Source organism: Streptomyces sp. NPDC002817, assembly GCF_053592055.1.
In genome coordinates this window covers 219,756-439,219 of sequence record NZ_JBSFUY010000005.1, presented here as the reverse complement: position 1 = coordinate 439,219, position 219,464 = coordinate 219,756, and the positions used below count along the sequence as shown (strand labels likewise).

At 71.1% G+C, this 219,464-nt stretch carries 190 protein-coding genes, 2 pseudogenes and 2 riboswitches (1 of these 194 only partly in view); of the genes and pseudogenes, 120 read left to right on the top strand and 72 right to left on the bottom strand.

Annotation, left to right across the window (positions count from 1 at the left end):
* The 8 genes from ACWD3I_RS13415 to ACWD3I_RS13380 form a co-directional block, all read left to right on the top strand.
* A partial coding sequence (locus tag ACWD3I_RS13415; RefSeq protein WP_446585362.1) for a DNA-directed RNA polymerase subunit alpha C-terminal domain-containing protein occupies positions 1-471 on the top strand: 471 nt, incomplete at its 5' end.
* Positions 472-553: 82 nt separating this feature from the next.
* A complete protein-coding gene (gene rplQ / locus ACWD3I_RS13410) occupies positions 554-1,063 on the top strand; it encodes a 50S ribosomal protein L17 (protein ID WP_266888950.1) in 510 nt (169 codons plus the stop codon).
* A gap of 81 nt (positions 1,064-1,144) precedes the next feature.
* Positions 1,145-2,008 carry a tRNA pseudouridine(38-40) synthase TruA gene (truA, locus tag ACWD3I_RS13405; RefSeq protein WP_365392544.1) on the top strand — a complete coding sequence of 288 codons (864 nt, stop codon included), beginning with the start codon at positions 1,145-1,147 and terminating at the stop codon, positions 2,006-2,008.
* A gap of 385 nt (positions 2,009-2,393) precedes the next feature.
* Positions 2,394-3,809: a glycosyltransferase family 2 protein gene (locus ACWD3I_RS13400; protein ID WP_365392589.1), complete on the top strand. Its 1,416-nt coding sequence runs from the start codon at positions 2,394-2,396 to the stop codon at positions 3,807-3,809.
* Positions 3,809-4,822: a glycoside hydrolase family 26 protein gene (locus ACWD3I_RS13395; RefSeq protein ID WP_365392542.1), complete on the top strand. Its 1,014-nt coding sequence runs from the start codon at positions 3,809-3,811 to the stop codon at positions 4,820-4,822. Before ACWD3I_RS13400 ends, ACWD3I_RS13395 begins: the two co-directional genes overlap by 1 nt.
* Positions 4,822-6,636, top strand: coding sequence for an ArnT family glycosyltransferase (locus ACWD3I_RS13390; RefSeq protein ID WP_365392540.1), 1,815 nt, complete (start codon positions 4,822-4,824; stop codon positions 6,634-6,636). The genes ACWD3I_RS13395 and ACWD3I_RS13390 overlap by 1 nt, the downstream gene beginning before the upstream one ends.
* A 35-nt stretch (positions 6,637-6,671) precedes the next feature.
* Positions 6,672-7,988: a UDP-glucose dehydrogenase family protein gene (locus ACWD3I_RS13385; RefSeq protein ID WP_365392538.1), complete on the top strand. Its 1,317-nt coding sequence runs from the start codon at positions 6,672-6,674 to the stop codon at positions 7,986-7,988.
* A gap of 18 nt (positions 7,989-8,006) precedes the next feature.
* Positions 8,007-8,777 carry a polyprenol monophosphomannose synthase gene (locus ACWD3I_RS13380; protein WP_365392536.1) on the top strand — a complete coding sequence of 257 codons (771 nt, stop codon included), beginning with the start codon at positions 8,007-8,009 and terminating at the stop codon, positions 8,775-8,777.
* A 45-nt stretch (positions 8,778-8,822) separates the two neighbouring features.
* On the opposite strand, the gene ACWD3I_RS13375 is transcribed toward ACWD3I_RS13380, so the two are convergent.
* The gene (locus ACWD3I_RS13375; protein WP_365392534.1) at positions 8,823-9,701 is read right to left on the bottom strand and encodes a hypothetical protein; all 879 of its coding nucleotides are present in this window, start codon (positions 9,699-9,701) and stop codon (positions 8,823-8,825) included.
* 261 nt (positions 9,702-9,962) lie between these two features.
* Here ACWD3I_RS13375 and rplM point away from each other — a divergent pair, with 261 nt between their 5' ends.
* The 3 genes from rplM (at position 9,963) to glmM (ending at position 12,513) form a co-directional block, all read left to right on the top strand.
* Entirely contained in the window at positions 9,963-10,406 is a 444-nt protein-coding gene (rplM, locus tag ACWD3I_RS13370) for a 50S ribosomal protein L13 (RefSeq protein ID WP_045559465.1), read from the top strand.
* A gap of 41 nt (positions 10,407-10,447) precedes the next feature.
* On the top strand, positions 10,448-10,975 hold the full coding sequence (rpsI, locus tag ACWD3I_RS13365; protein ID WP_005481197.1) for a 30S ribosomal protein S9: 528 nt from the start codon (positions 10,448-10,450) through the stop codon (positions 10,973-10,975).
* Between the two features lie 179 nt (positions 10,976-11,154).
* The gene (glmM, locus tag ACWD3I_RS13360; RefSeq protein ID WP_365392531.1) at positions 11,155-12,513 is read left to right on the top strand and encodes a phosphoglucosamine mutase; all 1,359 of its coding nucleotides are present in this window, start codon (positions 11,155-11,157) and stop codon (positions 12,511-12,513) included.
* Between the two features lie 75 nt (positions 12,514-12,588).
* Here the strand turns inward: glmM and ACWD3I_RS13355 are convergent, their stop codons facing one another.
* Complete coding sequence (locus ACWD3I_RS13355) at positions 12,589-13,521, bottom strand: DUF389 domain-containing protein (protein WP_365392529.1); 933 nt, start codon at positions 13,519-13,521, stop codon at positions 12,589-12,591.
* Between the two features lie 38 nt (positions 13,522-13,559).
* Positions 13,560-14,528, bottom strand: coding sequence for a type I pantothenate kinase (coaA, locus tag ACWD3I_RS13350; protein ID WP_365392527.1), 969 nt, complete (start codon positions 14,526-14,528; stop codon positions 13,560-13,562).
* A gap of 188 nt (positions 14,529-14,716) precedes the next feature.
* Between coaA and glmS the strand changes: the two genes are divergently transcribed.
* Together glmS and ACWD3I_RS13340 are read left to right on the top strand one after the other, a co-directional pair.
* Complete coding sequence (gene glmS / locus ACWD3I_RS13345) at positions 14,717-16,564, top strand: glutamine--fructose-6-phosphate transaminase (isomerizing) (protein WP_365392525.1); 1,848 nt, start codon at positions 14,717-14,719, stop codon at positions 16,562-16,564.
* A gap of 31 nt (positions 16,565-16,595) precedes the next feature.
* The gene (locus ACWD3I_RS13340) at positions 16,596-16,967 is read left to right on the top strand and encodes a holo-ACP synthase (protein ID WP_365392523.1); all 372 of its coding nucleotides are present in this window, start codon (positions 16,596-16,598) and stop codon (positions 16,965-16,967) included.
* A gap of 30 nt (positions 16,968-16,997) precedes the next feature.
* On the opposite strand, the gene ACWD3I_RS13335 is transcribed toward ACWD3I_RS13340, so the two are convergent.
* Positions 16,998-18,143: a hypothetical protein gene (locus ACWD3I_RS13335; RefSeq protein WP_365392521.1), complete on the bottom strand. Its 1,146-nt coding sequence runs from the start codon at positions 18,141-18,143 to the stop codon at positions 16,998-17,000.
* 133 nt (positions 18,144-18,276) lie between these two features.
* Here ACWD3I_RS13335 and ACWD3I_RS13330 point away from each other — a divergent pair, with 133 nt between their 5' ends.
* From ACWD3I_RS13330 to tsaE, 5 genes are all read left to right on the top strand, one after another.
* Entirely contained in the window at positions 18,277-19,710 is a 1,434-nt protein-coding gene (locus ACWD3I_RS13330) for an NAD(P)H-hydrate dehydratase (protein WP_365392519.1), read from the top strand.
* A 76-nt stretch (positions 19,711-19,786) separates the two neighbouring features.
* Positions 19,787-20,662, top strand: coding sequence for a L,D-transpeptidase family protein (locus tag ACWD3I_RS13325; protein WP_365392517.1), 876 nt, complete (start codon positions 19,787-19,789; stop codon positions 20,660-20,662).
* A 45-nt stretch (positions 20,663-20,707) separates the two neighbouring features.
* Positions 20,708-21,880, top strand: a complete 1,173-nt coding sequence (alr, locus tag ACWD3I_RS13320) for an alanine racemase (protein ID WP_365392515.1) — start codon at positions 20,708-20,710, stop codon at positions 21,878-21,880.
* A gap of 51 nt (positions 21,881-21,931) precedes the next feature.
* Positions 21,932-23,167 carry an alpha/beta fold hydrolase gene (locus tag ACWD3I_RS13315; protein ID WP_365392513.1) on the top strand — a complete coding sequence of 412 codons (1,236 nt, stop codon included), beginning with the start codon at positions 21,932-21,934 and terminating at the stop codon, positions 23,165-23,167.
* Entirely contained in the window at positions 23,133-23,645 is a 513-nt protein-coding gene (tsaE, locus tag ACWD3I_RS13310; RefSeq protein WP_365392511.1) for a tRNA (adenosine(37)-N6)-threonylcarbamoyltransferase complex ATPase subunit type 1 TsaE, read from the top strand. Before ACWD3I_RS13315 ends, tsaE begins: the two co-directional genes overlap by 35 nt.
* Before the next feature lie 403 nt (positions 23,646-24,048).
* Here the strand turns inward: tsaE and ACWD3I_RS13305 are convergent, their stop codons facing one another.
* A complete protein-coding gene (locus tag ACWD3I_RS13305) occupies positions 24,049-24,603 on the bottom strand; it encodes a hypothetical protein (protein ID WP_365392509.1) in 555 nt (184 codons plus the stop codon).
* 108 nt (positions 24,604-24,711) lie between these two features.
* Between ACWD3I_RS13305 and tsaB the strand changes: the two genes are divergently transcribed.
* From tsaB to ACWD3I_RS13285, 4 genes are read left to right on the top strand one after another with little or no spacing between them, the layout of a single operon-like run.
* Positions 24,712-25,368, top strand: coding sequence for a tRNA (adenosine(37)-N6)-threonylcarbamoyltransferase complex dimerization subunit type 1 TsaB (gene tsaB, locus ACWD3I_RS13300; RefSeq protein ID WP_365392507.1), 657 nt, complete (start codon positions 24,712-24,714; stop codon positions 25,366-25,368).
* A 17-nt stretch (positions 25,369-25,385) separates the two neighbouring features.
* A complete protein-coding gene (gene rimI / locus ACWD3I_RS13295; RefSeq protein WP_365392587.1) occupies positions 25,386-25,883 on the top strand; it encodes a ribosomal protein S18-alanine N-acetyltransferase in 498 nt (165 codons plus the stop codon).
* A complete protein-coding gene (gene tsaD, locus ACWD3I_RS13290) occupies positions 25,876-26,961 on the top strand; it encodes a tRNA (adenosine(37)-N6)-threonylcarbamoyltransferase complex transferase subunit TsaD (RefSeq protein ID WP_365392505.1) in 1,086 nt (361 codons plus the stop codon). Before rimI ends, tsaD begins: the two co-directional genes overlap by 8 nt.
* Positions 26,958-27,215 (top strand): hypothetical protein, encoded by a 258-nt coding sequence (locus ACWD3I_RS13285; protein ID WP_365392503.1) that lies wholly within the window; start codon positions 26,958-26,960, stop codon positions 27,213-27,215. The genes tsaD and ACWD3I_RS13285 overlap by 4 nt, the downstream gene beginning before the upstream one ends.
* A gap of 25 nt (positions 27,216-27,240) precedes the next feature.
* Here the strand turns inward: ACWD3I_RS13285 and ACWD3I_RS13280 are convergent, their stop codons facing one another.
* Complete coding sequence (locus tag ACWD3I_RS13280; RefSeq protein ID WP_365392501.1) at positions 27,241-27,762, bottom strand: hypothetical protein; 522 nt, start codon at positions 27,760-27,762, stop codon at positions 27,241-27,243.
* Between the two features lie 26 nt (positions 27,763-27,788).
* Positions 27,789-30,101: a beta-xylosidase/alpha-l-arabinosidase gene (locus tag ACWD3I_RS13275; RefSeq protein ID WP_365392499.1), complete on the bottom strand. Its 2,313-nt coding sequence runs from the start codon at positions 30,099-30,101 to the stop codon at positions 27,789-27,791.
* Between the two features lie 146 nt (positions 30,102-30,247).
* On the opposite strand from ACWD3I_RS13275, the gene ACWD3I_RS13270 reads away from it, so the two are divergent.
* From ACWD3I_RS13270 to ACWD3I_RS13255, 4 genes are all read left to right on the top strand, one after another.
* On the top strand, positions 30,248-31,318 hold the full coding sequence (locus tag ACWD3I_RS13270; protein WP_365392497.1) for a LacI family DNA-binding transcriptional regulator: 1,071 nt from the start codon (positions 30,248-30,250) through the stop codon (positions 31,316-31,318).
* Positions 31,319-31,400: 82 nt separating this feature from the next.
* On the top strand, positions 31,401-32,762 hold the full coding sequence (locus tag ACWD3I_RS13265; protein WP_365392495.1) for an endo-1,4-beta-xylanase: 1,362 nt from the start codon (positions 31,401-31,403) through the stop codon (positions 32,760-32,762).
* Positions 32,763-32,835: 73 nt separating this feature from the next.
* On the top strand, positions 32,836-33,879 hold the full coding sequence (locus ACWD3I_RS13260; protein ID WP_365392493.1) for an LCP family protein: 1,044 nt from the start codon (positions 32,836-32,838) through the stop codon (positions 33,877-33,879).
* A gap of 73 nt (positions 33,880-33,952) precedes the next feature.
* Positions 33,953-35,338, top strand: a complete 1,386-nt coding sequence (locus ACWD3I_RS13255) for an FG-GAP-like repeat-containing protein (protein WP_365392491.1) — start codon at positions 33,953-33,955, stop codon at positions 35,336-35,338.
* Positions 35,339-35,378: 40 nt separating this feature from the next.
* Here the strand turns inward: ACWD3I_RS13255 and ACWD3I_RS13250 are convergent, their stop codons facing one another.
* Positions 35,379-36,071 (bottom strand): TetR/AcrR family transcriptional regulator, encoded by a 693-nt coding sequence (locus ACWD3I_RS13250; RefSeq protein ID WP_365392489.1) that lies wholly within the window; start codon positions 36,069-36,071, stop codon positions 35,379-35,381.
* Positions 36,072-36,134: 63 nt separating this feature from the next.
* Between ACWD3I_RS13250 and ACWD3I_RS13245 the strand changes: the two genes are divergently transcribed.
* The 4 genes from ACWD3I_RS13245 (at position 36,135) to ACWD3I_RS13230 (ending at position 42,735) form a co-directional block, all read left to right on the top strand.
* Positions 36,135-37,622, top strand: coding sequence for an MFS transporter (locus ACWD3I_RS13245; protein WP_365392487.1), 1,488 nt, complete (start codon positions 36,135-36,137; stop codon positions 37,620-37,622).
* 40 nt (positions 37,623-37,662) lie between these two features.
* Positions 37,663-38,019 (top strand): YciI family protein, encoded by a 357-nt coding sequence (locus ACWD3I_RS13240; protein ID WP_266888922.1) that lies wholly within the window; start codon positions 37,663-37,665, stop codon positions 38,017-38,019.
* A 125-nt stretch (positions 38,020-38,144) separates the two neighbouring features.
* Complete coding sequence (locus tag ACWD3I_RS13235) at positions 38,145-39,350, top strand: RNA polymerase sigma factor (RefSeq protein ID WP_365392585.1); 1,206 nt, start codon at positions 38,145-38,147, stop codon at positions 39,348-39,350.
* A gap of 79 nt (positions 39,351-39,429) precedes the next feature.
* Positions 39,430-42,735, top strand: a complete 3,306-nt coding sequence (locus ACWD3I_RS13230) for an NACHT domain-containing protein (protein ID WP_365392485.1) — start codon at positions 39,430-39,432, stop codon at positions 42,733-42,735.
* On the opposite strand, the gene ACWD3I_RS13225 is transcribed toward ACWD3I_RS13230, so the two are convergent.
* Positions 42,725-43,906 (bottom strand): THUMP-like domain-containing protein, encoded by a 1,182-nt coding sequence (locus ACWD3I_RS13225; protein ID WP_365392483.1) that lies wholly within the window; start codon positions 43,904-43,906, stop codon positions 42,725-42,727. The two genes, ACWD3I_RS13230 and ACWD3I_RS13225, sit on opposite strands and share 11 nt — an antisense overlap.
* Before the next feature lie 90 nt (positions 43,907-43,996).
* Here ACWD3I_RS13225 and ACWD3I_RS13220 point away from each other — a divergent pair, with 90 nt between their 5' ends.
* From ACWD3I_RS13220 to groL, 4 genes are all read left to right on the top strand, one after another.
* Positions 43,997-44,923: a polysaccharide deacetylase family protein gene (locus ACWD3I_RS13220; RefSeq protein ID WP_365392481.1), complete on the top strand. Its 927-nt coding sequence runs from the start codon at positions 43,997-43,999 to the stop codon at positions 44,921-44,923.
* Complete coding sequence (locus ACWD3I_RS13215; protein WP_451084081.1) at positions 44,920-45,642, top strand: polysaccharide deacetylase family protein; 723 nt, start codon at positions 44,920-44,922, stop codon at positions 45,640-45,642. The genes ACWD3I_RS13220 and ACWD3I_RS13215 overlap by 4 nt, the downstream gene beginning before the upstream one ends.
* 250 nt (positions 45,643-45,892) lie before the next feature.
* Positions 45,893-46,201, top strand: coding sequence for a co-chaperone GroES (groES, locus tag ACWD3I_RS13210; protein ID WP_003998759.1), 309 nt, complete (start codon positions 45,893-45,895; stop codon positions 46,199-46,201).
* A gap of 129 nt (positions 46,202-46,330) precedes the next feature.
* A complete protein-coding gene (groL, locus tag ACWD3I_RS13205) occupies positions 46,331-47,953 on the top strand; it encodes a chaperonin GroEL (RefSeq protein WP_266888916.1) in 1,623 nt (540 codons plus the stop codon).
* A 61-nt stretch (positions 47,954-48,014) separates the two neighbouring features.
* Here groL and ACWD3I_RS13200 read toward each other — a convergent pair whose 3' ends face one another.
* Positions 48,015-48,722, bottom strand: coding sequence for an ester cyclase (locus tag ACWD3I_RS13200; protein ID WP_365392478.1), 708 nt, complete (start codon positions 48,720-48,722; stop codon positions 48,015-48,017).
* Positions 48,723-48,849: 127 nt separating this feature from the next.
* Here ACWD3I_RS13200 and ACWD3I_RS13195 point away from each other — a divergent pair, with 127 nt between their 5' ends.
* The gene (locus ACWD3I_RS13195; RefSeq protein ID WP_365392476.1) at positions 48,850-49,101 is read left to right on the top strand and encodes a hypothetical protein; all 252 of its coding nucleotides are present in this window, start codon (positions 48,850-48,852) and stop codon (positions 49,099-49,101) included.
* Positions 49,102-49,331: 230 nt separating this feature from the next.
* On the opposite strand, the gene ACWD3I_RS13190 is transcribed toward ACWD3I_RS13195, so the two are convergent.
* Both ACWD3I_RS13190 and ACWD3I_RS13185 read right to left on the bottom strand, forming a co-directional pair.
* Positions 49,332-50,105, bottom strand: a complete 774-nt coding sequence (locus ACWD3I_RS13190) for an SDR family NAD(P)-dependent oxidoreductase (protein WP_365392474.1) — start codon at positions 50,103-50,105, stop codon at positions 49,332-49,334.
* A 51-nt stretch (positions 50,106-50,156) separates the two neighbouring features.
* Positions 50,157-50,825 (bottom strand): MOSC domain-containing protein, encoded by a 669-nt coding sequence (locus ACWD3I_RS13185; protein ID WP_365392472.1) that lies wholly within the window; start codon positions 50,823-50,825, stop codon positions 50,157-50,159.
* A gap of 80 nt (positions 50,826-50,905) precedes the next feature.
* Between ACWD3I_RS13185 and ACWD3I_RS13180 the strand changes: the two genes are divergently transcribed.
* On the top strand, positions 50,906-51,805 hold the full coding sequence (locus ACWD3I_RS13180) for a LysR family transcriptional regulator (RefSeq protein ID WP_365392469.1): 900 nt from the start codon (positions 50,906-50,908) through the stop codon (positions 51,803-51,805).
* Positions 51,806-51,848: 43 nt separating this feature from the next.
* Here the strand turns inward: ACWD3I_RS13180 and ACWD3I_RS13175 are convergent, their stop codons facing one another.
* On the bottom strand, positions 51,849-52,178 hold the full coding sequence (locus tag ACWD3I_RS13175) for a WhiB family transcriptional regulator (RefSeq protein ID WP_365392467.1): 330 nt from the start codon (positions 52,176-52,178) through the stop codon (positions 51,849-51,851).
* Between the two features lie 382 nt (positions 52,179-52,560).
* Here ACWD3I_RS13175 and ACWD3I_RS13170 point away from each other — a divergent pair, with 382 nt between their 5' ends.
* From ACWD3I_RS13170 to ACWD3I_RS13155, 4 genes are all read left to right on the top strand, one after another.
* On the top strand, positions 52,561-53,172 hold the full coding sequence (locus tag ACWD3I_RS13170) for a response regulator transcription factor (protein WP_003948568.1): 612 nt from the start codon (positions 52,561-52,563) through the stop codon (positions 53,170-53,172).
* Positions 53,173-53,452: 280 nt separating this feature from the next.
* The gene (locus ACWD3I_RS13165; RefSeq protein ID WP_059192858.1) at positions 53,453-54,028 is read left to right on the top strand and encodes a sigma-70 family RNA polymerase sigma factor; all 576 of its coding nucleotides are present in this window, start codon (positions 53,453-53,455) and stop codon (positions 54,026-54,028) included.
* Between the two features lie 202 nt (positions 54,029-54,230).
* Positions 54,231-55,736 carry an IMP dehydrogenase gene (gene guaB / locus ACWD3I_RS13160; protein ID WP_365392464.1) on the top strand — a complete coding sequence of 502 codons (1,506 nt, stop codon included), beginning with the start codon at positions 54,231-54,233 and terminating at the stop codon, positions 55,734-55,736.
* Between the two features lie 116 nt (positions 55,737-55,852).
* Positions 55,853-56,977, top strand: coding sequence for a GuaB3 family IMP dehydrogenase-related protein (locus ACWD3I_RS13155; RefSeq protein WP_365392462.1), 1,125 nt, complete (start codon positions 55,853-55,855; stop codon positions 56,975-56,977).
* A 66-nt stretch (positions 56,978-57,043) separates the two neighbouring features.
* On the opposite strand, the gene ACWD3I_RS13150 is transcribed toward ACWD3I_RS13155, so the two are convergent.
* The 3 genes from ACWD3I_RS13150 to ACWD3I_RS13140 all read right to left on the bottom strand — a co-directional run bounded on the left by ACWD3I_RS13150 (position 57,044) and on the right by ACWD3I_RS13140 (position 59,148).
* Positions 57,044-57,307 carry a hypothetical protein gene (locus ACWD3I_RS13150; RefSeq protein WP_451084080.1) on the bottom strand — a complete coding sequence of 88 codons (264 nt, stop codon included), beginning with the start codon at positions 57,305-57,307 and terminating at the stop codon, positions 57,044-57,046.
* A 2-nt stretch (positions 57,308-57,309) separates the two neighbouring features.
* Positions 57,310-57,801 carry a hypothetical protein gene (locus ACWD3I_RS13145; protein WP_365392458.1) on the bottom strand — a complete coding sequence of 164 codons (492 nt, stop codon included), beginning with the start codon at positions 57,799-57,801 and terminating at the stop codon, positions 57,310-57,312.
* 135 nt (positions 57,802-57,936) lie between these two features.
* Positions 57,937-59,148 (bottom strand): nucleotide sugar dehydrogenase, encoded by a 1,212-nt coding sequence (locus tag ACWD3I_RS13140; protein ID WP_365392456.1) that lies wholly within the window; start codon positions 59,146-59,148, stop codon positions 57,937-57,939.
* 296 nt (positions 59,149-59,444) lie between these two features.
* On the opposite strand from ACWD3I_RS13140, the gene ACWD3I_RS13135 reads away from it, so the two are divergent.
* Complete coding sequence (locus ACWD3I_RS13135; protein WP_365392453.1) at positions 59,445-61,151, top strand: glycerol-3-phosphate dehydrogenase/oxidase; 1,707 nt, start codon at positions 59,445-59,447, stop codon at positions 61,149-61,151.
* Positions 61,152-61,235: 84 nt separating this feature from the next.
* On the opposite strand, the gene ACWD3I_RS13130 is transcribed toward ACWD3I_RS13135, so the two are convergent.
* Positions 61,236-62,279 carry a serine hydrolase domain-containing protein gene (locus ACWD3I_RS13130; protein ID WP_365392581.1) on the bottom strand — a complete coding sequence of 348 codons (1,044 nt, stop codon included), beginning with the start codon at positions 62,277-62,279 and terminating at the stop codon, positions 61,236-61,238.
* A gap of 498 nt (positions 62,280-62,777) precedes the next feature.
* Between ACWD3I_RS13130 and ACWD3I_RS13125 the strand changes: the two genes are divergently transcribed.
* The 8 genes from ACWD3I_RS13125 (at position 62,778) to ACWD3I_RS13090 (ending at position 77,743) form a co-directional block, all read left to right on the top strand.
* Positions 62,778-64,901 carry a serine/threonine-protein kinase gene (locus ACWD3I_RS13125; RefSeq protein ID WP_365392451.1) on the top strand — a complete coding sequence of 708 codons (2,124 nt, stop codon included), beginning with the start codon at positions 62,778-62,780 and terminating at the stop codon, positions 64,899-64,901.
* A 163-nt stretch (positions 64,902-65,064) separates the two neighbouring features.
* On the top strand, positions 65,065-67,836 hold the full coding sequence (locus tag ACWD3I_RS13120) for a protein kinase (protein WP_365392449.1): 2,772 nt from the start codon (positions 65,065-65,067) through the stop codon (positions 67,834-67,836).
* A 153-nt stretch (positions 67,837-67,989) separates the two neighbouring features.
* Entirely contained in the window at positions 67,990-69,615 is a 1,626-nt protein-coding gene (locus ACWD3I_RS13115) for a serine/threonine-protein kinase (RefSeq protein WP_365392447.1), read from the top strand.
* A 57-nt stretch (positions 69,616-69,672) separates the two neighbouring features.
* The gene (locus tag ACWD3I_RS13110; RefSeq protein ID WP_365392445.1) at positions 69,673-70,758 is read left to right on the top strand and encodes a serine/threonine-protein kinase; all 1,086 of its coding nucleotides are present in this window, start codon (positions 69,673-69,675) and stop codon (positions 70,756-70,758) included.
* Positions 70,759-70,863: 105 nt separating this feature from the next.
* A complete protein-coding gene (locus tag ACWD3I_RS13105) occupies positions 70,864-72,516 on the top strand; it encodes a serine/threonine-protein kinase (RefSeq protein WP_365392443.1) in 1,653 nt (550 codons plus the stop codon).
* A 42-nt stretch (positions 72,517-72,558) separates the two neighbouring features.
* Complete coding sequence (locus tag ACWD3I_RS13100) at positions 72,559-74,178, top strand: serine/threonine-protein kinase (RefSeq protein ID WP_365392441.1); 1,620 nt, start codon at positions 72,559-72,561, stop codon at positions 74,176-74,178.
* A gap of 137 nt (positions 74,179-74,315) precedes the next feature.
* Entirely contained in the window at positions 74,316-75,926 is a 1,611-nt protein-coding gene (locus ACWD3I_RS13095; RefSeq protein ID WP_266888900.1) for a succinic semialdehyde dehydrogenase, read from the top strand.
* Between the two features lie 38 nt (positions 75,927-75,964).
* On the top strand, positions 75,965-77,743 hold the full coding sequence (locus ACWD3I_RS13090) for a GMC family oxidoreductase (protein ID WP_365392438.1): 1,779 nt from the start codon (positions 75,965-75,967) through the stop codon (positions 77,741-77,743).
* 94 nt (positions 77,744-77,837) lie between these two features.
* On the opposite strand, the gene ACWD3I_RS13085 is transcribed toward ACWD3I_RS13090, so the two are convergent.
* Positions 77,838-78,869 (bottom strand): LPXTG cell wall anchor domain-containing protein, encoded by a 1,032-nt coding sequence (locus ACWD3I_RS13085; protein WP_365392436.1) that lies wholly within the window; start codon positions 78,867-78,869, stop codon positions 77,838-77,840.
* Between the two features lie 217 nt (positions 78,870-79,086).
* Here ACWD3I_RS13085 and ACWD3I_RS13080 point away from each other — a divergent pair, with 217 nt between their 5' ends.
* Complete coding sequence (locus tag ACWD3I_RS13080; protein ID WP_365392435.1) at positions 79,087-80,199, top strand: hypothetical protein; 1,113 nt, start codon at positions 79,087-79,089, stop codon at positions 80,197-80,199.
* 595 nt (positions 80,200-80,794) lie between these two features.
* Here ACWD3I_RS13080 and ACWD3I_RS13075 read toward each other — a convergent pair.
* Positions 80,795-81,076 carry a chorismate mutase gene (locus ACWD3I_RS13075; protein ID WP_266823084.1) on the bottom strand — a complete coding sequence of 94 codons (282 nt, stop codon included), beginning with the start codon at positions 81,074-81,076 and terminating at the stop codon, positions 80,795-80,797.
* 324 nt (positions 81,077-81,400) lie between these two features.
* Here ACWD3I_RS13075 and guaA point away from each other — a divergent pair, with 324 nt between their 5' ends.
* Positions 81,401-82,978 carry a glutamine-hydrolyzing GMP synthase gene (gene guaA, locus ACWD3I_RS13070; RefSeq protein ID WP_365392432.1) on the top strand — a complete coding sequence of 526 codons (1,578 nt, stop codon included), beginning with the start codon at positions 81,401-81,403 and terminating at the stop codon, positions 82,976-82,978.
* A 20-nt stretch (positions 82,979-82,998) separates the two neighbouring features.
* Here the strand turns inward: guaA and ACWD3I_RS13065 are convergent, their stop codons facing one another.
* Positions 82,999-83,472, bottom strand: a complete 474-nt coding sequence (locus ACWD3I_RS13065) for a pyridoxamine 5'-phosphate oxidase family protein (protein ID WP_365392430.1) — start codon at positions 83,470-83,472, stop codon at positions 82,999-83,001.
* A gap of 162 nt (positions 83,473-83,634) precedes the next feature.
* On the opposite strand from ACWD3I_RS13065, the gene ACWD3I_RS13060 reads away from it, so the two are divergent.
* The gene (locus ACWD3I_RS13060; protein WP_046261636.1) at positions 83,635-84,438 is read left to right on the top strand and encodes a class II aldolase/adducin family protein; all 804 of its coding nucleotides are present in this window, start codon (positions 83,635-83,637) and stop codon (positions 84,436-84,438) included.
* An 18-nt stretch (positions 84,439-84,456) separates the two neighbouring features.
* Here the strand turns inward: ACWD3I_RS13060 and ACWD3I_RS13055 are convergent, their stop codons facing one another.
* A complete protein-coding gene (locus ACWD3I_RS13055) occupies positions 84,457-85,347 on the bottom strand; it encodes a DUF4429 domain-containing protein (RefSeq protein ID WP_365392428.1) in 891 nt (296 codons plus the stop codon).
* 187 nt (positions 85,348-85,534) lie between these two features.
* Here ACWD3I_RS13055 and ACWD3I_RS13050 point away from each other — a divergent pair, with 187 nt between their 5' ends.
* The 3 genes from ACWD3I_RS13050 to ACWD3I_RS13040 all read left to right on the top strand — a co-directional run bounded on the left by ACWD3I_RS13050 (position 85,535) and on the right by ACWD3I_RS13040 (position 88,021).
* Positions 85,535-86,812 (top strand): hypothetical protein, encoded by a 1,278-nt coding sequence (locus tag ACWD3I_RS13050; protein ID WP_365392426.1) that lies wholly within the window; start codon positions 85,535-85,537, stop codon positions 86,810-86,812.
* Positions 86,813-86,883: 71 nt separating this feature from the next.
* Positions 86,884-87,348, top strand: coding sequence for a hypothetical protein (locus ACWD3I_RS13045; protein ID WP_365392424.1), 465 nt, complete (start codon positions 86,884-86,886; stop codon positions 87,346-87,348).
* Between the two features lie 148 nt (positions 87,349-87,496).
* Positions 87,497-88,021, top strand: a complete 525-nt coding sequence (locus ACWD3I_RS13040; RefSeq protein WP_365392422.1) for a DoxX family membrane protein — start codon at positions 87,497-87,499, stop codon at positions 88,019-88,021.
* A gap of 48 nt (positions 88,022-88,069) precedes the next feature.
* Here the strand turns inward: ACWD3I_RS13040 and ACWD3I_RS13035 are convergent, their stop codons facing one another.
* Both ACWD3I_RS13035 and ACWD3I_RS13030 read right to left on the bottom strand, forming a co-directional pair.
* The gene (locus tag ACWD3I_RS13035) at positions 88,070-88,315 is read right to left on the bottom strand and encodes a hypothetical protein (protein WP_365392420.1); all 246 of its coding nucleotides are present in this window, start codon (positions 88,313-88,315) and stop codon (positions 88,070-88,072) included.
* Positions 88,302-89,792 carry a PspC domain-containing protein gene (locus tag ACWD3I_RS13030; protein ID WP_451084079.1) on the bottom strand — a complete coding sequence of 497 codons (1,491 nt, stop codon included), beginning with the start codon at positions 89,790-89,792 and terminating at the stop codon, positions 88,302-88,304. Before ACWD3I_RS13030 ends, ACWD3I_RS13035 begins: the two co-directional genes overlap by 14 nt.
* Positions 89,793-89,981: 189 nt before the next feature.
* Here ACWD3I_RS13030 and ACWD3I_RS13025 point away from each other — a divergent pair, with 189 nt between their 5' ends.
* Positions 89,982-91,274: an ATP-binding protein gene (locus tag ACWD3I_RS13025; protein ID WP_365392418.1), complete on the top strand. Its 1,293-nt coding sequence runs from the start codon at positions 89,982-89,984 to the stop codon at positions 91,272-91,274.
* Entirely contained in the window at positions 91,271-91,981 is a 711-nt protein-coding gene (locus tag ACWD3I_RS13020; protein ID WP_361480853.1) for a response regulator transcription factor, read from the top strand. The genes ACWD3I_RS13025 and ACWD3I_RS13020 overlap by 4 nt, the downstream gene beginning before the upstream one ends.
* A 306-nt stretch (positions 91,982-92,287) precedes the next feature.
* Here ACWD3I_RS13020 and ACWD3I_RS13015 read toward each other — a convergent pair whose 3' ends face one another.
* On the bottom strand, positions 92,288-93,337 hold the full coding sequence (locus ACWD3I_RS13015) for a C40 family peptidase (protein ID WP_365392416.1): 1,050 nt from the start codon (positions 93,335-93,337) through the stop codon (positions 92,288-92,290).
* A gap of 496 nt (positions 93,338-93,833) precedes the next feature.
* Between ACWD3I_RS13015 and ACWD3I_RS13010 the strand changes: the two genes are divergently transcribed.
* Positions 93,834-94,187, top strand: a complete 354-nt coding sequence (locus tag ACWD3I_RS13010) for a hypothetical protein (protein WP_307026923.1) — start codon at positions 93,834-93,836, stop codon at positions 94,185-94,187.
* Here ACWD3I_RS13010 and ACWD3I_RS13005 read toward each other — a convergent pair.
* Positions 94,165-95,166, bottom strand: a complete 1,002-nt coding sequence (locus ACWD3I_RS13005; RefSeq protein WP_365392413.1) for a tellurite resistance/C4-dicarboxylate transporter family protein — start codon at positions 95,164-95,166, stop codon at positions 94,165-94,167. The two genes, ACWD3I_RS13010 and ACWD3I_RS13005, sit on opposite strands and share 23 nt — an antisense overlap.
* A gap of 498 nt (positions 95,167-95,664) precedes the next feature.
* On the opposite strand from ACWD3I_RS13005, the gene ACWD3I_RS13000 reads away from it, so the two are divergent.
* Entirely contained in the window at positions 95,665-96,036 is a 372-nt protein-coding gene (locus ACWD3I_RS13000; RefSeq protein WP_365392411.1) for a hypothetical protein, read from the top strand.
* A gap of 20 nt (positions 96,037-96,056) precedes the next feature.
* On the opposite strand, the gene ACWD3I_RS12995 is transcribed toward ACWD3I_RS13000, so the two are convergent.
* The gene (locus tag ACWD3I_RS12995) at positions 96,057-97,211 is read right to left on the bottom strand and encodes a C40 family peptidase (RefSeq protein ID WP_365392409.1); all 1,155 of its coding nucleotides are present in this window, start codon (positions 97,209-97,211) and stop codon (positions 96,057-96,059) included.
* Positions 97,212-97,219: 8 nt separating this feature from the next.
* Positions 97,220-97,387: riboswitch (cyclic di-AMP (ydaO/yuaA leader) on the bottom strand.
* 439 nt (positions 97,388-97,826) lie between these two features.
* On the opposite strand from ACWD3I_RS12995, the gene pcrA reads away from it, so the two are divergent.
* Complete coding sequence (gene pcrA, locus ACWD3I_RS12990; RefSeq protein ID WP_365392407.1) at positions 97,827-100,325, top strand: DNA helicase PcrA; 2,499 nt, start codon at positions 97,827-97,829, stop codon at positions 100,323-100,325.
* Between the two features lie 63 nt (positions 100,326-100,388).
* Here the strand turns inward: pcrA and ACWD3I_RS12985 are convergent, their stop codons facing one another.
* Positions 100,389-101,816, bottom strand: a complete 1,428-nt coding sequence (locus ACWD3I_RS12985) for a M23 family metallopeptidase (protein WP_365392578.1) — start codon at positions 101,814-101,816, stop codon at positions 100,389-100,391.
* 225 nt (positions 101,817-102,041) lie between these two features.
* Entirely contained in the window at positions 102,042-102,908 is an 867-nt protein-coding gene (locus ACWD3I_RS12980) for a lipase family alpha/beta hydrolase (RefSeq protein WP_365392405.1), read from the bottom strand.
* A 572-nt stretch (positions 102,909-103,480) separates the two neighbouring features.
* Between ACWD3I_RS12980 and ACWD3I_RS12975 the strand changes: the two genes are divergently transcribed.
* A complete protein-coding gene (locus tag ACWD3I_RS12975; protein ID WP_365392403.1) occupies positions 103,481-103,897 on the top strand; it encodes a cobalamin B12-binding domain-containing protein in 417 nt (138 codons plus the stop codon).
* Between the two features lie 47 nt (positions 103,898-103,944).
* On the opposite strand, the gene ACWD3I_RS12970 is transcribed toward ACWD3I_RS12975, so the two are convergent.
* Both ACWD3I_RS12970 and ACWD3I_RS12965 read right to left on the bottom strand, forming a co-directional pair.
* Positions 103,945-105,567 (bottom strand): DUF5691 domain-containing protein, encoded by a 1,623-nt coding sequence (locus ACWD3I_RS12970; RefSeq protein ID WP_365392401.1) that lies wholly within the window; start codon positions 105,565-105,567, stop codon positions 103,945-103,947.
* Between the two features lie 456 nt (positions 105,568-106,023).
* Positions 106,024-107,370 (bottom strand): SWIM zinc finger family protein, encoded by a 1,347-nt coding sequence (locus ACWD3I_RS12965; protein WP_365392399.1) that lies wholly within the window; start codon positions 107,368-107,370, stop codon positions 106,024-106,026.
* Positions 107,371-107,516: 146 nt separating this feature from the next.
* On the opposite strand from ACWD3I_RS12965, the gene ACWD3I_RS12960 reads away from it, so the two are divergent.
* The 7 genes from ACWD3I_RS12960 to sucD all read left to right on the top strand — a co-directional run bounded on the left by ACWD3I_RS12960 (position 107,517) and on the right by sucD (position 118,945).
* Positions 107,517-108,656: an ATP-binding protein gene (locus ACWD3I_RS12960; protein WP_365392397.1), complete on the top strand. Its 1,140-nt coding sequence runs from the start codon at positions 107,517-107,519 to the stop codon at positions 108,654-108,656.
* Positions 108,657-108,931: 275 nt separating this feature from the next.
* On the top strand, positions 108,932-111,433 hold the full coding sequence (locus tag ACWD3I_RS12955) for a DUF5682 family protein (RefSeq protein ID WP_365392395.1): 2,502 nt from the start codon (positions 108,932-108,934) through the stop codon (positions 111,431-111,433).
* Between the two features lie 310 nt (positions 111,434-111,743).
* Positions 111,744-112,910 carry a VWA domain-containing protein gene (locus ACWD3I_RS12950; protein ID WP_365392393.1) on the top strand — a complete coding sequence of 389 codons (1,167 nt, stop codon included), beginning with the start codon at positions 111,744-111,746 and terminating at the stop codon, positions 112,908-112,910.
* Between the two features lie 260 nt (positions 112,911-113,170).
* Positions 113,171-114,118 (top strand): hypothetical protein, encoded by a 948-nt coding sequence (locus ACWD3I_RS12945; protein WP_365392391.1) that lies wholly within the window; start codon positions 113,171-113,173, stop codon positions 114,116-114,118.
* A 359-nt stretch (positions 114,119-114,477) separates the two neighbouring features.
* Complete coding sequence (locus tag ACWD3I_RS12940; protein ID WP_365392389.1) at positions 114,478-116,394, top strand: hypothetical protein; 1,917 nt, start codon at positions 114,478-114,480, stop codon at positions 116,392-116,394.
* Positions 116,395-116,863: 469 nt separating this feature from the next.
* Positions 116,864-118,042, top strand: a complete 1,179-nt coding sequence (sucC, locus tag ACWD3I_RS12935; protein ID WP_046261565.1) for an ADP-forming succinate--CoA ligase subunit beta — start codon at positions 116,864-116,866, stop codon at positions 118,040-118,042.
* A gap of 18 nt (positions 118,043-118,060) precedes the next feature.
* Complete coding sequence (gene sucD, locus ACWD3I_RS12930; protein ID WP_046261564.1) at positions 118,061-118,945, top strand: succinate--CoA ligase subunit alpha; 885 nt, start codon at positions 118,061-118,063, stop codon at positions 118,943-118,945.
* A gap of 217 nt (positions 118,946-119,162) precedes the next feature.
* Here sucD and ACWD3I_RS12925 read toward each other — a convergent pair whose 3' ends face one another.
* Positions 119,163-120,218: a sigma factor-like helix-turn-helix DNA-binding protein gene (locus tag ACWD3I_RS12925; RefSeq protein ID WP_365392386.1), complete on the bottom strand. Its 1,056-nt coding sequence runs from the start codon at positions 120,216-120,218 to the stop codon at positions 119,163-119,165.
* 96 nt (positions 120,219-120,314) lie between these two features.
* Between ACWD3I_RS12925 and ACWD3I_RS12920 the strand changes: the two genes are divergently transcribed.
* On the top strand, positions 120,315-122,411 hold the full coding sequence (locus tag ACWD3I_RS12920) for a cell division protein PerM (protein ID WP_451084078.1): 2,097 nt from the start codon (positions 120,315-120,317) through the stop codon (positions 122,409-122,411).
* Between the two features lie 31 nt (positions 122,412-122,442).
* Here the strand turns inward: ACWD3I_RS12920 and ACWD3I_RS12915 are convergent, their stop codons facing one another.
* Positions 122,443-123,204: a hypothetical protein gene (locus ACWD3I_RS12915; protein WP_365392382.1), complete on the bottom strand. Its 762-nt coding sequence runs from the start codon at positions 123,202-123,204 to the stop codon at positions 122,443-122,445.
* Positions 123,205-123,487: 283 nt separating this feature from the next.
* On the opposite strand from ACWD3I_RS12915, the gene purN reads away from it, so the two are divergent.
* From purN to ACWD3I_RS12900, 3 genes are all read left to right on the top strand, one after another.
* Positions 123,488-124,117, top strand: coding sequence for a phosphoribosylglycinamide formyltransferase (purN, locus tag ACWD3I_RS12910; RefSeq protein WP_365392380.1), 630 nt, complete (start codon positions 123,488-123,490; stop codon positions 124,115-124,117).
* Positions 124,114-125,679, top strand: a complete 1,566-nt coding sequence (purH, locus tag ACWD3I_RS12905) for a bifunctional phosphoribosylaminoimidazolecarboxamide formyltransferase/IMP cyclohydrolase (protein WP_365392378.1) — start codon at positions 124,114-124,116, stop codon at positions 125,677-125,679. The genes purN and purH overlap by 4 nt, the downstream gene beginning before the upstream one ends.
* A gap of 78 nt (positions 125,680-125,757) precedes the next feature.
* Positions 125,758-126,501, top strand: coding sequence for an AAA family ATPase (locus tag ACWD3I_RS12900; RefSeq protein WP_365392376.1), 744 nt, complete (start codon positions 125,758-125,760; stop codon positions 126,499-126,501).
* Positions 126,502-126,543: 42 nt separating this feature from the next.
* Here the strand turns inward: ACWD3I_RS12900 and ACWD3I_RS12895 are convergent, their stop codons facing one another.
* The 6 genes and pseudogenes from ACWD3I_RS12895 to ACWD3I_RS12870 all read right to left on the bottom strand — a co-directional run bounded on the left by ACWD3I_RS12895 (position 126,544) and on the right by ACWD3I_RS12870 (position 135,347).
* The gene (locus tag ACWD3I_RS12895; protein ID WP_365392374.1) at positions 126,544-128,388 is read right to left on the bottom strand and encodes a protein kinase domain-containing protein; all 1,845 of its coding nucleotides are present in this window, start codon (positions 128,386-128,388) and stop codon (positions 126,544-126,546) included.
* A gap of 149 nt (positions 128,389-128,537) precedes the next feature.
* The gene (locus ACWD3I_RS12890; RefSeq protein ID WP_365392372.1) at positions 128,538-129,128 is read right to left on the bottom strand and encodes a peptidoglycan-binding domain-containing protein; all 591 of its coding nucleotides are present in this window, start codon (positions 129,126-129,128) and stop codon (positions 128,538-128,540) included.
* Positions 129,129-129,453: 325 nt separating this feature from the next.
* Positions 129,454-129,894 carry a peptidoglycan-binding domain-containing protein gene (locus ACWD3I_RS12885; protein WP_365392370.1) on the bottom strand — a complete coding sequence of 147 codons (441 nt, stop codon included), beginning with the start codon at positions 129,892-129,894 and terminating at the stop codon, positions 129,454-129,456.
* A 183-nt stretch (positions 129,895-130,077) separates the two neighbouring features.
* Positions 130,078-131,136: pseudogene (locus tag ACWD3I_RS12880) on the bottom strand (protein kinase domain-containing protein); the annotation flags it as partial.
* Positions 131,136-131,879, bottom strand: coding sequence for an FHA domain-containing protein (locus ACWD3I_RS12875; protein ID WP_365392368.1), 744 nt, complete (start codon positions 131,877-131,879; stop codon positions 131,136-131,138). The gene ACWD3I_RS12875 and the pseudogene ACWD3I_RS12880, both read right to left, overlap by 1 nt.
* A gap of 120 nt (positions 131,880-131,999) precedes the next feature.
* Positions 132,000-135,347: an ALF repeat-containing protein gene (locus ACWD3I_RS12870; protein ID WP_365392366.1), complete on the bottom strand. Its 3,348-nt coding sequence runs from the start codon at positions 135,345-135,347 to the stop codon at positions 132,000-132,002.
* A 166-nt stretch (positions 135,348-135,513) separates the two neighbouring features.
* Between ACWD3I_RS12870 and ACWD3I_RS12865 the strand changes: the two genes are divergently transcribed.
* Complete coding sequence (locus ACWD3I_RS12865; protein WP_365392364.1) at positions 135,514-135,993, top strand: hypothetical protein; 480 nt, start codon at positions 135,514-135,516, stop codon at positions 135,991-135,993.
* A gap of 37 nt (positions 135,994-136,030) precedes the next feature.
* The gene (locus ACWD3I_RS12860; protein WP_365392362.1) at positions 136,031-138,169 is read left to right on the top strand and encodes an FG-GAP-like repeat-containing protein; all 2,139 of its coding nucleotides are present in this window, start codon (positions 136,031-136,033) and stop codon (positions 138,167-138,169) included.
* Positions 138,170-138,229: 60 nt separating this feature from the next.
* On the opposite strand, the gene ACWD3I_RS12855 is transcribed toward ACWD3I_RS12860, so the two are convergent.
* The 4 genes from ACWD3I_RS12855 to ACWD3I_RS12840 all read right to left on the bottom strand — a co-directional run bounded on the left by ACWD3I_RS12855 (position 138,230) and on the right by ACWD3I_RS12840 (position 141,843).
* Positions 138,230-138,721, bottom strand: a complete 492-nt coding sequence (locus ACWD3I_RS12855) for a hypothetical protein (protein ID WP_365392360.1) — start codon at positions 138,719-138,721, stop codon at positions 138,230-138,232.
* Positions 138,722-138,811: 90 nt separating this feature from the next.
* On the bottom strand, positions 138,812-140,314 hold the full coding sequence (locus tag ACWD3I_RS12850; protein ID WP_365392358.1) for a protein kinase domain-containing protein: 1,503 nt from the start codon (positions 140,312-140,314) through the stop codon (positions 138,812-138,814).
* Positions 140,311-141,057 carry an FHA domain-containing protein gene (locus ACWD3I_RS12845; protein WP_361550922.1) on the bottom strand — a complete coding sequence of 249 codons (747 nt, stop codon included), beginning with the start codon at positions 141,055-141,057 and terminating at the stop codon, positions 140,311-140,313. The genes ACWD3I_RS12850 and ACWD3I_RS12845 overlap by 4 nt, the downstream gene beginning before the upstream one ends.
* Positions 141,058-141,186: 129 nt before the next feature.
* Entirely contained in the window at positions 141,187-141,843 is a 657-nt protein-coding gene (locus ACWD3I_RS12840; protein ID WP_365392355.1) for a hypothetical protein, read from the bottom strand.
* Positions 141,844-142,104: 261 nt separating this feature from the next.
* Here ACWD3I_RS12840 and ACWD3I_RS12835 point away from each other — a divergent pair, with 261 nt between their 5' ends.
* From ACWD3I_RS12835 to ACWD3I_RS12810, 6 genes are all read left to right on the top strand, one after another.
* A complete protein-coding gene (locus ACWD3I_RS12835; RefSeq protein ID WP_266888854.1) occupies positions 142,105-142,959 on the top strand; it encodes a bifunctional methylenetetrahydrofolate dehydrogenase/methenyltetrahydrofolate cyclohydrolase in 855 nt (284 codons plus the stop codon).
* Positions 142,949-143,431, top strand: a complete 483-nt coding sequence (locus tag ACWD3I_RS12830) for a DUF3017 domain-containing protein (RefSeq protein ID WP_365392353.1) — start codon at positions 142,949-142,951, stop codon at positions 143,429-143,431. The genes ACWD3I_RS12835 and ACWD3I_RS12830 overlap by 11 nt, the downstream gene beginning before the upstream one ends.
* A gap of 214 nt (positions 143,432-143,645) precedes the next feature.
* A complete protein-coding gene (locus ACWD3I_RS12825) occupies positions 143,646-144,119 on the top strand; it encodes a helix-turn-helix domain-containing protein (RefSeq protein WP_365392351.1) in 474 nt (157 codons plus the stop codon).
* A 342-nt stretch (positions 144,120-144,461) separates the two neighbouring features.
* Positions 144,462-145,616: a helix-turn-helix domain-containing protein gene (locus tag ACWD3I_RS12820; RefSeq protein WP_365392349.1), complete on the top strand. Its 1,155-nt coding sequence runs from the start codon at positions 144,462-144,464 to the stop codon at positions 145,614-145,616.
* A 336-nt stretch (positions 145,617-145,952) separates the two neighbouring features.
* Complete coding sequence (locus ACWD3I_RS12815) at positions 145,953-146,942, top strand: malate dehydrogenase (RefSeq protein WP_046261549.1); 990 nt, start codon at positions 145,953-145,955, stop codon at positions 146,940-146,942.
* Between the two features lie 143 nt (positions 146,943-147,085).
* A complete protein-coding gene (locus tag ACWD3I_RS12810; RefSeq protein ID WP_365392347.1) occupies positions 147,086-148,033 on the top strand; it encodes a hypothetical protein in 948 nt (315 codons plus the stop codon).
* Between the two features lie 5 nt (positions 148,034-148,038).
* Here the strand turns inward: ACWD3I_RS12810 and ACWD3I_RS12805 are convergent, their stop codons facing one another.
* Both ACWD3I_RS12805 and ACWD3I_RS12800 read right to left on the bottom strand, forming a co-directional pair.
* On the bottom strand, positions 148,039-148,947 hold the full coding sequence (locus ACWD3I_RS12805) for a bifunctional helix-turn-helix transcriptional regulator/GNAT family N-acetyltransferase (RefSeq protein WP_365392345.1): 909 nt from the start codon (positions 148,945-148,947) through the stop codon (positions 148,039-148,041).
* A gap of 44 nt (positions 148,948-148,991) precedes the next feature.
* Entirely contained in the window at positions 148,992-149,744 is a 753-nt protein-coding gene (locus ACWD3I_RS12800; RefSeq protein ID WP_365392343.1) for a LolA-like protein, read from the bottom strand.
* A 189-nt stretch (positions 149,745-149,933) separates the two neighbouring features.
* Between ACWD3I_RS12800 and ACWD3I_RS12795 the strand changes: the two genes are divergently transcribed.
* From ACWD3I_RS12795 to ACWD3I_RS12775, 5 genes are read left to right on the top strand one after another with little or no spacing between them, the layout of a single operon-like run.
* A complete protein-coding gene (locus ACWD3I_RS12795) occupies positions 149,934-151,442 on the top strand; it encodes an aldehyde dehydrogenase family protein (RefSeq protein WP_365392341.1) in 1,509 nt (502 codons plus the stop codon).
* Between the two features lie 36 nt (positions 151,443-151,478).
* Positions 151,479-153,002, top strand: a complete 1,524-nt coding sequence (locus ACWD3I_RS12790; protein ID WP_365392339.1) for a GMC family oxidoreductase — start codon at positions 151,479-151,481, stop codon at positions 153,000-153,002.
* A complete protein-coding gene (locus ACWD3I_RS12785) occupies positions 153,002-154,081 on the top strand; it encodes a quaternary amine ABC transporter ATP-binding protein (protein WP_365392337.1) in 1,080 nt (359 codons plus the stop codon). Before ACWD3I_RS12790 ends, ACWD3I_RS12785 begins: the two co-directional genes overlap by 1 nt.
* Positions 154,081-156,015 carry an ABC transporter permease gene (locus ACWD3I_RS12780; protein WP_365392335.1) on the top strand — a complete coding sequence of 645 codons (1,935 nt, stop codon included), beginning with the start codon at positions 154,081-154,083 and terminating at the stop codon, positions 156,013-156,015. The genes ACWD3I_RS12785 and ACWD3I_RS12780 overlap by 1 nt, the downstream gene beginning before the upstream one ends.
* A gap of 1 nt (position 156,016) precedes the next feature.
* The gene (locus ACWD3I_RS12775; RefSeq protein ID WP_365392333.1) at positions 156,017-156,973 is read left to right on the top strand and encodes an ABC transporter substrate-binding protein; all 957 of its coding nucleotides are present in this window, start codon (positions 156,017-156,019) and stop codon (positions 156,971-156,973) included.
* Between the two features lie 264 nt (positions 156,974-157,237).
* Here the strand turns inward: ACWD3I_RS12775 and ACWD3I_RS12770 are convergent, their stop codons facing one another.
* From ACWD3I_RS12770 to ACWD3I_RS12760, 3 genes are read right to left on the bottom strand one after another with little or no spacing between them, the layout of a single operon-like run.
* Positions 157,238-157,954 carry an isocitrate lyase/PEP mutase family protein gene (locus ACWD3I_RS12770; RefSeq protein ID WP_365392331.1) on the bottom strand — a complete coding sequence of 239 codons (717 nt, stop codon included), beginning with the start codon at positions 157,952-157,954 and terminating at the stop codon, positions 157,238-157,240.
* Entirely contained in the window at positions 157,951-158,397 is a 447-nt protein-coding gene (locus ACWD3I_RS12765; RefSeq protein WP_365392329.1) for a carboxymuconolactone decarboxylase family protein, read from the bottom strand. Before ACWD3I_RS12765 ends, ACWD3I_RS12770 begins: the two co-directional genes overlap by 4 nt.
* Entirely contained in the window at positions 158,394-158,903 is a 510-nt protein-coding gene (locus ACWD3I_RS12760; RefSeq protein WP_365392327.1) for a carboxymuconolactone decarboxylase family protein, read from the bottom strand. Before ACWD3I_RS12760 ends, ACWD3I_RS12765 begins: the two co-directional genes overlap by 4 nt.
* A gap of 47 nt (positions 158,904-158,950) precedes the next feature.
* Between ACWD3I_RS12760 and pdxR the strand changes: the two genes are divergently transcribed.
* Positions 158,951-160,336: a MocR-like pyridoxine biosynthesis transcription factor PdxR gene (pdxR, locus tag ACWD3I_RS12755; RefSeq protein ID WP_365392325.1), complete on the top strand. Its 1,386-nt coding sequence runs from the start codon at positions 158,951-158,953 to the stop codon at positions 160,334-160,336.
* A 32-nt stretch (positions 160,337-160,368) separates the two neighbouring features.
* On the opposite strand, the gene ACWD3I_RS12750 is transcribed toward pdxR, so the two are convergent.
* Entirely contained in the window at positions 160,369-161,202 is an 834-nt protein-coding gene (locus ACWD3I_RS12750; protein WP_365392576.1) for a DMT family protein, read from the bottom strand.
* A gap of 148 nt (positions 161,203-161,350) precedes the next feature.
* On the opposite strand from ACWD3I_RS12750, the gene ACWD3I_RS12745 reads away from it, so the two are divergent.
* The 4 genes from ACWD3I_RS12745 (at position 161,351) to ACWD3I_RS12730 (ending at position 165,483) form a co-directional block, all read left to right on the top strand.
* The gene (locus ACWD3I_RS12745; protein ID WP_365392323.1) at positions 161,351-161,701 is read left to right on the top strand and encodes a hypothetical protein; all 351 of its coding nucleotides are present in this window, start codon (positions 161,351-161,353) and stop codon (positions 161,699-161,701) included.
* A 31-nt stretch (positions 161,702-161,732) separates the two neighbouring features.
* On the top strand, positions 161,733-162,917 hold the full coding sequence (locus ACWD3I_RS12740) for a glutathionylspermidine synthase family protein (protein ID WP_365392321.1): 1,185 nt from the start codon (positions 161,733-161,735) through the stop codon (positions 162,915-162,917).
* 44 nt (positions 162,918-162,961) lie between these two features.
* Positions 162,962-163,777 (top strand): methyltransferase domain-containing protein, encoded by an 816-nt coding sequence (locus ACWD3I_RS12735; RefSeq protein ID WP_365392319.1) that lies wholly within the window; start codon positions 162,962-162,964, stop codon positions 163,775-163,777.
* Positions 163,778-163,900: 123 nt separating this feature from the next.
* Positions 163,901-163,990, top strand: a riboswitch (ZMP/ZTP riboswitch).
* 41 nt (positions 163,991-164,031) lie between these two features.
* The gene (locus ACWD3I_RS12730; RefSeq protein WP_365392317.1) at positions 164,032-165,483 is read left to right on the top strand and encodes a glycine hydroxymethyltransferase; all 1,452 of its coding nucleotides are present in this window, start codon (positions 164,032-164,034) and stop codon (positions 165,481-165,483) included.
* Between the two features lie 190 nt (positions 165,484-165,673).
* On the opposite strand, the gene ACWD3I_RS12725 is transcribed toward ACWD3I_RS12730, so the two are convergent.
* The 3 genes from ACWD3I_RS12725 to ACWD3I_RS12715 form a co-directional block, all read right to left on the bottom strand.
* Complete coding sequence (locus tag ACWD3I_RS12725; RefSeq protein WP_365392315.1) at positions 165,674-166,399, bottom strand: hypothetical protein; 726 nt, start codon at positions 166,397-166,399, stop codon at positions 165,674-165,676.
* 118 nt (positions 166,400-166,517) lie between these two features.
* On the bottom strand, positions 166,518-167,513 hold the full coding sequence (locus tag ACWD3I_RS12720; RefSeq protein WP_365392313.1) for a hypothetical protein: 996 nt from the start codon (positions 167,511-167,513) through the stop codon (positions 166,518-166,520).
* Positions 167,500-168,060 (bottom strand): RNA polymerase sigma factor, encoded by a 561-nt coding sequence (locus ACWD3I_RS12715; protein ID WP_266888831.1) that lies wholly within the window; start codon positions 168,058-168,060, stop codon positions 167,500-167,502. Before ACWD3I_RS12715 ends, ACWD3I_RS12720 begins: the two co-directional genes overlap by 14 nt.
* A 131-nt stretch (positions 168,061-168,191) precedes the next feature.
* Between ACWD3I_RS12715 and trpS the strand changes: the two genes are divergently transcribed.
* Positions 168,192-169,205: a tryptophan--tRNA ligase gene (gene trpS, locus ACWD3I_RS12710; RefSeq protein ID WP_365392311.1), complete on the top strand. Its 1,014-nt coding sequence runs from the start codon at positions 168,192-168,194 to the stop codon at positions 169,203-169,205.
* Positions 169,206-169,343: 138 nt separating this feature from the next.
* On the top strand, positions 169,344-169,919 hold the full coding sequence (locus tag ACWD3I_RS12705) for a 2'-5' RNA ligase family protein (protein ID WP_365392309.1): 576 nt from the start codon (positions 169,344-169,346) through the stop codon (positions 169,917-169,919).
* Positions 169,920-170,016: 97 nt separating this feature from the next.
* On the opposite strand, the gene ACWD3I_RS12700 is transcribed toward ACWD3I_RS12705, so the two are convergent.
* Both ACWD3I_RS12700 and ACWD3I_RS12695 read right to left on the bottom strand, forming a co-directional pair.
* A complete protein-coding gene (locus ACWD3I_RS12700; RefSeq protein WP_365392307.1) occupies positions 170,017-170,772 on the bottom strand; it encodes a decaprenylphospho-beta-D-erythro-pentofuranosid-2-ulose 2-reductase in 756 nt (251 codons plus the stop codon).
* A gap of 51 nt (positions 170,773-170,823) precedes the next feature.
* Positions 170,824-172,173, bottom strand: coding sequence for an FAD-binding protein (locus ACWD3I_RS12695; RefSeq protein ID WP_365392305.1), 1,350 nt, complete (start codon positions 172,171-172,173; stop codon positions 170,824-170,826).
* Between the two features lie 143 nt (positions 172,174-172,316).
* Here ACWD3I_RS12695 and ACWD3I_RS12690 point away from each other — a divergent pair, with 143 nt between their 5' ends.
* From ACWD3I_RS12690 to ACWD3I_RS12675, 4 genes and pseudogenes are all read left to right on the top strand, one after another.
* Entirely contained in the window at positions 172,317-172,853 is a 537-nt protein-coding gene (locus ACWD3I_RS12690; RefSeq protein ID WP_365392303.1) for a phosphatase PAP2 family protein, read from the top strand.
* A complete protein-coding gene (locus ACWD3I_RS12685) occupies positions 172,846-173,823 on the top strand; it encodes a decaprenyl-phosphate phosphoribosyltransferase (RefSeq protein ID WP_365392301.1) in 978 nt (325 codons plus the stop codon). The genes ACWD3I_RS12690 and ACWD3I_RS12685 overlap by 8 nt, the downstream gene beginning before the upstream one ends.
* A 32-nt stretch (positions 173,824-173,855) precedes the next feature.
* Positions 173,856-173,996: pseudogene (locus ACWD3I_RS12680) on the top strand (GtrA family protein); the annotation flags it as partial.
* A complete protein-coding gene (locus tag ACWD3I_RS12675; RefSeq protein WP_365392299.1) occupies positions 173,984-174,889 on the top strand; it encodes a YihY/virulence factor BrkB family protein in 906 nt (301 codons plus the stop codon). The pseudogene ACWD3I_RS12680 and the gene ACWD3I_RS12675, both read left to right, overlap by 13 nt.
* Here the strand turns inward: ACWD3I_RS12675 and ACWD3I_RS12670 are convergent.
* Positions 174,843-175,976 carry a D-alanyl-D-alanine carboxypeptidase family protein gene (locus tag ACWD3I_RS12670; RefSeq protein WP_451084077.1) on the bottom strand — a complete coding sequence of 378 codons (1,134 nt, stop codon included), beginning with the start codon at positions 175,974-175,976 and terminating at the stop codon, positions 174,843-174,845. The two genes, ACWD3I_RS12675 and ACWD3I_RS12670, sit on opposite strands and share 47 nt — an antisense overlap.
* A 13-nt stretch (positions 175,977-175,989) precedes the next feature.
* On the opposite strand from ACWD3I_RS12670, the gene ACWD3I_RS12665 reads away from it, so the two are divergent.
* The 5 genes from ACWD3I_RS12665 to ACWD3I_RS12645 all read left to right on the top strand — a co-directional run bounded on the left by ACWD3I_RS12665 (position 175,990) and on the right by ACWD3I_RS12645 (position 180,082).
* Positions 175,990-176,139, top strand: a complete 150-nt coding sequence (locus tag ACWD3I_RS12665; RefSeq protein WP_451084076.1) for a hypothetical protein — start codon at positions 175,990-175,992, stop codon at positions 176,137-176,139.
* 102 nt (positions 176,140-176,241) lie between these two features.
* Positions 176,242-176,484 carry an SCO4848 family membrane protein gene (locus ACWD3I_RS12660; protein WP_266888822.1) on the top strand — a complete coding sequence of 81 codons (243 nt, stop codon included), beginning with the start codon at positions 176,242-176,244 and terminating at the stop codon, positions 176,482-176,484.
* A gap of 24 nt (positions 176,485-176,508) precedes the next feature.
* The gene (locus ACWD3I_RS12655; RefSeq protein WP_365392294.1) at positions 176,509-177,831 is read left to right on the top strand and encodes a metallophosphoesterase; all 1,323 of its coding nucleotides are present in this window, start codon (positions 176,509-176,511) and stop codon (positions 177,829-177,831) included.
* Positions 177,832-178,027: 196 nt separating this feature from the next.
* Complete coding sequence (locus tag ACWD3I_RS12650) at positions 178,028-179,584, top strand: ABC transporter substrate-binding protein (protein ID WP_365392292.1); 1,557 nt, start codon at positions 178,028-178,030, stop codon at positions 179,582-179,584.
* A 96-nt stretch (positions 179,585-179,680) separates the two neighbouring features.
* Complete coding sequence (locus ACWD3I_RS12645; protein WP_365392290.1) at positions 179,681-180,082, top strand: ATP-binding protein; 402 nt, start codon at positions 179,681-179,683, stop codon at positions 180,080-180,082.
* Here ACWD3I_RS12645 and ACWD3I_RS12640 read toward each other — a convergent pair whose 3' ends face one another.
* On the bottom strand, positions 180,083-181,513 hold the full coding sequence (locus ACWD3I_RS12640; RefSeq protein WP_365392288.1) for a sensor histidine kinase: 1,431 nt from the start codon (positions 181,511-181,513) through the stop codon (positions 180,083-180,085). It lies immediately after the preceding gene.
* Positions 181,510-182,199, bottom strand: a complete 690-nt coding sequence (locus tag ACWD3I_RS12635; protein WP_365392286.1) for a response regulator transcription factor — start codon at positions 182,197-182,199, stop codon at positions 181,510-181,512. The genes ACWD3I_RS12640 and ACWD3I_RS12635 overlap by 4 nt, the downstream gene beginning before the upstream one ends.
* A gap of 168 nt (positions 182,200-182,367) precedes the next feature.
* On the opposite strand from ACWD3I_RS12635, the gene ACWD3I_RS12630 reads away from it, so the two are divergent.
* A complete protein-coding gene (locus ACWD3I_RS12630; RefSeq protein WP_365392574.1) occupies positions 182,368-184,785 on the top strand; it encodes an MMPL family transporter in 2,418 nt (805 codons plus the stop codon).
* Positions 184,786-184,795: 10 nt separating this feature from the next.
* Here ACWD3I_RS12630 and ACWD3I_RS12625 read toward each other — a convergent pair whose 3' ends face one another.
* Complete coding sequence (locus tag ACWD3I_RS12625) at positions 184,796-185,518, bottom strand: TetR/AcrR family transcriptional regulator (protein ID WP_365392284.1); 723 nt, start codon at positions 185,516-185,518, stop codon at positions 184,796-184,798.
* 32 nt (positions 185,519-185,550) lie between these two features.
* A complete protein-coding gene (locus tag ACWD3I_RS12620; protein WP_365392282.1) occupies positions 185,551-185,961 on the bottom strand; it encodes a VOC family protein in 411 nt (136 codons plus the stop codon).
* Positions 185,962-186,092: 131 nt separating this feature from the next.
* On the opposite strand from ACWD3I_RS12620, the gene ACWD3I_RS12615 reads away from it, so the two are divergent.
* From ACWD3I_RS12615 to ACWD3I_RS12605, 3 genes are read left to right on the top strand one after another with little or no spacing between them, the layout of a single operon-like run.
* A complete protein-coding gene (locus ACWD3I_RS12615; protein ID WP_365392280.1) occupies positions 186,093-186,527 on the top strand; it encodes a hypothetical protein in 435 nt (144 codons plus the stop codon).
* A 41-nt stretch (positions 186,528-186,568) separates the two neighbouring features.
* Positions 186,569-186,961, top strand: coding sequence for a hypothetical protein (locus tag ACWD3I_RS12610; protein WP_365392278.1), 393 nt, complete (start codon positions 186,569-186,571; stop codon positions 186,959-186,961).
* A complete protein-coding gene (locus tag ACWD3I_RS12605) occupies positions 186,958-189,435 on the top strand; it encodes a DUF4132 domain-containing protein (RefSeq protein ID WP_365392276.1) in 2,478 nt (825 codons plus the stop codon). Before ACWD3I_RS12610 ends, ACWD3I_RS12605 begins: the two co-directional genes overlap by 4 nt.
* Positions 189,436-189,444: 9 nt before the next feature.
* Here the strand turns inward: ACWD3I_RS12605 and ACWD3I_RS12600 are convergent, their stop codons facing one another.
* The 8 genes from ACWD3I_RS12600 to ACWD3I_RS12565 form a co-directional block, all read right to left on the bottom strand.
* Complete coding sequence (locus ACWD3I_RS12600; protein WP_365392274.1) at positions 189,445-190,728, bottom strand: M48 family metallopeptidase; 1,284 nt, start codon at positions 190,726-190,728, stop codon at positions 189,445-189,447.
* 120 nt (positions 190,729-190,848) lie between these two features.
* Entirely contained in the window at positions 190,849-191,622 is a 774-nt protein-coding gene (locus ACWD3I_RS12595; RefSeq protein ID WP_365392272.1) for a hypothetical protein, read from the bottom strand.
* A 61-nt stretch (positions 191,623-191,683) separates the two neighbouring features.
* The gene (locus ACWD3I_RS12590) at positions 191,684-192,292 is read right to left on the bottom strand and encodes a Uma2 family endonuclease (protein ID WP_365392270.1); all 609 of its coding nucleotides are present in this window, start codon (positions 192,290-192,292) and stop codon (positions 191,684-191,686) included.
* Between the two features lie 155 nt (positions 192,293-192,447).
* Positions 192,448-193,227: a succinate dehydrogenase iron-sulfur subunit gene (locus ACWD3I_RS12585; protein ID WP_365392268.1), complete on the bottom strand. Its 780-nt coding sequence runs from the start codon at positions 193,225-193,227 to the stop codon at positions 192,448-192,450.
* Positions 193,227-194,981: a succinate dehydrogenase flavoprotein subunit gene (sdhA, locus tag ACWD3I_RS12580; protein WP_365392266.1), complete on the bottom strand. Its 1,755-nt coding sequence runs from the start codon at positions 194,979-194,981 to the stop codon at positions 193,227-193,229. Before sdhA ends, ACWD3I_RS12585 begins: the two co-directional genes overlap by 1 nt.
* Before the next feature lie 22 nt (positions 194,982-195,003).
* Positions 195,004-195,486: a succinate dehydrogenase hydrophobic membrane anchor subunit gene (locus ACWD3I_RS12575; protein WP_266888807.1), complete on the bottom strand. Its 483-nt coding sequence runs from the start codon at positions 195,484-195,486 to the stop codon at positions 195,004-195,006.
* Between the two features lie 5 nt (positions 195,487-195,491).
* Positions 195,492-195,872 carry a succinate dehydrogenase, cytochrome b556 subunit gene (gene sdhC, locus ACWD3I_RS12570; protein WP_266888806.1) on the bottom strand — a complete coding sequence of 127 codons (381 nt, stop codon included), beginning with the start codon at positions 195,870-195,872 and terminating at the stop codon, positions 195,492-195,494.
* A gap of 189 nt (positions 195,873-196,061) precedes the next feature.
* Positions 196,062-196,637, bottom strand: a complete 576-nt coding sequence (locus ACWD3I_RS12565; RefSeq protein ID WP_365392263.1) for a 2-oxo-4-hydroxy-4-carboxy-5-ureidoimidazoline decarboxylase — start codon at positions 196,635-196,637, stop codon at positions 196,062-196,064.
* A 209-nt stretch (positions 196,638-196,846) separates the two neighbouring features.
* Here ACWD3I_RS12565 and ACWD3I_RS12560 point away from each other — a divergent pair, with 209 nt between their 5' ends.
* The 4 genes from ACWD3I_RS12560 to ACWD3I_RS12545 all read left to right on the top strand — a co-directional run bounded on the left by ACWD3I_RS12560 (position 196,847) and on the right by ACWD3I_RS12545 (position 200,855).
* On the top strand, positions 196,847-198,469 hold the full coding sequence (locus ACWD3I_RS12560) for a beta-N-acetylhexosaminidase (protein WP_365392572.1): 1,623 nt from the start codon (positions 196,847-196,849) through the stop codon (positions 198,467-198,469).
* 118 nt (positions 198,470-198,587) lie between these two features.
* A complete protein-coding gene (locus ACWD3I_RS12555; protein ID WP_365392261.1) occupies positions 198,588-199,274 on the top strand; it encodes a DUF4328 domain-containing protein in 687 nt (228 codons plus the stop codon).
* Between the two features lie 454 nt (positions 199,275-199,728).
* On the top strand, positions 199,729-200,232 hold the full coding sequence (locus ACWD3I_RS12550; protein WP_365392259.1) for a hypothetical protein: 504 nt from the start codon (positions 199,729-199,731) through the stop codon (positions 200,230-200,232).
* A 74-nt stretch (positions 200,233-200,306) separates the two neighbouring features.
* Positions 200,307-200,855: a hypothetical protein gene (locus ACWD3I_RS12545; RefSeq protein WP_365392256.1), complete on the top strand. Its 549-nt coding sequence runs from the start codon at positions 200,307-200,309 to the stop codon at positions 200,853-200,855.
* Between the two features lie 92 nt (positions 200,856-200,947).
* On the opposite strand, the gene ACWD3I_RS12540 is transcribed toward ACWD3I_RS12545, so the two are convergent.
* Positions 200,948-201,433: a DUF1877 family protein gene (locus tag ACWD3I_RS12540; RefSeq protein ID WP_365392254.1), complete on the bottom strand. Its 486-nt coding sequence runs from the start codon at positions 201,431-201,433 to the stop codon at positions 200,948-200,950.
* 224 nt (positions 201,434-201,657) lie between these two features.
* Between ACWD3I_RS12540 and ACWD3I_RS12535 the strand changes: the two genes are divergently transcribed.
* Positions 201,658-202,005 (top strand): hypothetical protein, encoded by a 348-nt coding sequence (locus tag ACWD3I_RS12535; RefSeq protein ID WP_451084086.1) that lies wholly within the window; start codon positions 201,658-201,660, stop codon positions 202,003-202,005.
* 84 nt (positions 202,006-202,089) lie between these two features.
* Here ACWD3I_RS12535 and ACWD3I_RS12530 read toward each other — a convergent pair whose 3' ends face one another.
* Positions 202,090-204,747, bottom strand: a complete 2,658-nt coding sequence (locus ACWD3I_RS12530; RefSeq protein ID WP_451084075.1) for an N-acetylmuramoyl-L-alanine amidase — start codon at positions 204,745-204,747, stop codon at positions 202,090-202,092.
* A gap of 244 nt (positions 204,748-204,991) precedes the next feature.
* On the opposite strand from ACWD3I_RS12530, the gene ACWD3I_RS12525 reads away from it, so the two are divergent.
* From ACWD3I_RS12525 to ACWD3I_RS12500, 6 genes are all read left to right on the top strand, one after another.
* Entirely contained in the window at positions 204,992-205,426 is a 435-nt protein-coding gene (locus ACWD3I_RS12525; RefSeq protein ID WP_365392250.1) for a hypothetical protein, read from the top strand.
* Positions 205,423-206,643, top strand: coding sequence for a DUF4241 domain-containing protein (locus tag ACWD3I_RS12520; RefSeq protein WP_365392248.1), 1,221 nt, complete (start codon positions 205,423-205,425; stop codon positions 206,641-206,643). The genes ACWD3I_RS12525 and ACWD3I_RS12520 overlap by 4 nt, the downstream gene beginning before the upstream one ends.
* 181 nt (positions 206,644-206,824) lie before the next feature.
* On the top strand, positions 206,825-207,445 hold the full coding sequence (locus ACWD3I_RS12515) for an RNA polymerase sigma factor (protein ID WP_365392246.1): 621 nt from the start codon (positions 206,825-206,827) through the stop codon (positions 207,443-207,445).
* A 48-nt stretch (positions 207,446-207,493) separates the two neighbouring features.
* A complete protein-coding gene (locus ACWD3I_RS12510) occupies positions 207,494-208,192 on the top strand; it encodes a hypothetical protein (RefSeq protein ID WP_365392244.1) in 699 nt (232 codons plus the stop codon).
* Between the two features lie 296 nt (positions 208,193-208,488).
* Positions 208,489-209,151, top strand: coding sequence for an RNA polymerase sigma factor (locus tag ACWD3I_RS12505; RefSeq protein ID WP_365392242.1), 663 nt, complete (start codon positions 208,489-208,491; stop codon positions 209,149-209,151).
* Positions 209,151-210,662 (top strand): hypothetical protein, encoded by a 1,512-nt coding sequence (locus tag ACWD3I_RS12500; protein WP_365392240.1) that lies wholly within the window; start codon positions 209,151-209,153, stop codon positions 210,660-210,662. The genes ACWD3I_RS12505 and ACWD3I_RS12500 overlap by 1 nt, the downstream gene beginning before the upstream one ends.
* A 189-nt stretch (positions 210,663-210,851) precedes the next feature.
* Here the strand turns inward: ACWD3I_RS12500 and ACWD3I_RS12495 are convergent, their stop codons facing one another.
* Entirely contained in the window at positions 210,852-211,673 is an 822-nt protein-coding gene (locus ACWD3I_RS12495; RefSeq protein WP_365392238.1) for a L,D-transpeptidase family protein, read from the bottom strand.
* A 124-nt stretch (positions 211,674-211,797) separates the two neighbouring features.
* On the opposite strand from ACWD3I_RS12495, the gene ACWD3I_RS12490 reads away from it, so the two are divergent.
* Positions 211,798-213,378 carry an acyl-CoA mutase large subunit family protein gene (locus tag ACWD3I_RS12490; RefSeq protein WP_365392236.1) on the top strand — a complete coding sequence of 527 codons (1,581 nt, stop codon included), beginning with the start codon at positions 211,798-211,800 and terminating at the stop codon, positions 213,376-213,378.
* Between the two features lie 18 nt (positions 213,379-213,396).
* On the top strand, positions 213,397-214,044 hold the full coding sequence (leuE, locus tag ACWD3I_RS12485) for a leucine efflux protein LeuE (protein ID WP_365392234.1): 648 nt from the start codon (positions 213,397-213,399) through the stop codon (positions 214,042-214,044).
* Here the strand turns inward: leuE and ACWD3I_RS12480 are convergent, their stop codons facing one another.
* Positions 214,045-215,442 (bottom strand): FAD-dependent oxidoreductase, encoded by a 1,398-nt coding sequence (locus tag ACWD3I_RS12480; RefSeq protein ID WP_365392568.1) that lies wholly within the window; start codon positions 215,440-215,442, stop codon positions 214,045-214,047.
* An 85-nt stretch (positions 215,443-215,527) separates the two neighbouring features.
* Here ACWD3I_RS12480 and ACWD3I_RS12475 point away from each other — a divergent pair, with 85 nt between their 5' ends.
* Positions 215,528-216,184 carry a TetR/AcrR family transcriptional regulator C-terminal domain-containing protein gene (locus ACWD3I_RS12475; RefSeq protein ID WP_365392232.1) on the top strand — a complete coding sequence of 219 codons (657 nt, stop codon included), beginning with the start codon at positions 215,528-215,530 and terminating at the stop codon, positions 216,182-216,184.
* A 61-nt stretch (positions 216,185-216,245) separates the two neighbouring features.
* Here the strand turns inward: ACWD3I_RS12475 and ACWD3I_RS12470 are convergent, their stop codons facing one another.
* Both ACWD3I_RS12470 and ACWD3I_RS12465 read right to left on the bottom strand, forming a co-directional pair.
* Entirely contained in the window at positions 216,246-217,133 is an 888-nt protein-coding gene (locus ACWD3I_RS12470; RefSeq protein WP_365392229.1) for a class I SAM-dependent methyltransferase, read from the bottom strand.
* A 63-nt stretch (positions 217,134-217,196) separates the two neighbouring features.
* Complete coding sequence (locus ACWD3I_RS12465; protein WP_451084074.1) at positions 217,197-218,315, bottom strand: acyltransferase family protein; 1,119 nt, start codon at positions 218,313-218,315, stop codon at positions 217,197-217,199.
* A 219-nt stretch (positions 218,316-218,534) separates the two neighbouring features.
* Between ACWD3I_RS12465 and ACWD3I_RS12460 the strand changes: the two genes are divergently transcribed.
* Positions 218,535-219,464: the 5' portion of a glycosyltransferase family 29 protein gene (locus ACWD3I_RS12460; RefSeq protein WP_365392227.1), read on the top strand. It continues 528 nt past the right edge of the window; 930 of the gene's 1,458 nt are visible here — the first part of the coding sequence; the start codon lies at positions 218,535-218,537; its stop codon lies off the right edge, out of view.

Genomic DNA, 219,464 nt, shown 5'->3' with positions numbered 1-219,464 from the left:
CAGCGGACCGACTTCGACAAGCTGATCGTCGATGTCGAGACCAAGCAGGCGATGCGTCCGCGTGACGCCATGGCCTCCGCCGGTAAGACGCTGGTCGAGCTGTTCGGTCTCGCCCGCGAGCTGAACATCGACGCCGAGGGCATCGACATGGGCCCGTCCCCCACGGACGCCGCCCTGGCCGCTGATCTGGCGCTGCCGATCGAGGAGCTGGAGCTCACCGTTCGGTCGTACAACTGCCTCAAGCGTGAGGGCATCCACTCCGTGGGTGAGCTCGTCGCCCGCTCCGAGGCCGACCTCCTCGACATTCGCAACTTCGGTGCGAAGTCCATCGACGAGGTCAAGGCGAAGCTGGCCGGCATGGGCCTGGCCCTCAAGGACAGCCCGCCCGGATTCGACCCGACCGCCGCCGCCGACGCCTTCGGTGCCGACGACGACGCGGACGCGGGTTTTGTGGAGACCGAGCAGTACTGATCGGTCGTTGCCGGTGAGCATCCGCTCATCGGGTTCCTGACTCCGGTACCTGATACGGCCGGGGCAGACCAAGGAGAAAGAAATGCCGAAGCCCACCAAGGGTGCCCGTCTGGGCGGCAGCGCCGCGCACGAGAAGCTCCTCCTCGCGAACCTTGCGAAGGCGCTGTTCGAGCACGGCCGTATCACCACCACCGAGGCGAAGGCGCGCAAGCTGCGTCCGTACGCCGAGCGTCTGGTGACCAAGGCGAAGAAGGGCGACCTTCACAACCGCCGCCAGGTGCTCCAGGTCATCACGGACAAGGGCATCGTCCACACGCTCTTCACCGAGATCGGCCCGCGGTACGAGAACCGTCCCGGTGGTTACACCCGTATCACCAAGATCGGTAACCGTCGTGGCGACAACGCGCCCATGGCTGTCATCGAGCTGGTCGAGGCGCTGACGGTTGCGCAGCAGGCGACGGGTGAGGCCGAGGCCGCCACCAAGCGTGCCGCGAAGGACGCCGAGGCTGCTCCGGTTGCCGAGGAGACCAAGGTCGACGTGACCAAGGCCGACGAGGCCGAGGACGTTGCCGAGGAGTCCAAGGACGCCTGAGGCTCCGCCTCGCGTTGACAGAGCGGGTCCGTTCCTTTTTCAGGAGCGGGCCCGCTTTCGTGTTCCTGAGAGGATCTCTGTGTGAGTGACGAAGTAGAGCCCGGGTTCGTGCGGGTGCGGATGGATCTGTCGTACGACGGGAGCGAGTTCTCCGGGTGGGCCAAGCAGGCCGGGGGGCGGCGGACCGTGCAGGGGGAGGTCGAGGACGCGCTGCGTACGGTGACCCGGTCCCGGGACACGTACGAGTTGACCGTGGCCGGGCGGACCGACGCCGGGGTGCATGCGCGGGGGCAGGTCGTGCATGTCGATCTGCCTCGGGAGGTCTGGGGCGAGCATCACGAGAAGTTGCTGAAGCGGCTCGCCGGGCGGCTGTCGAAGGACGTACGGGTGTGGGCTCTTCGTGAGGCGCCCAGCGGTTTCAACGCCCGGTTCTCCGCTGTCTGGCGGCGGTACGCCTATCGCGTCACCGACAACCCCGGGGGTGTGGACCCGCTGCTGCGGAGTCATGTCCTGTGGCACGACTGGCCGCTCGACGTCGACGCGATGAACGAGGCCGCCGGGCGGCTCCTCGGGGAGCACGACTTCGCCGCCTACTGCAAGAAGCGGGAGGGCGCGACCACCATTCGAACGCTCCAGGAGCTGAGCCTGGTGCGAGGTGAGGACGGGATCATCACCGCCACGGTCCGGGCCGATGCCTTCTGCCACAACATGGTGCGCTCGCTGATCGGGGCGCTGCTGTTCGTGGGGGACGGGCACCGGGGGCCGGAGTGGCCGGGGAAGGTGCTGGCCGCGGGGGTCAGGGACTCCGCCGTGCATGTCGTACGGCCGCACGGGCTGACGCTCGAGGAAGTCGGCTATCCGGCCGACGAGTTGCTGGCCGCGCGGAGCAAGGAGGCGCGGAATCGGCGCTCGCTGCCCGGGTCGTCCGGTTGTGAAACCTGTTAGTTACCGCTCATTTCGCCGCAGATAGCGGACATGTCGCATCTTACCCGGCGTAAGCCTCCTTCCGACTCTTACGTCATCTACATAACTTCGGTTAATCTTTCGCAGCTCGGCCATTGGTTCGATTGGGGCGGCCGAGCACGGGTGGGGGTCGACGGGCCGGTGGGGCCCATGGGTGGTTTCTCTTTTCATGAGTTCAGTGGGTCCTGTACGGACCGGGGGACGTCGCAACGCGCGCCAGAACAGTGGACGGCGTAGGGCTGGGCGAAGTGGGAGCGCTCCACTGGGGCTGCTGCCGCTGCCGCCGACGGACAAGGAGAAGTACTCCTACGCCCGGCGGAACCTGTGGATTCTGACGATCAGTTCGCTGATCAGCTTCTGCTGCCTGGTGGTGAGCCAGTTCGAGCTGGCGAAGTCCACGCCGGTGCTGTGGATCTACACACCGCTGCTGGTCTTCACGGTCATCTACTACCTGATATCGCTCCGGGTGAATGGTTTCACCAGGGACTTCGACATCGCGTACCACAAACGGCTGGTCCACAACTGGCGGCCCGAGGTCTATCCCACGGTCGACGTGTTCCTGCCGGTGTGCGGTGAGCCCATCGAGGTGCTGCACAACACCTGGCGGCATGTCCGGGACATGGCCGACCACTACCCGGGCGTCTGCGTCCCGTTCGTCCTCGACGACGGTGCCGACCCGCAGCTGGAGGCGATGGCCCGGGACTTCGGGTTCCGCTACGGCACCCGCGAGAACCGCGGCTGGTTCAAGAAGGCCGGCAACCTGCACTTCGGGTTCGGGCAGTCCGACGGCAAGTACATCCTCATCCTGGACGCCGACTTCACCCCGCGCGCCGACCTGCTCCAAGAGCTGCTGCCGTACATGGAGTCCGACGCGGGCATCGGCATCGTCCAGTCCCCGCAGTACTTCCGGGTGCTGGACTCGCAGAACTGGATCGAGCGCGGCGCGGGCGCCGTGCAGGAGCTGTTCTACCGGTCCGTGCAGGTCTCCCGGCAGGGCAGTGACGGCGCGATCTGCGTCGGCTCCTGTGCCGTGTACCGGCGTGCCGCGCTGGAGACCAACGGCGGTACGACGCTGATCGAGCACTCCGAGGACGTGCACACCGGCTTCGACCTGCGGGGCCTGGGCTGGGACCTGCGGTATGTGCCGGTCGCCGTCTCCACCGGAGTGTGCCCGGACACCGCCGGCGCCTTCTTCAACCAGCAGTACCGCTGGTGCTCCGGATCGATGAGCCTGCTCGGCAGCAAGAAGTTCCGGGAGCGCAAGATCAAGCTCTCCAGCCGGCTGTGCTACATGTCCGGGTTCTTCTACTACATCCACACGGCGCTGTTCACCTTCGCGGCGCCGGTCATCCCCATCGTGCTGCTGGTGATGATGCCGGACAAGCTCCAGGTCGAGCATCTGCTCATGGTGGCGCCCAGCATCATCTACACCACGATCGTCTTCCCGATGTGGCACAAGGCGCCCTACCGGCTGGAGGCCTGGGCCGCCCGCATGATGTACGGCTGGGCGCACGTCTTCGCCATCTGGGACATCCTGCGCAAGAACCGTATGGGCTGGCAGCCCACCGGATCCTCCGGAGCCAAGAAGAACAAGACCCGCCGCTTCTGGATCGGCATGTGGGTCTGGAGCGGCGGCACCGCCCTGATCTGGGTGGTCGGCGCCGCGTACCGGACGTTCACCATGGACGCCCCGAACTTCGCCCTCATCCTGTCCTCCGGACTCTTCTACGCCCTCGTCGTGGCCCGCGTGCTGGTCCAGCCGCGCGAGAAGGAGGCCGTCTGATGCAGCTCCGCACCCGCACGCGCACCGCACTGACCGCCGTCCTGCTCACCGCGCTGGCCCTCAGCGGCTGCTCTGTGCTCGACGACTCGAACAACGGCTCACCGGCCGGACAGGCCGAGGGGGGTGGCGATCCGTCGCAGAGCGCGGAGTCGGACGTTCCCTACGACGTCACCCCGCTGCTGAAGCCGGAGAAGAAGTACTACGGTGCCGCCCTCGACGGCGCTCCCAACTCCATGAAGGCCGTCGACGCCTACACGACGATGACCGGCAAGCAGCCGAACCTCATCGAGTACTACGCCGCCTTCGGGGACGGCTTCGACGCCAGTGGTGTGCGCAAGGCATGGAAGGAGGGCGCCCTGACGCTGATGTCCTGGGAGCCCTTCGACACCAGCATCGCGGACATCGCGGACGGCAAGTCGGACGCGTACATCAAGAAGTACGCCACGGCCGTGCGCAAGCTGAATCTCCCCGTCGTGATCGACTTCGCCGACGAGTTCAACGGTCACTGGGAGAAGTGGGGCACGAAGTACGCGACCCCCGAGGACTACGTGGCCGCCTGGCGGCACATCCACGACATGTTCATCGACGCCGGCGCCTCGAACGTGATCTGGGCCTGGTCGCCGAACATCGTCAATCCGGTCAAGAGCGTGAAGTTGAAGCCGTACTACCCGGGCGACGCCTACGTCGACTGGGTCGGGCTGATCGGCTACTGGACGATCGACGACGACAACGCCTTCGACAGCGTCTTCGGTCCCACCATCGACCAGATCCGCACCTTCACCAAGAAGCCGATGCTCCTCCTGGAGACCGCGGCCATGGCGGGTGAGCGACGACGGGCCGACATCCGCAACCTGTTCGCGGGTGTGGAGGCCGACGACGACATGCTCGGCTTCATCTGGTTCAACCACAAGAAGCGTGCCGACTGGCGGTTGGAGGCGAGCCCGCTGGCCCTGCAGGAGTTCAAGCAGCTGGCCGCGGACGACCGTTTCGGCTTCGACGTACGGAAGCCGTGATGACCTCCCGACACGATCACTACACGCCGCAGCCCTACGATCCGTACGCCGACGACGACGGCAGCTGGTTCAACTCCAACGGCCGGCCGCAGCAGCAGTCCCAGCAGCAGGGGTACGGGTACGACGCCCAGCAGTACCCCCAGCAGCAGCCACAACAGCAGCAGCCGTACTCGGCCGGCATTCCGGAGCAGCCGCAGAGCGGTTACGACGACCAGCCGACGTACGCCCTGCGCACCGTGCAGTACCAGCAGGTGCCGGACGCGGACGAGGAGCCCGATTACCACATCCCCGAGACGCCGGAAGCCGGCTGGGACATGGCCACGAGCCGGCGGCGGGCCTGGGTCAGCCGGGCCGTGCTGCTGTGCATCATGCTCGTCCAGGCGGCGCTGTCGCTGCGGCTGGCCAACACCGCGTTCCAGGACGAGGCGCTGTACCTGGCGGCCGGCCACGCCGAGCTGGACCACCTCCTCAACGGCACCGATCTGCCACGCGACTACGCCGCGTACTTCTCCGGCTCCCCGCAGCTGTACCCGGTGCTCGCCGCGATGGTGGACGCCAAGTTCGGGCTGGCCGGGGCACGTTGTCTGAGCCTGCTCTTCATGCTCTGCACCACCGGGTTGCTGTACTCGTTCACCCGGCGGCTGTTCAACGAACGGGCCGCGCTGGCCGGCACCGCCCTCTACGCGGTGCTCCAGTCGACCGTCGTCATGGGCTACTTCGCCACGTACGACGCGGCCGCGGTGTTCCTGCTGGCCCTGACCACCTGGATCGTCGTCCGCACCGACCGGGCGCCCGTCTTCGCCGTGCTGCTGGCCGCGCCCGTCGCGGTCCTGGCGGTCGGGGTGAAGTACGCGTCCGCGCTGTATCTGCCGACGATCATCGTGCTCGCGCTGCTCACGGCGTGGCCCCACAAGGGCCGTAAGGCGTTCGCGCGGATGGTGCTGCTCGCGCTCGGCATCGGCGGCCTGGTCGCCGTCGGCATGTACACCACCGACCTGATGGACGGTGTGCGGCAGACCACCACCAACCGTGCCCATGGCACCGACACCACCGAGTTCCTGCTGGAGCAGTCCGCCAAGTGGGGCGGGCTGATGTTCCTGGCCGCCGTCGGCGGCGCGATCTCGTACGTGCGGCGCAGCCGGATGAACGAGTCGCCGCTGGCCCTGCGGCTGGGCAACCCCGGCTGGCGCTGGCGGGCCCTGCTCGGTCTGCTGCTGTGCGGCACGGCCGTGCTGGCACCGGCGTACCAGGTCCATCTGGGGACCGTGGTCTCGCTGTTCAAGCACGTCGGCTTCGGTCTGCTCTTCGCCGCGCCGATGGCCGGTGTGGGGGTGACCCGGCTGGTGGGTGCGCACTTCCGCTATCCCCAGCTCGGCATCATGCTCTGGACGGCGATGCTGTGCCTGGGCATCCAGCAGGCCGACTGGCGCTTCGACGTCTGGCCCAACTCCTCGAAGATGATCAGCGCCATCGAGTCCCATGTGGACCGCAAGGGCAACTACCTCGCCTCCACGCCCGAAGTGCCCGTCTACTACCTGTACGACAAGTCCGGCCACAACCAGTGGCACAGCCTTTTCGGCATGGAGTACAAGGACGCGAAGGGCAAGTACTACAGCGGCGACGGCGCCTACAAGGCGGCGGTCAAGGACGGCGACTTCGACCTGATCGTCCTCGACGGGCTCACCAATCCGCGGGTGGACGACATCATCGCCGCCGCGGTCAAGGGCAACTCGCACTACCGGCTGCTGGCCGAGATCCCGTTCCGCAACGCGAACGGCACGAGCGAGTACCGCATCTGGATCAAGACCTCCTGAGCACACCTCCGCTCCGAGGTAGAAAGGCCGTACTCATGCGGCTCACTGTCATCGGCACCGGCTATCTCGGTGCCACCCACGCCGCCTGCATGGCGGAGCTCGGTCATGAGGTCGTCGGTGTCGACGTCGACCCGGACAAGATCGCCGCGCTGCGGGCCGGCCAGGTGCCGTTCCACGAGCCCGGGCTGCCCGAGCTGATCCGGAAGCACACGGCGACCGGGCGACTGAGGTTCACCACCGACTACACGGAGGCCGGGGCCTTCGGCGAGGTGCACTTCGTGTGTGTCGGCACCCCGCAGCGCAAGGGCTCCGAGGGCGCCGACCTCACCTACGTCGACGCTGCTTTCGCGGCGATCGCCGAGCACGCGGCCGAGGACTCGCTACTGGTCGGCAAGTCGACCGTGCCGGTGGGCACGGCGGAGCGGCTCGCCGGGACGCTGGGCGTCGAGGTCGCCTGGAACCCGGAGTTCCTGCGGGAGGGCTTCGCCGTCGAGGACACGCTGCGGCCCGACCGGCTGGTCATCGGTGTCCGATCCGCACATGCGGAAACGATCCTCCGCAAGGTGTACGAGCCCGTGCTGGAGGCCGGCACCCCGCTGGTCACCGCCGACTTCCCGACCGCCGAACTGGTCAAGACGGCCGCCAACGCCTTCCTCGCCACCAAGATCTCCTTCATCAACGCGATGGCCGAGCTCTGCGAGGCGGCGGGCGGCGACGTCGGCGTCCTCGCCGAGGCGATCGGCCACGACGACCGGATCGGGAAGAAGTTCCTGCGGGCCGGCGTCGGCTTCGGCGGCGGCTGTCTGCCCAAGGACATCCGCGCCTTCGCGCACCGCGCCGACGAGCTGGGGGTCTCGCTGGCGTTCCTGCGCGAGGTGGACGCGATCAACATGCGCCGCCGCGACAAGGTTGTCGAGCTGGCGCGGGAGCTGTGCGGAGGTGCGGTGCTGGGGGCCCGTATCGCCGTACTGGGCGCGGCGTTCAAGCCGGACTCGGACGACATCCGGGACTCGCCCGCGCTCAACGTGGCCGCCCGTCTGCGCCTGGACGGCGCCGACGTCACGGTCTACGACCCCGAGGCGCTGGACAACGCCCGCAAGGCGTTCCCGCTCCTCGGATACGCGATGTCGGCCGAGGAGGCGCTCAGGGGAGCCGACCTCGTGCTGCATCTGACCGAGTGGCCGCAGTTCCGGGAGATCGACCCGGTGCGGGCCGCGTCGCTGGTGGCCCGTCCGCTGATCGTGGACGGCCGGGGGGCGCTCGACGGGGACCGCTGGTCCGCGGCGGGCTGGCACTTCCGCGCGCTGGGCAGGCCCGCGCCGGTTGAGGAGAGGCCCCTTCAGGGCCTCTAGGGGAGGGAACGGAAAGACATGACGGCCAACGACAGACACGCCGGCGTACCGGTCACCATCGTGATGCCGACGTACAACGAGGCGGCGAACCTGCCCAGGATGGCCGAGCTGGTCCTCGGTCTGCCGATCGAGGGGCTGCATCTGAAGATCGTCGACGACTCCAGCCCCGATGGGACGGGGCGGATCGCCGAGGAGCTTGCGGAGAAGTACAACTCGGACCAGGCCGCCGGGCGCCGCCGGATGAGCGTGCTGCACCGCACCGAGAAGGACGGCCTCGGGCGCGCGTACGTCGCGGGCATGAGTGCCGCGCTCGCCGAGGGCGCCGAGTACGTCATTCAGATGGACGCCGACGGCAGCCACCCCGTCGAGGCGGTGCCGCGGATGCTCGGCACGGCCGTGGCCTCCGGTGTCGGCCTGGTCGTCGGCAGCCGGTACGTCGAGGGCGGCTCGCTGGACGAGGAGTGGGGCAGGCACCGCGTCCTGCTGTCCCGCTTCGCCAACCGCTACGCCCGGACCGTGCTCGGCACGAAGATCCGGGACATCACGGCCGGCTTCAACCTGTGGTCGGCCGCCACGCTGCGTGACGTGGATCTCGCGACCCTGGACAGCGCCGGCTACAGCTTCCAGGTCGAGCTGAAGTTCAAGGCCGTCCGGGCCGGGCACAGTGCCGTCGAGATCCCGATCCGCTTCGAGGAGCGCACCGAAGGCGTCTCCAAGATGAACCTCTCGACGCAGATCGAGTCGGCGCTGGTGCCGCTGCGGCTGCGCATGCGCAACCGGCGGAGCTGAACCGGGATCCGCCGGCCCCCGGGGGCCGGCGGATCGACCCGCTTCCTACTCGTCGGCGGCGGCCGACGCCTGGGCCTCGCCGCGGCGGCGGATCTGGCGGAAGGTGAACTCGGCCAGGTCGTCGCCGGTGGAGAAGACCTGCGTGCTCTTCTCCGTGACGTTCTTGCCGTTGGTGAAGCCGGCGGTCGTGAAGTAGGCGTAGCGGCCGTAGGAGTTGGTCGTCGTACGGCAGATCGCGGAGTCGCAGAAGGACTTCACACCGCTGCCGGCCAGGGACCGTACGACGCTCTTGTCGTCGGCCTGGGTCTTGACCTTGGTCGCCTGTGCCTCGGTGTCGAAGACGGCCACGCCGACCGTCACCGCGACGCCGTCCTTGACGTACGTCACCCGCATCAGGCGCGTGCAGTCGTTGGCCTTGAAGATCTTCGGCAGGGTGCCCTGGGCGACCGAGGCGCAGTTCTTGGTGTCGGCCGTCGGGCCCTTCTTGTAGACCGTCTCGCCCATGGTCAGCTGCGTGCCCGGGAAGAGGATGTCCGCGCCGATCGGGGCGGTGTCCTTGGTCTTGCTGGAGACGAACTCCTTCGGATCCAGCGGCGGCGGGGCGCTGGTCGGCGCGAAGGACGGGGCCGTGGCGGACTGGCTCGGGATGTCCGCGGTCGCGGGCAGCGAGGAGGCGGTGGACGCCTCACTGTCCCCGTTCGCCGACACCACGGCCACGGCCACGGCGGTGCCTATCGCCACGGTGGCGAGGGCGCCACCGCCGATGAAAAGCAGCCTGCGGCGTTTGTTACGGGTCTCCGACGCCTCGGCGAGCGCGGCCCAGTCCGGGGTCGGGCCGTCGCCGCTGCCGGTCCACGGCTGCTGGGAATTCGGTTTCCAGGGATCCCACTGGGACGGGGGTCCCCCCTGCTGCCCAAAGCTCATGGGGCGCATCTTAGACGGGGGGCGGGAGGGGACGATGCGCGTACTCGTTTTGACCCGTCCGGGGCAGCGCGAGTACTCTTGCCGATTGTTATGCGTATTGGCTTGGTCGCTCTCAGGCGAGAGGCCCTTACGTAGGTTCCCTGGAGCAGTTACCAGTGGGCGGCATACGGGCAGCGTTCCCGGCACTGTCGTCCCCAGCTGCACGATCGCTTCAGTGATGCCATGTGTCAGCACCCATCCACTGAAGAAGAAGGCTGCGAAGTGCGTACGTACAGCCCCAAGCCCGGCGATGTGACTCGCCAGTGGCACGTCATTGACGCTCAGGACATCGTCCTGGGCCGTCTGGCTACCACTGCCGCGAACCTCCTCCGTGGCAAGCACAAGCCGACCTATGCCCCGCACATGGACATGGGCGACTTCGTCATCATCATCAACGCCGACAAGGTTCACCTGTCCGGCAACAAGAAGACCCAGAAGCTGGCGTACCGCCACTCCGGGTACCCGGGTGGTCTGCGCTCCGTCCGTTACGACGAGCTGCTGGCGAAGAACCCCGAGAAGGCCGTCGAGAAGGCCATCAAGGGCATGATCCCCAAGAACACCCTGGGCCGTCAGATGCTCTCGAAGCTGAAGGTCTACTCGGGCGACCAGCACCCCCACGCTGCCCAGCAGCCGGTGCCGTTCGAGATCACCCAGGTCGCGCAGTAGTTCCGGCCACACCCCTAAACAGAAAAGATCTGAGGAGAACCGTGGCCGAGACCACCGTTGAGCAGCCGGTCGAAGAGACCGAGACCGAGCTCGTCGACATGGAGAGCTACACCACCGAGTCCGAGGTCCCCGTCGAGGGCGAGTACACCTCGGAGTCGCTCGCCGGCCGCTTCGGCGACCCGCAGCCGGCCGCCGGCCTGGGCCGTCGCAAGAACGCCATCGCCCGCGTCCGGATCGTCCCGGGCACCGGCAAGTGGAAGATCAACGGTCGCACCCTTGAGGACTACTTCCCCAACAAGGTGCACCAGCAGGAAGTCAACGAGCCCTTCAAGGTGCTCGAGCTCGAGGGCCGCTACGACGTCATCGCCCGCATCGCGGGTGGCGGTGTCTCCGGCCAGGCCGGCGCCCTGCGCCTCGGCGTGGCCCGCGCGCTGAACGAGGCCGACGTGGACAACAACCGCGGCGCCCTCAAGAAGGCCGGCTTCCTCCGCCGCGACGACCGTGCGGTCGAGCGCAAGAAGGCCGGTCTCAAGAAGGCCCGCAAGGCCCCGCAGTACAGCAAGCGTTAAGCTTCGCTGCCTGCAGCTCGTACTCGCACGTCAGCAGTACGTCCGAACGCCCCGGCGGCACGCCACAGTGCCGCCGGGGCGTTCGTTTATCACAGCCTTAGGCGTATAACGGCACAAGACGTTCTAAGGCTTGTGCGATCGGATGATCTCCGAGTAGCAGCGCTCTTTCAGGAGGACAAGTGGGACGACTCTTCGGCACGGACGGCGTGCGCGGCGTCGCCAACGCGGATCTGACGGCCGAGATGGCCCTGGGTCTGTCGGTAGCGGCGGCCCACGTACTGGCCGAGGCGGGTACCTTCGAGGGCCACCGGGCGACGGCGGTGGTCGGACGGGATCCGCGCGCGTCCGGGGAGTTCCTGGAGGCCGCCGTGGTCGCGGGCCTCGCGAGCGCCGGTGTCGACGTCCTGCGGGTCGGTGTCCTGCCGACACCGGCCGTGGCATATCTCACGGGCGCCCTCGGTGCCGATCTCGGCGTCATGCTGTCCGCCAGCCACAACGCCATGCCCGACAACGGCATCAAGTTCCTCGCCCGCGGCGGGCACAAGCTCGACGACGAGCTGGAGGAGCGGATCGAGTCGGTCTACGAGTCCCACCGGCACGGCGAGCCCTGGGACCGGCCGACGGGTTCGGGCGTGGGGCGCGTCCGTGACTACCTGGAGGGCTTCGACCAGTACGTCGCCCATCTCATCGGCGTCCTTCCGAACCGGCTCGAAGGCCTGAAGATCGTCCTCGACGAGGCGCACGGTGCCGCCGCGCGGGTCTCGCCGGAGGCGTTCACGCGGGCCGGGGCCGAAGTGATCACGATCGGTGCGTCGCCGGACGGGCTCAACATCAACGACGGATGCGGCTCGACCCACCTCGGTCTCCTGAAGGCCGCCGTCGTGGAGCACGGCGCCGACTTCGGCATCGCGCACGACGGGGACGCCGACCGCTGCCTCGCCGTGGACCACACCGGTGACGAGGTGGACGGCGACCAGATCATGGCCGTCATCGCGCTGGCGATGCGGGAACGCTCCGCGCTTCGGGCCGACACCGTGGTCGCGACTGTCATGTCGAACCTCGGCTTCAAGCTGGCGATGGAGCGGGAGGGGATCAGCCTCATCCAGACGGCGGTGGGTGACCGGTATGTGCTCGAGGCGATGAAGGAGCACGGCTACGCGCTCGGTGGCGAGCAGTCCGGACACGTCATCATTCTGGATCACGCCACGACCGGTGACGGGACGCTGACGGGGCTCATGCTCGCGGCTCGGGTCGCGGCCACCGGGCGGTCGTTGCGGGAGCTCGCGTCGGTGATGGAGCGGCTGCCTCAGGTGCTCATCAATGTGCCGGATGTGGATCGGGCGCGGGTGGGGACCTCGGGTGAGCTGGCTGCGGCGGTTGCCGAGGCGGAGCGGGAACTCGGGGCCACCGGGCGGGTGTTGTTGCGGCCGTCGGGTACCGAGCCGTTGGTTCGGGTGATGGTCGAGGCCGCGGATATCGATCAGGCTCGGTCGGTGGCCGGGCGGTTGGCCGATGCGGTGAAGTCGGCACTGGGGTAGGTGCGTGCCGGGTTCGGGGTGGGGGTTCTGCGGGCTGCGGGTTCGTCGTGGCTTGTCGCGCAGTTCCCCGCGCCCCTAGGCGCGTTGCCCCTCGGGGCGTTTCCAGAGCCACTTCTGGAAGAGCAGGGTGGTTGTGCCTGCCAGGACGATGCCCAGCAGGTTCAGCAGGAGCTGGTTCGTCGAGCCGACCGTCTGGTTCATGTCGCCGTACGCCAGGGCCACCGCCGCATTCGCCGCTGCCGGGACCGTCGTCACCGAGATGGCCACTCCCACCAGGGCACCCGATTTCGACGAGGTCAGGGAGAGGGTGCCCGCGATGCCGGCCAGGACCGCCACCACGAACGAGAAGGCGTCCGGGGCGTAGACGAAGGCGGTGTTGGGGCGGTCGCCCTCCAGGTCGGACTTGTGGAAGAGGCCCAGGGCGTCCATGAGCCAACTGAAGCCCACCGTCAGGGCCATGGCCACCGCGAAGCCCACCAGCAGCGCGATCAGTGAGCGCAGGGCCAGCTTGCGGTGGCGTTGGACGATCGCCGTGCTGAACGCGGCCAATGGGCCGAACTCCGGGCCCACCGCCATCGCGCCCACGATCAGGATCGCGTTGTCGAGCAACACACCGCAGGCCGCGATCATCGTCGCCAGCGTGATGAAGGCCATGTAGGTGATGGAGAGCGTCGACTCCTCGTGCGTCGCGTCCGCCAGGTGCTCCCACAGGACCGCGTCCGCGCCCTCGCCCGGAGCGTCGTCCTCGGCCTTGTCGGCTCGCTCGGAGAGTGACAGGTCGATGTTCTCGACGGCGATGGAACCGGTCTTGTCGAGGTCCAACCGGCGTAGTGCGCCGATGAGTTCGTCGCCGGCCTCGCGGGCGACGTCGCACATCACGACGTCCCCGGAGGGGTTTCGGGCGGCGCCCGGCAGCACGACCAGATGTGTGGTGCCGACCGTCTTCTCGATCAGCCGGACCACGTCGTCGGTCTTCTCGGCCGGGGTGATCAGGCGCAGATGCAGCATGACGCCTTTTTAACAGGCCACCGGCCCGGCCGGGGAGTTCACAGCTTGCGCAGGCGCAGGCGTTGGACCTTGTGGTCGGGGCCCTTGCGGACGACGAGGGTGGCGCGGCCGCGGGTGGGGGCGATGTTCTCGATCAGGTTGGGCTTGTTGATGGTGCGCCACTGGGTGCGGGCGTAGTCGAGGGCCTCCTCCTCCGACACCTGCGTCCACTTGCGGAAGTAGGAGTCGGGGTTCTGGAAGGCCGTCTGGCGCAGCTTCTTGAAGCGGTTGAGGTACCAGCGCTCGACGTCCTCGGGGCCGGCGTCGATGTACACACTGAAGTCGAAGTAGTCGGCGAGGCCGACGCGGGTGCGGCCGTCCTTGCCGGGGAGGGCGGGCTGCAGGACGTTGAGGCCCTCGACGATCAGGATGTCCGGGCGGCGCACGACGAGCTTCTCGCCGGGGACGATGTCGTAGATGAGGTGGGAGTAGACGGGGGCCGTCACCTCGTCCTTGCCCGCCTTGATGTCGGCGACGAAACGGGTCAGCGCCCGTCGGTCGTACGACTCGGGGAAACCCTTCCTCGACATCAGACCGCGAGCCTGCAACTCCTTGGTCGGCAGCAGGAAGCCGTCCGTCGTCACGCGCTCGACGTGCGGGTGCTCGGGCCAGCGGGAGAGCAGGGCCTGCAGGAGTCGGGCGACCGTGGACTTGCCGCCGGCCACCGAGCCCGCGACCCCTATGACGAAGGGGGTGCCGGACTGGGCGCCCTGTTCGCCGAGGAAGGTGTTCAGCGCCCCTCTGAGGCCGTCCGTGGCACCGATGTAGAGATTGAGCAGCCGTGACAGCGGCAGATAGATGTCGCGCACCTCGTCGAGGTCGATGACATCGCCCAGACCGCGCAGCTTCTCGACCTCCTCGGCGGTGAGCGGCAGCGGCGTCTTGTGGCGCAGCGCGCTCCACTCGGCACGGGTGAGGTCGACGTAGGGAGTCGCCTCCGGCTTGTGCCGGTGGGCGCTCCGGGGCATCGAGGAGACCGGAGAGATCACAGTCCATTGTTAACGGAGTTTGAACGCGATGGCGGGTGGGGTCCGTCACGCGGCCGCCCCCGCAGAGCGGCGGAGGGCTCGTACAGCGGTGGGGATTTCCGATTTCGGGCAGGCGGCGGCCGGTTCGGGCACTGTTCGGGCGGGGTTTCGCCTCTAGGCTGCGGCGCATGTGCGGAATCGTGGGTTACGTGGGGTCGCAGTCGGCACTCGAGGTCGTGATGGCCGGACTGAAGCGGCTGGAGTACCGGGGGTACGACTCGGCGGGCGTCGCCGTGCTGGCGGACGGCGGGCTGGCGGCCGCCAAGAAGGCGGGCAAGCTCGTCAACCTGGAGAAGGAACTCGTGGACCGGCCCCTGCCCACGGGCGGGACGGGCATCGGCCACACCCGGTGGGCCACACACGGCGGCCCGACGGACGCGAACGCGCATCCCCACCTGGACAACGCGGGCCGGGTCTCGGTCGTCCACAACGGGATCATCGAGAACTTCGCCGCGCTGCGGGCCGAGCTGGCCGAGCGCGGCCATGTGCTGTCCTCCGAGACGGACACGGAGGTCGTCGCGCATCTGCTGGCGGAGGAGTTCTCCGTGACGGGCGACCTCGCGGAGGCGATGCGGCTGGTGTGCCGGCGGCTGGACGGCGCGTTCACGCTGGTCGCGGTGCACGCGGACGAGCCGGGCGTGGTGGTGGGGGCGCGGCGGAACTCGCCGCTGGTGGTGGGCGTGGGGGAGGGGGAGGCGTTCCTGGCCTCCGACGTCGCCGCGTTCATCGCCCACACGCGGTCGGCGATCGAGCTGGGCCAGGACCAGGTGGTGGAGCTGCGCCGGGACGGGGTGACGGTGACGGGCTTCGACGGCCGTCCGGCGGAGGTCAGGTCGTACCACGTGGACTGGGACGCGTCCGCCGCGGAGAAGGGCGGCTACGACTACTTCATGCTCAAGGAGATCGCCGAGCAGCCGAAGGCGGTCGCGGACACCCTGCTGGGCCGCATCGACGCGGCCGGTTCCCTCACGCTGGACGAGGTGCGGATCAGCGCGTCCGAGCTGCGCGAGGTGGACAAGGTGGTGATCGTGGCGTGCGGCACGGCCTTCCACGCGGGGCTGATCGCCAAGTACGCCATCGAGCACTGGACCCGGATCCCCTGCGAGGTGGAGCTGGCGAGCGAGTTCCGGTACCGGGACCCGATCCTCGGGGCGCGGTCCCTGGTGATCGCCATCTCGCAGTCCGGGGAGACCATGGACACGCTGATGGCGCTGCGGCATGCGCGGGAACAGGGCTCGAAGGTGCTGGCGATCTGCAACACCAACGGTTCCACGATCCCTCGTGAGTCGGACGCGGTGCTGTACACGCACGCGGGGCCGGAGGTGGCGGTCGCGTCGACGAAGGCGTTCCTGACGCAGTTGGTGGCGTGCTACCTGGTGGCCCTGTACCTGGGCCAGGTGCGGGGCACCAAGTGGGGCGACGAGATCTCCGCCGTCGTCCGGGACCTGTCGCAGATCTCCGGCGAGGTGGAGCGGGTGCTGGAGACCATGGAGCCGGTACGTGCCCTGGCCAGGTCGCTGGCCTCGAAGAACACGGTCCTCTTCCTCGGACGGCACGTGGGGTATCCGGTGGCGCTGGAGGGGGCGTTGAAGCTGAAGGAGCTCGCGTACATGCACGCCGAGGGCTTCGCGGCGGGCGAGCTGAAGCACGGGCCGATCGCGCTGATCGAGGAGGACCTGCCCGTGGTGGTGGTCGTGCCGTCGCCGCGAGGCCGGTCCGTGCTGCACGACAAGATCGTGTCCAACATCCAGGAGATCAGGGCCCGGGGCGCGCGGACGATCGTGATCGCCGAGGAGGGGGACGAGGCGGTGGTCCCCTACGCGGACCATCTGATCCGCATCCCGGCCACGCCCACGTTGCTGCAGCCGCTGGTGGCGACGGTGCCGTTGCAGGTCTTCGCGTGCGAGCTGGCCACGGCTCGGGGCAACGAGGTGGACCAGCCCCGGAACCTGGCCAAGTCGGTGACGGTGGAGTAGGGGCTGAGGGACCCCCCGTAAGGTGCTGCGCATGAGCATCATCGGTGTCGGGATCGACGTGGCGGAGATCGAGCGGTTCGCGGCGTCGTTGGAGCGCACGCCCGGGATGGCGCGGCGGCTTTTTCTCGACAGTGAGTTGTGGTTGCCCAGCGGGGAGCGGCGGGGGGTCGCTTCGCTTGCCGCTCGGTTCGCCGCCAAGGAGGCTCTGGCCAAGGCGCTCGGGGCGCCTGCCGGGCTGCAGTGGACCGATGCCGAGGTGTATGTCGAGGACAGCGGTCAGCCGAGGCTGCGGGTCACCGGGACGGTGGCGGCGCGGGCCGCGCAGCTCGGGGTGCGGTCCTGGCACGTGTCGCTCAGCCATGACGCGGGGGTGGCCTCCGCCGTGGTGGTGGCGGAGGCGTAGGCGGAGCCCACCCGTGGAGTCGGACCGCGGCTAGCAGATGGTCTGCGTGGTGTTGACGCGTGTGATGTTGCGGAACGTCGTGTTCGTGCCGCAGGGGCTCTCGCGGATCGACGAGTTCGTCACCGTGAGGTTCTGGACGGTGATGTCGTCGTTGTTGGGGAACTCCGAGCGGGCCGCGAGGCGCAGTTCGCCGCCGCCGGTGATGGTGCCGCTCTGGGCGGCGAGGCTGACGTTGTAGCAGTTCTCGATCAGGACCGAGTTGTTGCCGGTGTTCGTGAGCGTGACCCTGTCGATGACCGCTCCGCCGCTCTCCGAGACGCAGAAGACGCCCCTGCCGCCGCCCCGCGCGATCACCTCGCCGACGCGGATGTTGGTGGGGTACGAGCTCCCCACCCGGCCGTTGCGGTTGGCCATGCGGAAGGCGGCGTACCCCGTGCCGGTGCCGGCGTTCTCCGCGTCGACCCTGGTCACCGTCGCGTTGATCGTCTGGTTGAGGAGGAGGCCGGACTCGCCGATGTTGCGCGCGGTCACCGTGCCGATGGTCAGGCCGTCCACGCCGTAGGTCTCCACCGCGTGGCTCGACGCGCCGGACACGTACGCGTTGTCGATGCGGACGTTCCGCGTCCATTGCGAGGTGTCGCCGCGGTTGTCGATGCGTACGCCCAGGCCCGCCGACAGGCGCATGTCGAGCTGGCCGAGGGTCGCGTTCTGGACGTTGCGCAGGAAGACGCCGTAGAGGGGGCTGCCGGTGAGGTTCAGGTGCTGGACCTCGATGTCGCGGGTGCCGCGGGAGTAGACGGGGGCCTGGTCGCCGCTGCCCGTGCCGGTGACGTTGATGGTGCCGCAGACGTCGAGGGTCGTGTAGCTGGGGAGGGAGATGCGGGAGCCGGCCGACATCGAGCCCGAGCCGCGTACGACGACCCGTTCCTTCGCCGTGCGGCCCGACGTCAGGCTGTTGACCGCTGCCTGGGCCGCGGCGCGGAGGTCCGTGCCGGTGTAGACCGTCGTGCTGCCGCGGCGGGCTGTCCAGGTGCTGCCGTTGAGGACGGCTTCGGCCTGGTAGGAGCCCTCTCCGCAGGCCGCGGCGGCGGCCTGGGGAGCGGTGGTGGCGGTGATGCCCGCGGTCATGAGGGCGGCGGCTGCGGTGCCGGCGATCAGTGCGGCTCTGCGTCGCATGGGGGTCCGTCCTGTGTGTCGAACCAATTCGACTGAATCGATTCATGCTGGGGGGAGGGGGAGTTTGGCAAAGGCGCGGTAAAGCGTCAATGGCTGCGGCGAGGTTCGTCACGCTCGGGGGAGACTCGGACCCATGCGTACTGCGTACAGCGTGGAGACGGTCAGGGCGGCCGAGCGGGAGCTCATGGCACGGCTGCCGGAGGGAGCGTTGATGCAGCGGGCGGCCGCCGGACTCGCCGCCGCCTGCGCGGACCTGCTGGGGCGGGTGTACGGCAGCCGGGTCGTGCTGCTGGTGGGCAGCGGTGACAACGGCGGGGACGCCCTGTACGCCGGGGCCCGGCTCGCACGGCGGGGCGCCGGCGTCACCGCGGTACTGCTCGCGCCGGAGCGGGCCCATGCCGCAGGGCTCACGGCGTTGCGGCGGGCGGGGGGCGCGGTGGTGGGCGTTGCGGGAGCCGAGGACCTGGTCCCGCGGGCCGACCTCGTCCTCGACGGCATCGTCGGGATCGGCGGGAAGGGCGGACTGCGGCCGGACGCGGCCCGGCTCGCCTCGGTGGCCGGGGCGTCGCGCGCCGCTGTCGTCGCCGTCGACCTGCCCAGCGGCGTCGACGCCGACACGGGGGAGGTGCGCGGGGCCGCGATCCGCGCCGATCTCACCGTCACCTTCGGCACGCACAAGCCGGGGCTGCTGGTGGACCCGGCCCGGGAGTACGCCGGATCCGTGCGGCTCGTGGACATCGGGCTGTCGCTGCCCCTCGAGGCGGAGCTGGAGGCGTTGCAGCACGCGGATGTGGCCCGGCTGCTGCCGGTGCCGACGGGGGAGAGCGACAAGTACCGGCGAGGGGTCGTGGGGATCGCCGCCGGCTCCGCCCGGTACCCGGGCGCGGCGGTGCTCGCCGTGGCGGGCGCGTTGCGGGGCGGTGCGGGGGCGGTGCGGTACGTCGGGCCCGCCGGGGACGCCGTCATCGCCCGCTTTCCCGAGACGCTGGTGTCGGACCAGGGGCCGAAGCGGGCGGGGCGGGTGCAGGCGTGGGTCGTCGGGCCGGGGGCGGGGGACGACGCGGCGAGCGTGGCGGAGGTGCTGGCCGCGGATGTACCGGTGCTGGTCGACGCGGACGGGCTGCGGCTGGCGGACGTCGGTGCCGTGCGGGCGCGTCGGGCACCGACTCTGATGACGCCGCATGCCGGGGAGGCGGCGGCGTTGCTGGGGGTGACGCGGGAGTCGGTCGAGGAGGCCCGGCTGGAGTCCGTACGGGAGCTGGCGGGGCGGTACGGGGCGACGGTGCTGCTCAAGGGGTCGACGACGTTGGTCGCGGACTCCGGGGGCGGGGCGGTGCGGGTGAACCCGACGGGGACCGCGTGGCTGGCCACGGCGGGGAGCGGGGACGTGCTGTCGGGGCTGGCGGGATCGTTGCTCGCGGCCGGGCTCTCCGCGGTGGACGCGGGGAGTGCGGCGGCGTATCTGCACGGCCTCGCGGGGCGGTTCGCGGCCGAGGGGGCGCCGGTGGGGGCGCATGACGTGGCGGACGGGATCCGGGGGGCCTGGAGGGATGTGCGGGCCGGGTAGCCGGGGCTGCGTACGTACGAGTGACCTCCCCGCGTGGTACTCCCTGTCCTCGCGGGGCCCACGTTTCTCTGATCGCATGATCAGCAGACGTATCGCGCGCCGGAGTGTCACGGCGTTCCTCGTGGCCGCCACCGTGCTGCCCGCCGGAACCGCCTCCGCCGCGCCCCCGCCACCCGCCCCCGGCTCCGAGGCCGAACTCGTCCCCGGTGAGTACCAGCCCTGGCAGATCGACAGCCCCGACCAGGCCCTCGCGCCGCAGGTGTACGTGCCCAGCGCCCAGGAGGACGCCGTCGAGCCGGCGCAGGCCGCTCCGGGGGCGTACGACCTGGTCGAGTACGTGCCGCTCGCCGACGCCGTTGCCCGGGTCTCGTGCACCAAGTCACGGGGGCCCTATCAGCGACAGGTCGAGCGGTGGCTGAAGCTGAAGGTGGACGGGAAGCAGTCGAAGGCCGACTGCAAGGCCATCCGGGCTTTCCAGGTCAAGCAGAAGATCAAGCCCGCCATCGGGTTCGCGGGGCCGATCACCTGGTCCCGGATGCAGTACCTGTCCGCGAAGAAGAACCCCAATGCCGCCAAGAAGTGTCCGGTCCGCACGTACCGCGTCGCCTGTGTCGATCTCAACCGCCAGATCACCTGGGTGCAGAAGGGGAAGAAGGTCGTCTTCGGGCCGGTGCTCATGCGGAGCGGACGGGCCGGGTACAAGACCCGTACGGGCTGGTTCAAGGTCTACTGGAAGCACAAGAACCATGTGTCCACGCTCTACCACCAGCCCATGCCCTACGCGCAGTTCTTCAGCGGCGGACAGGCCTTCCACGCCGTCTACGGCAGCATCTTCACCACCGTCGGCTCCATGGGCTGCGTCAATCTGCGACTCGGGGACGCGCGCAAGCTGTGGGGCGTGCTGAAGAAGGGCGACCGGGTCTATGCCTGGGGGCGGCGACCCGGAGCGTAGGCGTCCGCAGGGACTGTCGGACCCCTCTGAGACACTGGGGGCGCCATGAGTGAGACACCTACCCCGCGGAGCACGCCCCTGCGTGCCCGCGCCGAGATCGATCTGGCCGCCCTGCGGGCCAATGTGCGGACCCTGCGCGCCCTCGCGCCGGGCGCGGCCCTGATGGCCGTGGTCAAGTCCGACGCGTACGGCCACGGGGCGGTGCCGTGTGCCCGCGCGGCCGTCGAGGCGGGGGCGACCTGGCTGGGCACGGCGACACCCGAGGAGGCCCTCGAGCTACGGCACAAGGGCCTGCGCGACGTCCGCATCATGTGCTGGCTCTGGACTCCGGGCGGACCCTGGCGGGAGGCCGTCGAGGCCGATCTCGACGTCTCCGTCAGCGGGATGTGGGCCCTGGACGAGGTCGTCGCGGCCGCCCGGGAGGCCGGTACCCCCGCGCGCGTGCAGCTCAAGGCCGACACCGGCCTGGGGCGGAACGGATGCCAGCCGGGGGACGACTGGACCGAGCTGGTCGCCCACGCCCTGCGGGCCGAGGAGGAAGGCCTCCTGCGCGTCACCGGACTCTGGTCGCACTTCGCCTGCGCCGACGAACCCGGGCATCCCTCCATCGCCGCCCAGCTCACCCTGTTCCGCGAGATGGTGTCGTACGCCGAACAGGCCGGGGTCCGGCCCGAGGTGCGGCACATCGCCAACTCACCTGCCACGCTCACCCTTCCCGAGACACACTTCGACCTCGTGCGGACCGGCGTCGCCGTCTACGGCATCTCGCCGAGCCCCGAGCTCGGCAGCCCGGCCGACTTCGGACTGCGCCCGGTGATGACGCTGAGCGCGTCGCTCGCGCTGGTCAAGCGGGTCCCGGGCGGGCACGGCGTCAGCTACGGACATCACTACGTCACCCCCGGCGAGACCACCCTCGGGCTGGTGCCCGTCGGCTACGCGGACGGCGTCCCGCGCCACGCCTCCGGCACCGGCCCCGTCCTGGTAGGCGGCAAGTGGCGGACCGTCGCGGGACGGATCGCCATGGACCAGTTCGTCGTCGACCTCGGTGGCGACGAGCCCGAGACCGGCTCGGAGGCGATCCTCTTCGGGCCCGGCGACCGCGGTGAGCCCACCGCCGAGGACTGGGCACAGGCGGCCGGGACCATCGCGTACGAAATCGTCACCCGGATCGGAAGCCGCGTTCCCCGCGTCTATGTGAATGAGGGACAACCGGGGTAACCGAGCCAACAGCAAGTGGTGGTCCAGCAGTCCGGCGAAGAGGAGCGGTACGTGAGCGAGAGCAGCGCGGAGGCTGTCGTAGCCGTGGTCTCCGCCACGGGGGCGGCCGGGAACTGGCGCAGGGCGACCGGGATCGCGGGTGCCGCGATAGGCGTGGTCGCGGCGGGAGCGGCGGCCGGTGTCGCCCTCGAGCGGATGACCGTCGGGCGCGGCATGCGGAAGAAGGCGCGGCTCGCGCTCGACTCCGCCGGGCCCTACGGCTCGCTGCGCGGCATGCCCGGCAAGGCGTACGCCGACGACGGCACCGAGCTGTACTACGAGGTCGACGACGTGGAGCCGGAGGGCGGGTCCGCCCCGCGCCGGCGCCGGCTCTTCGGACGCAAGGCCCCGCTGCCCGTCACCGTCGTCTTCAGCCACGGCTACTGCCTCAGCCAGGACTCCTGGCACTTCCAGCGGGCGGCACTGCGCGGGGTCGTGCGGACCGTCCACTGGGACCAGCGCAGCCACGGCCGGTCCGGGCGCGGGGTGCGGCAGGTGCAGGACGATCTGCCGGTCAGCATCGACGAGCTGGGGCGCGATCTGAAGGCCGTCATCGACGCCGCCGTGCCCGAGGGGCCGATCGTGCTCGTGGGGCACTCCATGGGCGGGATGACCGTCATGGCGCTCGCCGACGCGTTTCCCGAACTCATCCGTGAGCGGGTGGTCGCCGTCGCCCTCGTCGGCACGTCGTCGGGGCGGCTCGGCGAGGTCAACTTCGGGCTGCCCGTCGCGGGAGTGAATGCCGTACGACGGATCCTGCCCGGGGTGCTGAAGGCGCTGGGGCAGCGGGCCGATCTGGTGGAGAAGGGGCGGCAGGCCACCGCCGATCTGTTCGCGGGGATCATCAAGCGGTACTCGTTCGCGAGCCGGGACGTGGATCCGGCCGTCGCCCGGTTCGCCGAGCGGATGATCGAGAGCACGCCGATCGACGTGGTCGCCGAGTTCTATCCGGCGTTCACCGAACACGACAAGACCGAGGCGCTCGCCCACTTCATGGACCTCCCGGTGCTCGTGCTGGCCGGGATCGGGGACCTCGTCACGCCCAGCGAGCACAGCGAGGCCATCGCCGGGCTGCTGCCGGAAGCCGAACTGGTGCTTGTGCCGGACGCCGGGCACCTGGTGATGCTGGAACACCCGGAAGTGGTCACCGACCGCATCGCCGACCTTCTCACCCGGGCGGGTGCCGTGCCGGCAGGAGCTACCGTGGGTGGCTATGGAAGCACCAGCAGCACCGCACAACCCGGTTGAGACCGAACTGACCGTCACCTCCCCCGAGCAGATGCGTGAGCTGGGCCTGAAGCTGGCCAAGCTGCTGCGCGCCGGGGATCTCGTGATGCTCAGCGGGGAGCTCGGGGCGGGCAAGACGACGCTGACCCGGGGACTGGGTGAAGGGCTGGGCGTGCGGGGTGCCGTCACGTCCCCGACCTTCGTGATCGCCCGGGTGCACCCGTCCCTCGGTGGCGGTCCGCCGCTCGTCCACGTCGACGCGTACCGCCTGGGCGGCGGGCTCGACGAGATGGAGGACCTCGATCTCGATGTCTCGCTGTCCGACTCGGTGATCGTCGTGGAGTGGGGCGAGGGCAAGGTCGAGGAGCTCACCGACGACCGGCTGCAAGTACAGATCCACCGTGCCGTCGGGGACACCACCGACGAGGTGCGGCACGTGACGCTGACCGGGCTGGGGGAGCGCTGGGCGACCGTCGACCTCGGTGCGCTGACCGCCTGAGCCTGCGCGCGCTGTCCGCTTGAGCAGCGGTGGATGAATATTCCGACAAGACGTCGGCAAGTTATTGCATTTGCGGTCGTGTGCGTGGTCACATGGTACCCAGTTCGTAGTTAGGTCTACCTAACTACGTCCGCCCCCGGTGCTCAGGAGGCGTCCATGGCGGCCACGGAACGAGACGAGGCGGCGCCGCGTGTGGTGTCCGCGGTGCCGGTTCCCATGCGGGACTTGCTGGCGGCCTGTGCTGCGGCGAACGTGATTTCCACGCCGCCGCGGGTCCCCGACCGGGAAGCGGTACGGCCGTCCGCTGCCGGGCAGCGCAAAGCCGCCTGAGGTTGCTTCTTCGCCTGCGGGCCGGTGGGGGCCGGTCGCGCGGTTCCCCGCGCCCCTGGAGGGGCGCCATCGCTCAGCGGATCACTACGACCCGGTGGCCGATCGTCGCGAAGTCCCACATCGCGTTGCCGTCCTCGCGGGACTCGCGGATGCCGCCTGTTTTCGCCGTGGGGTCGTTCTCCGGTACCGAGCCGTCCACGGCCGCGCTGAAGCCGATCGTGACGCTGTCGACGCTGGTGAAGCGGACGACGTGCTCGATGGGGATGCCGTCGGTGCCGGTGACCGAGTTCGAGCGGGACGTGACGAAATAGGAGCCCGGGAGCGGGTCGACCGTGCCCGCGGTGACCTTGAAGGTGCGCTGGACCCTGTCGTCCTTGCGGACCAGCCAGACCCGGTCGTCGTCCACCGAGTACACGACCCGTTCACCCTTGCCGGAGCCGGCGGGCAGGGCGGTGGGGTGCCCGGTGTCGCGGGGCGCCTTCGAGGTGGCGGCCACGGGCTCACCGCTCTGGTGCGAGGTGCCGAGCGCGACCGGGACGCTCGCCGAGGCCTGGTAGGCGAGGACACCCACCGTGATCAGGGCCGCCGTGGTGAGCCCGGTCACGATCCCGGCGCTGGTGCTTGACACGGTCGTCCACCTCGTTGTCGTACGGCGTGATCCTCGGCGACGTTAGCAGTCGGAGGGCCTGCGACCGGGGCGGCGATACGCGCGGCGCGGGAGCCGTAGGCTGTTTGCGTGCTCTTGCTCGCTCTGGATACCGCCACCCCCGCCGTGACCGTCGCGCTGCACGACGGTACGGACGTCGTCGCCTCTTCGAGTCAGGTGGACGCGCGCCGGCACGGCGAGCTGCTGCTGCCGGCCGTCGACCGCGTCCTCGCCGAGGCCGGGCTGAAACTCGACGCCGTCACCGGCATCGTCGTAGGCATCGGGCCCGGTCCCTACACCGGACTGCGCGTCGGACTGATGACCGCCGACACCTTCGGGCTCGCGCTCGGCGTCCCCGTGCACGGTGTGTGCACGCTCGACGGGCTCGCCTACGCCGCCGACATCGACGAGGGCCCCTTCGTCGTGGCGACCGACGCGCGGCGCAAGGAGGTCTACTGGGCGCGCTACGCCGACTCCCGTACGCGGCTGACCGACCCGGCCGTGGACCGGCCCGCCGAGATCGCCGAGCAGGTCGCGGGTCTGCCCGCCGTCGGAGCCGGTGCGCTGCTCTACCCGGACACCTTCCCGGTCGCGCGCGAGCCCGAGCATGTCTCCGCCGCGGCGCTCGCCGCGCTCGCCGCCGAGAGACTCGCCGCCGGTGCGGAGCTCCCCGCCCCGCGGCCGCTGTATCTGCGCCGGCCCGACGCCCAGGTGCCGAAGAACTACAAGGTGGTCACCCCCAAGTGACCTCCGTGCTGCGCGAGATGCGCTGGTGGGACATCGATCCCGTACTGGTGCTGGAGAAGGACCTCTTTCCCGAGGACGCCTGGTCGCGGGGCATGTTCTGGTCCGAGCTGGCCCATGCGCGCGGCGCTTCGGCGACCCGGCGCTATGTCGTCGCCGAGGACGGTGGGCGGCTGGTCGGGTACGCCGGGCTCGCCGCGTCCGGTGACCTCGCGGACGTGCAGACCATCGCCGTCGCCCGCGACCACTGGGGCACCGGACTCGGCGGGCGGCTGCTGACCGAACTGCTGCGCGCGGCCACCGCCTTCGAGTGCGCCGAAGTGATGCTGGAGTGCCGGATCGACAACGTGCGCGCGCAGAAGCTGTACGAGCGGTACGGCTTCGAGGCGATCGGCTTCCGGCGCGGCTACTACCAGCCCGGCAACGTCGACGCCCTGGTCATGCGACTGACCACGGAATCCAAGGGCGGCTCCGCCGCGGGTTCCACCTCCGAACAAGGAACCGAGATCAATGACTGACGAACCTCTCGTCCTCGGCATCGAGACCTCCTGCGACGAGACCGGCGTCGGCATCGTCCGCGGCACCACCCTGCTCGCGGACGCGATCGCCTCCAGCGTCGACGAGCACGCCCGTTTCGGCGGGGTCGTGCCCGAGGTCGCCTCGCGTGCGCATCTGGAGGCGATGGTGCCGACCATCGAGCGCGCGCTGAAGGAAGCCGGTGTCACGGCGAAGGACCTGGACGGCATCGCGGTGACCGCCGGTCCCGGTCTGGCGGGCGCGCTACTGGTCGGCGTATCGGCGGCGAAGGCGTACGCCTACGCGCTCGGCAAGCCGCTGTACGGCGTCAACCACCTCGCCTCCCACATCTGTGTGGACCAGCTGGAGCACGGGGCGCTGCCCGAGCCGACGATGGCGCTGCTGGTGTCCGGGGGCCATTCGTCCCTGCTGCTGTCGAGTGACATCACCTCCGATGTACGGCCCCTGGGCGCGACCATCGACGACGCGGCGGGCGAGGCGTTCGACAAGATCGCGCGCGTGCTGAACCTCGGCTTCCCCGGCGGTCCGGTCATCGACCGGTACGCGAAGGAGGGCGACCCGAGCGCGATCGCCTTCCCGCGCGGGCTGACCGGGCCGCGTGACGCGGCGTACGACTTCTCCTTCTCCGGTCTGAAGACCGCCGTGGCCCGTTGGATCGAGGCCAAGCGGGCCGCGGGCGAGGAGGTGCCGGTGCGGGATGTGGCGGCGTCCTTCCAGGAGGCGGTCGTGGACGTGCTGACCCGCAAGGCCGTCCGTGCCTGCAAGGACGAGGGCGTCGATCATCTGATGATCGGCGGCGGTGTCGCCGCCAACTCCCGGCTGCGGGTGCTGGCCCAGGAGCGGTGCGAGGCGGCCGGGATCCGGCTGCGGGTGCCGCGGCCGAAGCTGTGCACGGACAACGGGGCGATGGTGGCCGCGCTGGGCGCGGAGATGGTCGCCCGGAACCGGCCCGCCTCCAGCTGGGATCTGTCGGCGGACTCCTCGCTGCCGGTGACGGATCCGCATGTCCCCGGCCACGACCATGTGCACGAGGTCAGCAAGGAGAACCTCTACTCGTGACGGTCGCGTTGATGTGGGAGGCCCGGGCGGTCGACGGGCGGGGCGAGGAACTGCTCGCCTGGGCGCGGGCGCAGCGGTTGGCGAGCGCGCCGCTGCGGAGGGAGACCTTCCGGGCGCCTCAGGACCGGGTGCTCGTCATCACGTGGTGGGACGCGGGAGTCGACGCCGAACTGCCGGAACTGCCCGAGCCGGACGCGGAGTTGGCGAGCCGGGCCGTGCACCGGTGGCGGTTCGAGTCGGTGGGCTCGGAGTAACGGACGCCGGTACGGGCGACGGGTCCTATGCCGACGCGGTCCCGGCGGGGGCCTCGCGGCGGGATCCGCCGGGGGAGTACGACAGCTTCCACGGCGCGTCCGTGTCGTATCCCCGCCACAGCACCTTGCCGTTCCTGCGCTCCCACTCGGCGGCCAGCCAGACCTGGCCCAGCCAGGAGAGCGCCGGCCACAGGGGGAGCAGGGCGATCCACGGTTCCCAGCCGACGGCGAGGACGGACGTGGGGACCGACATCACCGTGAAGAGCCACCAGTTGAGGGGGTGGCGTCGCAGGGAGACGACGTCCGCCGGGGCCGTCTCCAGGGGGACCGCGGCTTCGAAGTCCCGTATCTCGCCGACCCACTTGAGCCGGGTCGCGCCGAGCAGCGTGAACACCACCGTGAACGCGATCAGGCCGAGGGCGAACCTTCCCGCGCCGTAGGCCGTCATCGGCGCACCGCGCACGCCGCCCGTCACCGCCAGACTGACGGCGAGGGCGGCCAACGCGGTGTACACGGACCTCAGTTCATGGTGGACGTATCTGTCCATGGCGAGCCTCCCCCAGGCGCGGAGGGTCAGGCCGGTCCCGACACCTCCGTCTCGCAGCGCAGTACACGGTCCGGGCCCAGCACCCGTGCCGGCCCCGTGAGGTTCAGCCGGGTCGTGTGCCGTACGTCCGTACTGGACGCCGCCAACCGCAGCTCCAGGATGCCCGGTTCGACGACCCTCCGGAGTGAACGATCTGTGAAGGAGGACAGGTCGGTGTGGAAGCGGAAGGACACCCGGGCCGCCTCTCCCGGGGCCAGCTCCACGCGCTGGTAGCCGATCAGACGGACGTCCGGCCGGGTCACCGAGGCCACCGGGTCGTGCAGGTACAGCTGGACGACCTCGGCGCCCTCGCGGTCACCGGTGTTGCGGACGGTCACGGTCATGTCGTAGGAGCCGTCGGTGCCGATCTCCGTGTCGGCGGCATCGGATTCCCAGGCGAACGACGTGTACGACCTTCCGTGCCCGAACGCGTACAGCGGCGTCGGGTCCAGATTGCTGACCTCGCCCGCGAGACCCAGCGGCGGCTGGAGGTAGGTCCAGGGCTGGCCGCCCGGCACCTGAGGGACGCTCACCGGGAGGCGGCCCGAGGGGTTGACGCGGCCGGACAGCACTCCCGCGACCGCCGGGCCGCCCTCCTCGCCCGGGAAGAACGCCTGCACCGCGGCGGCGAGGCGCCCGTTCCAGCGGCCGAGCGCGTACGGCCGGCCGGTCAGCAGCACCAGGACGACCGGAACGCCGGTGGCGACCAGGGTGTCCAGCAGTTCGCCCTGTACGCCGGGGAGCCGCAGGTCCGTCACATCGCAGCCCTCGCCCGACGTGCCCCGGCCGAACAGGCCCGCCCGGTCGCCCAGGACCGCCACGCACACGTCCGCCTCCGACGTCCGCGCCACCGCCTCCGCGAAGCCGGACCTGTCGGGGTCCGAGGTGTCGCAGCCCTCCGCGAACGTCACCTTGGCGTCGGGGAGTTCGGTACGCAGGGCCTCCAGGACGGTCGGGATCTCGATGCCCATCGGGATGTCCGGGTGCTGGGTCAGGACGTGGGACGGGAAGGAGTAGCAGCCGAGCATCGCCAGGGCGTCGGCGGCCCTCGGGCCCACCACTGCGATCCTCGTGTCCGGGGACAGCGGGAGGACACCGTCCGGGTTGTCCAGCAGGACCACCGACTCTTCGGCGAGGCGGCGGGCCAGGGCGCGGTTCGCCGTCGAGTCGAGGTCGATCCGGGCGGTCGGCTCGGGGGTCCAGTCCTCGTCCAGGAGGCCCAGCTCGCACTTCTGGAGCAGGACCCGGCGGACCGCCCGGTCGACCAGCTCCTCGGGGATCTCGCCCGCCCGCACGGCGTCGAGGAGCGGCTTTCCGTAGCACTTCAGGGTGGGCAGCTCGACGTCGAGGCCGGCCGCGAGGGCCGCGTGGGCCGCCTCCGCCTCCGAGCCGGCGACCCGGTGCTGGCTCTGGAGGAAGCCGATGCCGAAGTAGTCGGCGACGACCGTGCCGGTGAAGCCCCATTCCTCGCGCAGGAGTCCGGTCAGCAGGCCCGGGTCCGCCGAGGCCGGGACGCCGTCCGTCTCGTTGTACGCCGCCATCACCGAGCGCGCCCCGCCCTCGCGCAGCGCCATCTGGAACGGCGGCAGGGTCACGTCCGAGAGCTCCCGGACGCCGGCCCGTACCGGCGCCTGGTTGCGGGCGCCCGCGGAGGACGCGTACCCGGCGAAGTGCTTGAGCGTGGCGACGATCCCGGCCGACTCCAGGCCCCGGACGTAGGCGGCGCCGATGGTGCCGACGAGGTACGGGTCCTCGCCGACGGTCTCCTCGACCCGCCCCCAGCGCGGGTCGCGGACGACGTCCAGGACCGGGGCGAGGCCCTGGTGGACGCCGACCGCGCGCAGGTCCTGGCCGATGTTGCGGGCCATCTTCTCGACGAGCGGCGGGTCGAAGCTCGCGCCCCAGGCGAGCGGGACCGGATAGGCGGTGGCCTGCCAGGCCGTGAAGCCGGCCAGGCACTCCTCGTGGGCGAGTGCCGGGATGCCGAAGCGGCCTGCCGCCGCGATACGGCGCTGGGCGCGGGCCAGTGCCTGCGCGCCCAGCGCCGGGTCCACGGGGGCGGTGCCGAAGGAGCGGGTCAGCTGGCCGAGTCCATGGGAGATCAGCTCGGACCAGTCATCGTCATTGAAGTCGGCGGTCATCTCTCGCTGCAGCGGCGCGACTCCCCCGCCGTCCGCGCTGGCGCCCACCCACACGCCGTACAGCTGGGCGGTCTTCTCCTGAAGGGTCATCCGGGAGAGAAGGTCGTCGACGCGGGCGGCGGCGGGCAGGGCGCGGTCACGCCAGGGGGCGGTGGTCATGAAACTCCTGTCAGGGTGAAGGCCCTCACGAATGTCCCTAATCGAATGTCCCTAACGAATGTTTCGATATGCATGCCGAATGTTTTGGGAACCTAGGCGGGCCGGAAGGGTTCGTCAAGAGGTCGTGCAGGGATACGATCGCCGCCATGACACCCCCGGAGCCCGCTGAATCCCGGGCGACAGCCCCAGCAACCGGCCGCTCGTCGCAGACCGCAACGCTCGCCGAGATCGCCCGCGAGGCCGGCGTCTCGGCGCCGACTGTTTCGAAGGTGCTGAACGGCCGCGCCGACGTCGCCCCGGCGACCCGCACCCGCGTGGAGGAACTGCTGCGCGCCCACGGCTACCGGCGCCGCCGGGCCGAGGCGAGCCGTTCGCCCCTGATCGACCTGGTCTTCCACGAACTGGAGAGCGCCTGGGCGATGGAGGTCATCCGGGGCGTGGAGAACGTCGCCCGGGACTCCGGGCTGAGCGTGGTGCTCAGCGAGAGCGCGGGGCGGCTCACGCCCGGGCGGACCTGGGCCGACCAGGTCGCCGCCCGGCGGCCGCACGGGGTGATCCTCGTGCTGTCCGGGCTCGACGAGTCCCAGCGCGCGCTGCTCACCAGCCGGTCGATCCCGTTCGTCGTCATGGACCCGGCCGGCGACCCCGGTGCCGACGTGCCCTCCATCGGCGCCACCAACTGGCAGGGCGGGCTCGCCGCCACCCGGCATCTCGTCGACCTCGGGCACACCCGGATCGGCGCGATCAGCGGGCCGTCCCGGATGATGTGCAGCCGCGCCCGCATCGACGGCTACCGGGCCGCCCTGGAGACCGCCGGGCTGCCCGTCGACCCCTCGCTCGTCAAGAACGGTGACTTCCATCACGAGGCCGGCTACCGGCAGGGTCTGGAGCTGCTGCGCCGTCCGGACCGGCCGACCGCCGTCTTCGCCGGGAACGACCTCCAGGCGCTCGGGCTGTACGAGGCCGCGCGCGAGCTGGGGCTCAGGATCCCGGAGGACCTGAGCGTGGTCGGGTTCGACGATCTGCCCGTCGCGCCCTGGGTGGGGCCGCCGCTGACGACCGTACGGCAGCCGCTGACCGAGATGGCCGAGGCGGCGGCCAAGCTCGTGCTCGATCTGGCACGTGAGGAGGGGTCTCCGGCGGCCACGCGGGTGGAGCTGGCGACGAGCCTGGTGGTGCGCAGCAGTACCGCCGGGCCGCCGGTGGCCGGAAGTTGACGTATTGACGGGTGGGGCCGCCACCCCCACACTCCTCCGAAGTCAATCGGCTGCACGACCGAAACTTTCGGAGGCACCCGCAGTGAGATCCTCCAGAACTTCGCTACGTGTACGACTCGCCGCTCTGCTGGCCGGAGCGGCCACCGTCGGCACCCTGGTGACCGCAGGCGCGACCACCGCGCACGCCGCCGACACCCCGCTGCGCGACCTCGCGGCCGCCAAGGGCAAGGCCATGGGTACGGCGGTCACCGGCTCCAAGCTGACCGGGACCTACGGTGACATCGCCGGGGCTCAGTTCAACTGGCTGACCCCCGGCAACGCCATGAAGTGGGGGTCGGTCGAGCCGACCCAGGGGAACTTCAACTGGACGGAGGCGGACCAGATCGTCGCCTTCGCCGAGGCCCACGATCAGGAGGTGCGCGGTCACACCCTGGTCTGGCACAGCCAGAACCCGAGCTGGCTGACGAACGGCACCTGGACCCCGGCCCAGCTGAGCACGCTGCTGAACGACCACATCGCCACCGAGGTCGGCCGGTACAAGGGGCGGCTCGCCGCCTGGGACGTCGTCAACGAGCCCTTCAACGAGGACGGCACCTACCGCCAGACCCTCTGGTACAACGGCCTCGGCACCGGCTACATCGCCCAGGCCCTCACCGCCGCCCGCGCCGCGGACCCGGACGCCAAGCTGTACATCAACGACTACAACGTCGAGGGCGTCAACGCGAAGAGCACCGCCCTCTACAACCTGGTCAAGTCGCTGAAGGAGCAGGGCGTCCCGATCGACGGCGTCGGCCTCCAGGCTCACCTCATCCTCGGCCAGGTGCCCTCCACCCTCCAGCAGAACATCCAGCGCTTCGCCGACCTCGGCGTCGACGTGGCCATCACCGAGCTGGACATCCGGATGGCGCTGCCGTCCGACAGCGCCAAGCTCACCCAGCAGGCCGCCGACTACAAGGCCGTCATGAACGCCTGCGTGGCCGTCACCCGCTGCACCGGCGTCACCGTGTGGGGCTTCACCGACTCCGACTCCTGGATCCCGAGCACCTTCCCGGGGCAGGGCGCGGCGACGCCGTACGACGAGAACTACGCGCCGAAACCGGCGTACTACGCGATCGCGGAGGCGCTCGGCGGCACGACCACGCCCCCGACGGGGGCCTGCACCGCGACCTACAGCGTGGCCAGCCAGTGGAACACCGGGTTCACGGGCCAGGTGAGGATCGCCTGCTCGGGTGCCGCGCTGTCGTCCTGGAAGGTGACCTGGACGTACGGGGCGGGCCAGCAGGTCACGCAGGCCTGGAACGCGACCTGCACCCAGTCCGGCGCGGCGGTCGGCTGCGCCAACGCCTCCTACAACGGGACCGTGCCGGACGGCGGCTCGGTGACCTTCGGGTTCAACGGGTCATGGAGCGGGAGCAACCCGGTGCCGACCGTGACGCTGGGCTGAGAAAGGTGAGATTTTCCGAAGAAAGGCGGCCCGGGCGCGCTCCTCGTAATAATTCGGACTTACGTTCCTCCCCGTGAGCGGAGACGACGAAGGCAGACGAGTGGGCCGGCGGTCGCGTGTGCTGAAGGCCGCCGGCCTCACTCTCGCGGGCGTGCTGGTGCTGGGCGCCGCGACGGGCGGCTGGCTGTACTGGCACCTCAACGACAACATCAAGAGCGTCGACATCGACCAGGCGCTCGGTGACGACCGTCCGGCGAAGGCGGTGACGACACCTTCGCCGGCGGCGTCCGCTTCCGCCTCTCCGCTGCCCTCCGAGGCCGTGAACATCCTCGTCCTGGGGTCCGACTCGCGCAGCGGCAAGGAGAACCAGGAGCTCGGCGGCGGAGACAGCTCCGGCGCCCGGTCCGACACGGCGATGGTCGTGCACATCGACGCCGGCCGCACCGAGGCGACGGTGGTCAGCATCCCGCGCGACACGCTCGTCACCCGTCCGTCGTGCCCCCTGGACGACGGGGGCTCCACGGCGGTGGCCTACAACGCGATGTTCAACAGCGCGTACTCCGTCGGCGGTCCCGTCTGCGCGGTCAAGACCGTCGAGTCGATCACGGACGTCCGCATGGACCACTACATCGAGATCGACTTCTCGGGCTTCGCGAAGCTGGTGAACGCCCTCGGCGGCGTGACCGTGACGACGGACGAGGACATCGACGACTCCAGCAGCCATCTGACGCTGAAGGCGGGCACCCACCACCTCGACGGCAAGCAGGCCCTCGCGCTCGCCCGTACCCGGCACGGCATAGGCGACGGCAGCGACCTCGGCCGGATAGGCCTCCAGCAGAAGCTGGTGAAGGCGCTCCTCGAGCAGATCTCCTCGACCGATCTGCTCACCAGCCCCACCAAGCTCTACGCGGTCGCCGACGCGATCACCGGCAGCCTCACCACCGACACCGGTCTCGACTCGCTGAGCGAGCTGACGAGCCTGGGGCAGAGCCTGAAGGGGCTGTCGGCGGATCAGGTGAAGACGGTGACCATGCCGGTCGTGACGGCACCCTCGGACGCCAACCGGGTGGTGGCGCAGGAACCGGAGGCGAGCGAGCTGTGGAAGTCGCTGCGCTGAGCGGCGTACAACTTCCCGGCCCGCCGGGGGGTCTTGTGCGGTGACGGTGTCGCCGTGACGAGAGGCTCTCCCTGTGTTCTCCCTGCGTACGTCGCTCCCTTGGGCCGTTCCGGTCGTGGCCGGTGTGCTCGCGCTCGGTGCGCTCCCGTCCGGTCTGACGGACCGCGCCGAGGCCGCCGCTTCCGCCCCCGTCCAGGACGACTTCGACGGCGACGGCTATCAGGACCTCGCCGTCGGCGCCCCGAACGCCACGGTGGGCGGGCAGGACCGGGCGGGGTACGTCGTCGTCCTGTACGGCGGCCCGCACGGGCTGACCAAGGACCGGCGGACCGTCATCAGCCGCGCCACGAGCGGGATTCCGGGCGGCCCGGCCAAGGGCGAGCGGTTCGGCGTCCAGCTGTCCAGGGGCGACCTCGACGGCGACGGGCGCACGGACCTGGTCGTCGGACACGCGTCCACGACGAAGGACGCGGTCGTCGTCTGGGGCGGGAAGAGCGGCCTGTCCGGCGGTACGTCCGTCCCCGCGACGAGCACCCAGGCAGGGGACTTCGACGGCGACGGGCGCCCGGACCTGACCCTGTTCAAGGGCGGCCGGGCGCAGGGCGACGACCCCTACGGCACCACCCCCACGGTCTGGACCGGCCCGCTCTCCCGCGCCGGGAAGCCGGCCGCCACGAGGGCCTTCGGCCCCGACGACCTGCGGTACCACGACGTGTGGGACGGCGCGGTCGGGGACGTGAACGGCGACGGCCGCGACGACCTCGCGCTGACCGTCTACACCGGCGACGGCGGCTTCGGCTCGGCCTTCTACCTCGCGAACGCCTCCGGGGCCGCCTTCACCTCCGCCACCGCACCCGCCGGAACCGGCGGCGTCGCCTTCGGTGACGTCAACGGCGACGGCTACGACGACCTCGTCCGGGGCCTCCCGGAGGAGTCGAGGATCGTCGTGGGCCTCGGCTCGGCCGCCGGGGTGGGCACCGGCACGACGTACGGCCAGGACACGCCCGGAGTGCCCGGTGCGTGGGAGGACGTGGACTACTTCGGCGGCGCGGTGTCCGTCGGCGACGTCAACGGCGACGGCTACGACGACGTGGCCGTCGGCGCGGCCGGCGAGGAACTGGGGTACGAGGACGGCGCGGGCACCGTGGACGTCCTGTACGGCAGCCGCACGGGCCTGACCGGCAAGGGTGCCCAGGGCTTCACCCAGGACACGGCCGGCGTCCCCGGAGCCGCGGAGGCGGGCGACGGCTTCGGCGGTGCCGTACGCCTGCTCGACATCAACGGCAACGGTTACGCCGACCTCGCGGCCGCCGCGCCGGGCGAGAACTCCGGGGCCGGCTCGGTGTGGTCCCTGCGGGGGCGGCCGACCGGGGTCGTGACCGACGCCGCGTTCGTGTTCGGCGGGCGGACGCTGGGGGCGCCGTACGCGAAGGCGGCGTTCGGGGCGGAGCTCGGCTAGGGCGGGCCGCGTTCGGCGGCGGTGGCGTGACGGCGGGACCCTACGCGTCCGGGAGGGTCGGCACCCGGCCCAGCAGCCCGTCCACCACCGCCTCCACCTGCCCCGCCACGTCGTACCCGGCGGCCAGCTCCTGCCACCGCTCGGCCAGCGAGGCCATCCGGGGCAGCCGCTCGGCGTCCTCCTCCGTCAGGAACTCCGGGAAGAACCGCCGGCGTTCGGGGTCCGCGGCCCGGCGGGTCTCCGCGCGGCGGAAGACGAGGGCGCCGTAGACGACGTACCAGATGGTCCGGTACGCCTGCATCGCCGCCTGGGGCGAGAGCCCGCACGCGACGGCCGAGTCGATGATCTCCTCCGGCATCCACAGCGCCTCCTTGTCCGTGAGGTCGCCGAGGCTCAGTACGTCGAGGATCCAGACCCGTTCGCTGAGGATCGCGTGCATGTGGACGGCCGTGGCGACGATGCGGTCGCGCGGATCGGCGGGCAGCGGCGGGCGCGGGAACTCCGCAGCCATGCCCTGAAGGGTCAGCAGCAGCAACTCGTCCTTGTCGCGCACGTGGTGATAGAGCGCCATCGGCGTCGCGCCGACCTCCTTGGCGACCCGGCGCATGGAGACCGCCTCGACGCCCTCCTCCCGGATGATCCGCCGGGCCACCTCCACGATCTGCTCCGCCTCGATACGGCGGGGGCGGCCGACCGCCCGTTTCCGGCCCTGTGCTCTCGCTTCCTCTGCCACGGCGGCATTGTCCCAGTGTCGCGTCCTGGAAGGTTTCTATACGCGTATAGTAATCTGCTGGACATGGTGAACTCCCATGCGCAGCACACCCGTTGGTTACTGCCGGTTCTGCTCACCGTGCAGTTCCTGGTCTCCCTCGACATGTCCGTCGTCAACGTCGCCCTGCCCGACATCGGCACCGGCCTCGGCTTCGCCCCCGAGTCCCTGGCCTGGGTCGTCAACGCCTACGCCCTCACCTTCGGCGGGCTGCTCATGCTCGGCGGACGGCTCGCCGACATCGTCGGGCGACGCACCGTGCTCATCACCGGCTTCGCCGTCTTCGGAGCCGCGAGCCTGCTCGGCGGACTCGCCCAGGCGCCGGGCCAGTTGATCGCCGCGCGGGCCGTGCAGGGGGTCGGAGCCGCCGCCCTCGCTCCGGTCGCGCTGGCCCTCATCACCGTCAACTTCGCCGAAGGGCAAGCCCGTTCGCGCGCACTGGGACTGTGGGGCGCCTCCGGTGCGGCCGGCGGAGCCGTCGGCGTGCTGGCCGGCGGGCTGCTCACCGAGCTGGCCGGCTGGCGTGCGGTCATGCTCGTCAACGTGCCGTTCGTGGTCGCCGTACTCGCCGCCGCCCGCACCGCCGTGCCCGCCGACGCGCACCCGCGCACCGGGACCCGCCCCCGTCTCGACGTCCTCGGCGCGCTCCTCGTGACCGCCGGGACCACCCTCCTCGTCCTCGGGCTGGTCCGGACGGAAGCCCACGGCTGGGCCGCCCCGCAGACCACCGGCCCGCTCGCCGCGGCCGCGGTACTGCTCGCCGCGTTCGTGGTGACCGAGCGGCGGGTGCGCAGGCCCCTGCTGCGGCTCGGCCTCCTGGCCAGGGGCCCGGTCCTGGCGGCGAACGTCTTCGCGCTGCTGATGTCGGCGGGGCAGTTCGCCGTCTTCTACTTCACCTCCCTCTATCTCCAGGAGGTGCTCGGATACGGGCCCCTCGCCGCCGGATCCGCCTTCCTGCCCTTCTGCGTGGGCATCGTCATCGGGTCGGTGATCGCCACCCGGGCCGTCGCGCGGGTCGGGCCGGGGGCGCTGCTGCTGGTCGGCGGGCTGCTCGGTGCCGCCGGGTTCGCCGGGTTCGCGGCGGCGGTGGCCGTGGACGGCGGCTTCCTGGCGTCGATCCTCGTCCCCTCGGCGGTCGGCAGCGTCGGCATCGGTCTGTGCTTCGTACCGCTCGGCACGGCCGCCACGGCCGGTGTCGCCCCGGAGGAGACCGGCATGGCGTCCGGGCTGCTCAACAGCTCCCGACAGGTCGGCGGGGCCGTGGGCCTCGGCGTGCTGACCACGGTCGCGGCGAGCGCGGGCGGCGACGGCCTCCAGGGACGCGTCGACGGCTTCGCCGCCGCCTACTGGGTGGCGGCCGGACTGCTCGCCGTGGCGGCTCTCGCGGCCGGTGCCCTGTACCGAACGCGCCCGGAAGCACGCCCGCGACCTGCACAGACGTATGACGCGGAAAATTCTTCGAACAAATCCCGCGAGCCTGTCGATCCGGGTGTCTCCCGTTCGACGCATGGTTGAAAGGCCGGAAAGCACCGGCCGACCGAACCGAGGAGCCACCATGCCGCGTTACCTGTCGCTCGTGCAGATCGACGAGTCCACCGCCCCCGCCGAAGGCCCCAGCGACGAGCTGATGCAGCGCATGGGGGAGCTGATCGAGGAGATGACCAAGGCCGGGGTGCTGCTGGACACCGCCGGGCTCACGCCCTCGGCGCAGGGCACCCGGGTGCACTGGAGCGGTGGTCAGGCATCCGTCACGGACGGGCCGTTCACCGAGTCCAAGGAGGTCGTCGGGGGGTACGCGATCGTGCAGTGCAAGGACAAGGCCGAGGCCATCGAGTGGACCAAGCGGTTCCTGCAGGTGCACGAGGCGCACTGGACGGTGACCTGCGAGGTGCGGGAGATCGCGGAGGGCTGAGCGGAGGGCCGAACCGCGGGCTGAGTGGGTGTCCTTGGCGGTACGCCGGGAGGGGTGTTGCATGGAGGACTGTGAGCCCACAGTCCTCCAGCGACCCCCGCGGCACCGTCGAGACGGTGTTCCGCATGGAGTCCCCGCGCATCATCGCCGGTGTCACCCGCATCGTCCGGGACGTCGGCATCGCCGAGGAACTGGCCCAGGACGCCCTCGTCGCGGCCCTGGAGCAGTGGCCGCGCGACGGCGTCCCCGGCAACCCGGGTGCCTGGCTCATGACCACCGCCCGGCGCCGCGCCGTCGACCTGGTCCGGCGCCGCGAGAACTACGCCCGCAAGCTCCAGGAGATCGGCCGCTCGCTGGACACGACGCTCCCGCCGGAGGAGCCGGCCGACCCCGAGGACATCGACGACGACCTGCTCCGCCTGGTCTTCACCACCTGCCACCCGGCGCTCTCCGCCGAGGCCCGTATCGCCCTGACCCTGCGCCTGCTCGGCGGCCTCACCACGGCCGAGATCGCCCGCGCGTTCCTCGTCCCGGAGCCGACGATCGCCCAGCGCATCGTCCGGGCGAAACGCACCCTCGCGACGAAGAACGTCGCCTTCGAAGTGCCCTACGGCTCCGAGCGCGAGGCCCGCCTGGGAGACGTCCTCGACGTCATCTACCTCGTCTTCAACGAGGGTTACGCCGCCACCGGGGGCGACGACTGGCTGCGCCCGGGCCTGTGCGAGGACGCCTTGCGCCTCGCCCGCGTCCTGTCCGGGCTGATGCCGAAGGAACCGGAGGTCCACGCGCTGGCCTCGCTCCTGGAGTTCCAGGCGTCCCGCACCGCCGCCCGCACCGGCCCCACCGGCGAGCCGGTCCTCCTGGAGGACCAGAACCGCCGCCGCTGGAACCGCATGCTCATCGCCCGCGGCATCAACGCCCTCGCCCGCGCCGACGCCACCCGCACGGGCGCGCCCGGCCCCTACGCCCTCCAGGCCGCCATCGCCGCCTGCCACGCGCACGCCTACACCTACGAGGAGACCGACTGGGCGAGCATCGCGACCCTCTACGGGCTGCTCGCCGTCCGCGCCCCGTCCCCCGTCGTCGAGCTCAACCGCGCGGTCGCCGTGTCGAGGGCCGACGGCCCGGAACCGGCCCTGGAGATCGTCGACGCGCTCGTCGGCGAACCCGCGCTGCGCGACTACCACCTGCTCCCGAGCGTCCGCGGCGACCTGCTGGCCCGCCTCGGACGTACGGCGGAGGCGAGGACGGAGTTCGAGCGGGCGGCGGGGCTGGCGCGCAACGAAAAGGAACGGGAGCTGCTCCTGCGCCGGGCCGCGCGGCCATCCTGAGCGAAGCGACGACGAGGCGGCCGTACCGCTGCCAGAATCGACGGAGTACCAGGATTCGGGGGAATCGGGGGACAGGGTCGTGCTGTTCGATGCCGACGCCGGGCAGAACCTCGCACTCGACAGCGCCTCGCTCATCACGGCTGTGGGCGGCGTGGCCGTGGCGCTGATCGCGGGTGCGGTCGCTCTGTGGCAGACCCGCAGGACCAAGGTCCTGGAGAAGGAGAAGATCCAGCTCCAGCACACAGCCGATCTGCGGCTGAGGGAGAGCGAATGGGCGCATGAGCGGCGCGTCGCCGAACGCGAGCGCCGACGCACGGCCGAGGAGACGGAACGGGAACGTACCCGGGCCGCCGAGCAGCTGGCCGCGCGGCGCACCGGCCTGGTCGCGGATGCGGCTGCCTACTGCACGCGCCTCGCCCAGGAGCTTTCCACGCTGCGCATCCTCGACATGTCCCGCCCACTGCGCCTGGACCGCCTCTACGTCCAGGTTCGCGTCCAGGAACAGCAGCCGCTCCGGTTCCTCCGCGAGAACGACCCCACTCTGATGGCGGCCCAGAGGGCCGGCCGGGACCGTACACGGGATGATTCCCGCCAGGCGCCCCACCCCGCCGGCTCCTCCGATACCACTCACACCTACGCCCCGGTCGACGCCCTCCAGCGCTACCAGCGCATCGTCGTCGTGGGCGATCCGGGCGCCGGCAAGACCACCATGCTGCGCCATCTCGCCCTGCGCATGGCCCGGCAGACCGAGGGCGAGACACTGCCCGAACTCCCCGCCTACGTCGAACTGTTCCGCTTCGCCGAGAGCGGCCACGACGACCTGCTCGACTACCTCGCCGAGTACTGGGCCGACCAGTACGGCTTCGGGGACGCCCGGGCGTATGTGGCGGAGAAGCTGGCCGACGGCACGGCGGCCCTGCTGCTCGACGGCCTGGACGAGGTCCTGGGCGGGGAGAGTGCGGAGGACGCGACGGGCACGTACAACAGGGTCACCGAGGAGATCACCCGGCTGGCCACCCGCTACCCGAGGGCCCCGATCGCCACGACCTGCCGCCGGCACGGCTGGCAGGGCGGGCTGCCCCAGTTCCAGGCACTGGAGGCGCTGGACTTCGAGTGGCCGCAGATCGAGACGTTCGTCGCCAACTGGTTCGGCGAACGCGACCGTCGCCGCGGTGGGCTCCTGCGCGCCCTGTCCGCCAACGCCCGGCTCCAGACCCTCGCCACGAACCCGCTGCTGCTCAGCCTGATCGCCATCGTCTACGAGCGTGACCTGGAACTCCCGGAGCGCAGATCGGCGTTGTACCGGCGCTGCGTGGAGGTCCTGCTGCGCGAGTGGGACGCCCACCGCAAGATCACCCGCTACAGCCGCTTCACGACGGACCGCAAGCAGGACCTCCTCAAGGAGATCGCCCGGCACTACCACGAGCGCGGGATGCGCTATTTCCCGGAGGAGGACCTGCTCCACCAGATCGAGCGGTTCCTTCCGACGATCGACCTGCCCCACACCGACAGCCGGGCGATCCTGGACGAGATCGCCGCCCAGTACGGCCTCCTGAAGGCCCAGGCCCACGGCTGGTACGGCTTCCTCCACCTGACCCTTCAGGAACACTTCGCGGCGGCCTCCCTGCTGGAGAAGGGACCCGCCGGGATCGAGCGGGCGGTGGCGGCCAGGCACGAGCCGTGGTGGGAGGAGGTGATCCTGCTGCTGGCGGGGTCACTGCCGGACGCGACACCGCTGCTGTCGGGGGTGCTTCAGCTGGAGCCGGGGGTGCGTCGGACGCGGCCGGACGACGCCGGGCTGCTGCACCTGCCGCACGACGACCTCTTCCATACGGATCTGCTGCTGGCGGCGCGGTGTCTGACGGGGAGTCCGCGGGTGACCGACGTGGCGCTGCGACGGGAGATCATCCGCACGGTGTGGCAGCTTCTGGAGACATCGCGGCACGACGGGGAGCGGAAGCGGGCGGCGGAGGCCGTCGTGGGGGTGCTGGGGTCGGAGCAGCAGCTGGACGAGGTGGTCGCCTACATCGCGGATGCGGGACGGGCGCTCGCCCCCCGGCGCGCGCTGGTCGATGCGCTGGCCGCGCACGGCGGGCGGAAGGTGGGCGAGCGGCTGCTGGCCGTCCTCAGCCTCGGGACGGCGCAAGACCCCCTGCGGCAGCGTCTCGTCAGAGCACTTGGGGAGCTTCGAGTGGAGGCCGCCCTTCCCAGGCTGACGAGAGAGCTGGTGGACCTGCTCGGCCGCCCGAAACCTGATTCGGGCGACGACTACTCCGTGACTTATGAGCTCACTGCCGTGCTCGGTGCGTACTGCGCCGTGGGCGGTCCTGCCGACGAGTGTTTGCGTGCGCTCGAGATCTGCGCGGAGGGAAGTTCCTTCTGGCACGCCGCCAGGCTGATCAGCGAGGTGCTCGCGGAAGCGAGGGACCTCGATGTGCAGGAGCCGCTTCTGGAACTTCTCGTACGCCGTGAGGACTGGTTCTTCGAACGGGTGAATCTGGCAGGGGCGTATCTGGCCACGGGCGGTGATCGTGGAGTCGCCGTGCTGCTCGACATCGTCCGGTCCGCATGGGCGACCGACCTTCTGCGACTCCCCTTGATGGTCGCTCTCGTCGAGTTCTCCACGAAGGGGCACGGCCTGGCACACCGAGGTGCGGTGTTCGATCTTGCCCGCGACGACACCAAGATCTGGCAAGTGCGCTGGCTGGCTCTGGAATGGCTCGACCACAGCCCCGGGAGCGCCGAAGAGGTCCTTGACCTCGACACCCTCATGGCCAGCCCTGAGGTGCACATCTCCGTGGGCGCCGCCGCGACCCTGGCCGCCTGGGGAGTGCCGACCGGACTCGGTGTCATCCGTGACGCGATCCTGAGCGAGGCCATCCCCGCAACACTGAGCTACGAGAACAGCCCCGGGCACACCATGTCCTGGGGCGGCCGTATCGCCGAGCGACTGGCCGAAGTGTCCTCCCCCTACGGGGACATCGGCGTCGCACGAGGCCTCTCCGAGGAAGCCCTGGAGTGGCTTTACGGGTTCGCCCCCGAGCGAGGACTGGACATCTTCCTCGAGACGGACCGAACCAGGGCCGGTTTCTCCCAAGAACGGCCGTTACTGGTTCCGCATTCCCGTGTACACGCTGTCCTCCGGGCCTGCCTGGCTGTCGAGGACAGTCCGTTCTCGTTCGAGAGGGAGCTCGGTGAGCTCCTGCCCCTGGCAGCAGCCGCCGCCGACGACGCCGAGTCCGTCGCACTGCTGCTCCAGATTGCCCACCGGCAGGACAGGTGGCTCGACTGGGCCGTCAGAGCCTACGACCTCACCCACGAGGTGAGCCGCCGTGCCCGCGTCCGGGTCCTCCCCGACCACACGATCGTCCCGCTCACGACATGACCTGAGCCGGCCGCCCGACCAGCATCGTCGGTGCCCCCGCCACCCGTGTCAGGAACACGGTCGCCGACTTGCTCCCGTAGGGCTTCGGCAGCACCTTTTTGCGCAGCTCCTCCGGCTCCACGGCCGACCCGCGCTTCTTCACGGTCAGGATCCCGACCTCGCGCTCGCGCAGCAGCGCCTTCAACTTCTTGACGTTGAAGGGGAGTTGGTCGGTGATCTCGTACGCCGTCGCATACGGGGTCACGTGCTGCTCGTCGGCGGTGATGTAGGCGATGGTGGCGTCGATCAGCCCGCCCTCCAGGTCCTCGGCGACCTCGGCGACCAGGTGGGCGCGGATGACGGCGCCGTCGGGCTCGTACAAGTACCGTCCGACAGGCCGGACTTCGGGGTCCGCAAGGCCCCGCCCGAGCAGGGTGCGCGGACCCGGCAGCAGGGTCGCCCGCACAGCCCCCGGTGCCGTCCCGAACCACAGCACCGCCTCCTTGACGTCTCCGCCGTCGGAGATCCACTCGGCCTCGGCCTCGGCGGGGACGATCTCGTGCGGGATGCCGGGGGCGATCTTCAGCGCGGCATGGGGCGCCTTGAGGGCGGTGTCGATCGCCCAGGACAGGGGCGGCGAGTAGGCCTCGGGATCGAAGATCCGGCCGCGCTTGGAGGAACGCCGGGCCGGGTCGACGAACACGGCGTCGTACGGGGCGGTGTCGATGTCGGTGACATCCGCCTCCCGCACCTCGATCAGGTCGGCGAGCCCCAGCGCGTCGGCGTTGGCCCGTGCCGCGGCGGCGGTGAGCGGATCGTGGTCCACGGCGAGCACCCGGATCCCGGCCCGGGCGAGCGCGATCGCGTCGCCCCCGATCCCGCTGCACAGGTCGGCGACGGAGGTGACGCCCAGCTCCCCGAGCCGCTGTGCGCGATACGTCGCCACACTCGCCCGCGTCGACTGCTCGACCCCGTTCGGTGTGAAGAACATCCGTCCCGCGTCCTCGGCCCCGAACTTCACCGCCGCCCGCTGCCGCAGCCGGGCCTGGCCGAGCGCGGCCGACACCAGCTCCGCGGGGTGCTCGCGGCGCAGCCGGGTGGCGACGGCGAGTTCGTCGGCGGGGGCGGTGTCGCGCACCGTGTCGAGGAGGGCGCGGCCCTCGGGGGTGAGGAGGGGGGCGAGGTCGTTCACCGGGACATTGTGGGCCAGTCGGTGGACGGTCCGCCTCCGGCGGCGGTGTCGGCCCGGGAGCAGGGCGGTGACCTGCGAGGATCCGGCGCCATGGGATCAGTAGGACAAAATTACAAAAGCCGGGCCATTCATACTTCTCGGGCCCGTGTCGGGATCGCCGTGCTCGCCGTCGCCGTCATCGCCTCGGGCTGTGCGCGGGGCGAGAGCACCGAGGTACGTCCGGTGCGTCCGGCGCCCGGCCAGCAGCCCCTGAAGGGAGCCCCGGCCCGGGCCCTGGACTCGTACGCCACGAAGCTCCGCGCCGCGGCGAAGGTCGCGAAACGCTGGGGCCTGGCCGGAGTCCCGCTGGCGCCTCCCGCGCCGCCCGTGAAGAAGCCGAGGATCACGACCCGCAAGGGCTTCGAGGTGGACGGCCACGAGGCGAAGGGTCTCCCGCCGGTCTTCACCACGATCCCGACCAAGGAGAAGATCGTCTTCCTCACCATCGACGACGGCGCCGAGAAGGACCCGGCGTTCCTGCGGATGATGAGCGAGCTGAAGATCCCGTACACCGCCTTCCTGAGCAACTACCTGGTCAAGGGCGACTACGGCTACTTCAAGGACATGCAGGACAGGGGGGTCGGACTGAACAACCACACGCTTCACCACCCCTACCTGCCGGGACTGTCCTACGCCCGCCAGAAGCACGAGATCTGCGGCATGCAGGACGTCATCGAGAAGCGCTACGGCAAGCGCCCCACCCTCTTCCGCCCGCCCTTCGGCAACTACAACGAGGCCACGCTGCGCGCCGCGAAGTCCTGCGGGGTGAAGTACGCGCCGATCTGGAACGAGGAGGTCTTCGTCGACCGCTGGGACTACCGCGAGTGGGACCGGAAGATCCGCCCGGGTGACATCGTGCTGAGTCACTTCCGCGGCCGGGGGGAGTGGAAGGGCACGATGTCCGACATGATCCGGCGGTTCCTGAACAAGGTCACGGCCGAGGGGTACGCGGTGGCCCGCCTCGAGGACTACCTGTGAGTTCGCGCGGACCGGCTGCCGCGGTCCTGGCGGCGGTCATGCTGCTCACCGCCGGCTGCGCCCGGTCCGTCGACCCCGTCGAGCGGCTGGGCAAGGCGGGTTCCTACGGCGCTACGGCGACGGGGTCCGGGACGGGGCCGCCGTCCGTCGTGAGGCGGGCCCCCACCTCCGACAAGGTCGTCTTCCTGACCTACGACGACGGTGCCGAGAAGGACCCGCGCTTCGTCGAACTGGTCCGTGAACGGCGGCTGCCCGTCAGCATGTTCCTCACCGACAGCGTCGTCGGCCCCGGGTACGGGCACTTCGCCCGGCTCCAGTCGGTGGGCGCCTCGATCCAGAACCACACCCTCGACCACACCGCCCTGCGCGGTCTGCCGTACGCCGGGCAGCGCGCCGAGATCTGCGGCCAGCAGGACAAACTCAAGTCCCGCTTCGGCATCCGCCCCCACCTCTTCCGCCCGCCCTACGGCACCTACGACACGACCACCCTGCGCGCCGCCGCCGACTGCGGCGTCGCGGCGGTCGTGCTGTGGCGGGCGTCGATGGGGGACGAGCGGTTGACCTACCCGACGGGGGAGCGCCGCCTGCTCCCCGGCGACATCATCTCCGTGGCATCGATCGGGACGACGGGGCTGACGCTGGTGGCGCGCACGGAGCGGCTGCTGGGGGAGATCCGGAGGGCGGGGCTGAGGGTGGGACGGCTGGAGGACTACCTGTAGGGGCACCCGTGGGGGTGCCCGTGATGGTGTCCGTGGTGGTGCCCGTGTCGGTGTCTTCGGACCGCCGCGCCGCAGTGAATTGGCACTCCGCTTGACCGAGTGCTAATCGCAGTCATAGTCTCGGGTCTGGCACTCCCCCCTGGAGAGTGCCAATAGCGACGGGCAGGTCCGGCACCCGCGACGACGGATCCACCTGGTCGCCACCTCAGACAGTTAACCCCGTGAGATCTCCGAAGGGGGAGGTCGGATCGTGACGACCACCAGCTCCAAGGTTGCCATCAAGCCGCTCGAGGACCGCATTGTGGTCCAGCCGCTCGACGCCGAGCAGACCACCGCCTCTGGCCTGGTCATTCCGGACACCGCCAAGGAGAAGCCCCAGGAGGGCGTCGTCCTGGCCGTGGGCCCGGGCCGCTTCGAGAACGGCGAGCGCCTGCCGCTCGACGTCAAGACCGGCGACATCGTGCTGTACAGCAAGTACGGCGGCACCGAGGTGAAGTACAACGGCGAGGAGTACCTCGTCCTCTCGGCTCGCGACGTGCTCGCGATCATCGAGAAGTAATTCACCCGCTTCCTCACCGAAGCACATTGCATGTGAGCTGCGCCCCTGGCCCCCGCGACCATTAATCAGCCGGGCGTCGGGGGCGCAGTTCGTTTCACCCACGTTTTCCGAGAGGGCTGAACCGCTCCCATGGCGAAGATCCTGAAGTTCGACGAGGACGCCCGTCGCGCCCTCGAGCGCGGCGTCAACAAGCTTGCCGACACGGTCAAGGTGACGATCGGCCCCAAGGGCCGCAACGTCGTCATCGACAAGAAGTTCGGCGCCCCCACCATCACCAACGACGGTGTCACCATCGCCCGCGAGGTCGAGCTCGACGACCCGTACGAGAACCTCGGCGCCCAGCTGGTGAAGGAGGTGGCGACCAAGACCAACGACATCGCGGGTGACGGTACGACCACCGCCACCGTGCTGGCCCAGGCGCTCGTCCGCGAGGGCCTGAAGAACGTCGCCGCGGGTGCCTCCCCGGCGCTGCTGAAGAAGGGCATCGACGCGGCCGTCGCCGCGGTCTCCGAGGAGCTCCTCGCGACCGCCCGCCCGATCGAGGACAAGGCGGACATCGCCGCCGTCGCCGCGCTGTCCGCCCAGGACACCCAGGTCGGCGAGCTCATCGCCGAGGCGATGGACAAGGTCGGCAAGGACGGTGTCATCACCGTCGAGGAGTCCAACACCTTCGGCCTGGAGCTGGACTTCACCGAGGGCATGGCCTTCGACAAGGGCTACCTGTCTCCGTACTTCGTGACGGACCAGGAGCGTATGGAGGCCGTCCTCGACGACCCGTACATCCTGATCAACCAGGGCAAGATCTCCTCGATCCAGGACCTGCTGCCGCTGCTGGAGAAGGTCATCCAGGGCGGTGCCTCCAAGCCGCTGCTGATCATCGCCGAGGACGTCGAGGGCGAGGCCCTGTCGACCCTGGTCGTGAACAAGATCCGTGGCACCTTCAACGCGGTCGCGGTCAAGGCCCCCGGCTTCGGCGACCGCCGCAAGGCGATGCTGCAGGACCTGGCGGTCCTCACCGGCGCCACGGTCATCTCCGAGGAGGTCGGCCTCAAGCTCGACCAGGCCGGTCTCGACGTGCTGGGCTCCGCCCGCCGCGTGACGATCACCAAGGACGACACCACGGTCGTCGACGGTGCCGGTGACTCCGCGGACGTCACGGGCCGCGTCGCCCAGATCAAGGCCGAGATCGAGAACACGGACTCCGACTGGGACCGCGAGAAGCTCCAGGAGCGCCTCGCGAAGCTGGCCGGCGGCGTGTGCGTGATCAAGGTCGGCGCCGCCACCGAGGTGGAGCTGAAGGAGAAGAAGCACCGTCTGGAGGACGCCATCTCCGCGACCCGCGCCGCGGTCGAGGAGGGCATCGTCTCCGGTGGTGGCTCCGCTCTGGTCCACGCCGCCAAGGTCCTCGAGGGCGGTCTGGGCAAGACCGGCGACGAGGCCACCGGTGTCGCGGTCGTCCGCAAGGCCGTCGTCGAGCCGCTGCGCTGGATCGCCGAGAACGCCGGCCTGGAGGGCTACGTCATCACCTCCAAGGTCGCCGAGCTCGACAAGGGCCAGGGTTTCAACGCCGCCACCGGCGAGTACGGCGACCTGGTCAAGGCCGGCGTCATCGACCCGGTCAAGGTCACCCGCTCCGCCCTGGAGAACGCCGCCTCCATCGCCTCCCTCCTCCTGACGACCGAGACCCTGGTCGTCGAGAAGAAGGAAGAGGAGCCGGCCGAGGCGGGCCACGGCCACGGTCACTCCCACTGAGGTTCTGACACCTGAGGAAAGCCCCCGTTCCGCTGCGGCGGACCGGGGGCTTTTCCCGTGCCTATTGCTCCAGCGCGTCCAGCGCACCCAACTGCGCCATCAGCCCGAGCCGGTCGTACTGCCACCAGCCCTCGGCGATCCGCCCGTCGGGGGCGCACCGGTGAATGGTGGTCCCGGTCATGGTGACCCGCTTCCCGCTGGCCGCGATCCCGAAGAAGTCCCCGACATGGGTCCCGTTCCAGCTCCACCGGGTGCACACCCGGTCGCCCTGGGCGATCTGCTCATGGATCGTGAACCCGAAGTCGAAGGCACCCCGCCACGTCTCGACCTCCTGCCGCATGGCATCGAGCCCGACGGCGTCCTGTTCATTGGCGGGATCGTGGTCGTGATACTCCGCGACGACCAGGTCCCCGAGCGCCGACAGTTCCCCGCTCCCGGCCAAGGTCTCGAAGAACCGTCGAGCGGTGGTCGTGTACAGCTGCTCGTCCCGCACCACGTCCAGATCGGTGAAGGTCGGCATCTCGTCACACAGAGCGACCATCTCCCGGAAGATCCTGTCGGTCTCCGGCAGCTCGGAGTTCCGCATCGCCTCCTCGTACGACGGAAACTCCACGATCTCGACGAAGTGCGACGCATCCCCCCGGTCCTTCGCGATGGTGGTGTGCGTCGCCGTCCGTCTCCCCTTGGTCTGCTCGACCCATGTGTCCATCAGCCGGTTCATCTCGTCGAAGCGGCTGGTCCTGCAGTCGATGAGCTGTACGAAGGTCATGACACCGTCGCCTCCGGCCCCCCTGGGTCCGGTTGTACGGCACCATTCTCCTCCCCTTCGGCATCATGAGCGCCATGGAGGCGCGGGGGCACGGTCCGTCTCGGCGGGCGGCGACATCGGGGCGGCGGTGACGGGCGACGGCAATGTCGTCAGTCTCGCGCCCGCGGTGCGCTCGGCCTGCCGGGAGCAGGTGCGCCGTATCGTCCCACCCGAACTGATCGGCCGCGAAACCGAGTTGGCCGCCCTCGCGGACTTCTGCACGACCGACTCCGGCCCGGCGTACGCCTGGTGGCGGGCGGAGGCCCGGGCGGGCAAGACCGCCCTGACGTCGTGGTTCGCCCTGCGCCCGTCTGTATCGCGCGTACCGGGCCGTGGGTGACGACGGCTTGGCTCACGGAAGAGGCCTCGGACACCCTTGTCCGACTCCTCGCCACCGCGGGCCAACCCACCCGGGCCGCGTCAGCCCGGCCGCCGCCGTGGACCTGGCGCTGGGCCACGAACTCGTCGTACGTCCCCTCCTCGGCGAAGGCTCAGGGCTCGACGTCCTTCCGGCGGTGGTACCCCTCGGCCCCTGGACCGTCCCCTGGATCGTCGACGAACTGCGCACCCTTACTGGGGCCCGTACTTCCGCCCCGTCCTGGAACTGATCCCCCCGAGCACCCCCCGGGGCACCACCTTCACCACCCCCATCAACGCCTTGTACCGAGGATCCGGAACCGACACCGTCTTCCCTCGCGCAAGGTCGTTCAGCGCGGCCGCCACGAGCTTGTCGGCGTCGAGCCACATCCAGCCGGGAATGTTGTCCGTGCCCATGCCCGCCCGCTCATGGAACTCGGTGCGTACGAAGCCGGGGCAGAGGGCCATCAGCCGTACCCCGCTGCCCGCCAAATCCTTGGCCGCCCCCTGGGTGAACTGCACGACCCACGCCTTGGACGCCCCGTACGTGCCGCGGGGAACGAAGGCCGCCACCGAGGCGACGTTGACCACGCCGCCGCGGCCGCGCTCGCGCATCCCCTCCGTCGCCGCCGACGTCAGTCGGAGCACCGCCTCGCAGTGGACCTTGAGCATCTTCAGCTCGTCGGCCATGGAGACGTCGAGGTAGCGGCCCTTGTTGCCGAAGCCGGCGTTGTTGACCAGCAGGTCGACCGGGTTCCTGCGGTCGGCGAGGCGGGCGGTCACCGTCTCGATGCCGGAGTCCTCCGCGAGGTCCGCCGTGAGGACCTCCGCCTCGATGCCGTGGCGGTCGTGGAGTTCGGTGGCCTGTTCGCGCAGCCGCTTGGTGTCGCGGGCCACCAGGACGAGGTTGTGGCCGTCGGCGGCGAGGCGCCGTGCGAACGCGGCACCGATGCCCGCGGTCGATCCCGTAATCAATGCCGTTGTCATGACGCAAGGTTAATGACCAGGACCGACAGCGTCCGCTTGCCGAGGGCGTCGTCAGGCGCCCTGCTTCTCCACATATTCAAGCGCCCACTTCCGCACCTCCGGATGGAGTGCCTCGCCCGCAGCCAACAGCCTTGGCTGCAGGGGCCGTTCGGTGGTCATCGCGCGGAACGCCAGGGCCACCGTCACGTCGTGGTCCGGCCGGTGCACGATCTCGACCGGGTCCCCGGTGCGGATCTCGCCGGGCCGGATCACCCGCAGGTACGCCCCGGGTGCGCCCTTCTGCGTGAACCGCTTCACCCACCGTTTCTCCGCCATGTGGCCCTGGAAGGTGCCGCACGGGATGCGCGCGCTGGTGACCTCCAGCACCACCTCGGGCCCGATGCGCCAGCGTTCGCCGATCAGCGCGCCGGAGACGTCGATGCCCTGTGTCGTGAGGTTCTCGCCGAAGGCGCCGCTGGCCAGGGGGCGGCCGAGCTCGCGCTCCCAGTCGTCCAGGTCCTCGCGCGCCATCGCGTACACGGCCTGGTCGTCGCCGCCGTGGTGCTGCCTCTTGCACACCGCGTCCCCGGCGAGCCCACTGCCGCCGATGCCCTTGGGGCCGGGCGCGGCCACCCGCACCGGTCCCTCGACCGGCCGCTTGTCGATACCGGTGACGCCCTCCGGGTTGTCCGTGTACGAAACGGCCTTCTCGCGGCCCAGATTCACCGACAGAAGTTTCATAGCGGCACGGTAGGACATCGGCGCCCAAAGATGCCACGCACTATTCGCCGTCGTATCAAAGCCCGGCTTATCCTCGAAGGGTGATCGAGGCCCGTCATCTCCGTGTCCTGCGCGCCGTCGCCGCCACCGGCTCCTTCTCCGCCGCCGGGCGCGAACTGGGCTGCACCCAGCCTGCCGTGAGCCAGCAGATGAAGGCCCTGGAGGCGTCCGTCGGCACCCCGCTGCTCATCCGCAGCGGCCGCGAGATGCGGCTGACGCAGGCGGGGGAGGCGCTCGTGCGGCATGCCGCCGGGATCCTCGCCGGACTGACGGCGGCGGAGGAAGAGGTCGCCGCCATCGCCGGACTGCGGGCCGGGCGCGTGCGGCTCGTCTCCTTTCCCAGCGGCAGCTCCACCCTCGTACCGACCGCGCTCGCGGCGCTGCGTGCCGCGCACCCGGGCACGCGGGTCTCCCTGGAGGAGGCCGAACCCCCGCAGTCCGTCGCGATGTTGAGGGAAGGCGACTGCGATGTCGCCCTCGCCTTCCGGTACGAGGGGGCCGCCCAGGAAGGCGAGTGGGACGACCTCGTCGTACGGCCACTGCTGCGGGACCGTCTCGTCGCCCTCGTACCGGAGCGGCATCGGCTCGCGTCCGCCGGGTCCGTGGCCATCGGGGAGCTGGCGCGGGAGCCCTGGATCGCCGGATGTCCGCGCTGCCGGGGGCAGTTGGTCGAGGTGTGCGAGGGCGCCGGGTTCACGCCCCGCATCGACTTCGCGACCGACGACTATCCGGCGGTGGTGGGACTGGTGGGCGCCGGCCTCGGCGTGGCCGTGCTGCCGCAGCTGGCCGTCGAGTCCGTAAGGCCGCGAGGCGCGCGCACCGTCACGCTGGAACCGGCCGTGCGGCGGGAGATCGTCGCGCTGACCCTGCCCGATCTGGCCCAGGTGCCCGCGGTGGCGGCGACCCTGGACCAGCTCGCAAACGCGGCGGGCCGGAAGTAAGGAAGGGCACGCGTACGCGTGCCCTTCTGGAAGAAACGTTCCTTCAGTTGTTCGAGACGGCGTGCCCACCGACCGACGACGCCGTCACCAGCCGGTTCCGCGCCCGTCCCATGAGCTCCTCGCGCTCGTCCTCGGTCAGCCCGCCCCAGACGCCGTACGGCTCTCTCACCGCCATTGCGTGCGCCGCGCACTGGGCGCGGACCGGGCATCTCATGCAGACCTCCTTGGCCGAGTTCTCACGAGCGCTCCGGGCCGCTCCTCGCTCGCCCTCCGGATGAAAGAAGAGCGAGCTGTCCACCCCGCGACAGGCAGCCAGGAGCTGCCAGTCCCACAGGTCCGCGTTCGGTCCGGGAAGGCGGGAGAAATCTGCCATTGCGTGACCCCTTGTAGCCGTTCTGTGGCGGATACGGTGTCTACGACCGTACATCTGCGATCTAAGGAGATGAAAATATGACTCATTGCGAATCTAGCCTCAGACACCAGTAAATGGGAAGAAATAGAGCTAAATGGGGCACTGGTTGTGATGAAACGTTGTGGGTCCGTCGTGCATGTCTGCACCGTGTCCGCCCCCTCACGTAGAGTGCCGAAGATGGCACACGGCCCCGTAACTCTTTCGAGTGACCGTCGTTGAGAGTGCGGAGGCGGTTGAAACACAAAGCGCTCGGGCAAGCGTCCGAGACGGTCGACCGCACAGGTGACGATTTCGTACCAGCCTGGAGGCTCAAGGTGACGTGCATCAGCTGCGGAGGACGGCCATGACATCCGTCCTCGTCTGCGACGACTCCCCGCTTGCCCGAGAGGCGCTCCGCCGCGCGGTCGCGACCGTGCCCGGCGTAGAGCGCGTGACGACCGCGGCCAACGGCGAGGAAGTCCTCCGCCGCTGGGGCGCCGACCGCTCGGACCTGATTCTGATGGACGTACGCATGCCCGGTCTGGGCGGCGTCGAGACCGTCCGTCGGCTGCTGTCCGCGGACCCCGGTGCGCGCATCATCATGCTCACCGTCGCGGAGGACCTGGACGGGGTCGCGCTCGCGGTCGCCGCGGGCGCGCGGGGCTATCTGCACAAGGACGCGTCGCGCGCGGAGCTGCGGGCGACGGTGACGCAGGCCCTCGCCGACCCGACGTGGCGGCTCGCTCCCCGTCGGCTGCGGTCCGCCGAGATGGGGGCGGCGCCTACGCTCACCGCGCGTGAGATCCAGGTGCTCGAAGGGATGAGCCACGGTCGGTCCAACGCGGAGATCGGGCGTGAGCTGTTCCTGTCCGAGGACACCGTGAAGACGCACGCCCGTCGGCTGTTCAAGAAGCTTGGCGCTTCTGACCGGGCGCATGCGGTCGCGCTCGGGTTCCGGTGGGGTCTGGTTCGCTAGGTAGTCGTATCGGCTGCGGGTCGTTCGTGGCTGGTCGCGCAGTTCCCCGCGCCCCTTCGGGGCGCGGAACCCGGCGTCGGTCAAGTGGCCCTGACGGTGTCCGCTGCTTGTTTCGGCGCCGATGCCGCATCCTTGAGGTGTGGAGTCTCTCGGGGACGAGTCGGTCGAGCGGAAGGGGAGGGCGCAGGGTATGAGTTCCGGCGCACCTGCTCATAACGCTTCGGTGCACAACATCGGACGTGGTGCCGCGGATGAAACGGCCGCAAGGCACCATGGACCGATGCGCGAGGACGAGACGACGGTGATCGGTGGGCTCGTTCACCGCGCCGTCGACGGGGATGAGCAGGCGACACACGACCTGCTCGCCCATGTCCACCCACTGGCGCTGCGCTACTGCCGCACCCGTCTGTCACGGCTGCCCGGCGACGCACGTCACTTCGTGGAGGACCTGGCGCAGGAGGTCTGTGTCGCGGTTCTCCTCGCCCTGCCGCGCTACCGGGACACCGGTCGGCCCTTCGAGGCCTTCGTCTTCGCCATCGCCGCCCACAAGGTCGCCGACCTGCAGCGTGCGGCGATGCGTGGCCCCGGCTCGACGGCGGTGCCGTCCGACGAGATGCCCGAGCGGCCGGACGACTCCCTCGGCCCCGAGGAGCGGGCGCTGCTCAGCAGTGACGCCGAATGGGCCAAGAAGCTGCTGGCCAACCTCCCCGAGAACCAGCGGGAGCTGTTGCTGCTGCGGATCGCGGTGGGGCTGACGGCGGAGGAGACGGGGCAGATGTTGGGAATGTCACCCGGAGCGGTGCGGGTGGCTCAGCACCGGGCGTTGAGCCGGCTGCGGGCCCTTGCCGAGCAGTAGTCCCCCGAGGTTGTTCCCTGCGGTTGTCCCTGGCCTTTGTTCCGTGCCTTGTTCCGTGCCTTTGTTCCTTCGGTGAACAGGCCGCACCTCAGTTCCGTACGAACATACGAAGCCGGTAGGCGGACGGAACCGTGGAATTCGGGACCCTTCCTTCCCGTTAGCATGGACATCCGCACCGATCAAGGCCATTGGGGAAGGTGTCATGACTGCAAACGTCGACGGAGTGCCTGACAAATTCGCGACACTCGGGCTGACCTACGACGACGTGCTGCTGCTGCCGGGCTCGTCGGACATGGCGCCCGACGAGATCGACACCGCCTCGTACGTCTCCAGGAACGTGCGGGTGAACATCCCGCTGCTGTCCGCCGCCATGGACAAGGTCACCGAGTCGCGCATGGCGATCGCGATGGCCCGTCAGGGCGGCGTCGGTGTTCTGCACCGCAATCTCTCCATCGAGGACCAGGCCAACCAGGTCGACCTGGTGAAGCGCTCCGAGTCCGGCATGGTGGCCGACCCGATCACCGTGCACCCGGATGCCACGCTCGCCGAGGCCGACGCGCTGTGCGCCAAGTTCCGGATCAGCGGCGTCCCGGTCACCGACCCCAACAAGAAGCTCCTCGGCATCGTCACCAACCGCGACATGGCCTTCGAGAGCGACCGCTCCCGCCGGGTCCGCGAGGTCATGACGCCGATGCCGCTGGTCACCGGCAAGGTCGGCATCTCCGGCGTCGAGGCCATGGAGCTGCTGCGCAAGCACAAGATCGAGAAGCTTCCGCTGGTCGACGACGCGGGCGTCCTCAAGGGCCTGATCACGGTCAAGGACTTCGTCAAGGCGGAGAAGTACCCGAACGCCGCGAAGGACGCCGAGGGCCGGCTGCTCGTCGGTGCCGCGGTCGGTGTCGCCGGTGACTCCTTCGAGCGCGCCCAGGCCCTGATCGAGCGGGGCGTCGACTTCATCGTCGTGGACACCGCGCACGGCCACTCCCGGCTCGTCGGCGACATGGTCGCCAAGATCAAGTCGAACTCCGCGGGCGTCGACGTCATCGGCGGCAACATCGCCACCCGTGACGGCGCCCAGGCGCTCATCGACTCCGGCGTGGACGGCATCAAGGTCGGCGTCGGTCCCGGCTCCATCTGTACGACCCGTGTCGTCGCCGGCATCGGCGTCCCGCAGGTCACCGCGATCTACGAGGCCGCGCTGGCCGCCAAGGAGGCCGGCATCCCGGTCATCGGCGACGGTGGCCTCCAGTACTCCGGCGACATCGCCAAGGCCCTGGTCGCGGGCGCCGACACCGTGATGCTGGGCTCGCTGCTCGCGGGCTGCGAGGAGTCCCCGGGCGAGCTGCTGTTCATCAACGGCAAGCAGTTCAAGTCGTACCGCGGCATGGGTTCGCTCGGCGCCATGCAGACGCGCGGCGAGCGCAAGTCGTTCTCCAAGGACCGCTACTTCCAGGAGGGCGTCGCCTCCGACGAGCAGCTGGTCCCCGAGGGCATCGAGGGCCAGGTGCCCTACCGCGGCCCGCTGCACTCGGTCGTCCACCAGCTGGTCGGCGGACTGCGGCAGTCGATGTTCTACGTCGGCGGCCGCACGGTACCGGAGCTGCAGGCCAACGGCCGCTTCGTACGGATCACGTCGGCGGGTCTGAAGGAGTCGCACCCGCACGACATCCAGATGACGGTCGAGGCGCCGAACTACAGCCGTAAGTAGTCGGCCGGCAGTCGCCAGGCTTCCCCAGGGCGGCCCCGGGACCTCCGGGGCCGCCCTGGGCGTGGCCGTCGGGGATACTGGAAGGCGCTGCAACGCATCAGGGAAAGGCCACACACGTGACTGAGATCGAGATCGGGCGCGGCAAGCGCGGCCGCCGGGCGTACGCCTTCGACGACATCGCCGTCGTCCCGAGCCGTCGTACGCGCGACCCGAAGGAGGTCTCGATCGCCTGGCAGATCGACGCCTACCGCTTCGAGCTGCCGTTCCTGGCCGCCCCCATGGACTCGGTCGTCTCCCCGGCCACCGCGATCCGCATCGGTGAGCTCGGCGGCCTCGGCGTGCTGAACCTCGAGGGACTGTGGACGCGGTACGAGGACCCGCAGCCGCTGCTCGACGAGATCGTCGGCCTGGACTCGGAGACGGCGACCCGGCGCCTCCAGGAGATCTACTCCGCCCCCATCAAGGAGGAGCTGATCGGCGCGCGCATCAAGGAGGTGCGCGACTCGGGCGTGGTCACCGCGGCCGCGCTCTCCCCGCAGCGCACGGCGCAGTTCTCCAAGGCCGTCGTCGACGCGGGCGTGGACATCTTCGTCATTCGCGGTACGACGGTGTCGGCCGAGCACGTGTCGGGTTCGCACGAGCCGCTGAACCTGAAGCAGTTCATCTACGAGCTCGACGTCCCGGTGATCGTGGGCGGCTGCGCCACCTACACCGCCGCCCTGCACCTGATGCGCACCGGCGCCGCGGGCGTCCTGGTCGGCTTCGGCGGCGGCGCGGCGCACACCACGCGCAACGTGCTGGGCATCCAGGTCCCGATGGCGACCGCGGTCGCGGACGTGGCCGCGGCCCGCCGTGACTACATGGACGAGTCCGGCGGCCGGTACGTGCACGTCATCGCCGACGGTGGCGTGGGCTGGTCCGGCGACATTCCCAAGGCCATCGCCTGCGGCGCGGACGCCGTCATGATGGGCTCCCCGCTCGCCCGCGCCACGGACGCGCCCGGCAGGGGCCACCACTGGGGCATGGAGGCCGTCAACGAGGAGCTTCCCCGCGGCAAGAAGGTCGACCTCGGCACGGTCGGCACGGTCGAGGAGGTCCTGACCGGCCCGTCCCACACCCCCGACGGCTCGATGAACCTCTTCGGCGCCCTGAAGCGGGCCATGGCCACCACCGGCTACAGCGAGCTGAAGGAGTTCCAGCGCGTCGAGGTGACGGTGGCGGACTCGCAGCACAAGCGGTAGGTCGTACGACGTCGAAGGGCCCGTCCACCGGGGAGGTGGACGGGCCCTTCGGTGTGCCGTCGCGGCTTAGAGCCAGGCCGCCAGGAAGGCGGCCATCAGCAGGACGAGGCCGCCGGCGAAGATACGGGCGCCCCGTATGCGGAATTGGTGGGCTGTCCACACCATGTCGAGCGGGCGGAAGTCGCCCGTGGCGGCGGCTCTCAGCTCGGTGTTGATCCTGGCGCGCTCCGCCCAGACGTCGGCCGCCCCGCGCACGTTGAACGCCAAGCGGCCGCCCCATCCGGTGGCCGCGAGACCGACCAGCAGGAGAACCACGGGTACGGGCACCACGCTCAGGCCACGGCCTTCTTGGCGCCCGAGAACGCGGCGAAGGCGCCGATGGCGAGGAACAGGAAGCTCATCGCGTCGAACGACTCCTTCCAGATCGTGACGACCAGGTCGGAGTACTCGGTGAGCACGTCGGTGAGGGTGACACTGGCCTCGGTGGCGTCCATGATCAACGCGACCCCGAACAGCTGACCCAGGCAGACCGCGCCCAGCGACAGCACGCCGCTCACGATCGGCAGGATCGGGTTCGCGCCGCCGACCTTGCCCGCGGCGAAGCCGATGGCGAGGCCGACGCCGATCGCGGCGTAGCCGATCTCGCGCTCGGTGGCCTTGAGGATGTAGCCGTAGATGCCCGCGGTGACCAGGGCCACGACGACGGCGGCGACCACGCCGAGGGTCACATTGCCCTGGGCCGGGGCGGCCGGCGGCACCGGGGCCGGCTGCTGGGCGAACGGGTTGCCGTCGGTGGGCGGCTGCGGCGAGGTTGGCTGGGTCATGACAGAGATCCCCCCATGGGACTGTCGGGCGAGCGGAGCGGAGTGTGCGCACGAGTGTGCGACGAGGCTCGCCTGCCGGGCGAGTCGCCGAAGAGTAGCAGGCACTCCACCCGGCGCCACCAGCCAATTTCGCCCTCAGAGCCGGTGCGCCGCCCCCGTCGGCGTGGCCCCGCGCGTGTCCAGCAACAGCTGTGCCTTCACCGACAGGCCCTGGAGGTCGTACGTCCGGTGTTGCTGGAGCAGGATCGTCAGGTCGGCGTCGGCGGCGGCCTCGTAGAGGGAGTCCGCGCGGGGGACCGGGCGGTCGAGGACGTTCCAGGAGGGGACGTGGGGGTCGTGGTAGCTCACCGAGGCGCCCAGCTCCATCAGGCGGATCGCGATCTCCCGGGCGGGCGTGGCCTGTTGGTCGGCGAGGTCGGGCTTGTACGTCACGCCGAGGAGCAGGACGCGGGCGCCCCGCGCGGACTTGCCGTGCTCGTTGAGGAGGGCGGCGGCGCGCTGGACGACGTAGCGCGGCATCTGGCTGTTGACCTGCTGGGCCAGTTCGACCATGCGCAGGGTGCGGCCGGTGGGGGCGCCGGTCAGGTCCTGGGGGACCGCGTGGCCGCCGACGCCGGGGCCGGGGCGGAAGGACTGGAAGCCGAAGGGCTTGGTCTCCGCGCAGCGGACGACGTCCCACAGGTCGACGCCCAGGTCGTGGCAGAGGACGGCCATCTCGTTGACGAGGGCGATGTTGACGTGGCGGTAGTTGGTCTCCAGGAGCTGGACCGTCTCCGCCTCTCGCGGGCCACGCGCGCGTACCACCTTGTCGGTGAGGCGTGAGTAGAAGGCGGCCGCCGACTCGGTGCAGGCGGGGGTCAGGCCGCCGATCACCTTGGGGGTGTTGGCGGGGGTGAAGTCGCGGTTGCCGGGGTCGACGCGGCTGGGGGAGTAGGCCAGGTGGAAGTCGCGGCCCGCGCGGAGGCCGGAGCCCGCTTCGAGGAGGGGGCGCAGGAGGTCCTCGGTGGTGCCCGGGGGGACCGGGGACTCCAGGATGACCGTGGTGTGCGGGCGCAGGTGGGCGGCCAGGGTGCGGGCCGCGGACTCCACCTGGGTGAGGTCGAGCCCGCCGTCCGCCCCGCGCGGGGTGGGCGCGCAGATGACCGCCGTGCGCACCCGGCCGAGTTCGGCGGGGGAGGTGGTCGGCCGGAAGCCCCCCGAGAGCATCCGGCGCAGTTCGGCGGGGCTGAGGGAGCCGGCCTCGGGGCCGGTGCGGTAACCGAGCGTGGGGATGCCGGCGGCGACGGCGGCCTGGGCCAGGGGCAGTCCGTAGGGGCCGAGTCCGATGACGGCGAGATCTGCGGGCATGGCGTTGGACCGTCCTTCCCAGTAGCCGAAGCGGGACAGGTGCGCAAGCCCTGTGGACTGGACGAGCGAGCGCAATGTCAGACTAAGAGTAAATCTGACCGAAATACGAGATTGATTCCTTGTGTGTTCCCGTTGGAGTTCCTCAAGCTTTGGCCTATGCCTTGTGGAAGTTGTCCACAGGCTGGGGGTGACTGGTGGCTGAAGCCGGGCAAGGCGGTCAGAATTTGGGCATGAGGGATACGGACCGGGTCACTCCTCACGGGTGAGACCGGCGTGACCGACAGCGGGAGGCAGCGGTGAGGACAGCGACACTGGGGCCGGCACAGCGGGCCGAGGCACTGGCATCCATGGCCGAGCGCGAGCTGGACCTACTGGTGGTGGGTGCCGGCGTGGTCGGTGCCGGGACCGCCCTCGACGCGGTGACGCGCGGGCTGTCCGTCGGCCTGGTCGAGGCACGTGACTGGGCGTCGGGCACCTCGAGCCGGTCGAGCAAGCTCATCCACGGTGGCCTGCGCTACCTGGAGATGCTCGACTTCGCCCTCGTCCGGGAGGCGTTGAAGGAACGCGGGTTGTTGTTGGAACGGCTCGCTCCACACCTCGTGAAGCCGGTGCCGTTCCTGTACCCGCTCCAGCACAAGGGCTGGGAGCGGCTGTACGCCGGCTCCGGCGTCGCGCTCTACGACACCATGTCGATGGCCCGTGGGCATGGGCGGGGCCTGCCGATGCACCGGCACCTGAGCCGCCGTCACGCACTGCGCATCGCACCCGCCTTGAAGAAGGACGCCCTGGTCGGCGCCCTCCAGTACTACGACGCTCAGATGGACGACGCCCGCTTCGTGGCCACCCTGGTGCGTACGGCGGCGGCATACGGTGCGCAGGTCGCCAACCGTGCCCGGGTGACCGGCTTCCTCCGCGAGGGCGAACGCGTCGTCGGCGCCCGGGTGCAGGACGTCGAGGCGGGCGGGGAGTACGAGGTCCGCGCCAAGCAGATCGTCAACGCCACGGGTGTGTGGACCGACGACACGCAGGCCATGGTGGGCGAGCGGGGCCAGTTCCACGTACGGGCCTCCAAGGGCATCCACCTCGTCGTACCCAAGGACCGCATCCACGCGACGACCGGGCTGATCCTGCGCACCGAGAAGTCCGTGCTGTTCGTCATCCCGTGGGGCCGGCACTGGATCATCGGCACGACCGACACCGACTGGGACCTCGACAAGGCACATCCCGCCGCGTCCAGCGCGGACATCGACTACCTGCTGGAACATGTGAACTCGGTGCTCGCCGTGCCGCTCACGCGCGACGACGTCGAGGGCGTGTACGCCGGTCTGCGGCCGTTGCTGGCCGGGGAGTCGGACGCCACCAGCAAGCTGTCCCGCGAGCACACCGTGGCGCATCCCGTGCCGGGGCTCGTGGTCGTGGCGGGCGGCAAGTACACGACGTACCGGGTCATGGCCAAGGACGCCGTGGACGAAGCCGTGCACGCGCTCGATCTGCGGGTCGCCGAGTGCGTCACCGAGGACGTGCCGCTGCTGGGCGCCGAGGGATACCGGGCGCTGTGGAACGCGCGAGCGCGGATCGCCGCCCGGACGGGGCTGCACGTGGTGCGGGTGGAGCATCTGCTGAACCGATTCGGCTCGCTGGCGGAGGAGGTCCTGGACCTCATCGCGGCGGACGCCTCGCTCGGGGAGCCACTGCAGGCGGCCGAGGACTATCTGCGCGCCGAGGTCGTGTACGCCGCCTCGCACGAAGGGGCGCGGCATCTGGACGACGTGCTGACCCGGCGGACGCGGATCTCCATCGAGACCTTCGACCGGGGGACGCGGAGCGCGCGGGAGGCCGCCGAGTTGATGGCGCCGGTGCTGGGCTGGGACAAGGACCACATCGAGCGGGAGATCCAGCACTACGAGAAGCGAGTGGAGGCGGAGCGGGAGTCGCAGCGGCAGCCCGACGACCTGACGGCCGACGCGGCCCGGTTGGGGGCGCCGGACATCGCGCCGCTGTAGGGCTCCCGCACGTCCTTGGATCCCGGTTCGACGTCACTCGAACGAGTGTCGCGAGCCGGGATCTTCGTTCGGAACCCGCTCGTTCTACGAGGTGCGGGGGCAGAACTCGGCGGTGAGCAGGGCCGGTTCGAGGTCGGGGTCTGCGATCGCGGTCGTGTTCACGCGGAAGGTGAGGACGCGACGGCCGTCGACGGTGGCCGCGGTGCGCACATAACTGCCGGCGATCCGGCCGTTGTGCCCCCATACCGTCGTGCCGCACGGCAGCTTCACCGGGAACAGCCCCATGCCGTACAGGCCGTGTGCGGCGCGGGTGTCGCGCATCTCTCGCAGCCGGTGCGGGGGCAGCAGTTCACCGCCGAGCAGCGCCGCGTAGAAGCGGTCCAGGTCGGCGAGCGTGGTCACCAACTCGCCGGCGGCCCCGGCGACCCGCGGATCCAGATCGGTGACATCTGATCCGTCGGTGTCGTAGGCGCGGCCGTGCGGGGTGGGGAGGGAGGTGCGGGATCCAGGGAAGGAGGTGTTCGCCAGACCCAGCGGAGCGATGATGCGGCGCTCGGCCTCGGTTGCGTAGGAGTGGCCGGTGACCTGTGCGATGACCATGCCGAGCAGGACGTAGTTGGTGTTCGAGTAGGAGTAGCGGCCCGGGGCGGCCGGAGGGTGGGTGAGTGCGATCCGTACGGCTTGAAGAGGTGTGAGGGGGACCAGGCCCCGGGTGTCCGTGGTGAAGTCGTTCAGGCCGCTGGTGTGGGTGAGCAGGGCGCGCAGGGTGATCGTGCGGCCGTCGTTGCCGGCTCCGCGGACCAGGCCGGGCAGATGCCGCTCCACGGTGTCGGACAGGGACAGCCGGTGTTCTTCGGCCAGTTGGAGGACGACCGTCGCGAGGAAGGTCTTCGTGATGCTGCCGGCGCGGAAGTGGTCTGCGCGGGCGATGCCCTGTCCTGCCTCGGCGTAGCGGGTGCCGGTCTCCTCGCGGGCCAGCAGGGCGGCGGCGGGGACTCCGTCCGCGCTGACCAGCAGCGGGAGGATCGCGTCCGTCGGCGGTGTCGCGGGTGCGGAGGAGGCGGCCGGGGTCAGGGCGAGGAGCGCGAGGGACACAGGTACGGCCAGTAGTGTCCGGAACGGCGGCATCGTGGTCCCTCCCTTGTCGCGGATCGTCATGGGTGGCTCATCCGGCGGGGCTTCTCGTGTGGCGGGGCTCTTCTTGCAGGGCGGCCCTTCAGGTGGGCCCCTTGTACAGGGCTCCTCATGCGGTGGTTCCTCGTGCCGAGGTCATCATGCGGGGTTCCTCGTTCGGCGGTCCGCCGTGTGGTGGTTCCTTGCGCAGTGGTTTTTCGTGCGGTGGTTCCTCGTGTGGCGATCTGTCCTGCGGCTGTTCCTTGTGTGCGGCCCATCATGCAGGGTGGCGGAATCCGGCCTTCCGGCGGTCTTCGGGTGGGGCGGGCTTCGTGGTGCGGGGCGTGTGGTCGTCACCCTGGTGTGAGGGTCCGTGGCGCGCCGTGTTCATGGGGGTGCCGGTGTTCGGTCCTCATGGCGGGCGGCCGGTCCGCAGGGGCACCCTGGGCGTCGGGCACTTGTCGGGTGAGGGACAATGGAGGCTCTGTCAGGGCGGGTTGTATGAGGGGACGCATGTCGGAGGCGGAGCGGGCGGGGGCATCCCGTCAGGGCAAGAGCGAACGTCTCCTCGCCGGGCGGTACCGGTTGGGAGCAGTGCTCGGCCGCGGCGGCATGGGCACGGTGTGGCGTGCCGAGGACGAGACCCTGGGTCGGATCGTCGCGGTGAAGGAGCTGAGGTTCCCCTCCAATATCGACGAGGAGGAGAAGCGGCGGCTGATCACGCGGACGTTGCGTGAGGCCAAGGCGATCGCGCGGATCCGGAACAACAGCGCGGTGACCGTCTTCGACGTGGTCGAGGAGGACGACCGGCCGTGGATCGTGATGGAGCTCGTCGAGGGCAAGTCGCTCGCCGAGGCCATCCGGGAGGACGGCCTGCTGGAGCCGAAGCGCGCGGCGGAGGTCGGCCTGGCGGTGCTCGACGTGCTGCGTTCGGCGCACCGTGAGGGCATCCTGCACCGGGACGTGAAGCCGTCCAACGTGCTGATCTCCGAGGACGGCCGGGTCGTGCTCACCGACTTCGGGATCGCCCAGGTGGAGGGCGACCCGTCCATCACCTCGACCGGCATGCTGGTCGGCGCCCCCTCCTACATCTCCCCGGAGCGCGCCCGCGGGCACAAGCCGGGTCCGGCCGCTGACCTGTGGTCGCTGGGCGGGCTGTTGTACGCGTCGGTCGAGGGGGTGCCGCCGTACGACAAGGGCTCGGCGATCGCCACTCTGACCGCGGTGATGACCGAGCCGCTGGAGGAGCCGAAGAACGCGGGTCCGCTGAAGGACGTCATCTACGGGCTGCTCACCAAGGATCCCGAGAAGCGGCTCGACGACGCTGGTGCGCGCGTGATGCTCAACGCGGTGATCCACGCGCCCGAGCCCAAGGAAGAGCCGGAGCCGGCGCCGGACGCGACGAAGGTCGTGCCGTTGCCTCCGCAGCCCGACCGGGGTGAGGGCGGGGAACGGTTGCGCGGGGCGTTCCGTTCCGTGCGGAAGGCGGCCGTGGCCGCGGGGGCGGCCGGTACGGCGGCTGCGGCTCGGGCCAAGTCCGGGAGCGGGACGGGTACTTCGGGCTCGTCCGGTGCCTCGGGATCGTCGGGTACCTCGGGTTCGTCCGGTGCCTCGGGATCGTCGGGTTCGTCGGGTACCTCGGGTTCGCCCGGTGGTGCGGCGGCTTCGGGGCCGGGCGCTGCGGGGCCGGGTGCGCAGGCGAAGCCGGCTTCTTCGTCCGGGACGGCTGTCTCGGGGTCCGGCAGCGTGGGTGTCACCGGTGCCGCTGGTGCTGGTGCTGGTGCGGGCTCGGGATCCGGGGGCAACGCGGCTGCTGGGGGGCGGAGTTCGGGGTGGCCCGTGATGACGCCGCCGGCGGATCTGCCGCCGCGGCCCGTGCCGAGGGCGCCGCTCACCGATGTGGTGCCGAAGCGGACGCTGGTGATCATCGCGGTGGTCGTGGTGCTCGCTGTGGTCGCGGTCGTGCTGGCCATCACGTTGAGCGGTGACGGCGACTCCTCCACGAGCTCGGCGGGCGGCGGTGCCAAGGCTTCCGCCAGTGCGAGCGCGAGTGCCTCCACCAAGGAGGACGAGAGCGGCGGCGCCCAGGCGGACGGCAAGGCGACCGGGTCCGCGGGGTCCGGCGCGGCGGCCGAGAAGACGCCGAGCAACAGCCCGACCGCGACCGGCGGTAGCGAGGGCGGCGGTTCCGCGAAGGGCGACAGCACGGCGGAGACGACGTACAAGGGCGGTCAGGGGTACTCGATCGGGCTGCCGAAGGGGTGGAAGTTCCAGACGTCGAGTTCGGCGGGGGATCGTTTCACCGGTCCTGACGGGCAGAAGCTGTTGGTGGCCTGGACGTCCACGCCGAAGGGCGACCCGGTGGCGGACTGGAAGAGCCAGGAGCAGTACATGGCGCGTTCCCAGTACGACCGGGTCCGAATAGCGAAGGTGAACTACCGGGGCTGGCTTGCGGCCGACTGGGAGTTTACCTATGTCGAGGGCGGGACGAAGTACCGGACGATCGACCGGGGGTTCGTCGTCGACGACCATCTCGGATATGCCCTGATGTACACGGCGAAAGCGGCCAATTGGGGCAGTGAGCTGCGCAAGGACACCTGGCAGACCCTCGCGCAGACATTCGAACCGAAATCGTGAAGTGACCCGACCCGCGTTTGAGGCGTGAGATCTGGCATCCCCTCTTTGCGGGTTGCCTCCGGCACGTATCGTGAAGGCTTGCGGACCGTACGCATCCAACTATGGGCGGAACGGCACGCGAGGCGAACGGAATTGACCGATCCGGAGTGCCGGGGGAGGCAACGTGGACGACTATGCGGGACGGGTACTCGCCGACCGCTACCGCCTGCCGCTGCCGCCCTCCGACGAGTACGAACTGACCGAGACCCGGGCCTTCGACACCTACAGCGGTCAGGAAGTCCTCGTCCGGCAGGTGCCGTTGCCCGAGGTCGTCGAGGCGGAGGTGCTCGACGCGGAGGGGCTGCCCGACGGTTTCACCGCAAGGGACCCGAGGGACCGGGGAGTTCGGCGGTCCGCGGCGCGTACGAGCACACGGCGACCCACCGATCCGGCCGTCCGGCGGGCCGTCGAGGCCGCGCAGGCCGCCGCTTCGATACCCGACCATCCCCGGCTCGACCAGGTCTTCGACGTGTTCGCCGAGGGCGGGTCGCTGTGGATAGTGAGCGAGTTGGTGGCCGCGCGGCCACTGGCGGCGCTGCTGGCGGAGAAGCCGCTGACGCCGTACCGGGCGGCCGAGGTCGCCTCCGACGTCCTCATGGCCCTGCGGGTGCTGCATGCGCACGGCTGGGTGCACCGGAACATCACCGCCCGCACGGTCCTCGTCTGCGACGACGGCCGTGTGATGCTGACCGGCCTCGCGGTCGGGGCGGCGGAGGAGGCCCTGTGCGGGTACGACCCGGTGCCGGCCGAGGAGGGTGACCGGGAGTCCGGTGACCGGCGCGCGGCGGGTGTCCCGGGGACTTTCGGTGGGCCGGGCGGTGCGGGCGGTCCTGGTGGCCCCGGGGCAGTGAGCCGTCCCGGTGGCCCGACGAGTGCCGGCGGACGTGGTCCGGGTGGTGCCGGCGGTCCGGTGAGCGGTGGTGGGACCGGTCTCGGCGGTGCCGCCGCCCAGGCGGGTGCCGTCGACCCCGAGGCCGCGCGGCGGGCCGCCATCGAGGCGCGGGAGGCCGGTGGGCTGCCGGGGCTCGGCGGGGATGCGGCGAGCGGTACGGGTGCGTCGTCGGCCGCGATCGAGCGCAGGGCCGTCGAGACCGGCGGGGACGTCCGGGCCGCGCGCGCCGGGGCGATCGCCGCGTATCGCGCGGGTGCCCGGGCCGCCGCCCGGGTCCAGGAGGCCCAGCAGAACGGCCGCGCGGCCCTGCCCGGAGCCCGGCCGACGCCCGAGGGCGACCCCGCGACGACGGCCGGGGGACCGGCATCGCCGTACGGCTCGGGCAGCGGTGGGCTTCAGGCGCCGTACGCCATGGGCAACGGCGTCGAGCTTCCGCCGGGCGGCGATGCCCAGTCGGGGTACGGCCCCGGCCACGGCGTTTCCCTTCCGCGGGGTTCCGCTCCCCTCGGTGATGTGGTGCAGCCCGGCCGTGGCGATCAGCCCCGTTCCGGCGGCACGCCGCAGGGGCAGATAGCCGATCCGTACGGTGTGCGGGCCGACTGGCAGGGGGCCGTGCCGCGTGGTGGAGCCGCGGGTACGGCGTTGCCGGCGGCTGGGCATGAACGTGGCGCCGCTCTTCCGTCCGGAGGGCCCGACCCCGCGCCCGCCCCCAGCCGTTGGGACGAGCTCGCCGCAGCGGCTCCCGCTCCCCGCGGCCCCGCAACCGCGCTCGCCGCCGAGCGGGCGCGGCAGGCCAGGATGGCCGTGGTCGGACCGGTGACCGAGCGGTGGGCGCCGGAGCAGGCCGGGCCGGTGCACGAGAACTGGCAGTTGGCCGCGCCGATCGGGCCTGCCACCGACCTGTGGGCGCTCGGGGCGCTGCTCTTCAGGGCTGTACAGGGGCACGCGCCCTACCCGGAGGAGTCGACGGCCGAGCTGGTGCAGATGGTGTGCGCCGAGCCGCCCGCCTTCGCCGAGGAGTGCGGGCCGCTGCGGCCGGTCGTGGAGTCGCTGCTGCGCCAGGACCCCACCGAGCGGCTGGACTTCGAGGAGGTTCGGGGCTGGCTGCGGTCGCTGGTGCGGTCCGCGCCCGAGCCCGACGCCGGCGCGTACGTCGTCGCCGCGCCGCCCCTCGACTCCACCCGGCTGCCCGTCGTACGACGGCGGGGCGAGCTGGTGCGCCGACGGCGCGCCGGGCTGCCCGCGACCAGTGCGCACGGACGGCACAAGCGGGCCAAGCAGGGCAAGCAGGAGCCGGCGCGTTCGCCGCGCCGGCTCGGGCGTACGTTGCTTCTGCTGGTGCTGCTGCTGATGGCCGCGGTGATCGCGTACGCCATGCTGTTCATGCCGAAGGCCACCGACTCGACGGGCGGCGCGGGCGACACCGACCGGACCGGTTCCGCCGGCGAGGTCAGCGAGGCGCCTGCCAGCAGCGAGCCGCGGCCCGACCAGAACTCCCCGGAGGCCGGCCCTTCCGAGTCCGCGGAGCCCCAGACCACCAGCCCGGACGTCGCCGACGGCTTCACCCTGCGTACGGACTCCGCCGGCTTCCGTATCGCCGTCGCGAGCGGCTGGGACCACACGCCCAAGAACGGCCGGGGTCAGGTCGTGTACGCGCACGGCGACTTCGACCTGATCGTCGTACCCGGAAGGGACAGCGCCGACGAGTACGGCGAGGACCCCATGGCGTACCAGCGGGAGGACGAGCGCGAGTTGCAGCCGTACCGCGACTCCAGCTGGGCCAGCGCCAGCGGGCTGAAGACGATCCAGGTGGGTGGGCGGACCATGGCCGAGGGGCAGTTCACCTGGACCGACGACGCGGGGCGCGAGCTGTTCGTGCGCAATCTCGCGATGCTCGTCGACGGGAAGTACCACGTGGTCCAGGTGCGCGGGCCGGAGGCCGAGCGGGACGAGGTGACGCGGCTGTTCGAGCAGGCGTCGGCGACGTACGAGGTCACCGGCTGAGCGGTGCCCGGTCACATCGGGTGACGGTTGCTTCCGGAGGTCGAAAGCGACAACTGTCACAACCGCGAAACCTTGGCACCCCCGTGGTTCCCCGCACTCGGCCCGGTCCCTAATCTGGCCCTGTCAAGAGCATTGCGGGGCAACGTGAATCAGATGCAGGGCCTGCTTCTCGCGGGTCGTTACCGGCTTGCCGACACCATCGGCAGCGGCGGTATGGGCCGTGTGTGGCGTGCGCATGACGAAGTGCTGCACCGGGCCGTCGCCATCAAAGAGCTGACCGCTGCCCTGTACGTGTCCGAGAGCGACCAGGAGCGGCTGCTCCACCGTACCCGCGCCGAGGCCCGCGCGGCCGCCCGGATCAATCACTCCGCCGTCGTCACCGTGCACGACGTGCTCGATCATGACGCCCGCCCGTGGATCGTGATGGAGCTGATCGAGGGGCGTTCGCTGGCCGACGCGGTCAAGGCGCAGGGGCGTGTCGAGCCCGCCGAGGCGGCCAGGATCGGGCTGTGGGTGCTGCGTGCGCTGCGCGCCGCGCACTCCGCCGGGGTCCTGCACCGGGATGTGAAGCCCGGCAACGTCCTCCTCTCCCAGGACGGCCGGGTGCTCCTGACCGACTTCGGTATCGCGCAGATCGAGGGCGATACGACGATCACCCGCACCGGAGAGGTCGTCGGCTCCGTCGACTACCTCGCCCCCGAGCGGGTCCGTGGCCATGATCCGGGCCCCGCCTCCGACCTGTGGGCGCTCGGCGCGACGCTGTACACGGCGGTGGAGGGCCGGTCGCCGTTCCGCCGCACCTCGCCGATCGGCACGATGCAGGCGGTCGTCGAGGAACGGCCCGCCGAGCCGGTCAACGCCGGGGCGCTGGGGCCGGTCCTCGCCGCGCTGCTGCGCAAGGATCCGGCCGAGCGGCCGAGCGCCGCGGAGGCCGAGCTGATGCTTGCCGAGGCGGCGGAGGGGCGGTCGTCGGCTGCGGCGCAGGCGTATGTGTCCACGGGGCATGTGCGGTACGAGCCGTCGCACACGACGGGGGCCGGTACCCCTGCGCAGACGGCCGCCGCCACCCCGTATCCGCCGGTCACGATCGGTGCCCCGGCCCCTCCCGTCCCGCGCAAGCGGCACCGCCTGCGTACGTTCGCCCTGGTCGTCGCCCTCGCGGCGATCGTCGGCGGGGGTGTGGCGGTCGCGTTGCAGCAGTTCGGCACGGGCAGCACCGGCGACTCCGCCTCGCCGACTCCGACTCCGACTCCGAGTGCCAGTGCCACGCCGGGCAACGAGGGCGGTCAGGGGGCGGTGCCCGCCGGTTGGGAGCGGCGCAACGACCCGGTGGGCTTCAGCATCTCCCTGCCCAAGGGGTGGCAGCGGACCGTCTCCATCGACCAGGACGGCCTCCAGCAGGTCGACTACTCGCCCGACAACGGCAAGCACCTGGTGCGGGTCGCCGTCGACATCGCGCCGGACTTCAGCACCTCGTACGAGCACATGAGCAACCTGAGTGATCGGCTCGCCGATCGGTTCGCGGACTACCAGCAGCTGAGCCTCAAGCAGGAGCTCTTCCGTGACCAGCCGGGCGCCCGCTGGGAGTACACGTGGACCGCGCAGGCCAAGGACGCGCCGCACTACTTCCCGGGGCCCTATCGCGCGATCGACGTCGGGTACATGGACCCTGACGGAACCGAGTACGCGATCTACGCTTCCTCGCCGGCCGCCGACTGGGCCGCCACGAGCCGGCAGTTCACGTGGATGCTGCGGAGCTTTCAGCCGAAAACCTCCTGACAACTTGGCCGGTCACCGCCCCGGAGGGGATCCGTCCGGCGCGGCATCATGGGGCGTATGGGGACCTCGGGGGACAACTTCCGTGTCATAGCGGGCCGTTACCGCCTGGAGGTCAGGATCGGGCGGGGCGGCATGGGTGTCGTGTGGCGGGCGACCGATCTACTGCTCGGGCGGCGGGTGGCGGTCAAGGAGATCTCCCTCGACGAGACGCTGTCCGAGGCCGAGGCCCGGTGGCAGCGCGACCGGACCCTGCGCGAGGCGCGGGCCGTCGCGCAGCTCAGGCACCCGCACATCATCGTCGTCCATGACATCGTCGAGCAGGACGAACGGCCCTACCTCGTCATGGAGTTGATAGACGGCGGCTCCCTCGCCGACCGGATCGCCGTGCACGGGCCGGTGGCGCCCGCCGAGGCCGCCCGGATCGGCGTCGATCTGCTCGGCGCGTTGCGCGCGGCGCATGCGGCCGGGGTCCTGCACCGGGACATCAAGCCCGCGAACGTCCTGATGGAGGCCGGCACCGGCCGGGTCGTCCTCACCGACTTCGGCGTCGCGCAGGTCGCGGGCGCCACCACGCTCACCGAGACCGGGTCCTTCGTCGGCTCGCCCGAGTACACCGCGCCGGAGCGGATGTCGGGGGTCGGGACCGGGCCCGCGTCGGACCTGTGGTCGGTGGGCGCGCTGCTGTGCACGGCGCTGAGCGGTGAATCGCCGTTCCGGCGCGACTCGTTGAGCGGCATCCTGCACGCGGTCCTCGCGGGTGAGATACGGCCGCCCGCGCAGGCCGCGCCGATCCTGCCCGTCGTACGAGGGCTGCTGGAGCGCGATCCGGAGCGGCGGCTGGACGCGGAGTCGGCCGAGCGGATGCTGCGGGCCTTCCTGGAGACGGGGCGTCTGCCCGTCGCCGAGCGGCGTTCCCTGCGGGGTGTGCTGACGGCCGTGGTGCTGGTCGCCGCGATGGCGGGGGCGGGGGTGTCGGGGGCGGCGCTGATCATGCATCAGGACGGAGGCGGGGGTGAGCCGTCGCCGTCGCCCACATCGGTCAGCGGCTCGGCCGGTTCGAGTCCGACGGTGACGCCTTCCGTGACGCACTCGGTGGCGCCCTCTGTGACGAAACCTTCCTTCACCGGGTCCGAGACTCCATAGCGAGCTCACATAAAAGGGAGATAAGCGACCTCCTGAGTCACGGGTCTGTGACCGCAACGCCTTCTGAGTGGATTCGGACGCTGCTGGCGCGATATGAACGGACCCATGAGCAGCAACGGGGGAGCCCCTTACGGGTCCGACGAGCCGACGAGTTTTGGTCTGCAACCGCCGAACCCGCCCGCGGCCGTGCCGCACCCGAACAACCCGTACGCGGCGCCCACTCAGGTCGTGCCCCATCAGACGGCACCCTCCGCGCCCGAACCGGAGCCGGGTACCGGCCGGTTGATCGGTGGTCGTTACCGTCTGCTCGCCAAACTCGGGCACGGCGGCATGGGGACGGTCTGGCGCGCCAAGGACGAGACGGTGGACCGCGAGGTCGCCGTCAAGGAGCCCCGCGTACCCGATCATCTTCCCGACCGCGAACGCGTCAACGCGTTCGAGCGCATGCGCCGAGAGGCGCGTGCCGCGGCCCGGCTCGACCATCCCGCCGTCGTGAACGTGCACGACGTCGCCGTCGTCGACGGCCAGCCGTGGATCGTCATGGAGCTGGTGCGGGGCCGTTCGCTGGGCGACGCGTTGCAGGAGGGCACCCTCGGGGCGAGGGAAGCGGCGAGAATCGGCCTCGAGGTGCTCGGCGCGCTGGAGGCCGCGCACGCGGCGGGCATCCTGCACCGGGACGTCAAGCCGGACAACGTGCTGCTCGGCCGCCATGACCGCGTCGTCCTCACCGACTTCGGCATCGCCCAGATCGAGGGCGAGACCAATCTGACCGACACCGGCGGCTTCGTCGGCTCGCCCGAGTACATCGCGCCGGAGCGGGTGCTGGGGCAGCGGCCGGGACCGGCGTCGGACCTGTGGTCGCTCGGTGTCGTCCTGTACGCGGCCACCGAGGGCGTCTCGCCGTTCCGCCGCAGCAACACGCCGGCCACGCTCCAGTCGGTCCTCAACGCCACGCCCGCCGTTCCGGCCTCCGCCTCCGGTCCGCTGGCCGACGTCATCACCGGCCTCCTCCAGAAGGACCCCGCGCGTCGCCCGAACGCGGCCCAGGTGCGGGCGCTGCTGGAGACGGCCGCCCATCCGCCCGCTCCGGCGCCGACGCAGGTCGTGCAGCTCGCGCAGGGCGCTCCGAAGGGTGGTGTGCGGCTGGGCCGCAAGTCGCTGATCGGGCTCGGCGCCGCGGTCGTCGCGGCCGCGGTGGCGGCGTATCTGGTGATCGCGGACCCGTTCGCCGGGCCGCTGCCGGACGGCTGGACGACGAAGAAGGTGAAGGACGTCGCCGCGTCGCTGGCGGTGCCCCACAAGTACCAGGAGGAAGTGCCCGACCGGAAGACGGACGAGGCGCACTGGGTCACGTACACCGACTACAGCGGCAGTATCTGGATCGGGCTGAGGCTCGACAGGAAGGCCGAGGACTCGGGCAACACCATCGCGGGCTCGGCGGCCGCCGAGATGTACGAGGACGACAAGAAGTTCAAGGAGAACGGCGAGTACGAGCTCAGCATGCCGGAGGACCCGAAGACGGACACCGATGACGAGGTGACGTACCAGGGGAAACAGGCCGCCAAGAACACGATCACGTACATCACCGACGACAGCCAGAACCCCCGCCCCCGTGAAATGCAGATCTTCTACTACAAGACCTCCAAGGGCGACATGTACAAGCTCACCATCAGCTACCCGGGTGATGGCGACTTCACGAAGCGCGGGCAGGAGGTGGCGAGGACGACGATCGCGAACCTGGACGTCGACGTCCTCTGACCCGCGTCGACAAGCAACCGCCCCACAAGGTACTGATGGGGCATGAGCAACGACCGGGGCGGCACCAGCCCGAAGGGCCGACTGATAGGCGGCCGTTACCGTCTGGCCGAGCGCATCGGGTCGGGCGGTATGGGCACCGTCTGGCGGGCGCACGACGAGCTGGTGGACCGCGAAGTCGCCGTGAAGCAACCGAGGTTGCCCGGTGATCCGGAGGACGAGGCCCATCAGCGGGCCTCTCACCGGCTCTACCGGGAGGCCCGTGCCGCCGCCCGGGTCGACCATCCCGCCGCCGTGTCCATCCATGACGTGGTCGTCGAGGACGGACTGCCCTGGATCGTCATGGAGTTGGTGCGCGGGGAGTCCCTGCACGAGGTGCTCCGGCGTGGCCCGGTCGCCCCGGCCGAGACCGCCCGCATCGGCCTGGCCGTCCTCGGCGCCCTGCGCGCCGCGCACGCCGTCGGGATCGTGCACCGCGATGTGAAGCCCGCCAACGTGCTGCTCGGCCCGCACCGCCGGGTCGTCCTCACCGACTTCGGCATCGCGCACGTCCAGGGCGAGGAATCCCTCACCGTCAGCGGCGAGTTCGTCGGCTCCATCGACTTCGTCGCCCCCGAGCGGATGTCCGGGCGGGTCGCCGGTCCGCCCTCCGATCTGTGGTCCCTGGGCGTCCTGTTGTACGCCGCCGTGGAGGGCGAACCGCCCTTCCGGCGTACGACGCTGGAATCCACCCTCGCCGCGATCCTCTCCTTCGACCCGCCCGAGCCCAAGCGGGCCGGTCCACTGAGCCCTCTGATCAGCGGGCTGCTGGGGAAGGACCCCGATCTGCGGCCGGACGCCGAGGAGGCCGCCAAGATCCTGGAGGCGGCGGCGGAGGGGTGGCCGGTGCCACCGCTGCCTGCCGAGCACTCCCACCAAGTACCTGAGCGAATAAGGGAGTTGGGTGAGGACTCCGGAACCGTACGGCTGCGGGGACCGCAACCCGAGCCCGAACCGAAGCAGCCGGACACCACCGTCGTACCGACGACGTCGCCACGCAAGCCCCACCTGCTGCGCCGTCCGCTCCCGGCCGCCCTGCTCGGGGCCGCGCTGGCCGGCGGCACCTGGCTCGGCGCGTCCTACTTCTTCGCCGAGCCCGAGCCCGCCAGTGTCGCCGAGCCGACGTACACCTCGGCCCCCCTCGCGCCCGCCGCCACCGACATCGCCGACGAGCCCTGGGACAAGCACTCCGAGAAGGCCCTGAAGGCCACGCTCTCCGTCCCGAGCCGGTACGGGGAGACCCACCGGCAGGGCAGCGCCACCGACCAGCCGCGGATGGTGATCTACGGCAAGGGCGGCATCGACCTCCGCCTCAGCCTGTGGGACCGGCCCAGCACCACGGCCATGGGCCGGGCGGACCAGCAGAAGAGGTCCTGGGCGACGCACGCGGAGGCCGAGACCCGGCTCACGGAGACCAGCTTCGGGGGCGAGTACGCCGTACAGGCCGACACCACCTACGACGATGCGGGCGACGACCCGACCCGGGTCATGCAGCTGTCCGTCATGACCGACGACGGCCGTCTCTACGAGCTCCGTGTCGACATGCCGAAGGGGACGGCGGCCGAGAAGGAGGGCATGGCGCTGTTCAAGGCGGCCCGTGACCGGCTCGTGATCGAAAAAGAGTGAGCGGCCGGTGATCGATACCGAACAACGCGCTGATCAGCGGCTTTTGCGCCAGTGATCACTGGCGTCATGTGAGTACTCGGTGAATCCCGATTACCGACGGGTACCCAAAGCCCCCGCTCCGGCATACCCTGCGCGTCATGACGGACTCGAAGGCTTCGGCTCAGGCCACCAACCCCCTCGCCCCCGCCCCTGAGGGCGCCCGGACCGCCGCCGACGTGGTCACCCCGGAGCTGGTCGCCCAGCTCACCAAGGGTGTGGTCGGCTCCGGTCGTACCGCCAACCACACGCCGTTCACCGGCGAGAAGCTGGCCGACCTGCCCGAGTCGACACCGCAGGACGTCGAGAAGGCCTACGCGGCGGCCCGCAAGGCGCAGGCCGTGTGGGAGCGGACGCCCGTACGGCAGCGCGCGGCCGTGCTGCTCCGCTTCCACGACCTGGTGCTCGCCCGGCAGGCCGAGGTCCTCGACCTGATCCAGCTGGAGACCGGCAAGGCCCGTCTGCACGCCCACGAGGAGGTGCAGGCCGTCGCGGTCGCCGCCCGCCACTACGGCCGCAGGGCGCCCTCCTATCTGCGGCCCAAGCGGCACGCGGGCGCCATGCCGACCCTCACCAAGGTCACCGAGCTGCGCCACCCGCGGGGCGTGGTCGGCCAGATCGCCCCCTGGAACTACCCACTGGAGCTGTCCGTCGGCGACGCGTTGCCCGCCTTCGTCGCGGGCAACGCGGTCGTGATGAAGCCGGACACCGAGACCTGCCTGACCGCCCTGTGGGCGCGGGACCTGCTGATCGAGGCGGGGCTGCCCGCCGATGTCTTCCAGGTCGTCCTCGGGGAGGGCCCCGTCGTCGGTCCCGAGGTCGTCCGGCACGCCGACTACGTCTCCTTCACCGGCTCCACCCGCACCGGCCGCGAGGTCGCCCAAGGCGCCGCCGCCCGCCTCGTCGGCGTCTCGCTCGAACTCGGCGGCAAGAACGCGATGCTGGTGCTGGAGGACGCCGACATCGAGAAGGCGGCGGCGGGCGCGGTCCGTGCCTGCTTCTCCTCCGCCGGTCAACTCTGCATCTCCATCGAGCGGTTGTACGTCCACGAGTCGATCGCCGACGCCTTCCTGGAGCGCTTCGCCGCCCGCACCAAGGCCATGCGGCTCGGCAAGTCCCTCGCCTACGGCGCCGACATGGGCTCCCTCGTCGGCGAGCGCCAACTGGAGACCGTCACCCGGCATGTCGAGGAGGCCGTCTCCAAGGGTGCCAAGGTCGTCGCCGGCGGTGTCGCCCGCCCGGACATCGGCCCGTACTTCTTCGAGCCGACGATCCTGGACGGCGTGACCGAGCCCATGGCGATCTGTGCCGAGGAGACCTTCGGCCCGGTCGTCTCCATCTACCGCTTCAAGACCGACGACGAGGCCGTCGCACAGGCCAACTCCACGTCGTACGGCCTCAATTCCTCGGTCTGGACGAAGGACGGCAAGCGCGGCCGCGAGGTCGCCTCCCGGCTGCGCACCGGCACGGTCAACGTCAACGAGGGCTACGCGCCCGCCTACGGCAGCGTCCAGTCCCCGATGGGCGGCATGAAGGACTCCGGCCTCGGCCGCCGCCATGGCTCCGAGGGCATCCTCAAGTACACGGAGGCCCAGACGGTGGCCCAGCAGCGGCTGCTGCCGATGGCGCCGTCGCTGGGGATGAGCGACGAGGCGTACGCCCAGTTCATGAGCCGCAGCCTGCGCCTCATGAAGGCGTTCCGCTTCCGCTAGTACCGACCCGCACTGCACGCTCAAAGGAGAGAACGCACGTGCCTCAGGACGCTTACGACTACGACGTGATCGTCGTCGGATCCGGCTTCGGCGGATCCGTCACCGCCCTCCGCCTCACCGAAAAGGGCTACCGCGTAGGCGTCCTGGAGGCCGGCCGCCGCTTCACCCCGGGCACCCTCCCCAAGAACTCCTGGGACATCAAGAACTACCTCTGGGCACCCAGGCTCGGCATGTACGGGCTCCAGCGCATCCATCTGCTGGGCAACGTGATGGTGCTCGCGGGTGCGGGCGTCGGCGGTGGTTCCCTGAACTACGCCAACACCCTCTACGTACCGCCGAAGCCGTTCTTCGAGGATCCGCAGTGGCGTGACATCACGGACTGGGAAGAGGAGTTGAACCCGTACTACGACCAGGCGCAGCGCATGCTCGGTGTACGGCTCAACCCGACGATGACCCCGTCCGACATCCATCTGAAGGCGGCGGCCCAGCGGATGGGCGTCGGTGACACCTTCCACATGGCGCCCGTCGGGGTGTTCTTCGGCGACGGTCAGGACGCCGACGGCACGCGGAAGGCGAAACCCGGCGAGCGGGTCGCGGACCCGTACTTCGGTGGCGCGGGACCGGACCGCAAGGCGTGCACCGAGTGCGGCGAGTGCATGACCGGCTGCCGGCACGGTGCGAAGAACACCCTCAACGAGAACTACCTCTACCTCGCCGAGAAGGCGGGCGCGGTCGTGTTCCCCATGACGACGGTCGTGTCGGTCACGGACGACTCGCAGGGCGGATACGCGATCGCGACCCTGCCGACGGACCAGAAGCGCAAGGGCAAGGGCCGCACCTTCAAGGCCCGCCGTGTCGTGCTCGCCGCCGGCACCTACGGGACCCAGACCCTGCTGCACCGCATGAAGGCGGGCGGCCAGCTGCCGCACCTCTCCGAGAAGCTGGGCGAGCTGACCCGCACCAACTCCGAGGCACTGGTCGGCGCGCAGACCAGCGACCGGCGCTATCGCAAGACGACCGGCGACAAGAGGGCCGACTTCACCCAGGGCGTCGCCATCACGTCGTCCATCCACCCGGACGCGAACACCCACATCGAGCCGGTCCGCTACGGCAAGGGCTCCAACTCGATGGGCGGCCTGTCCATCCTCCAGGTCCCGTACACCGAGGGCTCGTCGCGGGTCCTGGGCTGGGTGGCGAACGCGGCCCGGCATCCCTTGCTGGTGCTGCGTTCCCTCTCCAACCGCCGTTGGTCGGAGCGGACCATCATCGGCCTGGTGATGCAGTCGCTGGACAACTCCCTGACGACGTATCTGAAGCCGGACGGCGTGGGGAAGGGCCTGCTCACCGCCCGCCAGGGCCACGGAGCCCCCAACCCCAAGCAGATCAGGGCCGCTTCGGAGGGCGCGTCGGCGATCGCGGCCGAGATCAACGGCTTCGCCGGCTCCAACGTCGGCGAGCTGATGGGCACCCCGCTCACCGCCCACTTCCTCGGCGGCTGCCCCATCGGCGCCACCGCCGAGGACGGTGTGATCGACCCGTACCACCGCCTCTACGGCCACCCCGGTATCTCGGTCGTCGACGGCGCCGCGGTCTCGGCGAACCTCGGGGTGAACCCGTCCCTGACGATCACCGCACAGGCCGAGCGGGCGATGTCGTTCTGGCCCAACAAGGGCGAGGCGGACCCGCGTCCGGCGCAGGGAGCGGCGTACGAACGTCTGAAGCCGGTCGAGCCGCAGACGGCGGCGGTACCGGCGGAGGCGTTCGGGGCGCTGCGGCTGCCGTTCCTGGGGATGCCGGCGGTGCCGCCGAAGAAGTAGCCCCGCCGTAGCCCCTCCGCACATGAAGAGAAGGACCTGCGCCCCCCTCCGAGCGCAGGTCCTTCTCTTGGTCTTGCGGGCTTACGGCCGGGCTCTAGCCCTCCGCGCCCACCTTGCGGCGACGCATCGCGAAGACGGCGCCGGCACCGGCGACGATCGCGACACCGCCGACGAGACCGATGGTCGGCAGCGCCGAGCTGGAACCGGTGTCGGCGAGGTTGCCCGTCGGCAGCTCGGAGACGTCACCCTGCGGCTTCTTCACCGAGTCCTTGGAGCCGTTGTCGCTCGGGTCGGCCGTGCCCGGGTCCGGGTTGGGCGTGCCGGCCTTCAGGACCTCGAAGTCGTACTGGGCCCAGCCCTCGGCGATGCAGTCCTGGCCGTCGATGTTGTCCAGGTAGGCGCCGGAGCCGAAGGAGTAGGCGTCGCCGGCCGGGGCCTTGGAGCCGATGCTGACGCGCAGGTCGACCGACTTGGTCTTGCCGGCCTTCAGCGAGTCGACGTAGAAGAAGTAGTCGCCGGCCCATTCCTCGGAGCCGATGCGGTCCCAGGTGCCGGTCTCGGTGTTCTTGAACTCCAGGTCGACGTAGGGGCTCAGGAACTTCGCCTCGTCGATTTCGTAGTTCTCGATCTCGGCGTAGAACGCGACGCCGTCGACCGTGGTGCCGGAGTCGTTGGTGACGACCAGCTTGAAGTTGTGGAAGCCGTCGCCGGCGACGATCTTGCCGGGCAGGCCCTTGATGTCCGCGGTGACCTTGGCGTCCGTGAAGTCCTCGTCGAGTTCCTCGCAGTACGGGACGTCCGGGTCGGTCGGCTCCTCGCTCGGCTCGGCCGACTCGGAGGGCTCGGGCTCATCCGACTCGGTGGCCGTGGCGGTGGGCGTGCCGGTGTCGGTCGCCGTGGCGGTGGGTGTCGCCGTGTCGGTCGGGAGCGCGGTGTCGGTGGGCAGCGAGGTGTCCGTCGGGGTCGGCTCGGCCGTGTCGGTCGGCTCGTCCGTCGGCGTGGTGGTGACCGTCTCGGTGGGAGTCGGAGTCGTCTCGTCCGCGAACGCGACAGGCGCGGACAGCAGCGAGAGCGGGGCTATGACAGCCGTCGCGGCCGCTGCGGCCATGGCACGGCGAAGCTTCATCAAAGACCTCAGGAAGTTCGGCGTGCTGCGCGTCGCAGCACGCGAGTGGGGCGTGGTGGGCCCCGCCTGTGGGGTGCGGGTGTGGCCCTTGGTTCGCCTGGTTTGATTCGCGAAGCCTGTGAATGGTTGCCTCCGCATTCACAGAAACCTTATGTGGCCTGAGTCACATTCCGATTGCGCTTGTGAAAGTGCTTTCCCAGCCCATAGAACTGCCGTCGTGTCTGACAAGCCGTCCGAGGACTCCTCCTCGACCCCCGAAGTCCCCGACGACGTCTGGGAACAGTTCACCCGCGCCAACGAGCGGGAGGCTCCGAAGGAGCCCTCCGCGCGCGCCCGCATGGTGACCGAGCGCCTGCGGCAACAGGAAGCCCGCGGTGAGACGCCCGAGAGCTGGCGTCCGGGTCCGCCGCTGCCGGAGAAGAAGCGCGGCCGGCGGGTGTGGACGGTCCTGGGCCTGCTCCTCGCCCTCGTCGTGGCCGTCGTGGCGCTGAAGCCGTCGCTGCTGCCGGGCGACCCCTTCGGCAGCGGGAGCTCCGGCTCCGCCGCCGAGTCACCGCTCCCCGAGGAGACCGCGGCCCCGACGGCCCCGCCCTCCGCCGCGGCCCCCGCGACACCCACCCTGGACGATCCGTTCGCCGGCTCCCCGGCCAAGCGCTGGGCCGACGGAAAGGCCGGCATCCTCGCACCGAAGGCGGAAGCGGTCGGCGGAAGGTCGAAGGCGGAGGTCGCCCAGGCCCTTCGGCTGACCAGGGAACTGCTGATCTCCTCGAACCTCGACCCGGCGACACTGCGCGGCGAACGCCCCGAGGCGGCGCTGGACATATTGGACCCGAAGCAGAAGGACGTCCTCTCGGGGCTGAAGACCGCCCTGAGCAAGCCGGACGAGAAGCACGACCCGCTCTCGATGTTCACCCGCTTCGACCCGGACGAGGTCCGGCCGGTCGGCGATGTCGTGAAGGTCCGCGGCCGGATGACGTTCGAGGCGGGCGAGGGCACCGCCGTCGCCGTCCACGCCGACTACACCTTCGTCTACCCGGTGGTCCGCGCCGACGGCTCGCCCGAGGTGACCCGCACCATCGTCCGCCGCGTCCTCGACCTCGAACTCTCCGACCCGGCCAGGTACGACGTCACACCCGGCAAGCTCACCGTCCTGCGGCACGACCGGGACGCCGGCAACTCGGCCTGTGACGCCCACGACGGCTGGTTCCACCCGCAGTTCCCCTCGGACGCCCCGACGAGCGCGCCCCCGTCGGGCCCGACGTCGGACCCGTACGACCGCAGCAAGGACATCAGCCGGGGTCAGGACTGCGGGACGGTCTCGCGCGTCTGACACACAGCGGCCCGAGGTGTGGAGGGTCGAGGCACGGCGAAGGGCCCCGCGGGACGGAGCCGCGGGGCCCTTCTTTCGTCAGCACCGGCGTCAGGGCAGCACCGGTGCCTGGGAGCGGCGCCGGGGGGTTGCGCCGCTTGCCTCGCGTGCCGGGGTCGGCGCCCCGGCGCAGTCGGGGCGCACAGCTGGTCTCGACCTCTGGCAGTGCGGGAGGACAAAGGCAATGTGGTTGTCTGCGAGGGGACTTGGGCTTTCTAGGCATCGTGCTGGATGGGCCCGGCCACCGCAACCGTTTGGCCCGGCCTTGTACGTGTTCCCGTACTTTGCCTTGTGCTCGTTTGTGCACTTTTCCGTCGGCCGGCCCCGGGCGTCCCCGGAGCCGACCGTTCTCTTGGGTGACCGGGCTGCTGTCCCCTGCCGTCCGGTCACTTACCTGGAGCGAGGTCCCACGACGTACGGCACGATCCGTACGTCTCATCGCCCCAGCGAGCCACGCGTGGTTCTTTCGGGCCCGCCCCTGGCTGGCACGGACACCCCACCAACGAAGCGGTCCGCGTCCCGGTCACGCGCCGTACGGGTGAGGAGGGGCCCGAACTCAGATGCGACCGCGGCACAGTTCGAGAAGGGTCATCGCGAGGGACGTGCCCGGCTTGCCCAGCGCCTCGCTGTAGTGGTTGAGGACCTCCATCTCGCGGGAGAGGTTCACGCGCCGGCCGCCGGAGGTGATCCGTGCCTCCTGGATGACGGCGGACACGGCCATCCGTTCCTGGATCAGACCGATGATCCGGTCGTCGAGCGCGTCGATGCGCTCACGGGCGCCGGTGATCACGTCCGCGGCCTCGGAGGTACGGGCGCCGGTCACGTCGATGGCGGTCATGGGGAGCTCCTCGTCTGGAAGGGGTCGAGGTGCCCCGGAGCGGCAGGGTCCGCAGGAAACGACAGGCGCCCCGGACCTTGTCGGCCCGGGGCGCCTGGGAAGTCGCTTGTCAGTAGCTCAAGCAGCACGACCATGGCAGCCGGCGGGCCGGGTGCCATAGGTAAAGAGGAAGGTCGGGTGCGTGAGCATGGGAGCAGTATGCCGCGCCTCGCGGGGGCGTCCAACCCGGTTCGCATCCTGAGACAGCGCTTGCCCCGGGAGCGGCCCCGTCGCGCCCGGTAGACTCGGCCCCACACTCACCTCGCTCACGCCGGAAGGCAACCCGTGTCATCAGCGACCCCCGCCGCCGCCCCCGACACCGTTCTGGTCGTCGACTTCGGCGCGCAGTACGCCCAGCTCATCGCCCGCCGTGTCCGCGAGGCCCGGGTCTACAGCGAGATCGTGCCGAGCACCATGCCGGTCGCGGAGATGCTCGCCAAGAACCCGGCGGCGATCATCCTCTCCGGCGGTCCCTCCTCGGTCTACGCGGAGGGTGCCCCGCGCCTGGACCGCGCGCTCTTCGAGGCCGGCGTCCCCGTCTTCGGCATGTGCTACGGCTTCCAGCTGATGGCCACGACCCTCGGCGGCACGGTCGACAACACCGGTGCCCGTGAGTACGGCCGCACGCCGCTCCATGTGTCGCGGTCCGGCTCGACGCTCTTCGAGGGCACGCCCGACGAGCAGTCCGTCTGGATGTCCCACGGCGACGCCTGCTCCGCCGCCCCCGAGGGCTTCTCCGTCACGGCCGCCACGGACGTCGTCCCGGTCGCCGCCTTCGAGAACGACGAGAAGAAGCTCTACGGCGTCCAGTACCACCCCGAGGTCATGCACTCCACGCACGGCCAGCAGGTCCTGGAGCACTTCCTGTACCGGGGCGCGGGCCTGACCCCGTCCTGGACCACGGGCAATGTGATCGAGGAGCAGGTCACGGCCATCCGTGAGCAGGTCGGCGACAAGCGCGCCATCTGCGGTCTGTCCGGCGGTGTCGACTCCGCGGTGGCCGCGGCCCTCGTCGCACGCGCCATCGGCTCCCAGCTGACCTGCGTGTACGTCGACCACGGTCTGATGCGCAAGGGCGAGACCGAGCAGGTCGAGAAGGACTTCGTGGCCGCGACCGGCGTCAAGCTGGTCGTCGTCGACGCGGAGGAGCGCTTCCTGACCGCGCTCAAGGGTGTCTCGGACCCCGAGGAGAAGCGGAAGATCATCGGCCGGGAGTTCATCCGGGTCTTCGAGCAGGCGCAGGCGGAGATCATCGCGGACGAGGGCCCGGCGGTGGAGTTCCTCGTCCAGGGCACCCTCTACCCCGACGTGGTCGAGTCCGGTGGCGGTACCGGCACCGCCAACATCAAGTCCCACCACAACGTCGGCGGCCTCCCCGAGGACCTCGAGTTCCAGCTGATCGAGCCGCTGCGCAAGCTGTTCAAGGACGAGGTCCGGATGGTCGGCCAGGAGCTGGGCCTGCCGGACGAGATCGTCCAGCGCCAGCCGTTCCCCGGCCCGGGGCTCGGCATCCGGATCGTCGGCGAGGTCACCAAGGAGCGGCTCGACCTGCTCCGCGACGCCGACGCCATCGCCCGCGAGGAGCTGACCGCGGCCGGCCTCGACCGGGACATCTGGCAGTGCCCGGTGGTTCTGCTCGCGGACGTCCGCAGCGTCGGCGTCCAGGGCGACGGCCGCACCTACGGCCACCCGATCGTGCTGCGTCCGGTGTCCTCCGAGGACGCCATGACCGCCGACTGGTCGCGACTGCCGTACGAGGTGCTGGCGAAGATCTCGACGCGGATCACGAACGAGGTGGCCGACGTCAACCGCGTGGTCCTCGACGTGACGTCGAAGCCGCCGGGCACCATCGAGTGGGAGTAGACCTCCCGTTCTGAAGGTCTTCAGGTCCGCTTGAGGGTGCGCACCGGCTCTCCGGGCTTCCAGACCTGGACGACCAGGTACTTGTCGTCCTCGACGTAGGTCCGTACGACCTCCGTCAGCTCGGTGCGGAAGAGGTGGAACGGCTCCGGCGGTTCCACCTCTTCGCCGTATCCGGCCTTCGTCTCGGCGTCGACCACCTCGATCGCCCGCCCGCTGATCCGGACGTCCCCGCCGCCCATGCTCTGCCCCTCACCGGGGTTCGCCTGGAGCGCGAAGCGACCGTCGCGGAGCAGGTCGAGCGCCTTGAGCGAGTCCGGCATCATGCCGAGCCAGAGCTCGCCGTTCAGGAAACGGACCTCCAGGCCGCTCGTGCGCGGGGAGCCGTCCTTGCGGAGAGTCGCGAGGGTGTGGTGGGTGAAGGCGCCGAAGCGTTCCTCGACGCGCTTGGCGAAGTCGGGTTCGGCGGTGATGAAGGCCGCCCAGTCTGCTGTCATACGGCGAGTCTGGCGCTGATACCCGACATCTGCTGTCCGTATTGCGCGAAGTGGCGCCGGCCGGATCGATTGCGCACGTCATCTTTTCATAACGGCCCTGTTCTCCTGCGCTGACCGGCGGTAACTTCCGCCCCGTAAAGCAACCCCAGTGCTGGAGGACAGATGCACGGGACGTATGGGCCCAACCCGCCGACACCCCTGCCCACGGACAGCCTCCAGTTCGCGATGCCGCCGATGCACGACGCGGTCGAGGACGAGCGCAGGCACCGCAAGGAACGGCTCGCGGGAGCGCTGCGGATCTTCGGACGGCTGGGCTTCGAGGACGGGGTGTCCGGGCACATCACCGCGCGCGACCCGGAATTCACCGACTGCTTCTGGGTCAACCCCTTCGGGATGCCCTTCAAGCACGTGACGGTGAGCGACCTGGTCCTCGCCAACTCCGAGGGGCAGGTCATCGAGGGCCGCTACCACGTCAACCAGGCCGCGTTCGCCGTCCACGCCCAGGTCCACGCCGCCCGCCCCGACGTCGTCGCGGTCGCCCACTGCCACTCCGTGCACGGCCGCGCACTGGCCGCCCTGGGGGAGCTGCTGGACCCGATCACCCAGGAGAGCTGCGCGTTCTACGAGGACCACGCGGTCTACGACGCCTACTCGGGTGTCGCCGTCGACGCCGCCGAGGGGCGGCGGATCGCCGCCGCGCTCGACTGCCGCAAGGGTCTGGTGCTGCGCAACCACGGCCTGCTGACCGTGGGGGACTCGGTGGACGCGGCGGCCTGGTGGTTCCTGTCCATGGAGCGGTCCTCGCAGGTCCAGCTGACGGCCAGGGCGGCCGGCCGCCCGGTTCTCATCGAGCACAAGGCGGCGGTGGCGACACGGGAGCAGCTGGGCGGGGACCTGGTGGCGTGGATCAACTATCAGCCGTTGTGGCAGGACATCAGTCGCAGTGAGCCGGATCTTCTGAGCTGAGCCCCATGTCGTAGGGGCTCAGAAGCCCCGGAGCACGGCCGCCTTGGTCATCGCGAACTCCTCGTCCGTGAGAACCCCGTCGCGGTGCAGCTCGCCCAGCTCTCTGAGCCTGCGCAGGAGTACGTCGTGGTGGTCGGCCTGGGGCGGTACGGCCGCCCGGAGCCGGGCGGGGCGATCCTCCGCGGGGTCGTTGCCGGTGCGGGTGGAAGGGTGCGGGAGACGGGCGGTGACCGCGGTGGCGACCAGGGCCGTGAGCAGGTCGCGGCGGGCGCTGCCCCACAGATCGAGGGCGTACGGGTCCTTCTCCGGCGGCAGCTTCGAGAACGCCGTCTCACGGGTCACGAAGCGCAGGAAGCCGTCCTCGTAGCCGGAGTTGGGCAGCCATTCGACCCCCACGACGTCACCGATGGCGATGATCCGCGGCCCCGTCGCCCGCTTGACCCGGTCGGAGGTGTCCGACCAGTCGATACGGACCTGGAGACCGTCGAAGGAGACCGTGCCGTCGGAGGAGCGCACCGACACCGGGACCGGCGGACCGGCCAGCAGATACGTCTTCGTCGGGTCCTTGGGGACCTGGTCGAGCAGCAGCGCCCGGCGGATCTCCTCCGCCATGTACTCGGCGACCCCCGAACGGTCGATGTCCACCAACAGCCGGTAGGGATCCGCCGGGTCCGGCAGCCGCCCGCCCGTCGCGTGGAGCAGCGGATCCGCCCCCTCGCGCAGCCGCATCCGCAGCCGCCCGCGCTTGCGTTCGGGTTCGTAGACCACGCCCGACACAGCCTCCAGGGGTACGGCGATCTCGCCGTACGTCTGCCGGAACAGCGGCACGGAGCGGTGGAGTCCCGGCGTGATCCTGACCGTTGCGCCGTCGAAGGCCCAGGTCCCGTCGCGCTGGATGATCTCGGCCATAGGGAAATTCTCGCAGCCGGGTCAACACGGCGGCCCGGTCTTCACCCGCCCTGACCAGACCTGCCGGACGGGGACCCAGTGGCGTAGGGCACAATTCGCTGTCATCGCACGGGAGTTGCAGAGCGGTCGCCGAGGCCTCGGCAGGGGCCGCAGCGCGTGGGAATCGCGGGGAAGGAAGGCGTCGGACGTGGCGGTGCAGGAGGCGAGACAGAGCGTGGAAGCTGGCGCTCACGGGGGCGGCTGCACCTGCGGGGACTGTCCGCACGGGGCGCGTGCGGGACATCGGCGGGCGGTCGCCGCATTCGTGCTGAAACGGGACGAGTTCGCCGCCGGACAAGGGCTGCCGGCCGCCGTGGCCCACTCGGCCTCAGCCTCCCGCCAGTGGGTGTCGGAGGAGCTGACCCAGTCCGCGGAACTCGTCGCCGAACGCGGCCGGGCCGAGGGCGAGGCCTGGCTGGTGCGGATGTGGAGCCGGACGGCGTACACGGTGTGGGCCGGCGTGGTCGTCCTGCTGCTGGTCCAGGCGCTGACGGCGATCGGCGCGGGCTGGACCTCGGCCCGGACCGCCGGTCTGCTGGCCGCGCTGCTGACGGCCGGCGCGCTGACCGCCGCGTCCTGGTTCCACCGGGCCCGGGGCGGCGCGCTCGCGCCCGTGATCGGCGAGGACAACCGCCTGTCCACCTCGCGCGCGGTGGCCGTGGCCTGGGTGCTGTTCGTGGCGTACGCCGTGCTGGTCCTGGTCGGCCGCCTCGCCGCCGCCTCCGACCCCGCCGAGCGCGACACGCTGATCTCCGGCTTCGACCTCGCCCGCGGCGCGGGTGTGGTGACGGTCCTCGCCGTGGTGTGCGGCATCGCCGTCCTGGTGCGGCGCGTGGTCGGCCTGCGCGTCCTGGGACAGCGGCTGCAGAAGGTACGCGCCGACCGCCCGCGCGCCGCCGACCTCCTGACGGACGACGCGGGCCGGGGCACCTTCGCCGACATCCAGTACGTCGTGATCAGCACCGTCGCCCTGCTGTTCGCGGCCGTCCGCCTGGCCCGCCGTCCCGACCAACTCCCCGACCTCCCCTGGGGACTGGCGGTGGTCGTCCTCATCTCGGCGGCGACCTACGTGGCCGGCAAATACGCCGAGGGCGGCCGCCCGGTCATCCTCTCCGTCGTCCGCGCCCGCGAGGCCGGCGACCTCGACGCGCCGATCCGCACGGGCGACGACATCGAGATCCGCGGCGCGGGTTTCGTCCCCCCGGGCGCGCAGGGCGCGGAGCGCTTGTCCCGCATGACGGTCCGCGTCGGCACCGTCCACGTCCATGTCCCCCTCGTCCCCGTGAACGGAGGGTTCAGCAACCCGACGGACGCGGTCCTGACGGTGCCGGTACCGGCGGATGTGGAGCCCGGGCGGGTGGAGGTGCAGGTGGTCACCGCGGCGGGGGTGGAGACGAATCGGTACGGGATCGATGTGACGGACTGAGGGGCGGATGGGGGTACGAGCGGTGGGTGGACGGAATCGTGGGCGGGCTCGTGGGCGAGGTGGGCCGAGGCGTGAGTGACACCGTCCTCTCCGTCATCCCGACCGACCCGCACCGGCAGCCCTGGCGTCCCGCCGCCGACCGCGCCACCGCCCTCGTGACGGCTCTGACCGGCGGCCTCGCCGTCGACACGGACGTCGAGGTCGACGTCGACCGGTACGCCGCGCCCGCCGTGGTCGACAGCGGCCAGAACCTGACGCGGATCGGGTGCCCGCACTGCCGGGGCTCGATCGACCTCGACTGGTGGGCGGAGCTCGTCGCGGACCACCAGGACGGCTTCGCCTCCCCCTCCGCGGACGTCCCCTGCTGCGACGCCACCACCTCCCTCGACACGCTCGACTTCGACTGGCCCTGCGGCTTCGCCCGCTTCGAGATCGCCGCGTGGAACCCGGAACTCAGCCGGCTCACCGACGAGCAGCCGGCCGCCGTCGCCAAGGCGCTGGGACACCCCGTACGTCAGATCCGGGCCCATATCTGACGCTGCGGGCACCCGGCCGGGCGTGCGTCGGCGCGGGTGTGCCCGAGCGGCGGAAAACGGTCGCGTCAGCATTGAGCGACATCTCCCGTTCGTGCGTATCGTCTTTTTGAGGGGTCACGGCACGCTGGGTGAGAGGCGGCTCGGAGCGATGACGCACAGCTTCCGTACGGACACGCACACCCCCTACGACGGCGACCGGGGCTGGCGGGACACCGCCACCCGGTACGCCCTGCTCCCACTGCGCCTCTTCCTGGGCGTCACCTTCATCTACGCCGGCCTGGACAAACTCACCGACAGCGCCTTCATGAAGGCCTCCGGGCCCGGCTCCATCGGCGACCAGATGCGTAACGTCCGGGACTCCGCGGCGATCCCCGACATGATCGACATGGCCCTGAAGAGCCCCGTCGGATTCGGCTACGCCATCGCCCTGGGCGAACTGGCCGTCGGCATCGGCACCCTCCTCGGCCTCCTCGCCCGCCTGGCCGCCCTCGGCGGAGCCCTCATCTCCCTCAGCCTCTGGCTGACGATGAGCTGGGCCTCGGACCCGTACTACTACGGCAACGACCTCGCCTACCTGATGGCCTGGCTCCCCCTGGTCCTTGCCGGCGCCGCGCACTTCTCAGTCGACGCAGCCTGGCGATCCCGACGACGGGGACGGGCGGCGGCGTACTAGCCCGACGGCGGCTGGCGGGGCCGGGACCCGGCCCCGTCGGCCCCTCGGTCAGCCCGCCCCCTCCGACTCGCCCACCGCCCCCGCGCTCGCCCCACCTCCCGCACGACGTCGACGGATCGCGCGAGTCGTGAGGCCCGTCGCGGCTGCCAGGCAGAGCCCGCCCGTGACGATGGGGATCACCGCGAACCACGGGGTCTCCCAGATGCCGCCCGCGTCGCCGGCGTAGATGACGCCGGCCAGGGTCAGGAAGAGACCGGCGAGCAGTTTGCCGGGGCGGAACTCATGACGTAGCACGGCTCACCTCCGCTTGGCCGACGCCGACCTGGAGGTCGAGGTCGAGGGTGCCGGAGGATTTGGTGCCCTTGGGGGGTGTCAGGGTGGCCTCCTTGTACTTGCCCGGTTCCACGTCCACGTCCTCCTGGTCGTCGCCCGGGAGCTGGATGTCGCCCACGCCCACGTCGATGCTGACCTTCACGGTCGCGTCCTTCGGTACGACCACCTTCAGCTTGCCCACGCCCACCTCGGCCCGGGCGGTCACCGTCTGTCCCTTGGTGAGGTCGAGGCCCGTCAGATCCAGCGTGCCGACGCCGGTGCCGAGGTCGTACTTGGGCTGGACGTCCGCGACCGCGGCGGGCCGCCAGGTCTCCTCGATCCAGTGCGTGCCGATGTCCTTGGGCAGCGCGGCCGAACCGGCGAGGAGTCCCGCCGTGATCACCGCCAGGAAGATCGAGCCCGCCCCGGTACGCCCGAGGAAGGAGCTGATCGCGATGCCGAGGCCGATGACTATGAGGGCGCAGGACAGGCCGGTCTGGAGGCTGGTGCCGAGCGGGTGCTCGTCCCACGTCAGGCTCGTGCCGAGACCGCCCGCGAGCAGGGCGAACAGGAAGACCCAGCCGCCGATCCAGCGAGGGCCACGCGGTTTGGGTGGCTGTGGGCGGGCGGTGCGGGTGGCGGCGCGCGCCCCGTCGTATCGGCCGAGGCCGATGTTGACGGCCGCCGCGATGTCCCGGTCGCGGGAGTCGCGGGGGCCCCACAGATAGCCGGTGCCGCCCTCGTGCGTGCCGTCCTTGACGATGGGTTCGCGCCACCAGGACGGGTATCCGGGGCCGACCGGCGGTGCCTGGGCCTCCGGCGGGGCGTCGGCGACGGCCTGCGCGGCCAGGGGGTCGGTGTCGGGGGCGCCGCGCTGGCGGGCCCAGTACCCGGCGCCGGCGAGGAGGAGGGAGAGGACGACGGCGAAGGTGAGCACCCCGCCGTTGTTCAGCATCGTCAGGAACACCCCGCAGCCGACCAGCGCGAACAGCACGGCCGTCAGGGCCTGGCCGTCGACGCGGCCGGTCAGCAGCTTGCGGACCTCGTTCTCCTCCTCGTCCTCGTACGGGACGAGGAGCCAGGCGAAGCCGTAGAAGATGAGGCCGATGCCGCCGGTCGCGGAGAGCACGGCGAGCGTGATGCGGAAGATCACCGGGTCCATGTCGCACTGCCGCCCGAGCCCCGCGCACACCCCGGCGAGCACCTTGAACCGCCGGTCGCGCCGGAACCTCGCGGGCGGCGCGGCGGCCCCGGCCTCGCCGGGTGCCTCGACCCCCGCGCCGGCCGGGCTGCCGGGCATGGCGTCGGCCGGGCCCGGCCGGTCGGCCGTACCCGTCTCCGTCCGCGCACCGGCCCGCACGTGGGCGCGCGCATCCTCACCCGCGGCGGCCGCGGGAGGCGCGGCGGACGAGGCACCCTCGTCGGGCGCCGGGTCCGCGGCGTGCTGGTGATCTGTCATGTGTCCATGGTGACGGGCGAGCCGCCCCGGCGGGAGTCGGAACGACCCTGGCCGGACCCTGATATCGCCCCTGAGCCGCCGCCGGGGAAGCGTTCGACGGCCCGACGTTTCCGCACGCTTCGAAGATCAGGGGCGTCTAGGGGGCCGACCCTGATGCCCCCGCCCGCCCGCCGTGTGAACATCGATGGCATGCCGGAAGCCGCAGCAGCGCCACTCGTCGAACCGCGGCCGCCGCGCAAGCTCTACCGCAGCAGTGACGGACGCTGGCTCGGTGGTGTGGCGCGGGGGCTCGCCGGGCATCTCGGGCTGCCCGTCATCTGGGTGCGACTCGTCTTCGTGGGCCTGTTCATGGCGGACGGGCTCGGCGCCCTGCTGTACGCGGCGTTCTGGTTCTTCGTGCCGCTCGGGGTGGGTGGAGTCGGCGGGCAGCGGCCGCCGTCCCTCGTCTCCACCGAGGCCTCGCCCGACGGCCGCCGCAGACTCGTCGCCCGCAGGCCCGACAAGGGCCAGATCGTCGCCCTGCTCCTCATGGTCGTCGTGGCCATGGTCTTCGTGGGCAACGTCAATCTCGGCACAGGCGCCAAGGCCTACCTCTGGCCCGCCGTGCTGGTCGGCGCCGGCGTGGCCCTGGTCTGGCGCCAGGCCGACAACGCCCGGCGGGCCCGCTGGGTCGAGGTAGGCCGCCGCAAGCGCACCCTCAGCCTGCTGCGCGCCGCGGGCGGCGTCCTGCTGGTCACGGCCGGTGTCTCCGGCATCTTCGTCCTTCAGGGCTCCGCGGCCCACCTCGGCTCGGTCCTGCAGGCTGCCCTCGCGGTCCTCGTCGGCATAACGCTCCTCGCCGGGCCCTACCTCGTGCGCATGACCCAGGACCTCTCCGAGGAGCGCCTGATGCGCATCCGCGCCCAGGAGCGCGCCGAGGTCGCCGCCCACGTCCACGACTCCGTGCTGCACACCCTCACCCTGATCCAGCGCAACGCGGAGAACGCGAACGAGGTGCGCCGCCTGGCCCGCGCCCAGGAGCGCGACCTGCGCACCTGGCTCTACAAACCCGAGGGCACCGGCAAGGACGAGGCCGACGAACCCACGACCCTCGCCGACGCGGTACGGCGCAATGCCGCCGAGGTCGAGGACAAGCACGGTGTCCCCATAGAGGTCGTCGTGGTCGGCGACTGCCCCCTCGACGAGAGGATCGGCCCACAGATGCAGGCCGCGCGCGAGGCGATGGTGAACGCGGCCAAGTACGGTGGCGAGGGCGGCGCGGTTCAGGTCTTCGCCGAAGTCGAGGGACGGACGGTCTTCGTGTCGGTCCGGGACCGCGGTCCGGGCTTCGACCTCGACTCGATACCCGCCGACCGCATGGGTGTCAGAGAATCGATCATCGGCCGCATGGAGCGCAACGGCGGCACGGCGCGGCTGCGCGCGGTGCCGGACGGCGGCACGGAGGTCGAGCTGGAGATGGAGAGGGCGGAGAAGACGTCATGAGCGACGAGGCGAACGGTACGGCGGAGGCCACCGACAGCGCGGAGGAGCGCAGGGTGCGCGTGGTCCTCGTCGACGACCACCGCATGTTCCGAACGGGCGTACAAGCTGAGATCGGCCGGACCGAGGAGACCGGTGTCGAGGTCGTCGGCGAGGCCGCGGACGTCGACCAGGCGGTCACCGTCATCACCGCGACCCGGCCCGAGGTGGTCCTTCTCGACGTCCACCTCCCGGGCGGCGGCGGTGTCGAAGTCCTGCGCCGCTGCGCCCCGTTGATGGCCGACGCCGAGCAGCCGGTCCGTTTCCTCGCCCTGTCCGTCTCGGACGCGGCGGAGGATGTGATCGGTGTGATCCGGGGCGGCGCGCGGGGATACGTCACCAAGACGATCACCGGTACGGATCTGGTCGACTCCGTCTTCCGGGTCCAGGACGGCGACGCGGTGTTCTCGCCGAGGCTCGCCGGGTTCGTACTGGACGCCTTCGCGTCCACGGACGCGCCGCCGGTGGACGAGGACCTCGACCGTCTGACGCAGCGGGAGCGGGAGGTGCTGCGGCTGATCGCGCGGGGGTACGCGTACAAGGAGATCGCCAAGCAGCTCTTCATCTCGGTGAAGACGGTCGAGTCCCATGTGTCGGCGGTGCTGCGGAAGTTGCAGCTGTCGAACCGGCATGAGCTGACTCGCTGGGCCACGGCTCGACGGCTGGTGTGAGGCGGGCGCGTCGCAGGCTTTCGGCCGGCGGTCCGTGGTCGATGCCGTGACAGCGGGGCGGAACGGTGCCGCAGGCGGTCGCCACGATCGAGCCGGACGAGAAGGCGTACGCGGGCCGGTTCCTCTTCCGGGCGGGCGAGGAGACCACCATTGTGGAGTCGCCGGGCCTCTGACATCAGGGTGCCCGACGGCACCGACTTCCTCACCCCCCGACCCCAACCCCGGCGTCACGTACCGGAACACCGACCTCGACGCGGCCGAGAAGTTCACGTTCGCCGGGTGACGGCGGCCGCTCACACCACCCGCTCACACCACCCGCGTGGCCCCCGCGAACGGCATCTCGTCGATCGGCGCGACGCGTACCGGCGCCGAGGGGTTCGGGGCGTGGATCATCTGGCCGTTGCCGATGTAGATGCCGACGTGGCTGATGGCCGAATAGAAGAACACCAGGTCGCCCGGGAGGAGTTCGGAGCGGGCGACGCGGCGTCCGGTGTCGATCTGGGCGTACGTCGTGCGCGGGAGGGAGATGCCGGCGGAGCGGTAGGCGGCCTGCATCAGCCCCGAGCAGTCGAAGGCGTCGGGGCCGGTGGCGCCCCAGACATAGGGGCTGCCGAGCTTCGAGGAGGCGTACGAAACGGCGGCGGCGGCCCGGGAGTTGGGGGCCGGGACGGAGCCCGCGGCGGTCAGGCCGTCGCGGGCTCCGGAGCCGGAGGCGCGCGAGGCGCGCTGCACATCACCCGTGCGTTCCTCGGCCGGCAGCTGCGCCAGCAGCCGGCGCGCCGCGTCCAGCTTTCCGGTGATCGTCTTCTTGTGCCGCTTCAGCTCCGCCTGCCGCGACTTGAGCGAGGCCAGCTCGACATGGGCGGCACCGCGCAACTGCTCGATCTCCCGCAGCTGTCTGCGCACGCTCGTGACGGAGGCCGCCTGCCGGGTGCCCGCGCGCTCGACGAACTCGGCGCCCTGGAGATAGCGGTCGGGGTCGTCGGAGAGCGCCAGTTGCAGCGCGGGGTCGAGGCCACCGTCGCGGTACTGTGCCGCCGCCATCGAACCCAGCGCGTCCCGCGCCGAGTTGAGCTTGTCCGTCTTGCGCGCCGCCTCGTCCCGCAGCGCCCTCAGCCGCTCCTCGGCACCCTCCGCCTTCTCCTTCGCGCCGTTGTACTTCTCGGTGGCGACCTCCGCCTCCTGGTACAGCTTGTCCACCTTCGCCTTGACCTGCGCCGGTGTCAGATTCGGCTCGGCATGTCCGGTCCCGTCGAAGGCGGTCGCGGTCGCCGCGCCCGCCAGGGCGATCGTCGCCGCCGTACGGACCGTATTGCCGCCGGCCGAGCGCTGCCTGGGCTTGCGGTGCGCTGCCATGTGGACTGCACGTCCTTTCGTACGACCGCCTGGTCCGCGGTACGACCGTCCCGGACGAGCTGTGGCCGTACGACCACCAGGGGGAGCGGACGTACGACCGCCCGGGGCGGTTCACGCGTCCGGCGGCGGCCCGCACAGGGGGAGCGGGCCGCCGCCGGACCTTCTCGGCGGTGGTGTCCGACTGCCGCCCCTGGCCCGGGCGGCGGTGGGGAGCCGGTCACCTGGTGGAGGACGCTAAACCTCGCGGTGGCGTGGGGGTAACGGGTTGCGCGGAACTGGTCTCAGGGAGCCGTCGGGTGACCGCATGCGACCGTGATTCCGTTCTCGTGCCGTCGACTTCACACAGGGTGATGACCGAAGTGCGGATTCCGGAACGCGAGGAGGTGACGGGGTGCTATGGGCCGCATATATGCAAGATCACGTATGTGCGGGATCGTGGCGGAAGAGGCAGGGCGGTGTAGGGCGACTCAAGTGCCCCTGATTAGGCTCCGGCCTCATGGACGTACTCATCCACCTCTTCGTGGGCCTGCACATCATCGGCATCGCCTCGTTGCTCGGCGGATTCCTCACCCAGATGAAGGCCATGGGTCAGGGCACCGCCCGCTTCGTCCCGGCGATGCTGCACGGCGCGCTCACCATGCTGGTCACCGGGGTGATCCTGGTCGGCCTCAACCAGGCGGACGACCAGTCCGTCAACAACGTCAAGATCGGCATCAAGCTGGCCCTGCTGGTGGTGATCCTCGGCCTCGTCTATGTGAAGCGGGACGACGAGAAGGTGGAGAAGGGGCTGTTCGGACTGGTGGGCGCGTTGACCGTCGCGGACATCTTCATCGCGGTGCTGTGGACCTGAGGGACGTGAGGCCGGCGCGCGCCGACGCGACGGCACCCGCGGCGACGGCGAGCCATGCCGCCACCGCGATCCACAGCAGCACCTGACCGGGTGTCCTGAGCCAGGACACGTCGAGGGCGGCGGCGACGGACAGCGTCGCCGCCGATGTCATGCCCATCGGGAACACGGTCGCCCAGCGGCGCACGTCGTAGTGCGGCCGGGGCCTCAGTGCCTCCGCGACGAGCAGTACGACGTACCAGGCCAGGTCGAGCACGAGCAGCGCGAGCGTCACGGCCCGCAGGACGCCGCTGTCGTCGTCGTTCCACAGGTACAGCGGCGCGCTGTCGGCCGCGACGAGCTTCGACCCGGCGAGCGCCGAGATGGCGAGCGCCCCGCCGGCCACCCAGTGGTCCCCGGCGCCCGCGGTCACCTGCCGCAGGTCGAAGCGGGCCAGGGCGATGCCGTAGAGCACGAGGCCGAGCCAGAACAGCACGAGCGCCGCGTGGGCGAGCCACGCCGTCGACACGGCCGAGGCGAGCGTGGCGCCGAGTACCGCGAGACCCTGCGTGGCGACGCAGGCCAGGAACACCGCCCCCGGCATCCGCCGCGTCCAGTGCGTCACGACCAGCGCGATCAGCACCGGCCACAACAGCGCGGCGATCGCGAGCAGCGCCTCGGCGAGCTGCTGCCGGCCGAGGGCCGAGACCCGGGTGCCGAGCACGGCCGTGGCCGCTACGGCGGTGAGCGCGCCCGGTGTCTCGGCCTCCGCCACCCACCTCGCCCGGTCCCACAGCAGCCGTGCGGCGAAGTCGGCGGCCAGCGCGACCCATGCGAAGCCGGCCAGGGCGAGGGCGATCCGCGACAGGGTCTCGTGCCCCGTCAGATGCAGACCGACGGACACGATGCCGGTGGCCATCACGGCAGCCCCGGCGGCGGGCGGCCGCTGGGCCCACCAGGCGCGGAGGGGGGACTGAGGGGAGTGGGAAGAGGCGCCGGACATGGGGCGATGCTAAGGAGCGCGGCCCGGCTCGAGGGCGGGGCGCGCGAGCGGGCGCGGGCAAATACGCGCGGGCGCAGGCACGGGAGGGCGTGCGGCCCGGCGGCCGGTGCCTTGAGTGATGGGCGGACGCGTCCCACGCCGGATCATGTCGGACCCCGCCCGCCTGGGCGTTCACCGCCCGATGCCGGGACAGATCTGCCGGTCGTCTGAGTAGTTCCGCTCATGACAACCGACCGTCCGGGGCGCCAGACTCTCGCCATGTCCCTCAGACGATCAGTCGCCCTCGTCGGCGCCGCCCTCGCGGCGGTCGGTCTCACCGCATGCGGAAGTCAAAAAGGTGGGGAGGCCAATGGAGCCGGCGCCGCGCGGTCGGCCACTCCGACCTACTCCTATCCGCCCCCGCCGAAGTGCGCGCAGTCCACAGCGACGCCCACCGCCCTGCCTTCCTCCCCCTCACCTTCCGCCTCGAACACGGCCGGAGGACAGCAGGACGGACCCGTGGACGCTCCCCCCAACTACGCCGACAACCACGCGTACCGCATGCGGGCGTCCTTGAGCGCGGAGCAGCAGGCCAGTGGGCAGGCGTCGGCCGAGCTGATCCTCGCGGAGCTGGCGAAGGTCCGGAAGGAGGGCGGGTCGGGGGAGTTCGGTGTCTTCGGTGACGAGCGGGTCGAGGCGGCGCTGGAGCGTGTCGGGTGCGGTGAGAAGCACGGGGTCTCCGTCGGGAACGGGTACTACGCCGTCTACACGGGCGTCGTGTGCGTCTCCGGACGGGTGACGAAGGACGAGCTGACCGGAGAGGTGCACGGCGTCTACGCCGAGCCCCAGCCCGGCGAGGGGCCCTGCGTCGAGAACCGGGGAGGTCACTGACGCCAGGGCCCTGCCGCACGTCAGGCCGGCCGTACCACGCTGTGGATCGCCGACTCACCGTCGTAGAAGATGGACTCCTCGCGCACGTACGCCCCCGGCTTCGGCGCGTGGATCATCTTGCCGTTGCCGATGTAGATGCCGACGTGGGTGACATCGTCGTAGAAGAAGACGAGGTCGCCGGGCCTGGCGTTGGCGAGGGTGACCGTGGTGCCCGCGTTCACCTGGTCGTAGGTGGTGCGGGGGAGGGTGATGCCGGCGGCGTTCCAGGCGGCCTGGGTGAGGCCGGAGCAGTCGTAGGAGTCGGGGCCGGTGGCGCCCCAGACGTACGGCTTGCCGACCTGTGAGCGGGCGAAGGCGAGGGCCTTCTCGGCCTTCGTGGCGTACGAGGAGTCCGAGGCCTCCGAGGACGACGACGAGCTGCTCGCCGACTCCTCGGCCGCGGCCGCTTCCTCCGCGGCCTTCTGCTCGGCCGCCTGCTGCTTCGCCAGCTCGGCGGCCTTGCGGGCGGCCTCCTCCTGCTTCTTCTTCTCGATCGCCGCGAGGCGCGCCTTCTCCTCGGCGGTCAGCTGCGACAGCAGCTCGCGCGCGTCGGACAGCTTCCGCTGGACGGTCGCCTTGGCGGTCTTCAGGTCGCTCTGCGAATCGGAGAGCGTCTCGAGGCTGTCGGTGGCCTCCTGGCGCTTCTTCATCGTCGCGGACTGCTCGGTGACGTAGTCGTCGACCGCGTCCTTCTGACGGGACGTCATCCGGCCCATCAGCTGTGTCTGGTCGAAGTAGTCCTGCGGGGAGTCCGCGAGCAGGAAGGTCGCGGTGTCGGGCGCGGAGGCGCCGGTGCGGTACTGGGCCGCGGCGAAGGTGCCGAGCTCCTCGCGGGCCTCGTTGAGCTTCTGGGTGCGCTGGGCGACGTCGTCGAGGAGGGTGTCGACCTCCTTGCGCTGCTTGGAGGTCTTCTCCTTGGCCGAGTTGTACTTCTCGGTCGCCGACTCCGCTTGGCGGTAGAGGTCGTCGACCTTCTTCTCGACTTCCTCGATGCTCGGCTTGTCATCGGTCGACGGCGCGGCGGTGGCCGTCTGGGAGAGCAGGGCCACGGAGGTGAGGGCGGCCGTGGCGAGAGCGGGTGTGCGTATGCCGGCTACGCGCGTACCCGGGGGAGGCGACTTGCGGTGCGACGCCAAGGTCGGCGACTCCTTCCATGCTCCGCCTACCGAGTTAGCTGTCGGGTTCGGGCGGGTGGTTCGGAAGGGTTGCCCTACGGCCGTTCCCGGTACGGGAGTTGGCCGATTCACCCCAAGTTCGGTGGGTCCCCGGTTCCGGGTGCGCGGCGGCGCTCCGGATTCGGCGGAGGCCGCGCGGCCCGGCGACGTTCGCCGGTGGGGGTCGTACGGCCTTCCGGCACGGTAGCCAACGGGTGTGGCCCCTGTGAAGGTTGATGTCCGATAGGCCCGATACATTTTCGTGACCTTAGGTCAGGACGTTGCTCACGATGGTGAATACGGAACGATCTGCACCGGCTTGTGGGCATTTTGGGCGGAGTGGCGACGTCCGCCCGCTTCCGGACGCGCCGGCGGGTGGCTCGGCCGTGGCCGTCGACCCGTACGGCGGGAAGGCGCGCGCCCGCATGGCCGGTCACGGATCGTGACGCATCGATGACGAGGAGCGAGAAGGCTCCTGGTGGCCAGGTCCGGGAGGCGCTCGGACTCTGGAGCGGCCTCCGCGGCGACCGCTGAAAAGAGCCCATGTTCTCAGGGCGGCGGCGGGGTGTCAGTGGGGAGCCCTAGACTCGGAGAGCGATGAGCAGCCTCTTTGACGACAGTTTCCTGGCGGACCTCCAAGCCCCTAAGGGCCGCGAGGAGGAGCCCCCGCCGCCCGAGGACGAGCACGTACCGGAACCCGTTCCGGACGACCTGTTCGGCGGCCGGTTCGACGTGCCGCCTGACCGGGACGCGTACTACCGCGACGGCGCCCCGCGCCCGGTCCTGGACGCGGCCGCGCTCATCGACGGGCTCAACGAGAACCAGCGCGCGGCCGTCGTCCACTCCGACACCCCGCTGCTCATCGTGGCCGGCGCCGGCTCCGGTAAGACGCGGGTGCTCACCCACCGCATCGCCTACCTGCTGGCCGAGCGGAACGTCCACCCGGGCCAGATCCTCGCGATCACCTTCACCAACAAGGCCGCGGGCGAGATGAAGGAGCGCGTCGAGCAGCTCGTCGGCCCGCGCGCGAACGCGATGTGGGTGATGACGTTCCACAGCGCGTGCGTGCGGATCCTGCGGAGGGAATCCAAGAGGCTCGGCTTCACGTCGTCGTTCTCGATCTACGACGCGGCCGACTCCAAGCGTCTGATGGCCCTGGTCTGCCGTGACCTCGACCTCGACCCCAAGCGCTTCCCGCCCAAGTCCTTCAGCGCCAAGATCAGCAACCTCAAGAACGAGCTGATCGACGAGGAGGACTTCGCCGCCCAGGCCACCGACGGCTTCGAGAAGACCCTCGCCCAGGCCTACGCGATGTACCAGTCGCGGTTGCGGGAAGCCAACGCGCTCGACTTCGACGACCTGATCATGACCACGGTCAATCTGCTGCGCGCCTTCCCGGACGTCGCCGAGCACTACCACCGCCGCTTCCGGCATGTCCTCGTCGACGAGTACCAGGACACCAACCACGCCCAGTACGCGCTGGTCCGCGAGCTGGTGGGGACGAACGAGCACCCCGTCGACGTACCCCCGGCCGAGTTCGACCTCCCGCCCGCCGAACTGTGTGTCGTGGGTGACGCCGACCAGTCGATCTACGCCTTCCGCGGCGCGACGATCCGCAACATCCTCCAGTTCGAGGAGGACTACCCGAACGCGACGACGATCCTGCTGGAGCAGAACTACCGCTCCACACAGACGATCCTGTCCGCCGCCAACGCGGTCATCGAGCGCAACGAGTCCCGCCGCCCCAAGAACCTGTGGACCAACGCGGGCGCGGGCGCGCGCATCACCGGCTATGTCGCCGACACCGAGCACGACGAGGCACAGTTCGTCGCCGAGGAGATAGACCGACTGACGGACTCGGGCGACGCGAAGGCCGGCGACGTCGCCGTCTTCTACCGGACCAACGCCCAGTCCCGGGTCTTCGAAGAGATCTTCATCCGCGTCGGCCTGCCCTACAAGGTCGTCGGCGGCGTCCGCTTCTACGAGCGCAAGGAGGTCCGGGACGTCCTGGCCTACCTGCGTGTCCTCGCCAACCCCGAGGACTCGGTGCCGCTGCGCCGCATCCTCAACGTCCCCAAGCGCGGCATCGGTGAGCGCGCCGAGGCGATGATCGACGCCCTGTCCCAGCGCGAGAAGATCAGCTTCCCGCAGGCGCTGAAGCGGGTCGACGAGGCGTACGGCATGGCCGCGCGGTCGACGAACGCCGTGAAGCGGTTCAACGTGCTGATGGAGGAGCTCCGTACGATCGTCGAGTCCGGCGCGGGCCCGGCGACCGTCCTGGAAGCGGTGCTCGAACGCACCGGCTATCTCGCCGAGTTGCAGGCCTCCACCGACCCGCAGGACGAGACCCGGATCGAGAACCTCCAGGAACTCGCCGCCGTGGCCCTGGAGTTCGAGCAGGAGTCCGGGGAAGCCGCAGAAGGTGAGGCGGCGGCTCCGGTCGGTCTCGCCGCGTTCCTCGAGCGGGTCGCGCTCGTCGCCGACTCCGACCAGATCCCCGACGAGGACGAGGACGGCTCCGGCGTCATCACCCTGATGACCCTGCACACCGCCAAGGGACTCGAGTTCCCGGTCGTCTTCCTGACCGGCATGGAGGACGGCGTCTTCCCGCACATGCGCTCCCTCGGCCAGACCAAGGAGCTGGAGGAGGAGCGGCGCCTGGCGTACGTCGGCATCACGCGCGCGCGGGAACGGCTGTATCTGACGCGGTCGGCGCTGCGCAGCGCGTGGGGGCAGCCGTCGTACAACCCGCCCTCGCGCTTCCTGTCGGAGATCCCGGAGCAGCACGTGGACTGGAAGCGGACGGGTGCCACCGCGCCGGTCTCCTCCGGCCCCGCGTCGGGCGTGGCCGCCTCCCTGTCCTCGTCCCGCTCCCGTTCCTCGGCGAGGGGCGCGTCCGGCTTCGCCACGAACCGCGCCTCCGACAAGCCGGTCGTCTCGCTGGCCGTCGGGGATCGCGTCACGCACGACCAGTTCGGGCTCGGCACGGTGACATCGGTGAAGGGCACGGGCGCGAACACCGAGGCGACGGTCGACTTCGGGGACACCAAGCCGAAGCGGCTGCTGCTGCGTTACGCGCCGGTGGAGAAGCTGTAGGGGCTGTTCCATGACTGAGCCCCCGCTGCTGTGAAGTGCGGGGGCTCTCAGGGAAGTTGTCGCTTACGTCGGGTCCAGCCCGTGGCTGCGCAGCCACGGGAGCGGGTCGATCGCCGAGCCGCCGGCCGGGCGCACCTCGAAGTGCAGGTGCGGTCCTGTGGAGTTGCCGGAGTTGCCGGAGTACGCGATCGGGTCGCCGGCCTTGACCGTCGTACCGGAGGCGACGCGGTAGCTGGAGAGGTGGCAGTACCACGTCTCCGTGCCGTCCTTCGCGGTCACGATCATCATGTTGCCGTAGGCGCTGTTCCACTGCGTCCGCACGGTGCCGTCGGTCGCGGCCATCACCGTCGTGCCGTAGGAGACCGGGAAGTCGATGCCGGTGTGCACGGACATCCAGTTGACGCCGGCCTGGCCGTAGTAGGCGCTGAGACCGTGCTGAGCCACCGGGAGCGCGAACTTGGGACGCAGCCGCTCCTTGCGGGCCGCCTCCTCCGCCGCCTTCTTCTTCTCGGCCACCTGCTGGGCCTTGAGGTCGATGCGCTCCTGTGTACGGCTGGCCCGGTCGGCGAAGTCGTCGGCGCCCGCGGAGAGGCTCGCGAGCTGGGTGTCCAGCTTGTTGTTCGCGGCGGACGGCTTGACGGACTTGGTCGTCGCGTCGGACGCGGTCGTCGAGGTGTTCTTGTCGTCGCTCAGGCCACCGACGGAGGCGGCGGCGATCCCGGTGACGCCCATGACGCACGCGGAGGGCACGGCGATCTTCATCAGCGCGGAGCGCTTGGGGGGCGTACGTCGGCGGGAACGGCCCGCGTTACGGGCGGCCATGCGTGAGCCCGGGGCCGGGGCGGCGTCTTCCTGATCGTCGAGGAGCGGGGCGACGTCGTCCTCGGAGAGGGCGGGCAGCTCGCCGGTGGCGCTCAACTCGGCGTCGTGCGCGGCCGGTTCTTCGTACGCGACCTGCTCGAACATCGCTGTCGACTGGTGGTCGACGGGCTCCTCGTGGGCCGGCGTGGTGCCGTCGGAGTTCCACTGCGTGGCGTCGTACGCGCCGGTGTCGAAGGCCTGCGTGCCCCATTCCCAGTGCTGGGTCTGGTCGGCGGTGCCCCCGGACTGGTCCGGCTGGAGCCAGGCGTTGGCGTCCCACTGGCCGCTCGCGTCGGGCGCGCCGGCCTGCGGGGGGATCACGGAGAGCTGCTGGTGCTCGCCGGTCCAGGCCGTCGAGTCGTACGCGCCGGTGTCGTAGGCGGCGTGGTGCTGGGCCGCGTACGCGTCGTAGTTCAGGGTCTGATGACTGTCCGTGGCCCACTGGTTGGCGTCGTACGACCCGGTGTTCTCACCGGGGAGACTGCCGAACAGGGGGTCCGCGTCGAAGTGCGCGGTGGCGTGGGCACCCGTGTCGTAACCGTAAGTGGCGTATTCACCGTACTGAGCTTCCTGCGCGCCGTACGACGCGTAGTGCGCCGAGGCATCGGAAGCGGGAGTCGGGGTGGTCATGGTCCCCGACGGGTACGGATCGTTCACCAACTTCTCTTTCGCCTCGACAACAGGGGCTGCCAGAGCAGTGCGGTGACTGTACCCGCCGGTATGCGGGCGCGACAATCTTCAACGGGTTTCGCGCCTTCAGGAAACGGGCATTCGGCCGTGTTTCGGGGGACTGCGGACGCGAGTTTGGCCTTGTGTTCGAAGATTGTTCGATGTTGGACGGCTATCGTGTGGCTGTCACGCCACTGTGAGACCTCCGGCATCGGCTGCGGCCGTGACTCCTGTCGGCGCGGTGTCGAGGGCCTGTCGTATCCCGGTCGCGACGGCCGGGTGCACAGGGAGGGCGAGATGCCCGATTCCGCTCACCTGGACGTTCTGCGCCATCAGGTCGGGATGGTCGATACAGGCGGTCTCCAGCGGGTCCATCAGATGGTCGAGGTCGCTCCAGAAGCTCACGAAGTGCGTACGGCAGCCGGGCGCGGGCCGGGTCAGCTCCTCGAGGACGTCGGAGCCGGGGCGCATCTGCCGCACGATCGGGTGCGCGTCCGCCAGCGGCACCACCCGGGTCCCGGAATGCGGGGTACCGAGCGTGACCAGGGTGCGTACCCGCAGGTCACCGCCGAGGCACTGTACGTAGTACCGCGCTATCAGTCCGCCCAGGCTGTGCCCGACGACATCGACCTGCCTGCTGCCCGTGCGCTCGCAGATCTCCGCTATGTGCCGGCCGAGCAGCTCGGCCGCGGTGCGGATGTCGCACGTCAGCGGGGAGTAGTTGAGCGACTCGACCTGGCGGTGGCCGTGCTGGAGGAGGCTGCGGCGCAGCAGGACGAAGACCGAGCGGTTGTCGATGAAGCCGTGCAGCAGGACGACCGGCGGTTTGGCCTCCGTCGGCAGCTGGGCGGGGCCGTCCGGGGAAGGGAGCGGGACGGCCGGCGCCCGGCGCTCCTGCAGGACACCGGAGGGATAGAGGAGGAGGTGTCCGGCGAGGATCGCGATCTCCAGGGCTGTCGCCTTCAGGAGAGCCACGGACAGGCCCGCAATTCTGCTCGGGAGCAGCCGCTGGCAGAGCGGAAGAAAGGGCGCCGCTGCCCTGGTGACCTTCATGGCCGACCTCCTGTCGGCACACGTGAAGACAGCTCCGTCCCCCGTGTGCCCTCGTGGGAGGCCGCGGCGGAGGTGACCGAGGAGGCATGAGGAGGGCGCGTGGGGTGAGCTCGGCGAGCGGCGCGTGGTGCGCCGATCATCTGACGAGGCTCCTTGCCGGTGTGGCGACGAGGCTCCCCGCTGTCGTGCCTTACCTGCCCTACGTGCCCTTCGTGCCACCGTCGGTACACCGCACCCCCACGGCGCGCGGCCCGCGGCGCGGTGGCACGGCGACCTCGTTGCGGCTCCCGTTGCGCTTGCTCCCACTGCGGTACGAGGGCCGCGTACCGCTGCGGCCCGTGTGCCGCAATGACTCGGAACGGTGCGCGGCGAACGTGTCCCACCGTGTGATTTCCCCCTCGGTCTCCACCGCGAAACTGCCGGTTACGGGATGGTGGAGATAACGTTCGTTCACTTCCTTGCACAATGTGGTGTGAGGACGTCCGTGCCGTATGGGCGCCGTCGCGGTGACATACATGGCATGTTCGGTACTTGTCGGTACGGATGGATGTAGTCGCTTCATGGAGGCAGTGATGGGTGTGGCAGCCGGTCCGATCCGCGTCGTGGTGGCCAAACCGGGACTCGACGGCCACGATCGCGGGGCCAAGGTGATCGCGCGGGCGCTGCGCGACGCCGGTATGGAGGTCATCTACACCGGGCTCCACCAGACGCCCGAGCAGATCGTCGACACCGCGATCCAGGAGGACGCCGACGCGATCGGCCTCTCCATCCTCTCCGGCGCCCACAACACGCTCTTCGCCGCCGTCATCGACCTGCTCGAAGAGCGGGACGCGGCGGACATCCTCGTCTTCGGCGGCGGGATCATTCCCGAGGCGGACATCGCTCCGCTGAAGGAGAAGGGGGTCGCGGAGATCTTCACCCCCGGGGCGACCACACAGGCGATCGTGGACTGGGTCCGCGCCAACGTGCAGCAGCCTGCGGGGGCGTAGGCCGCACCGAGACAGTGGGCCGGCGCGGCCGACGCCGGCCGGCTCCGTCAGACCGTCCCCAACTCCTGCGCCATCGCCGCCCGCAACCGCAACGTCGTCACCAGCCGCTGGAACGCCTCCGCCCAGTACCCGCCGGCCCCGGGGCTCGCGTCCTCCGACTCGTCCGGCACCGCCAGCAGCCCGTCGAGCCGCCCCGCCTCGGAGGGATCGAGACACCGCTCCGCCAGCCCCATCACTCCACTGAAACTCCATGGGTAACTCCCCGCGTCCCGCGCGATGTTGAGCGCGTCCACCACGGCCCGCCCGAGCGGCCCCGCCCACGGCACCGCGCACCCCCCGAGCAGCTGAAACGCCTCCGACAGTCCGTGCGCCGAGATGAACCCGGCCACCCAGTCGGCCCGCTCGGCGGAGCCCAGCGTGCCGAGCAGCTTGGCGCGCTCGGCCAGGGACACCGCTCCGGGGCCCCCGGCCTCGGGCGCCCCCGGTGCTCCCAGCAGCGCCCGCGCCCAGGCCGCGTCCCGCTGCCGTACGGCCGCCCGGCACCACGCCGCGTGCAGCTCGGACCGCCAGTCGTCCGTCACCGGCAGCGCCACGATCTCCTGCGGCGAACGCCCACCGAGCCGCGCCGCCCACGTCCCCAGCGGTGCCGCCTCCACCAACTGTCCGAACCACCAAGACCGTTCACCCCGTCCCGCCGGAGCATTGAGCACTACACCGTCCCGCTCCATGCTCGCGTCGCACTCGAACGGCGCCTCGACGGTGATCGTCGGCGTCTCCCGCGTACGGTCCAGGGCCACGCACGCCGTCGCCCTGACCGCCATCCGCGAGGCGAGCGCGGAGTCCGGCAGAGCGGACAGCAACTCGGCGGCGGTCGCCCGGACGTTACGGCTCCGGTCGGCCAGCGCCTCCTCCAGGAACGGCTCGTCGTCGGCGCTGAGGCACGTCCGCAGCGAGTCGAGGAACATCAGACGGTCCTCGGCCCGCTCCGTCGCCCACGTCTTCGCCAGCAGCTCCCGCGCTGCGGCGGGCTCACGGGCGCGTATCGCGGCGAGCAGCGCGACCCGCTCCGCGAACAGACCCTCCTGCCACAGCTGTAGGACCCGGTCCGTGTCCCCCGGCTGCGGCAGCGCCGGGTCCCCGCCCGGTGCCGCGCGCAGGGCGAACCGCCAGTCCGGGTTCAGCCGGGCCAGCCACACGGCACGCGGCCCCGCGAACGCCAGCGCCGCAGGCCGCAGGTCCGTACGCCCCCGGGCCGCGTCCAGCAGCGCCGGCAGTACCTCGGGGGGTGCCGCGAAGCCGCGGGCGTTCGCCGTCGCGAGCCACTGGGGCAGCAGTTCCATGAGGTCCGGGGCCGTGCCGCGGCGACCTCCGCCGCCCGTGCCCGGACGGTCGGCCAGCAGCATCGAGAGCCTGCGGGCCGCGGCGGCGGGCAGGGCGGGGCGAGTCTCCGCGGGCGCCGGTTCCGGCCGCGCCGCCGCCGCGGCGGGCCGCAGCCCGGCCCGCCGCCGTACGGTCTGCGTCGCCGCCGCGTCCAGCAGGGCGACGGGTGCCGCCCGGCCGGGTGCCGCGCCCGGCGGGGTGCGCCGATCGGTCCCGAGCAGGGCGGTGGTGACGAGTTCCTCCCAGACGTCCTGGGCGGGTGGATCCACAGGTGTGGACGTGCTGTTCATGCGGGTCCTTTCCGTGGAGTGCCGTGGCGTGTGGGGGAGGTGGGGCGGTGGGTGTGCCTGGTGGTGCGGGAGCGGGAGCGGGAGGGGACGCAGGCGCTGGTGTGGGTCCTGGTGTGGGCCCTGGTGTCGGTGCCGGTGTGGGCCGTGCGACGGCCGCGGGTGACGTGGGTGTTGTCGTCCGAGTCCGTGTGTGCCGTGCGGCTGGTGCGCGTGGCGTGGACGTTGGTGTCCGTATGTCCTCCGAGGTCGGTGCGGACGGAATCGGCGTCGGTGTGCGCGGGTGCCGCGGAGCCGGTGCCGGTGGTGCTGCGCTTGTGGTGCCGGTGTTCGCGTACGTCTGTCGCGTCGGTGCGGGTGCCCCGCGCGGCTCGGTGCGGTGCGCCTCGGGGGCCGCCGCACGCTCGGCCTGGGGCACGTGGGCGGCTGGGCGGCAGCGCGCCTCGTGCTCCGGTCGGCTCAGTACAGCGCCACCCCCTCGCCCGCCCCCTCGGGCCAGGCCGTCAGCGGGGTGAAGCCGCGGTGGCCGCACTCGCCGAAGACCTTGACCGGGGCGCCGCCCGCGAGGGCGACCAGGCGCCACAGACCCGGACGGGAGCGGGCGGTGGGGGTGAGCGGCAGGGCAGTGTCGCCGTCGGCGTCCGCCAGTTGCCATGTGTCGCCGTCCGGGGTCGGGACGACCCGGTCCAGCGTCACCGGGACCGAGTCCAGCCACGGATCGTCGCGCAGCGCCTCGCCGTAACGGGCCGCCGCCCGGGCCGTCGTCGTCCCCGGCGGGCGTATCGTCGAGGGCGCCGGTGGCGCGAACTGTTCGCCCAGCGCCGCCCGCACCTGCCCGGCACCCGGGTACGCGGACACCTCCGCCTCCAGCACCAGGCCCACCGGCAGCGCCAGTTCGGGGGCGCGGCCGGCGGCACCGAAGGAGATGAGCAGGGCCATGCGCCCGGACTCGGCGCCGTGCAGCCAGATCCGGCGGGTCGTCAGCCGGGCGTCCGCCGTGTCGTACTGGGCGAGCACCAGCCAGCGGTCCCGCACCGCCGGCCCGTCCGCCGAGGCGGGGAGACCGATACGGGAACGGACCGTCGCCGCCAGCCTCTCGGGCAGCCGCTCGCGCCGCAGCCAGCCCTGGTCCAGAAGGTGGAGGAGCGCGCACTCCTCCAGCAGCCGTACCGGCCAGCCCGGACCGGACGCCGGAATCGCCCCCAACTCCCGCACCCGGGAAGCGAGTCCGGGTGCCTGGGCGTCGACCATGCGGGCCGCGGTCTCCTCCCACATCCCGTACCCCGCCTGCTCCGCACCGGCCAGCCCGCCACGCAGCAGATCCGCGAGACGCTGCTCCAGCTCCGTCGCCCCCGCGGTGACCAGCGTGGCCCTGCGCTCCGCCCTGCGCCTGGCCGCCTCCGGATCACCACTGCCGCCGGCAGACGCCGCGTCCTTCTTCTCCTCCGCCCGCTTCCTTCTCCCCTCCAGCCACTGCTCCGCCCAGTCCGGCGCCTGCCCCCGCGGCACCGCGCCGTCCTCGCCCGCCCAGAGCAGCAGCAGCCCGAGGGCGTGCTTGCACGGGAACTTGCGGCTCGGACAACTGCACTTGTACGCCGGCCCGGACACGTCCGCGATGTCGACGACCGTCTGATACGGCTTGCTGCCACTGCCCTTGCACTGCCCCCACACCGTCCCCTCGTCGGAACTCCCCGCCTCGGACCACGGCCCCGCCGCCCCGAGTTTGCTTCCCGCTTTGCGTGATGCGGCGTCAGGCGCCAGTGCCAGCACCTGGTCCGCGCTCCAGCGCACCCCCTGCTGAGTCATGTCATCGAAGGTAGATCCCACCACTGACAATCGGTCCGGCGAGCGCCCTCGCCTGCACGTTCTCGCAGGTCGGATCGTGTTGTCAGTGGCGTGGTGCAACGTGGGTGTCAGATCCGAACCGGCCGAGCTGGAGGGGGCTCTCAGCCATGTCTGTGTCCGTGGACGCGATGTCTGTCGAAGCATCCGCATCACCTGAGAACGAGCCGACCGAGGAGTTGCGTCCGCACGCCGAGGACGCCTTCGCCGCCGAACTCACCGCGCTGGCAGCCCAGGACGACCGCCCGCGCCCGGCCCGCTGGAAGCTGTCCCCGTGGGCGGTGGCGACGTACCTGCTCGGCGGCACACTTCCCGACGGCACGGTGATCACACCGAAGTACGTGGGTCCGCGCCGCCTCGTCGAGGTCGCCGTCACCACACTCGCCACCGACCGCGCCCTGCTTCTGCTCGGTGTGCCCGGCACCGCGAAGACCTGGGTGTCCGAGCACCTGGCCGCAGCGGTCAGCGGCGACTCGACCCTGCTGGTGCAGGGCACGGCCGGCACACCGGAGGAGGCGATCCGGTACGGCTGGAACTACGCGCAGCTGCTCGCCAACGGCCCCAGCCGTGACGCGCTGGTGCCCAGCCCGGTGATGCGGGCCATGGCGGAGGGGATGACGGCGCGGGTGGAGGAGCTGACGCGCATCCCCGCCGACGTGCAGGACACGCTCATCACGATCCTCTCCGAGAAGACGCTGCCGATACCGGAGTTGGGGCAGGAGGTGCAGGCCGTCCGCGGCTTCAACCTCATCGCCACGGCCAACGACCGGGACCGCGGGGTCAACGACCTCTCCAGCGCCCTGCGCCGCCGTTTCAACACGGTCGTGCTGCCGCTGCCGGACAGCGTCGAGGCCGAGGTCGACATCGTCTCGCGGCGCGTCGACCAGATCGGCCGCTCCCTCGACCTGCCGGCCGTACCCGAGGGGGTCGACGAGATCCGCCGGGTGGTGACCGTCTTCCGTGAACTGCGCGACGGGATCACGTCCGACGGCCGGACGAAGCTCAAGTCGCCCAGCGGCACGCTGTCGACGGCGGAGGCGATCTCCGTCGTCACCAACGGACTTGCCCTCGCTGCCCACTTCGGCGACGGCGTACTCCGGGCCGGCGACGTCGCCGCGGGCATCCTCGGCGCCGTGGTCCGCGATCCGGCGGCCGACCGCGTCATCTGGCAGGAGTACCTGGAGGCGGTCGTCCGGGAACGCGACGACTGGAAGGACTTCTACCGCGCCTGTCGGGAGGTGAGCGCGTGAGCGGGGACGACCTGGGGTGGGGCCGCCCCGGCGGAGGCCAGGGACCGGGAGGCTCCGGGGGATCGGGAGGCTCGGGCGGGGGCCAGGGGTCGGGTGGCTCGGTGTTCATGGGATGCGAGGGCGTCGGCGGTGTGGTGCGGCGGTCAGGGCCTGGTGGCCGGTGATCGGCGACCGGTGGTTCTGGAGGGGAGGGGGACGGTGTGACAGGACGTGAGAGGGACGGGAGTGGGGCAGCCGTGAGCGACGGGAGCGAGCCGGCAGCAGACGAAGGAAGCGTGGCGGTCGGGAGTGACGGGAGTGGGGCAGCCGCTGGCAAGGAGCCGCTGCTGCTCGGCGTACGGCATCACGGGCCCGGTTCCGCGCGGGCCGTGCGGGCGGCGCTGGAGGCGGCCCGGCCGCGGGTCGTTCTGATCGAGGGCCCGCCCGAGGCCGACGCCCTGATCCCGCTGGCCGCCGAAGCGGACATGCGGCCACCGGTCGCGCTCCTCGCCCACGCCGTCGACGAGCCGGGCCGCTCGGCGTTCTGGCCGCTGGCCCAGTTCTCCCCGGAGTGGGTGGCGATCCGCTGGGCCCTGGAGCACGAAGTCCCGGCGAGGTTCATCGACTTGCCTGCGACGCACTCGTTGGCGTGGGAGGAGGGCCGGGCCGACGAGGCAGTGGGGGAGACGGCCGACCCTCCCGACTCCGGAACGGCTCCCGACTCCCGTGCGGAGGCGGGTGACGCTGCCCCCGATCCGGTGGCCCACACCGACCTCCGGATCGACCCCCTCGCGGTGCTCGCCGAAACCGCCGGTTACGACGACCCCGAGCGGTGGTGGGAGGACGTCGTCGAGCACCGGGGGGCCGGTACCGGTGATGTGTTCGCGCCGTTCGCCGTGGTCGAGGAGGCCATGGGGGCGTTGCGGGAGGTGTACGGGAGCGGGGGGCATGAGCGGGATCTCGTGCGGGAGGCGTATATGCGGCTCCAAGTACGGTCGGCGCAACGGGAGTTCGGCGGCGGGGTGGCCGTGGTGTGCGGGGCGTGGCATGTGCCCGCGCTGCGGGAGAGGACGGCCGTCGCCGCCGACCGGGCACTGTTGAAAGGGCTGCCCAAGGTCAAGGCGGACATGACGTGGGTGCCGTGGACGTATCGGCGGCTGGCCCGGGTCAGTGGATACGGGGCCGGTGTCGACTCGCCGGGTTGGTACGGGCATCTGTTCGGCGCGCCGGACCGTCCGGTGGAGCGGTGGATGACCAAGGTGGCGGGGCTGCTGCGGGAGGAGGACCGGATCGTCTCGTCGGCCCATGTCATCGAGGCGGTGCGGCTCGCGCAGACGCTCGCGGCGATGCGCGGCCGCCCGCTGGCGGGGCTGAGCGAGACGACCGACGCGGTGCGGGCGGTGATGTGCGAGGGCTCGGACGTGCCGCTGTCGCTGGTGCACGATCGGCTGGTCGTGGGGGACGTGCTGGGGGAGGTGCCGCGGGCGGCGCCCGCGGTGCCGTTGCAGCGGGATCTCGACCGGACGCAGCGTCGGCTGCGGCTCAAGCCGGAGGCGCTGGAGCGGGAGTTGGAGCTCGACCTGCGCAAGGAGACCGACGCGGGGCGCAGCAGGCTGCTGCACCGGCTGCGGCTGCTGGGCGTCGGGTGGGGCGAGCCGGTGGCGTCGCGGGGGAGTACGGGGACGTTCCGGGAGACCTGGCGGCTGCGGTGGGAGCCCGAGCTGTCCGTGCGGGTCGCGGAGGCCGGTGTGTGGGGGACGACCGTGCTCGCCGCGGCGACCGCCAAGGCGCAGGCGGACGCCGTCACCGCGCAGAGCCTTGCCGATGTCACCGCACTCGCCGAGCGCTGCCTCCTGGCCGAACTGCCGGAAGCGCTCCCGGTGGTGATGCAGGTCCTCGCCGACCGCGCCGCGCTCGACGCCGACGTCGGCCACCTCGCCCAGGCCCTGCCCGCCCTGGTCCGCTCCCTGCGCTACGGCGACGTGCGCGGCACGGACACCCACGCCCTGACAGAGGTCGCCGCGGGCCTGGCCGAACGGGTCTTCGTCGGTCTTCCCCCGGCTTGCGCCGCGCTCGACGCGGACGCGGCCGAGGAGATGCGGCGGCATGTGGACGCGGTGCACGGGGCGGTGGGGCTGCTGGGGGATGTGCTGGCGGCGGCGGGGACAGCCGACGACAGCGCGCCCGCACATGCCGCCGTGCCGCCCGTGGAGAATCCCCTGCGCGGGGCCCCCGACTCACCCCACCGTGACCTCCGCCCCCGCTGGCGGTCCGTGCTGCGAGTGCTGTCGGGCCGGGACACCGTGCCCGGTGTCATCCGGGGACGGGCCGTGCGGTTGCTGCTGGACGACGGGGAGTTGGGGCAGGACGAGGCGGCGCGGCTCATGGGGCTCGTGCTGTCGCCGGGGACGCCGCCGGCGGACGCGGCCGCGTGGATCGAGGGGTTCGTCGGCGGCGGTGCCGGGGGCGGGATGCTGCTCGTGCACGACGAGCGGTTGCTCGGGCTGGTCGACGCCTGGCTGACCGGGGTGCCGGCGGAGGCGTTCACGGATGTGCTGCCGCTGCTGCGGCGGACCTTCTCGGCGTACGAGCCGGGGGTGCGGCGGACGCTCGGCGAGCTGGTCCGGCGGGGGCCGGGCGAGCGGGGGAGCGTGGCGGGCGGCGGCATAACCGGTTTCGCGGCCGATCTCGATACGGAGCGTGCGGCTGCGGTGCTGCCGGTGGTGAGGCTGCTGCTGGGGCTGGACGGCGACCCCGTGGGCGCCGACGACAACGACCTTGTGGGGGTGGGGCGATGACGACCGACAGGCCGGGCGAGCCGAGGAGGCCCGCGGAGGCGACGGACGTCCTCGGCGACGGGCAAGGGTCCCTGGCGACACATGCCCCGACGGCGACCGTGAGAGTGATGCCACTCTGGGCACGGCCCCGGACGGCACGGCCTGCGACGGGACGGCTTGTGACTGCGGCGCCGGCTCCGGCGGCGCAGCCCGCAGCAGCCTCTCCTTCGGCGACGCGGCCCGTGACAGGGAAGTCCGCGACGGGGCTGCCTTCCGCAACGCGGTCCGCGGTGGCGCGTCCGCTGACGAAGTCCCTCGTGGGGGTGTCCGGATGACGGTCGACCTGGTGGACCCGGCGCAGGAGCGGCTGCGGCGTTGGCGGCTGGTGCTCGGGGGTGATGCCGCCGACGGGACCGGGTGTGCGCTCGGTGGGCGGGACGCCGCGATGGACGGGGCACTCGCCGCGCTGTACGGGAAAGGGGACAGGCAGGGGCGGTCGGGGCGGGAGCGTTCCGCGGGGCTGGGGGCTTCGGCGCCGTCCGTGGCGCGGTGGCTCGGGGACATCCGGACGTACTTCCCGTCCTCCGTCGTGCAGGTGATGCAGCGTGACGCGATCGAGCGGCTCGGTCTGGCCACCCTGTTGCTCGAGCCGGAGATGCTGGAGGCGGTGGAGGCCGATGTGCATCTCGTCGGCACGCTGCTCTCGCTCAACAAGGCGATGCCGGAGACGACGAAGGAGACGGCACGGGCCGTGGTCCGCAAGGTCGTCGAGGATCTCGAGAAGCGGCTCGCCACGCGCACTCGGGCGACCCTCACCGGCGCCCTGGACCGCAGCGCCCGTATCAGCCGGCCCCGCCACCACGACATCGACTGGAACCGCACGATCGCGGCCAACCTCAAGCACTACCTGCCGGAGTACCGGACGATCGTGCCGGAGCGGCTCATCGGGTACGGGCGGGCGTCGCAGTCGGTGAAGAAGGAGGTCATCCTCTGTATCGACCAGTCGGGGTCGATGGCGGCGTCGGTCGTCTACGCGTCCGTGTTCGGGGCGGTGCTCGCCTCCATGAGGTCCATCAACACCCGGCTCGTCGTCTTCGACACCGCGGTGGTCGACCTCACCGACCAGCTCGACGATCCGGTCGACGTCCTGTTCGGCACCCAGCTCGGCGGCGGTACGGACATCAACCGGGCGCTCGCGTACTGCCAGTCGCAGATCACCCGGCCCGCCGAGACGGTGGTCGTGCTGATCAGCGACCTGTACGAGGGCGGCATACGGAACGAGATGCTGAAGCGGGTGGCGGCGATGAAGGCGTCGGGGGTGCAGTTCGTGACGCTGCTCGCGCTGTCCGACGAAGGGGCCCCCGCGTACGACAGGGAGCACGCGGCCGCGCTCGCAGCGCTGGGCGCACCGGCCTTCGCCTGTACCCCCGACCTGTTCCCGGAGGTGATGGCGGCGGCGATCGAGAAGCGGCCGATCCCCATCCCGGACACGGCATGACGGGGAACGGACCGAGGGCCGGAGGAGAGAGGAACAGCGGTGAATCGGTGGTGATTTGTCGACCCGGCGACATCCGAATTGAGCCAGCAAAACGGACATGAGTCGCATCGGTAACGGGGGGCTTGCGTAACCTCCGCACTGCCGTGCGAGTATCGGTGCCTCGTCAGCGGTGCGTCGCGCACCGCTCGTCCGTACCGCGTCGTACCGACTTCGTCGCTCGTCACGCGTGATTCGTTCCGCCGCACGGGAGGACCACCCTCTTGACCTGGCCGGCCGCACTGCCCGGTGCCGCTCTGCGCAGCCTGCGCACGGCGGCCGGGCGGCGTGCGCTGCAAGTGGCGCTGCTGGTGGGCGGGTTGTTCGCGCTGGGGTTCCTCTGCGGAGGACAGGCGAGCGCGGCGGAGGACATACCGACGACGGCGACATCGGGGGCCGTTCCGGCGGATCCGGTGGACGGTGTCCGGTCGTTGACGAGCGGCGCGGTGGGGCGGTCGGCGAAGCCGCCGGCCGAACCCGAGGTCCCTCACACGGCACCCCGGACGGACGCCCTCCCACCGTCGTTCGACGACAAGGTCCTCCGCCCGGTGACCGAGCACGTCGTCGGTGTCGTGGACGGCAAGGTCCTCCAGCCGGTCGGCGACCTGGTGGAGACGGTGACCGGGCAACTGGCGGAGGCACAGGCGCAGATGCCGCCACTGCCCAGCCTGCCGTCCCCGCCCGTGACCGGGCAGCCCGGCCTGCCCGGCATGCCCGACCTTCCGGCCCTGCCGGATCTGCCCGCGCTCCCGGGACAGACGCTCCCGGACCGGACACCGCCGGCGACGACACCCCGGCCGAAGTCCCCGGCGGCCGACTCGCCCCAGGGCGACGCCTCCGGAAAGCGCTCCGGCAAGGCAGCGGCCACCAACCTCTTCTACGGTCCGCCGTCCGTCGCAGGCTCACCTACGACCGATGCGACGGCGAAGACCGACGGGCACCGTGCCGTGCAGGGCGCCCACGCCCCCGTACCGCAGACGCCCGGCGATGACCAGAGCGGTGCGCCGGGCAACCGGCCGACGGCGGACAGCGGTTCGTCGCGGCACGGGGACGCGCACGCCGTGTCCCTGAACCACCGGACAGCGGTGCGGCTCGTGGCCGGTGCCGCTGTGCGTGCCGACGCGTTCGAGCCCCGGGACCGGCACCGGGACATTCCGGTTTCTCCGGCATAGGGCAGGGCCTCCCCCGCCGTAGACCTGCCGCGCGGGGCGGAACAGGTCTGCCCGCCGTCCGGACCTCCTTTGGAAACTCCGGACGGAAACCGTAGAAGCCGAATCCGACCCGCAGAACCCCACCCCCGGGGCATCGCGGTCGGAACCGGTACCGGAAGTGTCCCCAGCCATCCGAAGCACCGGAGCTCCGCCACGGACCTCCTCCTGAAAGCCCGCCGGACCCGGTTCCGCGGCTCACCCGGACCCCTCGGTCCCCGAGCCCGGCCGGACGCCGTCCCCACCCGCGGCGCTCAGGAGCCCGTCCGTCCCAGGCCTCCCGGGAGCTTCGGACCCCCAGGATCTAAGGATCTGACGCACGTATGAACAAGAACATCCGCCGCTCCATCGTCATAGCCGCCGGCGTCACCGGAGCGTGGGCGCTCGGCTCCTCCGTGGCCGGCGCCGACGAGTTGCCCGCCTCCTCGCTGTCCGTGTCCGACACGACGACGGACGTCACGGACACCCTGACCGGCACGGTCGACGACGTCGTCACCGAGGTGCAGGACACCGTCCCCGGCGTGACCTCGACGGTCGAGAACACCGCCGCGACGGCCACGCCCGAGGCGACCGACACGGTCTCCGACACGGCAGGCACCGCCGCCACCGACCTGGCCCGCCGGTACGTGGACGCGAAGGTCACCGCCCCGCAGGCCACCGAGACCTCGAGCAAGGCCTCGAAGATCAAGGGCGCCGCGGCCATCCAGGGCGCGAAGGCCGCCCGGGCCGCGCAGGCGAAGGCCAAGGCCACGGCGGACGAGACCGTCACCACCGCCCGGGCCACCGTCTCCGACGCGACCGCCCCGCAGGACGAGGTCGACTACCTCTTCGGCCCCCTCGCGGCGTTCGCCCCGGAGCGCGAGCGGGCCCTCGCCGGCGCCCGGACCAGGCTCCAGGGTGTCCAGTCGGCGGCCCGTACCCAGGCGCAGGGCGTCGACGGTGTTGTACGGACCAAGGCGCGGCAGACCGTCGCGGGCGCGGGCCGCACCACCACCGGCGCGACCGGTGCCGCGCAGGCCACGGTCACCGGGGCCGAGGGCCGCGCCACCGACGCGCTCGCCGTTGCCCGGGGCGAGGCCGGAACCGTCACGACGGCCGCCGGGGCCGGCGTCTCCTCCGTTCCGGGCCACATCACGGGCACGGTGGCCGCCGTTCCCGGCACCGTCACCCCGATCGTCGACGAGACGGTCGCGGCGGCCGTGCCCCCGCTGGCCACCGCCGCCGTGGACGGGGTGGTCCCGGTCGCCGGTCAGACGGTCGCCGGTGTCGTTCCGACCGCCGAGCACGCCGTCGCCGGGGTCGTCCCGGTCGCCACCGGCACGGTGATGGGGGTGAGCCCGGTCGCCCACGGTGTGGTCAACGGCGTCACCCCGGTCGTCGGCCACACGGTCGGCGAGGTCACCCCGGTCGTCGGTGGCACGGTCGCCGGTGTCGCGCGGACCGCCCACCACACCGTCGACGCCACGACCGCGCTCGCCCACGGCGTCGTCGCCGACGTCCAGCCGGTCGCCGCCGGCGCCGTCCAGGGCGTGCGGCAGACCGCCGGGACCGCCGTCCACGGCGTCCGGCCCGTGGCCACCGCCACCGTCGGCGACGTCCACCACCTCGTCGGTGAGGCCGTCCACGGCGTCGCCGCCGTCGCCACCGGCGCGGTCGCCGACCTCCACCCCGTCGTGGACGGTGTCGTCACCGACGTACCCGCCTACGCCACCGGTCTCGTCGGCCGGGTCGCCGTCGATACCACCGGTGCCGTGCTGCCGCCGGTCGCGAATGCCGCCGTGCACGGCGTGGTCCCGGTCGCGGGGCAGGCCGTCGCGGACGCGGACGGGCTGGCGTACGGCGTGGTCGGCGACGCCCGGCCCGTCGTGGGCGGAGTCGCGCCGCTCGCGTACGGCGTGGCCGGGCGGACCGCCGATCTGGCGTACGGCGAGACGGCGGAGGCCCAGTCCTTCGCGCAGGGGGTCGCGCAGCCCGTCGTCGGTCTCGTCCAGCCCGTCGTGCAGGGCGTCACGGGCAGCGCCGGGAACCTCGCGCACGGCGTCACGGGTGACGTCGCCCCCTTCGCGTACGGCGTCGTCGGTGACGTGGCGCCCGTCGTCGGCGGTGTCGCACCCGTCGTCGGTCACACGGTCGACGGCGTGACCCCGCTCGCCGGGAACGCCGTCGCCGGTGTCCGGGGCGTCGCCGAGTCGATCACGCCGGGCTACGTGCAGGAGTACGGCGGCACGTACAACGCCTGACCGTCCCCCCACCACCGCCGCCGTCATGGCGGCGGACCGACCGACTCCGTGAGGGCGCAGGACCCGGACGGCCGAAAGCCGTCGGTTTGTCCGGCCGACACCTCACGGACGGGGCGGAGCGGTCCCCATTGGGGTGGGGATCGACTGCCCTGTGCCCCCTCAGGGGCTGCTCAAGGGGCCTCACCGGGCCAACCCCAGCCCGGTGAGGCCCTTCCCCATGACCCCCTCGGACCCTCACATCTGGCACAGCGTGCCAGTGAGGGCGGCATCATGTGACAGGTATCACCGCTCAGGTGTGACCCTCGATTTAGGGGCCCCCTGCAAGCAGCGATAACCTGCGAGACGGACATGCCGCGCGCTCGGACACCGTGTGCGCCTCCCTTGTGACAGACGGCGGACGTCACGTTGCCCATCGCGGCACGCCCACGCATCCAACGAACCGCGAGATCACTGATAGGGACGGAAGCGCGTGGACCTGTTCGAGTACCAGGCGAGGGACCTCTTCGCCAAGCACGATGTACCGGTGCTGGCCGGTGAAGTCATCGACACGCCTGAGGCGGCCCGCGCAGCCACCGAGCGTCTCGGTGGCAAGTCCGTCGTCAAGGCCCAGGTGAAGGTCGGTGGCCGCGGCAAGGCCGGCGGCGTGAAGCTTGCGTCGACCACCGACGAGGCGGTCGAGCACGCGACCAACATCCTCGGCATGGACATCAAGGGCCACACGGTCCACAAGGTGATGATCGCCGAGACGGCCCCGGAGATCCTGGAGGAGTACTACGTCTCCTTCCTCCTCGACCGTGCCAACCGCACCTTCCTCTCCATCGCGTCCGTCGAGGGCGGCATGGAGATCGAGGAGGTGGCGGAGACCCGCCCCGAGGCCGTCGCCAAGACGCCGATCGACGCCAACGTGGGTGTGACCCCCGAGGTCGCCCGCCAGATCGTCGAGGCCGCGAACTTCCCGGCCGAGGTCGCCGACAAGGTCGAGAACGTCCTTGTCACCCTGTGGAAGACCTTCATCGAGGAGGACGCCCTCCTCGTCGAGGTCAACCCGCTGGCCAAGGTCGCCTCCGGTGACGTCATCGCCCTGGACGGCAAGGTCTCCCTCGACGAGAACGCCGAGTTCCGTCAGCCGGGACACGAGGCCCTCCAGGACAAGGACGCGGCCAACCCGCTCGAGGCCGCCGCCAAGGAGAAGAACCTCAACTACGTCAAGCTCGACGGCGAGGTCGGCATCATCGGCAACGGCGCGGGGCTCGTCATGAGCACCCTGGACGTCGTCGCGTACGCCGGTGAGAACCACGGCGGCGTGAAGCCGGCCAACTTCCTCGACATCGGCGGTGGCGCCTCCGCCGCCGTCATGGCGAACGGCCTGGAGATCATCCTCGGCGACCCGGACGTCAAGTCCGTGTTCGTCAACGTCTTCGGTGGCATCACCGCCTGTGACGAGGTCGCCAACGGCATCGTCCAGGCGCTGCAGCTGCTCGCCGACAAGGGCGAGGAAGTGACCAAGCCGCTGGTCGTCCGTCTGGACGGCAACAACGCCGAGCTGGGTCGCAAGATCCTCTCCGACGCCAACCACCCGCTGGTCCAGCGCGTGGACACCATGGACGGCGCGGCCGACAAGGCCGCCGAGCTCGCGGCTGCGAAGTAAGGACGAGGGAAAACAGCCATGGCTATCTTCCTCAACAAGGACAGCAAGGTCATCGTCCAGGGCATGACCGGTGCCACGGGCATGAAGCACACCAAGCTCATGCTGGCCGACGGCACGAACATCGTCGGTGGCGTGAACCCGCGCAAGGCGGGCACGTCCGTCGACATCGACGGCAACGAGATCCCGGTCTTCGGCACGGTCGCCGAGGCGATCGAGAAGACGGGCGCGAACGTATCCGTCCTCTTCGTACCGCCGGCCTTCGCCAAGGCCGCCGTGGTCGAGGCGATCGACGCCGAGATCCCGCTCGCGGTCGTCATCACCGAGGGCATCGCGGTCCACGACTCGGCCGCGTTCTACGCGTACGCCGTGTCGCAGGGCAACAAGACCCGGATCATCGGCCCGAACTGCCCCGGTCTCATCACGCCGGGCCAGTCGAACGCCGGCATCATCCCGGGCGACATCACCAAGCCGGGCCGCATCGGTCTGGTCTCGAAGTCCGGCACGCTGACGTACCAGATGATGTACGAGCTCCGTGACATCGGCTTCTCGTCCGCCGTCGGCATCGGTGGCGACCCGATCATCGGTACGACGCACATCGACGCGCTCGCCGCGTTCGAGGCCGACCCCGACACCGACCTGATCGTCATGATCGGTGAGATCGGTGGCGACGCCGAGGAGCGTGCGGCCGCGTTCATCGCGGAGAACGTGAAGAAGCCGGTCGTCGGCTACGTCGCGGGCTTCACCGCGCCCGAGGGCAAGACCATGGGCCACGCCGGCGCCATCGTCTCCGGCTCCTCCGGCACGGCCGCCGCGAAGAAGGAGGCCCTCGAGGCCGCGGGCGTCAAGGTCGGCAAGACGCCGACCGAGACGGCGAAGCTGGCGCGGGAGATCCTCGCCGGTTGAGCAGCGGTTTCTTAGCTGAGCGTTTGTGGGCCCGTTCCCCGGGTGGGGGCGGGCCCTCAGCGTCTCAGGATGTGCCTCGCGTTGTGATCTGACGGGTGCGGGTGCGGGTGCGTTGTGGCTGGTCGCGCAGTTCCCCGCGCCCCCAAGAAAAGGTGGGTCCAGTGCACGCACCTCAGGGGCGCGGGGAACTGCGCGACCAGCCCCCACCGGCCCGCGGCTAACGACTCAGCGGTAGTACCCTCTCCGGCCCGCTCGTCATCTCGCCCCGCAGTTTCTCCCGCAACTCCACCTCCACCTCCGACAGCGCACCCTGCGCCACCCGCGGCGGCACACCCTGGATCTCCGCGCCAGGCGCGATCGGCGGCTCGTAGTGGGTCGGAGCCGTCCGTACCGTCAGCGCCGTCGTGCCGATCAGCGCGACCGTGAAGGCGATCGCCGCCCGCGTCCAGAAACGTGCCCGGCGTTCGCTGCCGGTACGGACCGTCGGCGGCTTCGCGGCGCGCAAACGCTCCGTGGAGGCCAGCTCAGCCAGTCGCCGGTGCAGCTCAGCGGGGTCGGCCAGCGCAGGCAACCTCGTGGCGACCGCCTCGCGCGCGTGCAGCAGCCGGTTCGCCGCCGCCGGCGTGCTCGCCTCGGTCTCCGCCGCGGTCTCGGGCAGGTCGAGGCCCACACCGTCGTACAGCAGCAACGTGCGGCGGTACGGCGGTGGGAGCTTGAGGAGTACGTCCATCAGGGCGCGGTCCGACGCGTCGGCGGGCGGTGGCTCCGGGTACCGGAATCGGGGGCGGAAGCGGTGCCAGGGGGAGAGGGCGTACTCGTACGCCGTGGCGCGTACCCAGCCCGCGGGGTCGCGGTCGACGGCCACCTCGGGCCAGCGCTGCCAGGCGAGTTGAAAGGCCCGCTCGACCGATTCGCGGGCGAGTTCGCGGCGCCCGGTGAGCAGATAGGACTGCCGTACGAGGGCCGGGGCGCAGAACGTGTACAGCGCGTCGAAGGCCTGAGCGGGGGTCAGGGGGGCGGCCGGTTCCCCGGGTTCGGGAGCCGGTTCCTCTTGAGGGACCGTCGCCTCGACCTCCGCCAAGGAGTCCAGCAGCCGCGCGTACGCCTCCCGCTTCCGGCCCCGCGGGTTCGTACGGCCGGACTCCCACGCGCGGACCGTCTCGCGGGTGGCGCCCACCCGTTCGGCGACCTGAGCCTGCGTCAAGGACCCTGCCTCGCGCAGGCGTCGGCGTTCCTTGGGCGGGGGGAGCGGGGTCGCAGGGCTCTGTGTCACAGGGCGCCCCTTCGTACGAAAAAGTACATAGTCGTATATTGAGCGACACTTCGGGGGTTCGCCTGTTACGACGAGAAAGCGCGTGTCGTTGGGAGCATGGCGATCGTGATCCAGATGACCGTTCGCCGAGCACCCCAGTCGTCCCTGCTCACCCGGTTGCGGGACCGATCGCCCGGACTGGCCGAGAGCCTGCTGGCCGGCGTGCTCGCGGCGGGGCTCGGGCTCGGTTCGCTCGCCGTGCTGGTGATGGTGCTGTGGATCAGTTCGCCGTATCCGGACAGCGGGCCGGGTGGTGCGCTGCATGTCGCGGCGGCGCTGTGGCTGTTGGCGCACGGGGCGGAGCTGGTGCGCACCGACACGCTGTCCGGGGTTCCGGCGCCGGTGGGGGTGACGCCGCTGCTGCTGGTCGTGCTGCCGGTGTGGCTGGTGCACCGGGCGGCGCGGGACGCGGTGGACGACTCCGCGGAGGCTTCGGGATGGACGGCGTTCGCGGGGGTGGTCCTCGGCTATCTCGCCGTCGGGACGGGGGTCGCGCTGTATGCGGCGGGCGGTGATCTGCGGCCGGCGTGGGTGTGGGTGGCAGTGTGCGTGCCGCTGGTCGTGATGGCGGCGGCGGGTGCGGGGGTCTGGACGGCGTACGGCCGCCCGCGCGAACCGGTGGACGGTGCGCTGCTGTTGCTTCCCGCGGGGGTGCGGCGGTTGCTCCTCGGCCCCGACGCCCGCCGCCGTCTCGGCACGGCGGCGCGGGCCGCGGGCGCGGGGGTGGCGGTCCTGGTGGGCGGTGGTGCGCTGCTCCTGGGGACGTCCCTGGTGTGGCACGGCGACGCGACACGGCTCTCCTTCCTCCAGCTGACGGAGGGCTGGTCGGGCCGGTTCGCGGTGCTGCTGCTGTGCGTGGCGCTGGTGCCGAACGCGGCGGTCTGGTCGGCGTCGTATGCGCTGGGGCCGGGCTTCGTCCTGGGGACGGGGCATGTGGTGGGCCCCCTGTCCTCCGCCCCCGCACCCCTTCTGCCGCCGTTCCCGCTGCTGGCGGCGGTGCCGGGGACGGGGACGGGGACGTGGGTGAACTGGGCGGCCGCGGGGGTGCCGGTGGTGGCCGGGGTGACGGTGGGGTGGTTCGTGGGGCGGGCGGGGAGTCGGAGAGTGGATGAGGGGAGTGGGGTGCTCGCCGGAGGGCGGGGTGCTGCGGGAGCGACGGCCGGGGCGTCCGTCGTGGCGCCGGGCAAGGGTGTCGGCGCACAGGCGAAGGGCACGGACGGGGGCGCCGCCGGGCAGGCGGGCGACCGGTCGGGGCTCGGGCCCGCCACACCCTGGTCACGCGGCCGGACCGCCGGTACCACCGGGCTCGCGGCCCTCCTGTGCGCGGCCGCCGTCGCGACGCTCGCCGCACTCGCGGGCGGACCGCTCGGAGTCGCCGCGCTCGCCTGGTTCGGTCCGGTGTGGTGGCTGACGGGAGCGGCGGCACTGGCGTGGACCTCGGTGGTGGCGATCCCCACGGCCCTGGGGCTACGGGCGTGGCGGTGCCGGGAACGGCGGGTGCGGAAGCCGAAGAGCGGGAAGACGCAGGCGCGCGGGACGGGCACGGACGTACCCGGGCGTGGGCACGGCGGGGCGGGTCCGGAGACGGGCGGGTCGCGGGTGGCAGGGCTGGGGCCGCTGTGGACGGAGGCGCGGGAGCCCGGGGCCGGCGGCGCGGGAACGGAGACGGTGGCGCGCCCATCGGAGATCGGTGGGGGACACGAATCCGGGGCCGGTGAGCCCCAGGCGTCCGCAGGCCGGGCGCGTGGCTGGCTCCGGCGGAAGAGGGACGCCGGTCCGGCCGCTCCGCGGTCCTCGGCGTCCACGGGGACCCCGGAGGCCTCCTCGGACGACCGGCCCTCCCCGGGCCACGGGGCCGGCCCATCCGCCGCGAAGCCCTCGCCGCGCCGCTGGTTCTCCCGCAGAAAGCCCGCCGGCCAACCGGCCCCGACGCTCGCCACTCCCTACGGCCCCGGCGACGACGACCTCGCCTTCGAGCCGTACGACTTCCTGCCCGCCGACCCCTACCCGGCCCCGGCGGCCCTCCCCCACCCTCCGGGCGGGGGGACCCCCACCTCGCTTCGCTCGCCCTGGCACGGCGACGCCTCCCGCGAGACCCGCTGGGCGGCGCTCAAGGAGGCGTCGACCCCGTTGGATCCGCCGGAGGCCCCGTGATCGCGGGGTGCGCCGGGTGCCGCTCCCCGCGTCAGCCGGGGGCCAGGATGTCCCGGAGCTTCTCCGGGACGAGCTGGCTGCACGACTGCTTGGCCTCGTTGGTGAGGGCGTCGCTCGTGCAGGTGTAGTAGTCGCTGTAGACCAGGTGCAGGACGAACGTCGCCGTCACCACCGCGATCGCCAAGGACGAGGTGACCAGGCCGCTGATGGCAGCCGTCCGCTGGGGGCGGCCGCCCGATTCGGGCGCCGGGGTGTCCGGGTCGGGGGTGCGCGGCTTGGCGCGCAGCGCGCTGATGCCCCAGTACAGGGCGAGCGAGCCGAGCAGCAGGGCGACGTACGGCCAGCTGAAGAGGGCGAAGAAGAACGCCCACATACCGCTCAGGAGCGAGTAGCGCGCACGGCGCTGGCCCGGGTCGGTCGGGTCCCACCGCATGCCGGTGCCGGGGCCGGGACCGCCCTGGCCCTCGGGTCCGGGACCGCCGCCGGGGCGCTCGCCGAAGCCGCCGGAGGAGCGGCCCGGCTGACGGTCGCTCCACTGGCCGCCCCAGGGGGAGTGGCCGTTGTCGTCGTCGGAGGAGGAGTCGTCCGCCGGGCGCCGCGGCTGCCACGGACGGTCCGGGGTGCCCTCCGGCGGCGGCGCGAAGGGGTTGTCCTCCTCCGCCTTCCTGTCCGGCTTGTCGGAAGGCGCGTCGGGCGGAGAGGCGGGGCGCTCCCGCAGCAGCACGCCGCGGTGCTCGCCTCCCTGCACCGACTGCGGGGGGAGCGTGAGGAGTCGCAGGCTGCGGTCCGGCATCAAGTGAGCGTCTTCCCCTAGGTGATACGACGTCTTACGGCGGTCTGGCGTGAGCCTTCACTTGGGAAACGCACCGCACGACGACCACGTTCCCGACTCGGGCCCTCCCAGACGCTACCTTCCGGCCATGCCCCCGTCCCGTGGGGGCCGCCCGGAGTGCCGGTATCGTTGCTGGCGTTCGGCCGCTTCGTAGACTTCCCCGTATCCCGGGGCGCGAAGCATTCGTACGAACGTACATACGGTCGACCGTACGGAAAACGCTCCCCCGAGAAAGGGCCCCACCGTGGCCGCCAAGCCCGTGGCCAAGCGCCTCGTCGTGCTGGTCTCCGGATCCGGCACCAACCTCCAGGCGCTCCTCGACACCATCGGCCAGGCAGGCTCGGAGGCCTACGGCGCCGAGATCGTGGCCGTAGGAGCCGACCGCGACGGCATCGAGGGGCTCGCCCGTGCCGAGCGCGCCGGGATCCCCACCTTCGTGTGCAAGGTCAGGGACCACGGGACCCGCGAGGAGTGGGACACCGCGCTGGCAGAGGCGACCGCCGCGTACGAGCCCGACCTTGTGGTGTCCGCCGGATTCATGAAGATCGTGGGCAAGGAGTTCCTCGCGCGCTACGGCGGGCGGTTCGTGAACACCCACCCCGCGTTGCTGCCCAGTTTTCCCGGCGCCCACGGCGTCCGTGACGCGCTCGCGTACGGCGCCCGGGTCACCGGCTGCACCGTCCACTTCGTCGACGACGGCGTCGACACCGGGCCGATCATCGCGCAGGGCGTGGTGGAGGTCCGGGACGAGGACGACGAGAGCGCTCTGCACGAGCGCATCAAGGAAGTCGAGCGAAGGCTGCTCGTCGATGTCGTGGGGCGGCTAGCCCGCAACGGCTATCGCATTGAGGGACGAAAGGTAGTTATCCAGTGACCGCCGAGAGCAACAAGCGGGCCATCCGACGGGCGCTCGTCAGCGTCTACGACAAGACGGGTCTGGAAGACCTCGCGCGCGGCCTGCACGAGGCGGGCGTGGAGCTCGTCTCCACCGGGTCCACCGCGGGCCGGATCGCCGCCGCCGGCGTCCCCGTCACCAAGGTCGAGGAGCTCACCGGCTTCCCGGAGTGCCTGGACGGCCGCGTCAAGACGCTGCACCCGCGCGTGCACGCCGGCATCCTCGCCGACCTGCGCCTGGAGGACCACCAGCGACAGCTGGCCGAGCTGGGCGTCGAGCCGTTCGACCTGGTCGTCGTCAACCTCTACCCGTTCCGCGAGACCGTCGCCTCGGGCGCCTCGCCGGACGAGTGCGTGGAGCAGATCGACATCGGCGGTCCGTCGATGGTCCGCGCCGCCGCCAAGAACCACCCCTCGGTGGCCGTGGTCACCAGCCCCGCGCGGTACGCCGATGTCCTGAGCGCCGTCCAGGACGGCGGCTTCGACCTCGCCACCCGCAAGCGGCTCGCGGCGGAGGCCTTCCAGCACACCGCGTCCTACGACGTGGCGGTCGCCTCCTGGTTCGCGTCCTCCTACGCGCCCGTGGACGAGTCGCAGTTCCCCGACTTCCTGGGCGCCACCTGGGAGCGCAACAACACCCTCCGCTACGGCGAGAACCCGCACCAGCCGGCCGCGCTCTACGTCGACGGCAGCGGCGGCGGTCTCGCCGAGGCCGAGCAGCTGCACGGCAAGGAGATGTCGTACAACAACTACACGGACACGGACGCCGCCCGCCGTGCCGCGTACGACCACGACGAGCCTGCCGTCGCGATCATCAAGCACGCCAACCCCTGCGGTATCGCGGTCGGCGCGGACGTCGCCGAGGCGCACCGCAAGGCACACGCGTGTGACCCGCTGTCGGCGTTCGGCGGCGTGATCGCGGTCAACCGGCCGGTGTCGAAGGAGATGGCCGAGCAGGTCGCCGAGATCTTCACCGAGGTCATCGTCGCGCCGGACTACGAGGAGGGGGCCCTGGAGGCCCTCGCCAAGAAGAAGAACATCCGCGTCCTGAAGGCCCCGGCCGCCCCCGCGAACCCGGTCGAGCTCAAGCTCGTCGACGGCGGCGCGCTGCTCCAGGTCACCGACCGCCTCCAGGCGGACGGCGACGACCCGGCGAACTGGACGCTGGCGACGGGCGAGGCGCTGAGCGCGTCCGAGCTCGCCGAGCTGTCCTTCGCCTGGAAGGCCTGCCGCGCGGTGAAGTCCAACGCGATCCTCCTCGCCAAGGACGGCGCCTCGGTCGGCGTCGGCATGGGCCAGGTCAACCGCGTCGACTCGGCGAAGCTGGCCGTGGAGCGTGCGGGCGTGGAGCGCGCGCAGGGTTCCTACGCCGCCTCCGACGCGTTCTTCCCCTTCCCCGACGGTCTGGAGATCCTCGTCGAGGCGGGCGTCAAGGCGGTCGTGCAGCCGGGCGGTTCGGTCCGTGACGAGCTGGTCGTCGAGGCCGCGAAGAAGGCGGGCGTGACCATGTACTTCACGGGGACGCGGCACTTCTTCCACTGAGTCGCGGGTGAGGGCGGCGGCGGGGTCTCACCCCGCCGCCGCCCTGCCGTTGTCAGTGCCGGGTGAGAGCCTGGCGGCATGATCGTGGAACGCGCGTACGCCCATGTGGCCGAGGACGAGCTGGGGGCCGGCGGCGGCCCGGTGTGGCCGTGGTCGGTGCCGTGCGTGCGGCAGTTGCTCGACGACGGACTGCGGTTCACCGCGCCGGTCACCTTCCTGGTCGGGGAGAATGGCTCGGGCAAGTCGACCCTCGTCGAGGCGCTGGCGGAGGCCTTCGGTCTCGATCCCTGGGGCGGGTCGGCCGGGCATCGCTACGCCGGTCCGCGTGAGCCGTCGGTCCTCGGCGGCCGGATGCGGTTCGAGGCGACCGTGGCCGGGCGCCGGATGCTGCGGGGCCCCCACACCCGTCGCCGGGGTTTCTTCCTGCGGGCCGAGACCGCGCTCGACGCCCTCGGCCGCGAACGGCACGCGGGCCGCCTGTCCGGCACGCCGGACGAGATGAGCCACGGCGAGGGCTTTCTGATGGCGTTCCGCGAGCGCTTCCTCGATCCCGGCCTGTACGTCCTGGACGAGCCGGAGTCCGCGCTGTCCTTCGGCTCCTGCCTCGAACTCGTGGGCGTGCTCGACGACCTCGCCCGGACGGGCGCCCAGATCATCTGCGCCACTCACTCACCCCTGCTCACCGCACTGCCCGGCGCCGAGATCATCGAGGTCGGCGAGCACGGGATGCGCCCCGTCGAGTGGCACGAACTGGAGCTGGTCGAGCACTGGCGGCGCTATCTGAACGACCCGCGGGCGTATCTGCGCCACATAGTCGGCTAGCCGACGGCTGGATGGCGGCCAGACGGGCGGCGAGGTGGGCGGCTAGGTCGAACTCCGCAGCGCCGCCCACGTCTGGGGACCCACCTTCCCGTCGACCTCCAGCCCCTTCGCGCCCTGGAACTGCTTGACCGCGGCCAGGGTGGCGTTGCCGAACCGGCCGTCCACGCCCGCGTCTCCGACGCTGTAGCCGCGTTTGGTGAGCATGCACTGGACCTGGACGACGCGTTGGCCCTTGTCGCCGTGTTTGGTGAGTTCGGTGCCGGAGTAGTAGGTGCAGTCGGAGATCCAGGCCGGGTCGGCGGGGGCGGTCGCGGTCTCGGTGACGGTGGCGGTCGGGGTGGGGGCGCCGCCGCCCGAGGTGCCGCCGGTGCCGCCGGGGGCGGCCGTCGCGGAGGGCGTGCCCGCGGTGCCGTCGTCGGATCCGGAGGTACCGCCGTCCGACTCCGTCTGCTCCTCTTCCTCCTCCATCGCCTGCCCCTTCTTCTCCTCCGCTGTGCTCGGGGAAGCGGAGGCGGAGGTGCCGGGCAGGGCCGAGGCCCCTTCGGCGTCCGAGGCGGGGCCGGTGCTGGTGCTCGCGGTCGGGGCGGCCGAGGCCGTCTCGTCGTGGGACGGGCGGGTGAGGAAGAACGCGCCCGCGGCCACGGCGACCACGGCGAGGCCCGCCGCGAGAGCGAGGGCGGGCTTCTTCCGGTTGCGCCGGGCCTCGTTCTCACCGGAGGCGTACTGGCCGGGCGGTGTGGCAGGTTCGTACGCCCCGGCCGGTGCGGCCCCGTACGCCCCGGGCGGTGTGGCGGGTCCGTACGCCCTGGGCGGTGTGGCCCCGTACGCCCCGGGCGGCGTCGCGGGGCCGAAACCCGGGCCGGGGGCGGGAGTTACCGCCGGAGTCGTCGGGGCGCGGAGGTGGACGGTCTGCTCGGCCGGGGCCGCTTCGAGTAAGTCGCAGCCTTCCTGGCGGTCGAGCAGGCGGCCGGCCAGCGGCTCCTGCCAGGCGGGTGCCTCGCCCTTCAGCGCGGTCGCGGCGGCGGCGATCAGTTCCTTCGGGGTGGGGCGGCCGGCCGGGTCCTTGGCGAGGCAGGCGGTCAGCAAGGTGGCCAACGGGCCGTCCACGGGCCCGAGTTCGGACATCACCTCCGCCTTCGGCTCCTCGAAGGCCACCCGGTGCATGACGTCGACCCCGGTCCCGTCGCCGAACGGGGCGTGCCCGGTGGCGGCGTAGATCAGCGTGCCCGCGAGGGAGAAGACGTCGGAGGCGCCGTCGCAGCGGCCCTCGCGCAGATACTCGGGGGACATGAACGCGGGCGTGCCGACCCGGCTGCCGGTGCCGGTGATCGCGCTGCTGTCGACGGCCTGCGAGATGCCGAAGTCGATGACGTGCACGCCCCGTGTGGACAGCAGCACGTTGGACGGCTTGAGATCCCGGTGCACGACGCCGGCGGCGGCCAGCGCCGAAAGGGCCCGTCCGAGCTCCGTCACCAGCCGCCACACGCCGGTCGGCTCCAGCCTGCCGCCATGGCGCACGGCGTCGGCGAGGTTGATGCCGGGGACGTACTGGGTGGCCATCCAGAGCAGTTCGTGCTCGAACCCGGTGCCGAGCAGCCGCGGCGCGTGCGGGGTGTCGACCCGCCCGTGCACGGCGGCCTCCCGCTCGAACCGCCGCCGGAACTCCGGGTCCTCGGCGTACTCGGGCCGGATCACCTTCACCGCGGCGAGCCCCGCGCTGTCGTCGGCGGGCCGCGCCAGGAAGACCCGCCCCATCCCGCCGCTGCCGAGCCGCCCGAGCGGCACGTACGGTCCGATCCGGGCGGGGTCGGCGGGCTGCAGTGGATCGGCGCCCGCCTGTATGAGCGCGGTGCGGTACGGCGGCGTGGGGTGCCGCTGGTCCGTCATTTGTCCCCCGAGTGCTGTTCTGCCTCAAAGTGCCCAGGCGTCACGCCAGTTGAGGTGAGGCTAGCGTGCCGGGAAGGCCGAGTCGGGGGGATCGGACGTATGTGCGGCGGCCCGCCGGTCGTCGACCGACGGGCCGAACCGTTCGCCGACTAGCAGCTGCGGGATTTGTAGCCGGCCAGGCGGAAGGTGCCGTTGTCGTCGTAGAAGCCCCACTTGCCGGTGCTGCCGCGGAAGAGCGTGAAGGTGTGGCTGGCGCCGTGGTACTTCAGCCTGTAGCGCTTGCCCGCCGACTGGCTGTCCGTGCTCACATACTCCAGCTTCCCGACGGTGATCTCATCGGTCAACCTCTCCCGCTTGGCGTCCGCGTAGCCGAACGTCTTCTTGCCGACGATGCCGTCCGCGGTCAGGCTCCAGCGGGCCTGGAGCTTCTTCGTGGCGTACTTGGTGTTCGCGCCGAATCGGCCGTCGATGTCCGCGGCGTCGAAGGCGGTCCCATTGCTCTCCTTGGCGCCCTCGGCCCAGAGGATCCTCTGCCAGAAGCAGGCGGCGTTGGAGCTGGCGTACGACGAGGTCGACAGGGTTCCCTCGTCGCCGAAGTCGTCGTAGAACGAGCTGCCGCCGCTCACATATCCGTCGCCGCTGCTCGCCGAGGCGGGCGACGCGCTCACCGCCAGGGCGCCCGCGACGGCGGCGCTCACTGCGGCGGTGGCCATGCGGGCCCGGGTGGCACGGAAGTTCATGAGGGTTCCCTCCCCGTTGTGTCGTACACGACGTGCTGCACGATCACTGTCCGGGGAGGGAGGGTCTTGCGGTACCTCTAACGTTGCAGGGTCAGCTGCAGCTGCTGTTGTTCTTGTAGCTCGCGTACCGCCGCTGGCTGGGGCCGGCGTCGACCGTGGCGTCCGTGTCCAGGACCGCCGGGTCGAGACCCCGTTGGAGGAGACCTACCGGGTCTCCACCACGATGGCGGCGGCCCACGAGGCGGTGCTGGGCCGCGTACAGGCGTGTCCGCCCCGCGAGGCCGAACGGCGGTGCTTCAGCGCGACGGGGCCCTGAGTCCCGCCGTCACAGATAGGCGCAGGTTCCGCCGGCGCCGTTGGCGTTGTCGAAGTACCAGCCGATGCCGTTGCGGGTCTCGGAGCCGTAGATGCCGTCCACATAGGTCAGCTTCTCCACGCCCTGGGCGTACTTGAGAGCGGTCTTGGTGAGCGAGCCGAAGTCTCCGTCCACGTCCAGGCTTCGGCCGTAACACTCGTTCAGCGTCGTCTGGAGGGCGGACACGGCGCTGCTCTGGGCGCCCTGGGACATGGTGCAGTCGATGTTCCCGTTGTACGCGGGCAGTTTGGCCACGAGGGTGAGGGTCAGGTACTTGCTCGCCTGCCCGTTGCAGTAGCCCGCGTAGGCGGCGGCGGGTGTGGCACTGGCCATGGCGATGCCGGCGGCGGACAGCAGCACGGCCGCGGCGGAGACGCCTGCCCGGGTGCGGAGTGTGCGCAGGCTCTTCATGGGTCCCCCTGTTTCGGTTCGGATGTGACGGGTCGTGCCGGGTGCCACCATGGCGGATGAGCGGGGCCCGGGGTACCTGGAAGATTCCAGGGGAGGCCCGGGCCCCGCGGCGTCACGACCGGGGAGTCGTTGTACTCACTGACGAAGTGAACGCGGTCCCTGCGCCGGCGGTGACACCCGTACGGCCGCTGCCGATTCGACCGGCCTGGGCAGGGACACCGGCCTTCCGTCGTGCGCGGCGGCCTGCCGATGGGCGACGTACGCCGCGGCCCCGTGCCCCAGAACGATCAGGAGTGCGCTCGCGAGGGCTCCCGTCTGGGCGAGGAGGCGACGCCAGGAGAGGCGGGGCGGACGGGGGGAGCGGGCGATGCCGGCCGCGGCCTCGACCCTTGCGACGAGTGCCTCGGTGTCGACGCGTTCGGCGTGGGTGGGGGCCAGGCAGGCGCGGATGATCTCCCGCCATTCGTGCGGGAGTTCGGGAGCGAGCCGCAGCTTCTCTGCGCCTCGCGCATGCCTGATCGCCGCGTCGGACCGCGCCTCGGTCGTGCCGCCCGGCAGCGGAAACGTACCGGTCAGGACGGTGTGGGCAAGGACACCGAAGGCCCAGACGTCGGCGGAGGGCCGGACGCGTGCCCCTCGCTCGTCGACCTCGGGCCAGAGCAGTTCGGGCGGTGTGTAGTCCGGGGTGGCGAAGGCAGGCACGTAGGCGTGTGTGCCCTCCATCTCGGCGGCGAGGTTGAAGTCGGCCAGTCGTACCGAACCGTCCTTCATCAGCAGGATGTTGGCGGGTTTGAGATCTCCGTGCACCCACCCGGCGCGGTGCAGGTGGGCGAGCCCCGCGCAGATCTGCGCGAGCAGGGGACCGGGGTCGGCCGGCGCCGGTACGACGTCCAGGGACCCCTCCGCCTTCTCCAGTACGAGGACGGTGGCACCGTCTAGGCCGGAGTGCCCGGGGTCGTCGACGATGAGGCTGTCGTACATCCGGAGCAGCCAGGGCGAGGTGAGACGGTTCAGGAAATCGACCTCCCGCTCGGCGAGTTCACGCAGGTGACAGAGCTGGCGGGGGGTGCGGCCGCGGGTGGGCAGGAACTTGAGGGCGGCGGTGCGGGGAGAGTCCCCGGTGATGCGGTGGCCCTCGTACACCGTGGCGAACGCCCCCGACGCGATCGGCTCACGGACCTCCCAGTCGCCCACCCGGTACCCGTTCGGAACCGGGACGGCGTGCGACGGTCCGGCGCTCATCAGCACACCTTCCGCGCGGTCGGGTTCGGGGCCAGTACGGCGAGGTCGTTCTCGCGGACCAGGTCGAAGCGGAGGGCGAGGGAGACCAGGGTCTCCTTCTTGCCGTTGACGCGCTGACCGGGTTCGGCGGTGTCGGGACCGGGCCGCAGCCGCAGTTTCAGCGCGAGATAGTCGATGTTCCAGTACACGGCCGACCGGCTGACACCGGACCACACCGGCCGCAGCCTGTCGACGAGTTGCTCGACCGCGGGCAGCGGCGCGTGCGGTTCGCCACGCAGCCGGGGCTCGCACAGGGCGGCCAGCACGGCGAAGTACCGCTTGGTGCGGTCGAGGGAGAAGGCGGGCGCGGTCAGGGAACCGGGCAGTCCCTGCCGGGCGACGGGGCGAAAGGTGTGCTGCGGCGCCCATACGTCGAAGGCGAGCAGATCGCCGCCGGCCGGCAGTACGACCCGCGAGAACTCGAACGGCATGGGCGCGTCGACCCTGCCGGGCCCGACCTTGATGTGCTCGCCGGCGCCTTCCGGGTTCTCCACGACGTAGGTCTGGTCCTCGCTGTTGTTGCTCAGCAGCCAGAAGGTGCCCTGAGCGGCGATCTCCCCGGCGATCCGGGGGACGCCCTCGTGCGTGATGGTGAGGCTGCCGGGTGCTTCCTGCCTCCCGAACGTCAGCCGTTCACCCGAGCCGATCCTGATCTGCCCGTCCGGACGGGCGCATGCCGGAGGCACGATGATGACGCTGTACATGGATCTGTCCCCTCGCTCAAATCCATGAGGGCCACCCTCCCCCAATCCAACGTGGGGGAGGGTAAGCGATTTCGCAGCGAGGATGCGAAGGGTGTCGGAGATTCGGTGTGTCGGGACGCTCTACCAGTCGAAGAGGCCGGTGACCGAACCGACGATGTCGCCTGTGCCCGACCCCGTCACCGCGTCCACTATCCCGCCGTAGCCGGGGGCTGACTTCCCGTACAGCCCGTACCTGCCCGGGGTGAGCCCCACTCCGAACCCGACGAGCGAGGCGTAGAACTCACCGCTGTCCCATCCGTGGGCGACGCCGTTGAGGATGACGCTCGCGGCTCCTGCGGCCAGGCCGAGGCCGGTGAGCGCAAGACCGACGGCCTGCCCACCGGGGATGAGACCGGCGATCGTTCCCGCTGTTCCCAGCCAGCTGGACCAGTTGCCCGTGACCGTCGCCCACTCCGCGGGGTCGTCGACGTTCTCCGGCCACAGGCCTATGTCCGCGTACCACGGCTTGTCCTGGTCGGCATTCTGCGATGGGTCGATCCCTGCCCCTTCGCACTCGGCCGCCGCCTCCGCCGCCGCTTCTGCCGCCGCCGCGAGCTCCGCATCGCGCCGGGCCGCCGCCGTCTCCCGGGCCTGGCTCGCGGCGTCGGCCGCGGCCTGGGCGTCCTGTCCGGCCTGGTCGGCGGATGCCCGGGCCTGGGAGGCCGAACTCTGGGCGCTCGTCGCGTAGGTCACCGCCTGCGCCGCCGCGGCCGTCGCCTGCCGCATCGAGTAGTTGGCGCTGCGGGCCGCGACCTGTGCCACCGCCGCGGCCTGCTTCGCGCTCTCCGCAGACCGGGCCGCGGCGGCGGCCGACTGGTCGGCGGCGTCCGCGTTGGCCTTGGCCTGCTTCGCCGAGTTCGTGGCGTCGGCGGCGTAGGACTTGGCCTTGGCGGCCCACTCCGTGGCCTCGGCCGCGGCCTGGCGCGCCTCGGCCGCCGCCTTGGACGCCAGGGCGGCGTCCTCCTGTGCCTTGGCGGCGACCTTGGCCGCGTGAGCTATGGCCGCGCGGACGGCGGCGACATGGGTGGCGTGGTCGTGGTCCAGACGCGCCGCGACGAACTGGTCGCGGACGACGAACCGCCGCCGCATCCGCGAAGGGCCCTCCAGCGCGATCCGAGCCGCCGCCGTCAGATAGGGGCCGCCGGCGTCGATCAGACGCAGGATCTCGACGCGGTCGTCCTCCTTGACGGCCACCGGCAGTTGGAGGCGGAGGAAGCGGTGCAGGGCGATGGCACCTCCGTCGTCGAGCGCGGCCCGGGCCTTCGTCCTGACGGCGGTACCGGGGCTGTCGTTCAGCAGCTTGAGTACGGCGACGCGGTAGTCGGCCGCCGCGGCCTCGATCGCCCCGGTGTCCAGGAACGCGCTGGCGGCATCGGCGTCGTCGCTGGTCAGGGCGGTGTGCGCGGCATAAGCGACCACCGAGGTGGACATCTTGGAGAGAGCCAGCACCGTCTCGCGGTCGTCCTGCCGCTGGGCGAGCACGCGGTCCGCGTCGATCCAGTTCAGGACGGACTCGTCGGCGCCGGACAGGGCGAACTCCGCTGCTTCACGGGTCCAGGTGCCGGTCGAGTCGAGCAACTGGACCGCGGCCTTGCGGCCGGTCGTGACCGCCGTGGAGGCGTCCCCGCCGGTCAGGGCCGACTCCGCCGCCGCGATCATGTCCTTGATCTCCGAGGCGGTCTTGTCGGCCTGTGTCCTTTCCCGGTCGGCGCGCTCCGCCTCCGCGGTTTCCTCCTGTGAGAGCAGCCGCGCCAGTTCGGTGCCGATCTCCGTGTCCTCGGCGATCCGCGCCGCCTCCGCGTCCCGCGCCGCCTGCTCGACCTCCTGCGCTTCCGTCACCGCGTCGGACGCCGTCGTCGCCGCCACCACGGCCGCAGCCGCGTACGCCGTCGACCGCTTCGCGTACTCGATCGCCTTGCCCGCGTTGTCCGCGGCCTCGTCCGCAGCGTCCGCCGCGGCGTCCGCGTGGTCGGCCGCGCTTCTCGCCGCGTCGCGGGCCCTGCGGGCCGCTTCCGCGGCACGGTTGGCCAGCGTCTGGGCGGTGTTCGCCGCGCGGGTGGCACGGGCCGCCGCCGCGTCTGCCTCGGCCGCCGCCGCGCGGGCCTTGGCGGCCTGGGACTGCGCGACACCTGCCGAGGCGGCGGCGTCGGCGGCGGCGTTGGCGGCGGCAGCAGCGTTCGTGGCCGCGCTCGCCGCGGCCGAACCGGCCGCCGAGGCCTCGGCCGAAGCCACCGCCGCCTGGTCCGCCGCTGCCGCGGCCGTACGCGCACGGCCCGCGGCGGACCGCGCCCCCTCGGCCGCCGCACGAGCCGCACCGGCCTTGGACGCGTCGGCGGACGCCGCGATCGCGGCGTGGTAGGCACGGGACGCCGCGCTCCCCGCCGAGGCTGCCGCTGCCGCAGCGGCCTGCGCGGCCTGTGCCGCACGCGACGACGCCGCCTGAGCCGTACGGGACGCGGCGATCGCCGTATTGGCGGCGCTGGCCGCCCCCTGCGCGGCGCTCGCCGCGTCGTTCGCCGCCTTCGCCGACCTGGCGACGTCATCCTTGGCCGCCCGGGCTTCCTCCGCCGCCTTCAGGGCCGCGGCCTTGGCCTTCGCCGCGGCGTCCTTCGCCTGTGCGGAGGCGGCGACGGCCTGTTCCGTCTTGAGTGTCGCCAGCCGGCCCTCGCGTTCCACGATGGCGACCAACTGGCCGATCGTCGCCGCCTCCTCGTCCCGTGCGCGGGCGATGTACTGGCCGGAGGTGAGGAACTGCGCGATGGCCTCGGGCGATCCGTCGTTCAGGGCGCGCTCGGCGTACTTCCTCACCTCGGGCGAGGCGGTGCCCAGCATGGTGAGGACCGCGACCCGGTCGTCCTCCTGCTGAGCGGTGTACTGCGTCTCCGTCAGAAAGGTCCGCAGATCCTTCCATGTCCCCGTCTGAAGCGCCTTGCCGGCCGTACGCCTGACCGCGGAGCCGCCGTGGTTCTGCACGGTGAGGACCGCCACCCGCAGATCCTCCAGCACGGGCGCCTGGTGGCCCTCGCTCAGGAAGACGGCCACCGCGTCGTCCCCGGCCGTCAGCGCCGTATCGGCACTCGCCCGGGTCGCCTTGCCCGCGGCGGACAAGCCGGTCAGGACGGCGAACCGGTTGTCCTCCGCCCGGGCCGCCGACAGCCGGTTCGCCAGGAAGTCGGAGACGGCGGCCGACGTGCCGACGGCCAGCGCGGCGGCCGCAGCCTCGCGCACGGCCCGCCCGCCGACCTTGTACGCCCATACGGTCCGGCCCCGTTCGGTGTCGGGCAGGCCGTTGAAGGTGCCGTCGGGGTCGGCCTCCGCGCCGTACGCGGGGGCGGCGGTCAGGGTGAGGACGGAGGGCAGGGCGGGGGCGGCGGTGACTCCCGCGACGGACGCGAGTAAGCGGCGTCTGCTCCACAGCGAGGGCGACAAGGCAGGCATCCTTCCCGTTCGGATACGGGGTGTGCGACTTGGGTGTCGCACGGTAACCGTCGGTGCGGAACGGCACATCCTGGAACTTTCGAGGGCAATGGGGCGGGTGTCCCCTGATACCAGTTATGGGCTCTCCTGTCGCCAACTCCGCCAAGGAGGAACCCCCTTGAGACGCTGGCTGCCCTTAAGCCTTGCCGCCACGGTCACCGCCACGGTCGCCACCGTGTCGCTGCTGTTCACCCCCGCCTTCCCGGCGGCCGCCGACGACATACCCCCCGTCGCGGTCGAGGACTTCGCCTATCCGAACGCCGACCAGATCTACGCCGACACCGGGATCCGGCTGATCAGCGGCGACGGCAACATACTGCTGACCGACTGCGGCCCCGCCGGTCTGATCCAGGTCGGCGCGCGCGGCCGGGCCGATTTCTGCTTCTCCGTCCGAGGCGACTCCGGCCGGGTTGCCATGGAAGTGCCGCAGGTCATAGCCATCAAGGGCAACGCCTACACGATCGTCGCCGACATGACCGTGGACGGCACCGAGACCTCGTTCGACGTTCTCCCGAACACCTGGACTCCGGTCGGGGAGCCCGCCGACCCACCGGACCACCGCGACCACACCCTCGTGGAGCTCCGAGCCACCAAGTAGGCCGTCAAGCACGCTCGTTCAGCTGAGAGGGATCCCCATGTTCTCGCCCTTGCGCCGCCCGGGCCGCCGCAGACTCGGCCTCGCCCTGTTGGCCGTGACCGCAGGCGCCACCCTGTCCGCCCCCCTGCCCGCCGCACACGCCGTCGTCGGCACCCCGACCCCCGGCGGCAGTCACGCCTTCACCGCACACCTCGACATCGGCGGCGACGGCACCCGGGCCTGTTCCGGGGCCCTGGTCGACCCCGAGTGGCTGGTCACCGCCGCCTCCTGCTTCGCCGGCGATCCGCAGTCCGGCACCGCCCCGGCTGCCGGAAAGCCGGCTCTGAAGACCGTCGCCACCATCGGTCGCACCGATCTTTCCGGCAGCGGCGGCCATGTCGCCGAGGTCACGTACATCGTGCCGCGGGCCGGCCGCGATCTGGTCTTCGCCCGCCTCGCCACCCCTGCCACGGGCATCACCCCCGTGACCCTCGCCGCCTCCGCCCCGGCCGCGGGCGACGGGCTGACCGTCCTCGGATACGGCCGTACCAAGACCGAATGGGTTCCCGGCAAGCTGCACCAGGCGAACTACACCCTGGACGCGGTCGCCGACGGCACCCTCGCCATGAGCGGCAAGACCGCCGACGACTCCGTCTGCAAAGGCGACACCGGCGGCCCGGTCCTGCGCGCCACCAGCGGCGGCAGCTATGAGCTGGTCGCAGTCAACTCCCGGGCTTGGCAAGGCGGTTGTTACGGCAGCTCCGAGACCCGGACCGGTGCCGTGGCCGCTCGCGCCGACGGCAAGCCCGGTGGCGCGGCACTGACCGCCGGGCAGACCCTGGCCTCCGGCGACTCCCTGCTGTCGAAGTCCGCCAAGGTCACCATGGGCACCGACGGCAACCTGGCCGTCGCCTCCAACGGCGGCAAGATCCTGTGGTCGTCGAAGACCGCCGGCAATCCCGGTGCCACCGCCACTCTCACCACGTCCGGGAACCTCGTCGTGAAGTCCTCCGCCGGAGCCACCCTGTGGGAGTCGAAGACCTCCGCTCCCGGCGGTACCACCGCCCTCCAGGACCACGGCAACCTGGTCGTGCGGACCACCTCCGGCGCGAGTCTGTGGTCCAGCAACACCGTCGTCCGCAACGACCTCAACGGCGACGGCCGTTCCGACGTCGCCGTCTGGTACGACTTCGCGGACGGCCGGGACGCCATCAACCGTTTCCTCACCGCCCCGGACGGCACGTTCCTGGAGCCCCACAACGGCTGGATCACCACCAGCGACACCTGGACCGCGTCCAACGCCAAGGTCCTGACCGGCGACTACAACGGCGACGGCCTCGCCGACGTCGCCGGCGTGTACGGCTACTCCGACGGCACCGTGGGCATCTGGACCTGGCTCGCGAAGGGCGACGGCACGTACGCCACGCCGTTCCGCACCTGGAAGTCGGCGGCCGGCGACTGGACCTTCTCCCGGGCCACCTTCGTCAGCGGAGACTTCGACGGCGACGGCCGCGACGACATCGCCGCCTGGTACGACTACGCCGCAGGGCACGACCGGCTCTTCACCTTCAAGTCCACCGCGGCCGGCGGCTTCAACGACCCCACGGCCTCGTTGACCATCGCGGCGGGCGGCTGGACGGCCGCCAACGCCAAGCCGGTGACCGGTGACTTCGACGGCGACGGCCGCGACGACCTCGGCGTCTTCTACAACTACGACAGCGGCCTCGCGCGCATCTTCACCTTCCTTGCCACCGCCGACGGCGGCTTCAACTCCGCCGTCAAGGGCTGGGAGGCCGCGACCTGGGGCGACCGGGACCGTACGACGGTCCACTCCGGTGACTTCGACGGCGACGGCCGCGACGACCTCGCCGCCTGGTACGAGTACAGCGACGACACCGATGGCGTGCACACCTGGCTGAGCGACACCGACGGCCTGCTCAGCACTCACAAGGCCTCCGCGAGGCTGGCCGCCGGCAAGGTCGTCCGCGGCAGCATGAAGATCGCTGCCGGTGACTTCGACGGCGACGGCCGGGACGACCTCGGCTTCCTGCACGGCTACACCACGGGCGTCGTCCGGATGTGGACCCTGCCCGCCCTCAGCGACGGCACCTTCGGCGCGTACAGCGGCGGTTGGGCCTCCACCGGTACGTCCTGGACCTTCTCCAACATCGGCATGATCGAGCGCTACCCCGTATGACGGGACCGAGCGGCCCCCGGTGCCCCCGGCGGGGACCGGGGGCCACTCGGTCCCCTGCTGTCAGCAGGGACGCAGCGAGTAGATCGGGTCCCACGTCGCCGTGCCGGCCTGGTACGCCGTCGAGGACCAGCGCTCGCTGCCGTCCTTGTTGTAGAACCTGGCGACCGTGCCGGGCGTCTGGTTGTTGGTGAACGGGCCGTCGCCGGTCCAGTTGGAGACGGTCCACGTCTGGCACTTGTAGAAGTCGAACTTGGTGCCCTTGACGATCATGCACAGGTGGCCGTAGTCGCAGGCCAGGTCCTGGGCGCTGAAGGCGCTCTTCGGGGCCCTGGTGACGTCGAGGCCGTCGTAGGCGACCTTGTCGGCGGAGACGGACAACGCCTTCTGGTCCTTGCCGAGCACGTCGTCGGCGGTCTGCTGGAGGCTGGTCACCCGGGTGCCGTCGGGGTCGTAGCCGCCGGTCGGTCCGGCCGCGGCGGTGGCCGCGACCGTGGAGCCGGCGAGCAGGGCGGTGGCCGCGACGAGCAGTGCGGCCGGCTTGACGATGTTCATGATGGTTCCCCCATGGATGAACGTGGTCGGTGTTTCCGGGGACCACCGTTCCAGGGGGCGTCGCGGGCAGGTACCTCAGACCTCTCAGGGTCACTGGCCGCCGGGCGGCGTGTACTCCTTGAGCCAGTGAGCGACGCGGGCGGCGTAGGCACGCTGGTTCGGGGGAACGCCGCCCGCGGCGTTCACCTTCTTGTACGAGGTCCGGTAGGAGGCCGCGAGCAGCACCCGGCGGTCACCGGGCAGCGAGGTCTCCAGACGCGGTTCGATGAAGCAGAGGTAGCGGCTCATCGCCGGGATCGACTGCGAGGGGGTCAGGGGCGGTGCGGGAGTCTCCTTCGCCGGTACGCCGTCCGCCCGGATCCACCAGCGCAGGACACTCGGGGTCCAGCGGGCGATGCCGTACTCGTTGTTGGCGGGATCCGACAGCTCCGCGTCGAAGTCGCTCTCCGTCTTGAGCATCGCGGCGAGCAACGCCGGTGTGACCTCCGCCTGTTGGCAGTCATGGGCGGATTCGACGATGAGACGCCGGTAGGCCACGGGGACACCTTTGCCGGTACGTAGTTCGGCGGCGCCGTAGGCGGCGGCGGTGTCAGCGGTGTTCTTGGCGTCGGAGCCGTCGTCCTGCGCAGCCCGGATGCCGAACCCCAGGGCGGTGACGGCAACGGCCGCCAGTACGGCGGCAGTTGTACGACGGGAGCGGCGCCGTCCCAGTCGGGGCGAGCGGTCCGTGCCCGCCGCGGCCTCCACCCGCCGTAGCAGTGCCTGCGTACCGATGCGCTCGGCGTGCGTCCGGGCCAGACACTCCCGCACGATCTCCCGCCAGGCGTCCGGCAGTTCGGGCGACAGGCGCAGCTCGTCGGTGCCCCGGGCGTACGCGGCGGCCGCGTCCCGGCGGGCCGACGGGGTGCCGCCGGGCAGCGGGAAGGAACCGGTGAGCAGCAGATGGGCCAGGACGCCGAACGCCCACACGTCGGCGGAGGGGCGGATGCGGCGGCCGCGTTCGCCGATCTCCGACCACAGCAGCTCCGGCGGTGTGTAGTCGGGCGTGGAGAAGGCGGGCGTGTACGCGTGCGTGCCCTCCAGCTCCGCCGCCATGTTGAAGTCGGCCAGTCGCGCCGAACCGTCCGCCATCAGCAGCACATTGGCCGGTTTCAGGTCCCCGTGCACCCACCCGGCATGGTGCAACTGGGCCAGGCCCTCGCAGATCTGCGCGAGAAGGGGGCCGGGCGCCGGGAGCCGTACGGCGTTCAGGGAGCCTTCCGCCCGCTCCAGTACGAGGACGGTGGCGCCGTCGAGCTCGGGGCGCTCCGGGTCGTCGACGACGAGCGTCTCGTACATCCGGATCAGCCGCGGTTGCTTCAGCCGGCGGTACAACTCGACCTCGCGCTCGACGAGTTCACGCAGGTGGGTCAGTTGCCGGGGTGTTCCGGTGCCGGTCGGCAGGAACTTCAGGGCGGCCGTGCGCGGTTCGCCGTCGCCGGTGCGGCGGCCCTCGTACACGCTGCCGAAGGCGCCCGTGGCGAGGGGCTCGCGCACCTCCCAGTCGCCCACCCGGTAGCCCTTGGACACCGGGACGGCGTAGGGCTCGGTCACCGGGCCACCCGGCCGGACGGCTCGGTCAGGACGACCAGGTCGTCCTCCCGTACGAGGTCGAAGCGGAGCGCCAGTGAGACCAGCGATTCCTTCTTGCCGTTGAGACGCGGGCCGGTGTCGGCCTCGTCCGGGCCGGGCTTGAGGCGCAGCTTCACGGCGAGGTAGTCGATGTTCCACTGCACGGAAGTGCGGGACGCGGCGGGCCAGTTGGGGCGCAGCCGGTCCACGACCTGGTCGACGGTGGGCAGCGGGGCGTGCGGTGCGCCGCGCAGCCGGGGTTCGCACAGGGCGGCGAGGACCGCGAAGTAGCGCTTGGAGGCGTCCAGCGAGAACGCGGCGGCCGTGGTGTCACCGTCCCGCTCGCTCTCGCCGTCCCGGTAGTCGTGGCGCGGCGCCCACACCTCGACGGGCAGCAGGTCACCGGCCGCGGGCAGCACGATCCGCGAGAACTCGAAGGGGACGGGGGCGTCCAGGCGCCCCGGGCCGACCTTGATGTGCTCGCCGGCGCCCTCCGGGTTCTCGACGACGTACGTCTGTTCCCGGCTGAGGTTGCTGAGGATCCAGAAGGCGCCCTGCGCGGTGATCTCACCGGCTCTGCGGGACACCCCGTCATGGGCGATCCGCAGGTCGTTCTCCCGGGCGGACCGGCCGAAGGTGAGGCGCTCGCCGGGGGCGAGCCTGATCTGGGTGCGGTTTCGCTCGTCCTCCGTGGTCGGCGGAGGTACCACGATGATGCTGTACAAGGTGCGTCTCCCCGTGCCTGACGGCTACCCGGATCAGCCTAGGGCGACGCACCAGGGCCGTGTCTCCCCTCGTACGGGTGAGACACGGCCCTTGGACAGGATTGGCGCGAACTGTTCAGTCGGGAACGGTCAGTAGCGCGGGCGCGCGAACCAGGCCGTGCCGCTCGGCACCACCGGAGCGGCGGTGATGATGGCGCCGAAGACGACCCACAGCAGGGGGAGGATGACCGCCGAGGCCATGCCCGTGTCGAGGCCGACGAAGAGCAGGACCAGGCCGACGATCGTGCCGAGCGCGCCGTAGATGACCGTGGTGATGCGGACACCCTGGCCGCCCCGGCCGAACTTGACGCCCAGGATGATGGACAGGGTCGCGAGACCGAGCATGAAGATCCCGATGCCCGCGATCAGGCCGGCCGCGGCGTTGCCGATGTCGCCGAGCTCGCTGAACGGGTCGTCGGAGGACGAGCTGAAGGAGTCCGCCTCGTCCGACACATCGTTCACGAAAGCACCGATGTACAGGTAGATCAGGCCGCCCAGGATCTGCACGGCCGAGATGATGTACAGGAAGACACGGGCCGTCACCAGCAGGCCGGGCATCGACTGCGGCATCATGTTGCCGCCCGGGTAGCCGGGGTACGCCGGCTGCGGCGGGTAACCGGGGTACGCCTGGTGCTGCGGCGGGATACCGGGCGGCGGCGGGGCCTGCTGCGGGTAGCCGTAACCGGGAGCGGGCGGCGGCTGCTGGGGCGGGGGCCCGTAAGGGTTGTTCGGATCGCCGAAACTCATGGCGGTGTTTCCTCCGTTTACCGAATGTGCGGGGACGACGAGCGGCACGGTTCGGAGGAATGTTCAACAGATGCGGTTCGTCCCCCCGGTACAGCCCGCGGCACTGTGGCCACAATCGTTCTTCAGTGGCCGGTTCGTTGTCCAGCCGCAATCCGCATGTGTTGTGCAAGTGCAACATCGCTGATCATGAGGGATACGGCGGGACAGACGCCGGGGGACCCGGATTGGAACCGGGACCCGGTCATCCGCGAGGATGGGGTCATGACCGCCCAGATTCTCGATGGCAAGGCCACCGCAGCCGCGATCAAGTCCGATCTGACCGCCCGCGTGGCGGCGCTGAAGGAGAAGGGCATCACGCCCGGCCTCGGCACGATCCTCGTCGGGTCCGACCCCGGCAGCCAGAAGTACGTCGCCGGCAAGCACCGCGACTGCGCCCAGGTCGGCATCGCCTCCATCCAGCGCGAGTTGCCGGAGACGGCGACGCAGGAGGAGATCGAGGCGGCGGTGCGGGAGTTGAACGAGGACCCCGCCTGCACGGGCTACATCGTCCAGCTGCCCCTGCCCAAGGGCATCGACGAGAACCGCATCCTGGAGCTGATGGACCCGGACAAGGACGCCGACGGCCTCCACCCGATGAACCTCGGCCGCCTGGTTCTCAACGAGCCGGCCCCGCTGCCCTGCACCCCCAACGGCGTCCTCACCCTGCTGCGTCAGTACGGCGTGGAGATCAAGGGCGCCGAGGTCGTGGTCGTCGGCCGCGGTGTCACCATCGGCCGCCCGATGCCGCTGCTGCTGACCCGCCGCAGCGAGAACGCGACCGTGACCCAGTGCCACACCGGCACCCGCGACCTGTCCTCGCACCTCAAGCGCGCGGACATCATCGTCGCCGCCGCCGGCTCCGCCCATCTGATCCGCCCCGAGGACGTGAAGCCGGGCGCCGCCGTTCTCGACGTCGGTGTCTCGCGCAGCGCCGAGGGCAAGATCGTGGGCGATGTCCACCCCGGCGTCGCCGAGGTCGCCGGCTGGATCTCCCCGAACCCCGGCGGTGTCGGCCCGATGACCCGGGCCCAGCTGCTCGTCAACGTGGTCGAGGCGGCGGAGCGCAGTGCAGGCTGACACGACTCCCCCAGAAGGGGAAGGTGCGGAGATCGAGGTGCGGGACGCGATCAGCGCCCCCGACGCCGAGGGCAGGCCGCGTCGCACCACCCGCCGTTTCCCGCTGTTCACCAGGGACACCGCACGCCCCGAGGGCGGCGGCCGGGCCGCGCCGAGCGACGCCCCCGCGCCCGCACGGCAGTGGCCGATCCTCCTCGTGCTCGGCGCGGTCGCGGTCGGCCTGCTGATGACCGCGCTCGACGTCTTCCGCTACGGCACGCTGCTGATCGGCGCCGCGCTGGTGGCCGGAGCCGTGCTGCGCTGGCTGGTGCGGGACGTCGGCATGCTCGCGGTGCGCTCCCGCTTCACGGACATCGTCACCTACGGGCTGCTGGGCGCGGTGATCGTCCTGCTGTCGATGATGGCCCAGCCGGACCCCTGGCTGGAGATCCCGTTCCTGAAGGACACCCTGCACTTCACGGTCGACAGCTAGGTGTACCCCGCGTGCGACGACGGCGGCCCGTCCTCTCCCCCGAGTAAGGACGGGCCGCTGTCTGTGTCCACCTTCTTGTACGGCGAACGTCCCGTTCAACGGCTGTCAGTGCGCTGTGTCACGGAAGTGACCGTTCCGCTACGGTGTCCGGTCCCTGCCACAAGGGGAACCGATCGCCTCTCTGACGTCGTCCGACACCGTGGAGGTGAGCTGGATGGGTGCCTGGCAGTCGCTGCCGGATGATCTGCCGCCGGAGGTGCGGCACTTCGTGGAGCAGCTGCGGCGGCTCAAGGACCGTACGGGCCTCAGCCTGGCCTCACTGGGGGCGAAGACCGCGTACAGCAAGTCCTCCTGGCATCGCTATCTCAACGCCACGCAGCCGCCGCCGCGGCAGGCGGTGACCGCCCTGTGCCGGATCGTCGGTCTCGCCGACGCGGACGTCGAGCGCGTCAAGGTCCGCTGGGAACTCGCCGTGCAGGCCTGGCCCCGTACGGCGACCGTCCCGGCCCGGCCGCAGGGGGCGGAGCGGGCGGATGAGTACGAGGACGACCCCACGCTGCCGTGGTGGGACGCGCCACCGGAGGAGAAGGCGGAGAAACGGGACGGCAGCCGTCTGCTCCTGTATGCGGGACTGCTGTTGCTCCTGCTGCTCGTCGTCGCGATCGGCGGCATCGTGGCTTTTGGGTGAGTTTCATACCGAAGTGGCAAGTGTGGCGAAGTGTGTGCGTTCTGTGTGTCGATGTATTGACAAGTTCGCGGATGTGCGACGAAGCCGTTCAACGTCCGAGTTAGCGTGGCCAATCGGGACGGTCCGGGACGTCCCGCCGCTGGAAGACTGGACCGCGGCGTGGTGGGCGTGCAACGGTGCATGCCCACAGCCCCGATGCACCCGTGCGCCCCCACCCCGGGAACTGAGATCCTTAGCGGGCGCATCCCTGTGGGTAGCCAGACGGGGACTCGGCAGAGGGCACCACGCGCGGGGGAAACGCAGCAACAGCCAGCACGATCCGGGGGGAAGAGGGGGGAAGCAATGCCTCGTTGGAGGGCCTTGCCCGATGAATTGGATCCGCAGGTCAGGGAGTTCGCCAGCCAGTTGCGGCGGCTCGTGGACCGCAGCGGACTGAGCGTCGCGGCGCTGGCCGACCGCACGGGCTACAGCAAGACGTCCTGGGAGCGTTATCTCAACGGCCGGCTGCTCGCGCCCAAGGGCGCGATCGTGGCGCTGGCCGAGGTCACCGGCACCAATCCCATTCATCTGACCACGATGTGGGAGCTCGCCGAGCGCGCCTGGAGCCGCTCCGAGATGCGCCACGACATGACCATGGAGGCCATCCGTATCTCCCAGGCGCGTGCCGCGCTCGGCGAGTTCGGAGCGCCCCCGGCGAACGCCAAGGGCAGCAAGACCGCCCGCAAGAGCACCAGCGCCACGGCGACCCCGGGGGTGGCCGGGCCCGCGGGCGTGGCCCCGACGGTGCCGCCGCAGCCGACGTCGCCCGAGGTCAGGGACTCGACGCCGGACGTCCGGGAAGGCCCGAACTCCTGGGGGCTGGCCGGATACAACGGACCCTCGCCGTCGGGCGGACGCGCCCCGGAGAGCCCGGCCCGCCCGGTGTCTACGCCGTCCCCGTCCCCGAGTCCGTCGTACGGCGAACCCCCGCAGGGTCCCCGCCGTGCCGCGCCCGCCGGGGGCGGAGGCAAACGGCGGCTGACGATGTTCCTCGCGGGCGTCGTCGGGGTGCTCGTGGTGATAGGCGCCGCGTACTTCCTCACGAACGGCGACGACAAGAAGAAGAACGAGGGCTCGGGCGCCTCGCCCTCCCCGAGCGCCACCGCCTCCGTCGACCTCCCGCCCGGCGTCGAGTGCAGCGGTGACTCCTGCACCGGCAAGGACGCGGAGAGCATGGGGTGCAGCGGGGACCTGGTGACCACCGCCCAGACCGCCACCGTCGGCACGACGGTCGTGGAGGTCCGTTACAGCAAGACCTGCGGTGCCGCGTGGGGCCGTATCACGCAGGCCGCGCAGGGCGACAAGGTCGCGGTGACCGTCGGCAAGACCGCGCAGACCGGCTCGATCAGCACGGCCGGGGACACCATCGCGTACACGCCGATGGTCGCGGTGAAGGACGCCGGCGACGCCACCGCCTGCGTGACGCTGGCGGCGGGGGAGAAGGGGTGCACCCAGTAGGCGCCGGGTAGCCGGCGAGGCTGAGAACAATTTCGGGGCCGCAGGCATGGCCGGACGAATCGTGGGCACGCGAACGGTACCCCCACGGGAGTCCGGCCACGTCGGTACCCCCATACGGCGGCCGCCTTCGTCCCCCCTCTCCCGGACGGGCGGCCGCCTCTTTCTGTCTCGGGGGCCGTTCTGTGGGGTGGGCCACAGGGACCCGGCGGTCCGGGATCCCGGATGCGCGATAGCCTGACCGGTGGATCTCTTGATACCAAGAGATCGATCATTTGTACGTCCCATCCGGGCCCGGGGCAGTGCCGCCCCACCGCCAGCTGTCATACGGAGAACGCCATGACCCGCACTCCCGTGAACGTCACCGTCACCGGCGCGGCCGGCCAGATCGGTTACGCCCTGCTCTTCCGCATCGCCTCCGGCCAGCTGCTCGGCGCGGACGTGCCGGTCAAGCTGCGCCTCCTGGAGATCACCCCGGCGCTCAAGGCCGCCGAGGGCACCGCCATGGAGCTGGACGACTGCGCGTTCCCGCTGCTCCAGGGCATCGACATCACGGACGACCCGAACGTCGCCTTCGACGGCGCGAACGTAGCCCTCCTCGTAGGCGCCCGCCCGCGCACCAAGGGCATGGAGCGCGGTGACCTGCTCTCCGCCAACGGCGGCATCTTCAAGCCGCAGGGCAAGGCCATCAACGACAACGCGGCGGACGACATCAAGGTCCTCGTCGTCGGCAACCCGGCCAACACCAACGCCCTGATCGCCCAGGCCGCCGCCCCGGACGTGCCGGCCGAGCGCTTCACCGCGATGACCCGCCTCGACCACAACCGCGCGCTGACCCAGCTCGCGAAGAAGACGGGCACCACGGTCGCCGACATCAAGCGCCTGACCATCTGGGGCAACCACTCCGCCACCCAGTACCCCGACATCTTCCACGCGGAGATCGCCGGCAAGAACGCCGCCGAGGTCGTCAACGACGAGGCCTGGCTGGCCGACACCTTCATCCCGACCGTCGCCAAGCGCGGCGCCGCGATCATCGAGGCCCGTGGCGCGTCCTCCGCCGCGTCGGCCGCCAACGCCGCCATCGACCACGTGCACACCTGGGTCAACGGCACCGCGGACGGCGACTGGACCTCCATGGGCATCCCGTCGGACGGCTCCTACGGCGTCCCGGAGGGCCTGATCTCCTCCTTCCCGGTCACCACCAAGGACGGCAAGTACGAGATCGTCCAGGGCCTGGACATCAACGAGTTCTCCCGCGCCCGGATCGACGCCTCCGTCGCCGAGCTCGCGGAGGAGCGCGAGGCGGTCCGCGCCCTCGGCCTCATCTGAGCCGAACGTTCCGCAGAGGTCACGCGGCTTCTGTCACGAGCTTGCACGGGCCCTGTTCCGGTTTCTTCCGGAGCGGGGCCCGCGCCCGTTTTCACCGCTACCGTCAAGAACGTTACCCGCCAAGGTGATTCGGGGGGTTCGCGATGAGCGGATGGAACGGCTACAGCTCAGGCTCCGACGAGCACGAGCCGAGCGAGGACAGAGGTCAGGCGGCCTGGGGCGCGCAGGGGCAGGGCTCCCCGCCGCCGTGGGCGTCGGCGGAGACGCAGACGTCCCACGCATCGCCGCCCTGGGCCTCGGCAGAGACGCGGTCGGCGATGACCCCGCCGCCGTGGGCCGTGCCCCCGCCGCAGACCGGCGGAACGCCGTATCCGCCGCCGCCCCCGACGTATGTGCCGCCTCCTGTGTCCGGCCCCCGCCGGCTGCTGGTGATCCTCACCGCGATGGCCGTGCTGGGTGCGGGCATCGGCGCGGGTGTCTGGTTCCTGACCCGTGACGGCTCGACGAGCCCCGGAGCCACCCCGGGAACGAGCGTCGCCGTCACGACCTCGCCCCCTTCGGCCACACCCGAGGAGATCACCACCCCTCGGTCCACGCCTCCGGTCTCGCCCCTGGAGTCCCCACCGCCGACGCCCGCTCCCGGCTACCGCAGCGTCGAGGACCCCGTCGGCTACACACTCTTCGTCCCGGAGGACTGGATCCGCAGACAGAAGGAGGGCGAGAAGGCCCCGGTGGTCTACTACGACGCCCCCGCCGACGGCCGCCAGCTCCAGATCTTCCGGCTCTCGGAGGACAGCCCCGCCGACTCCCTGCGCCTGGCCGAGAACGACCCCGGCTACGGCTTCGCCCGCCAGCGCGGCTACCAGGCCCTCGAACGCGACGAGGGCGAGACCTGGTCCGAGCTGACCTACCGCTACGACGACGAGGACAAGGGCGCGAGGCAGGTCGTCGACCACCGCTTCGAGGCGGCCGACGGAGAGTTCTACGCGATCCGGGCGAGCGGCCCCGAGACCACGTCCGCGGCACAGATCCGCGAACCGCTGACGGCGGCCCTGGGCTCGTTCTGCCCGACGACGGGCGCGTGCCTGTGAGCGGGTCAGGGGATGGCGGGTAGGCGTTTCTCGAACCAGTGGCTGGCGTAGACGTGGTCGACGTACGCCGGGATCTCCGTGTATCCGCACGCTCGGTACATCGCCTGCGCCTCGGTGAGCGTGGCGTGGGTGTCGAGGCGTACGACGGTCAACTCCCGTACCGACGCAGCCTGTTCGAGTGCCGCGAGGATACGTCGGGCGAGTCCGAGCCGGCGGGCCTCCGGGTGCACCCAGACATGGCGGACCTCCCCGACGCCGGGCTCCAGGCGGCGCAGGGCCCCGCAGCCGACCGGCCGGCCCTCCTCGTAGGCGACGAAGAACGCCCCGCTGTCCCCGGAGACCTGCTCCGGTCGTACGAGGTCGGACTTGTCGAAGCCCTCCGGGAAGCGTGCGTCGATGTCGGCGGCGTAGGCGTCGAGACAGGCGCGGGCGTCCGGGGCGTGGCCGTCGACGAGGTCGACCGTGATGGCGGCGAGGCGCAGCAGGCGGCGGGTGGTGGCCAGGGCGTCGGTCAGGTCGGTGCGCTGGCCGGCGGTGAGGCCGGACAGCAGGCCCGCCGCGAGGGCGTCGGCCCGGCGGTTCTGCTCCTTGACCTCGGTGCGGCCGGCCGGGGTCGGCTCGATCCTGCGCAGCCGGTTGTCCTCGGGGTGCACGCTGATCCGGACCATGCCCTGGGCCTCCAGGGTCTTCGCCATCCGGCTCAGATACCCGGCGTCCAGCCCGAGACGGCTCCTGAGTTCGCGCAGGGACGCTCCCTCGCCGATCTCGAACAGCAGCCGTGCCGCGCCGAGCGGGCGGTCCTGGCCGAGGTAGTGGTCGTCGAGGGCTCCGATGCGGCGCGTGAAGTAGCGGTTGAACCGGCGGAGGGCCGCCACGTCGGCCGTCGACACCGGCTCGGTGGGTCCTGGGTTCATAGTCTTTGACTTTAGTCAAAGGTTTCCGTCGGGTCCATGGGTTCTCAAATGTTCTGCAGCTCCTCCTGCAGCTTGCCCACGTCCACCGACTCGTCCGCCGAGGGTGTCGCGGTCGGCACCGGCTTGTCGTACTCCGTGAAGGTCAGCGTCGTATGGGTGCCGTCGCCCCGCTGGACCGCCCTGACCAGCTGGTGCGGGGAGTCCGAAGTGACGTAGAGGACCGCCTTCTTGCCGTCCTCCGTGCCCGTCAGCGGGATCACCTTCGTGCCGTCGACGGTGGTCTCCTCACCCTTCGTCAACGCGGTCTCCTCGGAACCGTCGTCGCCCTCGACGTCCTGCTGGAAGGAGGCCAGATCGCAGGTGTCGGCCAAGCCCTTGAGCATGGCGTCGTTCGTGGAGCCGTGGATGTAGCGGTTCTTGAAGAGCTCGGCCACCGCCTCGCCCTGGCTGCCGGGCACCTGGGCCTTCCAGAAGGTCCGGTCCGGTTTCATCCACACCTCGTCGCCCTGTTTGACGATCTCGACGCTGCCGCCGCCCGAGCCCATCCGCATCGACCCCACGCAGTTGCCGTCCTGGTCGAGGGTGAGATCCATCGACGTCGGCTGCGTCTTGCTGGTCGTCGCGCTCGCGCCGCGGTCCGTCAGTCTCAGATGGACGGACTCGGCGTCGAGGAGATTGTCCTTCGCCTGGTCGGCCAGTTGCCGGGCGGTCAGATCGTCGCCGTCGTCCGCGGCGATCAGGACCGGTGAGAGCAGCAGCAGCGCCGCCGTCGCGCAGATCAACGCTTTCCCTGCCATGCGTCACCTCCGTGGACCACTACTCAGCGTACGATTCACCCCTATTTGTCCGCATGTTCAGTGACGCGGCGCACTTTCAGGCATTGATTGCGCATGCAATGCCGGGGCGAGGGCAGGCGGTGACGGTCCCCGTGAGTGACACCCGTGTGACTCAGGGGAACTGAACAGGAACGGAAGGCAACAGCGATCATGGCCGGACACCACGCGCGACAGGCGCGGCAGACGATCCATGCGGGCGGCGAGTGGCGCGAAGCCGCCTCCGGGGCGACCCGCGACATCCTCGACCCCGCGGACGCGCAGCCGTTCACCGTCGTCGCCGAGGGTGACGAGAAGGACACCGACGTGGCGGTCGCCGCCGCACGGCAGGCCTTCGACCACGGCGACTGGCCGCGCACCCCCGTCTCCGAGCGCGCCGCGCTGCTGTACCGCGTCGCCGATCTGCTGGTTCGCGATCGCGAGCGGCTCGGTCTGCTGGAGAGCCGGGACGCGGGCAAGACCCTCGAAGAGGGCCGCGTCGACATCGACTGTGTCGCCGACGCCTTCCGCTACTTCGCCGGCCTCGTCGCCGCCGAGTCCTCCGGCCGGGTCGTCGACGCGGGCTCGCCCGACATCCACAGTGTCGTCGTGCACGAGCCCATCGGCGTCTGCGCGCTGATCACCCCCTGGAACTACCCCCTGCTCCAGGCCAGTTGGAAGATCGCCCCCGCGCTCGCGGCCGGCAACACCTTCGTCGTCAAGCCGAGCGAGATCACCCCGCTGACGACGATCGCGCTGATCGAACTGCTCGTCGAGGCGGGTCTCCCGGCCGGCGCCGCCAACATCGTCACCGGACCCGGCCACTCGGTCGGCGCCCGGCTCGCCGAGCACCCCGACGTCGACCTCGTCTCCTTCACCGGCGGCCTGGCCAGCGGCACCAAGGTGGCACAGGCCGCGGCCCCGTCGGTCAAGAAGGTCGCCCTCGAACTCGGCGGCAAGAACCCCAACGTGGTCTTCGCCGACGCCTGCGCCACGGAGGAGGGCTTCGACACCGCCGTCGACCAGGCCCTGAACGCCGCGTTCATCCACAGCGGGCAGGTCTGCTCGGCGGGCGGACGGCTGATCATCGAGGAGTCCGTCCGGGAGCGCTTCGTCGCCGAACTCGCCCTGCGGGCCGGGCGGATCAGGCTCGGGCGCGGCACGGACGACGGTGTCGAGTGCGGGCCGCTCGTCTCCGAGCAGCAGCGCGCCAAGGTCGACGGATACGTGGCCTCGGCGCTGGCCGAGGGCGCGGTGCTGCGGACCGGCGGAAAGCGGCCGGAGGGCCTGGGCGACGGCTACTTCTACGAGCCGACCGTCCTGGACGCCTGCCACCGCGAGATGAAGGTCGTACGCGAAGAGGTCTTCGGTCCGGTCCTCACCGTCGAGACCTTCCGCACGGAGGACGAGGCGGTCGCGCTCGCCAACGACACCGAGTACGGCCTCGCCGGCGCCGTCTGGACCACCGACGCCGGACGCGCCCGCAGGGTCGCGGGCCGTCTGCGCCACGGCACCGTCTGGATCAACGACTTCCACCCCTACCTCCCCCAGGCGGAGTGGGGCGGCTTCGGCAAGAGCGGCACGGGCCGCGAGCTGGGACCGGCCGGTCTCGCCGAGTACCGCGAGACCAAGCACATCTACCAGAACCTCGCGCCGAGGCCCGTCCGCTGGTTCGCCGGCTGAAGCAACCGCTCACCGCACGTCTTGGAGTAACCCCCCATGCACCAACACGAATACGACTACGTGATCGTCGGCGGTGGTACCGCCGGCTCCGTCGTAGCCTCCCGCCTCACCGAGAACCCCGACGTCACCGTCGCCGTCATCGAGGGCGGCCCCAGCGACGTGGGCCGCGACGACGTCCTCACCCTGCGCCGCTGGATGGGTCTGCTCGGCGGCGACCTGGACTACGACTACCCGACGGTGGAACAGCCCCGCGGCAACTCCCACATCCGGCACAGCCGGGCCCGGGTCCTCGGCGGCTGCTCCTCCCACAACACGCTGATCGCCTTCAAGCCGCTGCCGTCCGACTTCGACGAGTGGGAGGCGAACGGCGCCAAGGGCTGGGGCGCGGTGCCCATGGAGGCGTACTACGCGCGCCTCCTCAACAACATCGTCCCGGTCGACGAGAAGGACCGGAACGCCATCGCCCGCGACTTCGTCGACGCGGCCCAGGCGGCCACCGGTGTCCCGCGCGTCGAGGGCTTCAACCGCAAGCCCTTCGACGACGGCGTCGGCTTCTTCGACCTCGCCTACCACCCCGAGAACAACAAGCGGTCCTCGGCGTCCGTGGCGTATCTGCACCCCGTGATGGACGAGCGCCCCAACCTCACGATCCTGCTGGAGACCTGGGCGTACAAGCTGGACCTGGACGGCACGCGCGCACAGGGCGTGCACGTGCGGACCGCGGACGGCGAGGAGTCCGTCGTACGGGCCCGTCGCGAGGTCGTGCTGTGCGCGGGCGCCGTCGACTCGCCGCGCCTGCTGCTGCACTCCGGCATCGGCCCCCGCGAGGACCTCGAAGCGCTCGGCATCCCCGTCGTCCAGGACCTGCCCGGCGTCGGCGAGAACCTCCTCGACCATCCCGAGTCGGTGATCGTCTGGGAGACCCACGGACCCATCCCGGAGAACTCCGCGATGGACTCCGACGCGGGCCTGTTCGTCCGCCGCGACCCCGACCACCCGGGCCCGGACCTGATGTTCCACTTCTACCAGGTCCCCTTCACGGACAACCCGGAGCGGCTGGGCTACGAACGGCCCTCGTACGGCGTCTCGATGACCCCGAACATCCCCAAGCCCAAGAGCCGCGGACGCCTGTACCTGACCAGCGCCGACCCGTCCGAGAAGCCCGCCCTCGACTTCCGCTACTTCACCGACGAGGACGACTACGACGGCCGCACGCTGGTCGACGGCATCCGCATCGCCCGTGAGATCGCCCGGACCGAGCCGCTGGCGAGCTGGCTCAAGCGCGAGGTGTGCCCGGGCCCGTCCGTCACCGGTGACGAGGAGCTCAGCGAGTACGCCCGAAAGGTCGCCCACACCGTGTACCACCCGGCGGGAACCTGCCGTATGGGCGCCGCCGACGACGAACTCGCCGTAGTGGACCCGGAGTTGAGGATCCGCGGCCTGGACGGCATCCGTATCGCGGATGCCTCGGTCTTCCCGACGATGACCGCCGTGAACCCGATGATCGGAGTGCTGATGGTCGGTGAGAGGGCCGTGGACCTGATCGGAAGTGGTGCGTGATGAGTACGGATACGAGTACGACCGAGACTTCGAGCACGACGGTCGAGAACCCCGTGTTCTCCGTCGACGGCCTGTGGAAGGTCTTCGGCCCGAAGGCGGACCGGATCCCCGCGGACCCGGAACTCACCGGGCTGACCCCCGCCGAACTCCGCGCCCGCACCGGCTGCACGGCCGCCGTCCAGGACGTCTCCTTCGACGTCCGCAAGGGCGAGGTCTTCGTGGTGATGGGGCTGTCGGGTTCCGGCAAGTCCACGCTGGTCCGCTGTCTGACCCGCCTCATCGAACCGACGGCCGGCACGATCGCCATCGACGGCGAGGACGTCCGCGCCATGGACAAGTCCCGCCTGCGCGAACTGCGCCGCCACCGCGCCGCGATGGTCTTCCAGCACTTCGGCCTGCTCCCGCACCGCACGGTCCTCGACAACGTGGCGTACGGCCTGGAGATCCAGGGCGTCGGCAAGGCGGAGCGCCGGGCGCGGGCGGCGGACGTCGTGGCCAAGGTCGGCCTGGAGGGAATGGAACAGCGCAGGCCGAGCCAGCTCTCGGGCGGCCAGCAGCAACGCGTCGGGCTGGCCCGCGCTCTCGCCGTCGACCCCCAGGTCCTGCTGTTCGACGAGCCGTTCAGCGCCCTGGACCCCCTGATCCGCCGGGACATGCAGGAGGAGGTCGTCCGCCTCCACCGCGAGGAGGGCCGCACGATGGTCTTCATCACGCACGACCTGAACGAGGCGCTCAAACTGGGCGACCGCATCGCGCTGATGCGCGACGGCCGCGTCGTCCAGCTCGGCACCCCGGAGGAGATCGTGGGTTCGCCGGCCGACGACTACGTCCGCGAGTTCGTCCGGGACGTGCCGCGCGAGCAGGTGATGACCGTCCGTACGGCGATGAGGGCCGCATCGGCCGCGGAGCAGGGCAACGGCCCGGCCGTCGCGCCGGACGCCACCGTCTCGGAGGCCATCGAGGCGGTCGCACGGGCGGGGGCTCCGGCCCGGGTGGTCGACGAGGGCCGCTGTGTCGGGGTGGTGGACTCGGACGCGCTGCTCGGGGTGGTGGCCGGGACCGCCAAGGAGGCGGTCTGATGGCTACGGTCTCCGCTCCCCTCCCTCGTACGCTTCCCGCCGTCTTCCGGCACCGCGCCGTGCACAAGCTCGTGCTGCTCGCCGCGGTCGCCGCGATCCTCGTCCCGCTGGCGAACGCCCGCTGGGCGAGCGGCACATGGCCCGACGCCCTCACCGTCGACCTCTCCGACCCGCTGACCAGGGCCAGCGACTGGATCGTCGACAACCGGGACAGCCACCCCCTGTTCCTCTACTTCTTCGGCCACGTCAGCAACGCGGTCGTCCTCGGCGTACGGGCCGTGTACCTGGTGCTGCTGGCAGCGGGCTGGGCCGGCGTCACAGCGATCGGCGCCCTCGTCGCCTGGCGTGTCGCCGGCATCAGGCTCGCCCTCGGCACCGCCGCCGCGTTCCTCGCCTGCGGTCTGCTCGGCATGTGGGTGCCGACGATGCAGACCCTCGCCCTGATGGTCGTGGCCGTCCTCGCCTCGGTCGTCGTGGGCGCGTTCCTCGGACTCGCCGCCGGCCTCTCCGACCGCATGGACCGCGCCCTGCGCCCGGTCCTGGACACCATGCAGGTGCTCCCGGCGTACGCCTACCTCCTCCCCGTCGTCATGGTCTTCGGCATGGGCGTCCCCGCGGCCGTCCTCGCCACCGTCGTCTACGCCGCCCCGCCCATGGCCCGCCTCACCGCCCTCGGCCTGCGCGGCGCCGACAAGGAGGTCCTGGAAGCGGTCGACTCGCTCGGCGCCACCGCACGGCAGCGCCTGCTGACCGCCCGGATCCCGCTGGCCCGCAGGGAACTCCTCCTCGGCCTCAACCAGACGATCATGATGGCCCTGTCGATGGCGGTCATCGCCTCGGTCATCGGCGCCGGCGGCCTCGGTGACCGCGTCTACCAGGCGCTCGCCTCGGTCGACGTCGGTGCGGCGCTGGCGGCGGGCATCCCGATCGTGCTCCTCGCCGTCGTACTGGACCGGGTGACGGCGGCCGCCGGAGACGGCACCGAGAGCTCCGGCCGCAGGGGCTGGGTGTACGCCTTCGTCGCCGCCCTCGCCGTGGCCGTGGCCGGACGTCTCATGGGCCGCCTCGACTGGCCCGACGCCTGGGTCGTCCAGGTCGCCCAGCCCGTCAACCGCGCCGTCGACTGGATGACCGCCCACCTCTACTCCGGTGTCCCCGTCGTCGGTGGCACCGCCGACTGGGCCGCCCACTTCACCACCTGGGTCCTGAACCCGCTCCGGGACGGTCTGCAGTGGCTGCCCTGGTGGTCGGTGCTGCTCGTGGTCGCCACCCTGGCCTGGCTGATCGGCACCTGGCGCACCGCGCTCACCGCGGTCCTCGCCATGGCCGCGATCGGCGTGCTGGGAGTGTGGGAGCCGTCCCTGGACACCCTCTCCCAGGTCCTCGCCGCCGTCGCCGTCACGCTCGTCATCGGCTTCGCGACCGGCATCGCGGCCGCCCGCAGCGACCGTGTCGAACGGCTGCTCCGGCCCGTCCTGGACGTCTTCCAGACGATGCCGCAGTTCGTGTACCTGATCCCGGTGGTGGCCCTCTTCGGTGTGGGCCGCGCACCCGCGGTCGCCGCGGCCGTCGTCTACGCGCTGCCCGCCGTCGTCCGCATCACCACGCAGGGGCTGCGGCAGGTCGACCCGGCCGCGCTGGAGTCCTCCAGCTCGCTCGGCGCGACCGCCTGGCAGCAACTCCGCCAGGTCCAACTCCCTCTCGCCCGCCCGGCGTTGCTGCTCGCCGTCAACCAGGGCGTGGTCCTGGTCCTCGCCGTCGTCATCATCGGCGGCCTGGTCGGTGGCGGAGCGCTCGGCTACGACGCCGTCTTCGGCCTCGCCCAGGGCGATCTGGCGACCGGGCTGGTGGCCGGCGCGGCCATCGTCTGCCTCGGCCTGATGCTCGACCGGGTGACCCAGCCGACGGAACGCCGCACGAAGAAGGGAGTGTGACATGCGCGTACGTACGACTGCCGTAGTGGCCGGTGCCGCTTCCCTGCTGTTGCTGACCGGCTGCGGTGCCGCCGACATGACCCAGCAGGCCTCGCCCTTCGCCAACGCGCAGGGCGCCAGGACCGTGACCCTGTCCGTGCAGTCCTGGGTGGGCGCGCAGGCCAACGTGGCCGTCGCGCAGTACCTGTTGGAGCACGAGCTCGGCTACCGCGTCGACACCGTGCAGGTCGACGAGGTCCCCGCCTGGGACGCGCTCAGCCAGGGCCGGGTCGACGCGATCATGGAGGACTGGGGCCACCCCGAGCAGGAACAGCGCTACGTCCAGGACAAGAAGACGATCGTCAAGGGCGGTGGCCTCGGGGTCACCGGGCACATCGGCTGGTACGTCCCGACGTACTTCGCCAAGGAGCACCCGGACGTCACCGACTGGAAGAACCTGAACAAGTACGCCGCGCAGATGCGCACCGCGGAGAGCGGCGGCAAGGGCCAGCTGATGGACGGCTCGCCCTCCTACGTCACCAACGACAAGGCGCTGGTGAACAACCTGAAGCTGGACTACCAGGTCGTGTTCGCCGGTTCCGAGGCCGCGCAGATCACCCAGATCAAGCAGTTCGCCAAGGAGAAGAAGCCCTTCCTCACCTACTGGTACTCACCACAGTGGCTCTTCAAGAAGGTCCCCATGACCGAGGTGAAGCTCCCCGCCTACAAGGAGGGCTGCGACGCCGACCCGGAGCAGGTCGCCTGCGCCTACCCGCACACCCCGCTCCAGAAGTACCTCAACTCCGACTTCGCCCGGAGCGGCGGCAAGGCGGCGGCCTTCCTGAAGAAGTTCAAGTGGACGACCGAGGACCAGAACGAGGTCTCCCTGATGATCGCCGAGCAGAAGCTGACCCCCGAGGACGCGGCGAAGAAGTGGGTGGCCGGCCATGCGTCCACCTGGCAGGAATGGATCGCGTAGGAAGATCCACCGGGAATGGTGGTGAACCGCCCCCTCGAAGATCACGCATCTCACCCTGGCGGCGCTCACCACCCCTCTCCCTCGTCGGACTGGCCGCGCCGTCAGCGGATGCCGCCACCGAGCGGAGCTCGCAGCGGCAAGCTGACGGCGCGGCGCATCACGCCAAGGTCTACAAGGACGGCACGATCCCCGGCCACGACACCTCGTGTCGCTCACCTTCTGGCCGCGGGCGCGTCGGGCGCGTCGGGGCGTGCCCCTACCCGGTCACCTCATCTCCGCGGCCAGCTCCGCGAGGATCTCGGACGAGCGCCGCTGCAGGCCCGGCCCGAACGTGACCCGGGTGGCGCCCCGCTCGCCGAGTTCGGCGGGGGAGAGGCCGCTGCCGACCAGCGCGATCACGTTGATCGGCCCGTGGATCCCGGCCCGCAGCAACGGCAGCACCTTCACCGGGGCGCCGATCGGATACACACAGTCGGCACCCGCCGCGGTGTACAACGCCGCCCGCTCGATGGTCGGTTCGGGATCCTCGACCCCCCGCACGAACGTATCGATCCGGGCGTTGACGAACAGCGCGTCCCCGGCCGCGTACCGCACCTCGGCGAGCCACTCGGCGTGCTGGTGCGGGTCCTTGAGGACACCCCCGTTGGAGTCCTCAAGGTTGCAGCCCACGGCACCCGCCTCCAGCAGCCGCTCCACCAGCTCCTTCGGAGCCATCCCGTAACCGCCCTCGACATCCGCGGACACCGGAACGTCCACGGCCCGGGCGATCCGCGCGACCGCCGCGAACATCTCGTCGGCCGGCGTCGCCCCGTCCTCGTATCCGAGGGCGGCGGCGACACCCGCGCTGGGCGTCGCGAGCGCCGGATGGCCGGCTTGGGCGAAGACGCGGGCGCTGGCCGCGTCCCAGGGGCCCGGCAGGACGAGCGGATCGTCCTGTGCCGGGCGGCGGTGCAGCCTGCGGAAGATCTCGACCTTGCTCATGGTGTGTAGCCTCCCGGCGGGATACGGCGGCCCACCATCACCCGGTTCCAGTTGTTGATGGCGACGATCAGGCCCATGAGATGGGCGAGCCCCCTGTCGTCGAAGTGCTTGGCGGCCCGCTCGTACACCTCGTCCGGCACGAACCCGTCCACGAGGACGGTCACCGTCTCCGTCAGTGCCAGGGCGGCCCGCTCCCGCTCGTCGTAGACGTCGCCGGCCTCCTCCCACGCCGCCAGCAGGTCCAACTTGCGCTCGCTCACCCCGTGTTCACGAGCGATCCGCAGATGCATGTCGAGACAGAACGCGCAGTGGTTGAGCTGCGAGGCCCGGATCACCACCAGCTCGGCCAGCGCGGGGTCCCCGAGCCCCTTCTTCGCGGCGGCGCTGAGCGCGGACATGGCCTGCCCGACGCCCGGGTCCAACAGCCGCGTACGCCCCGTCACTTGTTCCCCGACTGGTAGTGCCCCGGAACCAGCCGACAGGTCACCCCGAAACGGTTCCAGGCGTTGATGACGGCGATCGCCGCGATCAACTGCGCCAGCTCGGCCTCCGTGAAGTGCTTGGCGGCCCGCTCGTACACCTCGTCCGGCACGAACCCGTCCGTGAGAACGGTCACCGCCTCCGTCAGCGCCAGCGCGGCGAGCTCCTGCTCGGTGTAGAAGTGCTCCGACTCCTCCCACGCGCTCAGCTGGACGATCCGCTCGACGCTCTCGCCCGCCGCGAACGCCTCCTTGCTGTGCATGTCGACGCAGAGCGCGCAGTGGTTGATCTGGGAGGCGCGGACCTTCACCAGCTCCAGCAGCTTCGAATCCAGGCCCTTCCGCGCGGCGGCATCGAGGCGGACCATCGCCTTGAAGACCTCGGGAGCCTGCTCGGCCCAGTTCAGTCGGGGTGTGTGTTCAGGGGCGTATTCCACGGTCGTAGGACTGTCGTCGATGTGCGTCGTCATAGTGTCGACACTATGCGTGAGGCTGCCCACGGGTATGGTCCATTTCCATGCCGAAAACCTGGGCCACTCTGGGCGTCGACCTTCACCTGGAACCCACCGGTCCCGGCCTGCGCCGCGGCCTGACCGACGCCCTGCGCGAGGCCGTCCGCACCGGCCGTCTCGCCCCGGGCACCCGGCTGCCCTCCTCCCGCTCCCTCGCCGCCGACCTCGGCATCGCCCGCAACACGGTCGCCGACGCCTACACCGACCTGGTCGCCGAAGGCTGGCTCACCTCGAAACAGGGCTCCGGTACCCGAGTGGCGGACCGCGCGGTGATCCCGCCGTCGGGCACGGGACCCGGCCGCCGCACATCACAGCGCCCCGCCCACGACTTCCGCCCCGGCACCCCCGACCTCACCGCCTTCCCACGCAACGAGTGGCTCAAGGCCACCCGCCGCGCCCTCCTCGCGGCCCCCCACCACACCCTCGGCTACGGCGACCCGCGCGGCAGCGTCGAACTGCGCACCGCCCTCGCCGCCTACCTCGCCCGCGTGCGAGGCGTACGCACGGACCCCGACCGCATCCTCATCACCGCGGGCTGCGCCCACGGCCTCCGCATCCTCGGCACGGTCCTGCGGGCACGCGGCGTCCGCTCGGTCGCCGTGGAGTCCTACGGCCTGGACGTGCACTGGAACCAGCTGACAGCGGCGGACCTGCGCGCCGAGGCACTCCCCTACGACGAACTGGGCACGAACCCGGGCACGTTGGCCGGGACCGGGGCTGTCCTCCTCACCCCCGCCCACCAGTTCCCGATGGGCGTACCCCTGCACCGGGACCGGCGGACCGCCGTCGTCGACTGGGCGCGGCGCACCGGAGGCATGGTCCTGGAGGACGACTACGACGGGGAGTTCCGCTACGACCGCCAGCCGGTCGGCGCACTCCAGGGACTGGACCCGGACCACGTCGTCTACCTCGGCACGGCCAGCAAGTCACTGGCCCCCGGCCTCCGACTGGCCTGGATGGTCCTCCCCCAGGGCTGGGTGGAGTCGGCCGCGGAGGCGAAGGGCAAGGTCGACACCTGCGGCGTGCTGGACCAGCTGACCCTGGCCGAGTTCATCGTCTCCGGCGCCTACGACCGCCACGTCCGCGCCTCCCGCCTCCGCTACCGCCGCCGCCGAGACGCCCTGGTCGCGGCCCTGGCCCTGCACGCCCCCGACGTCCACGTCACCGGCATCGCCGCCGGTCTCCACGCCGTCCTCCGCCTCCCGTCCGGCACCGAACACTCCGTCGTCCAGTCCGCCGCCTGGCAGGGCGTCGCCCTCCACGGCCTGTCCTACTTCCGCCACCCGAAGGCGGTGGCAGAGCGACTGGACGCCCTGGTGGTGGGGTACGGGGCGCCGTCGGACCGGGCGTGGCCGGGGGCGTTGGAGGCGCTGTGCAGGGTGATGCCATAGCCGTGAGCCGTGAGCGCAACCACGACGAACCGTCACACGCCGACCGACTCCTCCTCCACCGGCGCCTCCCCGAACCGCGCCAACCCCAACGCCCCCACCACCGCCACCAGGAACCCCAGCACCGCCAGCCATCCCAACCCCTCCCGCGTACGGTCTCCCAGCCACACCACCCCCACCAGCGCGGGCCCCACCGTCTCCCCGATCACCATCGCGGCGGTCGCCGTCGTCACCGACCCCCGCTGCAGCGCCGACGTCAGACACAGGAACGCCGCGCCCCCGCCCAGGAGCAGGGCGTACGTCGCCGGATTCGCGAGCAGCTCCGACGGCTCGAGCGAGTCGATCAGCCGCACCGCCACCTCGACCACCCCGAACCCGAACCCGGCCCCCAGCCCGAGCAGCGGCCCCCGCCCCCGCTCCGGCAGCCGCCCGCCGCAGAGCCCGAGCAGCAGCACACCCACGGCGACAGCGAGCATGACGTACTTCAACGCGTCCGGCGGGTCCAGATCCCCCTCCGTCCCCGACGCGACCCCCAGCATCGCGAGCCCGGCACACACCACCCCCACCGCGCCCCACTCCGCCCGGCTCAACCGCACCCGCAGCAACCGCGCCGCGACCACCGCGGTCACGGCGAGACTCGACGCCAACGCAGCCCCGACGGCGTAGATCGGCACCGACCGCAGTGCCGCGATCTGCAACAGGAACCCCACCCCGTCCAGCGCCAGCCCCGCCAGATACCGCCACTGCCGCACCGCCCGCAGCAGCAGCGCCGCCTCCCCACCGCCCCCGCTGCCCGCCGCCCGCGCGGCAACCGCCTGCAACACCGTCGCGGTACCGAAACAGACCGCCGCACCAAGCGCACACACCATCCCAAAGAGCACAAAGTGACTGTAGGGGAGGGGACGCGACGGACGGGGTGCCTGTGTGGCGCTTATTACCGATCTCTAGGCTGACCGCCGGACAACCCAGAGACGAACAAGACGAACAACCAGAGACGAACAACGGGGAGACGCGAAAATGGCGGAGACACGGCGCCGACTGCGCTCGAGCACGGTGGTGCTCGGCGGCATGGGAGTCGTCGCGGCGGCACTCACGTCCTGCGGCTCGGAACCCGACCGCCGCTGCGTCGACCGCGACAGCTACACCTACGAGGGCTACAAGGTCGTCGCCGACAAGAACTGCAACTCCGGCAGCTCCAGCTCCTCCTCGTACGGCAGGAACGGCAAGAAGAAGACCGGCACCGCCGACGCCTCCTGGTACTACGACGCCGACGTCAGCTCCGGCCACGCCGACTACGGCACCTTCAGCAAGAGCGAGGCCGTGGACCGCGGCGGCTTCGGCTGCTCCGGCGGCAGCAGCGGCGGCTGAGCGGACACGGGACGACGAGCAGACGCACACGATGGAACGCCGCACCACCGAACCCCGCCCCGGCTGGCAGCACACCGTCGAGGAGCAGGGGCTCATCTATCCCCTCACCCGCTACCCCGACGGCTCGCTGCGCCCCTACTGGGACGAGAGCGCGTACTACGTCTTCTCCCTCGACGAGGTCGAGGCGCTGGAGGAGGTCGTCGAGGAGCTCCACCACATGTGCCTGCGGGCGGCGGACCACATCGTCACGACCGGCCGCTTCGCCGACCTCGGTATCACCGACCCGCGCGTCGCGGACACGGTCGCCGAGGCCTGGCGCCGCCGCGCCGAACTCCCCTCCGTCTACGGCCGCTTCGACCTCCGCTACGACGGAACCGGCCCGGCCAAGCTCCTGGAGTACAACGCCGACACCCCTACCTCCCTCGTCGAGGCCGCCTCCCCCCAGTGGTTCTGGATGGAGGAGCGCTTCCCCGGCGCCGACCAGTGGAACTCCCTCCACGAGCGCCTCGTCGCCGCATGGAAGAAGCAGGCCGCGCTGCTCCCGCCCGGCAGCCCCCTGTACTTCGCGTACTCCTCGGCCGACGAACTCGGTGAGGACCTCATGACGGTCGCCTATCTCCAGGAGACCGCCGAGCAGGCCGGCCTGGACACCGCCTGGATCTCCATGGAGGAGATCGGCTGGGACCCGCTGTCCAGCCGCTTCGTCGACAAGCAACTCCGCTTCATCCGCAGCTGCTTCAAGCTCTACCCCTGGGAATGGCTGACCACCGACCGCTTCGCCGACCACGTCCTCGACACCCTCGACAACGGCGGCGGCACGGGCAGCACCCTGTGGATCGAGCCGGCCTGGAAGATGCTGCTGAGCAACAAGGCGCTCCTCGCGATCCTCTGGGAGCTGTACCCGGGCCACCCGAACCTCCTCCCCGCATATCTGGACGGGCCACGGGAGTTGGCCGATTCGAAGGGGTACGTCGCCAAGCCGCTGCTGGGCCGCGAGGGCGCCGGCGTGACGATCCACGAACCCGGTGCCCCGCCCGTGCTGCGCGAAGAACCCTGCTGCTACCAGGAGTTGGCCCTCCTGCCCGACTTCGACGGCAACCGCGTCGTCCTCGGTGCCTGGGTCGTCGAGGACGAGTCCGCGGGCCTCGGCATCCGTGAGTCGTCCGGACCGGTGACTGACGAATACGCGCGCTTCCTGCCCCACGTGATCCTCTGACGCGACAGAATGATCGACCCGTGACGAACGGAGAGGGGCGATCGGTGAGCGACACGGCCACGGTGGAGAACGGATACGTCTTCGACCCGTCCTGGGAGCGCGAGCACAGCCGGCTCAGCGCGCTGGAGGAGATCTACGACGGCCAGAGCCGGCACCGGCTCACCGAGCTGGGGGTCGCCGAGGGCTGGCGATGTCTGGAGGTGGGCTGCGGCGCCGGCAGCATCGCCCGCTGGCTGGCCAAGCAGGTCGGCGCCGCGGGGCGGGTGCTCGCCGTCGACCTCGACACGCGCTTCGCCGCGGACCACGCACTGTCCAACCTGGAGGTGCGCCGGCACGACGTCCTCGCGGACCGGCTCCCCGACGCCTCCTTCGACCTCGTGCACGCACGGGCCGTGGTGGAACACCTCTCCGACCGCGACGAGGCGCTGCGGCGCATGGCAGCCGCGACCCGGCCCGGCGGCTGGGTGGTCGTGGAGGACTTCGACATCGACGGGCCGATGTACCCGGCCGCCGCCCGCTATTACCCGCCCCAGTACATGGAGGTGGCCGAGCGCCTCGGCCGCGCGCTGCGGGCCGCCTTCGGCGCCGCGGGGGTGGACCCCGGCACCGGCCGCCGTCTGCCACAGGCACTGACGGACGCCGGGCTGACCGAGGTCGGGGCGGAGGTCTACGCCCCCGTCCTGACCGGCGGCTCCGCGGCCTTCTTCCCTCTCACCCTGCGATCCCTGCGGCCACGGCTCCTGGAGACGGGCGAGGTGAGCGACGCGGACATCGAGGAGGTGATCGCCCTGACGAAGCTCCAGGGAACCACCTACATCCCCAACTTCATGGTCCTGGCCTGGGGCCGCAAGCCGTCCTGACCCTGTCTCCGCACGGGGCCGCCCATGGCGACCGCGGACGACGACCAGGGCCCGGAGCAGGGTGATTCCTCGCTCGCATGGTGGACGCCGGGCCTCCCGCGTCCGGGCTGCCCGGTAGGGTGGCCGACGGGCCGTGACTGGCGCGCTGGGATGGGACGGACCATCGGGGAGCGGCCTGTGAGTGACCGAGTGCCGTGCGCCTGGGCCGAACCGTGAATCGTGACCGCAACCGCCACGCCATCCGGAGGCCGCACATGTCGGAGCAGCAGCCCCTCTCCACCGAGTCCACCGCCTTCCGCGCCGCCCTCGACGTGATCCGCGCCGTCGAGCCGCGCGTCGCCGACGCCATCGGCCAGGAGGTCCACGATCAGCGCGAGATGCTCAAGCTGATCGCCTCCGAGAACTACGCCTCCCCGGCCACCCTCCTCGCGATGGGCAACTGGTTCAGCGACAAGTACGCCGAGGGCACCATCGGCCGCCGCTTCTACGCCGGCTGTCGCAACGTCGACACCGTGGAGTCGCTCGCCGCCGAGCACGCCAAGGAGCTCTTCGGCGCCCGCCACGCCTACGTCCAGCCGCACTCCGGCATCGACGCCAACCTCGTCGCCTTCTGGTCCGTCCTCGCCGACCGCGTCGAGGTCCCCTTCCTGGAGAAGACGGGCGCCCGCCAGGTCAACGACCTCAGCGACGCCGACTGGGCCGAGCTCCGCCAGGCCTTCGGCAACCAGCGGATGCTCGGCATGTCCCTGGACGCCGGCGGCCACCTCACCCACGGCTTCCGCCCCAACATCTCCGGCAAGATGTTCGACCAGCGCTCCTATGGCACGGACTCGGCGACGGGTCTGATCGACTACGAGGCGCTGCGGGTGTCCGCCCGTGAGTTCAAGCCGCTCATCATCGTCGCCGGCTACTCCGCCTACCCCCGGCTGGTGAACTTCCGCATCATGCGCGAGATCGCCGACGAGGTCGGGGCGACCCTGATGGTCGACATGGCGCACTTCGCCGGCCTGGTGGCGGGCAAGGTGCTGACCGGCGACTTCGACCCGGTCCCGCACGCCCAGATCGTCACCACCACCACCCACAAGTCGCTGCGCGGCCCGCGCGGCGGCATGGTCCTGTGCGACGACTCCCTCAAGGACCAGGTCGACCGCGGCTGCCCGATGGTCCTCGGCGGCCCGCTCCCGCACGTCATGGCCGCGAAGGCGGTGGCGCTGGCCGAGGCCCGCCAGCCCTCCTTCCAGGACTACGCCCAGCGCATCGTCGACAACTCCCGCGCCCTCGCCGAGGGTCTGATGCGACGCGGCGCCACCCTCGTCACCGGCGGCACCGACAACCACCTCAACCTGATCGACGTCGCCTCCTCCTACGGCCTCACCGGCCGCCAGGCCGAGGCCGCCCTCCTCGACTCCGGCATCGTCACCAACCGCAACGCGATCCCGGCCGACCCCAACGGCGCCTGGTACACCTCCGGCATCCGCATCGGCACCCCCGCCCTCACCACTCGTGGCCTGGGCACCGCCGAGATGGACGAGGTCGCCGGCCTCATCGACCGCGTCCTCACCACCACCGAGCCGGGCACCACCAAGTCGGGTGCCCCCTCCAAGGCCGCCCACATCCTCGACGCCAAGGTCGCGGACGAGATCTCCCACCGCGCCACCGACCTCGTGGCCGGCTTCCCGCTGTACCCCGAGATCGACCTGGGCTGATCAACGCTCTCTTGAGTTGTCAAAGACCGGCGACTCTCACAGATCGATCAGATCGATGACTTCCTGACGTGGTTCCCCCGCGGCGGTCCGGCCCCCTGCCGGCCCGCCGCGCGGCGTATCAGCGGCGTCCCGCCGGCCCCGGCCGCGAACCCGACGACCGGCCCGACACCCGGGCCCCTGGAGCAAGCCCTCACACATCCCTCAGTTCCTGCCGAGGCCCCGGCTCCCGCACCCTCCTTCGCCGCAGCGCCGGCAGTCGCGTGGCGAAGGGCCGCAGCACCAGCGCCAGCACCGCCCCGGCCGCGAGGCCCGGCAGCGCCCACCACCAGTCGGCGCCGTCACCCGATCCGGGCCGCTGGGCCGGTGCCGCCGCGGGCGTCGGCTCGGTGGCCTTTGCCGGCTCCGTGCCGTACATGTCCCAGGGCGGTGGGTACTCCACCGAGTAGTCACCGCCGGAGGCCTCGCCCATCACGCCCAGGTTCTCGAGGAGGCCGCGGAGGACGGCCGGCTGTTCGGCGCGGTGCCAGGTGCCGTTCGTCGACGCGTCCAGGTTCGCCGCCGTGTGTATCCAGACCGCCTGGGAGTCCACCGCCGGATGGACCCGGTCGACCCGCCACGGCGTCACGTCGTGCAGCATCCAGGTGACGTTGATCTGTGGGCCGGCGGCCAGGTCGGCCTCGGGCGGCTTGTCCGCCGTGCCCGCGTCCGGTTCGCCGAGGAGCCGCTGCAACTCGCCGTACTTCTTGTCGGAGTGGTGGAGCGAGGCCGTCTCCGCACTCCCCGGCGAGACGATCAGCACACTGGTCGGCCCGCCCGCCGAAGCGGACCCGGCACCCCACAGGGTCAGCCCGAGCGCAGCCGCCAACACCCCCGCCAGCGCCCCCGGTCGACGCCGCCCACCCCTCCAGCCGCTCATCCGCCTGTGCATCAGAACCCCCAACCAGCCGATGCCGAACGGCCCGCCCCCGTCTTCGCGAGCCGTGTGTCACTTCTGGTACACCGCCCGACCCACCGGGGTTCCCACCCCGACCGCACTATTTCGGGGACTTCTCCAGCGACTTCGCGATCTCCACCGCCCGCGCCTGTGACGCCACGCCCTCCAGCCGCAGCGTCACGTCCTCGGTGCCCACCCCATGACTCCACAGCAGGGTCGGCCCCGCGGTCCGCTCGGTGCGGGTGTAGCGCTCCCCGTCCGCGTCCACCAGCCAGAAGCTCAGCAGGTGGGGGCGCGGAAACCACAGGGCCGTGTCGTTCGCCGTGCCGACACCCTCGGGGTCGTCGCCCAGGGAGATCCACTCCGGCTGCTCGCGCACGGTCTTCGTGAAGGCGATGTCCAGGCCGGCGGCGAACTGGTCCAGCCGGATCGTCCTTCCCCGCTCACGCCAACAGAGGGTGACCAGGGTCCGCCCCCGCGGCTCCCCGGTCACCGCCACCGCGTCCGGGCTGCCGAGAGTGTCCGGGACCAGCGGCGCGAACCCGGCCCGCCGCTCGGCCTGAGCGAGGGACACCGAGCGGCCGCAGCCGGGCACCTCGGCGCCGGGCGAGGGCGTCGCCGACGGGTCGTAGCGCACCTCGACCCCGGCGAAACCGAACCAGTCGTAGACCGCGGCCCGCACCGGCGGGGTGAGCGCGAGCACCGTCAGCAGGCCGCACAGCGCCGCGCTCAGGGCGCGCCACCGCATCCGCGTCCAGCGCCGCACCGCGGTCAGCCGCTCACGGGCGGGCGGCGGCTCGGCCACCGGGACCGGCACCTGATCGGCGAGTATCTGCCCGAGCACCCGCTCGACCATGGTCTCGGAGCCGCTGGACCCACCGGCCTCGTCGCCCCCGGGCGCGTCCAGCGACCTGCCCAGCGCCCTCAGCTCCTCCGGCAGCCGGGAGGCACCGCCCTGCGACGCCCGCCCACGGCCACGCCCCCACGGACCCGGACCCCGGTCACCGCCACGACCGCGCGGACCCCGGCCACCGGCGCCCTCGGGCCCACGGCCGCCCTCACCGCCGTACGGCTCTCGCCCCTCACTCACGCTCATCACCCCCTTCCCGAGGCTCGAAATCCGGCAGCAGCCGACTCAGTTTCCGCAGCGCGCGGTTCAGCCGGGACTTCACCGTGCCCCGGGGCCAGCCCAGGGCCTGGGCGGTCTCGGACTCGTCCATCTCCAGCAGATAGCGGTAGGTGACGACCAGGCGATGCTCCTCGCTCAGCTTCTCCAGGGCGGACAGCAGGGCCGCGCGGCGCTCCGTCTCGAGGGTCGCCACCGCCGGATCCGCCGCTTCCGGTATCAGCGGCTCAGCCTCCACGAACGCCGCCTCGCGGCCGGCGAGCGTGCGCTGGCGGGCCGCCGTACGCACTGTGTTCCTCGTCTCATTGGTCACGATCGACAGCAGCCACGGCTTGAACGACGCGCCGTCCTTGAACCGGCCCAGCGCGCAGTACGCCTTGACGAAGGCCTGCTGCACCACGTCCTCCGCGTCCGCACCCGCCCCGAGTGCCGCGGCCGCCCGCAGCGCGATGCCCGTGTGGGCGCGCACCAGCTCCGCGTAGGCCTCCGGCTCCCCGGCGCGTACGCGTGCGATCACCGCGGCCTCATCGACGATGCGGCCCCCCTCCCGCGTTCTCACACCTTTGTTACACCGCAGGAGACGGATCGGTTCCCATCTGTTTCCGACCAGTTCCGGATCGGGGGCCGACACCTGAGAGAATGGTGAGCATGGTCTCTGATCGTCCCCGCGTGCTCTCCGGAATCCAGCCCACCGCAGGCTCGTTCCACCTCGGCAACTACCTCGGCGCCGTCCGCCAGTGGGTGGCCCTGCAGGAGTCCCACGACGCGTTCTACATGGTCGTCGACCTGCACGCGATCACGATTCCGCAGGACCCGGCGGAGCTGCGGGCGAACACCCGCCTGGCCGCCGCCCAGCTGCTGGCCGCCGGCCTCGACCCCGAGCGCTGCACGCTGTTCGTCCAGAGCCATGTCCCCGAGCACGCCCAGCTCGCCTGGGTCATGAACTGCTTCACCGGCTTCGGCGAGGCCTCCCGCATGACCCAGTTCAAGGACAAGTCCGCCAAGCAGGGCGCGGAGCGGGCCTCCGTCGGCCTCTTCACGTACCCGATCCTCCAGGTCGCGGACATCCTGCTCTACCAGGCCAACGAGGTCCCGGTCGGCGAGGACCAGCGCCAGCACATCGAGCTCACCCGCGACCTCGCCACGCGCTTCAACGGTCGCTTCGGCGAGACCTTCACGCTTCCGAAGCCGTACATCCTCAAGGAGACGGCGAAGATCTACGACCTTCAGGACCCGTCGATCAAGATGAGCAAGTCGGCGTCAACGCCGAAGGGCCTGATCAACCTCCTCGACGAGCCGAAGACCACTGCCAAGAAGGTCAAGAGCGCGGTCACCGACACCGACACCGTCATCCGCTACGACGCCGAGAACAAGCCCGGTGTCAGCAACCTGCTCAGCATCTACTCGACCCTCACGGGTACGGGAATCGCGGAACTTGAGCAGAAGTACGACGGCAAGGGCTACGGTGCGCTCAAGACGGACCTCGCCGAGGTCATGGTCGATTTCGTGACGCCGTTCCGGGAGCGCACCCAGCAGTATCTGGACGACCCGGAGACACTGGACTCGATCCTGGCCAAGGGTGCCGAGAAGGCGCGCGCCGTAGCCGCGGAGACGCTGGCACAGGCCTACGACCGGGTCGGCTTTCTGCCTGCCAAGCACTGAGGCGTAGGCCCGCACACACGTACCACTGGGCAGAGCGCTGCACATCACTACGGTTGCGCCTGCCCACAACACAGCCGTGGCCGTACAGTCGATAGCCGTACGGCCGGGACGAACCCGACAGGAAGACAGGGAGACGACGTGGGGACCGTAACGATCGGCGTGTCGATCGCGGTCCCGGAGCCTCACGGCAGCCTGCTCCAACAGCTGCGCGCGGGCTTCGGTGACGCCGCGGCTCACGGCATCCCCACGCATGTCACGCTGCTGCCGCCGACCGAGGTCGACGACACCGCGCTTCCGGCCATCGAGGCGCATCTGACCGAGGTCGCCGCGGCGGGACGGCCGTTTCCGATGAAGCTGTCCGGCACGGGTACCTTCCGGCCTTTGTCGCCGGTGGTGTTCGTCCAGGTCGTGGAGGGCGCCGAGGCCTGCACCTGGCTGCAGAAGCAGGTGCGTGACGCGTCGGGACCGGTGGCGCGTGAGCTGCAGTTCCCGTATCACCCGCATGTGACCGTTGCCCACGGCATCGACGACGCGGCGATGGACCGGGCGTACGAAGAGCTCGGCGACTTCGCCGCCGAGTGGCCGTGCACCGGGTTCGCGCTCTACGAGCAGGGTGCGGACGGGGTGTGGCGCAAGCTGCACGAGTACGCGTTCGGCGGGGCCGTGGTGCCGTCGCAGGGTTCGGCGCCGGTGGAGCAAGGCACCAAGGCGTAGCGGGTCGTCGACGCCGCGGAGCCGCACATCGACACAGCCCCGCGCCCCTGAGAACAAGGGGCGCGCGCCCAGCTGGACCTGCGCGAGCCGGAACCGCTCAGATCGGCAGCCTCCGGAACAGCTCCCTCGGTACGTGCCGCAGCGCCGACATCACCACGCGCAGCACCCCCGGCACCCACACCGTCTCCGAGCGGCGCCTCAGGCCCAGCTCGATCGCCGTCGCCACCGCCTCCGGTGTCGTCGCCAGTGGTGCCTCGGGAAGGCCCGCCGTCATCTTCGAACGCACGAACCCGGGGCGTACGACCATGACGTGCACGCCGGTGCCGTGCAGCGCGTCGCCCAGGCCCTGGGCGAAGACGTCGAGGCCGGCCTTGCTGGAGCCGTAGATGAAGTTGGAGCGACGGGCGCGTTCGCCGGCGACCGAGGAGAGGACCACCAGGGAGCCGTGGCCCTGGGCCTGCAACGCGCGCGCGGAGACCAGGGCGGCCGACACCGCGCCCGTGTAGTTGGTCTGCGCGACCCGCACCGCGCTCACCGGCTCGCGCTCGTCGTGCGCCTGGTCGCCGAGGATCCCGAAGGCGAGCAGCACCATGTCGATGTCGCCCTCCGCGAAGACCTTGCCGAGGACCGTCTCGTGGGACTCGGGGTCCAGCGCGTCGAAGGCGACGGTGTGTACGTCGGCCCCCAGCGCGCGCAGATCGGCCGCGGACTGTTCCAGCGCGGGGGAGGGGCGCCCCGCCAGCCACACCGTGCGGCAGCGACGGGCGACGAGGCGGCGCGCGGTGGCCAGCGCGATCTCGGACGTGCCGCCGAGGACGAGCAGGGACTGAGGGATGCCGAAGGCGTCCTTCACGACAGCAGCTCCTAGAGGTTGCCTGGGGTGAGCGGAAGTTGCCGGGATCGCCTAGAGGGACAGCCGGCGCGACAGGTCCGAGACGAACACCGCGCGCGGGTCCAACTCGGCGCGCAGCGCCCGGAAGTCGTCGAGGCGCGGATACATCGCCGCGAGCAGCTCGGGCCGCAGCCGGGAGTCCTTGGCGAGGTAGACGCGGCCCCCGGCGGCGGCCACCTCCTCGTCCAGTTCGTCCAGGAGGGCGCCGAGGCCCGGCAGGCCCGCCGGGATGTCGAGGGCGAGCGTCCAGCCGGGCACCGGGAAGGAGAGCCAGCCCGGGTCGGCGTCGCCGAAGCGCTTGAGGACGGCCAGGAAGGACGGGCAGCGGCGCTGCGAGAGGCGGCGCGCGATCCGGCGCAGGGTCTCCTCCTGGCCGTACCCGACGACGAACTGGTACTGCACGAGGCCGCCGCGGCCGTAGACGCGGTTCCAGTGGGGCACGCCGTCCAGGGGGTGGAAGAAGGCGGAGATGCTCTGGAGCTGCCCGGTACGCGCGCGTGGCGCCTTGCGGTACCAGAGCTCGTTGAACAGGCCCACGGTCGTCCGGGTGAGCAGGCCCTCCGGGAGGTGGGCGGGCATCGCCGGGAGGCGGGAGGTGCGGAAGGCCAGCGGCTCTCTGCGCGCGCGTGTGCCGAGCGCATCCAAGGGCGCGTGGTCGCCGCGGGTCAGCACCGCGCGCCCCGTCGCCGCACCGCGCGCGAGCAGGTCGATCCAGGCGACCGAGTAGCGGTACTGGTGGTCGGAGGCCGACAGCCGGGCCATCAGGTCGTCCAGGTCCCGTGCCCGTTCGGTGTCCACCGACATCAGCGCCGTCTCGACCGGCTGGAGCTGGACCGTCGCGGTCAGGATCACGCCGGTCAGGCCCATCCCGCCCGTGGTCGCGTCGAACAGGGGCGTGCCGCGGCTCACCGTGCGGATCTCGCCGTCGGCGGTGAGGAGTTCGAAGGACAGGACGTGCCGCGAGAAGCCGCCGCAGACGTGGTGGTTCTTGCCGTGGATGTCGGCGCCGATCGCTCCGCCGACCGTGACATGGCGCGTGCCGGGCGTCACCGGCACGAACCAGCCCAGCGGCAGCAGTACCCGCATCAGCCGGTGCAGGGAGACGCCCGCGTCGCACAGCACGATGCCGGCGGTGGCGTCGATCACGTGGACGCGGTCCAGGCCCGTCATGTCGAGGACCGCTCCGCCGGCGTTCTGCGCGGCGTCCCCGTACGCCCGTCCCAGGCCCCTGGCGATGCCTCCACGGGCTCCGCAGTCCCGGACGGCGGCCGCGGCCTCCTCGTAGGTCCGTGGGCGGATCAGGCGGGCCGTGGTGGGTGCCGTGCGGCCCCATCCCGTGACGGAAACGGTCTCGGCAGACATGCCGGTGACCGTATCGCCCTTAAGTGGGCGATTGATTCTCAAACATTCCGGGACATTCATCCTCTCCCCGAAATGGGTGATTAATGGGATGTCGCTCAATATTGCCGGAGTTCTGGCGGCGTTGACGTGAACAGTGACTCCACATGGACCCATTCGACGACCGCGACCGCCTCGACGCCCTCGAAGGCATGGATCACCGAATCCTTTCGGCGCTCCGGGCATGCGGTGCCGACCCGCGCGTCGGCGGTGCCGCGCGTGCCCTGTCCCGGGCCGGCGAGCACGGGGCGCTGTGGCTCGCGGCGGGCCTCGCGGGGGCCGCCGCGGACGGCGCGCGGCGCGGCGCCTGGTTGCGCGGCACAGTGCTCATCGCCGGCGCGCACGTCGTCAGCATGGGTGTGAAAAGGATGGTGCGGCGCCCGCGCCCCGCGCACGTCGACCCCCTCGTCCGTACCGCCGGCCGACACTCCTTCCCGAGCTCGCACGCGACCTCCGCGACGGCCGCCGCGGTCGCCTTCGGGGTACTGGGGGCACGCGCCGTCCCACCTCTCGCCGCCGCGATGTGCCTCTCGCGCCTGGTCGTCGGGGTCCACTACCCCTCGGACGTCGCGGCGGGCGCGGCCCTGGGAGCGCTCACGGCGCGCGCTGGAGCGCGCTGGATGAGAGGGGGCGTGTGTGACTGAGACCGCGCCGCTTACGAGCAGCGCGCACTCCAAGAGCACGGCGCTTCTGGAGCAGCGCACGCCCCCACGCCACACCCCACCACCTCGCAAGGGCTCCCTCCTGGGAGGTCTCGTCAGGACCGCACGCCCCAAGCAGTGGGTCAAGAACATCCTCGTCATCGCCGCCCCGGCCGCGGCGGGGCAGCTCTTCACCGCGCACGCCCTCACCCGACTCGCCCTGGTCTTCGCGCTGTTCACGGCCTGCGCCGCCGCCGTCTATCTGATCAACGACGCCCGCGACGCCGAGGCCGACCGCGCCCACCCCACCAAACGCCACCGCCCGGTCGCCGCCGGACGGGTCCCCGTGCCGATCGCGTACACCGTCGGAGGTGTCCTCGCCGCTCTCGCGCTCGCCGGAGCCGTCTGGCTCACCCCGCCCCTCGTCCCGGCCCTGCTGACCGCCTACCTGGGCATGCAACTGGCCTACTGCGTCAGCCTCAAGCACGTCCTCGTCGTCGACCTCGTCCTGGTCGCGACCGGGTTCCTGATGCGGGCCATGGTCGGCGGGCTCGCGCTGGGCATCCCGCTGTCACGCTGGTTCCTGATCACGACCGGCTTCGGGGCGCTGTTCATGGTGGCGGCCAAGCGCTACTCGGAAGCGGTGCAGATGGCCGGGAAAGCGGGCGCCACGCGCGCCTTGCTGACCGAGTACACCACCGGATACCTGCGGTTCGTCTGGCAGTTGGCGGCCGGGGTCGCCGTCCTCGGGTACTGCCTGTGGGCACTGGAGGAAGGCGGGACGCACAGCAACGTGCTGCCCTGGCGTCAGCTGTCCGTGGTCGCCTTCATCCTCGCCGTCCTCCGCTACGCCGTCTTCGCCGACCGCGGCACGGCGGGCGAGCCCGAGGAGGTCGTCCTGGGCGACCGTGCCCTCGCCCTCATCGGTCTGGTGTGGCTCGCGATGTACGGGCTGGCGGTGACCCGTTGGTAGACACCCGGGATCCGAGGAGCCCGGCCCGCGGCGGCCTCCGTCCCACCTCGCAGACCGCGAACGCCGTCTCCGGGGCCGGAATCGGCACGGCACTCGCCACTGTCCTGCGCTTTTGGGGTACCCGCACATGGGTGTTCCGCATCGAGGGGAGATTCGGATCATGGACTGGCTGAAGAAACTCCCTGTGGTCGGGCCCCTCGTAGCCCGGCTGATGGCCACGCACGCGTGGCGGTCGTACGAGCGGCTGGACCGCGTGAAGTGGACCCGGCTTGCGGCCGCGATGACGTTCATCAGCTTCATCGCCCTGTTCCCCCTGCTGACGGTCGCCGCCGCGGTCGCCGCCGCGACCCTCAGCAAGTCGCAGCAGGAGGAGCTGCAGGACAAGCTCGCCGACCAAGTGCCCGGTATCTCGGACCAGTTGAACATCGAGAGCCTGGTCGCGAACGCCGGCACCATCGGCCTCATCGCCGGCGCCATCCTGCTGTTCACCGGCATCGGCTGGGTCGGCAACATGCGCGAGTGTCTGCGCGCGGTGTGGGAGCTGCCCGACGAGGAGGGGAACCCGCTCCTGCGCAAGGCCAAGGACACGGGCGTGCTGTTCGGCCTCGGCGGCGCCCTGCTCGTCACGATCGCCGCGTCCACCGTGGGCTCCGCCATGGTCGGCTGGATCAGCGACGAGCTCGGCATCGACCGGGAGGGCTGGGGCGCGGTCCTGCTGCGGACCGCCGCGCTCCTGATCGCCGTACTCGCCGACTTCCTGCTGCTGCTCTACGTCCTCACCCTGCTGCCCGGCGTCCAGCCGACGCGTCGCCGGCTGCTGGTGGCGGCGCTGATCGGCGCGGTCGGGTTCGAGCTGCTGAAGCTGTTGCTCAGCGGCTATATGCAGGGCGTGGCGTCGAAGAGCATGTACGGCGCCTTCGGCGTCCCCATCGCGCTGCTGCTGTGGATCAACTTCACGTCGAAACTGGTGCTGTTCTGCGCCGCCTGGACGGCGACGCAGAGCAAGGAGGACTCGGACGTCAGTGCCGACGACGTACCAGATCCGGCAGCGGCCACCGGCGGTTGACCAGGAACGCCCCGGCCGCCAGCAGCACCAGCACACCGCCGGTGATCGCCAGCGCGACACCGATGCCGCCCGAGCCCTTCTCGACGGCGGCCGCCACCGGCTTGCCCGAGGCCGATGCCGAGGCGGAGGCCCCGCCCGCCTGGCCGTTGTCGTTCGCCCCGGGCTGGGCGCTCGTCTCCGCACCCTTCGGCGGCACCAGCTCACCCACCGGCTCGACCTTGCCCGCGGCCTTGAAGCCCCAGTCGAAGAGCTTGGCGGTCTCCTTGTAGACCTCGTTGTGGTCGTCCTTCTCCGGGTTCATGACCGTGACCAGCAGCACCTTGCCGCCCTGCTCGACGACGCCGGTGAAGGTGGCGCCGGCGTTGGTGGTGTTGCCGTTCTTCACGCCCGCGATGCCCGGGTAGACATCGACGTCGGAGTCGCCGGACAGCAGCCGGTTGGTGTTCTGGATCTCGAAGGACCCGCGGACCTTCTTGCCCTTCTTGTTCTTCTTGGTCTCGCCGGGGAACTTCGCGGTGACGGTCGAGGAGTACTCGCGGAAGTCCTTCTTCTGCAGCCCGGAGCGGGCGAACAACGTCAGGTCGTACGCGCTCGACACCTGCCCCGGGGCGTCGTAACCGTCCGGGCTGACCACGTTCGTGTCGAGGGCCTGGAGCTCCTCGGCGTGCTCGTTCATCTCCGCGACGGTGTTCTTCACGCCGCCGTTCATCGCGGACAGCACATGCACCGCGTCGTTGCCCGAGCGCAGGAAGACACCGAGCCACAGATCGTGGACCGTGTACGTCTCGTCCTCCTTTATCCCGACCATGCTGGAGCCGGCGCCGACGCCGGCCAGATCGGAGGGGACGACCTTGTGCTCGGTGGTGCTGGGGAACTTCGGCAGGAGCGTGTCCGCGAACAGCATCTTCAGGGTGCTCGCCGGCGCCAGCCGCCAGTGCGCGTTGTGCGCGGCCAGCACGTCGCCCGACTCCGCGTCGGCCACGATCCACGACCGTGCGCTGATGTCCTTCGGCAGCACCGGCACCCCGCTCGCCAGATTGACCTGCGTCCCGGCCTGTCCGAGCCGGGCGCCGCCGACGGTCGACATCTTCGCGGGGGGAGTGGCCGACGGACTGGTCGAGGCCGACGCCGAGGACGAAGCCGAGGTCGACGGCGTCGGACTGGGGGCCGCGAAGGCGGGCGCGGCGGCCAGTGCGAAGGACGTCAGGGCGGCGGAAGTGACCAGCAGGGAGCGCCTGGCGGTCTTCTGAGGTGCGGACACGGTCGGAAACGTACATGCCGTGGGCCGGGAAGTCCCGCCGCCCGCCCCACCCCGGACGCGGAACCGGACACCCGGCGGAGATACTGGGCGTATGAAGCTCAGCCGCCCCGTCTCCTGGTTCCTGCTCGCCTTCGGGGTGTGGAGCTGGATCATCTGGATCACTTTCGTCAAGAATCTCGTCAAGGACGGCAGCGGGCTCGCGTTCGACGACGCGGGCGACCCGACCGCTTACTTCTGGGTGCACCTGCTGCTCGCCGTCGTTTCCTTCGTATTGGGGACGGTCGTCGGGGCCATCGGGTTGCGCGGAGTGCGCGCACTGCGCCAGACGTCATAAAAGAGAACTGAGGGATACGACTCCGTGGTCATCGTCTTCGCGCTGCTCGCCCTGGGCGTCCTGGTGACGGGCAACTGGTACCTGTGGCGCCGGTTGTTCCGCGACACCACCGAGCGCCCCGGCTGGGTGCGCCGCGCGGGTGCCGCGCTGATCGCCGGCGGCTGGCTGATGGCGGTCGGCGCCCTCGTGGCCGAGCGCACCGGCGCGCCCTTCTGGTTGCAGCGCGCGCTGGCGTGGCCCGGTTTCCTGTGGCTCGCGCTGTCGATCTACCTGCTGCTCGGTGTGGTGGTGGGTGAGGTCGTACGACCCCTGCTGCGACGTCTCCTCGAGCGGCGCGACCGGCGACGGGCGCCCGCCGAGGTCGCCCTGCCGCGGCCGGAACCCGTACCGCAGCCGGAGTCCGTACCCGCGGGCGCGTCGCCCGAGGAGTCGCGAGAGGCCGAGCCGCGGCCGGTCACCGCGGAGGCGGCCCCGGAAACAGGGCCGGAAGCCGCCGCTGACGCCGCCTCGGGAACGCCGCTTCCCTCCCGCCGTCTCTTCGTCTCCCGTGTCGCCGCCGGTGCCACGGTCGTCGCGGCGCTCGGGACCGTCGGATACGGCACGTACGGTGTCCTGCGCGGCCCGAAGGTCAAGCGGGTCACCGTGCCGCTGGCCAAGCTGCCGCGCGCGGCGCACGGTTACCGCATCGCCGTCGTCAGCGACATCCACCTCGGTCCGGTCCTCGGCCGCGGCTTCGCGCAGACGGTCGTCGACACGATCAACTCCACGCAGCCCGACCTGATCGCGGTCGTCGGCGACCTGGTGGACGGCAGCGTGAAGGACCTCGGTCCCGCGGCGGCACCCCTGGCCCGACTCCGGGCGAAGCACGGCACGTTCTTCGTCACCGGCAACCACGAGTACTTCTCCGGCGCCGAGCAGTGGGTGCGGGAGGTACGGCGGCTCGGTATGCGCCCGCTGGAGAACGACCGTACGGAACTGTCGTACTTCGACCTCGCCGGGGTCAACGACATCGCGGGCGAGAGCGAGGGCCAGGGCCCCGACTTCGCGAAGGCGCTCGGCGACCGCGACACGGCACGCGCGTGCGTGCTCCTCGCCCACCAGCCGATCCAGATCCACGACGCCGTCGACCACGGTGTGGACCTCCAGCTCTCCGGCCACACCCATGGCGGCCAGCTCTGGCCCGGCAACTTCGTCGCCGAGCTCGCGAACCCGACCGTCGCGGGGCTGGAACGTTACGGCGACACCCAGCTCTACGTCAGCCGCGGCGCCGGCGCCTGGGGTCCGCCCACCCGGGTGGGCGCCCCGTCGGACATCACGGTGATCGAACTGGCGTCGAAGGAAGCCTGAGGAACAGCTCCGGCGAACCTCGCGGGCGGACTCTGTGGGAGCCCTGTGAAACCGGGCGGTAACACCTTGCGGCAATGACTTTCTCAACTCTCAAGATCCCTCTTCCCCCACCTGAAACGCGTGTGGTTAGGTGAGCCGCGCCGCCAGGGGAGGCGGCGTTTGCGCTTGGGGCCGTGGGGGCCCGGGGAGGGCACCGATGCGATCGGTTCGCATACGGATTCTCGCGACGCTGCTGGTGCTGGCGGCCGTCGGAGTGGGCGGCTGGCAGCTGATGCCGGCGCAGGAGGATTCGGGCAAGACCATCAAGGTGGGCACGTCGGACGTCGTCACGTCACTCGACCCGGCCGGCGCCTACGACGCCGGGTCCTGGGCCCTGTTCAGCAATGTCTTCCAGTCCTTGCTGACCTTCGAGGCGGGCGGCGCGAAGCCGGTGCCCGACGCGGCGAAGAGCTGTGAGTTCGACGGCAGCGATCTGCGCACCTACCGGTGCACGCTGCGGGAGGGGCTCGCCTTCCCGAGCGGGCGCGCGATGACCGGTGAGGACGTGAAGTACTCCTTCGACCGGGTCAAGAAGATCAAGTCGGACGTCGGCCCCTCCGCGCTGCTGGACACCCTCAAGTCGGTGTCCGCGAGCGGCCTGACCGTCACCTTCCATCTGTCCTCCGCGGACGCCACCTTCCCGTTCAAGGTGGCCACCGGAGCCGGCTCGATCGTCGACCGCACCAAGTATCCGGCCAACGGCCTGCGCACCGACAACGGCGTGGACGGCACCGGCCCGTACGAGCTGACGGCGTATACGAAGAACACGAAGGCGGACCTCTCGCCCAACGGGCGCTACGAGGGCGCGGTCAAGAGCGCCGGACGCCCCGTCGAACTGCGCTACTACAAGGACGCCGACGCGCTCAACAGCGCCTGGGAGAAGAAGCAGGTCGACGCCGCCACCCGGCAGCTGCCGCCGAAGACGCTCGCCGAGCTGAACCCGAGCGACCCGACCATGCGGGTCTCCGAGGCCGACAGCTCCGAGGTCCGCAACCTCTACCTCAACACCCGCTCCTCCTCGCCGCTGCGCGACACCAAGGTCCGCCAGGCGATGGCCTGGCTGGTCGACCGTGAGCGGCTGGCGGCCACGGTGTACGAGGGGACCGTCGACCCGCTGTACTCGCTGATCCCGACGGGCATCACCGGCCACACCACGGCGTTCTTCGACGCCTACCCGAAACAGAGCGCCAAGAAGGCCCGCGCCCTGCTCACCGAGGCCGGAGTGAGCCTGCCGGTCCGCTTCACCTACGGCTACGGCATCGGCCGCGCCTCCGCCGCCGCGGAGGCGAAGGAGCTCAAGCGGCAGCTGGAGGCGAGCGGTCTGTTCAAGGTGACCGTCAAGGGCTACGAGTGGACCGACTTCCAGAAGCGCTGGGTCGGCGGCAAGCTCGACGCGTACGCGGTCGGCTGGGTCGCGGACTATCCCGACCCGGACACCTACGGCGGCCCGCTCGTCGGCACCGACGGAACCATGAGTACCGGGTACAGCAGCGCCCAGGTCGACGATCTGATTCAGGCCAGTCAGCGATTCGAGGACCGCGGTGCGGCCACGGACGACTTCCGATCGCTGCAGGACGCCGTCGCCCGGGATGTTCCGGTCATTCCGCTCTGGCAGGCCAAGGAGTACGTGGTGACCAGCGAGGACGTCGGCGGTGGCCAGTATCTTTCGGACGGCACCGGTGTCTTCCGGCTCTGGCGGCTCAACTGGATCTGACGCGATCTCGCACCATTGACATTCGCCGGAGTGACGCGGGGTAGCAGCCCTACGCAGCACCATGTGACGGAGGTGTGCGTGGGGTGAGGAGCAAACGTGTTGAGACGCAACTCCTTCCGGCTGCCCCGGCATCCGGCTTCCGTCGGTCTCGCCCGGCGCCGGGTGCGGGACCATCTGGCCGACTGGGGACACGGGACCGACGATCCGGCGCTCGCGGACGCCGTACTGCTGGTGTCCGAGCTGGCGACGAACGTCGTACGCCACGGGCCTTTGCTGGAACGCGAGTTCGAGGTGGCGGTGACCGCGCTCGCCGACGGGTCCTGCCTCATAGAGGTGTCCGACGAAGGGGAGATGGAGCCCCGGCTCAGAGTGGTCGGGGAGTGGGAGGAGACCGGCCGCGGGCTGCACCTGGTGGAGAACATCGCCGCCGCGTGGGGGGTGTGGAGCAGAGGGCGGCACGGCAAGACCGTATGGGCCCTGGTGCCGGCGAACACCTGACTACGTCCGCGCCGGCAGGATGACCGTCACCGTCAGCCCCTCGCCGGGAGCCGTCCGCACGGCCACCCGCCCGCCGTGCGCCTGTACGACCCCCTGCACGATCGCCATGCCGAGCCCGCTCCCCGCGCCCCCGCCGGCCCGGAAGAACCGGTCGAAGATACGCGCCGCGTCCTCGCCGCAGAGCCCGGGACCATCGTCCGCGACACACAGCCGTACGACCCCGTCCGCCCGCTCCACCCCGAGCCGCACCGGCACGTCGGCGGGCGTGTGGGTGCGCACATTGCCCACCAGGTTGCCCAGCACCTGCCGCAGCCCCGACTCGTCGGCGTGCACCAGCAGCGCGCCCTCGGCGCCGACGCTCACGGGGCGGTTCGGCTGCTGCACCCGCAGGTCCTCGGCCGCGTCCCGCACCAGACGGCTCAGATCGACGTTGCGGAACCGCAGTTCGGGCTGCTGGTCCAGGCGGGCGAGCGTGAGCAGCTCGTCCACCAGCCGCCCCATCCGGTCCGCCTCCGCCATCACCCGCGCCCAGGCCCGCTTGCGCTCGGCCTCCTCCCGCAGCATGCCCTTGTCGTACAGCTGGAGATAGCCGCGTATCGCGGACAGCGGGGTGCGCAGCTCGTGCGAGGCGTCGGCGACGAACCGGCGCAGCTGGGACGCGCTGCGCTCGCGCGTGCGGTACGCCGACTCCACCTGCTGGAGCATGGAGTTGAGGGCGACGCGCAGTTGCTCGACCTCCAGCGTGGCCTCCCGGCTGGACGGCACCCGCCGGGTCAGATCCCCCTCGGCGATCGCCGACGAGGTCTCCACCATGTCCTCCAGCGGCCGCATCCGGCGCCGCACGCTGAACATCGTCAGACAGGCCAGCAGCGCCAACAGCAGGGTGCCTATGGCGAGATCGAGCTTGACGGCCTTGCCGACACCTCTGTGGACGGCCTCGGTGGAGGTGGCCAGCAGGACGTACGTGCCGTCGGCGAGGCGGGTCGCGGTCGCCCGGTAGGCGTCGCCGCCCACCCGGATGTCGTGCGGTTCGGTGTCGGTGGCCAGTACGCGCGGATCGCCCACGGCGCTCGCGAAGTCCCGCTGGACGTCGCTCGGCGTGTAACCGGCCAGGGTGAGGGTGCCGCCCCGCTCGTCGACGAGCGTGAGGAGCTCGTCCGGCCGGCTCTCCTCCACGCTCTGCCGCATGAACTGCTCGCGCACGATCGCCAGGTCGGTGAGGCCCTCGATCATCTCCAGGGTGAGCTGGGAACCGCCCAATGACTTCCGCGTCTGGTCGAGTTCGCTGTCGATCTGGTCGAGCAGGTAGTACCGCATGCCCATCACGCTCACCGCGGTCGCCGCGACGATGCCGAGTGCCAGCAACGCCACGTTCGCCAGCGTGAGCCGGGCGCGCAGCGAGTGCCGGGACAGGGTGCGAGGAAACCTCATGCGAGCCCGTATCCGACGCCGCGCCGGGTCGTGATGACCGGCGGCCCCAGCGCGTCCAGCTTGCGCCGCAGATAGCTGATGTAGGTCTCCACGATCGTCGACTCGGGCGGGGTGTGTTCGTACTGCCAGACGTGGCGCAGGAGTTGCTCCTTCGGCACGATCCGCCCTCCGTTGCGCACCAGGAAGCGCAGCAGCGCGTACTCGGTGGGGGTCAGCTCGACGGTCCGTCCCGCGCGGTGGACGCTGTACGTCGTCTCGTCCAGCTCGAGATCGCCGTACGTCAGCGGCGGCCGCTGCGGCAGCACGTCGGCGTGGCGCGTCCGCCGCAGTACCGCCGTGACACGGGCGATGACCTCGTCGATGTTGAACGGCTTGGTGATGTAGTCGTCGCCGAAGCCGAGGGCGCCGACGATCTCGCCGGGCGAGTCGCGTGCGGTGAGGAACACCAGCGCCATGTCGGGGCGCTCGGCGCGCAGTCGGCGTCCCAGCGCGCGTCCGTCGCCGTCGGGCAGCATGACGTCGAGCAGCGCGACGTCGGGCCGGGTGCGCTCGGTGAGCGCCAGGGCCTCGCGGACGGTGCCCGCGATCATCACCTCGAACCGGTGGTAGCGCAGCGCGATGGCGAGGACGTCCGCGATGCTCTCCTCGTCCTCCACTACCAGCACGGTGCCTGGGGCCGTCGTCATGCCCCCAGTATCGGCGGAGCCACTGACAGCCGGGCCGGTTCGGTGCTTTGGAGTTCCTTGAGAGTCAGCCGTAACCGGTGTCCACGCGCGCGTGCCGGCACCAATCCTGTTGCCCAGGACCTGGGGGACCAACCGACCGACAAATAGGGAGCGTTGATCGTGGCGGCATTGGCACGGTGGTGCTATCGGCACCGGCTGGTGGTCCTGTTGCTGTGGGTGGGGACGGTGTTCGGTGTGGGCTTCGCGGGTTCCGCCGCGGGCACGGACTACGCGAACACGTTCTCGCTCCCGAACACGGACTCCACGCGCGCGTACGACCTGATGGAGAAGGCCTTCCCGCAGAGCGCGGGGGACACCGACACGGTGGTGTGGAAGGTGGACGGCCAAGAGGGGGCCTCCGTACGGGACGAGTCCGTACGGTCCCGGATCGAGCCCGCGCTGAAGGAGATCGGCGCGCTGAAGGGGGTCGGCGAGGTCACCGACCCCTACGCGGCCGACGGCGCGGCGCAGATCAGTGAGAACGGGCGGATCGCGTACGCCCAGGTCACCTTCGTCGAGCAGGCCAACGCCGTACCCAAGGAGCTCGTCGAGGACGTCGTCGACACCGCGCAGGCCGCCGAACAGAGCGGACTCCAGGTCGAGTTGGGCGGCCAGGCGATCACCCGGACCCAGGAGCCGCCGACCGGCATCGCCGAGATGGTCGGCATCGTCGCCGCGGCGGTCGTGCTCTTCCTGGCCTTCGGCTCGCTCTTCGCGATGCTGCTGCCCCTGGTGGTCGCCATCGCGGCCCTCGGCACCGGCCTGATGGCGACCTCGCTGCTCAGCCATGTCACCGACGTGCCCGAAGTCGCCCCGCTGCTCGGCTCGCTGATCGGTCTCGGTGTCGGCATCGACTACGCCCTGTTCATCGTGACCCGGCACCGCCGCGGCATCCTGCGCGGCATGAAGCCCGAGGAGTCGGCGGTCGTCGCGCTCAACACCTCCGGGCGCGCGGTGCTGTTCGCGGGCGGCACGGTGTGCATCGCGCTCGCCGGCATGCTCGTGATGAACATGCGGTTCCTCGACGGCGTGGTCATCGCGACCTCGCTGACGGTGGTGTTGAGCGTGCTGGCCGCGATCACCCTGCTGCCCGCGCTCCTCGGCCTCCTCGGCATGCGCGTCCTCAGCCGCCGCCAGCGGCGCAAGCTGGCCGCGACGGGACCCGAGCCGGAGCTCACGAGCGGACTCGCGGCGCGCTGGTCGTCGTACGTCCAGAAGCGCCCGCGCGCGGTCGCCGGACTGGCCCTCGTGGTCATGGTGATCCTGGCGCTGCCCGTGCTCTCCATCCGGCTCGGCGCCACCGACCAGGGCAACCACCAGGAGTCGACGACGACCCGGCAGGCCTACGACCTGCTCGCCGAGGGCTTCGGCCCCGGCTTCAACGGCCCGCTCCAGGTGGTCGTCTCCGAAGGCGACGCACAGGGGCTGGTCTCCCGTATCGAGTCCACCGAGGGCGTGGCTCAGGTGGCCGCCGTACCGCCCGCGAACGGGGTCACGCTGATCCAGGTCGTCCCGACGACCTCACCGCAGTCGGAGAAGACCGACCAGCTCATCGACCGGCTGCGCGACGACGTGATCCCCGCCTCCGGCGCCGAGGCCCATGTCGGCGGTGTCACGGCCGTCTTCAAGGACTTCGCGGCCGTGACCGGCGAGCGGCTGCCGTACTTCGTCGCGGCGATCATCTCGCTGGGCTTCCTGCTGCTGCTCGTCGCGTTCCGCTCGCTGGTGGTCCCGCTGACCGCCGCCCTGATGAACCTGATCGCGGCGGCCGCGTCCTTCGGAGTCCTGGTGGCGATCTTCCAGTGGGGCTGGGGGACGGAGCTCATCGGTATCGGCAAGGAGGGTCCGATCACGGCGTTCCTGCCGGTCATCATGCTCTCCCTGCTCTTCGGCCTCTCGATGGACTACCAGGTGTTCCTGGTGAGCCGGATGCACGAGGAGTGGGTGCACACGAAGGACAACGCGCGCGCGGTCCGGGTGGGCCTGGCGGAGACCAGCCGGGTCATCAACTGCGCTGCCCTGATCATGATCTGCGTCTTCTCCGCGTTCGTCCTCAGCGGCGACATGGAGGGCGCCATGGCGGGCATCGGCCTCGCGGCCGCGGTCGCCCTGGACGCGTTCATCCTGCGTACGGCGCTGGTGCCGGCCGCGATGCATCTGCTCGGCAAGTCCAACTGGTGGCTGCCGGACGGGCTGGAGAGGCGGCTGCCGCATCTGGCGGTGGAGCCCAGGGAAGAGGCTGTCGCGGAGGCTCCCGTGGAGGACGAGGGTCCGGCGTCCGTCGTCCACGGCTTCGTCCGGGACACCGACGGTGAGCCGGTCGCGGGGGCGGCGGTGACGCTGCTGTCGAGGGGCGGCCGCCAGCTGGACCGGGTGGTGTCCCTGGCGGACGGCTCGTACATCGTGTCGGTGCCCGCCCCGGGCACGTATCTGCTGTCGGCCTCGGCGTCCTCGTACGGCTCGCGCGCGGGTCAGGTGGTCGTGAGCGAAGGGCCGCTGGTGTACGACGTGGAGCTGGCCGAGGGGGAGCTGGACTCGGTGAACTGACGCGGGGTTCCTAGGGCTTCCTGCCGGGGTCGGGCATCATCTTCGTCATCCCCGGCAGGAAGTCCGTGAACAGCTCGTGCACCTCGCGCACGAGCGGCCGCAGCACCCGGAACCTGGCGAGGGCGACACCGCGCGCGGTGAGCCGGGCGCCGCGCTCGGCGAGCCGGTAGCTCCGCTCGCGCCCCTCGGTCCGGTCGAAGATCCAATAGAGCACGAGCCCCATCTGCGAGAGCCACATCAACTCGGGCAGCACATCCCGCAGATCCTCCGGCACCTTGGTCTTCGTACCGGCCAGCACGTCGCGGTGGACGCTGACGGCCTCCACGCGCGCGTGCTCCGACTCGGGGGAGAACGGGCTGAGCGGGCTGTCCGGGTCGGCGGCGTTCTTGAAGAACTGCACCGCGAACTCGTGGTACGGCGTGGCGATGTCCAGCCACGCCCGCAGCACACCGGCGAGCCGCGCCTCCAGGTCGGTCTCCCGCTCCAGGACCTCCCGGACCGCCACCTGGTGCTCGGCGGCGATCCGGTCGTAGAAGCCCTGGATCAGGTGCTCCTTGCCCTCGAAGTAGTAGTAGGCGTTCCCGACGGAGACCCCGGCCTCCTTGGCGATGGCCCGCATCGTCGTCTTGTCGTAGCCGTGCTGCTGGAACAGCCGCATGGCCGTCTCCAGGATCAGGGCGCGGGTCTGCTCGGACTTGCTGGGCGTACCGCCCTCTTCGTTGTTCGCGGGCACGACGAAGAGCCTAACCAGTGGCGCGGGCGCGATCAGGGGCGGCGTCCCAGCTCCGGCCGCTTGGTGTAGTCCGTGAACCCGACGACGTTGCCCCACGGATCGGCGATCTCGACGGTCCAGCCGGTGGCCGTGGAGAAGGGCCCGTCGAGCAGTGCGAGGTCCGCCTTCCGCAGCTCCCGTGCCGCCACACGCGCGTCCGGCACCTCCAGCCACACGCGCGGGGAGGGCCACGGCGGCGGACGGTGCCCGATCCCCTCCTCCTGCCGGAGCAGGAGCCCCGGCGTCTCGCCCCCGGCCTTCAGCACCGCGATCCCGGCCTCGTCGAGCCGGGCCGCCACCGCGAACCCGGCACGCTCGTAGAAGCCGACGGCCTCGCCGAGGTCACCCACCGGCAGCAGGACGTTGTCGAAACCGAGCAGCTCGTACGACTCTTCGTCTGACATGCCATCAGATTAGGTGTGGGGCCGACGGTTGCCCCGCGGGCTTTCCGCGGGGTCACTCATTGAGCCGAGACGGAGGTCCTTCCGTCGGTACGCTGAGCCGTCTTCAGAGCCGCGTGGCGGAGGGGGCGGGAATGGTTCCGGGAACAGAGGCCTTCCTCGACGAAGTGCGAGTGGCCTTCACGGACGTCGCCGAGAGACTGGGCCTGAGCGGCCCCGGCGAGGGGGAGCGGGACCGGCACCTCGCCGTCGCGACCTACACGGGCTCCGGCGTGCGGTACCGGATCGTCCTCGGCCTGTGGGACGGCGACGTCGAGACACACGCCTGCCGCGAGACGGGGCTGACCGAGTGCAAGGTCGGCATCGGCAGGCTGGCGCTCGCCGCGGGAGTGGCCGACAGCCGGGTCTCCTTCGGCGCCCGCAGTCTGCGGCAGCTGAGGAAGTCGCTGGCCGGGCAGGTCCGTTACGTCGAGCTGGTGCATCCGCTGGTCTCCGGGGAACCGGAGGCGGCCGTCGCCCTGATGCGGGCCGCGGGGGCGCGGGAGTGGAGCAGGCCTGCCCTGCGATGACGCCCGGGCCGTTGTCAGTGGTGGGTCGTACTGTCGGCGGCATGGGAATCGTGATGTTCGTCGACGAGACGACAAGCGGGAGCCGTAGCGACGGCTGGGGGCTGGAGATCGCCGAGGAGCGGCTCAGCGTGCGGGAGTTGATCCGGCGCCGGGTCTTCCAGGAGGTCGCCGAGTACAACGCCCGTACGCCGGAGGTCTTCCAGGGCCTGGTCCAGCCCGAGGACACGGAGCGCGTGCTGAACGGCTACGCCCTGCGCACGCCCCGCCGGATAGACCCCGAGAAGCAGACCGAGCTGGCGCTCAAGGCATTCGCGGGCAACGGCTTCCTGGTGCTCGTCGGCGACCGTCAGGTCACCGAAGCCGACGAGGAGATCGAGCTGGTGCTCGGCACGGAGGTCACGTTCCTGAAGCTCGTCGCGCTGGTGGGTGGATGATGAAGGGGAACGTCCAGACGTACAAGGACCTGATCGGCAAGCGCACCGCCGACGGGGAGCCGGAGGCGCTCGCCCACGACCTGCTCAAGGCCGCCGCCGTCAACAGCGGCAACTGGACCGGCCTGTGGAGCGGGGTCCTGGACCGGCTGTGCGAACTGCCGCCCGAGACACGGGCACGGGTCGCCGACGGCCTCGTCACGCAGTACCACTCGGAGGAGGCCGGCCCGGCCGCCCGGAGCAACGCCCTGACGCTGCTCGGGATCGTCTCCCACGGACTGGAGCCCGACGAGCGGCTCACCGCGCAGCGCCTGAAGCAGCTCGACGACCTCTCCCGGCAGCACTCCTTCTGGTACGGATCACGGTACGAGGGCCTGGTCGAGGCCGAGTTGGCCGCGGGCCGCCCGCTCGCACCGGCCGTGGTGGCCGTCTTCCGGCGTACGGCCTCCAGCACCACCTACCGGGACGCCACCCTGACCAGAGTGGTCAGGCAGCTCACCCGGCCCGCCCTCAACGTCGGCGAGGAATGGGCCGAACAGGCCCTGAGGGACGCCGGGGACGACGCCGACTGGCAGGCCCTGCTCGCCCACTTCGCCACCGCCACCAGCGCCAAGCCCACCGCGAAGTGGGACGCACCGGCCCGCACGCTCGTCGACGCCCTCGGCGCCGACCGCGTCCGCGAGGCGGCCCTGACGTGGCTCGCCCTCGTCGGCCGCCCGCGCACCTTCCCCCTGACGGGCTGGGACTACGGGCCGGACGTCAACGCCGCCTACGACCCCTACAACGCCGACGCCCTCCGAGGCGTGGCCTGGCTGCTCTCCCTGCTCCCGCCCCACCCGGACACGGCCCGGGCCCTCGGCGCCCTCGTCGAGACCTCGCTCAGGAAGGTCGCCGGGCTCGGCCCGCGCAACCCCAAGGTCGCCAACGCCGGCGTCACCGCCCTCGCCCGCATCGACAGCGAGGCCGCGCTCGCCGAACTGGCCCGGCTCGCCACCCGCGTCACCTTCAAGGGCACGCTCAAGCTGCTCGACGGGGCCCTGGACGCGCGGGCCGAGGCGATGGGACTCGGCCGCGAGGAGATCGAGGAACTCGCGGTCCCCGCCTACGGGTTGACGGAGGTGGGACGGGCCGAGCACCGGCTCGGGGACGTCACGGGCCTGGTCGAGGTCCACGGCTCCAAGGCCGTGCTGAGCTGGCGCAACGCGACCGGCAAGGCGGTCAGGAGCGTGCCGGCCGCCGTCCGTCGGGACCACGCCGACGACCTCAAGGACCTCAAGGCGGCCGTCAAGGACATCGACAGGATGCTCTCGGCCCAGAGCGAGCGCCTGGACCGTCAGTTCCTGGCCCGGCGCACCTGGCCCTACGCCGCCTGGCGTGCGCGCTACCTCGACCACCCGCTGGTGGGCACCCTCGCCCGTCGCCTCCTGTGGAAGGTGGACGGCAGGACGGTCGGCCACGCCGAGGGCGCCCTGCGCACGCTCACGGACGACCCGGTGGACAGCGGCACCGAGGTCTCCCTCTGGCACCCGGTGGACCACGAACCCGCCGAGATCGTCGCCTGGCGCGACTGGCTGGAACGGCACGGCATCACCCAGCCGTTCAAACAGGCCCACCGCGAGGTGTACCTGCTGACGGACGCCGAACGCGCGACGGGCACCTACTCCAACCGCTTCGCCGCGCACTTCCTGCGCCAGCACCAGTTCCACTCCTTGGCGGCGGTCCGCGGCTGGCGCAACAAGCTTCGCCTCAGCGTGGACGACGAGGCGCCGCCGGCCATCCGTGAGCTGCCCCAGTGGGGCCTGCGCGCCGAGTACTGGATCGAGGGCGACGGCGGCGAGCACTACGAGGACATCACCGAGTCCGGCAGCTTCCTGCGCCTGCGCACCGACCAGGTCCGCTTCTACCCGATCGACGCCCCGGAGAACTCGGCGCACTGCTGCGGCGGTGAGTACCGCATGTGGCTGCGCGACGGCCAGGACCCGGTCGAGGCCCTGCCCCTGGACTCGATCCCCCCTCTCGTCCTCTCCGAAGTCCTGCGCGACGTCGACCTGTTCGTCGGCGTGGCCAGCGTCGGCAACGACCCCACCTGGCAGGACGGCGGCCCCGACGGCCGTTTCCAGGAGTACTGGACGTCGTACGGCTTCGGCGAGCTCGGCCAGAGCGCGGAGACCCGGCGCGTGCTCCTTGACCGCCTGATACCTCGCCTGGCCATCGCCGACCGCTGCACCCTGGAGGGCCGCTTCCTGCACGTGAAGGGCGACCGTCACACGTACAAGATCCACCTCGGCTCGGGCAACATCCTCCGCACCCCCAACGACCAGTACCTCTGCATCGTCCCGAAGTCCAGCGCGTCCGCCCCGCAGGCCGGATACCTCCCCTACGAGGGGGATCGGATGCTGGCGGTCATCCTGAGCAAGGCGATGATGCTGGCGGCCGACACGAAGATCACGGACCCGACGATCCTGAGCCAGCTGTAGTGGGGGCCTTCACGCGTCGATACCGTCCCTGACGAGTTCCCGCGCCACATCCGCCCGCGGCCCCGAGAGTTCGGCGGCGATGCGGCGGGCCCGTTCGGCGTCGGCCGTCACCGAGGCGGGCAGGGACGGTCTGTCGAGCAGCAGGCCGCGCCGCAGATGGGTCGGCGGGTGCGTCGCGTCGACGCTGTGGCCGCGGCGGGCACCCACGCGGCGCCGGCGTTCGACTTCCGACTCGGGGACCGAGTCCATGTGATCGGTCAACGCCTCCCACAACCCCTCGGCGTCGTCCGAGGTGGTCCGGCCCGACCCGCGCATACGCCTGCCGTTGGCCTCGCGGTACAGCGTCGTCTCCACCGACTCGATGACGTGGAGGCGATCCATCAGCCCGACCGCGGCCTCGGTGGATCCGGCGCGGGCGGCCGCGGCGTCGGCCAGGTACTCACTGCGGCGGGCGGAGCTGGAGGTCAGCAGGTCCAGGAGCAGCACGAGGCCCCCGATCAGCGAGCGAGGCACGAGGTACACCAGGTTGACGAGTGCCTCCACCAACGTCGGCTCCTGGATGGGCGACAGGTAGTAGTGCCATGTCGTCAACGACCTGTAGGCCGTTCCCACGACGGTCCCGTGCCGGGTGTCCCCGTTGGTGAAGTGCCCGAGTTCATGGCCCAGGAGGGCGATCCGCTGCTGCGGGGTCAGGACCTCCCACAACGGCAGCCCCAGCGTCAGCAGCCGACGACGGAGACCGAGGTGCGTCACGCTCGCGTTGGCCTGTGCGTCGACGACGACGATGTCCACGCTCCGGGTCCCCGACAGGGCGGCGACCTCGTCGATCAGCGCATACAGCTCGGGCGCGTCGTCCCGGGACAGGACGCGGGCGTGACCGGGCAGTCGGTTCAGACGCGGCCGGAGCGTCCAGGCCAGCGCCAACAGGAGCAGACCGGGCACCATGCCGATGCCGCCCCAGCCACCGACCAGGAACCAGACACCGCCCCCGACCAGCGCGGCGGTCACCCCGTGCACCATGAGCGCGATCACATAGGCCAGCACACCCGCTGCCGTACGCCCGTTCCAGTGCCGCTCGTCCCCGGTGCTCAGATCGGTGACCAGCCGCTCACCGTGGCGCTGCGCCATCCGGCGCCGCCGCCGCTCCAACCTGCCCGGCTTCTCCTCGTCCGCCCCCTGCGGATCCACGTTCCAGTCACAGGCCGAGCACCACACGGTGAACCGGCGATCGGCACGGATCTCCACCCCGCACTGCGGGCACGGCTGGACTGTCTGTTCCCCGGCGGCACGCATCGGCGCACCCTCCCCCTCCCGGCAGCCCCTCCCCAGAGGCTGCTGTGTACATGGCGAGGGGCAGTGGATCACAGTCGCGCGGACCTGGCCAACTCGCGTGGCACAGGCGCCGCCTCAGGCTCAGCAGCCACCCGTCCGACGCGTGGTCACGGCGATGTCGTCGAGACGGATGTCGTACGAGGACGGGGTCGGGTCGGCCTGGTACAGCTGCCAGCCGAGCTTCAGCTTGTCGAAGGCCGGGAAGCGGAAGTCGTCGGCCGTGCCGCCGTGTTCCTTCGTGGACACGGTCAGGTCGGACTGCTCGACGCCGTCGAAGTAGACCGTGACCCGGTTGTCCGTCGCGTCCAGATGGAACTCGACGCACTGCCACGCGCCGCCCACCGCCGGTGCGGAGGTCTTCCACGACGTCCAGTCGCCGGTGGGGCCGAGGTCGGAGCCGACGCCCCAGAAGTTGCCCCGGTCGGTGGGGGCGTACTGCCCGCCCAGGGGCCGGACGAGCGCGGGGGAGCCGGACCCGGACGCCTCGGCGATCGTCCAGTGCGCCCAGTCCGGGGCGGTCGGGAAGGCGTCCACCCGGATGCGCAGACGGGCCCAGTAGCTGTTGCCGGGGGCGGTCAGGTCGGGGAAGACGAGAAAGGCGCGGCCGTTGCCCTCGGTGTGGATCCGGAGTTCACGGCCGTGGCCCGTGCTGCTGGGGGCGACCGTCAGGGTGCCGTCGGCGGTGTCGGTGGTCCAGCCGTGGCCCTTCGTCACCGGGCCCAGGGGGAGACGGTCGAACGTCTCCCGGGCGAGGGTGCCGTGCGGGGTGGGGGCCGCCGAGGAGGAGGCGGGGAGCGCGAGCAGTACGGCCGCCGCGGCGGAGAGGGAGGCGGCGGCTTTCTTCAGGAAGGGCATGGGGCCAGTGTGCAACTGGAGTCACGCAAGTCCCAGGAGTCACAGGGGAGTTGGCTGGATCTCAGCCGCTCTTCGGCTGGCCTGCCTTGAGGATCTCCGCCACGTCCAGGGTGACCTTCGCGCCGATGGAGTCGGGGAGGGCGACGATCTCGCCGGGGGCGTGGACGCGGTGCGTCTCGTACGCGTCCTCAGTAGGGTCGGTGAGGACGTGGAGGCGCTGATGTTTACGGTCGACGATGACGTAGACCGGGATCTTCGCCTGGGCATAGGCAGTGACCTTGGCGCGCAGATCGTTCTGGTAGTTGCTGGAAGTCACCTCCAGGACGAAACGGAAAGCGATCGGGTCGTAGCAGTTGTTCTCGACCAGGTGATCCTCGAAATCTGCGTCGACGACCACGAGATCGGGGATCGCATAGTCTTCGGCGCCGGCCGGGAGCCAGAGCCCCACTCCTTCGAGGACCTCGGCTTCGTCGCCGTCCAGGCCGGCGGCGACAAAGGGGCGCCTCAACCGGGACAGAGCGCGGGCGTGAGCACCGTTGGAGGGCGGCGACACGACGATCAATCCTTCGATGATCTCGACGCGGTACCCCGGATTGCGGTCCATGAGTCGGTTGGCCGCCGAGATCAGCGGACGGTCGTCATGGGGCCGCTCGACGGATGCTGCGGACATCGCGTGCCTCCCGTGGGCTGGTGTCGAGAGCATCATCGTAGGCCGGACAGCCCCCGCGCGTCCTTCATGATCACGTTCACCCAAACGGGTTCCGCACGCGAGAGGGCCCCGCTTCCAAGGGAAACGGGGCCCTCACAGCCGTACCGAAAACGACCTCAGAACCGGCGCGTGATCAGCGCCTTCTTCACCTCGGCGATCGCCTTCGTGACCTCGATGCCACGCGGGCAGGCGTCCGTGCAGTTGAAGGTGGTGCGGCAGCGCCACACACCGTCACGGTCGTTGAGGATCTCCAGCCGCTGCTCCCCGGCCTCGTCGCGCGAGTCGAAGATGAAGCGGTGGGCGTTGACGATGGCCGCGGGACCGAAGTACTGGCCGTCGTTCCAGAAGACCGGGCACGACGACGTGCACGCCGCGCACAGGATGCACTTGGTCGTGTCGTCGAAGCGCTCGCGGTCCTCGGCGGTCTGGAGGCGCTCACGCGTCGGCTCGTTCGTGTCCTTCGTGATGAGGAAGGGCATGACGTCGCGGTACGCCTGGAAGAACGGCTCCATGTCGACCACGAGGTCCTTCAGGACCGTGAGGCCCTTGATGGGCTCGACCGTGATCGGCTTATCGGGGTTGATGTCCTTGATCAGCGTCTTGCAGGCAAGGCGGTTCTTGCCGTTGATCCGCATCGCGTCCGAGCCGCAGATGCCGTGGGCACAGGAGCGGCGGAACGTCAGGGAGCCGTCCTGGTCCCACTTGATCTTGTGAAGGGCGTCGAGGACACGCTCCTTCGGGTCGATCTCCAGCTCGAAGTCTTCCCAGACCGCTTCCGCCGAGACCTCGGAGTTGAAGCGGCGGATGCGGAAGGTGACCGTGATGTACGGAGAGTCGGCGAAGCCGGGCTCGGGTGCGCCGGCCGCGTCCGCCTTGTCCAGGGTCGGGGTTGCCATCAGTACTTACGCTCCATCGGCTGGTAGCGGGTCTGGACGACCGGCTTGTAGTCGAGACGGATGGACTCGACGCCGTCGTCGCCCACCTCGCGGTACGCCATGGTGTGGCGCATGAAGTTGACGTCGTCGCGATTCGGGTAGTCCTCGCGGTAGTGACCGCCGCGGGACTCCTTGCGGGCCAGGGCCGACACCGCCATGACCTCGGCGAGGTCCAGGAGGTTGCCGAGCTCGATGGCCTCCAGCAGGTCCGTGTTGAACCGCTTGCCCTTGTCCTGGATCGAGACGTTCCGGTAGCGCTCGCGCAGCTCCGCGATCTTCTCGACCGCCGTCTTGATCGTCTGTTCGGTGCGGAACACCATGACGTTGGCGTCCATGGTCTCCTGCAGCTCACGCCGGAGCACGGACACCCGCTCGGTGCCCGTCGACGCGCGCAGCCGCTCGACCTGCCCGACCACGAGCGACGCCGGGTCCTCCGGCAGCTCGACGTAGTCCGCCGTCTGGCTGTACTCCGCCGCCGCGATACCGGCCCGACGGCCGAACACGTTGATGTCCAGGAGGGAGTTCGTGCCCAGCCGGTTGGCGCCGTGGACCGACACACAGGCCACCTCGCCGGCCGCGTACAGGCCCGGGACCACCGTGGTGTTGTCCGACAGGACCTCACCCTCGACGTTCGTCGGGATGCCGCCCATGGCGTAGTGCGCGGTGGGCTGGATCGGGATCGGGTCCGTGTACGGCTCGATGCCCAGGTAGGTGCGCGCGAACTCCGTGATGTCCGGGAGCTTCGCGTCCAGCTGCTCCGGCGGGAGGTGCGTGAGGTCGAGGTAGACGTGGTCGCCCTCGGGACCGCAGCCGCGGCCCTCACGGATCTCCGTGTAGATGGAGCGGGACACGACGTCACGGGACGCGAGGTCCTTCATGACCGGCGCGTACTTCTCCATGAAGCGCTCGCCGTCCTTGTTGCGGAGGATGCCGCCCTCACCGCGGGCGCCCTCCGTCAGCAGGATGCCCATGCGCCAGATGCCGGTCGGGTGGAACTGGAAGAACTCCATGTCCTCCAGCGGCAGACCGCGGCGGTAGACCGCCGCCTGGCCGTCGCCCGTCAGCGTGTGCGCGTTCGACGTCACCTTGAAGAACTTGCCGGTGCCGCCGGACGCGTAGATCACGGCCTTCGCCTGGAAGACGTGGATCTCACCGGTCGCGAGCTCGTAGGCCACGACGCCCGCCGACCGCTTGACGCCGTCGACCTCGGTGATCAGCTGGTCCAGGACGTAGAACTCGTTGAAGAACTCCACGCCCTCCTTGACGCAGTTCTGGTACAGCGTCTGGAGGATCATGTGGCCGGTGCGGTCCGCGGCGTAGCAGGACCGGCGGACCGGGGCCTCGCCGTGGTTGCGGGAGTGACCGCCGAAACGGCGCTGGTCGATCGTCCCGTCGGGCGTCCGGTTGAACGGCAGGCCCATCTTCTCCAGGTCGAGGACGGCGTCGATGGCCTCCTTCGCCAGGATCTCGGCGGCGTCCTGGTCGACCAGGTAGTCACCGCCCTTGACCGTGTCGAAGGTGTGCCACTCCCAGTTGTCCTCCTCCACGTTGGCCAGCGCGGCGGCCATGCCGCCCTGCGCGGCGCCCGTGTGGGAGCGGGTGGGGTAGAGCTTCGTGAGCACGGCGGTACGGCTGCGCTTCGTCGACTCGATCGCGGCGCGCATGCCGGCGCCGCCCGCGCCGACGATGACGGTGTCGTACTTGTGGATCTTCATCAGGAATTCCTCAGCCCCGCGCCTAGCGGATGTTCGGGTCGAAGGTGAAGATCACCAGCGTGCCCAGCAGGATGGTGAACACCGTGGCGGTGTAGAGCAGGCCCTTGAGCCAGAGCCGGGTGTTCGCGCGCTCCGCGTAGTCGTTGATGACCGTGCGCAGGCCGTTGGCGCCGTGCAGCATCGCGAGCCACAGCATCAGCAGGTCCCAGACCTGCCAGAACGGGGACGCCCAGCGGCCGGCCACGAAGGCGAAGCCGATCTTGGAGACGCCGCCGTCGAGCACCAGCTGGATCAGCAGGTGGCCGAGGACCAGGACGACCAGCACGATGCCGGACAGCCGCATGAACAGCCAGGCGGCCATCTCGAAGTTGCCCCGCGTGGACTTGGGGGTCTTCTTGGTGCGCTTGCGCGGGGCCTCGATGAGGGGGGCCGGGTTGTCGACGTCGTAGAGGGACTCGCCCTCGACGGGGCCGATGCCGGACGCGGTCTTCTCGGTGATGGACATGCGCGTCAGCTCCCGAACAGTTCACGAGCGGCGTGACCGAGGACGGGGTAGATCGCCCCGATCATCAGCACGACCCACAGGCCTACGACCGACCAGAGCATCTGCTTCTGATAGCGGGGGCCCTTCGACCAGAAGTCGACGGCGATGACGCGCAGGCCGTTGAGTGCGTGGAAGAGGATGGCGGCGACGAGGCCGTACTCCAGACACGCGACGAGCGGGGTCTTGTAAGTGGCTACGACCCTGTCGTAGTCCTCGGGGGAGACACGGACGAGAGCGGTGTCCAGCACGTGAACGAACAGGAAGAAGAAGATGAGGACGCCGGTGACTCGATGAGCCACCCAGGACCACATTCCTTCCCGGCCGCGGTACAGCGTTCCAGCCGGCACGGAAGTCCCTCCGGGAGCGGGGATTGGGGCCGCCGGCTTGTGCTGTCGGTCTGGCCCGGCCGGGTACGGTCCACCGGCCCCCAGCATCGTAGCGATGCGCTGGCGCTGGGCCTGAGCCGGGACTGCCGGTGTGATCAAAGTGGCACGCGTTTGGGTGAGCGTTGGCGGGTTCTGGGGTGGTGTGTGCGGTTATTTGCCGGCTGCGGGCTCGTTGTGGCTGGTCGCGCAGTTCCCCGCGCCCCTGAGCGCGTCCACCAGCCGCCCTTTTGCAAGGCGACGCAGCTCATCCGCCGCCACCACCCGCTCCTCCTCCGGATCGTTTGTCAATCGTGACCGGATTCCTGCCAGTACGTGGTCCAGGGCTTCGCCCTTTGACAGGCCGTCCAAGCAGATGACGAACGAATGGCCGAACTTCGCCTCGTATGCCGCGTGTGCCGCGCTCAGGGCCATATGCGCGGCTTCGTACATTCCGTCCGGCAGCGCCGGCAGCGTCTCTCCCGCCAGGGCCTCCGACAGGTCGCCCGGCGACAGGTCGTACGCCGCCTCGTCGGACGCGGCCTGCAAGGAATCCAGGTCCGGGTACGGGCGGTGGTCTGCCACTCGGCGGGCCCAGCGGAGGCTGCGGAGGCAGGTGAGAAGGAGGTGGTGGGCTTCTTCGGGGGACGCGGTGTTGAAGGCGTCCAGCAGAGTCGGCGACCGTGGGGTGCGGGTCTGCTCGGGCAGGGCCGGTATGGCGACTCGGCCGGGAAGGTGTGTGGGCGTCACGTGTGTTTCGGCAGGGGAAGCTGTGTGAGGTGTTGCGTCACGTTATCGAGAGTGAGCATCACGTGTCCGACGGACAACCGAATTTCACCCGAACGGCAGAGTTTCGGAACGCCGGGTGGACACTTCCGGCCACCCTTCATGTCTAGGTTGGCGTCGTGAGCCAGCACAGGCGCCGGCCGTCGGCGGAGAAGGCACGGCAGACACGGCAGATGAGGACACGGGTGGTCGTCGCCGCGGCGGTGGCCGCGACCGTCGCCGCGGGGGTGGGGCTCGGGTTGTGGGCCTCCGGCGACGACGGCGACGGCGGGCCGGCGGGATCCGCGCGGCCGACGACCTCCGTCGGGGCCTCGGCGGCCTCGCCCGGCGCCTCCCGGGAGACGCCGAGTCCGTCTCCCACCCGCTCCTACCCCCTCTCGCGGACCCCGCGCACGATTCCCGCCGTCCAGGCGCACACCCCGGCGCGGGGCCCCGGCTGGCGGCCGCAGCGCGGGGCGCGGGTCGTGGTGAGCGACGCGGAACTGGCCGGGGAGGGGCGGCTGGTCGCGGGTGAGCTGGGGCTGACGTACGCGGGGGAACAGGGCGACGACAGGGACGGGGACCTGCGGCTGGCCCTCGACGACGGCGCGGGGGGCGATCCGGAGTCGTACACCATGACCGTGCGCGGTGGGCGGGTCAGCATCAGCGGGCCCGCGGACTCCGGGGTCTTCTACGGGACCCGCACCCTCAAGCAGGAAGTGCACGGCGGCGGTACGGCGCCGGAGGGCGTCGTGCGGGACGCGCCGGCCAAGGCGGTGCGCGGGTTCTCCCTCGACATCGCGCGCAAGCACTTCACCGCGGGCTGGATCGAGGACCGGGTCCGGGAGCTGGGCGACCTGAAGTTCAACCAGCTTCAGCTGCACTTCTCCGACGACCAGGGGTTCCGGATCGAGTCCGACTCGCACCCGGAGATCGTGTCCGCCCAGCACCTCACCAAGGCCGAGGTCCGGAAGATCGTCGCGCTCGCCGCCCAGCGGCACATCACCGTCGTACCCGAGATCGACTCACCCGGACACCTGGGTGCCGTGCTCGCCGCGCACCCCGAACTGCAACTGCGCAACGTCTCCGGCGTCGCCACGCGCGGCGCTATCGACATCTCCAAGGACGGGTCCGCCGCGATCGTCGACGATCTGCTCGACGAGTACGCCGACCTGTTCCCCGGTGTGCCCTGGCACCTCGGTGGCGACGAGTACCAGGCGCTGGTGGTGAGCGACCCGGAGGCGTCGTACCCGCAGCTGGCCGCCGCCGCGAAGGAGGCGTACGGGTCCGGCGGGACCGTCGCCGACCTCACCACCGGGTGGCTCAACGACCGCGCCGACACCGTGCGCGCCCACGACAGGACCCCGCAGGCCTGGAACGACGGCTTCTTCCGGGGTACGTCCGTGCAGCCCGACGCCGACATCCAGGTCGCCTACTGGACCGGCAAGGAGATCGGGGCGCGGCAGCCCGTGGAGTATCTGAGCGCGGGGCGCGAGCTGATCAACTACAACGACGAGTTCCTGTACTACGTCCTCGGACAGCCCAACAACTTCGTCTATCCGACGGGTCAGCGGATCTACGAGCTGTGGACGCCCCGGGTGGTGCGCGGCACGCTCGCGGTCCCGGCGAAGTACGACGACCGGATCCGCGGCGGGTACTTCGCGGTCTGGTGCGACCTCGCGAACTCCCAGACCCAGGACCAGGTCGCGGCCGGGGTCCGGCTGCCGCTGAGGGCTCTGGTCCAGAAGCTGTGGGACGCGGAGAAACCGGCTCTGTCCTGGACGGACTTCAAGGCGCTGGCAGATCGACTGGGCTGAGGGTGACGAGTGGACTTACGGCGTTGGCGAACCGTATCTTCCGCTTGCCGTGCGTAAGGCTCTGGGGAGGGCTGGGTGCGGCGTTCCGTTTTCTCAGTGCTCGGGGGACAGCCTCACCATGATCGAAAATCCGCGGGCCCAGCTCAACGCCGTACCGACCGCCTGGCTGCGGTCGCCGATCGGACTCGGGTGGGCCGCCGTCGCGGGCCTCGGTGTCGTGATCGCCACCGACCTGTTCGCGGTCTGGGCGGACGTCGTCATGCGCGACGTGACCGGCGACCTGGCGAGCGGCGCGGCGGTCGGCGACCGCGCCGACCGTGCGGACCGGCTCTACTCCGTCGCCGGCACCGTCCAGACGGCCGCGCTGCTCACGACCGCCGTCCTGTTCGTGTGCTGGTTCCACCGGGTGCGGGTCAACGCCGAGGTGTTCCGGCCGGACGGCCACAGCAAGACACGGAGCTGGGCGATCTGGGGCTGGATCGTGCCGATCGTCAACCTCTGGTTCCCGCGCCGGATCACGCTGGACATCTGGGACGCCAGCAGCCCCTGGGGCGCGCCCCGGCCGCACGGGCTCGTCAACACATGGTGGACGTTCTGGGTCATCTCACTGCTCTCCGGACGGGCCGCGTCCCGCGCGTACACCAAGGCCGACAGCGCCGAGGAGATCCAGGACGCGGCGGGCCAGATGCTGTTCGCGGACGTCGTCGACATCGTGGCCGCCGCGCTCGCCATCGCCGTCGTGCTGCGGCTGACGCGGATGCAGAACGAGAAGGTGCGGCAGGGTCCCGCCCCCGTCTTCGACTGAGGGACCGGCGGCTTCAGGGGCCGACCCCTGTCCCGGGCCGAGGGGCCGGCCCTCGTCGCTGCCGGGGCGGGTTCGCGTCTCCGTCCGAGGGGCTCGCCTCGTCTCCGCCGGTAGCCCCGGCCGCTGCCTCCGCCCGAAGGGCCTGCTCCCGTTTCGGTCTGGGGTGTCGGCCGGTGTTCCTGTCTGAGGGGGCTGTCGCCGTTTCGGTCTGGGGTGTCGGCCGGTGTTCCTGTCTGAGGGGGCTGTCGCCGTTTCGGTCTGGGGTGTCGGCCGGTGTTCCTGCCTGAGGGGCCCGTCCCCGCTCCCGCCTGAGGTGCCGGCCCTCGTCCCCGTCTGAAGGGTCGGCCCTCGTGCCCGTCTGGAGGGTCGGATTGTCCGATACGGCTGCGAACTGCCGTGCGACTGTGGTGTATTCGGCCCCGAGCCGCAGCCGAGACGCCGGGGGGAGCCGGGAATGGGCTACTGGGGGTATTTCGTCGTGGGCCGCAGTGAGCGGCCGCTCGGGGAGTTGGACGCGCTGGCGGGGGCCGAAGGGCTGAGCCTGCGGGCGGAGGCGTCCGGGGGGTGGCAGGTGTGGGAGTACCCGAGCGGGGAGGGGGATGTCGGGTCCATGAACTCCCTGGCCCGCGAGACCGGGGCGCCCGCGCTCTTCGGGTACGTGATGGACAGCGACTGTGTGGTCGTGGAGGCGGCCGGGCCCCGGAGCGGGGCGTGGACGACGTGTCTGGCGCGGGCCGCGATGGCCAAGTACATCGGCGCCGACGAGGAGGGCCTCACGCTGGAGGACTACTTCCTGGAGCCGCGGGACGCCGCCGAACGGGCCGTCTCCTGGGCCGAGGAGGCCGGGCACGCCGTGGCGGCCGAGCGGTTGGTGGAGGTACTGACCGCGGACCCCGACCCGTTGGCCGAAAACCTGTTCTTCCGGCTGCTCGACCGACTCGCCGTGGTGCCCCTGTGACACTCCGGCGTCGTCGCACGCAGTAAGGGGAAGTGCGGGCTCCGTCAGGGAAACCGCAGGCGAGGGAGGCGTGGATGAGTCTGGTGGAGCTGATCGCTCAGGCCGACGAACGCGGACTGGCCGCCAGCGGGTTGGCTTGTTTGGACCGGTGCGTGCCCCTGCTGGGCGGTGACGACGAGCTCCTGAGACCGCTGTGGGCGAGCCTCGCCGACACCGGCGACTGGGGCGCGGGCCTGGAGGTCGCGCGCGGCAAGCTCGGGGGCGGGGAGGACGTCTCCGAGGACGAGGCCGCCGTGCTCGCCCGCCGGATGCTCGACGCCGCGCCCGCCACGCCGGACGCCGCCGAGGTGCGGGTGTGGGCCGACGCCTGCTCCGTCGCCTCGCTCCAGATCCACCGGCTCCTCGACCCCGCTGCCGACGACGCCTCGCTCGACGCCCGCCGCGAAGGCCGCACGGAGGGCATGCCCCCGCTCGTCGCCGCCGAACTGCGCCGCCAGGTCACCGTCCTGGAGGTACTCGCCGGGCACGGCACGGCGGGGTTGCGTCGGGCGCTGGAGGTGTCGGTGGAGGGGCGACGGGTGTTGCGGGCGGTGGTGTCGCGGCGGGCTCGGGGGCGGAGTTGATGGTCTGAAGGGTGAGTGGGTCAGCCACCTGACCACCCCGCCACCCGACCACCCCGCCACCCGACCACCCCGCCACCCGACCACAGTGAGGCTCAGAGGACCAGCCACTTCACCACCGCATCGCCGTACTGCGCCGTCTGCCCGTAGAACGCCGTGAGATCCCGATGGGCCGCCGCGAACGCGCAGCGCAGTTCCGGCTCCGCGTCCTGGCCGTCGTACGGCTTCAGCAGGTCGACGCGCGCGTTCCGCCACAGGGCCTCGAAGTCGGCGGTGGCGAGATAGGCGGCGACGCGGTTCGTCTGGGCCGCGGTGAGCAGCAGGAACGGCGGTGCCGTCGGGTCGGGGTGCGATATCGGTCGGCCCCCCATGACCACCTGCGTGTGCGGGCCCTCGCCGGTCAGGGTGCCGGCGTACAGGCGCTCCTGGTCGAGGTAGCCGCCGTCCAGCACCTCCTCCCGGTGGCGGCCGATCCGCTCCCGTACGGCGTCCCAGTCGTCCTCGAAGAGCTTCTCCAGCCAGGCCGGGCTGTTGCGCAGTGCGGCGGGCGGAATGGCGCGGAAGTGGAAGTACATGCTCATCAGTGACAGGAGCGCACGGGAAGGGCGAACCGTCACTCCCGGGCAAAACGCGCACCTGGGAGGGGACTGTGCCCGTCGTGGGGCGGAGGTGGGGCGGTCCTGCGCCGGTATCGGGAAGGGGCCCGGAATCGGGTGACGAACCGGCTCCCCCGCACGCTCTTGGGGATGTGACGACCCATGTGACGACACAGCAGGTGACCAGGCCCCCGGCGGCGACCAAGCCGATGCGGTGGGCGGCGGACGCGGTGGCGACGATGCGCGAGGGCGCGCGGGTGCGGCTCGACTACTCGGCGCAGAGTCTGTGGCGCGTCGACCGGATGGTCGAGGACCTGCGGCGCGAGGGCACGCCGTACGACGCCGTCGAGGCGGTGCTGCGTGGCTTCGGCGCGTACGCGGGTGAGGTGATCGCCCGTCAGTCCGGTGCCGAGTGGTGGACGAGCGGGGGTGACCACTGGATCCGTACGCCCGACGGGCTGCTGTGGGATCCGATGGACGAGGCCCGGCGGTGTTTCGCCGGTCACGGGTCGCTGCGGTTGCTGTGCCGGGACGCGACGGGTGCCGCCCGGCCGTGAGGGCGGGTTCCTGAGCGGCTTCCCGGGACGGCCGGGATCCCGGGCAGTGGGGGGCCCGGCCGTCGATCCGGCGGTTCCGGTGCCCTACGGCGCCAGCACCTGGCCCAGCCGCGCGTCCGTCGGTGTCGCCAGTGCGGTCTTGCTGTAGATCACCGCGTCCGCGTACCCGAGGCCCGTGCTGTTGCTCGGCAGGTGGAGGAGGATTCCGTCGCCGGTGTCCTCGTTGTCGGCGCCGAGGGTGAGGTCGGCGCGGCCGTAGCCGGAGAGGTCGGTCAGGGAGACCGAGGAGCCGAAGCGGTCGTCGGTCTCCGTGGACCCGGGGATGCCCGAGGTGTCCTGCGAGACCGCCACCGAGCCGGAGCCCGTGAGCCCCGACGCCGTGCCCCTGACCAGGATCGCGTTGCCCGCGTTGGTGCGGTTCACCCCGTCGCGGACCAGGTCCTCGCCCGGGGCGCCCGCGAGGACGTCCGCGTAGCCGTCGGCGTTGTGGTCGCTGACGGAGACCGAGCTGCCGAGCGCGTCGCCGGACTCGTCGCCGCCGGGGACGGACGCCGTGTCCTGGTGGATCACCGTCATGCCGGTGGTCGTGAAGCCGGTCGAGGTGCCCGGCACCATCGTGATCTGGCCGCCCGGCTTTCCGCCGGACTCGGAGGCGACCGGCTGGCCGATGACGATGTCGTCGTAGCCGTTGCCGTTGACGTCACCGGCGGCGATGGACCGGCCGCCCTTGACGGAGAGCACGCCGGCCTTGGTCAGTCCGGTCGCCGAGCCCGCGAAGCGGACCACGCGGCCGATGCCGCCGGTGTCACGGTAGTTGAGGGCGACGTCCGCGTAGCCGTCCCGGTTGAAGTCGCCCGTCGCGGCGTCCAGGTAGGCGACCGCGCCGGTGGCGGAGGTGAGCGTGCCGTACGTGTACTTTCCGGCGCCCAGTCGCGCGTTCCAGTTGCCGCCCCTTCCGGCGCCCGCCGAGAAGACGTCGGCCTTGCCGTCGCCGTCGAAGTCACCGACGGCGACCGTCGAACCGAGCTTGGCACCGGCCGCCGTGACACCCGAAGTGGTGTACGAGAAGCCGGTGTTCAGCGCCGGTCCGTACATCACCGTGACGTTGCCCCGGTCGGCGTTGCCGCTGGTGTCGTCCTCGCCGGGGGAGCCGACGGCGAGGTCGGCGTAGCCGTCGCCGTTGACGTCGCCCCAGGCGGTCGAGGCACCGAAGGCGTCACCGGTCTCGGAGGAACCGGGGACTCCCGCGCTGTTCTGGGTGAGCGTCACCTTCGCGGCCGTGACAGGCCCGTTGGCGCTGCCCGGCACCACCTTCACCGCGTTCGCCTTCGGTACGCCCGCGACCAGGTCGGTCACGCCGTCCCGGTTGTAGTCGGAGGTGGGGAGGGCGTGCGAGACACCCGGCGTCTTCGCGAGCGTGGCGATCGTCGACAGCTTCGCGTAGAGGTTGGCGCCGGGGCAGGCCGTGGCGTTGGTGTCCCGGTGCCCGAAGACCCGGGGCAGAGTGATCGAGGCGCCCTTGGCGACCTTGTTGCCGTCGACGCCGGCGTCGCTGCCGGAGACCAGGGTGACCTTGCCGGTCGGGTCGATGCCGTACATCCCGAACTTCCACGCCACGATCCGCGCGATGGCGTCGAGCGCGGCCTCGCTCGGCTCGGCGCTCTCGTAGTTGCCGATGTACGAGATGCCGACCGTGTTCGTGTTGAACCCGATGTCGTGCGCGCCGGTGACCGGCAGGTCCATGCCGCCGCTGCGGCCCTCGAAGATCTGGCCGCACTTGTCGACGACGAAGTTGTAGCCGATGTCGTAGTAGCCGCGCGCGAAGTGCTCCTGCTGGATGGAGCGCAGCCGGGCCCGGGAGTCGGCGCAGGACAGGGTGTTGTCGCTGTCCATGCCGGTGTGGTGGATGACGGCGGCCTTGATCTCGGTGCCGTAGCCGGGTGTGCCGTCGTAGTCCGTGGAGGCGCCCCACTCGGCCTGGGTGATCACCGGGGGCTTCACGACCGTGGAGGGGCGGGGTGCCGGGACGGTGGAGGTGGGGGAGGGGGACGCGGAGGGGGAGGCCGACTCGGAGGGAGTGCCGCTCGGAGTCTGCGTGACCGTCTCCGCCGGGGTGGCCGTGGGGCTGTCGGTCGCCGTCGGCGTGCTCGTCGTCACCGCCACGGGCGTCTGGGTCTCCGCCACGAACGCCGCCGGTTCCACCCCGCTGCCCTCGGGATCCGTACCGGGGTCGAGGAGCTTGACGTCCATCCCGGCCGGCTGCCCACCCGCCTCCGTGCCGTCGGCGTTCACGACCCGCACCTCGACACCGTCGGAGTCACCGGTCCACAACGACTCCGTACCGCCCCGCAGCGCGGCCCGCTCGCCCTCGGCCCCGTCGGCCTGGCTCGGGTCGTCCTGGAGCTTCCGCCAGCCCGACCATCTGCCCGACTCGGCGTCCCGGGTGCGCACTTCGGCCGTGCCCGGGGACTTCGCGTCGGGGTTGTCCCAGGTGACGAGGACCGCGCTGAACCGGTCCGTCTCCCGCCGGTCGAGCCCCTTGCGGCCCGAGCCCTCGCTCTGGAGCCTGAGCGTGTGGACGGCCGACTCACGGCCCCCGGCCCTGCTGTCGGACTGCGCTCCCGGATCGGCCATGGCGTACGTGGCGATGCCCGCACCGCTCAGGACGACGGCCCCGGCGGTGAGCCAGGCCCGTCTTCCGAGACTGAGCGGTCTGTACGCACGGCTGTTGCGAGGACTCAAGAATCCCACCCCTGAAAGATGAACACGGTCGTATCGGCCGCCACTTGGGCAGCACCTACAGACAGCGCGCAGCTTTGGCCAAACATCACGCGTTGCGTGACCGACGACGTACGAGAAAACAAAAGGTTGCACGGAGCCTGTGAGGCATCTGTGTGGGAAGGGCCACGCCCGTGACCCGTGATGTTCCCGGGGCGGCATCCGCTGGGACAGCGGGGAGTGCAAGCCGAACGAAGGGGTGGGGCCCATGGAGAAGCAGGCCGAACGGGTGCTGTGCGCGAGCGGGATGCGGGGGCGGGCGGCCGAGTTCGTCGCCCGGGTCACCGCCCGCAACCGGCTGCCGCTGGACTACTCCGTGGCCAGTCTGCGGGTCGTCGACTTCCTGGTCGACGGGTTGCGCAAGGGGGGTGCCGACCGGGAGCGGGTGAGCGGGCCGCTGCTCGCGCTGGGTGCCTACGTCGGTGAGGTGCTGGTGCGCCGGGCGGGTGCGGTGTGGGTCGATCTGGACGAGGCGCAGCGCGGGTACTTCGGTCAGCCGGTCGGCGTCCGGATGCCCGACGGCCGGGTCTGGAACCCCCTCGGCAAGGTCCTCAACCGATTCGAGGCGGGCGGCCCCGAGGAGTCCCTGCAGACCTTCTATCTGACCCTGCACGGGCGGGTCCGGCGAAGGAGCGCGGCGTGAGGCGGACCGTCGACGTCGCGTACGGCATGGGCTGGGGCGGCGGGTCCGTCCTCGGGCCGATCGGCCCCGAGGAGGCGGCCGCGCGGGACGCGGCGGGGCAGCCGTACGCCGTCGTACTGCGGCAGACCGGCAGCGCCGAGGTCGTCGTGGCGCAGGTGGCGCCGGCGCGGAACCACCTCGGCGTCGCGGTGTACGACGCCCAGGGGCGGCGCTTCCTGGAGGTCGACCTGCGGCAGCTGGACGCGGACCGGCTCTTCCTGCGGCGCCGGAGTGCGTGGGTCTACCCGGACGACCTGGCGCCTGAGTTCGCGCCGGACGCGGGGCGGGTCACGGTGTCGCTGTGGCCGGACGGGCGGGGCTCCGAGGCCGTCGAGCCGCAGGGCGACAAGGGTGGCTCGCGGCACACGGTCGCCCGGGTGCCGGACGGGCAGCGGTGGTTCGAGGTGCCCCGGTTCGGGTGCTGGGAGCGGCTGTTCGCGCCGCTGGGCATCGAGGGCGCGGACCGCGTCGAGCTGCGGGAGATCACGGACGTACCGCAGGGCGAGACCGTCGAGCCCAACTGGCGGGCACCCGAAGGGATGCGGCCCCGGTATCTGGCCGAACTGTTCGTCGCGGGCACCCGGTTCTCGTCGCCCGACGGCGAGTACACCGTGCGCGAGCCGATCGAGGCGGGGACGCTGCTGCTGCCCAGCGGGCGGCTGGTGGCGAAGGACCCCACGTACGGGGCGAGCGACGAGGACGCCGGGTTCACCGCGACGGTGGCGCCCGGGAGTTACCCGGTGCAGATCGCCCGCGCCGCCGCCAAGTTCGAGGAGTACGTCGCCGCGCGCGTCCTGGTCTCCGACCGGCCGGCCGTGCGCTGGGAGGCCGCGCTGCTCGACGGGCAGGACGAACGGCTGCTGGGCGAGGGCGAGTTCTACGGCTTCGGGGTCGACGCCGGTACGGCCGCCTTCACCGACGCCACCGCCGCACCCGACCTCGGGCGCCGGTACTGGGACGACCTGGTCGCCGGTACGCAGGTGGAGGACGTCCACGGTGTCGCGGTCGTCGACGACCCGGCGAACGGCACCAATCTCGTCGCCTACCCGAGCGGCCGGGGCGACGGCTCCTACCCGGTGTGGGTGGGCCGGGACCGGGAGGGCGAGGTCACGTGCTTCGTGGCGGACATGCTGGTCCTGCACCGGGCGGAGCCGAGCACGGCGCACGCCGTCACCTGACCAGGCCGTGGACGCGGTGGATCCGGGGAAGCCCGCCGCGTCCACGGCCGTCCCCGCGACACGCGGGGCGCAGTGACACATCTGGGACGTCCGGCGCTGTTGACCGTGGGGGAACACCCGCAGGGGCGGTCATGCAGAACAGTGCCGGACCGCCACGAACCGGTACGGACGAGGACAGTTCTTGGGTCGAGGAGGGGAACCCCGCCGAGTGCAGGCGTACGACGGGGAGCTTGGCGCGGCCGTCGCGCGGGCCCAGGAAGGCGACGAGGCCGCCTTCGCGGTCGCGTACCGGCTCGTGCAGCCCGGCCTGCTCGGCTACCTCCGCGGGATCGTCGGCGAGGACGCCGAGGACGTGGCCTCCGACGCCTGGCTGGAGATCGCCCGCGACCTCGGCCGGTTCAAGGGCGACGGGGCCGGCTTCCGCGGCTGGACCGCCACCATCGGCAGGCACCGGGCGCTGGACCATCTGCGCCGGCTGAAGGTGAGGCCCCGGTCGGCGGCGCTGGAGCAGGACGTACTGGATCTGCCGGGCCCGCACAGCACCCACGACCAGGCGCTGGAGTCCATCTCCACGGACCACGCCCTGGAGCTGGTCCGGGGCCTGCCCCGCGATCAGGCGGAGGCCGTGTTGCTGCGGGTGGTCGTCGGTCTCGACGGCCCCGCCGCCGCCCGCGTCCTCGGCAAGCGGCCGGGCGCGGTGCGTACCGCCGCCTACCGAGGGCTGAAGCGGCTGGCCCAGCAACTGGGCGTGGAGAGTGTGACGGATGACGATCCCCGGACGCTGGGGGAGTCGAAGCAGTGAAGGACGACGACGGCGGCAGGCCGGACAGGGACAGGGACGGGAACGGGCATGGGTGAAGGGCGGAGCGGCGGCGGGGTCCCCGGCCGTCGGCATGTGCACCCTGGCGGTACCGGTTCCCCGAACGCAGACGGGGCCGACGGCCTGGAGACGCTGCTCGCCGCCGCCATGCGCGAGGACGCCGCCCCGCGCGCGAACCGCGCCGGTGACGAGGGCGAGCGGCAGGCCCTCGCCGCGTTCCGGGCCGCCCGCGACGCCGGGGCGCACCGGGCCCGCACCCGACGCCGGGACGACTGGCGGCCCCGGGAGCAGCGCCGGCTGTCCCGTTCGCTGCGGACCACGCTCTCCGTGTTCCTGGCGAGCCTCACCCTCGGCGGCGTCGCGTTCGCCACGATCGGCACGGGCGGCTCGTCGCCCGAGGCCGAGAAGAAGGACCCGCCCCGGCCGGGGACATCCGCGCCCGTACGGCAGCCAAGCACCACGGCCCCCACCGCCGAAAGCCCTTCCGCACAGCCCGACCGCCCGGTCACCGCCCAGGACACCGAGGCCCACTGCCGCTCCTACGAGAAGGTGCGGGGCCGCGGCAACGCGCTGAACTCCACGGCCTGGCAGCGGCTCGTGGACGCGGCGGGTGGTGAGGGGAACGTCGCGCAGTACTGCGCCGACCAGCTGGCACAGGGCGAGAAGGCGGACAAGCCCGGCAAGAGCGAGAAGAACGCCGACAAGACGGCAGGCAAGAAGAAGCAGTAGCCCGGCAGGACCCCGTGGCCAATGCAACGGCCGGGGCCGCCACCCCCCACAGGAGAGGCCCCGGCCGTCGCGCGGCACGGGCCGCGCGGCGACCCGTATTTCCTACAGCGCCATGGATGCGTTTTCTGTCACACCGGGGGAGTACCCACCCCGTCCCGAGGTAGTTGCATCTTGTACGGACATGGACGAGCAGCGGTTTCAGGTCGTAACGTGCCTTTCGCGCCGAGCGCGGAAGCGAGAGATCACCGCAATCGCAGGCGGCCTCGGGGCCGCGACCATCGACTGAGGAACCATGCGTGCTGGGGGATGACGCGGAGCTGACCGCCGCGGTGCTTGCGGCACAGGACGGGGACGAGACCGCGTTCCGGACTGTGTACCGCGCCGTGCACCCGCGGCTGCTCGGATACGTCCGGACGCTGGTCGGTGATCCGGACGCCGAGGACGTCGCCTCCGAGGCGTGGCTGCAGATCGCCCGGGACCTCGAGCGGTTCAGCGGGGACGCGGACCGCTTTCGCGGCTGGGCCGCCCGTATCGCCCGTAACCGCGCCCTGGACCACATACGTATGCGTGGCCGCCGTCCCGCCATCGGCGGCGACGAGACCGAGCTGACCGGGAAGGCCGGCGAGTCCGACACCGCGGGCGAGGCCATGGAGGCCCTGGCCACCGACAGCACCCTCTCCCTCATCGCCCGTCTTCCGCAGGACCAGGCCGAGGCCGTCGTGCTGCGGGTGGTGATGGGCCTCGACGCCAAGACCGCCGCCGAGACGCTGGGCAAGCGGCCGGGGGCCGTACGGACCGCCGCGCACCGGGGTCTGAAGAAGCTCGCCGAACTGCTCGGCGCCGATCTGGAAGCGGACGGTGTGCTCGACGCGCTCCCGCCTCAGCGAGAACCGCACACTCGTGCGGTGACGTCCGCGAGTGTGACGCATACGCGTCCGCGGACGCAGAAGGACATGTGATGGCCGACAAGCAGTACGGGTGGCTGGACCGCGAAACGGCGGAGCGTTTGCTGCGCGGCGAGTCACTGGACAACGCTGTCGACGCCGCCGACCGCGACGAAGCCGAGCGTCTCGCCAAGACCCTCGGCGCGCTCTCCGTGGAACCCCCGATGAGCAGCGCCGAACTCCCCGGCGAGGCCGCCGCTCTGGCCGCCTTCCGCAAGGCACGCGCGACCCGCGGCCCGGCTGCCGCCGGATCCGACCATCCCCTGCCCGCCGACCGAACCCACCCGGCCGGGGGCACGCCCGCCGCGGGCGCCCCCTCGCCGACCGCTGCCACAGGTCAGACCCCGTCGGCCGCCGGCTCGGGGCACACGTCGACGGCTGCCGCTTCAGGGCCCGCCTCGTCGACTGCTGCCTTCGGCCGGACGCAGTCGGCTGACGCTGTCGGCCACGCCTTGCCGGCGGCCGACCTCGGTCGCACCTTGTCCGGCGCTGCGCCGGGTAACGCCCCGTCGGGCAGCCCCTCGAGGCCCGCCCCGTCGCCCGCCGGCTCAGGGCACACGTCGACGGCCGCTGCCTCAGGTCATGTCTCGCCGTCCGCCGTCTCCGGTCACACCTTGTCCGGCGCTGTGCCGGGTCACGACCCGGCGGCCGGTGCCTCAACTCACCCCCGGTCGGCTGCCCCCTCCGGTCACCCCCGGTCGGCTGCCGCCCCCCGACACATCCCCTCCGCCGCCCCCGGCGGCACCCCCTCCACCGACGCCGGGCTCATCCGCATCGGCGCTCCCGGTCACCGCGCCCCGCGTTCCCGTCACCGGCGGCATGTGCGGTTCGGGGTGGCGGCTGTGGTTGCGTTCGGGATGGTCGGTGGGGTGGTTGTCGCGGCTGCGACCGGGGTGCTGCCGAAGCCGTTCGGGGAGGACGGGCCGCGGCCCGGCGCGTCGGTGTCGGCCGCGGTGACGCCGGACCGTCCGCTGGTGTCGCCGTCGCCGGACGGTGCCGCGGAGGGTGAGCCGACGCCCGAAGGCTCCGCCGGTGCCTCCCCCGATCAAGGCACCCCGCGTACCGACGCGGGCGGCGCTCCGAGCGCCGACCCCGACGGACACGGCCGGACGGGCGACTTCGGCTCCTGGTGGGACGGGGCCCCGTCGGCCTGCCGCGACATCCGTGACGGCAAGCGGCTGTCCACCGACCGCAGACGCGCCCTGGAAGGGCTGGCGGGCGGCTCCACGCGCGTGTGGAAGTACTGCAACGACGTACTGAAGACCTCCGACGGTCAGGCCGGTCGGGAAGACGACCGCAAGGACTCGGACAAGGACCAGGACGGCCCGGGCGGTGACGACGACAGCCACCAGGGAGCCCCCGGCGGCAACGGTCACGGCAATGGCCACGGCCACGGCAACGACCACCACCAGAACGGGGGCCTCTCCACCCCCTCGCCGTCCCCGTCGGACGACACCACGCTTCAGCCGAAACGCGCCGCCGCCGTTCCCGAACCGTCGCCCAACCCGTCGTACTCCGCCCTGTGACCTGTACGTCCCCAGGGTGGTGAACTTTTTTCGCGACGGGTGTGACATTTTCGGCCGCGGTGGCGCTGAGATGAGTGAGCCGACTGGTCATCGGCCGTCGCACAGAGCCGGGGTTCCCCCCGTACTCACGGCTCGTGCACCTCGGCGCGGGCGGGACACGTTCCCCCGGTCCCGCCCGCGCCCCACAGGTCACCAGTGCACGACGACCTTGTCGCCGTTGCGCACCTCGTCGAACAGCTCCGCGATCGCCGCCTCGTCCCGCACGTTGACGCAGCCGTGCGAGGCGCCCGCGTAACCCCGGGCCGCGAAGTCGGACGAGTAGTGCACCGCCTGGCCGCCGCTGAAGAACATCGCGTACGGCATCGGTGAGTCGTAGAGCGTCGAGACGTGGTGGCGCGACTTCCAGTAGACGCTGAACACGCCTTCCCTGGTCGGTGTGTACTCCGAGCCGAACCGCACCGGCACCGTGGTGACGGTCCGCCCGTCCACCATCCAGCGCAACGTCCGGCTGGACTTGCTGATGCACAGCACCCGGCCCGTCAGACAGCGCGCGTCCGGCTTGTCGGCCGGCTGCCCGCCCATCAGGTACAGCTCCCACTTGCCCGGCTCATGGGTCATCCTCAGCAGCCGCTGCCAGGTGACGGAGTCGGTCTCACCGGTCTTCGGCAGCCCACGCTTGCCCTGGAACCCCTTGACGGCCTCCTCGGTCGTCCCGTCGTACGTCCCCGTCGGCCCCTCGAAGATCCAGGCCACCTGTCGCAGCCGGGCCTGCAGCTCACGGACGTCACGGCCGGTGTCGCCGGGGGAGAGGAGCACCTTCGGCGGGGTCTTCGTCGGCTCGGCACCGGGCTTGTCGTCCTCCGCGCCGGCCGAGGACGAGGGGGAGCTCTTGGGCAGCTCGACCCGCACCGGGCTCTTCCCGTCGCCCTCCGCCGCCTGCACGGTGCAGCCGCCCACGGCCGCCACCGCCACCAACGCGGCGATCACTCTCCTCATGCCCTCTGTACGCATGCCCGCCCCCGCCTTCTCACCACTCGTGTCACCAGAGATGGCTTCCCGCGGATGACTGGTTGCGAACGGCACGGCATTGTTGTGAGGAACCGGCGAGTGATTCCTCAGCGGGAGGCGGCACACCATGGCGCGCGAGTCGGAGTCCGGACTGCCCATCGAACCGGTCTACGGTCCCGGGGCCCTGGACGGCTGGGACCCCGCGGAGAAGCTGGGCGAGCCGGGCGCGTACCCCTTCACCCGTGGCGTCTACCCGTCGATGTACACGGGCCGGCCCTGGACCATGCGCCAGTACGCCGGCTTCGGTACGGCGACGGAGTCCAACGCCCGCTACCGGCAGCTGATCGCCCACGGCACGACGGGCCTGTCGGTCGCCTTCGACCTGCCGACCCAGATGGGCCACGACTCGGACGCCCCGATCGCCCACGGCGAGGTCGGCAAGGTGGGCGTGGCGATCGACTCGGTCGACGACATGCGGGTGCTGTTCGACGGGATCCCGCTGGACCAGGTCTCGACGTCGATGACGATCAACGCGCCCGCGGCCCTGTTGCTGCTGATGTACCAACTGGTGGCGGAGGAACAGGGCGTACCGGCGCGGCAGCTGACGGGCACGATCCAGAACGACGTGCTGAAGGAGTACATCGCGCGGGGGACGTACATCTTCCCGCCGAAGCCGTCGCTCCGGCTCATCGCCGACATCTTCAAGTACTGCCGGACCGAGATCCCGAAGTGGAACACCATCTCGATCTCCGGCTACCACATGGCGGAGGCGGGGGCCTCGCCCGCGCAGGAGATCGCCTTCACGCTGGCCGACGGCATCGAGTACGTCCGCACGGCGGTGGCGGCCGGAATGGACGTCGACGACTTCGCCCCGCGTCTCTCCTTCTTCTTCGTGGCCCGTACGACGATCCTGGAGGAGGTCGCCAAGTTCCGTGCGGCCAGGCGTATCTGGGCCCGTGTGATGCGGGACGAGTTCGGCGCGGAGAACCCCAAGTCCCTCATGCTGCGCTTCCACACCCAGACGGCCGGGGTCCAGCTGACGGCCCAGCAGCCGGAGGTGAACCTGGTCCGGGTCGCCGTCCAGGGCCTCGCGGCGGTACTCGGCGGCACGCAGTCCCTGCACACGAACTCCTTCGACGAGGCGATCGCGCTGCCGACGGACAAGTCGGCGCGGCTGGCTCTGCGTACCCAGCAGGTCCTGGCGTACGAGACGGACGTGACGGCGACGGTCGACCCGTTCGCGGGGTCGTACGTGGTCGAGAGGATGACGGACGACGTGGAGACGGCCGCCCTCGACCTCATGCGCAGGGTCGAGGACCTCGGCGGCGCGGAGGCGGCCATCGAGCACGGCTTCCAGAAGAACGAGATCGAGCGCAGCGCCTACCGCATCGCGCAGGAGACGGACGCGGGCGAGCGGGTCGTCGTGGGCGTCAACCGCTTCCGGCTCGACGAGGAGGAGCCGTACGAGCCTCTGCGCGTCGACCCGGCCATCGAGGCCCAGCAGGCCGAGCGGCTGGCCGTGCTGCGTGCCGAGCGCGACCGGCGGGCGGTGGACTCGGCCCTGGCGGCCCTGAAGAAGGCCGCCGAGGGGGAGGACAACGTCCTGTACCCGATGAAGGAGGCGTTGCGGGCCCGGGCGACCGTCGGCGAGGTGTGCAACGCCCTGCGGGAGGTCTGGGGGACATACGTTCCGGCGGATGCGTTCTAGCGTGCGACACTCGCTTTCATGTTCGGTGTCATCGACCTCCCCACCTATCTCGCGGGCCTTGTCCTGATCGTTCTCCTCCCCGGGCCCAACTCCCTGTACGTGCTCTCCGTCGCCGCCCGGCGCGGGGTGCGGGCGGGGTACACGGCGGCGGCCGGGGTGTGGTGCGGGGACGCCGTGCTGATGACGCTGTCGGCCGCGGGGGTCGCCTCGCTGCTCCAGGCCAACGCCGTGCTGTTCGGGATCGTGAAGTACGCGGGCGCCGGGTATCTGACCTGGCTGGCGGTCGGGATGCTGCGGGCCGCGTGGGGGATGTGGCGGGCGCGAGGGGAGGCGGCCGCGGTCGCGGAACCCGGTGCCGCCGATGAGCGGCCCTACCGTCGTGCCCTGGTCATCAGCCTGTTCAACCCCAAGGCGATCCTGTTCTTCGTCGCCTTCTTCGTTCAGTTCGTCGACCCCGGGTACGCGTACCCGGCCCTGTCCTTCGTCGTGCTCGGTGTGCTCGCGCAGTTCGCGAGCTTCCTGTACCTCACCGCGCTGATATTCAGCGGGACGAGGCTGGCGGACGCGTTCCGTCGCCGGAGGCGGCTGTCGGCGGGGGCGACATCGGCGGCGGGAGCGCTGTTCCTGGGGTTCGCGGTGAAGCTGTCGCTCGCGAGCGGTGTGTGACTAGAGGCCCAGTCGCGCCGTGTACTCCCCGAGCCCTTCGGCCGTCTCGCCCGCCCAGCCCACGTAGCCGTCCGGGCGGATCAGGAACAGGCCCGCTCCGTACGACGCCTGCGCATCCCCCTGTACGACCTTGACCGCCCCCGGCACCTCCGGCGCCTCGCTCCCCACCGCCACCAGCGTCCAGTGCGGTCCCCGGAACGCGTCGAAGAGACGTGTCCCGTCGAGCAGTCCGTCCGGAGCTCGGTCGCCCGCTCCTACCCCGGTCGGTGTCGCCCTGGTCTCCTGGGTGAGGGACGAGTCCCGGTACCCCAGCCCCAGCTGACGGGTCGCGTCACCGCGTCGGGTCTCCCCGCGGTGGACGCTCGCCGACAGGCCGAGCATGTCCGCGGCGATGGGGCGCCGCTCCTCCTCGTAGGTGTCCAGCAGCGTCGCCGAGGCATCGCCCCGCAGTACCGCGCCCAGCTTCCAGCCCAGGTTGTAGGCGTCCTGGACGCTGGTGTTGAGGCCCTGCCCGCCCGCCGGTGAGTGGACGTGGGCCGCGTCGCCGGCGAGGAGGACCCGGCCCGAGCGGAAGCGGTCCGCGAGGGCCATGCGGGGGCGGAAGTCCGAGGTCCAGCGGACCTCCGTCACATCGGAGGCGTCGAGGTGGGAGCGGGCGGCGACCACCTTGCGGACGCCGTCCGGTGACACGTCCACCGCGGTGTCCGCCGGGAACCGGGCCGCCACCTGGAAGTCCTCCGTGCCCGCGAGCGGGCAGATCGCCAGGAATCCGTCGTCCTCCCCGCTCGGCGGGAAGACATGCCAGTAGTCGCGGTCCAGGCCGGTCAGGCGTACGTCCGCCACCAGCATCGGCTGCGGGTCCACCGTCTCGCCCGTCATCCCGATGCCGAGCGTGCGTCGCACCGCCGAGCGTCCGCCGTCCGCCGCCACCAGATACCGGGCGCGGATGTCCTCGCCGTCCGTGAAGTGGGCCGTCACTCCTTCCTCGTCCTGGGTGAGACCGGTCAGCTCGCGTCCGAAGGCGACCGCGCCACCGAGCTCCGTCAGCCGCGCCGCCAGGATCTGCTGGGTCCGCCACTGCGGCACCATCCACGGCGCGTTGTACGGGGAGTCCTCCGTCGCCTCGGCCGGCTCGAACATCTGGTGCTCGCCGACCTGCTTGCCGTCCTGCCAGACCATCCCGACCGGGTAGCTGCCGCCTGCGGCGTGGATCGCGTGCAGGACGCCCAGGTCGTCGAAGACCTCCATCGTGCGCGGCTGGATGCCCTTGCCCCGCGAGCCGGGGAAGAGCTCCTCGGCCTTCTCCACCACCAGCGCGTCCACCCCGCGCCGGGCCAGGTCGATACCGAGGGCGAGGCCGGTCGGGCCCGCGCCCACGATCAGTACGTCGGTGTGCATATCCGCACGCATACGGACCACTCTCCTTAACGCTGTTAAGTGCCGTCGCCATGACCATGCCCTTAACGCCGTTAAACTGTCAAGCGTGACTACGGAACGACGCGCGCCCCTCGACCGCACCCGGGTCGCGGACACCGCCCTGAGGCTCCTGAACGAGGTGGGCCTGGACGGGCTGACCCTGCGTGCCATCGCCAAGGAACTCGACGTCAAGGCACCCGCCCTGTACTGGCACTTCAAGGACAAGCAGGCGCTGCTCGACGAGATGGCGACGGAGATGTACCGGCGCATGGTCGCCGGGACCGCACTCGACGCCGGCGGCACCTGGCAGGAGCGGCTGCTGAAGTCCAATCGCGGGCTGCGTGCCGCCCTGCTCGGCTACCGCGACGGTGCGAGGGTCTTCAGCGGCTCACGCTTCACGAGCCTCGTGCATGTGGAGGCGATGGAGGACAACCTGCGCCTGTTCACGTCCGCGGGCTTCACCCTCCCCCAAGCGGTCAGGGCCTCTTCGACGACGTACCTCTACACCCTCGGCTTCGTCATCGAGGAACAGGGCGTCGAGCCCCTCCCCGGCGAACGCCGCGAAGGCTACGACATCGACGAACGCGCCCGCCTGATGGCCGACTTCCCCCTGTCGGCCGCGGCGGGCGCGGAGATCTTCGCGGATTACGAAAGGCACTTCGAGGAGGGCCTGGGGCTGGTGATCGCGGGAATCGAGGCGGGGTACGTCAAAGACGCCGGGTGAGGTCGCGCCGTCAGGGGCGCGGGGAACTGCGCGACCAGCCCCCACGATCCCGCGGCCGACCTCAGACCTGACGAGCCCGAACCCTCCGCACGGCCCGCGTGATGACCGGCGGCAGTAGATCCACGGCGAGACGCCTGGCCGGGGAGCGTCGGGGCCTCGGGGCCGGAACCATCTCCACCACCGGTTCCACGTAATGTCGCGACTTGGGAAACTCCGGCCCCCGCACCCCCGCGGAACGAGCCCGGACCAACCGATGCCCCGCCGCATGCTGCACACTCAACCCACAGTCCGCCCGCCCCCGCAGCATCTCCAGCAACTCCTCCTGCACCGGCGAGGGATCACCCCACGTCCCGTACAGCTTCTGCGTACTGAGACAGATCGGCCGCAGCCCGCGATTGAGCACCGCCTCCCACGCCGCGACCGACACCCCCGGCGTGTGCTCGGACCGGAAGTCGTCGAGCACCACCACACCCTCCGGCAGCAGGATCTCCCGAGCCGCGCCGATGTCGTCGCGGACATGCTCATACAGATGCGAGGCGTCGATGTGGACGAAACGGCAGCTCCCCACCGCGACCTCGGAGGAGATCACCGAGCTCGGCGCCTCGATCACCCGGGGCAGCTCCTCATGGAAGGAGAGGTAGTTCCGCTCGAAGGCCTGCCGGGTGAGGGAGGCGTACGACTTCGCGGTCTCGGCCTTGTTCGCCCCGTCCGGTGCGTCGCCGCCGAAGAGGTCGCAGACCGTGAACCGCTCGCCCTCGTCCAGGTGCCGGCCGAGCAGGATCGCGCTCTTGCCCATGTAGGCGCCGAGTTCCAGGAGGTCGCCGGTGAGGCCCCGCGTCCGCTGCCGGTCGAGGAACCAGGTGAACAGGACCTGGTCGAGGGGAGGGAACCAGCCCGGTACGTCGCCCAGTTCACCGGGGTACGTGTATGTCTGCTGTGCGTTGGCCATGGAGCATGTCTGCTCGCTGGAGCCCGCCCCAACTTCCCCGCGCTGAACGTCCGGTGAACAACCTCAACGAGCCTTGGCCAGGGCCGAACGCAGCTTCGGGGTCAGGGGCTTCTCGACGTACCGGTTCATCAGCCAGGCCAGCAGCAGCATCGAGGCGACCGTCAGCGCGAACGTCTCCGCCGACGGCAGTCCGAGCCCGATGTGCAGCCCGTGGATCACCACCCAGCCGAGGTGCTCGTGGACCAGGTAGAACGGGTACGTCAGCGCCCCGGCCACCGTCAGCCAGCGCCAGTTCGCCCGGTTCAGCCAGCCCAGCGCGATCGCGCCGACGGCGAGGAAGCCGAAGGCGACGACGAGGACGATGCCGAGGGTGGTGCGGTGCGCGAAGGCGTTCGGGTCGGCGGCGTTCCACAGGCTGCGGACCGCGTAGTGCTGGCCGATCAGGAAGCTGACGGCGACGATGCCCCACGCATGGACGTCCCGCCGGTCGCGGTGGACGAGGTAGAGACCGACACCGCCGATGAAGAAGGGGGCGTACTCGGGCATCAGCACGATGTCGAGCAGCGGCTCCTTCGAGGCCTGCGCGATCGCCGCGGCCAGTGTCCAGCCCGCACAGAACATGATCACCCGGCGCCGGGAGGCTCCGGGAAGGACCACGCACAGGGCGAACAGGGCGTAGAAGCGGACCTCCGCCCACAGCGTCCAGCACACCCCCAGCACCCGGTCGACGCCCAACGGCTGCTGAAGCATCGTCATGTTGACCAGGGCGTCGCTCGGTGCGACCGCCTTGAAGGCGACCATCGGCAGTGCGAACACCGCCGTGACGAGCACGACCGCCACCCAGTACGCGGGCAGCAGCCGGGACGCGCGGGACGCGAAGAACGACTTCAGCGGTCTGCCCCAGCCGCTCATGCAGATCACGAATCCGCTGATCACGAAAAAGACCTGTACGCCGAGACAGCCGTATGCGAAATACCCGCTCAGCGTCGGGAACTGGTCTTTCGGGGAACTTCCCCAGGCCGTCGTGACCTCGCCGCCCCGGCCGCCGTAGTGGTAGGCCGCCACCATCAGCGCGGCCACCAGACGCAGTCCGTCCAGGGCCCGTAGACGGGTCTCACGGGGAGCCGTCCGGTCCGGCCGCCGGGGCGTCTCGGTCACCTGGCGGACCGTCGTCGTGGTCACGGATATCCCCTCGATACAGCTTTTCCTACGGGTGCACACAGGGACATTAGTCCGAATCACAGGGATGTCTTGGCCGGCGATCCAACGATTGGCCGCACGGTCCCGGTGAGTTCACCTGGATGTCGTTTTGACTTCCTAAATTCCCTCAGAATCCCCCCACACAAGCGGTAAAGCCCAAGAACTCGCCTCAGCTTTGGTAAGAAGACAAACAGGAGTGCCATGACGACGGTCCAGAAGAGACGTGCACGGGCGCGTGGAGGGGAGCTGGACGACTGCCTGCGCGCCTGCGCGGTGCACAGCGGGAAGGTCGTCGGCAGCATCGACCGGCGCCGCGTCGAACTCGCGGAGCAGCTGCGCAAGCTGCTCGTGGTGTGGGGCACGACGGCCACCTCCGCCCCTGCCCCGGCCGGCGGCGCCACCGCGCTGCTCAAGCGGGCCGTCAAGGGAGCCGCCACCCCGGCCTCCGCCATCCCCAACGAGCTCCTCGACGCGCTGCTCGCCGTCGCCAACAAGGCACTCGAGTGCGGCTACGACGACGAGCTCGACCTCGCCCTCGTCATCAGCGACACCGTCCTCGCCCAGCGCAAGAACTCCCGCGCCGGCTGGCGGCTGCGCGCCCGGCTCCTGGAGGCGCTCGGCGAGGAGGCCGAGGCGGTCGAGGCGTACGAGAAGTACCTCGCCCTCACCGACGACGACGGGTTCGGCGTCCGCGCCAAGATCGCCGGGCTGCGCGTCGCGGGCGACAAGGAGCGGGAGCTGCTGGCGCTGCTGAAGCGGCAGAGCCCGCGCGCCGCGGAGTTCACCCGCGGTGCCGCCACCGACGTCTGGGCCGAGGGCCTGGCCGCCCACGCGGTAGGGGACTGGACCGAGGCCGAGCCGCGTCTCGTGGGAGCGCTCCTGACGTTGGCCGCAGAGGAGGCCCCGGTCGCCGACCGGCAGGAACTCCTCAGCCAGTACCTGGACTTGCGCACCACCGAGTCGACGGACCTCGCCTCCCTCACCGAGGCCCTCGCCCTCTACGCCGAGCAGCGCCGCAACCGGATGCGCGGCCCCGTCGCCGACCCCACCGTCGGCGGGGTGCAGTGGATCGGCCTCGGCGAGTTCCGCAACCGGATCGCCGGCAAGTCGATCTGTCTGATCGCCAACTCC

Coding starts and splice junctions, on each gene's coding strand:
- rplQ (WP_266888950.1), top strand. CDS start 554: ATGCCGAAGCCCACCAAGGGTGCCCGTCTGGGCGGCAGCGCCGCGCAC.
- ACWD3I_RS13395 (WP_365392542.1), top strand. CDS start 3,809: ATGCAGCTCCGCACCCGCACGCGCACCGCACTGACCGCCGTCCTGCTC.
- ACWD3I_RS13390 (WP_365392540.1), top strand. CDS start 4,822: ATGACCTCCCGACACGATCACTACACGCCGCAGCCCTACGATCCGTAC.
- ACWD3I_RS13385 (WP_365392538.1), top strand. CDS start 6,672: ATGCGGCTCACTGTCATCGGCACCGGCTATCTCGGTGCCACCCACGCC.
- ACWD3I_RS13380 (WP_365392536.1), top strand. CDS start 8,007: ATGACGGCCAACGACAGACACGCCGGCGTACCGGTCACCATCGTGATG.
- ACWD3I_RS13375 (WP_365392534.1), bottom strand. CDS start 9,701: ATGAGCTTTGGGCAGCAGGGGGGACCCCCGTCCCAGTGGGATCCCTGG.
- ACWD3I_RS13355 (WP_365392529.1), bottom strand. CDS start 13,521: ATGCTGCATCTGCGCCTGATCACCCCGGCCGAGAAGACCGACGACGTG.
- coaA (WP_365392527.1), bottom strand. CDS start 14,528: ATGCCCCGGAGCGCCCACCGGCACAAGCCGGAGGCGACTCCCTACGTC.
- glmS (WP_365392525.1), top strand. CDS start 14,717: ATGTGCGGAATCGTGGGTTACGTGGGGTCGCAGTCGGCACTCGAGGTC.
- ACWD3I_RS13340 (WP_365392523.1), top strand. CDS start 16,596: ATGAGCATCATCGGTGTCGGGATCGACGTGGCGGAGATCGAGCGGTTC.
- ACWD3I_RS13335 (WP_365392521.1), bottom strand. CDS start 18,143: ATGCGACGCAGAGCCGCACTGATCGCCGGCACCGCAGCCGCCGCCCTC.
- ACWD3I_RS13330 (WP_365392519.1), top strand. CDS start 18,277: ATGCGTACTGCGTACAGCGTGGAGACGGTCAGGGCGGCCGAGCGGGAG.
- ACWD3I_RS13325 (WP_365392517.1), top strand. CDS start 19,787: ATGATCAGCAGACGTATCGCGCGCCGGAGTGTCACGGCGTTCCTCGTG.
- alr (WP_365392515.1), top strand. CDS start 20,708: ATGAGTGAGACACCTACCCCGCGGAGCACGCCCCTGCGTGCCCGCGCC.
- tsaE (WP_365392511.1), top strand. CDS start 23,133: ATGGAAGCACCAGCAGCACCGCACAACCCGGTTGAGACCGAACTGACC.
- rimI (WP_365392587.1), top strand. CDS start 25,386: ATGCGCTGGTGGGACATCGATCCCGTACTGGTGCTGGAGAAGGACCTC.
- tsaD (WP_365392505.1), top strand. CDS start 25,876: ATGACTGACGAACCTCTCGTCCTCGGCATCGAGACCTCCTGCGACGAG.
- ACWD3I_RS13280 (WP_365392501.1), bottom strand. CDS start 27,762: ATGGACAGATACGTCCACCATGAACTGAGGTCCGTGTACACCGCGTTG.
- ACWD3I_RS13275 (WP_365392499.1), bottom strand. CDS start 30,101: ATGACCACCGCCCCCTGGCGTGACCGCGCCCTGCCCGCCGCCGCCCGC.
- ACWD3I_RS13270 (WP_365392497.1), top strand. CDS start 30,248: ATGACACCCCCGGAGCCCGCTGAATCCCGGGCGACAGCCCCAGCAACC.
- ACWD3I_RS13245 (WP_365392487.1), top strand. CDS start 36,135: ATGGTGAACTCCCATGCGCAGCACACCCGTTGGTTACTGCCGGTTCTG.
- ACWD3I_RS13240 (WP_266888922.1), top strand. CDS start 37,663: ATGCCGCGTTACCTGTCGCTCGTGCAGATCGACGAGTCCACCGCCCCC.
- ACWD3I_RS13235 (WP_365392585.1), top strand. CDS start 38,145: ATGGAGTCCCCGCGCATCATCGCCGGTGTCACCCGCATCGTCCGGGAC.
- ACWD3I_RS13220 (WP_365392481.1), top strand. CDS start 43,997: ATGGGATCAGTAGGACAAAATTACAAAAGCCGGGCCATTCATACTTCT.
- groL (WP_266888916.1), top strand. CDS start 46,331: ATGGCGAAGATCCTGAAGTTCGACGAGGACGCCCGTCGCGCCCTCGAG.
- ACWD3I_RS13200 (WP_365392478.1), bottom strand. CDS start 48,722: ATGACCTTCGTACAGCTCATCGACTGCAGGACCAGCCGCTTCGACGAG.
- ACWD3I_RS13190 (WP_365392474.1), bottom strand. CDS start 50,105: ATGACAACGGCATTGATTACGGGATCGACCGCGGGCATCGGTGCCGCG.
- ACWD3I_RS13185 (WP_365392472.1), bottom strand. CDS start 50,825: ATGAAACTTCTGTCGGTGAATCTGGGCCGCGAGAAGGCCGTTTCGTAC.
- ACWD3I_RS13175 (WP_365392467.1), bottom strand. CDS start 52,178: ATGGCAGATTTCTCCCGCCTTCCCGGACCGAACGCGGACCTGTGGGAC.
- ACWD3I_RS13170 (WP_003948568.1), top strand. CDS start 52,561: ATGACATCCGTCCTCGTCTGCGACGACTCCCCGCTTGCCCGAGAGGCG.
- ACWD3I_RS13165 (WP_059192858.1), top strand. CDS start 53,453: ATGCGCGAGGACGAGACGACGGTGATCGGTGGGCTCGTTCACCGCGCC.
- guaB (WP_365392464.1), top strand. CDS start 54,231: ATGACTGCAAACGTCGACGGAGTGCCTGACAAATTCGCGACACTCGGG.
- ACWD3I_RS13145 (WP_365392458.1), bottom strand. CDS start 57,801: ATGACCCAGCCAACCTCGCCGCAGCCGCCCACCGACGGCAACCCGTTC.
- ACWD3I_RS13140 (WP_365392456.1), bottom strand. CDS start 59,148: ATGCCCGCAGATCTCGCCGTCATCGGACTCGGCCCCTACGGACTGCCC.
- ACWD3I_RS13130 (WP_365392581.1), bottom strand. CDS start 62,279: ATGCCGCCGTTCCGGACACTACTGGCCGTACCTGTGTCCCTCGCGCTC.
- ACWD3I_RS13125 (WP_365392451.1), top strand. CDS start 62,778: ATGTCGGAGGCGGAGCGGGCGGGGGCATCCCGTCAGGGCAAGAGCGAA.
- ACWD3I_RS13115 (WP_365392447.1), top strand. CDS start 67,990: ATGCAGGGCCTGCTTCTCGCGGGTCGTTACCGGCTTGCCGACACCATC.
- ACWD3I_RS13110 (WP_365392445.1), top strand. CDS start 69,673: ATGGGGACCTCGGGGGACAACTTCCGTGTCATAGCGGGCCGTTACCGC.
- ACWD3I_RS13105 (WP_365392443.1), top strand. CDS start 70,864: ATGAGCAGCAACGGGGGAGCCCCTTACGGGTCCGACGAGCCGACGAGT.
- ACWD3I_RS13100 (WP_365392441.1), top strand. CDS start 72,559: ATGAGCAACGACCGGGGCGGCACCAGCCCGAAGGGCCGACTGATAGGC.
- ACWD3I_RS13095 (WP_266888900.1), top strand. CDS start 74,316: ATGACGGACTCGAAGGCTTCGGCTCAGGCCACCAACCCCCTCGCCCCC.
- ACWD3I_RS13085 (WP_365392436.1), bottom strand. CDS start 78,869: ATGAAGCTTCGCCGTGCCATGGCCGCAGCGGCCGCGACGGCTGTCATA.
- ACWD3I_RS13075 (WP_266823084.1), bottom strand. CDS start 81,076: ATGACCGCCATCGACGTGACCGGCGCCCGTACCTCCGAGGCCGCGGAC.
- ACWD3I_RS13065 (WP_365392430.1), bottom strand. CDS start 83,472: ATGACAGCAGACTGGGCGGCCTTCATCACCGCCGAACCCGACTTCGCC.
- ACWD3I_RS13060 (WP_046261636.1), top strand. CDS start 83,635: ATGCACGGGACGTATGGGCCCAACCCGCCGACACCCCTGCCCACGGAC.
- ACWD3I_RS13055 (WP_365392428.1), bottom strand. CDS start 85,347: ATGGCCGAGATCATCCAGCGCGACGGGACCTGGGCCTTCGACGGCGCA.
- ACWD3I_RS13040 (WP_365392422.1), top strand. CDS start 87,497: ATGACGCACAGCTTCCGTACGGACACGCACACCCCCTACGACGGCGAC.
- ACWD3I_RS13030 (WP_451084079.1), bottom strand. CDS start 89,792: ATGACAGATCACCAGCACGCCGCGGACCCGGCGCCCGACGAGGGTGCC.
- ACWD3I_RS13025 (WP_365392418.1), top strand. CDS start 89,982: ATGCCGGAAGCCGCAGCAGCGCCACTCGTCGAACCGCGGCCGCCGCGC.
- ACWD3I_RS13020 (WP_361480853.1), top strand. CDS start 91,271: ATGAGCGACGAGGCGAACGGTACGGCGGAGGCCACCGACAGCGCGGAG.
- ACWD3I_RS13015 (WP_365392416.1), bottom strand. CDS start 93,337: ATGGCAGCGCACCGCAAGCCCAGGCAGCGCTCGGCCGGCGGCAATACG.
- ACWD3I_RS13010 (WP_307026923.1), top strand. CDS start 93,834: ATGGACGTACTCATCCACCTCTTCGTGGGCCTGCACATCATCGGCATC.
- ACWD3I_RS13005 (WP_365392413.1), bottom strand. CDS start 95,166: ATGTCCGGCGCCTCTTCCCACTCCCCTCAGTCCCCCCTCCGCGCCTGG.
- pcrA (WP_365392407.1), top strand. CDS start 97,827: ATGAGCAGCCTCTTTGACGACAGTTTCCTGGCGGACCTCCAAGCCCCT.
- ACWD3I_RS12985 (WP_365392578.1), bottom strand. CDS start 101,816: ATGACCACCCCGACTCCCGCTTCCGATGCCTCGGCGCACTACGCGTCG.
- ACWD3I_RS12980 (WP_365392405.1), bottom strand. CDS start 102,908: ATGAAGGTCACCAGGGCAGCGGCGCCCTTTCTTCCGCTCTGCCAGCGG.
- ACWD3I_RS12975 (WP_365392403.1), top strand. CDS start 103,481: ATGGGTGTGGCAGCCGGTCCGATCCGCGTCGTGGTGGCCAAACCGGGA.
- ACWD3I_RS12970 (WP_365392401.1), bottom strand. CDS start 105,567: ATGAACAGCACGTCCACACCTGTGGATCCACCCGCCCAGGACGTCTGG.
- ACWD3I_RS12965 (WP_365392399.1), bottom strand. CDS start 107,370: ATGACTCAGCAGGGGGTGCGCTGGAGCGCGGACCAGGTGCTGGCACTG.
- ACWD3I_RS12960 (WP_365392397.1), top strand. CDS start 107,517: ATGTCTGTGTCCGTGGACGCGATGTCTGTCGAAGCATCCGCATCACCT.
- ACWD3I_RS12950 (WP_365392393.1), top strand. CDS start 111,744: ATGACGGTCGACCTGGTGGACCCGGCGCAGGAGCGGCTGCGGCGTTGG.
- ACWD3I_RS12940 (WP_365392389.1), top strand. CDS start 114,478: ATGAACAAGAACATCCGCCGCTCCATCGTCATAGCCGCCGGCGTCACC.
- sucD (WP_046261564.1), top strand. CDS start 118,061: ATGGCTATCTTCCTCAACAAGGACAGCAAGGTCATCGTCCAGGGCATG.
- ACWD3I_RS12920 (WP_451084078.1), top strand. CDS start 120,315: ATGGCGATCGTGATCCAGATGACCGTTCGCCGAGCACCCCAGTCGTCC.
- ACWD3I_RS12915 (WP_365392382.1), bottom strand. CDS start 123,204: ATGCCGGACCGCAGCCTGCGACTCCTCACGCTCCCCCCGCAGTCGGTG.
- ACWD3I_RS12900 (WP_365392376.1), top strand. CDS start 125,758: ATGATCGTGGAACGCGCGTACGCCCATGTGGCCGAGGACGAGCTGGGG.
- ACWD3I_RS12895 (WP_365392374.1), bottom strand. CDS start 128,388: ATGACGGACCAGCGGCACCCCACGCCGCCGTACCGCACCGCGCTCATA.
- ACWD3I_RS12890 (WP_365392372.1), bottom strand. CDS start 129,128: ATGAACTTCCGTGCCACCCGGGCCCGCATGGCCACCGCCGCAGTGAGC.
- ACWD3I_RS12885 (WP_365392370.1), bottom strand. CDS start 129,894: ATGAAGAGCCTGCGCACACTCCGCACCCGGGCAGGCGTCTCCGCCGCG.
- ACWD3I_RS12875 (WP_365392368.1), bottom strand. CDS start 131,879: ATGTACAGCGTCATCATCGTGCCTCCGGCATGCGCCCGTCCGGACGGG.
- ACWD3I_RS12860 (WP_365392362.1), top strand. CDS start 136,031: ATGTTCTCGCCCTTGCGCCGCCCGGGCCGCCGCAGACTCGGCCTCGCC.
- ACWD3I_RS12855 (WP_365392360.1), bottom strand. CDS start 138,721: ATGAACATCGTCAAGCCGGCCGCACTGCTCGTCGCGGCCACCGCCCTG.
- ACWD3I_RS12840 (WP_365392355.1), bottom strand. CDS start 141,843: ATGAGTTTCGGCGATCCGAACAACCCTTACGGGCCCCCGCCCCAGCAG.
- ACWD3I_RS12835 (WP_266888854.1), top strand. CDS start 142,105: ATGACCGCCCAGATTCTCGATGGCAAGGCCACCGCAGCCGCGATCAAG.
- ACWD3I_RS12825 (WP_365392351.1), top strand. CDS start 143,646: ATGGGTGCCTGGCAGTCGCTGCCGGATGATCTGCCGCCGGAGGTGCGG.
- ACWD3I_RS12820 (WP_365392349.1), top strand. CDS start 144,462: ATGCCTCGTTGGAGGGCCTTGCCCGATGAATTGGATCCGCAGGTCAGG.
- ACWD3I_RS12815 (WP_046261549.1), top strand. CDS start 145,953: ATGACCCGCACTCCCGTGAACGTCACCGTCACCGGCGCGGCCGGCCAG.
- ACWD3I_RS12810 (WP_365392347.1), top strand. CDS start 147,086: ATGAGCGGATGGAACGGCTACAGCTCAGGCTCCGACGAGCACGAGCCG.
- ACWD3I_RS12805 (WP_365392345.1), bottom strand. CDS start 148,947: ATGAACCCAGGACCCACCGAGCCGGTGTCGACGGCCGACGTGGCGGCC.
- ACWD3I_RS12800 (WP_365392343.1), bottom strand. CDS start 149,744: ATGGCAGGGAAAGCGTTGATCTGCGCGACGGCGGCGCTGCTGCTGCTC.
- ACWD3I_RS12795 (WP_365392341.1), top strand. CDS start 149,934: ATGGCCGGACACCACGCGCGACAGGCGCGGCAGACGATCCATGCGGGC.
- ACWD3I_RS12790 (WP_365392339.1), top strand. CDS start 151,479: ATGCACCAACACGAATACGACTACGTGATCGTCGGCGGTGGTACCGCC.
- ACWD3I_RS12785 (WP_365392337.1), top strand. CDS start 153,002: ATGAGTACGGATACGAGTACGACCGAGACTTCGAGCACGACGGTCGAG.
- ACWD3I_RS12780 (WP_365392335.1), top strand. CDS start 154,081: ATGGCTACGGTCTCCGCTCCCCTCCCTCGTACGCTTCCCGCCGTCTTC.
- ACWD3I_RS12775 (WP_365392333.1), top strand. CDS start 156,017: ATGCGCGTACGTACGACTGCCGTAGTGGCCGGTGCCGCTTCCCTGCTG.
- ACWD3I_RS12770 (WP_365392331.1), bottom strand. CDS start 157,954: ATGAGCAAGGTCGAGATCTTCCGCAGGCTGCACCGCCGCCCGGCACAG.
- ACWD3I_RS12760 (WP_365392327.1), bottom strand. CDS start 158,903: ATGACGACGCACATCGACGACAGTCCTACGACCGTGGAATACGCCCCT.
- pdxR (WP_365392325.1), top strand. CDS start 158,951: ATGCCGAAAACCTGGGCCACTCTGGGCGTCGACCTTCACCTGGAACCC.
- ACWD3I_RS12750 (WP_365392576.1), bottom strand. CDS start 161,202: ATGGTGTGTGCGCTTGGTGCGGCGGTCTGTTTCGGTACCGCGACGGTG.
- ACWD3I_RS12745 (WP_365392323.1), top strand. CDS start 161,351: ATGGCGGAGACACGGCGCCGACTGCGCTCGAGCACGGTGGTGCTCGGC.
- ACWD3I_RS12740 (WP_365392321.1), top strand. CDS start 161,733: ATGGAACGCCGCACCACCGAACCCCGCCCCGGCTGGCAGCACACCGTC.
- ACWD3I_RS12730 (WP_365392317.1), top strand. CDS start 164,032: ATGTCGGAGCAGCAGCCCCTCTCCACCGAGTCCACCGCCTTCCGCGCC.
- ACWD3I_RS12725 (WP_365392315.1), bottom strand. CDS start 166,399: ATGAGCGGCTGGAGGGGTGGGCGGCGTCGACCGGGGGCGCTGGCGGGG.
- ACWD3I_RS12720 (WP_365392313.1), bottom strand. CDS start 167,513: ATGAGCGTGAGTGAGGGGCGAGAGCCGTACGGCGGTGAGGGCGGCCGT.
- trpS (WP_365392311.1), top strand. CDS start 168,192: ATGGTCTCTGATCGTCCCCGCGTGCTCTCCGGAATCCAGCCCACCGCA.
- ACWD3I_RS12695 (WP_365392305.1), bottom strand. CDS start 172,173: ATGTCTGCCGAGACCGTTTCCGTCACGGGATGGGGCCGCACGGCACCC.
- ACWD3I_RS12690 (WP_365392303.1), top strand. CDS start 172,317: ATGGACCCATTCGACGACCGCGACCGCCTCGACGCCCTCGAAGGCATG.
- ACWD3I_RS12675 (WP_365392299.1), top strand. CDS start 173,984: ATGGACTGGCTGAAGAAACTCCCTGTGGTCGGGCCCCTCGTAGCCCGG.
- ACWD3I_RS12670 (WP_451084077.1), bottom strand. CDS start 175,976: ATGTCGACCGTCGGCGGCGCCCGGCTCGGACAGGCCGGGACGCAGGTC.
- ACWD3I_RS12660 (WP_266888822.1), top strand. CDS start 176,242: ATGAAGCTCAGCCGCCCCGTCTCCTGGTTCCTGCTCGCCTTCGGGGTG.
- ACWD3I_RS12650 (WP_365392292.1), top strand. CDS start 178,028: ATGCGATCGGTTCGCATACGGATTCTCGCGACGCTGCTGGTGCTGGCG.
- ACWD3I_RS12640 (WP_365392288.1), bottom strand. CDS start 181,513: ATGAGGTTTCCTCGCACCCTGTCCCGGCACTCGCTGCGCGCCCGGCTC.
- ACWD3I_RS12635 (WP_365392286.1), bottom strand. CDS start 182,199: ATGACGACGGCCCCAGGCACCGTGCTGGTAGTGGAGGACGAGGAGAGC.
- ACWD3I_RS12620 (WP_365392282.1), bottom strand. CDS start 185,961: ATGTCAGACGAAGAGTCGTACGAGCTGCTCGGTTTCGACAACGTCCTG.
- ACWD3I_RS12615 (WP_365392280.1), top strand. CDS start 186,093: ATGGTTCCGGGAACAGAGGCCTTCCTCGACGAAGTGCGAGTGGCCTTC.
- ACWD3I_RS12610 (WP_365392278.1), top strand. CDS start 186,569: ATGGGAATCGTGATGTTCGTCGACGAGACGACAAGCGGGAGCCGTAGC.
- ACWD3I_RS12605 (WP_365392276.1), top strand. CDS start 186,958: ATGATGAAGGGGAACGTCCAGACGTACAAGGACCTGATCGGCAAGCGC.
- ACWD3I_RS12600 (WP_365392274.1), bottom strand. CDS start 190,728: ATGCGTGCCGCCGGGGAACAGACAGTCCAGCCGTGCCCGCAGTGCGGG.
- ACWD3I_RS12595 (WP_365392272.1), bottom strand. CDS start 191,622: ATGCCCTTCCTGAAGAAAGCCGCCGCCTCCCTCTCCGCCGCGGCGGCC.
- ACWD3I_RS12590 (WP_365392270.1), bottom strand. CDS start 192,292: ATGTCCGCAGCATCCGTCGAGCGGCCCCATGACGACCGTCCGCTGATC.
- ACWD3I_RS12585 (WP_365392268.1), bottom strand. CDS start 193,227: ATGGCAACCCCGACCCTGGACAAGGCGGACGCGGCCGGCGCACCCGAG.
- sdhA (WP_365392266.1), bottom strand. CDS start 194,981: ATGAAGATCCACAAGTACGACACCGTCATCGTCGGCGCGGGCGGCGCC.
- ACWD3I_RS12575 (WP_266888807.1), bottom strand. CDS start 195,486: ATGTCCATCACCGAGAAGACCGCGTCCGGCATCGGCCCCGTCGAGGGC.
- ACWD3I_RS12560 (WP_365392572.1), top strand. CDS start 196,847: ATGAGGACACGGGTGGTCGTCGCCGCGGCGGTGGCCGCGACCGTCGCC.
- ACWD3I_RS12555 (WP_365392261.1), top strand. CDS start 198,588: ATGATCGAAAATCCGCGGGCCCAGCTCAACGCCGTACCGACCGCCTGG.
- ACWD3I_RS12550 (WP_365392259.1), top strand. CDS start 199,729: ATGGGCTACTGGGGGTATTTCGTCGTGGGCCGCAGTGAGCGGCCGCTC.
- ACWD3I_RS12545 (WP_365392256.1), top strand. CDS start 200,307: ATGAGTCTGGTGGAGCTGATCGCTCAGGCCGACGAACGCGGACTGGCC.
- ACWD3I_RS12540 (WP_365392254.1), bottom strand. CDS start 201,433: ATGAGCATGTACTTCCACTTCCGCGCCATTCCGCCCGCCGCACTGCGC.
- ACWD3I_RS12535 (WP_451084086.1), top strand. CDS start 201,658: ATGCGGTGGGCGGCGGACGCGGTGGCGACGATGCGCGAGGGCGCGCGG.
- ACWD3I_RS12525 (WP_365392250.1), top strand. CDS start 204,992: ATGGAGAAGCAGGCCGAACGGGTGCTGTGCGCGAGCGGGATGCGGGGG.
- ACWD3I_RS12510 (WP_365392244.1), top strand. CDS start 207,494: ATGGGTGAAGGGCGGAGCGGCGGCGGGGTCCCCGGCCGTCGGCATGTG.
- ACWD3I_RS12500 (WP_365392240.1), top strand. CDS start 209,151: ATGGCCGACAAGCAGTACGGGTGGCTGGACCGCGAAACGGCGGAGCGT.
- ACWD3I_RS12495 (WP_365392238.1), bottom strand. CDS start 211,673: ATGCGTACAGAGGGCATGAGGAGAGTGATCGCCGCGTTGGTGGCGGTG.
- ACWD3I_RS12490 (WP_365392236.1), top strand. CDS start 211,798: ATGGCGCGCGAGTCGGAGTCCGGACTGCCCATCGAACCGGTCTACGGT.
- leuE (WP_365392234.1), top strand. CDS start 213,397: ATGTTCGGTGTCATCGACCTCCCCACCTATCTCGCGGGCCTTGTCCTG.
- ACWD3I_RS12480 (WP_365392568.1), bottom strand. CDS start 215,442: ATGCACACCGACGTACTGATCGTGGGCGCGGGCCCGACCGGCCTCGCC.
- ACWD3I_RS12470 (WP_365392229.1), bottom strand. CDS start 217,133: ATGGCCAACGCACAGCAGACATACACGTACCCCGGTGAACTGGGCGAC.